At 68.6% G+C, this 211,802-nt stretch carries 204 protein-coding genes, 3 pseudogenes and 2 riboswitches; of the genes and pseudogenes, 107 read left to right on the forward strand and 100 right to left on the reverse strand.

The features are described from left to right. Nucleotides 1-149: 149 nt before the first annotated feature. From YWM_RS25165 to YWM_RS0109755, 3 genes are read right to left on the reverse strand one after another with little or no spacing between them, the layout of a single operon-like run. Nucleotides 150-1,163: a PQQ-binding-like beta-propeller repeat protein gene (locus YWM_RS25165; RefSeq protein ID WP_156914723.1), complete on the reverse strand. Its 1,014-nt coding sequence runs from the start codon at nucleotides 1,161-1,163 to the stop codon at nucleotides 150-152. Continuing rightward, the gene (locus tag YWM_RS0109750) at nucleotides 1,160-2,029 is read right to left on the reverse strand and encodes a cytochrome c biogenesis CcdA family protein (protein WP_028850579.1); all 870 of its coding nucleotides are present in this window, start codon (nucleotides 2,027-2,029) and stop codon (nucleotides 1,160-1,162) included. Before YWM_RS0109750 ends, YWM_RS25165 begins: the two co-directional genes overlap by 4 nt. A 6-nt stretch (nucleotides 2,030-2,035) precedes the next feature. Then, nucleotides 2,036-2,728 (reverse strand): DsbA family protein, encoded by a 693-nt coding sequence (locus tag YWM_RS0109755; RefSeq protein ID WP_211232474.1) that lies wholly within the window; start codon nucleotides 2,726-2,728, stop codon nucleotides 2,036-2,038. 152 nt (nucleotides 2,729-2,880) lie between these two features. Between YWM_RS0109755 and YWM_RS0109760 the strand changes: the two genes are divergently transcribed. Genes YWM_RS0109760 through YWM_RS0109780 form a run of 5 tightly spaced genes read left to right on the forward strand, consistent with a single transcriptional unit; the run spans nucleotide 2,881 to nucleotide 5,925 of the window. Beyond that, nucleotides 2,881-3,471, forward strand: a complete 591-nt coding sequence (locus YWM_RS0109760; RefSeq protein ID WP_052344767.1) for a hypothetical protein — start codon at nucleotides 2,881-2,883, stop codon at nucleotides 3,469-3,471. After that, nucleotides 3,468-3,857, forward strand: a complete 390-nt coding sequence (locus YWM_RS0109765; protein WP_043660444.1) for a BlaI/MecI/CopY family transcriptional regulator — start codon at nucleotides 3,468-3,470, stop codon at nucleotides 3,855-3,857. The genes YWM_RS0109760 and YWM_RS0109765 overlap by 4 nt, the downstream gene beginning before the upstream one ends. Continuing rightward, complete coding sequence (locus YWM_RS0109770) at nucleotides 3,854-4,837, forward strand: M56 family metallopeptidase (protein ID WP_028850583.1); 984 nt, start codon at nucleotides 3,854-3,856, stop codon at nucleotides 4,835-4,837. The genes YWM_RS0109765 and YWM_RS0109770 overlap by 4 nt, the downstream gene beginning before the upstream one ends. Before the next feature lie 32 nt (nucleotides 4,838-4,869). Further along, on the forward strand, nucleotides 4,870-5,196 hold the full coding sequence (locus YWM_RS22920; protein WP_043660447.1) for a hypothetical protein: 327 nt from the start codon (nucleotides 4,870-4,872) through the stop codon (nucleotides 5,194-5,196). Nucleotides 5,197-5,226: 30 nt separating this feature from the next. After that, nucleotides 5,227-5,925: an aspartate/glutamate racemase family protein gene (locus YWM_RS0109780; protein WP_028850584.1), complete on the forward strand. Its 699-nt coding sequence runs from the start codon at nucleotides 5,227-5,229 to the stop codon at nucleotides 5,923-5,925. 39 nt (nucleotides 5,926-5,964) lie between these two features. On the opposite strand, the gene YWM_RS0109785 is transcribed toward YWM_RS0109780, so the two are convergent. The 4 genes from YWM_RS0109785 to YWM_RS27060 form a co-directional block, all read right to left on the reverse strand. Beyond that, complete coding sequence (locus tag YWM_RS0109785) at nucleotides 5,965-6,618, reverse strand: class I SAM-dependent methyltransferase (protein ID WP_028850585.1); 654 nt, start codon at nucleotides 6,616-6,618, stop codon at nucleotides 5,965-5,967. Next, a complete protein-coding gene (locus YWM_RS26410) occupies nucleotides 6,615-6,779 on the reverse strand; it encodes a hypothetical protein (protein WP_169720974.1) in 165 nt (54 codons plus the stop codon). Before YWM_RS26410 ends, YWM_RS0109785 begins: the two co-directional genes overlap by 4 nt. A 66-nt stretch (nucleotides 6,780-6,845) precedes the next feature. Continuing rightward, entirely contained in the window at nucleotides 6,846-7,121 is a 276-nt protein-coding gene (locus YWM_RS0109795; RefSeq protein WP_026529653.1) for a metal-sensitive transcriptional regulator, read from the reverse strand. A gap of 299 nt (nucleotides 7,122-7,420) precedes the next feature. Next, the gene (locus YWM_RS27060; protein WP_257996725.1) at nucleotides 7,421-7,555 is read right to left on the reverse strand and encodes a hypothetical protein; all 135 of its coding nucleotides are present in this window, start codon (nucleotides 7,553-7,555) and stop codon (nucleotides 7,421-7,423) included. Nucleotides 7,556-7,722: 167 nt separating this feature from the next. Here YWM_RS27060 and YWM_RS26415 point away from each other — a divergent pair, with 167 nt between their 5' ends. Beyond that, nucleotides 7,723-8,088, forward strand: coding sequence for a hypothetical protein (locus tag YWM_RS26415; protein WP_028850587.1), 366 nt, complete (start codon nucleotides 7,723-7,725; stop codon nucleotides 8,086-8,088). On the opposite strand, the pseudogene YWM_RS22925 reads toward YWM_RS26415, so the two are convergent. From YWM_RS22925 to YWM_RS0109830, 4 genes and pseudogenes are all read right to left on the reverse strand, one after another. After that, nucleotides 8,057-8,545: pseudogene (locus YWM_RS22925) on the reverse strand (transposase); the annotation flags it as partial. The gene YWM_RS26415 and the pseudogene YWM_RS22925 sit on opposite strands and share 32 nt — an antisense overlap. A 107-nt stretch (nucleotides 8,546-8,652) precedes the next feature. After that, nucleotides 8,653-10,113, reverse strand: a complete 1,461-nt coding sequence (gene ltrA, locus YWM_RS0109820) for a group II intron reverse transcriptase/maturase (protein ID WP_028850588.1) — start codon at nucleotides 10,111-10,113, stop codon at nucleotides 8,653-8,655. A gap of 540 nt (nucleotides 10,114-10,653) precedes the next feature. Next, entirely contained in the window at nucleotides 10,654-11,127 is a 474-nt protein-coding gene (locus tag YWM_RS26615; protein ID WP_028850589.1) for a hypothetical protein, read from the reverse strand. Further along, nucleotides 11,124-11,417: an IS3 family transposase gene (locus tag YWM_RS0109830; protein WP_028850590.1), complete on the reverse strand. Its 294-nt coding sequence runs from the start codon at nucleotides 11,415-11,417 to the stop codon at nucleotides 11,124-11,126. The genes YWM_RS26615 and YWM_RS0109830 overlap by 4 nt, the downstream gene beginning before the upstream one ends. 217 nt (nucleotides 11,418-11,634) lie before the next feature. On the opposite strand from YWM_RS0109830, the gene YWM_RS0109835 reads away from it, so the two are divergent. Then, complete coding sequence (locus YWM_RS0109835) at nucleotides 11,635-12,336, forward strand: hypothetical protein (RefSeq protein WP_028850591.1); 702 nt, start codon at nucleotides 11,635-11,637, stop codon at nucleotides 12,334-12,336. Between the two features lie 382 nt (nucleotides 12,337-12,718). Here the strand turns inward: YWM_RS0109835 and YWM_RS25170 are convergent, their stop codons facing one another. From YWM_RS25170 to YWM_RS22935, 3 genes are read right to left on the reverse strand one after another with little or no spacing between them, the layout of a single operon-like run. Then, nucleotides 12,719-13,999 (reverse strand): alpha/beta fold hydrolase, encoded by a 1,281-nt coding sequence (locus tag YWM_RS25170; protein ID WP_052344737.1) that lies wholly within the window; start codon nucleotides 13,997-13,999, stop codon nucleotides 12,719-12,721. A 6-nt stretch (nucleotides 14,000-14,005) separates the two neighbouring features. Continuing rightward, a complete protein-coding gene (locus YWM_RS0109845) occupies nucleotides 14,006-14,428 on the reverse strand; it encodes a carboxymuconolactone decarboxylase family protein (protein ID WP_028850592.1) in 423 nt (140 codons plus the stop codon). Nucleotides 14,429-14,447: 19 nt separating this feature from the next. Then, nucleotides 14,448-15,149 (reverse strand): GntR family transcriptional regulator, encoded by a 702-nt coding sequence (locus YWM_RS22935; protein WP_052344738.1) that lies wholly within the window; start codon nucleotides 15,147-15,149, stop codon nucleotides 14,448-14,450. 111 nt (nucleotides 15,150-15,260) lie between these two features. Here YWM_RS22935 and YWM_RS22940 point away from each other — a divergent pair, with 111 nt between their 5' ends. The 4 genes from YWM_RS22940 (at nucleotide 15,261) to YWM_RS22945 (ending at nucleotide 18,757) form a co-directional block, all read left to right on the forward strand. Then, a complete protein-coding gene (locus YWM_RS22940) occupies nucleotides 15,261-15,785 on the forward strand; it encodes a type II 3-dehydroquinate dehydratase (protein WP_052344739.1) in 525 nt (174 codons plus the stop codon). A gap of 27 nt (nucleotides 15,786-15,812) precedes the next feature. Then, nucleotides 15,813-16,538 carry an SDR family NAD(P)-dependent oxidoreductase gene (locus YWM_RS0109860; protein WP_245565991.1) on the forward strand — a complete coding sequence of 242 codons (726 nt, stop codon included), beginning with the start codon at nucleotides 15,813-15,815 and terminating at the stop codon, nucleotides 16,536-16,538. Next, nucleotides 16,535-17,326 carry an SDR family NAD(P)-dependent oxidoreductase gene (locus YWM_RS0109865; protein ID WP_211232475.1) on the forward strand — a complete coding sequence of 264 codons (792 nt, stop codon included), beginning with the start codon at nucleotides 16,535-16,537 and terminating at the stop codon, nucleotides 17,324-17,326. Before YWM_RS0109860 ends, YWM_RS0109865 begins: the two co-directional genes overlap by 4 nt. 69 nt (nucleotides 17,327-17,395) lie before the next feature. Next, nucleotides 17,396-18,757 carry an MFS transporter gene (locus YWM_RS22945; protein WP_043660453.1) on the forward strand — a complete coding sequence of 454 codons (1,362 nt, stop codon included), beginning with the start codon at nucleotides 17,396-17,398 and terminating at the stop codon, nucleotides 18,755-18,757. A gap of 49 nt (nucleotides 18,758-18,806) precedes the next feature. On the opposite strand, the gene YWM_RS0109875 is transcribed toward YWM_RS22945, so the two are convergent. Then, nucleotides 18,807-19,682 (reverse strand): LysR family transcriptional regulator ArgP, encoded by an 876-nt coding sequence (locus tag YWM_RS0109875; RefSeq protein WP_028850595.1) that lies wholly within the window; start codon nucleotides 19,680-19,682, stop codon nucleotides 18,807-18,809. Between the two features lie 78 nt (nucleotides 19,683-19,760). On the opposite strand from YWM_RS0109875, the gene YWM_RS0109880 reads away from it, so the two are divergent. The 12 genes from YWM_RS0109880 to YWM_RS0109940 all read left to right on the forward strand — a co-directional run bounded on the left by YWM_RS0109880 (nucleotide 19,761) and on the right by YWM_RS0109940 (nucleotide 33,701). Further along, a complete protein-coding gene (locus YWM_RS0109880; protein WP_043660455.1) occupies nucleotides 19,761-20,384 on the forward strand; it encodes a LysE/ArgO family amino acid transporter in 624 nt (207 codons plus the stop codon). A 153-nt stretch (nucleotides 20,385-20,537) separates the two neighbouring features. After that, the gene (locus YWM_RS0109885) at nucleotides 20,538-22,298 is read left to right on the forward strand and encodes a gamma-glutamyltransferase (protein WP_156914725.1); all 1,761 of its coding nucleotides are present in this window, start codon (nucleotides 20,538-20,540) and stop codon (nucleotides 22,296-22,298) included. A gap of 18 nt (nucleotides 22,299-22,316) precedes the next feature. Further along, the gene (locus tag YWM_RS22950) at nucleotides 22,317-23,651 is read left to right on the forward strand and encodes an MFS transporter (RefSeq protein ID WP_043660458.1); all 1,335 of its coding nucleotides are present in this window, start codon (nucleotides 22,317-22,319) and stop codon (nucleotides 23,649-23,651) included. Between the two features lie 22 nt (nucleotides 23,652-23,673). Beyond that, nucleotides 23,674-24,648, forward strand: a complete 975-nt coding sequence (locus tag YWM_RS22955) for a LacI family DNA-binding transcriptional regulator (protein ID WP_169720975.1) — start codon at nucleotides 23,674-23,676, stop codon at nucleotides 24,646-24,648. Between the two features lie 290 nt (nucleotides 24,649-24,938). Further along, nucleotides 24,939-26,636, forward strand: a complete 1,698-nt coding sequence (locus tag YWM_RS0109905) for an acyclic terpene utilization AtuA family protein (protein ID WP_028850598.1) — start codon at nucleotides 24,939-24,941, stop codon at nucleotides 26,634-26,636. A 65-nt stretch (nucleotides 26,637-26,701) separates the two neighbouring features. Further along, a complete protein-coding gene (locus YWM_RS0109910) occupies nucleotides 26,702-27,700 on the forward strand; it encodes an ABC transporter substrate-binding protein (RefSeq protein ID WP_028850599.1) in 999 nt (332 codons plus the stop codon). Then, the gene (locus tag YWM_RS22960; protein WP_052344740.1) at nucleotides 27,701-28,480 is read left to right on the forward strand and encodes an ABC transporter ATP-binding protein; all 780 of its coding nucleotides are present in this window, start codon (nucleotides 27,701-27,703) and stop codon (nucleotides 28,478-28,480) included. Beyond that, nucleotides 28,477-29,319: an ABC transporter permease gene (locus tag YWM_RS0109920; protein ID WP_028850600.1), complete on the forward strand. Its 843-nt coding sequence runs from the start codon at nucleotides 28,477-28,479 to the stop codon at nucleotides 29,317-29,319. The genes YWM_RS22960 and YWM_RS0109920 overlap by 4 nt, the downstream gene beginning before the upstream one ends. Next, nucleotides 29,316-31,397, forward strand: coding sequence for an acetate--CoA ligase family protein (locus YWM_RS22965; protein WP_043660461.1), 2,082 nt, complete (start codon nucleotides 29,316-29,318; stop codon nucleotides 31,395-31,397). Before YWM_RS0109920 ends, YWM_RS22965 begins: the two co-directional genes overlap by 4 nt. Further along, nucleotides 31,394-32,179, forward strand: coding sequence for an enoyl-CoA hydratase/isomerase family protein (locus tag YWM_RS0109930; RefSeq protein WP_028850735.1), 786 nt, complete (start codon nucleotides 31,394-31,396; stop codon nucleotides 32,177-32,179). Before YWM_RS22965 ends, YWM_RS0109930 begins: the two co-directional genes overlap by 4 nt. A gap of 36 nt (nucleotides 32,180-32,215) precedes the next feature. Next, nucleotides 32,216-32,977: an enoyl-CoA hydratase-related protein gene (locus YWM_RS0109935; protein ID WP_043660464.1), complete on the forward strand. Its 762-nt coding sequence runs from the start codon at nucleotides 32,216-32,218 to the stop codon at nucleotides 32,975-32,977. A gap of 49 nt (nucleotides 32,978-33,026) precedes the next feature. Beyond that, nucleotides 33,027-33,701, forward strand: coding sequence for an IclR family transcriptional regulator (locus YWM_RS0109940; protein ID WP_169720976.1), 675 nt, complete (start codon nucleotides 33,027-33,029; stop codon nucleotides 33,699-33,701). Nucleotides 33,702-33,768: 67 nt separating this feature from the next. Here the strand turns inward: YWM_RS0109940 and YWM_RS0109945 are convergent, their stop codons facing one another. The 5 genes from YWM_RS0109945 to YWM_RS22980 form a co-directional block, all read right to left on the reverse strand. Beyond that, on the reverse strand, nucleotides 33,769-34,242 hold the full coding sequence (locus tag YWM_RS0109945) for a hypothetical protein (protein WP_028850603.1): 474 nt from the start codon (nucleotides 34,240-34,242) through the stop codon (nucleotides 33,769-33,771). Nucleotides 34,243-34,455: 213 nt separating this feature from the next. Next, the gene (locus YWM_RS0109950; RefSeq protein ID WP_028850604.1) at nucleotides 34,456-34,908 is read right to left on the reverse strand and encodes an NUDIX domain-containing protein; all 453 of its coding nucleotides are present in this window, start codon (nucleotides 34,906-34,908) and stop codon (nucleotides 34,456-34,458) included. A gap of 84 nt (nucleotides 34,909-34,992) precedes the next feature. Beyond that, the gene (locus tag YWM_RS22970) at nucleotides 34,993-36,405 is read right to left on the reverse strand and encodes a purine-cytosine permease family protein (RefSeq protein WP_052344741.1); all 1,413 of its coding nucleotides are present in this window, start codon (nucleotides 36,403-36,405) and stop codon (nucleotides 34,993-34,995) included. Between the two features lie 53 nt (nucleotides 36,406-36,458). Next, on the reverse strand, nucleotides 36,459-37,865 hold the full coding sequence (locus YWM_RS22975; RefSeq protein ID WP_052344742.1) for a C69 family dipeptidase: 1,407 nt from the start codon (nucleotides 37,863-37,865) through the stop codon (nucleotides 36,459-36,461). Next, the gene (locus YWM_RS22980; RefSeq protein WP_052344743.1) at nucleotides 37,862-39,013 is read right to left on the reverse strand and encodes a glycerate kinase; all 1,152 of its coding nucleotides are present in this window, start codon (nucleotides 39,011-39,013) and stop codon (nucleotides 37,862-37,864) included. The genes YWM_RS22975 and YWM_RS22980 overlap by 4 nt, the downstream gene beginning before the upstream one ends. Nucleotides 39,014-39,118: 105 nt before the next feature. Between YWM_RS22980 and YWM_RS0109970 the strand changes: the two genes are divergently transcribed. Further along, nucleotides 39,119-39,778, forward strand: coding sequence for a GntR family transcriptional regulator (locus YWM_RS0109970; protein WP_028850605.1), 660 nt, complete (start codon nucleotides 39,119-39,121; stop codon nucleotides 39,776-39,778). A gap of 2 nt (nucleotides 39,779-39,780) precedes the next feature. Here YWM_RS0109970 and YWM_RS0109975 read toward each other — a convergent pair whose 3' ends face one another. After that, nucleotides 39,781-41,121 (reverse strand): NAD(P)/FAD-dependent oxidoreductase, encoded by a 1,341-nt coding sequence (locus tag YWM_RS0109975; RefSeq protein ID WP_028850606.1) that lies wholly within the window; start codon nucleotides 41,119-41,121, stop codon nucleotides 39,781-39,783. Between the two features lie 229 nt (nucleotides 41,122-41,350). Here YWM_RS0109975 and YWM_RS26830 point away from each other — a divergent pair, with 229 nt between their 5' ends. Continuing rightward, nucleotides 41,351-41,860 (forward strand): hypothetical protein, encoded by a 510-nt coding sequence (locus tag YWM_RS26830; RefSeq protein ID WP_245565992.1) that lies wholly within the window; start codon nucleotides 41,351-41,353, stop codon nucleotides 41,858-41,860. Between the two features lie 12 nt (nucleotides 41,861-41,872). On the opposite strand, the gene YWM_RS0109985 is transcribed toward YWM_RS26830, so the two are convergent. Continuing rightward, nucleotides 41,873-43,168 carry an ATP-grasp domain-containing protein gene (locus tag YWM_RS0109985; RefSeq protein WP_028850607.1) on the reverse strand — a complete coding sequence of 432 codons (1,296 nt, stop codon included), beginning with the start codon at nucleotides 43,166-43,168 and terminating at the stop codon, nucleotides 41,873-41,875. Between the two features lie 172 nt (nucleotides 43,169-43,340). Between YWM_RS0109985 and YWM_RS0109990 the strand changes: the two genes are divergently transcribed. From YWM_RS0109990 to YWM_RS0110000, 3 genes are read left to right on the forward strand one after another with little or no spacing between them, the layout of a single operon-like run. Next, entirely contained in the window at nucleotides 43,341-44,624 is a 1,284-nt protein-coding gene (locus YWM_RS0109990; RefSeq protein WP_028850608.1) for a cytochrome P450, read from the forward strand. A 13-nt stretch (nucleotides 44,625-44,637) separates the two neighbouring features. Further along, a complete protein-coding gene (locus YWM_RS0109995; protein ID WP_028850609.1) occupies nucleotides 44,638-46,671 on the forward strand; it encodes a CocE/NonD family hydrolase in 2,034 nt (677 codons plus the stop codon). After that, nucleotides 46,668-47,294 (forward strand): UdgX family uracil-DNA binding protein, encoded by a 627-nt coding sequence (locus YWM_RS0110000; RefSeq protein ID WP_028850610.1) that lies wholly within the window; start codon nucleotides 46,668-46,670, stop codon nucleotides 47,292-47,294. Before YWM_RS0109995 ends, YWM_RS0110000 begins: the two co-directional genes overlap by 4 nt. Before the next feature lie 7 nt (nucleotides 47,295-47,301). On the opposite strand, the gene YWM_RS0110005 is transcribed toward YWM_RS0110000, so the two are convergent. Next, nucleotides 47,302-48,804 carry an FAD-dependent oxidoreductase gene (locus YWM_RS0110005; RefSeq protein ID WP_028850611.1) on the reverse strand — a complete coding sequence of 501 codons (1,503 nt, stop codon included), beginning with the start codon at nucleotides 48,802-48,804 and terminating at the stop codon, nucleotides 47,302-47,304. Nucleotides 48,805-49,004: 200 nt separating this feature from the next. On the opposite strand from YWM_RS0110005, the gene YWM_RS0110010 reads away from it, so the two are divergent. Genes YWM_RS0110010 through YWM_RS0110020 form a run of 3 tightly spaced genes read left to right on the forward strand, consistent with a single transcriptional unit; the run spans nucleotide 49,005 to nucleotide 50,073 of the window. Next, nucleotides 49,005-49,421 carry a phage holin family protein gene (locus tag YWM_RS0110010; RefSeq protein WP_028850612.1) on the forward strand — a complete coding sequence of 139 codons (417 nt, stop codon included), beginning with the start codon at nucleotides 49,005-49,007 and terminating at the stop codon, nucleotides 49,419-49,421. Next, nucleotides 49,418-49,804, forward strand: coding sequence for a DUF3618 domain-containing protein (locus tag YWM_RS22990; RefSeq protein ID WP_043660469.1), 387 nt, complete (start codon nucleotides 49,418-49,420; stop codon nucleotides 49,802-49,804). The genes YWM_RS0110010 and YWM_RS22990 overlap by 4 nt, the downstream gene beginning before the upstream one ends. Then, entirely contained in the window at nucleotides 49,801-50,073 is a 273-nt protein-coding gene (locus YWM_RS0110020) for a DUF4235 domain-containing protein (RefSeq protein WP_028850613.1), read from the forward strand. The genes YWM_RS22990 and YWM_RS0110020 overlap by 4 nt, the downstream gene beginning before the upstream one ends. A 6-nt stretch (nucleotides 50,074-50,079) precedes the next feature. On the opposite strand, the gene YWM_RS22995 is transcribed toward YWM_RS0110020, so the two are convergent. Then, complete coding sequence (locus YWM_RS22995) at nucleotides 50,080-50,751, reverse strand: site-specific integrase (protein ID WP_052344745.1); 672 nt, start codon at nucleotides 50,749-50,751, stop codon at nucleotides 50,080-50,082. A 9-nt stretch (nucleotides 50,752-50,760) separates the two neighbouring features. Here YWM_RS22995 and YWM_RS26620 point away from each other — a divergent pair, with 9 nt between their 5' ends. The 4 genes from YWM_RS26620 (at nucleotide 50,761) to YWM_RS0110050 (ending at nucleotide 53,128) form a co-directional block, all read left to right on the forward strand. Further along, nucleotides 50,761-50,904, forward strand: a complete 144-nt coding sequence (locus YWM_RS26620) for a hypothetical protein (protein WP_211232476.1) — start codon at nucleotides 50,761-50,763, stop codon at nucleotides 50,902-50,904. Between the two features lie 14 nt (nucleotides 50,905-50,918). After that, entirely contained in the window at nucleotides 50,919-52,070 is a 1,152-nt protein-coding gene (locus YWM_RS23000) for an FUSC family protein (protein ID WP_052344746.1), read from the forward strand. Between the two features lie 62 nt (nucleotides 52,071-52,132). After that, nucleotides 52,133-52,315 carry a hypothetical protein gene (locus tag YWM_RS23005; RefSeq protein ID WP_043660472.1) on the forward strand — a complete coding sequence of 61 codons (183 nt, stop codon included), beginning with the start codon at nucleotides 52,133-52,135 and terminating at the stop codon, nucleotides 52,313-52,315. A 93-nt stretch (nucleotides 52,316-52,408) separates the two neighbouring features. Continuing rightward, on the forward strand, nucleotides 52,409-53,128 hold the full coding sequence (locus YWM_RS0110050) for a DUF6766 family protein (protein ID WP_245565993.1): 720 nt from the start codon (nucleotides 52,409-52,411) through the stop codon (nucleotides 53,126-53,128). On the opposite strand, the gene YWM_RS0110055 is transcribed toward YWM_RS0110050, so the two are convergent. Both YWM_RS0110055 and YWM_RS0110060 read right to left on the reverse strand, forming a co-directional pair. Further along, a complete protein-coding gene (locus tag YWM_RS0110055) occupies nucleotides 53,125-53,982 on the reverse strand; it encodes an SDR family oxidoreductase (protein WP_028850615.1) in 858 nt (285 codons plus the stop codon). The two genes, YWM_RS0110050 and YWM_RS0110055, sit on opposite strands and share 4 nt — an antisense overlap. 48 nt (nucleotides 53,983-54,030) lie before the next feature. After that, nucleotides 54,031-54,456, reverse strand: coding sequence for a hypothetical protein (locus YWM_RS0110060; RefSeq protein WP_028850616.1), 426 nt, complete (start codon nucleotides 54,454-54,456; stop codon nucleotides 54,031-54,033). A gap of 334 nt (nucleotides 54,457-54,790) precedes the next feature. Between YWM_RS0110060 and YWM_RS0110065 the strand changes: the two genes are divergently transcribed. Then, a complete protein-coding gene (locus tag YWM_RS0110065) occupies nucleotides 54,791-55,249 on the forward strand; it encodes an SRPBCC family protein (RefSeq protein WP_028850617.1) in 459 nt (152 codons plus the stop codon). A 397-nt stretch (nucleotides 55,250-55,646) separates the two neighbouring features. Here YWM_RS0110065 and YWM_RS0110070 read toward each other — a convergent pair whose 3' ends face one another. The 4 genes from YWM_RS0110070 to YWM_RS0110085 are packed head-to-tail and all read right to left on the reverse strand — an operon-like array spanning nucleotide 55,647 to nucleotide 61,025. Then, complete coding sequence (locus tag YWM_RS0110070; RefSeq protein WP_028850618.1) at nucleotides 55,647-56,102, reverse strand: VOC family protein; 456 nt, start codon at nucleotides 56,100-56,102, stop codon at nucleotides 55,647-55,649. A 39-nt stretch (nucleotides 56,103-56,141) separates the two neighbouring features. After that, complete coding sequence (locus tag YWM_RS0110075) at nucleotides 56,142-56,426, reverse strand: hypothetical protein (RefSeq protein ID WP_028850619.1); 285 nt, start codon at nucleotides 56,424-56,426, stop codon at nucleotides 56,142-56,144. Between the two features lie 6 nt (nucleotides 56,427-56,432). Next, on the reverse strand, nucleotides 56,433-58,919 hold the full coding sequence (locus YWM_RS0110080; protein WP_028850620.1) for a DNA gyrase/topoisomerase IV subunit A: 2,487 nt from the start codon (nucleotides 58,917-58,919) through the stop codon (nucleotides 56,433-56,435). A 48-nt stretch (nucleotides 58,920-58,967) separates the two neighbouring features. Continuing rightward, on the reverse strand, nucleotides 58,968-61,025 hold the full coding sequence (locus tag YWM_RS0110085; RefSeq protein ID WP_028850621.1) for a DNA gyrase/topoisomerase IV subunit B: 2,058 nt from the start codon (nucleotides 61,023-61,025) through the stop codon (nucleotides 58,968-58,970). Between the two features lie 156 nt (nucleotides 61,026-61,181). Between YWM_RS0110085 and YWM_RS0110090 the strand changes: the two genes are divergently transcribed. From YWM_RS0110090 to YWM_RS0110105, 4 genes are all read left to right on the forward strand, one after another. Beyond that, a complete protein-coding gene (locus YWM_RS0110090; protein ID WP_043660474.1) occupies nucleotides 61,182-62,180 on the forward strand; it encodes an LLM class flavin-dependent oxidoreductase in 999 nt (332 codons plus the stop codon). Between the two features lie 102 nt (nucleotides 62,181-62,282). Next, nucleotides 62,283-63,089 carry an ABC transporter ATP-binding protein gene (locus tag YWM_RS0110095; RefSeq protein ID WP_245565994.1) on the forward strand — a complete coding sequence of 269 codons (807 nt, stop codon included), beginning with the start codon at nucleotides 62,283-62,285 and terminating at the stop codon, nucleotides 63,087-63,089. A gap of 2 nt (nucleotides 63,090-63,091) precedes the next feature. Continuing rightward, on the forward strand, nucleotides 63,092-64,081 hold the full coding sequence (locus tag YWM_RS0110100; RefSeq protein WP_342664943.1) for an ABC transporter substrate-binding protein: 990 nt from the start codon (nucleotides 63,092-63,094) through the stop codon (nucleotides 64,079-64,081). After that, nucleotides 64,078-66,180, forward strand: coding sequence for an iron ABC transporter permease (locus tag YWM_RS0110105; RefSeq protein WP_028850625.1), 2,103 nt, complete (start codon nucleotides 64,078-64,080; stop codon nucleotides 66,178-66,180). The genes YWM_RS0110100 and YWM_RS0110105 overlap by 4 nt, the downstream gene beginning before the upstream one ends. Here YWM_RS0110105 and YWM_RS0110110 read toward each other — a convergent pair whose 3' ends face one another. Continuing rightward, nucleotides 66,181-66,603: a PPOX class F420-dependent oxidoreductase gene (locus tag YWM_RS0110110; protein WP_028850626.1), complete on the reverse strand. Its 423-nt coding sequence runs from the start codon at nucleotides 66,601-66,603 to the stop codon at nucleotides 66,181-66,183. A 71-nt stretch (nucleotides 66,604-66,674) separates the two neighbouring features. Between YWM_RS0110110 and YWM_RS0110115 the strand changes: the two genes are divergently transcribed. Together YWM_RS0110115 and YWM_RS0110120 are read left to right on the forward strand one after the other, a co-directional pair. Next, complete coding sequence (locus YWM_RS0110115) at nucleotides 66,675-67,280, forward strand: TetR/AcrR family transcriptional regulator (RefSeq protein ID WP_028850627.1); 606 nt, start codon at nucleotides 66,675-66,677, stop codon at nucleotides 67,278-67,280. Continuing rightward, on the forward strand, nucleotides 67,264-68,889 hold the full coding sequence (locus YWM_RS0110120) for an acyl-CoA dehydrogenase family protein (protein ID WP_028850628.1): 1,626 nt from the start codon (nucleotides 67,264-67,266) through the stop codon (nucleotides 68,887-68,889). The genes YWM_RS0110115 and YWM_RS0110120 overlap by 17 nt, the downstream gene beginning before the upstream one ends. A gap of 97 nt (nucleotides 68,890-68,986) precedes the next feature. Here YWM_RS0110120 and YWM_RS0110125 read toward each other — a convergent pair whose 3' ends face one another. The 3 genes from YWM_RS0110125 to YWM_RS0110135 all read right to left on the reverse strand — a co-directional run bounded on the left by YWM_RS0110125 (nucleotide 68,987) and on the right by YWM_RS0110135 (nucleotide 72,313). Then, on the reverse strand, nucleotides 68,987-70,351 hold the full coding sequence (locus tag YWM_RS0110125; RefSeq protein WP_028850629.1) for a GH1 family beta-glucosidase: 1,365 nt from the start codon (nucleotides 70,349-70,351) through the stop codon (nucleotides 68,987-68,989). Nucleotides 70,352-70,364: 13 nt separating this feature from the next. Continuing rightward, nucleotides 70,365-71,594 carry an MFS transporter gene (locus tag YWM_RS0110130; RefSeq protein ID WP_028850630.1) on the reverse strand — a complete coding sequence of 410 codons (1,230 nt, stop codon included), beginning with the start codon at nucleotides 71,592-71,594 and terminating at the stop codon, nucleotides 70,365-70,367. Nucleotides 71,595-71,839: 245 nt separating this feature from the next. Then, a complete protein-coding gene (locus YWM_RS0110135) occupies nucleotides 71,840-72,313 on the reverse strand; it encodes a YbaK/EbsC family protein (RefSeq protein WP_028850631.1) in 474 nt (157 codons plus the stop codon). Between the two features lie 135 nt (nucleotides 72,314-72,448). Here YWM_RS0110135 and YWM_RS0110140 point away from each other — a divergent pair, with 135 nt between their 5' ends. Then, a complete protein-coding gene (locus YWM_RS0110140) occupies nucleotides 72,449-72,895 on the forward strand; it encodes a lamin tail domain-containing protein (protein ID WP_028850632.1) in 447 nt (148 codons plus the stop codon). Here YWM_RS0110140 and YWM_RS23010 read toward each other — a convergent pair. Then, complete coding sequence (locus YWM_RS23010) at nucleotides 72,880-73,596, reverse strand: CDP-alcohol phosphatidyltransferase family protein (protein ID WP_052344747.1); 717 nt, start codon at nucleotides 73,594-73,596, stop codon at nucleotides 72,880-72,882. The genes YWM_RS0110140 and YWM_RS23010 overlap by 16 nt on opposite strands. A gap of 52 nt (nucleotides 73,597-73,648) precedes the next feature. On the opposite strand from YWM_RS23010, the gene YWM_RS0110150 reads away from it, so the two are divergent. The 6 genes and pseudogenes from YWM_RS0110150 to YWM_RS26835 all read left to right on the forward strand — a co-directional run. Further along, nucleotides 73,649-74,608, forward strand: coding sequence for a zinc-dependent alcohol dehydrogenase (locus tag YWM_RS0110150; RefSeq protein WP_028850633.1), 960 nt, complete (start codon nucleotides 73,649-73,651; stop codon nucleotides 74,606-74,608). A gap of 23 nt (nucleotides 74,609-74,631) precedes the next feature. After that, the gene (locus tag YWM_RS0110155; RefSeq protein ID WP_028850634.1) at nucleotides 74,632-75,264 is read left to right on the forward strand and encodes a hypothetical protein; all 633 of its coding nucleotides are present in this window, start codon (nucleotides 74,632-74,634) and stop codon (nucleotides 75,262-75,264) included. 4 nt (nucleotides 75,265-75,268) lie between these two features. Then, entirely contained in the window at nucleotides 75,269-75,655 is a 387-nt protein-coding gene (locus YWM_RS0110160) for a 6-pyruvoyl trahydropterin synthase family protein (RefSeq protein ID WP_028850635.1), read from the forward strand. Next, a complete protein-coding gene (locus YWM_RS23015) occupies nucleotides 75,652-76,692 on the forward strand; it encodes a glycosyltransferase family 4 protein (RefSeq protein WP_043660479.1) in 1,041 nt (346 codons plus the stop codon). The genes YWM_RS0110160 and YWM_RS23015 overlap by 4 nt, the downstream gene beginning before the upstream one ends. Further along, on the forward strand, nucleotides 76,689-77,456 hold the full coding sequence (locus tag YWM_RS23020) for a hypothetical protein (RefSeq protein ID WP_043660480.1): 768 nt from the start codon (nucleotides 76,689-76,691) through the stop codon (nucleotides 77,454-77,456). The genes YWM_RS23015 and YWM_RS23020 overlap by 4 nt, the downstream gene beginning before the upstream one ends. After that, nucleotides 77,453-78,289: pseudogene (locus YWM_RS26835) on the forward strand (lysylphosphatidylglycerol synthase transmembrane domain-containing protein); the annotation flags it as partial. The gene YWM_RS23020 and the pseudogene YWM_RS26835, both read left to right, overlap by 4 nt. Before the next feature lie 36 nt (nucleotides 78,290-78,325). Here the strand turns inward: YWM_RS26835 and YWM_RS26420 are convergent. The 4 genes from YWM_RS26420 to YWM_RS0110190 all read right to left on the reverse strand — a co-directional run bounded on the left by YWM_RS26420 (nucleotide 78,326) and on the right by YWM_RS0110190 (nucleotide 80,731). Beyond that, nucleotides 78,326-78,712 (reverse strand): DoxX family protein, encoded by a 387-nt coding sequence (locus tag YWM_RS26420; protein WP_169720979.1) that lies wholly within the window; start codon nucleotides 78,710-78,712, stop codon nucleotides 78,326-78,328. A gap of 151 nt (nucleotides 78,713-78,863) precedes the next feature. Further along, nucleotides 78,864-79,349 carry a cytidine/deoxycytidylate deaminase family protein gene (locus YWM_RS26840; protein ID WP_028850636.1) on the reverse strand — a complete coding sequence of 162 codons (486 nt, stop codon included), beginning with the start codon at nucleotides 79,347-79,349 and terminating at the stop codon, nucleotides 78,864-78,866. After that, complete coding sequence (locus tag YWM_RS26845) at nucleotides 79,342-80,022, reverse strand: RibD family protein (RefSeq protein WP_028850637.1); 681 nt, start codon at nucleotides 80,020-80,022, stop codon at nucleotides 79,342-79,344. The genes YWM_RS26840 and YWM_RS26845 overlap by 8 nt, the downstream gene beginning before the upstream one ends. A gap of 19 nt (nucleotides 80,023-80,041) precedes the next feature. Then, nucleotides 80,042-80,731 (reverse strand): hypothetical protein, encoded by a 690-nt coding sequence (locus YWM_RS0110190; protein WP_156914728.1) that lies wholly within the window; start codon nucleotides 80,729-80,731, stop codon nucleotides 80,042-80,044. Between the two features lie 153 nt (nucleotides 80,732-80,884). On the opposite strand from YWM_RS0110190, the gene YWM_RS0110195 reads away from it, so the two are divergent. Continuing rightward, on the forward strand, nucleotides 80,885-81,250 hold the full coding sequence (locus YWM_RS0110195; RefSeq protein WP_028850639.1) for a hypothetical protein: 366 nt from the start codon (nucleotides 80,885-80,887) through the stop codon (nucleotides 81,248-81,250). Nucleotides 81,251-81,260: 10 nt separating this feature from the next. After that, the gene (locus YWM_RS0110200; protein ID WP_028850640.1) at nucleotides 81,261-82,649 is read left to right on the forward strand and encodes a pyridoxal phosphate-dependent decarboxylase family protein; all 1,389 of its coding nucleotides are present in this window, start codon (nucleotides 81,261-81,263) and stop codon (nucleotides 82,647-82,649) included. A 218-nt stretch (nucleotides 82,650-82,867) separates the two neighbouring features. Here the strand turns inward: YWM_RS0110200 and YWM_RS0110205 are convergent, their stop codons facing one another. The 6 genes from YWM_RS0110205 to YWM_RS0110230 all read right to left on the reverse strand — a co-directional run bounded on the left by YWM_RS0110205 (nucleotide 82,868) and on the right by YWM_RS0110230 (nucleotide 88,636). Then, on the reverse strand, nucleotides 82,868-83,482 hold the full coding sequence (locus YWM_RS0110205) for a VldE C-terminal domain-containing protein (protein ID WP_245565995.1): 615 nt from the start codon (nucleotides 83,480-83,482) through the stop codon (nucleotides 82,868-82,870). Nucleotides 83,483-83,720: 238 nt separating this feature from the next. Then, nucleotides 83,721-84,482, reverse strand: a complete 762-nt coding sequence (locus YWM_RS0110210; RefSeq protein ID WP_043660565.1) for an SIR2 family NAD-dependent protein deacylase — start codon at nucleotides 84,480-84,482, stop codon at nucleotides 83,721-83,723. An 87-nt stretch (nucleotides 84,483-84,569) separates the two neighbouring features. Further along, on the reverse strand, nucleotides 84,570-85,580 hold the full coding sequence (gene ligD / locus YWM_RS0110215) for a non-homologous end-joining DNA ligase (protein ID WP_028850643.1): 1,011 nt from the start codon (nucleotides 85,578-85,580) through the stop codon (nucleotides 84,570-84,572). After that, nucleotides 85,573-86,727 carry an ATP-dependent DNA ligase gene (locus tag YWM_RS23030; RefSeq protein WP_211232477.1) on the reverse strand — a complete coding sequence of 385 codons (1,155 nt, stop codon included), beginning with the start codon at nucleotides 86,725-86,727 and terminating at the stop codon, nucleotides 85,573-85,575. The genes ligD and YWM_RS23030 overlap by 8 nt, the downstream gene beginning before the upstream one ends. Nucleotides 86,728-87,038: 311 nt before the next feature. Further along, nucleotides 87,039-87,980 carry a pseudouridine synthase gene (locus YWM_RS0110225; protein WP_028850644.1) on the reverse strand — a complete coding sequence of 314 codons (942 nt, stop codon included), beginning with the start codon at nucleotides 87,978-87,980 and terminating at the stop codon, nucleotides 87,039-87,041. Between the two features lie 35 nt (nucleotides 87,981-88,015). Next, nucleotides 88,016-88,636 (reverse strand): alpha-ketoglutarate-dependent dioxygenase AlkB, encoded by a 621-nt coding sequence (locus tag YWM_RS0110230; RefSeq protein WP_028850645.1) that lies wholly within the window; start codon nucleotides 88,634-88,636, stop codon nucleotides 88,016-88,018. 281 nt (nucleotides 88,637-88,917) lie between these two features. Here YWM_RS0110230 and YWM_RS0110235 point away from each other — a divergent pair, with 281 nt between their 5' ends. Beyond that, nucleotides 88,918-89,973: a helix-turn-helix transcriptional regulator gene (locus YWM_RS0110235; protein WP_028850646.1), complete on the forward strand. Its 1,056-nt coding sequence runs from the start codon at nucleotides 88,918-88,920 to the stop codon at nucleotides 89,971-89,973. An 18-nt stretch (nucleotides 89,974-89,991) separates the two neighbouring features. Here YWM_RS0110235 and YWM_RS0110240 read toward each other — a convergent pair whose 3' ends face one another. Beyond that, on the reverse strand, nucleotides 89,992-90,168 hold the full coding sequence (locus tag YWM_RS0110240) for a hypothetical protein (protein ID WP_156914729.1): 177 nt from the start codon (nucleotides 90,166-90,168) through the stop codon (nucleotides 89,992-89,994). Between the two features lie 253 nt (nucleotides 90,169-90,421). On the opposite strand from YWM_RS0110240, the gene YWM_RS23035 reads away from it, so the two are divergent. Further along, nucleotides 90,422-93,367 (forward strand): alpha/beta fold hydrolase, encoded by a 2,946-nt coding sequence (locus tag YWM_RS23035; RefSeq protein ID WP_043660482.1) that lies wholly within the window; start codon nucleotides 90,422-90,424, stop codon nucleotides 93,365-93,367. Here YWM_RS23035 and YWM_RS26145 read toward each other — a convergent pair. Both YWM_RS26145 and YWM_RS26425 read right to left on the reverse strand, forming a co-directional pair. After that, nucleotides 93,316-93,468 (reverse strand): hypothetical protein, encoded by a 153-nt coding sequence (locus YWM_RS26145; protein ID WP_156914730.1) that lies wholly within the window; start codon nucleotides 93,466-93,468, stop codon nucleotides 93,316-93,318. The genes YWM_RS23035 and YWM_RS26145 overlap by 52 nt on opposite strands. A 41-nt stretch (nucleotides 93,469-93,509) precedes the next feature. After that, nucleotides 93,510-93,683: a DUF5302 domain-containing protein gene (locus YWM_RS26425; protein ID WP_169720977.1), complete on the reverse strand. Its 174-nt coding sequence runs from the start codon at nucleotides 93,681-93,683 to the stop codon at nucleotides 93,510-93,512. Nucleotides 93,684-93,948: 265 nt separating this feature from the next. Between YWM_RS26425 and YWM_RS0110260 the strand changes: the two genes are divergently transcribed. The 7 genes from YWM_RS0110260 to YWM_RS0110290 are packed head-to-tail and all read left to right on the forward strand — an operon-like array spanning nucleotide 93,949 to nucleotide 102,783. Further along, a complete protein-coding gene (locus tag YWM_RS0110260) occupies nucleotides 93,949-95,151 on the forward strand; it encodes a glycine cleavage T C-terminal barrel domain-containing protein (protein WP_052344749.1) in 1,203 nt (400 codons plus the stop codon). A 6-nt stretch (nucleotides 95,152-95,157) separates the two neighbouring features. Then, nucleotides 95,158-96,012 carry a methylenetetrahydrofolate reductase gene (locus tag YWM_RS0110265; RefSeq protein WP_028850649.1) on the forward strand — a complete coding sequence of 285 codons (855 nt, stop codon included), beginning with the start codon at nucleotides 95,158-95,160 and terminating at the stop codon, nucleotides 96,010-96,012. Then, on the forward strand, nucleotides 96,009-97,706 hold the full coding sequence (locus YWM_RS0110270) for a formate--tetrahydrofolate ligase (protein ID WP_211232478.1): 1,698 nt from the start codon (nucleotides 96,009-96,011) through the stop codon (nucleotides 97,704-97,706). Before YWM_RS0110265 ends, YWM_RS0110270 begins: the two co-directional genes overlap by 4 nt. Further along, nucleotides 97,703-100,222: a GcvT family protein gene (locus YWM_RS0110275; RefSeq protein ID WP_043660488.1), complete on the forward strand. Its 2,520-nt coding sequence runs from the start codon at nucleotides 97,703-97,705 to the stop codon at nucleotides 100,220-100,222. Before YWM_RS0110270 ends, YWM_RS0110275 begins: the two co-directional genes overlap by 4 nt. Nucleotides 100,223-100,226: 4 nt before the next feature. Continuing rightward, on the forward strand, nucleotides 100,227-100,988 hold the full coding sequence (locus tag YWM_RS0110280; RefSeq protein WP_245565996.1) for an electron transfer flavoprotein subunit beta/FixA family protein: 762 nt from the start codon (nucleotides 100,227-100,229) through the stop codon (nucleotides 100,986-100,988). Continuing rightward, entirely contained in the window at nucleotides 100,988-101,947 is a 960-nt protein-coding gene (locus YWM_RS0110285) for an electron transfer flavoprotein subunit alpha/FixB family protein (protein ID WP_028850653.1), read from the forward strand. The genes YWM_RS0110280 and YWM_RS0110285 overlap by 1 nt, the downstream gene beginning before the upstream one ends. A gap of 56 nt (nucleotides 101,948-102,003) precedes the next feature. Continuing rightward, on the forward strand, nucleotides 102,004-102,783 hold the full coding sequence (locus YWM_RS0110290; protein WP_028850654.1) for an IclR family transcriptional regulator: 780 nt from the start codon (nucleotides 102,004-102,006) through the stop codon (nucleotides 102,781-102,783). On the opposite strand, the gene YWM_RS23045 is transcribed toward YWM_RS0110290, so the two are convergent. The 6 genes from YWM_RS23045 to YWM_RS23055 are packed head-to-tail and all read right to left on the reverse strand — an operon-like array spanning nucleotide 102,765 to nucleotide 108,355. Beyond that, complete coding sequence (locus YWM_RS23045; protein WP_052344752.1) at nucleotides 102,765-103,793, reverse strand: pyridoxal-phosphate dependent enzyme; 1,029 nt, start codon at nucleotides 103,791-103,793, stop codon at nucleotides 102,765-102,767. The genes YWM_RS0110290 and YWM_RS23045 overlap by 19 nt on opposite strands. Next, nucleotides 103,714-104,751, reverse strand: coding sequence for a GHMP family kinase ATP-binding protein (locus YWM_RS0110300; RefSeq protein WP_028850655.1), 1,038 nt, complete (start codon nucleotides 104,749-104,751; stop codon nucleotides 103,714-103,716). The genes YWM_RS23045 and YWM_RS0110300 overlap by 80 nt, the downstream gene beginning before the upstream one ends. Further along, nucleotides 104,748-105,551: a Rossmann-like domain-containing protein gene (locus YWM_RS0110305; RefSeq protein WP_028850656.1), complete on the reverse strand. Its 804-nt coding sequence runs from the start codon at nucleotides 105,549-105,551 to the stop codon at nucleotides 104,748-104,750. Before YWM_RS0110305 ends, YWM_RS0110300 begins: the two co-directional genes overlap by 4 nt. Next, nucleotides 105,548-106,363 (reverse strand): ABC transporter ATP-binding protein, encoded by an 816-nt coding sequence (locus YWM_RS23050; protein ID WP_052344753.1) that lies wholly within the window; start codon nucleotides 106,361-106,363, stop codon nucleotides 105,548-105,550. Before YWM_RS23050 ends, YWM_RS0110305 begins: the two co-directional genes overlap by 4 nt. After that, nucleotides 106,360-107,394, reverse strand: coding sequence for a FecCD family ABC transporter permease (locus YWM_RS0110315; protein WP_084612305.1), 1,035 nt, complete (start codon nucleotides 107,392-107,394; stop codon nucleotides 106,360-106,362). Before YWM_RS0110315 ends, YWM_RS23050 begins: the two co-directional genes overlap by 4 nt. Beyond that, nucleotides 107,384-108,355 (reverse strand): ABC transporter substrate-binding protein, encoded by a 972-nt coding sequence (locus tag YWM_RS23055; protein WP_084612306.1) that lies wholly within the window; start codon nucleotides 108,353-108,355, stop codon nucleotides 107,384-107,386. Before YWM_RS23055 ends, YWM_RS0110315 begins: the two co-directional genes overlap by 11 nt. 179 nt (nucleotides 108,356-108,534) lie before the next feature. Here YWM_RS23055 and YWM_RS23060 point away from each other — a divergent pair, with 179 nt between their 5' ends. The 3 genes from YWM_RS23060 to YWM_RS0110335 all read left to right on the forward strand — a co-directional run bounded on the left by YWM_RS23060 (nucleotide 108,535) and on the right by YWM_RS0110335 (nucleotide 111,425). Beyond that, nucleotides 108,535-109,716 (forward strand): MFS transporter, encoded by a 1,182-nt coding sequence (locus YWM_RS23060; RefSeq protein ID WP_043660581.1) that lies wholly within the window; start codon nucleotides 108,535-108,537, stop codon nucleotides 109,714-109,716. Nucleotides 109,717-109,767: 51 nt separating this feature from the next. Then, nucleotides 109,768-110,649, forward strand: coding sequence for a universal stress protein (locus tag YWM_RS0110330; RefSeq protein WP_028850658.1), 882 nt, complete (start codon nucleotides 109,768-109,770; stop codon nucleotides 110,647-110,649). Between the two features lie 65 nt (nucleotides 110,650-110,714). Continuing rightward, a complete protein-coding gene (locus YWM_RS0110335; RefSeq protein WP_028850659.1) occupies nucleotides 110,715-111,425 on the forward strand; it encodes an alpha/beta fold hydrolase in 711 nt (236 codons plus the stop codon). Between the two features lie 7 nt (nucleotides 111,426-111,432). Here YWM_RS0110335 and YWM_RS23065 read toward each other — a convergent pair whose 3' ends face one another. From YWM_RS23065 to YWM_RS0110370, 7 genes and pseudogenes are all read right to left on the reverse strand, one after another. Next, a complete protein-coding gene (locus tag YWM_RS23065; RefSeq protein WP_425426536.1) occupies nucleotides 111,433-111,915 on the reverse strand; it encodes a tetratricopeptide repeat protein in 483 nt (160 codons plus the stop codon). Between the two features lie 102 nt (nucleotides 111,916-112,017). Next, on the reverse strand, nucleotides 112,018-113,478 hold the full coding sequence (locus YWM_RS0110345) for a glutamate synthase subunit beta (protein WP_028850660.1): 1,461 nt from the start codon (nucleotides 113,476-113,478) through the stop codon (nucleotides 112,018-112,020). Then, nucleotides 113,471-118,039 carry a glutamate synthase large subunit gene (gene gltB, locus YWM_RS0110350; protein WP_028850661.1) on the reverse strand — a complete coding sequence of 1,523 codons (4,569 nt, stop codon included), beginning with the start codon at nucleotides 118,037-118,039 and terminating at the stop codon, nucleotides 113,471-113,473. The genes YWM_RS0110345 and gltB overlap by 8 nt, the downstream gene beginning before the upstream one ends. Before the next feature lie 510 nt (nucleotides 118,040-118,549). Continuing rightward, entirely contained in the window at nucleotides 118,550-120,376 is a 1,827-nt protein-coding gene (locus tag YWM_RS0110355) for an AMP-dependent synthetase/ligase (RefSeq protein WP_028850662.1), read from the reverse strand. 425 nt (nucleotides 120,377-120,801) lie between these two features. Continuing rightward, nucleotides 120,802-121,701 carry a hypothetical protein gene (locus tag YWM_RS0110360; protein WP_028850663.1) on the reverse strand — a complete coding sequence of 300 codons (900 nt, stop codon included), beginning with the start codon at nucleotides 121,699-121,701 and terminating at the stop codon, nucleotides 120,802-120,804. Continuing rightward, nucleotides 121,698-122,201: pseudogene (locus YWM_RS23070) on the reverse strand (RNA polymerase sigma factor); the annotation flags it as partial. The pseudogene YWM_RS23070 and the gene YWM_RS0110360, both read right to left, overlap by 4 nt. A 129-nt stretch (nucleotides 122,202-122,330) precedes the next feature. Continuing rightward, the gene (locus tag YWM_RS0110370; RefSeq protein ID WP_028850664.1) at nucleotides 122,331-122,933 is read right to left on the reverse strand and encodes a TetR/AcrR family transcriptional regulator; all 603 of its coding nucleotides are present in this window, start codon (nucleotides 122,931-122,933) and stop codon (nucleotides 122,331-122,333) included. An 84-nt stretch (nucleotides 122,934-123,017) separates the two neighbouring features. On the opposite strand from YWM_RS0110370, the gene YWM_RS0110375 reads away from it, so the two are divergent. Then, nucleotides 123,018-123,995, forward strand: coding sequence for an oxygenase MpaB family protein (locus tag YWM_RS0110375; protein WP_084612317.1), 978 nt, complete (start codon nucleotides 123,018-123,020; stop codon nucleotides 123,993-123,995). A 13-nt stretch (nucleotides 123,996-124,008) separates the two neighbouring features. Then, complete coding sequence (locus YWM_RS0110380; RefSeq protein ID WP_028850666.1) at nucleotides 124,009-125,037, forward strand: LLM class F420-dependent oxidoreductase; 1,029 nt, start codon at nucleotides 124,009-124,011, stop codon at nucleotides 125,035-125,037. A gap of 183 nt (nucleotides 125,038-125,220) precedes the next feature. Here YWM_RS0110380 and YWM_RS0110385 read toward each other — a convergent pair whose 3' ends face one another. Then, complete coding sequence (locus tag YWM_RS0110385) at nucleotides 125,221-125,745, reverse strand: methylated-DNA--[protein]-cysteine S-methyltransferase (protein ID WP_028850667.1); 525 nt, start codon at nucleotides 125,743-125,745, stop codon at nucleotides 125,221-125,223. Nucleotides 125,746-125,861: 116 nt separating this feature from the next. Between YWM_RS0110385 and cobA the strand changes: the two genes are divergently transcribed. Together cobA and YWM_RS0110395 are read left to right on the forward strand one after the other, a co-directional pair. Continuing rightward, complete coding sequence (cobA, locus tag YWM_RS0110390; RefSeq protein WP_043660587.1) at nucleotides 125,862-127,100, forward strand: uroporphyrinogen-III C-methyltransferase; 1,239 nt, start codon at nucleotides 125,862-125,864, stop codon at nucleotides 127,098-127,100. Between the two features lie 62 nt (nucleotides 127,101-127,162). Next, nucleotides 127,163-127,552: an excalibur calcium-binding domain-containing protein gene (locus YWM_RS0110395; RefSeq protein WP_052344755.1), complete on the forward strand. Its 390-nt coding sequence runs from the start codon at nucleotides 127,163-127,165 to the stop codon at nucleotides 127,550-127,552. 6 nt (nucleotides 127,553-127,558) lie between these two features. Here YWM_RS0110395 and YWM_RS0110400 read toward each other — a convergent pair whose 3' ends face one another. After that, nucleotides 127,559-128,512 carry an alpha/beta fold hydrolase gene (locus tag YWM_RS0110400; RefSeq protein WP_245565997.1) on the reverse strand — a complete coding sequence of 318 codons (954 nt, stop codon included), beginning with the start codon at nucleotides 128,510-128,512 and terminating at the stop codon, nucleotides 127,559-127,561. 578 nt (nucleotides 128,513-129,090) lie between these two features. On the opposite strand from YWM_RS0110400, the gene YWM_RS23075 reads away from it, so the two are divergent. From YWM_RS23075 to YWM_RS0110445, 8 genes are all read left to right on the forward strand, one after another. Further along, nucleotides 129,091-129,750 (forward strand): CDP-alcohol phosphatidyltransferase family protein, encoded by a 660-nt coding sequence (locus tag YWM_RS23075; protein WP_043660490.1) that lies wholly within the window; start codon nucleotides 129,091-129,093, stop codon nucleotides 129,748-129,750. Nucleotides 129,751-129,797: 47 nt separating this feature from the next. Next, nucleotides 129,798-130,184: a glycine cleavage system protein GcvH gene (gcvH, locus tag YWM_RS0110415; RefSeq protein ID WP_028850672.1), complete on the forward strand. Its 387-nt coding sequence runs from the start codon at nucleotides 129,798-129,800 to the stop codon at nucleotides 130,182-130,184. A gap of 114 nt (nucleotides 130,185-130,298) precedes the next feature. Then, the gene (gene garA / locus YWM_RS0110420; RefSeq protein ID WP_028850673.1) at nucleotides 130,299-130,754 is read left to right on the forward strand and encodes a glycogen accumulation regulator GarA; all 456 of its coding nucleotides are present in this window, start codon (nucleotides 130,299-130,301) and stop codon (nucleotides 130,752-130,754) included. Nucleotides 130,755-130,762: 8 nt separating this feature from the next. Next, nucleotides 130,763-131,530 carry a transcriptional regulator FtsR gene (gene ftsR / locus YWM_RS0110425; RefSeq protein WP_043660493.1) on the forward strand — a complete coding sequence of 256 codons (768 nt, stop codon included), beginning with the start codon at nucleotides 130,763-130,765 and terminating at the stop codon, nucleotides 131,528-131,530. 171 nt (nucleotides 131,531-131,701) lie between these two features. Then, complete coding sequence (locus YWM_RS0110430; protein ID WP_028850675.1) at nucleotides 131,702-132,175, forward strand: bifunctional nuclease family protein; 474 nt, start codon at nucleotides 131,702-131,704, stop codon at nucleotides 132,173-132,175. 230 nt (nucleotides 132,176-132,405) lie between these two features. Next, the gene (locus tag YWM_RS0110435) at nucleotides 132,406-132,978 is read left to right on the forward strand and encodes a MerR family transcriptional regulator (RefSeq protein ID WP_028850676.1); all 573 of its coding nucleotides are present in this window, start codon (nucleotides 132,406-132,408) and stop codon (nucleotides 132,976-132,978) included. Nucleotides 132,979-133,034: 56 nt separating this feature from the next. Beyond that, nucleotides 133,035-133,128, forward strand: a riboswitch (glycine riboswitch). Next, nucleotides 133,129-133,236: riboswitch (glycine riboswitch) on the forward strand. A 38-nt stretch (nucleotides 133,237-133,274) separates the two neighbouring features. Next, the gene (gene gcvP, locus YWM_RS0110440) at nucleotides 133,275-136,169 is read left to right on the forward strand and encodes an aminomethyl-transferring glycine dehydrogenase (protein WP_028850677.1); all 2,895 of its coding nucleotides are present in this window, start codon (nucleotides 133,275-133,277) and stop codon (nucleotides 136,167-136,169) included. A gap of 183 nt (nucleotides 136,170-136,352) precedes the next feature. Further along, entirely contained in the window at nucleotides 136,353-137,375 is a 1,023-nt protein-coding gene (locus tag YWM_RS0110445; protein WP_028850678.1) for a PHP domain-containing protein, read from the forward strand. 340 nt (nucleotides 137,376-137,715) lie between these two features. Here YWM_RS0110445 and YWM_RS0110450 read toward each other — a convergent pair whose 3' ends face one another. The 3 genes from YWM_RS0110450 to YWM_RS23080 form a co-directional block, all read right to left on the reverse strand. Then, the gene (locus YWM_RS0110450; protein ID WP_028850679.1) at nucleotides 137,716-139,296 is read right to left on the reverse strand and encodes a WXG100 family type VII secretion target; all 1,581 of its coding nucleotides are present in this window, start codon (nucleotides 139,294-139,296) and stop codon (nucleotides 137,716-137,718) included. Then, on the reverse strand, nucleotides 139,286-139,594 hold the full coding sequence (locus YWM_RS0110455) for a WXG100 family type VII secretion target (RefSeq protein ID WP_028850680.1): 309 nt from the start codon (nucleotides 139,592-139,594) through the stop codon (nucleotides 139,286-139,288). Before YWM_RS0110455 ends, YWM_RS0110450 begins: the two co-directional genes overlap by 11 nt. Nucleotides 139,595-139,718: 124 nt before the next feature. Beyond that, on the reverse strand, nucleotides 139,719-140,951 hold the full coding sequence (locus YWM_RS23080; RefSeq protein ID WP_084612308.1) for an MFS transporter: 1,233 nt from the start codon (nucleotides 140,949-140,951) through the stop codon (nucleotides 139,719-139,721). Nucleotides 140,952-140,963: 12 nt separating this feature from the next. On the opposite strand from YWM_RS23080, the gene YWM_RS0110465 reads away from it, so the two are divergent. Continuing rightward, a complete protein-coding gene (locus YWM_RS0110465; RefSeq protein WP_028850681.1) occupies nucleotides 140,964-141,797 on the forward strand; it encodes an aldo/keto reductase in 834 nt (277 codons plus the stop codon). Between the two features lie 7 nt (nucleotides 141,798-141,804). On the opposite strand, the gene YWM_RS0110470 is transcribed toward YWM_RS0110465, so the two are convergent. The 5 genes from YWM_RS0110470 to YWM_RS0110490 form a co-directional block, all read right to left on the reverse strand. Then, nucleotides 141,805-142,452 (reverse strand): hypothetical protein, encoded by a 648-nt coding sequence (locus YWM_RS0110470; RefSeq protein ID WP_156914731.1) that lies wholly within the window; start codon nucleotides 142,450-142,452, stop codon nucleotides 141,805-141,807. 179 nt (nucleotides 142,453-142,631) lie between these two features. Next, nucleotides 142,632-143,699: a hemolysin family protein gene (locus YWM_RS0110475; protein WP_028850683.1), complete on the reverse strand. Its 1,068-nt coding sequence runs from the start codon at nucleotides 143,697-143,699 to the stop codon at nucleotides 142,632-142,634. Further along, nucleotides 143,696-145,018: a hemolysin family protein gene (locus tag YWM_RS0110480; protein WP_043660496.1), complete on the reverse strand. Its 1,323-nt coding sequence runs from the start codon at nucleotides 145,016-145,018 to the stop codon at nucleotides 143,696-143,698. Before YWM_RS0110480 ends, YWM_RS0110475 begins: the two co-directional genes overlap by 4 nt. A gap of 220 nt (nucleotides 145,019-145,238) precedes the next feature. Further along, nucleotides 145,239-145,814: a TetR/AcrR family transcriptional regulator gene (locus tag YWM_RS0110485; RefSeq protein WP_028850685.1), complete on the reverse strand. Its 576-nt coding sequence runs from the start codon at nucleotides 145,812-145,814 to the stop codon at nucleotides 145,239-145,241. Nucleotides 145,815-146,166: 352 nt separating this feature from the next. Then, entirely contained in the window at nucleotides 146,167-147,360 is a 1,194-nt protein-coding gene (locus tag YWM_RS0110490) for a Glu/Leu/Phe/Val dehydrogenase dimerization domain-containing protein (protein ID WP_028850686.1), read from the reverse strand. A gap of 249 nt (nucleotides 147,361-147,609) precedes the next feature. Here YWM_RS0110490 and YWM_RS0110495 point away from each other — a divergent pair, with 249 nt between their 5' ends. Continuing rightward, nucleotides 147,610-148,536 (forward strand): LysR family transcriptional regulator, encoded by a 927-nt coding sequence (locus YWM_RS0110495; RefSeq protein ID WP_028850687.1) that lies wholly within the window; start codon nucleotides 147,610-147,612, stop codon nucleotides 148,534-148,536. A gap of 62 nt (nucleotides 148,537-148,598) precedes the next feature. Here the strand turns inward: YWM_RS0110495 and YWM_RS25180 are convergent, their stop codons facing one another. The 3 genes from YWM_RS25180 to YWM_RS0110510 form a co-directional block, all read right to left on the reverse strand. Then, on the reverse strand, nucleotides 148,599-149,456 hold the full coding sequence (locus YWM_RS25180; protein WP_028850688.1) for a hypothetical protein: 858 nt from the start codon (nucleotides 149,454-149,456) through the stop codon (nucleotides 148,599-148,601). Nucleotides 149,457-149,476: 20 nt separating this feature from the next. Continuing rightward, nucleotides 149,477-150,385 (reverse strand): L,D-transpeptidase, encoded by a 909-nt coding sequence (locus YWM_RS23090; RefSeq protein WP_052344757.1) that lies wholly within the window; start codon nucleotides 150,383-150,385, stop codon nucleotides 149,477-149,479. A 428-nt stretch (nucleotides 150,386-150,813) separates the two neighbouring features. Next, the gene (locus tag YWM_RS0110510) at nucleotides 150,814-153,639 is read right to left on the reverse strand and encodes an aconitate hydratase (RefSeq protein WP_028850689.1); all 2,826 of its coding nucleotides are present in this window, start codon (nucleotides 153,637-153,639) and stop codon (nucleotides 150,814-150,816) included. A gap of 490 nt (nucleotides 153,640-154,129) precedes the next feature. Between YWM_RS0110510 and YWM_RS26850 the strand changes: the two genes are divergently transcribed. Further along, entirely contained in the window at nucleotides 154,130-155,104 is a 975-nt protein-coding gene (locus YWM_RS26850) for a tyrosine-type recombinase/integrase (RefSeq protein WP_028850690.1), read from the forward strand. Between the two features lie 41 nt (nucleotides 155,105-155,145). Here YWM_RS26850 and YWM_RS0110520 read toward each other — a convergent pair whose 3' ends face one another. Both YWM_RS0110520 and YWM_RS0110525 read right to left on the reverse strand, forming a co-directional pair. Beyond that, entirely contained in the window at nucleotides 155,146-157,116 is a 1,971-nt protein-coding gene (locus YWM_RS0110520) for a heavy metal translocating P-type ATPase (protein WP_015786295.1), read from the reverse strand. Further along, nucleotides 157,113-157,511 (reverse strand): ArsR/SmtB family transcription factor, encoded by a 399-nt coding sequence (locus YWM_RS0110525; protein WP_028847156.1) that lies wholly within the window; start codon nucleotides 157,509-157,511, stop codon nucleotides 157,113-157,115. The genes YWM_RS0110520 and YWM_RS0110525 overlap by 4 nt, the downstream gene beginning before the upstream one ends. Before the next feature lie 44 nt (nucleotides 157,512-157,555). Here YWM_RS0110525 and YWM_RS0110530 point away from each other — a divergent pair, with 44 nt between their 5' ends. After that, a complete protein-coding gene (locus tag YWM_RS0110530) occupies nucleotides 157,556-158,176 on the forward strand; it encodes a class I SAM-dependent methyltransferase (protein ID WP_233520016.1) in 621 nt (206 codons plus the stop codon). Nucleotides 158,177-158,194: 18 nt separating this feature from the next. On the opposite strand, the gene YWM_RS0110535 is transcribed toward YWM_RS0110530, so the two are convergent. Continuing rightward, the gene (locus YWM_RS0110535) at nucleotides 158,195-161,281 is read right to left on the reverse strand and encodes a Tn3 family transposase (RefSeq protein WP_028850692.1); all 3,087 of its coding nucleotides are present in this window, start codon (nucleotides 161,279-161,281) and stop codon (nucleotides 158,195-158,197) included. Between the two features lie 347 nt (nucleotides 161,282-161,628). Here YWM_RS0110535 and YWM_RS0110540 point away from each other — a divergent pair, with 347 nt between their 5' ends. Beyond that, on the forward strand, nucleotides 161,629-161,958 hold the full coding sequence (locus tag YWM_RS0110540; protein ID WP_028850693.1) for a cupin domain-containing protein: 330 nt from the start codon (nucleotides 161,629-161,631) through the stop codon (nucleotides 161,956-161,958). Here the strand turns inward: YWM_RS0110540 and YWM_RS23095 are convergent. The 3 genes from YWM_RS23095 to YWM_RS0110555 are packed head-to-tail and all read right to left on the reverse strand — an operon-like array spanning nucleotide 161,939 to nucleotide 164,969. Continuing rightward, complete coding sequence (locus YWM_RS23095) at nucleotides 161,939-162,967, reverse strand: LysR family transcriptional regulator (protein WP_052344758.1); 1,029 nt, start codon at nucleotides 162,965-162,967, stop codon at nucleotides 161,939-161,941. The genes YWM_RS0110540 and YWM_RS23095 overlap by 20 nt on opposite strands. A 32-nt stretch (nucleotides 162,968-162,999) precedes the next feature. Continuing rightward, nucleotides 163,000-164,130, reverse strand: a complete 1,131-nt coding sequence (locus YWM_RS0110550; protein ID WP_028850694.1) for a CaiB/BaiF CoA transferase family protein — start codon at nucleotides 164,128-164,130, stop codon at nucleotides 163,000-163,002. Continuing rightward, on the reverse strand, nucleotides 164,127-164,969 hold the full coding sequence (locus YWM_RS0110555) for an enoyl-CoA hydratase/isomerase family protein (protein ID WP_052344759.1): 843 nt from the start codon (nucleotides 164,967-164,969) through the stop codon (nucleotides 164,127-164,129). Before YWM_RS0110555 ends, YWM_RS0110550 begins: the two co-directional genes overlap by 4 nt. Nucleotides 164,970-165,200: 231 nt before the next feature. Here YWM_RS0110555 and YWM_RS0110560 point away from each other — a divergent pair, with 231 nt between their 5' ends. The 6 genes from YWM_RS0110560 (at nucleotide 165,201) to menB (ending at nucleotide 170,452) form a co-directional block, all read left to right on the forward strand. Continuing rightward, entirely contained in the window at nucleotides 165,201-166,175 is a 975-nt protein-coding gene (locus tag YWM_RS0110560) for a tripartite tricarboxylate transporter substrate binding protein (protein WP_084612309.1), read from the forward strand. A 5-nt stretch (nucleotides 166,176-166,180) separates the two neighbouring features. Beyond that, nucleotides 166,181-166,654, forward strand: a complete 474-nt coding sequence (locus YWM_RS0110565; RefSeq protein ID WP_156914732.1) for a tripartite tricarboxylate transporter TctB family protein — start codon at nucleotides 166,181-166,183, stop codon at nucleotides 166,652-166,654. A gap of 17 nt (nucleotides 166,655-166,671) precedes the next feature. Continuing rightward, nucleotides 166,672-168,195, forward strand: coding sequence for a tripartite tricarboxylate transporter permease (locus YWM_RS0110570; RefSeq protein ID WP_028850698.1), 1,524 nt, complete (start codon nucleotides 166,672-166,674; stop codon nucleotides 168,193-168,195). A 45-nt stretch (nucleotides 168,196-168,240) separates the two neighbouring features. Further along, entirely contained in the window at nucleotides 168,241-168,699 is a 459-nt protein-coding gene (locus YWM_RS0110575; RefSeq protein WP_028850699.1) for a PaaI family thioesterase, read from the forward strand. A gap of 99 nt (nucleotides 168,700-168,798) precedes the next feature. Further along, the gene (locus YWM_RS0110580; RefSeq protein ID WP_052344760.1) at nucleotides 168,799-169,386 is read left to right on the forward strand and encodes a superoxide dismutase family protein; all 588 of its coding nucleotides are present in this window, start codon (nucleotides 168,799-168,801) and stop codon (nucleotides 169,384-169,386) included. 235 nt (nucleotides 169,387-169,621) lie between these two features. Continuing rightward, a complete protein-coding gene (gene menB / locus YWM_RS0110585) occupies nucleotides 169,622-170,452 on the forward strand; it encodes a 1,4-dihydroxy-2-naphthoyl-CoA synthase (protein WP_028850701.1) in 831 nt (276 codons plus the stop codon). 190 nt (nucleotides 170,453-170,642) lie between these two features. Here menB and YWM_RS0110590 read toward each other — a convergent pair whose 3' ends face one another. The 4 genes from YWM_RS0110590 to YWM_RS26855 form a co-directional block, all read right to left on the reverse strand. After that, on the reverse strand, nucleotides 170,643-171,407 hold the full coding sequence (locus tag YWM_RS0110590) for an IclR family transcriptional regulator (protein ID WP_169720978.1): 765 nt from the start codon (nucleotides 171,405-171,407) through the stop codon (nucleotides 170,643-170,645). A 158-nt stretch (nucleotides 171,408-171,565) separates the two neighbouring features. Next, on the reverse strand, nucleotides 171,566-172,288 hold the full coding sequence (locus YWM_RS23100) for an alpha/beta fold hydrolase (protein ID WP_245565998.1): 723 nt from the start codon (nucleotides 172,286-172,288) through the stop codon (nucleotides 171,566-171,568). Then, nucleotides 172,285-172,749, reverse strand: a complete 465-nt coding sequence (locus tag YWM_RS0110600) for a (2Fe-2S)-binding protein (protein WP_028850703.1) — start codon at nucleotides 172,747-172,749, stop codon at nucleotides 172,285-172,287. Before YWM_RS0110600 ends, YWM_RS23100 begins: the two co-directional genes overlap by 4 nt. Beyond that, nucleotides 172,746-174,710, reverse strand: a complete 1,965-nt coding sequence (locus YWM_RS26855; RefSeq protein WP_052344762.1) for an extracellular solute-binding protein — start codon at nucleotides 174,708-174,710, stop codon at nucleotides 172,746-172,748. The genes YWM_RS0110600 and YWM_RS26855 overlap by 4 nt, the downstream gene beginning before the upstream one ends. Nucleotides 174,711-174,816: 106 nt before the next feature. On the opposite strand from YWM_RS26855, the gene YWM_RS0110610 reads away from it, so the two are divergent. The 3 genes from YWM_RS0110610 (at nucleotide 174,817) to YWM_RS0110620 (ending at nucleotide 178,115) form a co-directional block, all read left to right on the forward strand. Beyond that, on the forward strand, nucleotides 174,817-175,314 hold the full coding sequence (locus tag YWM_RS0110610; RefSeq protein WP_028850704.1) for an Lrp/AsnC family transcriptional regulator: 498 nt from the start codon (nucleotides 174,817-174,819) through the stop codon (nucleotides 175,312-175,314). A gap of 87 nt (nucleotides 175,315-175,401) precedes the next feature. Next, nucleotides 175,402-176,754 carry an aspartate aminotransferase family protein gene (locus tag YWM_RS0110615; protein ID WP_028850705.1) on the forward strand — a complete coding sequence of 451 codons (1,353 nt, stop codon included), beginning with the start codon at nucleotides 175,402-175,404 and terminating at the stop codon, nucleotides 176,752-176,754. Further along, nucleotides 176,751-178,115: an NAD(P)/FAD-dependent oxidoreductase gene (locus tag YWM_RS0110620; protein ID WP_043660506.1), complete on the forward strand. Its 1,365-nt coding sequence runs from the start codon at nucleotides 176,751-176,753 to the stop codon at nucleotides 178,113-178,115. The genes YWM_RS0110615 and YWM_RS0110620 overlap by 4 nt, the downstream gene beginning before the upstream one ends. Nucleotides 178,116-178,137: 22 nt before the next feature. Here the strand turns inward: YWM_RS0110620 and YWM_RS23110 are convergent, their stop codons facing one another. Beyond that, complete coding sequence (locus tag YWM_RS23110) at nucleotides 178,138-179,106, reverse strand: LysR family transcriptional regulator (RefSeq protein ID WP_084612310.1); 969 nt, start codon at nucleotides 179,104-179,106, stop codon at nucleotides 178,138-178,140. Between the two features lie 97 nt (nucleotides 179,107-179,203). On the opposite strand from YWM_RS23110, the gene hisD reads away from it, so the two are divergent. From hisD to YWM_RS0110640, 3 genes are read left to right on the forward strand one after another with little or no spacing between them, the layout of a single operon-like run. Beyond that, entirely contained in the window at nucleotides 179,204-180,505 is a 1,302-nt protein-coding gene (hisD, locus tag YWM_RS0110630; RefSeq protein WP_028850707.1) for a histidinol dehydrogenase, read from the forward strand. 1 nt (nucleotide 180,506) lies between these two features. Next, a complete protein-coding gene (locus YWM_RS0110635) occupies nucleotides 180,507-181,844 on the forward strand; it encodes an MFS transporter (protein ID WP_028850708.1) in 1,338 nt (445 codons plus the stop codon). After that, nucleotides 181,841-182,884, forward strand: a complete 1,044-nt coding sequence (locus YWM_RS0110640; RefSeq protein ID WP_028850709.1) for a phosphotriesterase family protein — start codon at nucleotides 181,841-181,843, stop codon at nucleotides 182,882-182,884. The genes YWM_RS0110635 and YWM_RS0110640 overlap by 4 nt, the downstream gene beginning before the upstream one ends. Here YWM_RS0110640 and YWM_RS23115 read toward each other — a convergent pair. From YWM_RS23115 to YWM_RS0110665, 5 genes are read right to left on the reverse strand one after another with little or no spacing between them, the layout of a single operon-like run. Then, nucleotides 182,841-184,031 carry a vWA domain-containing protein gene (locus YWM_RS23115; protein WP_084612312.1) on the reverse strand — a complete coding sequence of 397 codons (1,191 nt, stop codon included), beginning with the start codon at nucleotides 184,029-184,031 and terminating at the stop codon, nucleotides 182,841-182,843. The two genes, YWM_RS0110640 and YWM_RS23115, sit on opposite strands and share 44 nt — an antisense overlap. Further along, nucleotides 184,028-184,906, reverse strand: coding sequence for an AAA family ATPase (locus YWM_RS0110650; RefSeq protein WP_052344763.1), 879 nt, complete (start codon nucleotides 184,904-184,906; stop codon nucleotides 184,028-184,030). The genes YWM_RS23115 and YWM_RS0110650 overlap by 4 nt, the downstream gene beginning before the upstream one ends. Next, a complete protein-coding gene (locus YWM_RS0110655) occupies nucleotides 184,903-187,290 on the reverse strand; it encodes an aerobic carbon-monoxide dehydrogenase large subunit (RefSeq protein ID WP_028850711.1) in 2,388 nt (795 codons plus the stop codon). Before YWM_RS0110655 ends, YWM_RS0110650 begins: the two co-directional genes overlap by 4 nt. Next, nucleotides 187,287-187,766 (reverse strand): (2Fe-2S)-binding protein, encoded by a 480-nt coding sequence (locus YWM_RS0110660; RefSeq protein WP_028850712.1) that lies wholly within the window; start codon nucleotides 187,764-187,766, stop codon nucleotides 187,287-187,289. The genes YWM_RS0110655 and YWM_RS0110660 overlap by 4 nt, the downstream gene beginning before the upstream one ends. A gap of 2 nt (nucleotides 187,767-187,768) precedes the next feature. Further along, the gene (locus YWM_RS0110665) at nucleotides 187,769-188,641 is read right to left on the reverse strand and encodes an FAD binding domain-containing protein (RefSeq protein WP_028850713.1); all 873 of its coding nucleotides are present in this window, start codon (nucleotides 188,639-188,641) and stop codon (nucleotides 187,769-187,771) included. A gap of 212 nt (nucleotides 188,642-188,853) precedes the next feature. Here YWM_RS0110665 and YWM_RS0110670 point away from each other — a divergent pair, with 212 nt between their 5' ends. Genes YWM_RS0110670 through YWM_RS0110720 form a run of 11 tightly spaced genes read left to right on the forward strand, consistent with a single transcriptional unit; the run spans nucleotide 188,854 to nucleotide 195,943 of the window. Continuing rightward, a complete protein-coding gene (locus YWM_RS0110670; RefSeq protein ID WP_028850714.1) occupies nucleotides 188,854-189,144 on the forward strand; it encodes a hypothetical protein in 291 nt (96 codons plus the stop codon). A 23-nt stretch (nucleotides 189,145-189,167) separates the two neighbouring features. Beyond that, nucleotides 189,168-190,043, forward strand: coding sequence for an FAD binding domain-containing protein (locus YWM_RS0110675; RefSeq protein WP_028850715.1), 876 nt, complete (start codon nucleotides 189,168-189,170; stop codon nucleotides 190,041-190,043). Nucleotide 190,044: 1 nt separating this feature from the next. Then, complete coding sequence (locus YWM_RS0110680; RefSeq protein ID WP_028850716.1) at nucleotides 190,045-190,566, forward strand: (2Fe-2S)-binding protein; 522 nt, start codon at nucleotides 190,045-190,047, stop codon at nucleotides 190,564-190,566. Then, a complete protein-coding gene (locus YWM_RS0110685) occupies nucleotides 190,563-192,950 on the forward strand; it encodes an aerobic carbon-monoxide dehydrogenase large subunit (protein ID WP_028850717.1) in 2,388 nt (795 codons plus the stop codon). Before YWM_RS0110680 ends, YWM_RS0110685 begins: the two co-directional genes overlap by 4 nt. A 24-nt stretch (nucleotides 192,951-192,974) precedes the next feature. Continuing rightward, entirely contained in the window at nucleotides 192,975-193,937 is a 963-nt protein-coding gene (locus YWM_RS0110690; RefSeq protein ID WP_028850718.1) for an XdhC family protein, read from the forward strand. After that, entirely contained in the window at nucleotides 193,931-194,512 is a 582-nt protein-coding gene (locus YWM_RS0110695; RefSeq protein ID WP_028850719.1) for an SRPBCC family protein, read from the forward strand. The genes YWM_RS0110690 and YWM_RS0110695 overlap by 7 nt, the downstream gene beginning before the upstream one ends. A 10-nt stretch (nucleotides 194,513-194,522) precedes the next feature. After that, a complete protein-coding gene (locus YWM_RS0110700) occupies nucleotides 194,523-194,777 on the forward strand; it encodes a hypothetical protein (RefSeq protein ID WP_028850720.1) in 255 nt (84 codons plus the stop codon). 9 nt (nucleotides 194,778-194,786) lie between these two features. Continuing rightward, nucleotides 194,787-195,014, forward strand: coding sequence for a hypothetical protein (locus YWM_RS0110705; RefSeq protein ID WP_028850721.1), 228 nt, complete (start codon nucleotides 194,787-194,789; stop codon nucleotides 195,012-195,014). Nucleotide 195,015: 1 nt separating this feature from the next. After that, nucleotides 195,016-195,285, forward strand: a complete 270-nt coding sequence (locus tag YWM_RS0110710) for a hypothetical protein (RefSeq protein WP_043660512.1) — start codon at nucleotides 195,016-195,018, stop codon at nucleotides 195,283-195,285. Nucleotides 195,286-195,287: 2 nt separating this feature from the next. Continuing rightward, nucleotides 195,288-195,566 (forward strand): hypothetical protein, encoded by a 279-nt coding sequence (locus YWM_RS0110715; RefSeq protein ID WP_043660514.1) that lies wholly within the window; start codon nucleotides 195,288-195,290, stop codon nucleotides 195,564-195,566. Beyond that, entirely contained in the window at nucleotides 195,563-195,943 is a 381-nt protein-coding gene (locus tag YWM_RS0110720; protein ID WP_028850724.1) for a hypothetical protein, read from the forward strand. Before YWM_RS0110715 ends, YWM_RS0110720 begins: the two co-directional genes overlap by 4 nt. Nucleotides 195,944-195,961: 18 nt before the next feature. Here YWM_RS0110720 and YWM_RS23120 read toward each other — a convergent pair whose 3' ends face one another. From YWM_RS23120 to YWM_RS0110740, 4 genes are read right to left on the reverse strand one after another with little or no spacing between them, the layout of a single operon-like run. Beyond that, entirely contained in the window at nucleotides 195,962-196,399 is a 438-nt protein-coding gene (locus tag YWM_RS23120) for a hypothetical protein (protein WP_043660517.1), read from the reverse strand. An 8-nt stretch (nucleotides 196,400-196,407) separates the two neighbouring features. After that, entirely contained in the window at nucleotides 196,408-197,535 is a 1,128-nt protein-coding gene (locus YWM_RS0110730) for a vWA domain-containing protein (protein WP_028850725.1), read from the reverse strand. After that, nucleotides 197,528-198,403, reverse strand: coding sequence for an AAA family ATPase (locus YWM_RS0110735; RefSeq protein ID WP_028850726.1), 876 nt, complete (start codon nucleotides 198,401-198,403; stop codon nucleotides 197,528-197,530). Before YWM_RS0110735 ends, YWM_RS0110730 begins: the two co-directional genes overlap by 8 nt. 15 nt (nucleotides 198,404-198,418) lie before the next feature. Beyond that, complete coding sequence (locus YWM_RS0110740) at nucleotides 198,419-198,730, reverse strand: hypothetical protein (protein WP_028850727.1); 312 nt, start codon at nucleotides 198,728-198,730, stop codon at nucleotides 198,419-198,421. Between the two features lie 140 nt (nucleotides 198,731-198,870). On the opposite strand from YWM_RS0110740, the gene YWM_RS0110745 reads away from it, so the two are divergent. Then, nucleotides 198,871-199,818, forward strand: coding sequence for a LysR family transcriptional regulator (locus tag YWM_RS0110745; RefSeq protein ID WP_028850728.1), 948 nt, complete (start codon nucleotides 198,871-198,873; stop codon nucleotides 199,816-199,818). 2 nt (nucleotides 199,819-199,820) lie between these two features. On the opposite strand, the gene YWM_RS0110750 is transcribed toward YWM_RS0110745, so the two are convergent. Further along, a complete protein-coding gene (locus YWM_RS0110750) occupies nucleotides 199,821-200,588 on the reverse strand; it encodes a sulfite exporter TauE/SafE family protein (protein WP_245565999.1) in 768 nt (255 codons plus the stop codon). Between the two features lie 31 nt (nucleotides 200,589-200,619). Further along, entirely contained in the window at nucleotides 200,620-201,777 is a 1,158-nt protein-coding gene (locus tag YWM_RS0110755) for a tyrosine-type recombinase/integrase (protein ID WP_028850730.1), read from the reverse strand. Between the two features lie 115 nt (nucleotides 201,778-201,892). Between YWM_RS0110755 and YWM_RS23125 the strand changes: the two genes are divergently transcribed. The 3 genes from YWM_RS23125 to YWM_RS23135 all read left to right on the forward strand — a co-directional run bounded on the left by YWM_RS23125 (nucleotide 201,893) and on the right by YWM_RS23135 (nucleotide 207,197). Continuing rightward, a complete protein-coding gene (locus YWM_RS23125) occupies nucleotides 201,893-202,825 on the forward strand; it encodes an SDR family oxidoreductase (RefSeq protein ID WP_052344766.1) in 933 nt (310 codons plus the stop codon). Nucleotides 202,826-203,468: 643 nt separating this feature from the next. After that, nucleotides 203,469-204,746: a coiled-coil domain-containing protein gene (locus YWM_RS25190; RefSeq protein ID WP_156914736.1), complete on the forward strand. Its 1,278-nt coding sequence runs from the start codon at nucleotides 203,469-203,471 to the stop codon at nucleotides 204,744-204,746. Nucleotides 204,747-205,160: 414 nt separating this feature from the next. Beyond that, on the forward strand, nucleotides 205,161-207,197 hold the full coding sequence (locus YWM_RS23135; protein ID WP_084612320.1) for a bifunctional SulP family inorganic anion transporter/carbonic anhydrase: 2,037 nt from the start codon (nucleotides 205,161-205,163) through the stop codon (nucleotides 207,195-207,197). Here the strand turns inward: YWM_RS23135 and YWM_RS0110775 are convergent. Genes YWM_RS0110775 through YWM_RS0110790 form a run of 4 tightly spaced genes read right to left on the reverse strand, consistent with a single transcriptional unit; the run spans nucleotide 207,194 to nucleotide 211,517 of the window. Next, nucleotides 207,194-208,729 carry an aldehyde dehydrogenase (NADP(+)) gene (locus YWM_RS0110775; RefSeq protein ID WP_028850732.1) on the reverse strand — a complete coding sequence of 512 codons (1,536 nt, stop codon included), beginning with the start codon at nucleotides 208,727-208,729 and terminating at the stop codon, nucleotides 207,194-207,196. The two genes, YWM_RS23135 and YWM_RS0110775, sit on opposite strands and share 4 nt — an antisense overlap. A 35-nt stretch (nucleotides 208,730-208,764) precedes the next feature. Next, nucleotides 208,765-209,766, reverse strand: a complete 1,002-nt coding sequence (locus YWM_RS0110780) for a proline racemase family protein (RefSeq protein WP_028850733.1) — start codon at nucleotides 209,764-209,766, stop codon at nucleotides 208,765-208,767. Nucleotides 209,767-209,778: 12 nt separating this feature from the next. After that, entirely contained in the window at nucleotides 209,779-211,197 is a 1,419-nt protein-coding gene (locus YWM_RS23140) for an FAD-dependent oxidoreductase (protein WP_043660519.1), read from the reverse strand. Continuing rightward, nucleotides 211,194-211,517 (reverse strand): (2Fe-2S)-binding protein, encoded by a 324-nt coding sequence (locus YWM_RS0110790; RefSeq protein WP_028850734.1) that lies wholly within the window; start codon nucleotides 211,515-211,517, stop codon nucleotides 211,194-211,196. Before YWM_RS0110790 ends, YWM_RS23140 begins: the two co-directional genes overlap by 4 nt. Nucleotides 211,518-211,802 lie beyond the last annotated feature (285 nt).

The raw sequence follows: 211,802 nt of genomic DNA on the forward strand, positions 1-211,802 counted from the left end.
CCGCGACACCGACTGCTCCGAGACCTTGTTCCGCCGAGCGGCCTCGGCGATCGTCATCTCCCCGGACAGCACGCTCAGCACGATCCGGATCTTGTCCTCCACCGGGAACACCGGGGGACGGCTCATCGTCATACCTCCTGCTCAGGAACCTACATAACCCCTGAGCCACAAAGTCTGACGCGCGACATCGCCGCGATGGTGGTCTCGGCGGCAACAGGCAGGGACCACAGTGGTCGGTCGTCGGCGTCATAGCCGTGCAGGCCGGTGTCGTCCAGGGTGACGAGGGTCCCCGTGGTGGGGTCTACGGCGGCGTCGCGTGCGGTGCTGCTCACGATGCTGCCCTGATCCAGGTCGAGGAGCGCGCCGGTGGTCTCGGAGGTGGCGACGAGCGCGAGCCCGTCTCCCGGTGCAGGGCGCAGGGACGCGCTGATGGACGCCGCCGTCCAGCCGTGCTCGGCGAGGGGGACGCGCCAGAGCTCCTGATCGTCGGCCGTGTCGCGCGCGATCAGAGCGTCCTCGTGGGTGAGCAGCACGATGCCGTGGTACTCGCCGATGATGCGGATACCTTCGGGGCTCGACTCGTCGGCCGCGACGTCTCCGGTGGTGGGGTCGAGCGCGACGCGTGGGCCGGTCTCGCCCATGAAGCCTTCGGGAGGTGCGGCGAAGACCAGCCCGGGGCCTTGGTAGGGGCCGGGCACCTCGACCGGACCCCAGACCCGTTCCCCGGTCGTCAGGTCGTAGGCGGTGGCAGTCGTCGCGGCCAGGGCGTCGGCCGTGGTCTGGAGGTCGCCCAGGATCGCGAGGGCTCGGCCGTGCGCGTCGGTGGTCACGACGAACCCGGTGCAGCTCGCTGGACGTTGCGCGGCCCACAGCACGTCCCCGTGGACGTCCACGGCGGTGAACTCCAGCACACCGTCGCGTTCACCGGCGGCCAGATACACCCCGTCCGCGTACTGCGGAGTGATGTCCCACCCGGGGTCCACGACCTCCAGCTCCTCGAACGGCGTCGGCAGCCGCATGCCCGAGGTGTCCACCACGGGTAGCGACCCATCGACCGAGTAGGGGTCTCTTACGGGCTCGGGCTCGGATGCCCCGCAGCCGGTCACCAGCAGCGCGGCCACGGCGGCGAGGGCAAGGCTGGAGCGTCGCCGGCGCGGCTTCATGACTGTTCCGCGCGGTGCTCGCCCGCCTGGGCGTCAGCGCGAGCGTGGGTACGGCGGCGTCTGGCCCAGAGCAAGAGTGCGATCCCGGCGATGAGGACGACGGCGAGGATGTCCAGGATCGGGTTCGCCAGGATCGCGGTGTTCTCTTGGAGCCAGGCCTGGGCGTCGAGCGGAACCAGTTCGGGAGCGCCGACCAGGCCGTTGGTGGTCCAGAACAGCACCCCGACGCCCACGATCAGCAGCCCGGTGACCACCGAGGTGGTGTGCAGCTCCCGGCCCAGCACGGTGAACGATCGCCCGCGCAGGAATCGGCGTCCACGGGCGCCCAGGCGCTGCCAGAGCGCGGCGATCAGCAGCAGCGGCAGCACCATGCCCGCGCCGTACACGGCGAGCATGACGCCGGCGGCGAGGGTGTCGCCGCGGGCGGCGGCCAGGGTGAGCACGGCGCCCAGGATCGGGCCGGCGCAGAATCCCGCGATGCCGCTGGCAGCGCCCAGCAGCACCGTCTTGACGAGTCCGGTCTTGGACGCCGCTTGCGCGTGCAGGTCGGCCCCGGCCGGTAGCAGCCGGGCAGGGTCGAACCCGAACCCGAGCGCCTGCGCCGCGCCGAGGACGACCAGGACCAGCGAGGCGACGAGCACGATCGCCTGCCGGTGAGTCACGAACAGCGTCCCCAGGGCGCCGGCTCCGACCCCCACGGGGACCAGGACGGCCAGCAGGCCGACGTAGAACACGGCTCCGTGCAGCAGCAGCCGGGGCCCGCTACCGATCGTGGAGGCGAAGAACGCCGGCATCAGCAGCGCCGCGCACGGGCTCAGCAGCGCGAGCGTGCCGCCGGCGAACGCGGCGAGCAGTCCGATGTCCACGCCGCCTCACTCCGCCGCGTCGAGCGCGCTCTGGAACGCTTCCTGGAACACCTCGGTGGGCTGCGCCCCGACGATCGGCTGTCCGCCCAGGATGAAGATCGGGGTGGAGGTGGCGCCGAGGTCGAACCCGAACTGCTGGTTGGCGGCGATCACCTGCGCCGTCTCCTCCGAGCCCAGGTCGGCGGCGAACTGCTCGGTGTCCAAACCGAGTTCGCCCGCCAAGGCGACGAGGGCTTCCTCGCTCAGCTCGCTCTCGGACCTGCGCTCCCCGTCCTCGAACAGGGCGTCGTGGTACTCCCAGAACGCCCCCTGGAGGGCGGCGGCGTACGAGGCCCGCGCTGCGCGCTCGGACGCGGGACCGAACACGTTGATGTCGCGCCACTCGATCCGCAGCTCCCCGGCGTCGACGTGCTCCATCATCGACGGCAGCGTCTGCTCGCTCCACCGAGCGCAGAACGGGCACTGATAGTCCGAGAACACCACCAGCACCACCGGCGCATCCACGGGCCCGGCCGCGAGCAGGTCCGCCTCGTCCCTGGTCTCGGCCGCAGACAGGTCCGGTTGCTCGGGGTTCTGCACCTCCGTCGGCGCGCCGCTATCCGACGGCGAGCCCCCCTCCTCGGCCGTCGTGCCACTCCAGTTCACCGCCACGATCACGGCGATCAGGACAGCAGCCAGGGTCAACACGGCGACCGGCACGATTTGTGACGACCTCGAACGGTTCGACGGTTTCGGGCGGTTCGTGGTCTCGGTGGGCATAGGGATTCTCCTGTTACTGTCGCGGGCACCGACCTCTACTATCTCAGATAGTCGACTATACGTGGTAGTCGAGTCATGTCAGAATGGGTTCCATGACCTCTCCCACGACTCGATCCCGCCAGGGCATCGGCGAAAGCTTCCGGTTGGCGGTCCAGGCGCTTCGAGGGTGGACGGGCCGGCAGGTGCTGGCCGCGATCGCCGCCTCGGCGGTCGTCGCGGTGGTGATCGGGGTGGCGACGGTGCTGATCCCCAACCCGGTGTTCGGTCGAGACATCCCGCCGGTGTGGTGGAACTATCCGGTGTGGCTGGTCACCTCGGTGCTGTCGGGCATGCTGGTCGCTACGTATGTCCGCCCGTACCGCGCCGCCGCGGACGAGCAGCAGGCGAATGCGGTCAGCGAGGACGGCGCCGCCACCGACGCGGCCGATGAGGCGCAGGCTCGGCGCAGCAGCCGGATGGGAATGGCCGGCGGCATCCTGGCGTGGTTCGCGGTGGGGTGCCCGGTGTGCAACAAGCTGGCGCTGCTGGCGCTGGGGTACTCGGGAGCGATCACCTGGTTCACCCCCGTGCAGCCGTTCCTCGCGCTCGGCGCGCTGATCCTGACCGGCGTCGCACTGGTGTGGCGACTACGCGGGCAGGTCGCTTGCCCGGTCCGCCCCGAGCCGGTGGCGGTTGTGCGATGAAGGCCGCCGATGGGCGCTCCGGCGACCTGCTGCGCCTGGGGGCGTTGGAAGCGCAGGTGATGGACGTGCTGTGGGACCACGGCCCGGCTACCGTGCGCGAAGTGATCGAGCACCTGCCCTCCGACCCCGCCTACACCACCATCGCGACCGTGCTCACCAACCTGGATCGCAAGCGCCTGGTGACCATCACGAGGCAGAACCGGTCCACCCGGTACGGCGCCAAGATCACCAGGCACGAGCTCGCCGCGAGGCTGATGGAGCAGGTGCTGGAGGCCAGCCGCGACCGGGCCGCCTCGATCCTGCAGTTCGTGGACTCGATGCCCGAGAACGACCTGGACCTGCTGCGCGACTACCTGGAACGCCGCGACCGGGGAGACATGCCATGACCGCGGGCATCCTCACGATGGCTCTGTGCACCGGACTGGTGGCATTGGCGGTGTTCGGGCCGTGGTTGCTGCGGCACGCTGCCCCCGCCCTGGTGCGCGTCCCGCGCTTGGCGATCGTGGTCGTCGCCGGCGGCATCGGGGTCTGGCTGGTCACGCTGCTGGCGATCGGCCCGGTGCTGGCCTGGGCCGGAGCCGGCCCCGCGCTGCTGCCCGAACGCGCGGCCGAGGTCTGCCAACGGTGCCTGACCGCCGCGAACCCGTTCTCCGCCGACACCACCGAAACCCTGATCCCCGCGGTGCTGCTGCTCGCCCTGCCGGTGGCGCTGGCCCTTGCTCTGGGAGCAGGTCTTGCCCGCCAGATGGTTCGGCGCAGCTCTCGCTCCCGGGACGCCGCCCGCACGCTGCTGCGCGGCGCGCGGCGGCAGCTCCTTCACGGGCACGAGGTGGCACTGGTCGACGCCGAGCACCCGTTCGCGCTTACCTTCCCCGACCGTCACGGCGGGATCGTGCTCTCCACCGGCGCGGTGCGCGCGCTGGGGCCGGGCGAGCTGGCCGCCGTGCTGGCCCACGAGCACGCCCACCTGCACCAACGCCACCACCTCATCACCGCGCTAGTGGACAGCATCGCCGCCTACCTACGGTGGGTGCCGCTGATCCGCGCTGTCGCCGACGCGCTGCCGCACTACCTGGAGATCGCCGCGGACGACCAGGCCCGCCGTCACGCAGGAACCCCGGCGCTGGTCAGCGCCCTGGTCAAGCTCGGCGAACGCACCCACCCCGCCATGCCGCAGCACTCCTGCCCGGTCGCCCTCCACGCCGCCGGTCCCGAACGCATCCGCCACCTCGTCCACCCCAGCGCCGGGCTGGCAGGCGCCCTGCCCGCCGTCGCGATCGCCGCATATCTGGTCGGCATGGCCGCCCTTGCCGCCGCCGTCCACCTGCCCTACGTCTCGGCCGCCCTCACCGGCTGCGCCACCTGACCCCGGCCAGAACAAGAGAGAACAACCAAGCAATGGATGCGAACCCTCGTGAGGTGATCCTGCACGTGGCCGACGACCCCGCCGACGTGCAACGGGCGCTGGACGCCGCCGCCGGACTCCACGCCGCCGGCCTGGGAGTGCGGGTGCGGGTGATCGTCAACGGCCCGGCACTGGCCGGCCTGACCGGCACCGATGCCGTGCAGGTGCCCGAGCACACCGAGGTGGCCGCGTGCAGCGTCGGGCTCGGACGGCGCGGCATCGACCCCGGCGAGCTGCGACCCGAGGTCGGCACGGTCCCCTCCGCGGTCACCGCGATCGTCCATGCGCAACTGGCCGGCGCCGCCTACATCCGCATCTGACCGGACCAGAAGGTGGCAGATGGAGCGCCGATGAGGACCATCGGGTTGCTGCACGGGATGAGCAGCGTCGCGACGGTGGACTACTACCGCCGGATCAACGACCGCGTGAACGAGCTGCGTGGCGGGCACGAGCGAGCCGAGCTGGTGCTGTCCAGCGTGAACTTCGGCGTCATCGAACGATGCGTGCGCGCCGAAGCCTGGGATGAGGCCGGACAGTATCTGGCAGGCAAAGCCCGGGGCCTGCAGCGGGCGGGAGCGGACTTCATCGCCTGCGGGAGCAACACGATGCACCGAGTCGCGCCCGTCATCGAGGCGGCGATCACCGTCCCATTCCTGCACATCGCCGATGTGGTCGCGACCACAGCGACCGACATCGGGGTGACCCGGCTGGGACTGCTCGGCACCGCGCCGACGATGGAACAGGACTTCTACCGGAGAAGACTCGAGCGAGCGGGCTTCACTGTGCTGCCCCCGGAGCCCGTCGACCGGACCACGGTCGATCAGATCATCTTCGACGAGCTGACCAGACACGTGTTCCGGCCTGAGTCTCGGGAGACCTACATCCGGGTCATGACAGACCTCCACGCGGCCGGGGCCGAGGCGATCGTGCTCGGATGCACCGAGATCATCCTCTTGGTCGGCCCCGACGACGTGCCGGGACTGCCGCTGCTTGACTCGACCACGCTGCACGTCGAAGCCATCGTCCAGACCGCGATGTCCCGCGGCTAAGCCGCCCCACAGCGGGTCCGCCGCGCCGGGACGAGCCGGTCACCGGCGCTGGAGGAGAAGTACCCCGTCGGTCAGCTCGGCGGCCTCGCCGGAAGGGGCGGTGGCGTGTCGGGTGTGCGTCTGGATGCTCAGGACGAGCCAGTCGTGCTCGTTGCGGTTCAGCTCCACGAACTGTCGTGCCGGGCTGGGAAAGCTGTGCGCGGGATGATCCGCGGCGTCGACCCAGGGTGGGAGTGCGGCGTGGGAGAGGACCACGAGGTGACCGCCGGCGCGCACCGTGGTGGCTGCGCGTTGCAGGATCGCGATGCGCGGGAGCGGGACAGGCGAGTGCAGGAAGCTGGCGGTCATCAGATCGTAGGGGCCGTCGTCCGGCTCCCACCGTGCCAGGTCGGCAGTGACGAACCGGGTGGCCGCGCTGGCCTGTTGACGCTGAGCCTCGCGGCGTGCGCGGGCGATAGCGGTGGCGGAGATGTCCACGCCGGTGACGAGCCAGCCCTGGGTGGCGAGCCAGATCGCATCGGCGCCCTCCCCGCACCCCAGATCCAGCGCTTTCCCCGGAGCCAAGTGCTGCACAGCGTTGACCAGGCTAGGGTTCGGGCGGCCCGACCACACGCGCTCGGCGTCCCGGTAGCGGCCCTCCCAGAACTCCTGAGGATTCTGAGAGGGCGAGTCGTGGCGCGTGGCGCCTGTCATCGTCCGAACAGGCGGGCGAAGAACCCGCTCGTCGCGGCTGCCTTCTCCTTCTCCTTGTCGTGTCCGGGGCACCACTGGCCCGCCGGCACGGTGCGCTTGACCTCGGCGATGTGCTGGCCGCAGCCGGCCCAGGTGGTCTTGCCGCAGGTCTTACAGGTCACAGCTCGGCACATGGATTGCTTCTTCCTTCGAGGGCTGTCTGTCGGTTGGTCGTGAGGATCGCTCGTTCAGGCGAGCGTGAGGAACAGCTTCTCCAGCTCCTCGGTGGTGATGTCGTCGGCACGGTTGGTGCCGTCGGGGTCGGCGATGCAGTCCTTCATCGCGGTGGAGATGATCGCGAACCCGGCACGGTCAAGCGCCGAGGAGACCGCCGCGAGCTGGGTCACCACCTCCCGGCACGACCCGCCGCCTTCGACCGCGTCAATGACGGCGTTGAGCTGGCCGCGGGCGCGGCGGAGCCGGTTGAGGATGCGGCGCTGGGCGTCGGGGTCACTCGTGGACATGAGAACTCCTGTTCGGGACGGGGGCGCTCGTCAGGTCGACGTGCTGCCGGGCATCGGGGATGTCGAGTGTGTGCTGCGGCGTCTGAGGCTGCCGACGAGTGGTGAGCCAGCTCGTCGGGCATGTTCCTGTGACCGCCATGACCGCGATGACGGTGGCCATCACGCCGGCGGCTACCGCGATCGCCGGGTCCGTCGACAGCATGGATGCACCGAACGCGCCGACGATCAGGGCGACGGCTCCACGGCTCAGCCGCCCCCATACGCCGGCGCGGCATGCCGGGGCGCAGGTGAGCTGTCGGTCAGACATAGGCGAAACTCCTCTGACTGTCAGGAACGTCGTCGAGTGGGTGGTCGGCCCAAAAGCCCAGGATCGGCACCGAGCTCTCCTCGACCACCCGGGTCGGGTTCTCTCGCCTGATCTCGGTCGCGCCCATGACTCCACTATACCCCCGGGGGTATAGTGATCTCAACTTTGTCATCGCAGCGTTGCGAACGAGGTCTCCGCGACAGAGGGAAGCGGACTCTCCGGACGGTTGTGCAGCGCCCGCCGATCGCTCCTCGCGCAGCCCACTCCTCTCGGACCGCGTGGGCCGCAGGGAGCATGCGGGAGACAGTCGGACGGAGTAAGCCACCGCCGCGGCGCTGGCATGGGTTCCTCAGCGCGGCGGCGGGGACGGTCCTCGTCCTCGCTGGCGGGGCGCTGCTGGTAGGCCTTCTCGCCGCGCCGGAGCGGGTCGAGTATGTGTACGGGACGGTGAAGACGGCGGTCACGGGAAGCATCCATGCCGCGCGGGAGGACGCGTTCGGAGACCTGCCCACCGTGGACTTGGGCGCCACGGGTGGCGTGCACGAACTAGACGGCTGCGACGGAACGTTCACGGAGATGAGTTCCTACGAGCGGGAGGGTCTGATGCACGAACTGGTGACAGTTTCGGTTAGGCCGCCTGGGTGGCAGCGGGCTTCATGATCAGTTCGTATTCGACCGGGGTCAACCGCCCGAGAGCGGCTTGGCGACGGCGTCGGTGATAGGTCCGTTCGATCTAGGCGACGATTGCGATTCGTAGCTCCTCGCGGGTGTTCCAGACGCGGCGGTCGAGGACGTTCTTCTGCAGCAGCGAGAAGAACGACTCCATCGCGGCGTTGTCGGCGGCCGCGCCGACGCGACCCATCGATCCGGCCATGTCGTGACGATTGAGCTGGTGGACCAGCTTCCTGGACCGGAACTGCGACCCGCGGTCGGTGTGCAGGACACAACCAGCCACGTCCACACCCTCAGCGCGGTGGCGAGCGACGGTGTTGTCGAGTGCAGCGACCGCGATCCGCGACTTCATCCGTGAGTCGATCGAGTAGCCGACGATCCGGTTGGAGTAGACGTCCTTGATCGCGCAGAGGTAGAGCTTGCCTTCACGGGTCCAGTGCTCGGTGTAGGGGTCGGACCGGGGCGCCCTGTCAGCCTCACGGCTGGTGGGTTTCCCCGGCCCGCCCTCCGAACCGGACGTGCGACTCTCACCGCATCCGGCTCTCCACGTGGTCATGCCGCTGGGCTGGGATGAGGCGTTGTTGGACTCGACCATGGGGTCGGGATCTTGGTGCCCCGGTAGCGGTAGCGCTCGATGGGGAACGCATTGGCTCGGAACATGTCGATCCCTCCGGCACGGATGTGCCATCCGGGCAGGTAGCGCCGGACCAGGGTGTGCATGTTCAGCCCGAGGTGTCGTTTGCGGAGCCACCCGACCACCCGCCAGAAGGCGAAGTGATCGAGGTAGCCGAAGGTCCGCGAGGACACTCCGTGACGGAAGTATGTGCACCAGCCTCGCAGCGTCGGGTTCAACCGGCGCAGCAGGTCTGCGAGCGTTCGATGTCTTGCACGGCGCGTCAACGTCCGCACCTTATCGATGATCGAAGTCAACGACTTCTTCGACGGGTAGGTGTAGATCGCCTTCTTGCCGGTCCGACTCCGCCAGTCGCGACGCTGGATGCGCCAGCCGAGGAAGTCAAACCCCTCATCGATGTGACAGACCCTCGTCTTCTCAACCGACAGGCGCAAGCCCATCGGCGTAAGCACTGCTGTGACCTCGTCCCACAGCGCTTCGGCGTCGGCGCGTTGCCCGTGGATGAGGACCACGAAGTCGTCGGCGTAGCGGACGAGCTTCATGACCGCACCCCCGGCGCGTCGATGCTTGGCACGTGTCCACTCCGGGCCGAGCGCTTCCCACTTGGCGGTGAAATGCTCGTCCAGCACGGACAGGGCGATGTTGGCCAGCAGCGGTGAGAGGATTCCGCCTTGAGGTGTGCCGGTGATCGTCTCGCGGTTCATGCCGTCCTCGGTGAGGACACCGGCCCGCAAGAACGCCTTGACCCAGCCCAGGACCCGCTTGTCCCCGACACGTCGCCGCACCCGCTCCACAAGCGCGGTGTGGTCGATCTCGTCGAAGCACGCCTTGATGTCGGCCTCGAACACCCACTCGTAGTTGCGGGTAGGCGATGCGAGGTAGTGAATCTCGGCGATCGCGTCCTGGGCTCGGCGACGAGGACGGAAGCCGTAGGAACACGGCTTGAAGTCCGCCTCGAAGATCGGCTCAAGCACCAGTTTCAACGCAGCCTGCACGACCCGGTCACGAGCAGTCGGGATCCCCAGCGACCGGACCTCGCCCGAAGCCTTGGGGATCGTCTTCTGCCGCACCGGTAGCGGCACGAATTCACCTGCCTTCAAGTCCTCGCGGACTCCGATCAGCAGATCCATCGCCGCCCAGCCGACACCGCGTGGGGTGACCCCATCGACGCCTGCTGTTCGTGCTCCCTTGTTCCCCCGCACCCGGTGCCACGCCACGACCAAGAAGGCCGGGTCGTAGACCAGGTTGGCGAGGTCATCGAAACGACGGTCGGGATTCTCCGTCGCCCATCGGTGCAGCTTCTTCTGCATCCGCAGTACCCGCCACTCGGCCTCCTCCCGCTCGGGGAAGACGACACTGGACAGATCGCCGGTGTTCACCAGCGCACTCCTACGAACGCGTTGATGCCGCGAACACGCTGGACCCCTTCGCCATGCGGCCGGCTTTCCCGGCCTCGGACTACTACGGGTCCTCCGCCCCACCGCGACAGCATCGGTCGGCGACGGACCTTCCCGCCGAACAGCAGGCTGCTGATCGGGGAGGGGATCGTCGCGGTGGTTCCCACGTTCACTGTCGAACCGCTCGACGGGGTCGGCGCCCAGCTATGCCCCTGCAGCATCGCCGCGGCTACGCCGCAGACATTCACCACGGCCTCCCGGCTGGCGACATCACCCAGCCAAGGAGTTCCCCGCACCAGGACGACCGAAGGCGCCTGACGCAGGTGCGCGCTGCTAACCGGCCCTGATCCACCAGGTTCGAGCCGGAGGCTCTCTTGAGGGGCGTTCAGCCGCTGGTTCCTCACGTACGCCTTCCCGTCTTGCTAGCCGGACCCGCGCCATCTGGCAGTGCTGACGCGTCCCGTCGTTGTCAGGGCTGCTTCCGCCCTCGCCCCCGTCCCGGGGGTCGGGCTGCCCTCAACTTCACCGTGCTGCTGCGACAGCACGGCGGTGGTGGTCTCTCACCCCCACTCGGTTCAACAGCGCCTCGTGGCGCTCGATGTCGGCCAGCCACAGCCGGTTCGGGGCGCCGGCGGTGAAGTTCCGCATCACCAGGTCGTCGTGGACCGGCGGGCCTGGCTTCTTGCCGTTGCGGCCGCGCCTCTTCCCGAACGCTGACCACCAGCCCAGGTCGGAGCAGATCCTCCACGCGGTCCGCTCTGCCATCGACTCACCGGCTTCCCTGGCTTCGTCGACCAGGAACCGGTAGCCGAACTCGGGGTCCTCGCGGTGAGCGTCGAACAACGCGTTGGCCCGGTAGGCCGCAGCCAGTTCGGCGTCGGTCACCGGCTTGGAGAGCCAGCGGTAGTAGGGCTGGCGGGCGATCTTGAGCACCCGGCACGTCACCGTGACGGGAACCCCGTCGTCGGCCAGCTCGCGGACGAGCGGGTACATCATTTTCCCGGCAGATGAGCCTGCGACAGATAGGCCGCAGCGCGGCGCAGGACCTCGTTCTCCTGCTCGAGCAGCTTGATCCGCTTGTTCGCCTCCCGCAGCGCGTCGGACTCGCTACCCGACTGTGGCGAGCGAGACGACCGGGCCGAGTTCTTCTCGTCGATCGCCAGCCAGCGCTTCAAGCACGACGGCGAGATACCGAAGTCCTTGGCGACCTGGGCCATCGAGGCATCGGACTCCCGGTAGACCCGGATCACGTCCTCGCGAAACTCCTTGGGGAACGCCTTCGGCATGATGCACATCCTTCCAGCGCCGACACACATCGACGCAGATCGGATGTCACCTATCCGTGCAGCAGTCCCTCAAGCCCGAGAACGTGCTTGCCACGATCCACGCATATGTTGACGATTTGCCCCAAGCAGATGAAGAGCAGACGTAGGAGGCCGACCAGGCACCTGCTGGTGGTCCACATGACACCGAGCAACTCCGAAGCCAGTGGACGCTGAACCTATGAGCAATGCGGTCGGGGCGAAGGCTCGTCGCGAAGAGGAGATTGCGTTCCTGGCGATGGAACAAGTGCTTGGGATCGACATCTCGTTGGCGGACGCGGGCGCTGGTGACAAGATGCCAGACGGTTCTTGGACCTACCCCGATAGCAGAGGACGCAAGGGCATCGTCGAGGTCACGTCGCCGCCAGCCGAGCGCTTGTTGGCTGAGTGGGCGCGAGCGAAGAGGGAGGGTCGGCCACAGACCGAGAGTGGATCGATCCCCACGCGTCTGAATCAGTTAGCGCGAGTTTGCGCCGAGATGCTGGCGACGCAGTGGGCGTGCCAGAACTTCGAGAAGCTTCTAGCTCAATCGGCGGATGAGCGACATTTGTTCTTGTTCGCTCGGCAACATAGGGATGGCTCCTACTTCTATCGTCTTTCCGACTCCTACGAAGGCGGGACGGGGGAGGACGTGGACGACCTTGTCCTTCCGCATGGCATCTCCGACGTCTGGTTCCGTGGTCGCGCGAGCCGTGACGTGTCCGATCCTCTCGGTGTAACGCAACTCCGGCTGGCAAGGTTTCAGGCAGCATCCGGCTGGCACCGCTACACGGTCCGCATAGAGGAGCGGCAACTGCCAGTGCCCAACCCGAGCATCGCTGACGATCGAGTTCCGGCAGGTTGGCGGCTGCCAAAGGATCGTACTCATCCCGTCGAGGACTGATGATGCACGCAAGACGTGTGGCCCACTCGGACGCCCTTGACCCGGTCAAGCATCTGGCTGGCACAAGAGACGCTTCGACCGAGAAACAAAGTGTCAATCAGCCCTTCAAGCCGCGGTGACGAGGGGGACCAAAAGGGGACCAGAATCATGCAAACCATGCATGTCGTGACACGCGCTGCATGACCTGGGGTCCGGAACGACGCGGATTTCGGGATCGGCGGAGCCGTCTGGACGCCTGGGGGTCAAGGGGTCGCAGGTTCAAATCCTGTCAGCCCGACCGCGAGACAAGGCCCGGTGAGCCGACGGAATTCCGGCTCACCGGGCCTTGTGCATGCAGCGGGCGGCGGAAACCGGCGCCGGCTGCAAGACCTCGCGCCGGCGATCATCCCGGCGCGTCCGCGGGCGCGCCTGCTTGCGAGTTCGCCGAGGCAATTTGCTCCAATGCCCACGTCAGGTAACCGGCGAACACGGACGGGTTCTCCGCGTGCGGGAAGTGGCCGAGCTCGGGCATCTCACGGAACCGCGCTCCCGGGATGGCCTCGGCGAGTTCCCGCGTGGCGCTGGGCGGGACCGTGTAGTCGTAGACGCCGCTGAGCAGCACCACGGGGGGAGTGTGCGGCCCGAACAGGGACCGGACGTTGTCGATGTCCCACGAGGTGGAGTAGTAGACGATGTCGCGTTCGTAGACACCGAAGCCGCCTTGCGAATAGCCCCACCACACCCAGTCACGATCGGCTCGTGGCGATTCGGGAGACATCAGCCCGAACGTCCACTCCGGGACGTGGGTCGTCTGATTGACGCGTGGGTTGCGCAGCCACGGCGTGTGCCGGTTCGCCACTCGCGGGCCCGCCTGACAGCCGACGGCGCCGCGGATCGATCGCGGGTACCGGGCTGCCATCTCCACGACGACCGCGCCCGCCATGGAAGCGCCCACCAGCACCGGCTTCTCGGGCAGCGCGAGCCGCTCGACGAACCTGGCGATGAACTCGGTGTAGCTGTCCGAGGTCAGCTGATAGGCCGACCCGGTTCGGCCGTAGGGAGGTAGCGACTTCCCGTGCCACGGGAGATCCACCGCGATCAGCCGGTTGGTCGCGGTCAAGCGCTGGTCGGTCAACAGCCCGCGATACTGGCTGCTGTCCGCCCCGGCGGTAGCCAACAGGATGACGGGCGGACCGGATCCGGAGCTTTCGTAGAAGACGTCACAAGTACCCCACGCGCTGGTGTCGACCCGGACATAACGGCCGATCACGTCGACCGGCTCCGGCGGCACTGCCGCGGGTGCCGCAGCTGCAGCATCGCGCGCCAGCTCGATCACGCGGCGCACCAGGTGCAGGTGCTGAGCGAACGCTTCCGCGTTGCCGGTCACCGCTCCGGACCCGCGTGGCGCCACGAACGCCAACACGTGTTGTGTGCGGGGGAGTGGATGCTTGTCCAGGAGCGCTGACCAATCGTCGGCGGTCAGCTCGACCCGGAAGTCCGGTGGATCTGCGCTGCCATCGTCCGGCTGGGCGGATATCTCCTCACCGCTGAAGGTGATCCGCCACGCTTCGCCCTCGCGGACGGCGAGCGTGAAGCTGATCCACGCAGGCCCGAACGTGCGCAGCTCGGGATCGGCACACAACCGTCGCGGTAGATCGCTGGGCAGGAAACCCGTACCGCTCATCGTCGATCATTTCCCGGCGCCGGCGTCGTGTACGGACACCGACGGCTCGATGCCTTCGGCGCCGACCACGTGTTTCCACGCGTCGAAGCCGCCCTGGAACGCCACCACGCCCGCTTCCGGCAACGCGATCTCGATCGCCTCCAGGATCTCCTCGGGGCTGAGTCCCAGGTCGAGCGCCACCCGGATGTGGCTTTCGATCTGCGCGCGGGGTGCCCGCAGCACGGTGAGGCTGACGATGAAGATGAGCTCCTTCATCTTGCGATCCAGCCGCCGTTGTTCCAGGTAGACCGCGGAGACCAGGCCGTTGGCCGCCTTGAGCGCATCGAGGTCGTACTTGGCCATGACCTTGTGGTAGTCGAGGACGTAGCCACGTTTGCGCGCCATGTCGTCGACGTACTCCTGGGCTGCGTTGCCGGTGCCGTCAGTCATCGGTGTGCGGGTCCCTTCTTCACTCGCGGACGCTTGGTCGGGTCATGGCTTCGGTGGGGTGTGCGGCGCCGTCGCGCGATCGCTTGCTCTCCAAGGCGATCCGGGCGGCCGACTCGACGTGCACCAGGCAGGCCTCCGCCGCAGCTTGTGGATCACGCGCCTTGATGGCGCGCAGCACCGCCCCGAGTTCGTCCACCATCGCCTGGTGCCGGTTCGGGGAGCCGAGGGTCAGTCGACGCAGCTGGCTCACCCGGGCCTGGATGTTGTCCAGCATTTCCTTGATCACCTTGTTGCCCGATGCCTCGACCAGCGCGTCGTAGAACCGGTTCTTGAGCTCGATGAGCTCGTCCAGCGGGAGCGTGCGTGCGGCGACGATCTCGTCGAAGATCTCCACCAGTCGATCGAGCTGCTCGTCGCTCGCCCGTTCCGCGGCCAGCCGGCCTGCGGCGCTTTCCAGTGCGGCTCGCGTTTCGTACAGATCGCGAACGTCGGCCTCGGTCAACGTGACGACCACCGGGCCGAACTGGGGCTCGATCCGAACCAGGTGCTCGCTCTCCAGCTGTCGGAGCGCTTCCCGGATGACCGTGCGGCTCACTTCGTAGGCGGCGCACAGGTCGCGTTCCTTCAGGCGACTGCCTGGGGGATAGGTCTCATCCACGATGTGTGCGCGCAGCGCTTGGACGACCTGGCTGCGCAGCGGGGCGGCTTCGCGATGAATCATGCCTCAATCTACCCAAGTAAGACCGTATTACGGTATTCCGATAATGTGCTACCGTAGCACGGCAACGAGCTCCCCGCCGGGTGGCGGGTCATTCGTGGGAAGGCACCAGGTATGTCCGTAACTGGCATCCGGTCCGGGTCCGCGACGCACCGCATCGCGGTGATCGACGGGCCGAACATGTCCAACCTCGGCGCCCGGAACCGCAGGGTCTACGGCGAGATCGGCTCGATCGAGGAACTGCAGCAGTTCTGCCGGGACTTCGGCGCACGGCTCGGGGTCGAGGTGACCTGCTTCGTGTCGAATTTCGAAGGCGAGATCCTCGAGTTCATCCACGCGCAGGCCACGCAGGTCGACGGATTCGTCATCAATCCGGCCGGGCTGACCGAGATCGGCATCCCGACCAAGCATGCGCTTTCGGAGACCGGCAAGCCGTTCGTCGAGGTGCATTTCGCCAACGTGCATGCCCCGCCGCACTCGCCGCGGGGTCTGCCGATCGGGCCGTGGGAGTCGGTGTTCACCCCAGCCGCCACTGGCGCGGTCATGGGCTTGCGGCAGTACAGCTACGCGGCGGCGATTCTGGGGCTGACGATGTCGTTGGACGACGAGTCCTTCCTCGGCGCCCCGGCGGAGGGCTGAGCGATGGCCGGTGTGCAACGAGGGCGCGTGGTCGTGGTGACCGGTGGTGCTTCCGGTATCGGGCGGGCTTGTGTGGAGCACTTCCTCGAGCTGGACGCCACGGTGGCCAGCATCGATCTGCGCACGGCAGGGGACTCGGCCGTGCTGGAGTGCGAGGCCGACCTGACCGATCAGGCGCAGGTCGACGCCGCGTTGCAGCGGATCGTCGCCGAGCTGGGCGGCGTGGACGTGCTCGTGAACAACGCGGGCGTGAGCTACGTCGGTGGCATCGAGGACGGTTCCGAGGACGACTGGTTCAGGCTCTGGAATGTCAACCTGATGGGCTATGTGCGGGCCATTCGTGCCGCCCTCCCGCACCTGCGCCGTTCGGCCGCTCCGTCGGTGGTCAACGTGTCCTCGACGACCGCGACGTCGGGTTTTCGGCAACGCGCGCTGTACTCGGCGACGAAGGGTGCGATCGAAGCCATGACGCGATCGGTGGCGGCGGACCTGGTCGCCGAAGGCATCCCGGTCAACGCCGTCAACCCGGGGACGGTCGACACCCCCTTCATGGCCGAACTGGCCGCGCAGGCGGAGGATCCGGTCGCGCGTCGAGCAGATTTCGACGCCCGCCAGCCGACCGGGCGCATGGTGTCGCCCCGCGAGGTCGCGTTGGCGGTCGCCTACGCGGCGCATCCGGAGAACCGCTCGATGATCGGCGCCACGCTCATGGTCGACGGCGGCATCTTCCCGTTGCACATCACGCGGGCTTGAGCGGTCTGTCGCACGAACCGGAAAGGCAGGACATGAGACTCAAGAACAAAGTTGCCGTGATCACCGGCGCCGGGCAGGGGATCGGCAAGGTGTTCGCTTCGGCATTCGCCGCGGAGGGGGCGCGGATCGTCATCGCCGACGTCAACAGCGGTGCCGGTGAAGCCGCGGCGAAAGCGGTGCGTGACGAGGGTGGCGAGGCCATCGCGGTCACCACTGACGTGTCGGATGAACGATCCACCCGCGACATGGCCGCTGCGGCCGTGGACCACTTCGGCACGATCGATATCCTGGTCAACAACGCGGCCATCTTCTCGACGCTGTCGATGAAACCGTTCGACGCCATTCCGGTCGAGGAATGGGATCGGGTTTTCGCGGTGAACACCCGAGGCACTTTTCTGGCGTGCAAGGCCGTTGCGCCCATCATGCGGGAACGCGGTTACGGTCGGATCATCAATATTTCTTCCAGTGTCGTGGTGACCGGCCGGCCGAATTATGCGCATTATGTGGCGTCGAAAGGCGCGGTGTGGGCCTTCACGCACGCGCTGGCGACCGAGCTGGGCGAGGACGGCATCACGGTGAACGCCATCAGCCCGCACGGCATCATCACCGAGATTCCCCGGGAGACCATCTCGGACGAGGGTTGGCGGCGCAACCTGGAAGAACAGGCGATCAAGCGCAAGGGCGAGCCGGCCGACCTGGTGGGTGCGGCCATCTATCTCGCCAGTGACGAGAGCCGGTACATGACCGGCCAGACGCTGAGCCTCGACGCCGGTCTGCGATTCACCTGATCGCGCACCGGGTCAGCGGATCGGCGACAGTCCGCTCGAGCTGTTTTCGCTCACGAAAGGTTTGTCAACGTGGACAACCCAACCCAACTTTCGCCGGAAAAGGATGCGCTTCGCGCCAGGGCGGTCGCGAAAGTGCATATGCGGATCATGCCGCTGATTTTCGTGCTGTATCTGGTCAACTACATGGACCGTACGGCGCTGGGAATCGCCAATGCCAACGGGATGGATACCGAGCTCGGTCTGACCGCGACCATGTTCGGGCTGGCGTCCGGGATTTTCTTCGTCGGCTACATCCTGCTCGAAGTCCCCAGCAGCGTCCTCGCGCAGAAGCTGGGTGCGCGGAAATGGATCGCCCGTATCGCGGTGAGTTGGGGAGTGGTGGCTTCGCTGACCGCGTTCGTGCCGAGCTACGAGTGGTTGCTGGTGGCCCGGTTCCTGCTGGGCGTCGCGGAAGCGGGGTTCGCCCCGACGGTTCTGCTGTATCTGACCATCTGGTTCTCCAACCGGGAACGGCCCAAGGCGTTCTCGCTGTACCTGCTGGGCATCCCGTTCTCGTCGGTTCTTGCCGGGCCCATCGGCACCTGGCTGATCGAAGCCGGCGACGGGGTGATGGGCCTGAGCGGCTGGCGCTTCATGACGCTGGCCTCGGGGATTCCCGCGATCCTCGTCGGGTTCGTGGCGTTGGTCTACCTGACCGACCGGCCGCAGGATGCGTCCTGGCTCACCGGTGACGAGAAGCAGGCGATCCTCGACGACATCGAACGCGAGACCGAGCCGGAGGTGCGCGTCCAGCACGGCGGGGTGTTGTCGTCGATGCGTTCGCTGCGCACGTGGGTGATGGGGCTTGCCTACTTCGGCCTGGTTTACGGGCTGTACGCGATCGGGTTCTTCATGCCCGCGGTCATCGACGGATTCGCCGAGCGGTTCGGTACCACGTTCAGCACGGTGGAGAACGGGTTCTTGATCGCCGTGCCGTATGTGTTCGCCACCATCGCGCTGGTGTTGTGGCCGCGGCACGCCACCAAGTCCGGCGACATCGGGTGGCACGTGCTGATCGGCACCGCCGTCGGTGCGGCGGGCATTCTGCTGGCCGCGTTCGGCGACAGCCCGTGGCTCGTCATGATCGGCGTCAGCGCCTGCGCAACCGGGGTCATTTCCAGCATGCCGCTGGTGTACAGCCTGCCGGCGCGCATCTTGTCGGCGGTGTCGGTCGGCGCCGGGCTCGCGTTGGTGAACTCGATCGGGAACGTCGGCGGGTTCGCGGGGCCGTTCGTCACCGGCTGGCTGCGTGACCTGTCCGGCAGCACCGAGGTACCGTTCGTCGTCCTGGCAGGCATTCTGCTGGGTGCGGGCGTGATCTCGGTGCAGGTGCAGCGCACCACTCGCAGCCGCAATGCGAAGATCGAGAAGGCATTGTCGTCGCGACAGTGAGAGGCGGAGAGGGGCTGTGTCGCACATCAGCGCAGCCGCCTCGGCCGGATCATGCGGGATTGATTTCGGCCCGGGCCGCTGATCTGACGTACTCGGTGAGCACGTCGAGCGTCGGGCTGCGCAGCCGCCATCGCTGCCAGAACAAGGCGACGTCGACCGGTGCCACTCCGGGGATGCACACGAGTTCGCCGCGCTCCACCGCTGGGTCGAGTTGGTGGACCGGGATCAGGCCCCAGCCGAGACCGGCACGGACGGCCTGGAAGAAGTCGGCGGAGCTCGGAACGCGATGAACCACGCGCGGCCTGGTCGTCCGGTGTGCTTCGAGCACGGTGTCCTGAAGGCGATCCTTCTCGTTGAACACGAGCATCGGCATGCCTGACCAGTTCACCCGCGTGCCGTCGTGGTGCGCGGCGAGAAGTTCGGGTGTGGCGGCCGCCCGATAACGCAGGGCGCCCAGGGGCTCGACCGTGCAGCCTTGGAGAGGCTTTGGTTCGGTGGTGACCGCGGCCAGGACCTCCCCGCGGCGGAGCAGGTCGTGGGAGTGGCCCTCGTCCTCGACTGCGAGCTGCAACGACGTGTTCGGCAGCTTGGCCACCTCGCCCAGCACTGGTCGGAACCACGTCGACAACGAGTCCGCGTTGACCGCGACCCGGAGCTCGACGACATCGTCGTGACCGAGTTCCGTACCCGCTTCGGCGGTGAGCATCTGCATCTGCTGGGCGAGGCGGAGGAGTGGCGCTCCGGCGTCGGTGATCTCCGCCGGCGTCGTGCGCCGGACGAGCACTTGTCCGGCGCTTGCTTCCAGAGCGCGGATGCGCTGGCTCACCGCGCTGGGTGTCAGGTGGAGGTGGCGGGCGGCCGCCTCGAACGAACCGTTCTCCGCGATGGCCAGAAGTGCCTCGAGTTGCGCAGGGTTGAATCGCACCGCCTAAGTGAAGCACAGCTTCACTTACTGAAGAATCATTCGCTGTACTGAAGACGCCGGTCTTCCTACCGTGAAATCGTGCTCGTTCCTTTCGGGGCCGGATTCCTCACCGGCGGGTCGCTGATCGTCGCGATCGGAGCTCAGAACGCCTTCGTGCTGCGACAGGGTCTGACGCGCAGCCACACCGCCGCCGTCATCGCCGTGTGCATGCTGTCCGACATCGTGCTGATCACCGCCGGTGTCGCCGGCGTCGGCGCCGCAGTCGCTCATGCCGACTGGCTGATCGACGCGGCGACGTGGTTCGGAGTCGCCTTCTTACTGTGGTACGCGGTCAGCTCGCTGCGGCGAGCATTGGCTCCGGGAGCGCTGACCACACCGGACGGCAGCCCGGTGACTGAGTCCCGACGGCGAGTGATCGGGCGAGCTGTCGCACTGACCTGGCTCAACCCCCACGTGTACCTCGACACCGTGCTGCTGGTCGGTTCCATCGCCGCCGCCTACGACGACGTGAGCGCCGCTCTCGACGGCCGGTGGGTCTTCGGCGCGGGCGCGATGGCCGCCAGCATCGTGTGGTTCACCGGCCTCGGCTTCGGGGCACACAAGCTGGCTCCGCTCCTGGCTCGGCCTCGCGCGTGGCAGGTACTGGAGATCGTCGTGGCCGCCACGATGCTCCTCGTTGCCGCCCGGCTCGCACTCGGCTGAGACCGTAGGAAGACGTGGTGATGTCACCAGTGGCAGAGCGCCACGACATTCCCGCACTCCCGGCACGCATGCAAAACATGCAAAAGGTCTTTGTGCTCGACAGGGCGCTCCTTACGTTACGGAGCAATCAGCGCCGGAACGGAGGAATCGACCTTGCGTTCGCATCGACCGACAGAAGAGCCGGTCTCGACCAGAAGCGCACCGGGCGGCACCGTCGTCAGCCCACGCGAGACAAGCACCCAAGCCGGACTGAGCATGCTCGACAAGGGCGGCAACGCCGTCGATGCGGCGGTGGCCGCCGCACTCGTCGCCGGCGTCATCGAACCGACCGAGACCACGCTGGCCGGGTGCGGCTTCCTGCTCTACAACGACGGGCGATCCGGCCCCTTGTCGGCCGACTTCGGTCCCCGGGCGCCGCGAGCCGCGCATTCGAGGATGTTCCAGCTCAACCCGGATGCGGCGGCACCGTCCGTCCTCGGAATCAGCCCGGTGATCGACGAGGTCAACGTGAACGGACCGCGTGCCTCCGGCGTGCCCCGGACGCTGCTCGGTTTGCTGAGCGCGCAAGAACGTTGGGGACGGCTGGAACGCCGGACCGTCTGCCAGCCGGCCATCGAAGCGGCTCATGACGGGTTCGTGGTCGACACGTGGTTTTTGACCAGTGCGCTCAGTGACCTGACCCGATTGCGTGCCGACGACATGGCCGCGCGGATCTTCCTGACCAGCGACGGCCTGCCCAGCGGGCACGACGCGCCACTGGGCTACGGCCACACGTTCGGCATTCGCCCGCGAATCGTGCAGCACGCCCTTGGGCACACGCTCGAGGTGGTGGCGGAAAGCTCGCTCGACGTCCTCACCACCGGACACATCGCACGGCAGCTGGTTGCGACCGCCCGCGACAACGGAGGGCTTCTATCCCTCGACGATCTGTACGACTCGGGCCCGGACATCGGGCCTGCCCTCACGCTTCGGTACCGGAACGTGGACGTGTCCGTCCCTCGTGCGCCCGGGGGCGGGATCACCGAGCTCGAGATTCTCAACGTCTGGCAAGCGCTCAACGAACGGCCGTCCACGTCGCACGAGAGTGCGGAACAGACCAGGCGCCTGGCGCTGGTGCTCCGACGAGCGTTTGCCGATCGCTACCACTGGCTCGGCGACCCCGCGGTCGTCCCGGTCCCGCAAGACCCGCTCCTCAGTGATCCGTACGCGCGAAAGTTGGCGGAACTGGTCGCCACAGGCGAAGACGTTCCTCGCTGGAACGACGGCCCGCCATGGCTGATCTACGCCTCGCACGCGGTGCACGACCCGTGGCCGCACGGCGACGGGCGGACGCCGCCGACGTGGTCGCCGGAAGCGGCTTCGCCGCCCACCAGCGGGACGACGCACATCTCGGCCGCGGACAGCGAGGGCGGAGTCGTGGCCATCACCCATACCGCGGCCAACCATTTCGGCAACGGAATCATCTGCCCACGAACCGGTCTGCTGTTCGACTCCGCCATGGCCTGGTTCAACGCGGCACCGGGCGCTGCCAACAGCATCAGCCCGGGAGGTCGTGCGCTGGCGAACATGGGGCCGGCGCTCATCACCGACAACGGCCGATCGATCGCCGCGCTCGGTGCTTCGGGGGGACGGCGAATCGTCAGCGCGGTCGCGCAGCTTGTCATCGCCATGGTGGACGGCAAGCTCGGGCCCGCCGAAGCGCTCGCTTTGCCACGCATGGATGCCAGCGGCCCGAGCTTGGTACTGCACGAGGGGCGCGCGGAACACGTCGACGCCGTGGCCGACCTCAACCCGACGGTGGTTCCGCAGACCAACGAGCCGTTCACCATGGATTTCGCTCGGCCCAACATTGCCGGCTACACCGCGTCGGGCACACCACGATCGGCCATCCCCACCCACGCCTACGGCGACTGACACCGAGGGAACGTGCACATGGCAACGACAGCCCCCGTCACGACGGGGACTCAGAACATCTCCGTGCTCCGGACGTTTTTCATCGCGTGCCTGGGGACCGCTCTGGAGTACTACGACTTCCTCATCTACGGCCTGGCCGCCGGGCTGGTGTTCAACCAGATCTTCTTCCCGGACAGCGATCCGCTGTACGGCACGCTGTACTCGTTCGCGGCGTTCGGCACCGGCTTTCTCGCTCGCCCGCTCGGCGGGCTGGTGATCGGCCACTTCGGTGACATCATCGGCAGGCGGAAGATGCTGGTGCTGACGTTGACGACGATGGGCCTGGCCACGCTGGCGATCGGATTCCTGCCCGATTACGCCACGATCGGCGCCTGGGCTCCGATCTTGCTGGTCGTGCTCCGGCTCGTCCAGGGCTTTGCCGCGGGCGGGGAATGGGGCGGAGCTGCCCTGTTCGGGATCGAGAACTCCCCGGCCGATCGCCGAGGACTGTGGGGCAGCTTCACCAGCATGGGGATCGGCCTGGGCACGCTGCTGGGCGGCGGTGTCTTCGCGCTGGTCAGCCTCGCCTACGACGATCAGCTCGTGCCGTTCGCCTGGCGGATCCCGTTCTGGGTCGGCGGGGTGCTGGTCATCGTCGGGCTCGTCGCCCGGCTGTCCATGCCCCAACAGGAAGCCGTCGACATCGACGACGAGGGCGCGCGGCGAATCCCGCTCGTGGAGGCCGTCAAACGCAGCCCGCGGACAATCCTGCTCGGCCTGGGCGTCAGCTACGGCTACAACACGATCGCCTACATCGGCTTCACGTTCTTCCTGTCCTACCTCACCGGTATCGGCTACGGCGCAACCGAGTCGCTGGCCGGACAGCTGGTCTACAGCGCTGTGCTGTTCGTTGCCGCCCCGCTGTTCGCGCTGTTGTCCGATCACATCGGCCGCCGGGCCGTGATGACCATCGGTGGCGTCGCGATGGCGGTGTTCCTCTACATCTACTTCCCGCTGGTCGGGGTGGGCAGCTTCGTGCTGGCGGTCGTCGCGTTCGGCATCACCGGCCTGATCACCGGCATCACCCAGGGGCCGATTCCTGCCTTCCTCGGCGAGCAATTCCCCGCTCGCGTGCGCTACTCGGGCATGTCGGCGTCCTACCAGGTCGGGGCGGCCATCGGCGGTGGGACCGCATCGTTCGTCGCTTCCGGCTTGTTGATCCTGTTCGACCAGAACCCGCTGTCGGTTGCGGCCTACGGAACGTTCGCCATGGCAGTGTTGGTCTTGTGTTCCCTCGGCTTACGGGAGACCTCACGCTTGTCGACGAGCCAGATCAACGACCCTGACGGAGCTGGTGCCACTGCACGGGAGTGAGTCGGAGCGTGACCGTGTCACGTTGACCCATGTCGCACAGCGGGCCGGTGTCTCACTGACCACCGCGTCGCATTGCTTCAGCCACCGTCGCCCGGTGGCCGCCGCCACCCGGGAACGGGTGTGGCGGGCCGCTGCTGAACTCGGCTACACCCATGTCGGCGCGCGCTCCGCGGTCGGTGTGCTCGTCCGGCCTCCGGAGGCGATTCCGGGCTTCGTGTTCGGCACGGCGAGCTTCGCGCAGATGGCCGGCGCGGTAGCGATCTCTTGTCTCGGTCGCGGCTACACGACCGTTACCGCCACCGACCTCGACGATCTGCTGGGCCGGGCGCCACGGCTCGACGGTGTCGTCGTGCTCTACCCGCGTCACAGCGATCCGGACGTGCAGAGCCTGGTGCGCCACGACATGCCTGCGGTGTCGTTCGACCCGGATCCGGCGAACAACGAGTTCCGCTGGTGGGTGGGCGTGAACTACGTCAGCTCCATCCGGACTCTGCTCACTCACCTGCGGCTCGGAGGTGCGCGCCGCATAGCGGCCATCGTCGGCCAGACCGACAACATGTACCGACGCGCGATCCTCGCCACCTATACGACAGCGGTCCGCTCCTGGGGGCAAACGCCCGTGATCCGCGTAGCGGACAACGACCTCGGCGAAGCAGCCGGCGCCGAAGCAGCGTGGAACCTGCTGCGCTCCGACGACGCGCCGGACGCCGTGATCACGTCATCGAGCGTGTTCGCGAAGGGGTCGTTGACCGCGGCGCTCGAGTTGCGCCTGCGGGTGCCGGACGAATTCATGGTGGCCACGGTGACGGACGGTCCGGTCGCGGAGTTCGCGGAGGTTCCGATCACCGGCTTGCGGCTCAACGTCAACGAGTCGGCACTGCGTCTGGTCGACCTGCTGCAGACGCGCATCCGGGGTGGGGGCCCTCCCGCGTCCAATCCGGTTGTGGGGCTCGAGCTCATCAAGCGCGCGGCCACCCTACGTTCGGCCAACAGTTGACGCCACGGCAGAAGGGGTTCGGGCGGCTCGGACGCCGTGCAGGTGGTGTCGCGACATCAGCCAAAGCTGGTGCGCACGCACCGCGGACGGCTTCGGACCACACAAGCCGGCGCGTCCTCGGGTGTGGCAGGTACTGGAGATCGTCGCCTCCACGATGGTCCTCGTTGCCGTCCGGCTCGCGCTCGGCCGAGGCCGTACGAAGTTCCTGGCGAACCGTTGACAGCGGCGATCTGCGTCACATAGCTTTACGTGAATAAGGATTTGATTACGTATTTACGTAAGGAGCGCAGATGCGCCCGATCCGGATCGCGAACTTCTCCGGCTTCTACGGCGACCGCGCCAGCGCGTTGAGCGACATGTTCACCGGCGCCGACGCGGACGTTCTGGTCGGCGACTATCTGGCCGAAGTCACCATGAGCGTGCTGGCCAAGCTGCGCGAACGCGACGCCACCGCGGGTTACGCGACGGGCTTCCTTGCGCATCTGCGACCGATCGTCGACGAGTTCGCGTCCAGCGAGCGGCGAATCGTGGTGAACGCGGGTGGTTTGAACCCAGGCGGACTGGCAACCGCCATCCGCACCCTGCACCCAGGGCTCGAGGTCGCCACGGTGAGCGGCGACGACGTGATGGACCGGCTGAGCAGGGCCGACGGGGCCGAAGAACTCGACCCGCAGACGGCCAACGCCTACCTCGGCGGTTGGGGGATCGCTCGGGCCCTGGAAAGCGGTGCCCGGATCGTCGTCTGCGGGAGGGTGGCGGACGCGTCACTGGCCGTTGGTGCGGCCGCCTGGTGGCACGAGTGGCGGCGCAACGACTGGGATGCGCTCGCCGGCGCGCTCATCGCCGGTCATCTCATCGAATGCGGCCCGCAAGTCACCGGCGGGAACTACTCGGGGTTCACCGGCCTCGCCCTCGACCGGCCATCCTTCCCGATCGCGGAGGTCGACGAGGACGGGTCGGCGCGCATCACCAAGCTGCCCGACGCCGACGGCGCGGTCACCATCGGCACCGTCACGGCGCAACTGCTGTACGAGATCCAAGGACGCTGGTACGCCAACCCGGACGTCGTCGCTGACCTGACATCCGTCCAGCTGGAGCAGCTCGCCGAGGATGTCGTCGGCGTCTCCGGCACGGTCGGCCAGCCACCGCCGCCGACCACCAAGGTGGCGATGACCGGCGTAGGGGAGTGGGAGAACTCGGTCTGGCTGGGCGTGACGGGACGGCATTTCGAGCAGAAGCGCCGTCTGCTCGAACGGAGCCTGCGAGCCGCGCTCGGGGACGGACTCGCCCACCTGCACGTGGAACTCATCGGTCGCGAAGCCGACGACCCCACCAGCCAGAACGAGGCGACCGGCTTCCTCCGTGTCGTCGCCCGGGGCAGTGACGAGAAGGCCGTCGGCAGGAAGTTCTCCGGCGCGGTGGTGGAGTTGGCGCTGGCCAACTACCCCGGGTTGTACGCGACCGCGCCGCCGGGGCGGGCCAAACGCTGCGGCGTCTATCGATCCGGCCTGATCAAGCAAGCCGACGTGCACCATGTCGTCACGACGGCTGACGGCACCGAGATCATCGTCGACCCGCCGAACGAGTTCCGCGAGTTCCAACCGGGCTTCGACACCGACGACGTCGATGCCGGCACGGAGCAGGTCGCCGAACTGGTGGAGGTGCCGCTCGGCTCGGTGGTCGACGCGCGGTCCGGCGACAAGGGCGGCAACGCCAACGTCGGCTTCTGGGTCGGCGATGACGCCCGGTGGAAGTGGCTGCGGACCTGGCTGACGGTCGAGCGGCTCCGAGCCCTGCTCCCGGAAGCGGCCGAGCTGCCCGTCAAGCGCGTCGAACTGCCGAATCTGCGGGCGATCAACGTCGTCATCGAAGGAATTCTGGGCGAAGGGGCGATCGCGTCCCTGCGGCTGGACGCCCAGGCCAAGGGGCTCAGCGAGTTCCTGCTGGCCCGTCGGGTCACGGTTCCGCGCGAAATCCTGCGCTCGTGAGAACTACGAACAACGAAACAGAAGGGCAAGCCATGAAGGCCTTATCGCGCTGTGCGCTCGTCGCTGTGGTTCTTTCCCTCGTCCTGTCCGCGTGCGCCGGCGCCGCCGGGGACCGCAAGGAGTCCGGCGGACTCAAGTCCGTGACCGCGGTGGGCGGTGGCGCGTCCATGAGCTACGCCGTCCCGCAGCTGCTGAAGACGATGGAGTTCGACAAGAAACACGGCCTCGACCTCGACTACACCGGGTCCGGCACCTCGAGCACCAACATGGTCGCCGCGGTGCTGTCCGGAGACGCCGACTTCGCCTTCCCTGCGTCCACCACCGCCCTCGACGCCATCGAGGAGGGCGGCGACCTGGTGATCGTCGCCAGCGCATTGAAGGCTGCGTCGATCCTGGGCGTCAGCACCGAGGTGGCGAAGAAGAAGGGAGTGTCGGCCGACGCGCCCGTCAAGGAGCGGATCGCCGCGCTGAAGGGGCTGAAGGTCGCCACCTCGCCGGAGGGCTCCGGCAACAACGCGCTGTTCCGCATGATCGTCTCGGCCGCCGGGCTCGACCCGGACAAGGACCTCGAGGTGATCGGCGTGCAGGAGCCGTCGGCCATCGTCAGCGGGATCAAGCAGGGCCAGTTCGACGCCGGCTTCTACGGCTCGGGCGTCATCGAGGCGAACATCGCGGCGGGTGAGGCGGAGCTGTGGCTGTCCACCGCGCGCGGTGACGTCGACGAGCTGATCGGCGAGCAGATGGGCATGGTCATGGTGACCTCGAAGCGGCTCGCCGAAGCGGAGCCGGAGCTGGTCAGCGCGATGTTCGACGCGGTCGTGGAGACCGAGAGGACGATCGCCGACGACCCGAAACGCGCGGGCCAGGAGCTGCAGAAAGCCTGGTTCGCCGACCTGGACCAGAAGATCTACGACGTCGCCTGGCGCGAGGCGCAGCACGCTTATCCCAGCGACGGCCGCTTCACCAAGAAGCAGTTCCAGACCTTGCTGGACATGCTGGCCGCGGCAGGCAAGAAGTACACGATCAACTACGACGACGTCGTCTACGACCGGGCGGTGGGCTGAGTGTCCGCCGACCTGCTCGCGCTGACGGATGTGCGCATGGGTTTCGGCGACGGACCCGATGTCGTCGCCGGGGTGTCGCTGAGCATGAGCAGGAACGAGTTCGTCAGCATCGTCGGGCCGTCCGGGTGCGGGAAGTCCACGATTCTCAACGCCGTCGCCGGGCTCATGCCGGTGCGCGGCGGGACCGTCACCTACCAGGGCGAGCAGATCCGTGGCGTGAACACAGCCGTGGGATACATGACCCAGGGCGACACGTTGCTGCCGTGGCGGACGGTCGAGGACAACGTGGCCATGCCGCTGCGGCTGCGGGGAGTGAACAAGGCCGAGGCCCGGGCCAAGGTCGCCGAGCTGCTGACGATGCTCGACCTCGACGGGGCGGGCCGGAAGTTCCCCGCGCAGCTGTCCGGCGGGATGAAGCGCCGCGCGCTGCTCGCCCGCAGCATGATCTACCAGCCCGACCTGCTGCTGATGGACGAGCCGTTCGCCGCGCTCGACGCGCAGCTGCGCACCCAGATGCACCGGGAGCTGCGCAGCACGGTGGCCCGGACCCGACAGGCCGTCCTGTTCGTCACGCACGACATCTTCGAAGCCGTGCTGTTGTCCGACCGGGTGATCGTCATCGGCGGCACACCCGCCGCGCCGACGGCGGAGGTGGACATCCCGTTCGGTGCGGACCGGGACATCGAAGGGCTTCGGTTCGATCCGCAGTTCGTCAGCCTGGAGAAACAGGTCCACGACGAGCTGAGCCGAGCGCGCACGTTGTCGCGGGTGGCGTCATGAGTGTGGAGAAGGTCGTCGCACCCGTCGAGGTCGACGAGGCACAGGTCGCGCCCGCGCGTGCGAAGAAGCGGCGTCGTCGCTGGGCGATGCCGCTGGGGCGCCTGGCGATCGTGGTGGTGCTGCTGGTTCTGTGGGAGCTGTCCGCTGGCGTCGTCGTGGACGAGTTCTTCGTCAGCCGGCCCAGCAAGATCTGGGAGAAGTGGGCGGAGTGGGCCGCGGACGGAACCCTCTGGTACAACGCGTCGAGCACGTTCGCCTCGGCCGGCGTGGGTTTCGCCATCGGCGGAGCGCTCGCCCTGCTCGTCGGCTACGTCCTGGGCGGTTCGCGGCGGCTCGGTGACCTGATCGAGCCGTTCATCACCTCGATCTACAGCCTGCCCAAGCTCGCCCTGGTGCCGCTGTTCGTCATGTGGTTCGGCATCGGCAGGCCGCTGCAAGTGGCCATCTGCGCCCTCGTGGTGTTCTTCCTGATGTTCTACAACACCTTCTACGGCATCCGGGACGTCGACCGTTCGCTGATCGACGCGATGCGTGTGATGGGCGGCTCGCGGTGGGACATCGCCGTCCGGGTCCGCCTGCCGTCGGCGCTGGTCTGGGTGGTGGCGGGCCTCAAGCTGTCCGTCCCCCAGGCACTGGTCGCGGTGGTGGTGGCGGAGATCTTGGCGTCGAACCGGGGACTGGGGCACCTGGTGGCGCTCAATTCCGGCCAGTTCAACGCGTCCGGCACGTTCGCCGCGCTGTTCACACTGCTGATCATCGGAATCACCGTCGACCGGCTGGTCGCGGTGATCACCCGCCGGGCTCTGTTGTGGAAGCAGGATGGAGTCGAAACCCAATGACGATCACCGAGGCCGCGCGCAGCCATGCCGACGAGCGGCCCGATCTGAGTGCCCTGCTGAATCCCGGCCGGGTGGCCATCGTCGGAGCAAGTGATCGCCGCGAAACCTTCAGCGGCGGAACGATCGTCAACCTGGTCCGGCATGGCTTCACCGGCGAGATCTATCCGGTCAATCCACGGCGGGAAACGGTGGGCGGGATGCGGGCGTATCCCGATGTGCGGTCCCTGCCGACGGATGTCGACCTCGCGGTCGTCGTGGTCCGAGCCGACCTGGTGGTGGACGCTCTGCGGGACAGCGTGCAGGCCGGGGCCCGAGCGGCGATCGTCGTGTCGTCCGGCTTCGGGGAAGGTGCGGCCGACGAGGCAGGGCGGCGCCGGGCCGAGCAACTCACCGCGTTCCTCGCCGAGTACCCGATCCCGATCCTCGGACCGTCGACGACCGGCCTGGTCAACCTCAACGACGGCTTCGTGCCGCGCGCGGTGACCAACCACCTGCCGCCGGAGCGACTCAAGCCCGGCCCGATTGCGCTGATCTCGCAGTCCGGGGCCGCGAACAACGTGGTGTTCAACCGCGCCCATGCGCACGGCGTTCCGGTCGGTCTGGCCGTCGCGACCGGCATCCAGGCCAACGTGACCGTGTGGGACGTGGCGTCGGCGGCGTTGACCGATCCCCGCATCGCGGTGCTCGCGATGCTCGTCGAGGATCTCGGCTCGCCGGACGACTACGAGCCGGTCCTGCGCCGCGCTGCGGAGCTGGCGAAACCGGTCGTGCTGTTGCGGACGGGACGCACCGAAGCCGGTGGCCGGGCGATCCGCACCCACACCGGGGCGTTGGCGGGCGATTGGGCCGTGGAACGGCAGATGCTGCGCTCCCTCGGAGTGATGCTCGTCGACGACCTCGATCAGTTGTGGGAGGTCGCGGCGATCGCGCACAGCTGGGGGCAGCCGCCCGCTGGAAAGAAGCTGGGCGTCATCGCGTTCTCCGGCGGCGAGGGCGCGTTGATCGCGGACCAGGCTGCGCAAGCGGGCTTGCAGATGGCGGACGTGTCGCCGGAGTTCGAGGCGCTGGTCGCCGACAAGCTCGAGCTGGCAGGCGCGGGGAATCCGTTCGACCCGACCGGTGAGGTGATCACCCGGCCGGAGAACGGAGTGGCGGCCATCGAGGGCTTCGTGACCACCAACGACTTCGACGTCACGCTGGTGGCGCTCAACGCCCAGAGCGCGCCGACCAAGCGCGGGCTGGTCGACCACGTCCTGGGCACCTTGAGTCGCCCGGACGCTCGGGTGGGCATCACGTACTGGCCGATCGCCGGGTTGTCCGACGGTCTGTCGGAGGCACTGGCGGATTTCCCCGGGCCCGCGCTGCCCGGGTCGCATCGGATGATCGCCGCTCTGCGGGCGTGGTGGGATTCGCGGCCGCCCGTAGGGCAACCGCCGCAGCGTGCGGCGCGAAGGCTGGATGTGCCGTCCGGCCGGCCCAATTACTGGCAAGCTCGAAAGGCTTTGTCCGCGCTCGGTGTGCCGTTCGCGGAAGCGGAGCTGGTGTCCGATGTGGATGCGGCCGTGCGAGCAGCAGCTCGCGTCGGCTATCCCGCGGTGCTGAAAGCCAATGTGGTCAGCACGGTGCACAAAGCGGCCGCCGGGCTGGTCCGACTGGGCGTCAGTGACGAAGCAGCCCTGCGCGGCCACACGGCCGAGCTGCTGACGCACGCCCCGGCAGTCGTGGTGGAGCCGACCGTGGTGGCGAGCGCCTCGCTCATCGTGGGCGCCACGCACGACGAGCGGATCGGTCCGGTCGTCCTGGTCGGCAGCGGGGGAGGAGCCGCAGAGTATTTGCAGGACACCGCCGTCTGCCCGGTTCGCCTCCTCACTCCCGACACCGCTCGCGACACGATACGGCGCACGGCGATCGGACGGTTTCTCGAAGCCAGGGAGCCGGCATGCTTCGAGCAGCTGACCGAGCTCATGATGCAGCTCGGACCCGCCGTCGCCGGCGTTTCCGTCGACCTGAATCCGGTCGCCGTCACCACTGGCGGGTTGATCGCGCTGGACGCACGCATCGCGGAGGTGGGGCGGTGAGCGCGGAGGTCGTCGTCGAGGTCGACGGGCACATCGCCACCATCACGCTGAACCGGCCGGAGCGGCTGAACACGTTGACCGACACGCTGGTGGAGCAGCTGGTGGCTGCCATCGAAGCGGCGCACCACGACGACGATGTCTGGGTCGTGGTGCTGCGCGCCGAAGGCACCCGTGCGTTCTGCGCCGGGCGCGATCTCGCCGAGGTGGCCGAGCACGACGCTTCGGACAGTGCGATCGCGGACTCGTTGCCGATGCGCGGTGTTCGTCGCAACCTCTTCGAGGCGGTCGTGGAGTGCGCGAAGCCGGTGGTCGCGGCCATCTTCGGATACACGCTCGGCGGTGGCGCCGAACTCGCGCTCGCCTGCGACATCCGGATCGCCGCCGACGACCTGGCGTTCGGGTTCCCGGAAGTGAAACGAGGATTCGGAGCGAATTTCGCTTCCGTCATGCTGCCGCGGATGATTCCGGTCGGGACCGCCAACGATCTGTTGTTCACCGGCCGGACCATCACAGCGGCCGAGGCACTGGATCTCCATCTGGTCAATCGCGTCGTCCCGGCAGATCAGCTGGCGAATACCACCACCGAATACGCGGCCGGATTGGTGGCGAACGCCCCGCTCACCTTGCGGCGCTACAAAGCGATGGGCACGAAGACCCAGGGTATGCCCATCGCGGCTGCGTTGCGACTGGACGCCGCACCGAATCCCTACCTGAGCCAAGACCGGAAAGAAGGCGTGGCCGCGTTCCTGGAAAAACGCACGCCACGCTGGTCGGCGCGCTGACGCTCTTCGATGACCCCCACCGTGGAGAGGACCGTGATGACCGAACTCGTTCACCTTGACGTTGCCGACGGAATCGCGACGGTGACGCTCGATTCCCCACGCAACCGTAACGCCCTGTCCAGGCAGCTGGTCAGCGAACTGCATCAGCACTTGCGAACCGCGATGGACGACACGGCGGTACGGGCGGTCGTGCTGACCGGTACCGGGCCGGTGTTCTGTGCCGGAGCCGACCTGAAGGAGCGGCGGACCAGCACCGACGAACAACCGGGAACGAGCTTCGCGGATGTGTTGTCGTTGATCATGACCGGGCCGGTACCGGTGATCGTGAAGATGAACGGCCCGGCACGCGCGGGTGGTCTGGGCATGGTGGCAGCAGCCGACATCGCGATAGCGCCCGCCGATGCGACATTCGCGTTCAGTGAAGTGCGCATCGGCGTCGCGCCGGCGATGATCGCGGTTCCGTGCAGCAGGAAAATGACACCGCGCGGAATCTCCCGGTACTTCTTGAGCGGCGAGACTTTCGACGCGTCGACTGCGCTGGACATCGGCCTGGTGTCGATGGTCAGCGACGATGTCGACGCCGCGTGCGAAGAACTGGTCGCCGCGTTCCGGCTCGGAGCGCCCGGGGCGCTGCGCGCGGCGAAAGCGTTGATTCCGCAGGCGCGCGAGGGTGATGTTGCCGGCGCACTGGAAATGATGGAGAAGGAATCTGCCAGGCTGTTCGCGGGCCCGGAGGCCCAGGAAGGAATGGCGGCGTTCGTCGAGAAGCGAGCGCCGGCGTGGGTAAGTGGAACGTGACAAGGAGAGTGGTGTGCCCGGGCGTCATCACCGCGGGGTGGATCGGACCGTGGCGATTCTCGAGGCGGTCGCCAGGGCACCGAGGGGGCTGACGCTCACCGACCTGGCCCGCACGCTCGACGCGCCGGTCAGCTCGGTGCAACAGCTGGCGAACGGCTTGGTCGCGGTCGGATATCTGACGATGGCCAACCGCCGCTACGAACTCGGCCCCGGACCGTTCGCGCTGACCATGGGCCACGACTGGTCGTCGGTGGCGCCGATGTCGCACCAGCTCATCGAGGAGCTGGCGCGCGAACTGGGCTGCGCGATCGTGGTCGGTGTCCTGGTCGGCGACAACCTGATGTACTTCGACGAGGCGGGCAACGACCCGGCGATCGAGTACTACGCCAAGACCCGCAGCAGGCGGCCGATTCTGCGCAGTTCCGGCGGCAAGCGGCTGCTCGCCGGACTGCCGGACGACGAGCTGCAGCGCAGGCTGCGGGAGCTCAGCGAGACGCACCCCACGGCGGAGATCGACGCGTTTCTCCAACAGCTTCCGGACATCCGCCGGACCGGCCTGGCCTTCGGTGACGCACTGCCCGGCATCCTCGCCGTGGCGGCCGGAGTCCCCGGGCGGGACGGCAGACTGGCAGCGGCCCTGGTGGCGGCGGGGGAGAGTGCCGCCATGGCCGAACGGCTCGAGGACGTCGGCGCGGTCCTGCTGGATCGCGTCAAGAACCTGTGACCCAGCGGTCGAACAGCGCGAAGGCGCCCGGGAGACCCGGGCGCCTTCGCGTGTGCCGGCGAGCGGCTCAGCTGGTGCAGGCGCGCACGCTGCGCGAACGCGTCACGCCCTTCCAGTTGATGGTTCCGCGCGCGGTGATGCAGGTGATGCCGGTCGACTTGATGCCCTGCGACTTGGTCGTGGTCGTGCCGCCGCTGTAGGCCGACAGCCCGCCACCCACCACGCGGATCGTGGTGTAGGCCGACTTGTACTTGGTGCCTCCGGCGTGGAAGAACTGAGCACACTTGCTCTTGCCGCTGTACCGGTAGACGTTGACGTAGCCGGCGGTGTACTTGCCGGCCTTCACCGCGTAGTGCTTGATCCGCTTGCCGCCGGTCCAGCAGCTGGAGACGGTCTGCAGCGTGGCGGCCGCGGTCGTGGTGTCGGCCGGGGCGGCCGCCGCCGCGGTCCCTCCGGTCGCCGGCACCGTGAGGGTGAGTGCGGTTGCTGCGAGCATCCCGATGCCGGCTCGGCGAAGTCGCCCGCGCTTTTCGATGGCCATGCCGTGTGTGGTTCCTTTCGGTTTCGCAGTTCTTGCGAACAGCAGTTGCCGATGCTATGGAGCGAACCGAGGTCGACACGGGGATTGGCAGCGAGCGGCCACACCGTTGTATGCCGGGGTCGGCAGCGAGCGGCCACACCGATGTATGCCGGGATTGGCAGCGAGCGGTTACACCGACGTACGCCGAGGAGAGCAGCGAGCGGTCAACTGCGGTCAGGCCAGAGGATGGCCGTGCTCGAGATACCGAGGCTGTTCGGCGTGCGCCGCAGCGCGGATCCGGCGTGCCAGCCGGGCGATGGTGTAGTCCTCGAGCGCGTCCAGTTCCACGTACTGCGCGAGCGAGATCTCGCCGTCGGTGAAGGTGAACTCGGTGCTCGCGGGCAGCTCACCGCCCTCGAAGACGAAGTTCAGCTTGTCGCCGTCGGCGTCCGAGGGCGCCCAGTCCACCGCGAGCATCCGGCCGACGACGGCATCGATGCCGAGCTCCTCGACGACCTCCCGGTGTGCCGCCTGGCGCGGTGACTCACCAGGTTGCACGAAACCGCCGGGGATCTCCCAATAGTCCTTGTACGTCGTCCGCAACATCAACACGCGCGACGGGCCTCGGTAGAACAGAACACCTGCAGCCACTCGCGGCGTCGCGAACGCGGACTCCGACCCACCCACAACATCAGCGTACGCAGCCGGCCTTGCCGGTGAACGACCGAAGGCCCCGGGCGAGCCATGCCGCCCGAGGCCTCCCGGCCGTGATCAGTTGGTGGCCGTCTCGCGCTCCGGCTCCGGATCAGGTGTGTAGAAGCGGCCTCGCGTTGCCGCGGTCAGCGCGATGTGGATCAGCGGTCCGACGATCATGGCGATGAACGACGCGTAGTGCTGCGGATAGATCTCGACGATCCCGAGCGCGCCGACCGCCACCGCGATGCCCAGCGACGCCAGGCCGCACGGGTTCCACTCGCGCACCTCACCGACGCGGAACTCGATGTTCTCGCTCCGGCCGAGCTTGAGCAGGCGACGACAGATGAAGTAGTCGGCCAGCAGGATCAGCACCCACGTGTTGGTCAGCACGCCGGTGATGGCCAGGAACGTGTCCAGGTGGTTCATCACGTTCGTGGCGTAGAAGATCACGCCGAACAGCCAAATCGCGATCATCCACCACGGGCGACCCGGCCGGAACCCGGTGGCGGCGTCCACACCGCTGGCCAAGGCGATCGACCCGCCGTAGAGGTTCATCACGTTGATCCGGATCTGCGTGATGATCACGAACAGCACGCCGCCGATCCCCATCAGGTGCACGAACACGAACCCCGGGTCCTGTGCCTTCTCCGCGCCGAAGTCGCCGAACAGGGTCGCGCCGAGCAGCGCGCCGAGGAAGATCACGGTGAACATCGGCACGAGTTCCAGCACCATGATCGTCGCCGTGCCGCGATAGCGGATCTGCTGCGAGGCGAACCGGCCGTAGTCGGTGGCCATCAGGCCCTGAAAGATCATCTGACCGTTGGCCAGGCTCATCGCCGACCACATCGCGGCCGCGCCCGCGGGACCGGTGGCTTCCCAGCCGAACGGACCGACCACGTCGTGGTTGGCGTCCAGCGACACCAGCGCCCACACCATGAACGCGACGAACAGCGGGAAGCCCCAGGTCTGCAGCGCGGACATCGCGTACATGCCGCGCCAGACGAACGCCAGGGTCGCCAGCCCGATCACGGCGAAGATGGCGATGCCGCCCGCGGAGTGGATCGGGATGTCGAAGTAGTACGCCACCGAGTGGGAGACGATCGTGCCCTCGAACAGGAAGTAGTAGACGAAGTTGATCGCGTAGATGAACGACGCGACCGCGGCGCCCTTGCTGCCGAATCCGAGTCCGCGCGAGATGAGGCCCTGGGACAGACCTTCCCGGCTGGTCATGCGCATGGTGAGGGAACCGATGATGATCGCGCCGAAGAAGAAGTACCCGATGGGCACCAGCATCATCGGCCAGCCGACCAAGAACGACTGCTGCGCGCCGAACGTGAAGAAGAACATGGCGGTGGCGTTGCCCAGCAGTACCAGGCTGATCGCGGGGATCGGCCATCGGCGGTTCGGCGGGACGCGTTCGACCGAATAACTCTCGATCTGCTCGTCGAGCGAGGCTTCCGGACCTTTGAACGCAGACAAGATCGACATTCGTCAGTGCTCCTCGAAGTCGGTGAAACTGCGGCGATCCCCCCTCGGACAGCTCACGGGTGGCCGGCTCGCCACCTCGGATCGATCGGCTCATTCATGTCCGCGCCGAACCCGGTGACGAGTTCGCGCAGCACGCTGGTCGCTTCGGCCGCACAGGCGGCGGAGAACTCGGCCAAGACCGTGGGTTCGGTGGTGTCCGGCACCGAGTCACGCCACCGGCGCTCGAGCTCGGCGAAACGCTCGCGGACCACCCCGGCGCGTTCGTCGAACGCGCCGGCGCGCGGATCCTTCACCACGTCGAGCAGGTGCTGCCACTGCCACCACACCGAGTCGGGGGAGTAGGCGGGCCGGCCGTGCTCGCGCGGATCGAACGATTCCGGCAACCCCGGCTGGTCGGTCCCGGCAGGCAGGTCGACGCCGACGAACACCGGCAGGTAGACGCTGGTGCACGGGGTGACCGGCGCCCACCACAGCACCACCGGCCGCTCCGGGTCGTCGTGCAGCTCCACGATGAGCGACGCGGCCGTGTTACCCCACGTGAAGCCAGCCGGGTGCTCGTGCATGCAGATGGTGTGGAAGTCCGGCCGGGATGCGTCGAAGTACGGCCCGCCGAGGAAGGTGTCCTCCAGGTGGTCGCTCAGCACGGCCCGAACATCCGGGATGGACACTCCGCCGTTCGAGGCGGCGTGCTGCAGCATCGTCAGGCTCCGCCGGCGCCTGATGTGCGACACCTGCAACGGCGTCTGTGGGTCGGTGTAGGCGTCGGCGACGTCCAGCCGCTCCGGGTCGCGCGTCCACCAGCCGGATTCCGTGGCCAGCTTGGCCAACCCCGGGCTGGTCAGGTCGGCGTCCGCTCGCGTGCTGATCTCGTTGCTGATCGACTCGACCCCGCTGGTCAGCCGCCGCGCGGCCCACTCGCGGCCGAACGTCTCCAGCACCCACGCCTCGTGTGGGTCGGCGATCAGGAACGAGTTGTCGTAGGCGCCCTCGGCGTGCGGCGCGCCGAACGTGGCCGAGCCCCACTGCCCGTACTCGGACAGCAGCCCGGTGATGACGTCCAGGGCTGCCCGGGCGTTCTCGCCCCGCTCCAGGCCGAGCCGGACCAACTCCATGCCGAGAATGCCCTCGTCACCCGGTTCACCCTTGGTCTCGCGTTCGACCGCTTCCGCCCAGGTCCTGGTGAACAGCGCCTCGTTGCCGATCACCACCCGGTGCTCGTTGACGCCCATCTCGTAGCCCCAGCACCAGAACGGCGCCGAGCCGACATGAGCGAACGCAGGAGCGTCGGGGATCGTCACGTACGCCAGCTGCAACGGAGCTCCCGCCGCCCGCGCGGGCACGCTGCGCAGTGGCTGCGTTTCGCCCGCGGGCCGGTCACTGTTCTTGCCGAACAGCAGGCGTCCGGAGGCCGTGGCATCGGGCAGGGCGACGACGGTGTCACAACTCCATGCGCGCATCATCGGATGTCCCCGTTCTTCGTCGTGGTCACTGGGAGATGGCGGCCCACCAGGCCGCCGGTGGCTTGTGCGATGAGATCCCGCGTCAGGTCAGGGTCGTCGACACAGCGCGGATCGATGCGGTCGATGGCCACCACGTCGAGGAACGGCGTGGGTTCCGTTTCGGGGAGGTCGAGGCGTCCGACGACCGCCACAGCAGGGATGCCGGTGTCCCGCGCGAGCTCGGCGACGGCGCAGGGCGCTTTGCCGCGCAGGCTTTGCTCGTCGAGCCGGCCTTCGCCGGTCACCACCAGCCGGGCCCGTTCGAGCTTCGCCGGCGCCTCCAGCAGCTCCAGGAAGACGGTCGCACCCGACGTGGCCGCACCGCCGAGCAGCATCCCTGCCCAGCCGAGGCCCCCCGCCGCCCCGGCCCCCGGGCGGTGACTCAGTCCACGACGACCGAAGGCCGGCTCGGCGACGCTCGCGAGGTGACTCAGGGCGGCGCTGAGCGTACGAATCATCGCGGCGTCGGCCCCCTTCTGCGCGGCGAACATCTCCGCGGATCCGTCCGGACCGACCATCGGCGTGTTCACATCGCACGCCAACGTCAGCCGCATGTCCGACAGGCGAGGATCCAGGCCACCTACGTCGACGGTGGTCACCGACGTGAGTGCGCGAGCGTCACCGCTGACCTCAGCGCCGCTTGCGTCGAGCAACCGCAGACCAAGTGCGCGCAACATGCCTGCGCCCGCATCGGTGTTGGCCGACCCGCCCAGCGCGAGCACCACGTCCGTCGCGCCACGTTCCAGCAGGGCGCGCAGTACAACGCCGACGCCGTAGGACGAAGCCTGTGCAGCTTCCTCGGGGGAGGGGTGCATGGCGCCCAGACCACAGATGTCCGCGACCTCGACGATTGCGGACGTGCCGGACAGCGCCACGGTGGTGCGACGAGGTGCGTCCCAAGCGTCGACGGTGTCGACGGACCACGGGGTCCAGCCGGCGCTCAGTGCCGCGTCGACACTGCCGTCGCCGCCATCGGCGATGGGCAGGACGACGGTCTCGACACCAGACGGGATTCCGCGCTGCATGGCCTGCGCGACGTCCTGGGCACGCAGTGTGCCCTTGAACTTGTCCGGCGCGAGCACCACGCGCGGCACCGCGGCGTCGCCCATCGCGACCTCCTTCGCAAGATTGTCCGACAAGTTATCATGACGAGCAATCTCCGCCTAGGGGGTTGGATAAGATAGCCGCGCTGCCGTGCGTCGAAGGGAACCTTGATGACGATCCGTCTTGCCACGCAATCCGTTGGCGAGGCTCTCGTCGCGTCACTGCGCGAGCGCATCCTGACCGAGGACATCCCGGCAGGCGTGCCGGTGACCGAGGCGTCGGTCGTGGAGGCCTACTCGGTGGCGCGGCAGACCGCGAAGGCAGCGATCGAGCGCCTCGTCGCCGAAGGGCTGCTGGAGCGGACGACGCACAAGAGCGCGCGCGTCCCGGTGCTGGACGAGCGGCAGGTGAAGGATCTCTACTTCGCGCGCGGCGTCATCGAGTCCCGCTGCTACGAGCTATTGGCCGAGGAGGGCAAGGTCAGCTCGGATGCCCAGACCGCTCACGACTCGTTCGCCGCGTCGGCCGAGGGCGACGACCTGCCCAGCATCGTCTACGAAGACGTCCGGTTTCACCGCGCGCTGGTGGACAGCCTGGACAGCCCGCGGTTGTCCCGCGCGCACGAGCTGATCATCAACGAGATGCGGCTGTGCCTGGCTCAGGTGCAGAGCCACCAGCTGCTGGATCCGGCCGAGATCGCCCGGGAACACCAGGCGATCCTGGACGCCATCCGCGACAAGGATCCGCGCCAAGCGGCCGATGCGGGGCTGGCGCATCTGGCGCACGCGGAATCCAAGCTGTTGGCGCACATGGCCGCCGGCAAGGCGTAGCCCTACCGGCGTTCGACGCCCAGCGGATCTTCGTCGTCGGACAGCAGCTTCGGGTACTCCGGCGCTGCGGTGTCGAGCGGTACGACGCCGGACCGCACCAGACCCAGCTGCACCCGCTGGCGCGAGAACAGTGCGTCCGCGACCCAGTCCAGTGCGACACGAGCACGGTTGCCCGGCATGGCGACCAGGTGGTAGCCGCGGGTGACCACTTTGGCCAGCAGGCCGGACATCGGGATGTGCAGCGGGTTCGCCGCGGCATCCTTGCCGCCGAGGTCCACCACGAAGCCGAGGTCGCGGTACCGATACCGGCGGGGCGTTCCGTAGCCGAGCGAAGCCGCGACGTTGCGCCCGGCCACCTTGCCTTGCCGCACCGCGTGCTGCGCGGTCATCGGGCACAGTTCGCCTGGGTCTCGCGGATTCGGGACGGCGGCCGCGTCACCGCACGCGAAGATGTCCGCAAAACCCGGGACCTGCAGCTGCTCGTCGACCACGAGCCGGCCGTGCACGGTTTCCATCCCGGTCGATTCGACCAACGGATCGGGTCGCACACCGACGCACCACAGCAGGGTGCGCGTGGGAAGGTCCGTGCCGTCCTGCAGGACGACGCCTTCTTTGGTGGCCTCGCTGATCGACGTCTCCGTCATCACCTCGACCCCGCGGCGGCGCAGCACGGCGTCCGCCTCCTTCGACATCCGCTCGTCCAGCCCGGGCAGCACCCGGGGAGCGGTGTCCAGCAACAGCCAGCGAATCGGCTGATCGCTCAGCTCGGGCCGCTGGCGCGCCAGCATGGTGGTGAACAGGTGGCCCTGCGCGGCCACTTCGGTGCCGGTGTAGCCCGCGCCGACCACGACGAACGTGCAGCGGGCGTCCCGCTCCTGCTGATCGTCGGTGGCCGCGGCCAGCTCGATCTGCCGGGTCATGTGATCCCGCAGGTAGAGCGCCTCCGGAATGCCACGGAAGCCGTGACCGTGTTCGGCCAGCCCGGGAATCGGCAGCAACTTGTTCACGCTGCCGACCGACAGGACCAGCTTGTCGTAGGTCAGCGCACGCTTGGTGTTCTCCGGGTCGACGTACGTGAGTTCGTGCGCGTCGGTGTCGACATGACGAACGTCGCCCAGGATCAGCCGTACGTTGCGCAGCTTGCCCGGCACCGGGATCGCCACGGCACGCGGCTCCACGATGCCCGCGGCCACTTCCGGCAGCAGCGGCAAGTACAGGAAGTAGTCGGTAGGGTTGACCAGAACGATCTCGACGTGGTCCGGTGACACCTGATCCGCGAGCTCCTTGGCTGCGTTGTATCCGGCGAAGCCGCTTCCCACTACCACGACGCGGCGTCGTGCCATGGCCACCTCCCGTTGCCTTTGCTGATTGGCCTTGGCTCCCCAGCGCACGCGAAAGTTCAAACACCGGGCCGTTCGACTGCGCCGTGAGACCCCGGCGTCCGGGACCTTGGTCAGCTCATCGGTCACGGCACGGCAAACCGGTGTCTTTCCAGCTCACATCGCGTGGCGCGATTCCGATGAAGGCGACGAACCGGCCGCAGGCGCTGCCGGGGGGACCGGGAGGGAATCAGTGCACCGTATCGCCGAGAGCGCGCGCGGAAGTGTGGCGCGCAGACCGAAGCTGACCGTCGCTGCGGCGGTCGCCGTCGTGGCCGCGGTGTTGTCGGGGTGCGAAACCGCCGGCGAGCAGGGCGCACCGGAACCAGCCGCGTCAACGGCCACCACGACGACGACCACGACCGCCGCGAAGCCGAAGGCGCACACCTCGAAGACGAAGCGCCCGGCCCGCACGAAGACCGTCTACGTGCAGCCGCCACGAACCAAGACGGTCTACGTCCCGCAGCAGTCTTCGCGCACCCCGGCCTCCGAGCAGTGGTACGCGCAGCCGGAGTGGATCGACTCGCAGCCGTGGATCGAGATCACCCCGGCGGCAGGGCAGACGCCGTGCCAGTGGCTGTACGCCAACGGCTACTCCTACCCGGAGGCCTTCGCCGCATGGGCCCAGCGCGGCTACCCACCGAACTGGTCGGCGACCAACGACGGATATCCGTGCCAGCGGTCCTACGGCATGCAGAACTGAACCGGCACCGACTCAGTCGCGCACCGGCTCGAGTTCGAAGTGCAAGGCATCCACAGCCGCGCGGTACTTGGCGGTCATGTTGTCGACCGAGTCGCCGCCGATGATGAACTGGGCGAGCTCACAACTGTAGGAATCCTGACCTTCCAGCGTGCTGAGCTGGTCGCCTTCGTCGACCACGATCTCCACTTCGACACCGTCCAGTTCCCGGTCGATGCGGTCGATCTCGTCCCGGGTGGGAGTGCGCCGCACGATGGCGTCGCCGTCGAAGTGACGGTGGAACCATTTGGCAGCCACGGCGTAGCGGCCGCCACCGTCGGGTAGCCGGGGCTCCTCGCCCAGGCCGAGCAGCACCATGAGCTCGTGGTTGGCGACGCCGTCGACGTGCGCGAACAGCTCGGCATGCGACTGCGAGTGCCGCGGGTTGATTTCCAGCAGCCACACGTCGTCGGTCTCGGGGTCGACGAAGAACTCCACGGAGAACACGAGGTTGTCCAGCCCGATGTGCTCGATGACCCGCTTGGCCACGTCGGCCATCCGGTCGACGGCCCGTTCGGGAAGCTGCGACGGGTACTGGTGCCGCAGGAAGCTGTCGGTGTCGGGAAAGTTGACCGAGTCCAACGCGCCGTAGACGACCACGTCGCCGTTGCGGGCGTAGCCCTCGACGGCGGCTTGGACACCGGACATCGACTCCTCGGCGAGGACGGCTCGCGCACCGACCTGAGCCACCTCGTCGGGGAGATCCGCCTGGTCCAGGATGAACTGGAACGGGTCGCCGACCCGGCCGATGCCGTCCTCGAGCTGCCGCATCGCCTCGGCGAACTCGGCGTCGTCGTGCACCTTGAACGCCAACTCGGACGAGAACGACTTCACCGGCTTCAGCCAGATCGGATACCGCAGGTCGGCGGGTGGCTTCGGGTCGTCGTCATCCGGGTCGATCACGGCGAATGCCGGATGCTCGGTGATGACCTTCCGCTGCTCGAGCCTGCTCCAGTATTTGTGCTCGCACTTCAGCACAGCCTCCAGGCTCGCGCTGGGCAGACCGCGGGACCGGCACAGCAGCGGGAGCATGGTGCTGACCGGGAAGTCCCAGTAGCCCACTACCGCGTCCACCGTGCCGTCGAACTCGTCGAGGCTCTGCTCGGCCTTGGTCAGCAACTCGACGATCGGGATCTCGCCCTGCTGCAGCTCCGGGATGGTGAGCAACCCGTGGAAGGCGTACCGCTCGCGCTCCGGCAGCCGGTTCAGCGTGTCCAGGTTCTGCTCGTCGAGCCCCAGCACGAAGATGTTGGCGGTCTTGTCGGCGGGCATGTCGGCTCCTGCCTCCTCCAGCGTCGGTCGGGTCACGCCACCGGGTGAGGCAGCGTTCCGACCCGGCTACCCACGCCACTCGGATCAGCAACGTGATCCGGGTTTCCCGGCGTGGGCGCACAGGGAATACGGGCGTGTGGCTGAGCGACAGAATCTCGAAGCAGTTCGCCTGATGCCGACGTTTACTACCGCGAGTGCCGCGGACACCGTGCGGGTAGCCGCGTGTCTCGGCCTGCCGACGCTGGCCCAAGGGGTGATCAAGCGGCGCCCGAAAATCATGGCGGCCACGGAGCGGCTCGAGCTCGATCGGACCGGTATCCGCCAGATGCAGCGGCTGCGCAGGCGCTACGACAGCGACGTGCTCCGCCTGCCCGTGCCCGGCCGGTCGATCGCCCTGGCGTTGTCCGTGGACGCGGTCGCCCGGCTGCTGGATCACACGCCGGAACCGTTCAGCCCGGCGACCACGGAGAAGCGGGCGGCACTCGGTCACTTCCAACCCCACGGCGTGCTGATCAGCACCGGCGGTGAGCGGTCCGAACGCCGGGCGGTGAACGAACACGTGCTGGACACCCACCACCCGCACCATCGGTTCGCCGACCACATGGACCAGGTGATCGCGGAAGAGGTGCGGGAGCTGCTGCCGGTCGTCGACCGCGAAGGAGCGCTCACCTGGGACATCTTCGCGCCGAGGTTCTGGCGGATCGTCCGCCGAGTGGTGCTGGGCGACGCCGCCGCGGACGACACCGAGCTGATCGACACGCTGAACGGGCTGCGCGGCCGAGCGAACTGGGCCTACACCGCGCCGCGGGAGCAGCTGGAGCGCGAGTACCTGGCCGCCCGCCTCGGCGAGTACGTGGTGCGCGCCCAGCCGGGAACGCTGGCGCAGCTGGTGGCCGAGCACGGGGCGAACGACCGATCCGATCCGCATGGCCAGATTCCGCACTGGCTGTTCGCCTTCGATGCCGCGGGCATGGCCACCATGCGGACCTTGGCCGTGCTGGCAGGGCAGCCGGAACACCGCAGGCGCGCCGACCAGAGCGACTATCTGCGTGCCTGCGTCCTGGACACCGTGCGGCTCTGGCCGACGACGCCCTTCCTGCTCCGAGAGAGCACGACGCCGACGCGATGGGCAACGGACGAACTTCCCGCAGGCACGTCGTTCTTGATCTACACGACCTTCTTCCATCGCGACGCAGGGACGCTGCCGTACGCTGACGTCTTCAGTCCGGAGATCTGGCACAACGGCGAGGCACAGCGCAATCGCGCGCTGGTGCCGTTCAGCGCGGGTCCTGCCGATTGTCCAGGTCGCAACCTCGTCCTGCTGGTGACGACCACAGTGCTCAGCCAGCTGGTGGCGCACCGCGAATTCGGGCCCGACCCTGCCAAACACCTCGACGCGGACCGACCGCTGCCGGCGACGCTGAACCATTTCAGCCTGCGACTGCCGGTGGCGTGACGGAAGGGGCCGCATGCGCACGGAGACCGTGCCACCACTGGCGATCAAGGAATACGACCACGTGCAGATCCCGATGCGGGACGGCACCCTGCTGGCCGCCCGCATGTGGCTGCCCAGCACGGCCGAGGACGATCCGGTCCCGGCGATCCTGGAGTACATCCCGTACCGTCGCCGCGACCTGACCGCCGCGCGCGACTCGGTCAACCACCCCTACCTGGCCGCGCGCGGCTTCGGGTGCGTGCGAGTCGACATCCGGGGCACCGGCGATTCCGAGGGCGTGCTCCGCGACGAGTACCTGGAGCTCGAGCAGCAGGACGCCGAAGACGTGCTGGCCTGGATCGCACGGCAACCGTGGTGCACGGGCAAGGTCGGCATGCTCGGCCTGTCCTGGGGCGGTTTCGCCGCACTGCAGGTGGCCGCCCGCCGCCCGCCCGCCCTGCACGCCGTGGTGGCCTGCAGCTTCACCGACGACCGGTACAGCGACGACTTGCACTACATGGGTGGCTGCCTGCTGTCGGACAACCTCGCCGAGTCCGGCACAGTGTTCGCGGTCAGCACTTGCCCGCCCGACCCCGACGTGGTCGGCGAGCGGTGGCGGGACATGTGGCTGGAGCGACTCGAAGGCATCGACTGCTGGCTGGAGCAGTGGTTACGGGACCAGCGGCGCACGCCTTACTGGCAGCACGCCTCCATCTGCGAGGACTATTCCGCGATCCAGTGCCCGGTCATGGCGGTCAGCGGGTGGGCCGACGGCTACTCGAACGCCGTCTTCCGGGTGCTCGAGCACCTGAAGGTGCCGCGCCGCGGACTGATCGGTCCGTGGTCACACCGGTATCCGCACCAGGGCGAGCCCGGCCCGGCCATCGGATTCCTGCAGGAAGTCGTGGAGTGGTTCGACCGCTGGCTGCGCGACGGACCCGCGGCCACCGACGACGAGCCCATGCTGCGCACCTGGATGCAAGACAGCGTCCCGCCATCCACCGCGTACGACGAGCGTCCGGGGCGCTGGGTCGGTGAGCCGTCCTGGCCGTCTCCGCACGTGCGCGTCGACCGGCACGCGCTCGCGCCCCACCGCATCTGCGGCACTCAGGAGGCCGAGGACCGCGTGCCGAGGCAGGAGTTGACGATCAGCTCACCGCTGTCCGTCGGCCAGTTCGCCGGCAAGTGGTGCTCCTACAACGCGCCGCCGGATCTGCCTTACGACCAGCGTGAGGAGGACGGCGGCTCGTTGGTGTTCGACACCGACCCGCTCACCGAGCGATACGACATGCTGGGCGCCCCGGTGGCCGAACTCGAAGTCAGTGTGGACCAGCCGGTGGCGATGATCGCCGCCCGGCTGTCCGATGTGGACGAAGAGGGGCGTGCGACACGGGTCACCTACGGGCTGCTGAACCTGACCCATCGCGACAGTCACGAGCAGCCCGAGCCGCTTCAGCCGGGCAGGACCTACACCGTGCGCATCACGCTCAACGGGGTTGCGCAGTCCTTCCCACCCGGGCACCGCATCCGCCTCGCGGTGTCCACCTCGTACTGGCCACTGGCCTGGCCACCACCACGACCGGTGCGGATGAGCGTGTTCACCGGAAGCAGCGCCCTCGAACTGCCGACCCGCCCGATCGACGAGCCCGACGAGGTGCCGCTGTCGGAATTCGGCCCGCCCGAGGGCGCCACACCCATCCGCACGGAGGAGATCCGGCCCAGCGAGCAGCGCTGGCGCGTGTCCCGTGACCTGGTCGACTACCACTCGGAGCTCGAAGTGCGCAAAGGACTTGGGGTCGTCCGCTTCCCCGACATCGATCTGGACGTCACGCGAACCGTGCACGAGTCGTACGAGTGGATCGCCGACGACTTCGCATCCGTGACCGCCGCCTCGACCTGGGTGGTGGGCTTCCGCCGTGGCGATTGGGACGCCAGGACGGTGACCCGCACGACGCTGGAATGCACCGAGACGGAGTTCATCGTGCATGCCGAACTGGACGCTTACGACGGCGACCACCGGATCGTTTCGCGCAACTGGGCCCACCGCATCCCCAGGGACTTGGTGTGACCGCGGCGCCGTACGTGCCCGAGACCCGCAGTCTTCGCGTGCTCGCCGACGCGGTGCAAGCCTGTCGCGGCTGCGAGCTGTATCGCGACACGACGCAAGCCGTGTTCGGTGACGGTGCGCGGCGGGCGGCCACGATGGTGGTGGGGGAGCAGCCGGGTGATCGGGAGGACCTGGCCGGCGAACCGTTCGTCGGACCGGCGGGGAAGGTGCTGGACCGGGCGCTGGGGGACGCAGGCTTCGACCGCAGGTCCGTCTGGCTGACCAACGTGGTCAAGCACTTCGCGTTCCGCAGACAACAGGGCAGCAAGCGTCGCATCCACCGCAAACCCGGTCGCACCGAGATCGTCGCGTGCCGACCGTGGCTGGACGCCGAGCTGCGCGTCGTCCGGCCGAGCCTCGTGGTCTGCCTCGGCGCCACGGCCGCCCAAGCACTGCTCGGATCGTCGTTTCGGGTGTCCCGCAGGCGAGGCGAACTGATCACCGCCGAGCTGGGCGAACCGCCGAGGTCGGTCGACGTCGTGGCCACGGTCCACCCGTCAGCGGTCCTGCGCAGCGACGACCGCAAGCGTGCTTACGCGGCACTGGTCGACGACCTCCGGGTGGCGCGTGCTGCGGCAGGCTGAAACCCACTCAGTCGTGCGGCCGATGCAGCGGCGCTTTCGCCGGCCCGTCCAGCACATCGCCGTCGGCGGTGAACCGTGACCCGTGGCACGAGCAGTCCCAGCTGGTTTCCGCCTTGTTCCAGTGCAGCGGGCAGCCGAGGTGGGTACACGTCGGCCGGACGACATGCAGCTGACCGTCGTGATCGCGATAGGCGCCGACCGTGTCGCCCTTGATCTTGACGATGCCGCCTTCCCCCGGTCGCAGTTCGGGCTCGGGCGAGCGCAGCGCGCGCATCAGGTGGCCGCCGGTGAGCTCCGCGCCCGACTTCAGGTTGTGCCCGGCCGCTTCGACGATCGCCTTGGTGTCGCCGATCCGTGTGGTGTCGAAAACCTTCTGCCACGGGTTCGACCGGCCGGTGATCTGGTCGATCACCATCATCGCGGCCGCCGTCCCGTTGGTCAGTCCCCACTTGCGGAAGCCCGTGGCGACGTACAGCGACTTGTGCAGCGGCACCTTGCCGACGTAGGGAACCTGGTCGAACGTCTGATAGTCCTGCGCGGACCAGCGGAACTCGAAGGAGTTCACGTCGAACGTGTTCGACGTCCACCGCTGCAGGTCCTCGTAGCAGGCTTGTTCGTCGGTGCTGTCGCCGGTCTGATGCCCGTTGCCGCCGATGATCAGGCCGTTGCCGTCCGGCGCGCGCCAGGGACGGATCGACCGGCTGGGCTGGTCGATGGACAGCGACATGCTCACCGGAGCCTGCTCGCTCAGCCGGACGGCGAACGCGTACGACCGGATCGGCTTGGCCCTGGCGAAGAATCCGCCGGTCAAGCCGGGTGGCAGCAGCGTGGCCAGCAGCGCGTGCTTGGCGCGGATGGCGCCCCGCGCGGTCTTGACGTGTACCTGACCGCCGCGCTCGTGGAAGCTCTGCACCCGGGAGTTCTCGTAGATAAGGCCGCCGGCGTCCACGAACGCCTGCGCCAGACCTGCCAGGTACTTGCCCGGGTGGAAATGCACCTGGTCGCCGAACCGCACCGCGGACGCGACCTGGAACGGCAGATCGGTGTCGGTCACCAGCTCCGCGGACAAGCCTGCGCGATTGGCCGCTTCGGCCTCGTCGATCAAGTCCTTACGCCTGCTCGACTCGTGCGTGTACAGGTACGACGGGGCGCGGGTCAGCTCGCAGTCGATGCTCATCTGCTCGGCCAGCTCGACGATCTTGTCCAGGCCTGCCTGGTTGGCCCGGGCGTACTGGGTGGCCGCCTCTTCCCCCAGGCGCTTGCTCAGGCTCGCGTAGGTCAACCCGTGCTGAGCGCTCACCTTGCCCGTGGTGGAGCCAGTGGTACCCGCACCGAGTGTGCGTGCCTCGAGCACCACCACCCGGCCGAACCCGTTCTGCGTGGCCAACAAGGCCGTGGTCAGTCCGACGATGCCGCCGCCGACCACGACCAGATCCGCCCCGATGTCGTCGTCCAGCGACGGAAACGAGGGCAGGTCGGCCGTGGCGGTCCAGACGCTGAGATGCCGCATGGGCACCGGGCTACCCGGATCCGGGGCCGATCATGCACGCGACCTGGTGGTTGACCCGGATGTGGACGGCGTGCATGCCGCGGGGCCGACCGGGGGTACCCGGCACCCACACACGAGAAGGAAGGCGATTGGCATGGTCGACACATCGAGCCAGGCTCCCCCGCCCGCCGGGGCGGAACGTGTGACGCCGGCGCCCGCTCATCGACGGAGACCAGGCTCCCCCGCCCGCCGGGGCGGAACGCCCGATCGGCGAGCTGGTGGGGGAAGCCTCAGCCCAGATGTCCCGGCTGGTGCGCGACGAGATCCAGCTCGCGGTAGCCGAACTGCAGGAGAAGGGCAAGCGCGGCGGTATCGGCGCCGGGTTGTTCGGAGCAGCAGGCATCACGGCGCTGTTCGGCGTCGCGACGCTGCTGGCCACGGCCGTGCTGGCGCTGGCACTCGTGCTGCCCGGGTGGGCGGCCGCCCTGATCGTCGCCGTGGTGGTGCTGGCCGTCGCAGGCGTCCTGGCGCTGATGGGCCGCAAGAAACTCCAGTCAGCCACCCCCGTCGTCCCGGAGGACACGGTGGGCAACGTCCGCGCCGACATCGACGCGGTGAAGGAAGGTCTGCACCGATGAACGGGTCCCACCGCAAGCCGGAGAGCAATTCCGCGGCAAGTACCTCGGAGGAGAAGCCGACGACGGCGGAGTTGAAGGACGACATCGAACGTACGCGCGCCGATTTGGCGGACACGGTGGAAGCGTTGGCGTACAAGGCCGACGTGCCGTCGCGCATGAAGGATCGGGCGCGGGAAACGTCCGAGACGGTCAGACAGCGCACGCAGCAAGTGACCGAACAGGCCATGGAGAAGCTGCCTTCCCCGGCGCGGGAGAAGGCCGAGCACGCGGTGGCGACGGTCCAACGCAATCCCAAGCAGTTCGCGATGGGGTTGGGCGCGCTGCTGGCACTGTGGGCGCTGATGCGGCGCATCAAGCACCGGAAGGTGGCCGAGGAAGAATGAAGATCCTCTACCAGCCGTTGAGCCTGCTCGCCAGTGTGGTGGGCGGCATTCTCGCGTCGGTCGCGTTTCACCAGCTGTGGAAAGTGGGCACCGGCCAGAAGGACGCACCGGACGCCAAGGACGAGGACCGCTCCTGGTCCGAGGTGCTCACCGCCGCGGCTGTGCAAGGCGCGGTGTTCGGTGGCGTGAAGGCGCTGGTGGACCGTGGTGCGGCGACCGGGTTCAAGAAGGCGACCGGCACCTGGCCGAAGAAGTCCAAGAAGAAGTGATGCTGGTCAGGCGTCGAGCAGGCGGATGACCGCGCGTTCGATCGCGTCGCGGGCGTCTTCGTCTGCCAGGCTGCCGCCGATGCGTTCCAGTGCCGGGCGGATGGTACGGCCGGATTCGAAGTGCCGCACGACCCTGGGGTCCACGTAGGAGCTGCGGGCGACCGCGGGGGTGTTGCCGAGTTCCTCGGCCACCTCCCGCATCACCGTCGCACGCACCCGCTGCCGAGCTCGCCGGCTTGTCGGCGCGTCGTGCTCGGCGAACGCGGCCGCGGCCAGCACGGTCGCGTTCCACGTGCGCAGGTCCTTCGCGGTGAAGTCGTCGCCGGTGAGGTCCCGGAACCGCAGGTTGACCTCGTCCGCTCGAACCTCCCGCCACTGCGATCCGTCCCGGTAGGCGAGCAGCCGGTCCACATCCGGACCCGCTCGGCGTAACGACCGCACCAGCGCGGCGAGCGGGGCGTCGCTGATCATGACTTCGCGAAGCGTGCCGCCCTTGGCGAGGTAGCGGAACCGCACCTGGTCGCCGCTGAGCCGGACATGGTCGCGTTGCAGGGTGGCCAAGCCGTAGGTGCCGTTGCTGCGCGTGTACTCCTCACCACCGGTGCGGAAGACACCGAGGTCGAGGATGCGTAACGCCCCGGCGAGAACACGGTCCCGGCCGATACCGCGGGCCGCCACGCCAAGGCTGTGTCCGGTGCGCGAGCGGTCGGATTGCCGGAAGACGAGGCCAAGCTCGCCGCACTGGTCGACGGTGACGATCTGGCCCGGTTCACCGCCGCCCTGGTGCGCGCCGATCTGGACAAGGATCTGGCTGCCCAGGTTCGCGGCTGAGCTCACGTTTGCCCATGCCGGACGCGCGGAAGCCACAGGCCATGACCATGCGACGGGTCCGCGACGCGGTCGAACGTGCACTGAACTGGCAAGACCTCGTCCAAGTGGCGAAGGCGTCGATCGCGGTCGTGGTGACCTGGCTACTGGCCAGGCACCTGCTGGCGTTGCCGCAACCGTTCCTCGCGCCCTACGCCGCGATGTTCCTGTTCGAGTCCACGGTGTACCGGTCCCTGCAGGCTGCCCGGCAGCAGATCGGTGCGGTCGGTGCCGGGGTGCTGCTCGGCGGGGTGGCGCACGAGCTGATCGCGCTGCCGACCGCGGCGATCGGTGTCGTGGTGCCGGTCGGCCTGTTGCTCGGGCGGTGGCGACACTTCGGGTCGAGCGGTATCTGGGTGGCGGTCACCGCGCTGCTGGTGATCATCCAGGGGACGGTGAACGAACCGGAGTTGCTGGTCGACCGGTTGCTGGAGATCGCACTCGGAGCCGTGGTCGGCCTGACCATCAACATGCTCGTCTTCCCGCCGATCTACCTGCGGCGACCGCGCGAGGCGACCGCGGGCCTGGCTCGGGAACTCAGCGTGCTGCTGCGCGGGATCGCCGCGTCGCTGCGCGAGATCGACTCGCCCGATCTGGCCGCGAAATGGGAGGACGACGCGCGCACGGTGGAGAACCACGTCCGGCATGCGCACCAGGCTCAGCAGTGGAGCGACGAGAGCGCTCGGCTGAACCTTCGGCGCCGCGGGGAACGGAAGAACGTGGTCGACCGGTGGCAGCCGGCGGCGACCGCGTTGCGTCGCGCCTGGCCGCACCTGCGTGAACTGACCGAGGCGGCGTACGTCATCACCCACGAGCACGCCCCGTTCACCACGCCGGACGAGGACCTGCGCGGCGAGTTCGCCGATGTGCTCGATCACGTCGCCGATGCCGCGGCCGAGATGGGCATGCACGACGGCTCCAGCGACGACGCACAAGACCTGCTGCGGCGGGCCGACGACGGCCTCCGAGCCCTGGAGAAGCGGGTGGACGGGCATCACGGCCCGATCCAGACGGCTGCCGGGTTGGCGAGCCTGTTGTTGCCGACCCGCAAGGCCATCGCCGAGCTGCGGGGCGTGCCCACCGTGGAACGACCGGCGCAACCCCAGCCGAATGGGTATAGGTGGACGTAGGGGGCGGTGTAACCGCACCCCTGGCCGGGTACACCGAGGAGTGCCTCACGGGAGGAGGATCGATGACCGAGGAGTTCGGCGACCCCGCGATCGACAAGCCGGAGGCCGACCTGCTTGACCAGCAGCGGTCGACCAGGCCGGAACCGTCGGTGGAACCGGCCGCGCAGTTCGAAGCGTCCGACGGCGACCTGGCCGATCAGGCGACCACGGTGCGCATCGGCGAGGACGACGAGTACACCGAATGACCTCGCGGGCGGTTTTCGCCGCGTACTTGGTCATCATTGTCGGCGGCCTGCTGTATTTCCTGCTGGTCGCACTTCTCAAGTAGGGAGTGCCAGGTGGTCGACATCGCTCGGCCGGACGCAGGCGAGCAGCTGCCGCACTGGAAGCGCTTCGTGCGGGACAACGGGCTCGGCCTCGCATTCGGGCTGTTGTTCCTGCTCGCGCTGACCGGCCAGGCGTTCGCCGGCCTGGCCGCGTTCAACCACGAGCAGCTGATCAACGGTGGCGAACGGATCGGCTTGTTCGACTTCGTCACCTCGGCCGAGTTCGCCGTCGACGTCGCGGAGAACTGGCAGTCGGAGTACCTGCAGTTCTTCCTCTACATCTTCGCCACGGTGTGGCTGGTGCAACGCGGCTCACCGGAGTCCAAGCCTGCGCACCGGATCGGGCCGGAGTCGGATCGGGACCAGCGGGTCGGTAGCCATGCGACCGAGGATTCGCCGGCATGGGCCCGAGCGGGCGGGTGGCGCACCACGGTGTTCTCCCGCTCGCTCGGCTTGATCATGCTGGCGATCTTCCTGCTCAGCTTGCTGACCCAAGCGGTGGCCGGGCAGGTGGCGTTCAACGCCGAGCAGCTGTCCGAGGGCGCGCACACGCTGTCGTTCGGTGAGTACGTGGTGTCCGCCGATTTCTGGAACCGCGCGCTGCAGAACTGGCAGTCGGAGTTCCTCGCCATCGGGTCGATGGCGGTGCTCAGCGTCTACCTGCGGCAGCGCGGCTCACCGGAATCGAAGCCGGTGGGCGCTCCACACCACGAGACCGACGTCAGCGGCTAGGCGGGCGTGGTCTCGCCACCCAGTGCGGCCAGCACCTGCCCGCTGTAGTACGAGGACAAGCGCTCCGATGCCAGGAACACGTATGACGGTGCGAGCTCGTCGGGTTGGGCGGCGCGCTCCATCGGTGCTTGCTCACCGAACGACCCGACCCGCTCGGGCGGGAACGTCGCCGGGATCAGCGGGGTCCACACCGGGCCCGGTGCGACGCAGTTGACCCGGATCTTGCGATCGGTCAGCGCCTGCGCCATCGAGCGGGTCCACGCGATGATCGCGCCTTTGGTCGCCGAGTAGTCGATCAACGTCTTGTTGCCGCGCAGCCCGTTGACCGACCCCGAGTTGATGACGCACGAGCTTTCCTTGAGATGGGGCAGCGCGGCGGCCGTCACCCGGAAATAGCTGTGCATGTTCACCGCGAACGTGTGCAGCCACTGTTCGTCGGTGAGCTCCTCGGGCGAGTCGACCGGCTGCTGGGTGGCGACGTTGTTCACCAGGATGTCCAGCCGCCCGAACGCGCTGAGTGTGTCGGTCACGACGTCCCGACACTGCGCGGCCTCGGCGAGGTCGCCCGGCAGCAGCAGACATCGCCTGCCTTCCGCGCGGACCAGATCCGCGGTGGTCCGGGCGTCCTCGTGTTCGTCGAGGTAGGCCACCGCGACGTCGGCGCCTTCTTTGGCGAACGCGATGGCGACCGCCCTGCCGATGCCGGAATCGCCGCCGGTGATCAGGGCGGCGCGGCCGTCGAGCAGACCGCGGCCGAGGTAGCCCTCCATCCGATCCTGCGGGTGCGGCTCCATGTCGCCGGTCGCGCCGGGCGCGGTCTGTTGTTGCTGTGGTTGGTCTCCGGAAACGGACATGGGGACTCCATTCCGCGGCGGCGCCGCGTCGGTCATGAGTGGATTGGTTCAGCGCTCGGTGTCGCCGGTGGACACCGGGCGAGCGTCACGCGCGGTCTGGTTGAACGCGACGTACAGGCCGGCGGGGATGGTCAGCGCGTAGATCACGACGTTGCCCCAGCCGATGTTGAACGCCACGTCCGGATTGGGGTCGACGGCGGCCGGAATGCCGTAGGCGAACAAACCGAGGGCGACCACCGCCACCGCCATACCGAACACGCGACGGGCTACGGGCACGGCCAGGAGCGTCACCAGCAGTGCGGCGACACCGATGGCCGCATGCACCACGGTGAGGATGGCGTCCACGCCGAATCCGGCGACCATGTTCTCGCCGTAGGCGCGGGCCAGTGATCGGGGTGCGAGCACCAGCGCGGCCAGCGCGACGAGGAGATAGAACGCCGCGAGGACCGCGGTGATCGAGCGAGCGCGAGTCATGGCCGCTGACTACCCCCGGGGTTGATCGGCGAATCGTGGCGGGGACCTGCCGGTTCTCGAGCTGAGTCAGGGTGTAGCGCAGCGCACATACCCCAACGGCCATGGACAGGGGACTGGCCCCGGGCGGTGGTCCGGGGCCAGTCCGCGAAGGCCGGGAAGGGGCGTCCCGGACCTCGGCGACCGTCCTCGCTCTGGTGCCTACCGGCGCGGACGGTGTGGCTGTGCTTTACAAGGCGGCTACCCAGCCTCGCGTGGGCCAACACACAGCCCTCACCCCGGTAGCGGACCAGGCCCGGTGGGTATCCAGGGGAAAGCAGTCAACGAGAGGAAACCCATGAGCACGATCACCGCTTCGGTCGACGTGAACGCCCCGATCGCCCCGGTCTACGACCAGTGGACGCAGTTCGAGACGTTCCCCCAATTCATGGAAGGCGTTGACCGTGTTCAGCAGATGACGCCCACCAAGACGCATTGGGACATCTCGGTCGCCGGTGTCCGGCGCGAGTTCGACGCCACCATCACCGAGCAGCATCCTCAGGAGCGCGTGGCGTGGAAATCGGACAACGGCCCGCAGCACGCGGGCGTCATCACGTTCCACCGCCTCGACGACAACCAGACCAGGGTGACCGCCCAGATGGACATCGACCCGGAAGGCTTCGCCGAGAACGTGGCCGACAAGGCGGGTCTGCTCAATCAGCGGGTGAAGGGTGACCTGAACCGGTTCAAGGAGTTCATCGAGCAGCGCGGCCACGCCACCGGCGGCTGGCACGGCGACATCGAGCGCCCGCACTGACGGTCGCAGCACAGCCCTGTGCCGTCGTGCGCCTTCCGGCGTGCGGCGGCACAGTCATGTGAGCGGCCCGGCGAGGCCCTGCTGCCGATCCGGGCAGCCGAGTGCCATGAACCACTCTCGCTGCCACGAGCCGTGTGTCGTGAACCAGGAGTGTGCGCGTATCGGCGCTGCGCCATCCGAGGAGCCCACGCAGTCGTAGGGAGACCGGCGGCCGTAGGGGAGACCGGCGGCCGTAGGGGAGGGTCGCCACCCGCGGCCACAGTTGTCGTCGGATCGCGCCGCTCACCGAGACGACCAGGCATCGCGGGGCCCGGCACCGACACGGTGCGATCCGCTGCCGCACGTATGGTGCGCCCCGCGCGCAACCCTCAGACTTCCACCGCGATGTCGGCCCGAGTCAGGCCGCGGCGCAGAACTCGTTGCCCTCCGGGTCCTGCATCAGCCACCAGTGGCCGGCAGGCCCCTTGTCGAGCTCCTGCACCCGCCGCGCGCCCAGCGACTCGAGCCGAGTCACCAACGCGTCCAGTCCCTCTTCGCCCGCGTGTACGTCGATGTGCAGCCGGTTCTTGACCGACTTGCCCTCCGGCACGTCCTGGAACAGGATCCTGCGGCCCCGTCCGATGCCGGACACCTCGTCGAACGGGTCGTCCGGGTGCCGGATCGCGGCGAAACCGCGGAAATTCTTGCGGCCACGGTGTTCGATCACCGCGGCTTCCGGCAGCTGACCGCCCGCGAGCAGCTGGTCGATCAACGTGCCGGGATCTTCCACCTCGTAGCCGAGCGCCGCCGCCCAGAAATCGGCGATGGCGGGAGCGTTCCGGCTGTCCACGACCAGCTTCCAGTGCAATGCCATACCGCCGTTATAGCGGCAGGCACCGACAGTCTCACCGGTTCACGGGCTGTGCCCGTCCGGCGCGTGGCCGAACAGTCGCACCGCCGTGCGGTCGTCGGCGAACACCGAGATCACGTACGTGTCGAACTCCTTGCCGCGCTCCGCGGCCCAGGCCATCACTTCGCCGATGTCGGCGTCCTCGACCCGGCAGGTGTCGCTCTCGTAGCCCATCTCCTCGGCGGCGGCGCCGTCCACCGGGGTCTGCCGTCGCCAGAAGGTGACGAGGTACGCGGGGAAGTCGACCTCGGCCTCGACAACGCGCGGATCGATGCCGTCTACTCTCATCCGGCCTCAGCCTCGCTCGACCAGATGCCCGACGACGTGCGGGATCCGGCAGTCGTGCCCGGAGCCGTCCCGCCGCGGATCCACCTCGGGCAGGTCGATCGGCTCGCCGTTGCTCGCCGACCCCACCGGCCGTGGACCCGCCCAGGCCAGAACCAGCCGCGACTCGCCTTTGAGGAACCGCTGCGCCCGCACACCACCGGTGGCGCGTCCCTTGGCCGGGAACTCCGACAGCGGGGTCACCTTCGCGCTCTTCTCGGTCGCCGTGACCACCATCGGCTCGCCGTGCTCCGGATCGTCCGTGGCCACGGCACCGAAGAACACCACGCGAGCGTCGCCGCTGAGCTTGACACCGGCCATGCCGCCGCCCTTGAGACCTTGCGGCCGAACCAGCGAAGCGGAATACCGCAACAGCGACGCTGCGGACGTGACGAACACCAGCGTCTGCTCAGCGCTGGTCAGCCAGGTGGCGCCGATGACGCGGTCGCCGTCCTTGAGCGAGATCACGTCGAACTCGTCGGATCGCACCGGCCAGTCGGGCGCGCACACCTTCACCACGCCCTTCTCGGTACCGAGAGCGAGACCCGGAGAACCGGCGGCCTGCTCACCCAGCGGGGCGAGCCCGACCACTGTCTCGCCTGCTTCCAACGGCACGAGCTCGGTGACCGGAATGCCGCCGCCGATCGACACGGTGCCCTCCTGTTCGGGCAGCACCGGCAGCGGGAGCACGTCGGTCTTGAACGCCCGGCCTCGACTGGTGATGAGCAGGACCCGGCCGCGCGCGGTGGAGTGCACCAGCGCGGCCACCGCGTCGTGCTTCGCGCGACCCTTGCGCCTGCGCTTCTCCGGCACCTCCTCGGACTCGGCCGCGGTCCGCGCCAGCAGACCGGACGCCGACAGGATCACCTGGCACGGGTCGTCGCTGACCTCCAACGGCCCGGCGGGCTGGGAGGCCGCCAGCACTTCCTTGAGGTCGCCGTCGATCAACGACGTCCGGCGCGGGGTGGCGAACTCGGCGGCCACCTGCGCCAGCTCGTCGGACACCACCTGTTTGAGCACTGCCTCGTCGTCGAGGATCTTGTTCAGCTCGGCGATCTCCGCGCGCAGCTTGTCGTGCTCGGCGTCCAGCTCGAGCTTGTCGTACTTCGTCAGCCTGCGCAGCGGGGTGTCCAGGATGTAGGTGGCCTGTATCTCGGTCAGCTCGAACTCGCGCATCAGGCCTTCCTTGGCGGTCTGGGCGTTCTCGCTGCCGCGGATCAGCGCGATCACCTTGTCGATGTCCAGCAGCGCCTTGATCAAACCCTCGACCAGGTGCAGCCGCTCCTCGCGCTTGCGGCGGCGGTACTTGGTGCGGCGGGTGACGACGTCGTAGCGGTGCCGCAGGAACACCTCGAGCAGCTGTTTGAGTCCGAGCGTCTGCGGCCGGCCGTCGACCAGCACCAGGTTGTTGATGCCGAACGACTGTTCCATCGGCGTCAACCGGTACAGGTCGGCCAGCAGTGCCTGCGGGTTCACCCCGACCTTGCACTCGATCACCAACCGGGTGCCGTTCTCCCGGTCGGTCAGGTCCTTGACGTCGGCGATGCCGGTGAGCCGCTTGGACTTGGTGACTTCCTCGGTGATCTTCTCGATGATCTTCTCCGGGCCGACCGCGTACGGCAGCTCGGTCACCGTGATGGCCTGCCTGCCTCGGCTGCCCGGCAGCGGCCCGATCTCCACCTTCGAGCGCATCCGCACCACGCCGCGCCCGGTCTCGTACGCCCTGCGCACCTCGTCCAGGCCCAGCAGCTGGCCGCCGGTCGGCAGGTCCGGGCCGGGGACGAACTCCATCAGCTTGTCCAGCGTGGCGTCGGGGTGCTCGATCAGCCACCGCGCCGCGTTGATCACCTCGCCCAGGTTGTGCGGGATCATGTTGGTCGCCATCCCGACCGCGATCCCGGACGTGCCGTTGACCAGCAGGTTCGGGAACGCCGCGGGCAGCACCGACGGCTCCTGCAGCGACCCGTCGTAGTTCGGCCGGAAGTCGACGGTGTCCTCGCCCAGCTCGCCGACCATCAGCATGGCCTCGGGCGACAACCGGGCCTCGGTGTACCGGCTGGCCGCCGGGCCGTCGTCCGGCGACCCGAAGTTGCCGTGCCCGTCCACCAGCGGCACGTTCAGCGAGAAGTCCTGCGCCAGGCGCACCATGGCGTCGTAGATCGCGGTGTCACCGTGCGGGTGGTACTTACCCATCACGTCGCCGACCACGCGCGACGACTTCACGTACGCGTGCCCGGGCCGGTAACCGTTCTCGTTCATCGAGTAGAGGATTCGGCGGTGTACCGGCTTGAGTCCGTCACGCGCATCGGGCAGGGCGCGGGAGTGGATGACCGAGTAGGCGTACTCCAGGTACGACTGCTCGATCTCGGTCTTCACCGGGCTGTCGTAGACGCGCGCGCCCGCGTTGTCGAACGCGGACGGGTCGATACGACTGGTCGGGCCGGTGCGGCGTGCCATGGTGTGGCTCCTCGGATAGCGCTACGCGTACGAAGGATCGGATGCGGGTCAGATGTCGATGGCGGCCTGGTCGACGCGCGAGGACGACTCCACCAACCAGTTGCGGCGGGGCTCGACCTTCTCGCCCATCAGCAGCTCCAGCGCGGCCTCGGCCGCCTCGGCGTCCTCCAACGTGATGCGGCGGACCGACCTGGTCGCGGGGTTCATCGTGGTGGCCCACAGCTCGTCGGCGTCCATCTCACCGAGGCCCTTGAACCGCGGCACCGGCTTGACCACCTGGTGACCGGCCTTCTCCAACCGGGCCACGGTCTGCTCCATCTCGCGCTGGGTGAACGTGTAGTGGGTCTGCGGGTTGCGCCCCTTGGTCATCACCTTGTGCAACGGCGGCATCGCCGCGTACAGCCGCCCCTCGGTGATCACCGGCCGCATGTACTTGGCGAACAAGGTGATCAACAAGGTGCGGATGTGCGAGCCGTCCACGTCCGCGTCGGCCATCAGGATGACCCGGCCGTAGCGCATCGCCGAGATGTCGAACGTGCGGCCGGTGCCTGCGCCGAGCACCTGGACGATCGCGGCGATCTCGGCGTTCTTCAACGTGTCGGCCAGGCTGGCCTTCTGCACGTTGAGGATCTTGCCGCGCAGCGGAAGCAGCGCCTGGTACTCCGACGCCCGCGCCATCCTGGCCGAGCCGAGCGCGCTGTCACCTTCGACGAGGAACAGTTCGCTGCGAGCCACGCCGGTGGTCCGGCAGTCCACCAGTTTCGGCGGCATCGCCGCGCCCTCCAGCGCGGTCTTCCGCCTGGCCGCGTCCTTCTGCTGCTTCTGGACCAGGCGGACGCGCGCCGCGTCGACCACCTTCTGCAGCACGACCTTGGCTTCGGACTTGGTCCTGCGTGCCTGCGTCCACGCCTTGACCTCACGCTCGACGATCTGCTGCACCACCTTGGTGATGCCCGCGGTGGACAGCTCGTCCTTGGTCTGCGAGGTGAACTGCGGCTCCGGAATCCGCACGTGCACCACCGCGGTCATGCCCTCGAGCACGTCATCCAGCGTCGGCAGGCTCTCCTTGGCCTTGAGCAGACCGCGAGTGCGGGAGATCGCGTCGTTGATCGCGCGGAGCACCCCCCGCTCGAAACCCTTGCGGTGCGTGCCGCCGTGCTGGTTGCGGATGGTGTTGGTGAAGCACTCGACGATGCGCTCGTAACCGGTGCCCCAGCGCAGCGCGACCTCGACCTCCGCGCGGCGCTCGACATTGGAGCGCATCACGCCGTTGGCGTCGGCCGCGTTCTCCTTGTAGGTGCCTTCGCCGGAGATGACCAGCGTCCCGGACACCGCCTTCTCGTCGCTGGGCGACAGGAAGTCGACCATGTCGAGCAGGCCGTTCGGGAAGTGGAAGACCTCTTCGGAGATCTCGTCCTCCGTCGCGCGGCGCAGCACGTACTGCACGCCCGGCACCAGGAACGCGGTGTTGCGCATCTTCTGCCGCACCGCTTCCACGTCCAGCGCGGCGCCCGACTCGAAGTAGCGGGAGTCGTACCAGTACCTGGTCGACGTGCCGGTGGACTCGCCGCGCTTCATCTTGCGCACGACCCGCAGACCGGACCGCTCGGTGAACCGGGCCTTCGGGCCGGGTCCGGCGAACTCGCCCGGCCTGCCGTGCGCGAACGAGATCTCGTGGACCTTGCCGTCTCGCTTGACCACGACGTCCATGCGGTGCGACAGCGCGTTGACCGCGGAGGCGCCGACGCCGTGCAGGCCACCGGAGGTCTTGTACCCGGACCCGCCGAACTTGCCGCCGGCGTGCAGCCGGGTGAGCACGAGCTCGACCCCGCTCAGGCCGGACTTGGCGTGCACGTCGGTCGGGATCCCACGCCCGTCGTCATCGACCTGGACACTGCCGTCGGCGTGCAGGGTCACCACGATGCGGGTGGCGTGACCCGCGACGCCCTCGTCGGTCGAGTTGTCCAGGATCTCCGACAGCAAATGGTTGATACCCCGGCTGTCGGTCGACCCGATGTACATCCCGGGACGCTTGCGTACCGCCTCGAGGCCTTCGAGGTGGGTCAGGTCATCCGCCCCGTACAGGGGCTCCACGGTGGCAGTCACGGCCGTGAAGGTTATCCCGGTCGGCTGACAAAGCTGCGGACGCGCGCCGTGGGATGTGCGACCTGTGACGCAAACCGGACTCGAACTACGGAATACCGGCGGAATCCGGATGGTTGCAGTGGGAAGAACTTGATCTCCAGCGCAAGGACCACAGGCATGCTTTCCGTTCCGTTGTCCGTGCTCGACCTGGCAATCGTGGACCGTGGACAGACGGTCGGCGCGAGCCTGCAGGGCAGTGTCCGCCTCGCTCAGCTCGCCGAACAGGCCGGGTATCGCAGGGTCTGGTATGCCGAGCACCACAACTTCTCGTCGATCGCCTCCTCGGCCACCGCGGTACTCATCGCGCACGTCGCGGCCAACACCTCGCGGATCCGGCTGGGTGCGGGCGGCGTGATGCTGCCCAACCACGCGCCGTTGGTGATCGCCGAACAGTTCGGGACGCTGGCGAGCCTGCACCCGGACCGGATCGACCTCGGACTGGGCCGCGCCCCGGGTACCGACCCGGTGACCGTGCGAGCGCTGCGTCGCGACCCGAACGCGGCCGACACGTTCCCGCAGGACGTGCTGGAGCTGCAGGGGTACCTGTCGGACGAGTCCCGCGTCCCTGGTGTGCAGGCGATCCCGGGCCGGGGCACGAACGTGCCGTTGTACATCCTCGGCTCGTCGTTGTTCGGTGCGCAGCTGGCCGCCAAGCTCGGTCTGCCGTACGCGTTCGCGTCGCACTTCGCCCCGGCGGCCCTGCAGCAGGCCGTCGCCGTGTACCGAGAGCGATTCGAACCGTCCGAGCAGCTCGGCGAACCGTACGTGATCGCGGCGGTGAACGTGATCGCCGCGGACACCGAGGAAGAGGCCCAGGAGCAGCTGCACGTGGCGCGTCGCACGCGGGTCCGAGTGCTCTTCGGTCGCCGTGACCGCAAGATCACCGACGACGAAGCGGACGAGATTCTGCGCGGGCCGCACGCGGCGCACGTGGACGAGATGATGACCTATACCGCGGCAGGCACTCCTGACCACGTGGCCGAGTACCTGGAGAAGTTCGTCGAGCATGCCGGCGCCGACGAACTGATCGTGGCGTTCCAGAGCCCGACGGTGGACGCCAGACTGCGCTCGGCCGAGCTGGTCGCCGACGCCGTGCGGCTGAGTGCCCAGGCGTAACCGAGCCGTATTCCCCGCCGGCGGGGAGTGTGACGCGCATCGCCGCATTCGTCCGGATCGGCCCGTTGGCATCGGACTGAGGTTAGGTTAGCCTCACTTATCGTGAATGTGCTCAGCGGTCACGCGCTCGACGTCGGCTATCACGGCACCACCGTCGTTCACCAGGCATCGCTGAAGCTGTCCGCGGGCCGCGTGACGGCGCTGGTCGGACCGAACGGCAGCGGCAAATCCACCTTGCTGCGCGCGTTGGCCCGGCTGCACAACCCGTCGTCGGGGGACGTGCTGTTGGAGGACGGTGAGTCCGCGTTCGCTCTGGCGCCGAAGGAGTTCGCGCGCCGGGTCACGCTGCTCGCGCAAAGCCGGCCGACGCCCACCGGCGTCACCGTGCGCGACGTGGTCAACTACGGGCGCTATCCGTACCGAAGCCGGTTCAGCGGCGACGATCCGGACGGCATGCGTGCGGTCGAGCACGCGCTGGCGGTCACCGGCACCACCGCCATGGCGCACCGCCCGGTCGACGAACTGTCCGGTGGTGAGCTGCAGCGGGTCTGGCTGGCCACGTGTCTCGCCCAGGACACCGGGGTGCTGCTGCTGGACGAGCCGACCACGTTCCTGGATCTGCGCTACCAGATCGAGATTCTGGATCTGATGCGCGACTTGGCCGATGAGCACAACGTCGCCGTCGGTGTGGTGCTGCACGACTTGAACCAGGCCGCCCAGGTGGCCGACGAGGTCGTGCTGCTGCAGCGCGGTCGAATTCGCGCGTTCGGCACGCCGGACGAGGTGCTGACCAGCGAGCACCTGACCGAGACCTACGGCATTCGCATCGACGTCACCGCCGATCACGAGACCGGTCAGCTCACCGCTGTCCCGGTCGGTAAGCACACCCATCGAGTAGTCAGGACATGAAGATGAGGAGCAGGATCGCCGCGTTCGCGGCGTCTGTGATGCTGCTTGCGCTCGGCGCCTGCGGCACGACCGAGAACCCGCAGCAGGCCGCCGACGACGAGGCGGCAGGCTCGTCCGGCCCGATCACGGTGACCGACAGCCGCGGCAAGAAGGTCGAGCTGAAGGCCCCGGCCAAGAAGGTCGTCGCGCTCGAGTGGGGCGAGGCCGAGATGCTGGCCAGCCTCGGTGTCATGCCGGTCGGCGTTGCCGACACCAAGGGCTATTCCACCTGGGTGACCGCGGAGAAGCTGGACAGTGACGTCAAGGACGTGGGCACCCGCGCCGAGCCGAGCGAGGACTCGATCCTCGGTCTGACGCCCGACCTGGTCGTGATGGAGGAGGGGCGGGACACCAACCTCAGCAAGCGGCTGGAGGACAAGGGCCTGCCGGTGCTGGTCACCAAGGGTGCGGACGCCAAGAACGGTGAGCTGGACCGGATGCGCAGCGACCTGATGATGATCGCCAAGGCGACCGGCACCGAGGACAAGGCGGAGCAGCTGTTGAGCGATCTCGACGCCTCGCTCGCCGAAGCGAAGAAGAAGCTGGCCGACGCGGGCAAGGACGGCACGCCGTTCGTCATGGCGGACGGCTACAAGGAAGGCAACGTCATCTCCATCCGGCCGTTCGGCGAGGGCGCGCTGGTGTCGCAGGTGGCGCAGGAGATCGGGCTGAAGAACGCCTGGAAGGGCAAGGTCGACGAGCAGTGGGGCCTCGGCGCCACCGACGTCGAAGGCCTGACCACGATCAAGGACGACGACGTCCAGTTCTTCTACAACGCCTCCGACGGCACCGACGTGTTCGCCGACGGCCTGAGCAAGAACCCGATCTGGAAGTCGCTGGCGTTCGTCAAGGCGGGCAACGTGCACAAGCTGACCGACGGCATCTGGACGTTCGGTGGACCGAAGTCCTGCGCCCAGTACGCCGACGAGCTGGTGCGGATCCTGACGTCTTGAGCCAGACCCTCACGGCACCGCCGACCGAGCAGACGCCACCACCGCTACGACCCATCTCGGTGGCCGCGGCCTTCACCGTGGCCGGCGTGGCGGTGGTGGTGCTCGCCGCGGTGCACCTGACGCAGGGCACGTCCGGAGTCGGCGCGCTCGATCTGCTGAAGCTGCTCGTCGGGCAGTCCGACGAACATGTACTCAACGTGCTCAGCGGTTCGCGGCTGCCGCGCATGCTGGCCGGTCTGCTGGTCGGCGTCGCGCTCGGCTGCGCCGGTGCCGCGCTGCAGTCGGTGGCCCGCAACGCGCTGGCCTCACCGGACACCCTCGCCGTCAACGCGGGCGCGCACCTGGCCGTCGTGCTGTCCGCCGCGCTGGGATTCTCCCTGACCTCCGGCAGCTCGCTGCTGAGCGGCCTGGCCGCGCTCGGCTCGGCGTTCGTCGGTGGGTTGCTGGCCGCCGGCCTGGTGCTGTTGCTGTCCTCCGGCGGCACGTCGCCGACGCGGATCATCCTGGCCGGGTCGGCGATCACCATGGCCTTGCAGTCGCTGACCTACCTCTTCCTGCTGCTCTACGAGGAGGAGACCCACGGCCTGTTCGCGTGGGGCATGGGCTCGCTGGTGCAGGCCGACGTCACCCCGGTCGCGCAGCTGACGCCCGTCGTCCTGCTGTGCATCGGCGGCTGCATGCTGCTCGGGCACCGCATGGACATCCTGGCGCTGGGCGAGGACACCGCCGCGGTGCTCGGCGTCCGGGTGCGGCAGACCCGGTTGATCGCCGCGATGTTGGCCGTGATGCTGGCCGCGGCCGCGGTCAGCCTCGCCGGCCCGATCGCGTTCATCGGGTTGGTCGCGCCGGCCGTCGTCCGGCTGGCGGGCGCGCGCATCCCCGGGTTGATGCGACACCGGGTGCTGTTCCCGCTGTCCGCCATGACCGGCGTGATCATCATGCTGCTGTCGGACATCGCGGTGCGCGCCGTGCTCGGCGGTCAGGCAGGCGTCGAAGTCCCGGCAGGCGTGGTGACGACCATCCTGGGGGCCGGTGTCCTGATCGCCCTCGCGCGCCGTTATCGCGACGCGGGGCCCACGCGCCGACCGCCGACCCCGCACTCGGCCGCGGTGCGCTCCCGCCGCTTCGTGCTGGCGGTCGTGGCCGTTCTTGCCGCGCTGCTGATCGGCGCGCTGCTGCTCGGGATGCTGCTCGGTGATCGGTGGGTGCTCACCGGCGACATCGTCAACTGGATCACCGGCGACAGCAGCACCGGCATGGCCGCGATGCTCGAAGGGCGCTGGCCGCGGGTGGGTGCGGCCCTGCTGGCCGGGCTCGCGCTGGCCATCGCTGGGTCGGCCGTGCAGGCGGTGTGCCGCAACCCGCTGGCCGAGCCGGGAATTCTCGGGGTGACGGCCGGTGCAGGCGTCGGCGCCGTCACGCTGATCACGGTCCTGCCGACGGCCGGGACGCTGACGATGACCGTGATCGCGTCCGGCTCGGCGCTGCTGGCCTTCGGCACGGTCTACCTGCTGGCCTATCGCGGCGGGCTCAACTCCGACCGGCTGGTGCTGATCGGTGTCGGCATGTGGATGGGCTGCAACGCGATCAGCACGTTCATCATCGTCGCGTTCGACCCGTGGAACACGGTCAAGGCGCTGACCTGGCTGTCCGGCTCGACCTACGGCCGGACGCCGGAACAACTGCTGCCGGTGGGCATCGCGCTGGTCGTGCTCACGCCCTTGATCGTGATCGCGCGCCGGGAGCTGGACCTGCTGGCGCTGGACGACGACACCCCGCGGGTGCTCGGGATGCGGCTGGAACGTGCCCGGCTGCTCGCTCTGCTCGCCGCCGCGTTGCTCACCGCGACCGCGGTGGCCGCTGTCGGCGTGGTCGGGTTCGTCGGACTGGTCGCTCCGCACATCGCGCGCGCACTGGTGGGCAGCAAGCACATCCGGGTCATCCCGGTGGCCGCGCTGATCGGTGCGCTGATCATCTCGCTGGCCGACACCGTGGGCCGCACGGTGATCGCTCCCGCGCAGATCCCGGCCGGGTTGCTCGCCGCGCTGATCGGAACGCCGTATTTCGTCCACCTGTTGTGGCGGACCCGGTCGCGGTGATCAGGCCACCCAGCCGTAGGTGTGGTTGACGGCGATGCGGAGCACCAGGCGGCGCTCGTCGACCATCGCCTGCCGGAACTCGTCCCAGTCCGGATGCTCGCCGGCCAGTTCGCGGTAGATCGCCACCAGTTCCTCGACCGTCGTGTCGTGCGGGTCGCCGGCCACCGGGCTCAGTTCCGCCTTGCCCTCGAGCACCACGTAGCCGCGCATCGACGGCGGGGTGACCAGCAGGCTCGCCCGCGGATCTCGCCGCAGGTTGCGCGTCTTGGCGCGGGTGTCCGTGACGGAGGCTCTGGCCAGCCGGCGGTCGTGGTCGTAGACGTACCCGATGATCGACATCTGCGGCGTGCCGTCACGTTTGAGCGTGGTCAGCACGCCGTGCCGTGTCTTGTCCACCAGCTCTCGTTGCGCAGGTTCCAGCATGCCCGGAGCAACCTCGCCCGAGGCGAGAAGATTCCCTTGGTGAAGAAGTGAATCCGTGGTTCACTTCTTGTATGGCGTATCGCCGGACCCCGGCCGTACAGGCCCGACTGGATGCACAGCGCGCCGCGATCGTGCAGGCGGCGCACGATGTGCTGGCCGAGCACGGCTACCGGGGTTGCACGATGGCGGCCGTGGCGGCCCGCGCCGGTATCGCCACCGGGACCATCTATCGCCATTTCCCGAGCAAGTCGGCGCTGGCGGTCGAGCTGTTCCGAACGGTGGTGGACCGGGAGGTGGCTGCGGTTGCGGAGGCCAGCGCCTCCGGTGAGGTGCTCGAGCGCGTCGTTGCCGTCACCGAGACGTTCGCCAGACGCGCGCTGAAGGCGCCCCGGCTCGCCTTCGCGTTGCTGGCCGAGCCGGTCGACCCGGCGGTCGACGAGGAGCGGCTGGTGTATAGGCGCGCATTCCGCGACATCTTCGCTCAGCGCATCGCCGAAGGTGTTTCCGCGGGCGTTCTGCCGCCACAAGATCCCCAGCTGACGGCCGCCGCCCTGGTCGGCGCGGTGGCCGAGGCGCTGCTCGGGCCGCTGTCCAACGGGGACCACCCGGACATCGTGCCCGCCATGGCCACGTTCACCCTGCGAGCATTAGGAGTGCAGCATGCCACCCACCCATGAGGTCACCAATCAGGTTCCGCCACTGGTCGGACACGACGTCGCGGAGTACCCGGCGCTGCTGGAGGCGGTGCGAGCCGGGGGAGCGGAGTGGGCAGAGCCGGAGCTGCACGAGATCGGCCGCCTCGCGGGCAGCGAGCAGGCGCAGGAATGGGGCAGGCTTGCCGAGCAGAACCCGCCGGTGCTGCGCACCCATGACCGCTACGGCCATCGCATCGACGAGGTCGAGTTCCACCCGTATTGGCACGAGCTGATGCGGGTAGCGGTCGAGAACGGCATGCACGCCGCGCCGTGGCTGGAGAATCGGGCAGGCGCGCATGTGGCGCGGGCGGCGAAGATGTTCGCCTGGACGCTGGCCGATCCCGGGCACATCTGCCCGATCTCGATGACCTACGCCGCGGTCCCCGCGCTGCGTGAGGAGCCCGCGCTCGCGGAGAAGTTCGAGCCGCTGCTCGCTGCCCGCGTGTACGACTACGGCCTGCGGGAACCGTCCACCAAGCGCGGCCTGATCGCGGGTATGTCGATGACGGAGAAGCAGGGCGGCTCCGATGTGCGTGCCAACACCACCCGCGCGACGCCGAACGGTGATCACTACCTGCTGGTCGGGCACAAGTGGTTCACCTCGGCGCCGATGTCCGACATGTTCCTGACGTTGGCGCAAGCGCCCGGCGGGCTGTCGTGCTTCCTGGTGCCGCGGGTGTTGCCGGACGGTACGCGGAACCCGATCCGGCTGCAGCGGCTGAAGGACAAGCTGGGCAACCGGTCGAACGCCTCGTCCGAGATCGAGTACGACGACGCGGTCGGCTGGCTGGTCGGAGAAGAGGGCCGCGGCATCCAGACGATCATCCAGATGGTCAACATGACCCGGCTGGACTGCACGATCGGCTCGGCTGCCGGAATGTACGCCGGTTTGCTGCAGGCGGTGCACCACGCGCGGCACCGGCGTGCGTTCGGTGCGCTGCTGTCCGAGCAGCCGCTGATGGTCAACGTGCTCGCCGACCTGGCCATCGAGGCGGAGGCGGCGACGACCGTTGCGATGCGGTTGGCGGCCGCGGTCGACCGGGCGGCGGCGGGAGACGAGCACGAGGCCCAGCTGCGCCGCATGGCGTTGGCGGTGTCGAAGTACTGGGTGTGCAAGCGGGCGCCTGCCCACGCCGCGGAGGCGTTGGAGTGCCTGGGCGGCAACGGCTACGTCGAGGAATCCGGTATGCCACGGCTGTTCCGCGAGTCGCCGCTGATGTCGATCTGGGAAGGTTCCGGCAACGTCGCCGCCCTCGACGCGCTGCGCGCGATGGCGAAGCAGCCCGAGTCGGTGCAGGCGTACTTCGACGAGGTCGACAAGGCCGCCGGGGTGGACCCGCGGCTGGACGAGGCCATCGCGGTGGTGCGCAAGGAGCTGTCGGACACCGAGAACCTGCAGTTCCGCACGCGTCGGGTCGTGGAGCTGATGGCGATGGTGTTGCAGGGCGCGCTGCTGCACCGGCACGGCAACCCGGCGGTGGCCGATGCGTTCTGCGCCACGCGGCTGAGCCGTGACTGGGGCATCGCCTTCGGCACACTGCCCTCCGGGGTGGACACCGCGGCCATCCTGGACCGGGTGGTCACCGGCTGACGGAGCACCTCGCCCTGCGTGGGGTGATCTCGAGGCCGCGGCTCGCCTTGCGCTTGCGGGCGTCCAGCCGTGGCCGTCCCCGCGCCCGATCGGCCGGTCAGCTGCTGGCGCGGTGCTGCCGGATGAAGTCGCGGTACCAGAAGTACGAGTCCTTCGGCGTGCGGCGCTGGGTGGCGTAGTCGACGTGCACCAGGCCGAAGCGCTCGGTGTACCCCTCGGCCCACTCGAAGTTGTCGGTGATCGACCAGATGAAGTAGCCGCGCACGTCCACGCCTTCGGAGATCGCCTTGTCGACCGCGTCGATGTGCGCACGGTGGTAGTCGGCTCGACGCTGGTCGTGCACTCGACCGTCGGAGTCGACCACGTCGTGGAAGGAGCAGCCGCTTTCGGTGATGTAGATCGGCGGCAGCTGTCGGCCGTATCTGGACCGGAACGTGGTGAGGATCTGCCGCAAGCCGTCCGGGACGATCGACCAGCCGAAGTCCGTTGTGGGGTAGCCGGTCAGCTCACGCGGCGCGAACGGCAGGCCGGGTGGCAGCTGGGCGCCTTCCAGGGCCGACGACTCCTCGCCGTCCGGGTTGGCGGCTCCGACCAGCGTCGGCTGGTAGTAGTTGATCCCGAAGAAATCCACTGGTTCGGTGATGACCCGCAGGTCGTCCTCGACCGGCCCGGGCATGGCGGCGGCCAGCAGCGGGTCGGGGTACTCGCCGCGCAGGACCGGGTCGGCGAACAGCCAGTTGACCAAGGTGTCGTAGTTCTCCGCGGCCTCGATGTCGGCCGGATCCTGGCTCGCCGGCCAGGTGGGGGCGTGGTTGGAGGCGATCCCGATGCCGCGGGCACCTTCCGCCCGCAGGGCCCGCACCGCTAGGCCGTGCGCCAGCAGAAGGTGGTGGGCGACGGGCAGTGCGCCGAAGCCGAGCTCCAGGCCCGGCGCGTGCTTGCCCACCGCGTGGCCGAACATCGTCACGACGACGGGCTCGTTCAGCGGCATCCACAGATGCACGCGGTCAGCGAGGCGTTTCGCCACCAGCGTCGCGTAGTCCGCCAACCGCGACGCGGTGTCTCGCGACTGCCAGCCGCCCGCGTCCTGGAGTTCCTGCGGCAGGTCCCAGTGATAGAGCGTCACGACCGGCTTGATCCCCGCGGCCAACAACTCGTCGACCAGCCGGTCGTAGAAGTCCAGACCAGCGACGTTCACCGCCCCCGATCCTGTCGGCTGTACCCGCGGCCAGGAGATGGAGAACCGGTAGGCATCCACCCCGAGTTCGCGCATCAACGCCACGTCCTCGCGGTAGCGGTGGTAGTGATCCGCCGCCACGTCGGCATTCTCGCCGTTGCGAATGCGCCCCGGTTCGGCGCAGAAGGTGTCCCAGATCGAGCGGCCACGGCCGTCGGCGTGCACGGCACCCTCCACCTGGAACGCTGCGCTGGACACACCCCAGAGGAACTCACGCGGGATCATCGACTGCCTTTCCTCATGCCACGGACTTGATCCTGCCGACCAGTACGGCGCCGAGCACCGCGACCAGACCGGACGCGGCGAACAACGTCGGGTAGCCGCCGAGTTGGGTCACCAACGGTGCCGCGAGTGCGGGCGCCACGACTTGCGGCAGGGCGTTGGAGATGTTGAGCACGCCGAGGTCCTTGCCACGATCGGCGGCTGCGGGGAGCACCTGGGTGATCAACGCGAAGTCGACCGAGGTGTAGACACCGAACCCGATGCCGATCACCGCCGCAGCGACGATCGCGACGGGGTAGGAGGACACGCCCGCGAGCAGGAAACCCGCGGCGGCCATGATCAGCCCGGACGCGGTGACGAAAACCTTGCGGCGCGCCAGCCGGTCGGACCACACCCCGGAGATCACCACGGCTGCCATCACGCCGAGGACGTTCACCACGGTCAACACCAGCAGGGCACTTTCGGCGTCGGCGATCCCCAGTTCGTCGCGCAGGTAGTACAGCAGGTACGCCAGCAGCAGACCGTTGGACAGGTTGAGCAGAAACCGCGTCAACCACGCCCATCCGAAGTCCGGACAGCGGCGCGGGCTGACCCAGAAGCCGCGCAGAAAGCCGCGCAGGTCCCACGGCGAGCGCCGGCCGGGTGGCAGGGGCGGATCGCGTCGCTGCACCAAAAACGGCACAAGACTGACCAGCAGCACCACCGCACATGCCAGGTAGCCCGCGGCGCCGGGCAGCACGCCGGCCAGCCCGGTGGCGATCACGACACCCAGCATTTGCGCCAGCCCCAGATAGCCCGCGGCTGCTCCGCGTTGGCGGTGCGGCACCTGGTCGGGCACGACCGCGGTGAGCGCAGCCCATGGCGCGTTGAGCGCGGTCTGCACCAGGCACCAACCGATGATCAGTTCGGTGACGGTGTCCGCGGTCGACAGCAGGACCAGGCTGGCCGCGCCCGCGATCCCGCCGAGGGCGATCCACGGCAGCCGCCTGCCGTAGCGCGAGACCGTCCGATCCGACAGCGCACCCCAGAGTGGGTTGAACACCACCGAGAACAGGGCTCCGACGCCGAACACCCAGGCCAGCACGGTCTCCTTGGACTCGGCGGCGATCGCCTCGGCCTGGTTGGGCAGCAGCACCTGGATCGGCCCGTAGAAGCCGACCATGACGCCGATCCACGCCGTGTTGTAGCGCAACGTCCACGGCCAGCGGACGTTGTCCGTGGGTTCGACCAACGGCACGGTGCTCATGGCGACCATCCAAACGTGAAGATGACTCACCTTCGCCTGTGGGGCAGCGTGCCGTCAAGGTCTACGTCGGATGGTTCGGCCGCAGGGCTGCACGACATGGTTCGGTGCGGACACTGTGCCGAGGGCACAGCCAAGACGCCGCCCGAAAGAGCTCGGTCACGTCCCTGGGCGAATCAGGGCCCCGATCACCGCCGCCGAGCCGCGGTGTCCCCGCAGTCAGGGACTCGGCCCGGGGCGCAGAACGATCAGTCGCCGACGTCGGCTGCCGTGCCGCCGGTGATGCGCAGCAGTTCGTCGAAGGTGGTCGGGAAGACGGTGTTGGGGTGGCCCGCCGCCGCCCACACCGTTTCGTAGCGGCGCAACCACGTGTCGACGAGCGTGCGCAGCGGTGCGGGGTGGCCGATCGGCGCCACACCGCCGATGACCTGCCCGGTGGCTTGCCGCACGAACTCCGGCTTCCCGCGGCGCAGTTTCTCGACCTCGAAGAGCTTGGCGCACCGCTCGGTGTCCACCCGGTGCGCACCGCTGGCCAGGATCAACACCGGCTCGCCGTCGGCGTCGAACAGCAAGCTGTTGGCGATGGCGCCGACCTCGATACCGAGCTGCTCCGCCGCCGCGGCCGCGGTGGGCACGGGCTCGGAGAAGGTGCGCACCTCGGGGGTCACTCCGTGGGCCCGGAGCGCCTCGGTGACCCGGATGACGTTCGGATGGTCCAGCACGTCGGAGACTCTACCGCCGGCCGGTCAACGGATGACCAACCAGGACCGCCGCTGGAAAGTTGACAACGCTCCGTAACTATTCGAGTTCGGTGGGCGACCGGACCAGCGACATCACGACGATCGAAGGAGTGTTGCATGCGGAGAGTTGCAGCCGCGCTGGTGCTGGCGCTGTTGACCGTAGCCGGGACATTGGTGATCACGCCGACCGCGCAGGCGGCGGGCAAGGTGATCATCTACAAGGCGTATTTCGACTCGCCAGGCACCGACCGTGGCTCGAACAGGAGCTTGAACGCCGAGTACATCGTCCTGAAGAACACCTCGAGCCAGACCAAGACGATCACCGGCTATCGGCTGCACGACAAGGCCAACCACCGCTACGTCTTCCCGACGACCAGGCTCAAGCCCGGCAAGGTCATCTATGTCCGCACCGGCAAGGGCACGAACAACTATCAGAACCGCTACTGGGGCCGCAGCTGGTACATCTGGAACAACACCGGCGACAAGGCGTACCTGCGCTCACCGAACAACCGGCTGCTGGACAGTTGCAGTTGGGGCTCGAAGGGTAGCTACAAATACTGCTGATGCCTGCGATACAGCCACCGGATGTCGCGCCCGAACGACCACGTGAGTAGTGCGAGGGACAGTGCGGCACCCGCGACGGCCGGCCATCCGGGAAGCAGCTGAGAAACGACGGCGGCGAGAGTGACGCCCTGCCACGCGGCCACGACCTTGCGTCCGCGGCTGGGTGGCAGGGCTCCGCGCATCCAGGGTGTTACCCACGACGCCGCCAGGAACGCCAGGCGCATGCTGCCGATCACGACGACCCAGACTCCGACCTCGTCGATCGCAGCCACGCTGAGCGCGAGGATGAGCGCGGCGTCGACCTCCATGTCGAATCGGGCGCCCAGGGCGGACTCAGTTCGGGTATGCCGCGCCACCAGTCCGTCGACCGCGTCCAGGACGAGCGCCACCGCAGCCAACGTGGTCAGCAGAACAGCTGGTGGCCGCGCCGAGACCACCAGCTCGTCGGCGACCAAGCCGATCACGCCTCCGGTCAGTACGGCGCGCGTCAGGGTGATGGTCCCGGCCGGGCCGAGTTGGTCGACGTGCGGCTGCAGGAGCGCGTAGCCGAGGGCCGTCCACAGTCCGATCGCGAGCCACCCGGGCAGCGCCAGGCCGACGGTCGACGCGAGCCCCGCGGCCATGCCCAGCTGCGCCACCACGGCAAACGCCAGCGCAAGCGGCGCCAGTCCGCGAGCGCGGAGTCGATCTATGGTGGACAAGGCGGCCCCCGTTCGGCGGTCGTGCTTCGAGCGTAAGAGCCTGGAGGCTGTTGTGACACCGGCGCGAGCGTTCTGGGTCCGCGAACCGGGCATCGGTGAGATCCGGCAGTGCTTCGTCGAGTACAACGACGCCGACGAGGTTTTGGTTGAAACGACCTACAGCGCCGTCAGCCGTGGAACCGAAACCCTGGTGTTCACCGGCCGGGTTCCGCCGAGCCAGTACGACGTGATGCGGGCGCCGTTTCAGGAAGGCGAGTTCGGCGGGCCGGTGAAGTACGGCTATCTCAACGTCGGCGTCGTCCGAGAAGGGCCTGTTCATCTGGTAGGGCGAACCGTCTTCTGCCTGTACCCGCACCAGACGCACTACGTGGTGCCTGCGGACGTCGTGACAGTGGTGCCGGATGACGTTCCGCCAGCTCGTGCAGTACTTGGAGGCACCGTGGAGACCGCCGTCAACGCGCTGTGGGATGCCCGGCCGTTGATCGGCGACCGGGTGGCCGTCGTGGGCGCGGGCATGGTCGGCTGCGCGGTCGCCGGAATCTTGGCCACGTTCCCCGGCCTGCGGCTGCAGCTCGTCGACATCGACCCGGCGCGGCAGCAGGTGGCCGACGCCTTGGGCGTCGAATTCGTGACGCCGGATGGGGCCGCGGACGGCTGCGATCTCGTGGTGCATGCGAGCACCACCGAGGCCGGCCTGCGTAAGGCGTTGGAGTTGCTGCGCGCCGACGGCAGGGTGATCGAGCTGAGCTGGTACGGCGACCAGGACGTGAGCTTGCCGCTGGGGGAGCGGTTCCATTCCGCACGGCTGACCGTGCGATCGAGCCAGGTCGGCACCGTGGCGCGCCCCGACCGCACCCATGCCGAGCGGATGCAGTTGGCGCTGACCCTGCTGCGCGATGCACGATTCGACGCGTTGATCACCGGGGAGAGCCGGTTCGAGGAACTCCCGGACGTCCTGCCCGCCCTGGCGGACGGCTCGCTGCCCGCGTTGTGTCATCGCATTGCGTATTGATCGTCTGCGGCTACCCTGGCGCGGTGCACGACGCCTCGGAGCTGGTCCGCTCGTACTTGTTCCTCCGCCGCGGGGTCGGTCTGCTGGGAACGGCCCTCCCGTTCGTCCTGATCGCAGGCAACCTGCTGATCGAGAAGGAGCTGCTCTACTCGGTCAGCGGCTACTACCACTCGAGCATGCGCGACGTGTATGTGGGCACCATGTGCGCGATCGGGGTCTTTTTGCTGTTCTATCGCGGTTATGCCCGCAGCGACCGGGCCGCCAGCATCGTGGCCGGGGTCGCCGCGATCGGCGTGGCGATCTTCCCGATCCCCGACGGCACCCCGATCACCAGCACCGCGTCCGGCGTCCTCCACCTCGTTTTCGCCGTCGTGCTGTTCGGGACGTTCGCCTACTTCTGCCTTGTCGAGTTCCGCAAGAGCGATGCGCCGCAGCCGACGGCCCGCAAAAGGCGGCGCAACCAGGTGTATCTGGTCACCGGCGTGATCATCGTGGGTTGTCTGGTGCTGGTCCCGATCGTCGAACTGATCGGTGGGCTGGACCACCTGCGCCCGGTGCTGTGGCTGGAGGCCGTCGCCACCGTCGCCTTCGGCGTGGCGTGGTTGACCAAGGGCGAGGCGATCCTCGGTGACCACGCACCCGGCAGCGTACGGTAACCGCATGTTCAGCGTGACGGTGCGCGATCACGTGATGATCGCCCACAGCTTCCGAGGCGAGGTGTTCGGTCCGGCGCAGCGACTGCACGGGGCCACCTATGTGGTGGATGCGACGTTCCGCGGGCCGGAGCTGAACGAGGACGGCATCCTGCTGGACATCGGGCTGGCGTCGCAGGAGCTGTCGGCGGTCACCGCCGAGCTGAACTACCGCAATCTCGACGACGAGCCCGCCTTCGCCGGGAAGAACACGTCGACGGAGTTCCTGGCGAAGGTCATCGCCGACCGGCTGGCCGACCGCATCGCCCGGTTGGGGCTTGCGGGGCTGACTGGCATCACGGTAACTCTGCACGAGTCGCACGTGGCCTGGGCGTCCTACGAACGATCCCTGTGAGCCGCGCCGTCCTGATCGTCCCGGAGCGTGCTGGTGTCCCCAGTGGCGGCACGCGGTACGACCTGCGGATGGCGGACGTCCTCCGGTTGCGGGTGGTGCCGGTCGCGGGAGGGTGGCCGATGCCGTCGGCGGCGGACTGCGCCGCGCTGGACAAGACGTTGGCGGCTCTGCCCACGGGTGCGGTGGTGCTGGTCGACGGTCTGGTGGCGTGTGCCGTGCCCGAGGTGATCGGCCCCCACAGCAAGCGATTGAGGCTGGGTGTGTTGGTGCACCTGCCGTTGCCGGACGAGACCGGGCTGGATCCGGTCGTGGCGGACACGCTGGCCCGCAAGGAACAGCAGTCCCTGTCGGCGGCGTCTCTGGTGGTGACGACCAGCGCCGCTGCGGCTCGCCTCGTACGAGCCCGCTACGACCTGCCCGAGGTCCGGGTGGCGCCGCCGGGGGTCGATCGGGCGCCGCTGACGCGCGCGGAACCTGAGGGCCGTCGGTTGGTTTGCGTAGCTGCGATGACGCCCCGCAAGGGTCAGGACGTGCTGGTCGAGGCGTTGGGGCAGCTCGAGGACCTGTCTTGGCACCTTCGGATCGCGGGGCCGCCGGTCGACGCGCGGTTCGCCGCCATCGTGCAAGATCGCATTGAACGTTCCGGCCTGGCAGACCGTATACAACTCATGGGAACCGTCACCGGCGGTCGACTCGATGCGTGCTACGAGACCGCGGACCTGCTGGTCCTGCCTTCGCACGCGGAAACCTTCGGCATGGTCGTCACCGAAGCGCTGGCTCGTGGCGTACCGGTCGTGGCCGGCGACGTGGGCGGGGTGCCGGAAGCAGTCGGCGCCGAGCCCGCCGGTGGTGTCCTCGTCCCACCCGGCGACCCGGCGGCTCTGGCTCGTGCCTTACGCCGTTGGCTGACCGATGCCGAGCACCGCGAGGAGCTTCGGCGGGCCGCAGCAACCCGCAGGCGTCAACTCGTCACCTGGACCGAGGCCGCAAAACCACTGGAGCGGGCCTTGCGGGATCTGGCCACGGTGGCGCGATGACCGCGGAGTTCACCGCCGACTGGCTCGCGCTGCGGGAGCCGGCCGATGCCGAAGCCCGCAACCGACCCCTGGTCGCCATGCTGCTCGAGCGCGTACGAGCTCCGCTCGTGGTGCACGACCTCGGCAGCGGCACCGGCGCCAACCGACGATGGCTCGACCCGGCGCTCCCGAAACCGCAGCAGTGGGTCCTGCACGAGCAAGAACCGGACCTGGTGGCCCGGGCCGAGCGCAGTGACGCCGACGTCCGCGTCGGCGACTTCATGATGCTGCGCCCGGAAGATCTGCTCGGCGCATCCTTGGTGACTGCTTCGGCGGTGCTGGACATCCTGACCAAGCCCCAGCTGGAGCGTCTGACGCACACGATCGCGGCCGCAGCGGTGCCCGCCCTGTTCGTCCTCACCGTGAGCGGACGAGTGCAGCTGACCCCGTCGCACCCGTTGGACTCCGCGGTGTCGGATGCCTTCAATCGGCACCAGCATCGCAACGGCCGCTGCGGCCCGGACGCTGTCGCGGTCGTCGCACAAGCATTCCGCGCGGTCGGCTACCAGGTGCACCTCGCGCCCAGCCCGTGGCGTCTGGGGCCGCACCACCGAGAGCTGACCGAGCAGTGGCTGCGCGGCTGGTGCGCGGCCGCTGCCGAAGAGGACCCTCACCTCGAGCTCGACGACTACGTGCGCTCGCGACTCGACGACTGCGTGGCAGGCCGGCTGCGGGTGGTCGTGCATCACAACGACCTGCTGGCGCTGCCGGGGAACCGGCCATGACCGTCCGCGCGCACCTGACCGTCCGGGCGCTGCTGACCGGGGTGATCATCGTCCTGCTCGGCACCCAGATCGGTGGGGAGGCGTTCACCGAGGGACTTCGGCGGATCGGGCCCACACAGATCACTCTCGCCATCGGTGTCGGCCTGCTGACGACGAGCTGTTGTGCCGCCCGCTGGTGTCTGATCGCGCGCGGGACCGGCCTGCACTTGCGCTTCGGCACCGCGGTCGCGGAGTACTACCGTGCGCTCCTGCTCAACGCCGTGCTTCCTGCCGGAGTCCTCGGTGACGCCGACCGCGGTGTGCGGCACGGCCGGGCATCCGGAGATGTCGCCCGCGGTGTGCGGGCTGTCGTGTACGAACGTGCCGCCGGGCAAGTAGCCCTGCTCCTGCTCGGTGCGGTGATCCTGCTCAGCCACCCCACGCTGCGGCGGACGTTCGAGGAGCTGGTGATTCGTAACGCGGCTGCGGCGCTTGTCCTGGGACTGGTGTTGATCGCGGTGGTCCTCGTCGTTGCAGGCACGGCGAAGGTGCGTGCGCTCGGCACCGAGATCCGCCTCTTCCTGGCCGGCAGGGGCGCCGTGCCCGCCGCCCTTGCGCTGTCGGTGGTCGCGGTCTCCGGGCACCTGCTGGTGTTCGTCGTCGCCGCCCGCACGGTGAACGACGCCGCGCCACTGGCCGACCTGATCGCGATCGCCGTGCTGGCGCTGGTGGCGATGTCGTTGCCGCTCAACGTCGGTGGCTGGGGTCCACGGGAAGCGGCCAGTGCCGGCGGGTTCGCAGCCGCCGGCCTGGGCGCAAGTCACGGTGTCGCGGCGGCCGTGGTCTTCGGTGTGCTGGTGCTGCTGGCGAGTGCGCCCGGGCTCGTGGTGTTAGCTGCGCACGCGATCGGCGAACGCCCTGGTTTGCGGCCAGCGATACCACGCGACGAACGCGAACAGCAACAGCAGGACGGCGGGCACGATCGCGCCACTGGGCGAGCGCACGGAGAACTCGGTGATGATCGCGCCGATCATCACGCCGACCAGGCCCATCGTCGCCAGCCCGCACAGGATCGGGATGAGCAACCCGACGGCTCCCGCGAGCTCGATGATGCCGGTCGTGTGCCGGAACCAGTCGCCGAAACCGATGCGGTCGAACGTCTCGGTGATGTATGCGTCACCACGCAACATCGGTAGGGCGGAGAACACCGCAAGGTAGATCGCCAACGCGAGCTGGAGCGCCCATACCGCGGCGTTGGCAGGCATGCTGTTGCGCATCGTCTCCGAGACGCGCCGCTCGTCGGATGCCACGGGCCCTCCTTCAGCAGGCGGTGTGCCGGGTCGCTCCAGGATGTCACCGGCGGTCCCGGCTGTGCGCGGCGAACAAACACATGTCGTGGCCACGGGACCGCGGCGTTACCTGCAGCGCTCAGATGTTGCGGCTGTCCTCGACGGTTCGCAGCACACGCAGCACATCGGCGTTGATCTCGCGGACCTGCGGCGCCAGCTCGGGTACCTCGATGACGGTACGTCCGGCGGCCCGAAGACGCTCAGCGCCCTCGCACACCACGATCAGCTCGGGCTCACGCCACGCGAACACCACGCGCGGGATTCCCGAGGCGAGGATCAGATCGGTGCATGACCGCGACCGGGACAACCGCACGCTGCACGGCTCGAGCGAGGTGTAGATCGTCGCGTGTGCCAGCCGCGGGTCGTCCGGGTCCACCTTGCCGAGCGCGACCTCCTCGGCATGATCCGCCGGGCCGGTCTCCCGGGTGTAGCCGGTGGCCAGCACGTGGTGGTCGGCATCGGCGATCACCGCGCCAACCGCGTACGTGTGCCCGGCGGGGCACTTGCGCGACAGGTCGACGGCTTCGTGCAGCAACTGCAGATCGGTGTGCGTCAGCTCAGGCATCGGCCTCTCCTGACAAGTAGCGCAGCAGCGCGCAGTCACCGATCTGGCGAACTTCCGCCAGGGTCATCCGCGCGGTCACCGGGAAGGCGCCGGGGTTGACGAACCGCGGCGCACGTTCGTCCGCCACGAACAGCGGGGCGACCACGACGTGCAGTTCGTCGACGAAACCGGCGGCGAGGAACAGGGTGTGGATAGCGCCGCCGCCCTCGACCATCAGTCGCCGCACGCCGCGGGAGGCCAGATCTTCCAGCATCTTCGGCACGTCCAGCGGGTCGCCGGCGTCGACCACGTCGGCCAGTGTGCCGAGCCGGGCCGCCACCGTCGAGACGGTCGAACTGAGCGCGTAGACGATCTTCGGGCTCTCGCCCAGCTGGAAGAAGTTGGCCTGCGGGTCGAGGTCGCCGCTGCCGGTGATGGTGACCTTGATCGGGTCCGGATGGTCCCCGCGAGCCCGGCGTTGTTCGCGCAGCCGCGGCTCGCGCAGCACCAACCTGGGGTTGTCGCTGCGCACGGTGTTGGCACCGACGAGGATCGCGTCGACGCCCGCGCGTACCTCGTCGACTCTGGCCAGGTCCTCGGCGTTCGACAGCAGGAGGCGCTCGGCGCTCGCATCGTCGATGTAGCCGTCGAGCGACATCGCGACCGACAGCAACACGTACGGGCGGGAGCTCACGGGCCCACGGTAGCTGCCGTCAGGCGGTCGAGCGGTGGTCGGCCTGCTCGACCGGCAGGTCAGCGCCGAACGTCGTGACGAACATCTCGCTCGAAGGCGTCGTCGCGCCGGTTTGCACGGCGTGCCGCAGGACGTCGGTGAGTGCGCGCGCAGGCTCCATCTCGATGATGTCGATGTACCCGGTGTCGACGGCGACCAGTGCCACCAGCCAGCGGCCCAGGGTGGCCAGCGGGACGTGGCGCAACGTCAGCCGCCATCCGATGTGCAGGTCGTTGCCGAACGGCGCGACGGTGATCGTGGCGTGGTACGAACCCATCCGGATGCGCAGGACGTTGCGCAGTCCCGGCACCGGTTTGCCGACGCTGACCCGCCGCGGATGCACCGTCGCGGGCACGGCGTGCTGCTCACCCAGGGAGCGGAAGATCGCCGCGAACACGTCGTCGGCTGCCGCGGCCCGGCCGACCAGCAGCTCACTGCCGTCGGCGACCGGAACCGTGCGGGGAGTGAGCACCTCGGCGACCAGCCACCCTGCGGGCAGCACGATGCCCAGGATCACCAGCGCGGCCGGTCGTCCGCCGAGTTGGTCGGTCACGAGGGCGCCGAGGAAGAGCGCCAGGGCCAACGCCACGGTGCGCAACAGGGCCCACCCGAGCGTCCGGCGCAGCAGCCGTCCGATCGTCTCGTCGGCAAAGGTTCGCGAGGACGTCACGCGTGCAGCTTCTCGCATCGACGAGCCGATCGCCAAGGCGAAATGTCCGAAGTGTCCGCCCGATTTGCCGCTCGATGACCGATGTGCTCGCGGCGGCGTAACGAACGTTCGACCTGCGGCGACTGGAGGGGACAGAAGCGAATGGGGTGGTCAATGACGGCGCAAGAGTCGTACGTGCTCGAAGCGATGGGCTGGCACATCACGGCGGGGCACGCCGATTGGCTCGAGTCCGGGGAGACACTGGCCGACCGTGCTGACATTCGCTCGGCGTACGAGGCCCTGGACAGCAGGCTCCGGCCGGATGCGCTCTACCGGATCATCGGCTTGATGCACCACGACAGCAGCCACACCGAGTACACGCCGGTCGAGGGTGGGCGTGGCGTCCGGCTGCTGGTGTCCGGCGACGGCCTGAAGGTCGAAGAGTTCGAAGTGTGCGTGGCGGAAGAGGTCCAGTTCGGACTGGTCGAGGGGTGCGACTGCGCACGATGCATGGTGGGCCCCGGCGGACCGAAGCGGTAGCTTCGGCGGCGTGACCGAATCGCTGACTGAACTACTGCACAAAGCCGCCACCACCGCCGCCGAGTTCCGGGCGGGCCTGCCGGAGAGGCGGGTCGCTGCCGCCGCGGACCTGGACGCGCTGCGATCCGCGTTCACCGCGCCGCTGCCGGATTCCCCGACACCGCCGTCGGAGGTCGTCGACGAGCTGGTCCGGGCCGCGGAGCCGGGGATCACGGCCAACGCGGGCCCACGGTTCTTCGGGTTCGTCATCGGTGGTGGGCTGCCCGCCGCGACGGCAGCCGACATGCTGGCGATCGGCTGGGATCAGTGCGCGTTCAACGGGGTCCTCGCGCCCGCTGCCATTGCCGCGGAGGAGACCGCGGCTGCATGGATCAAGCACTTGCTGGGGATTCCGGCGACCGCGTCGGCGGGCTTCGTCACCGGCGCCCAGGAGGCCAACACCGTCGGCCTCGGCGCGGCACGGCACCACGTACTGGCCACGGCAGGCTGGGACGTCGAGCGGGACGGCCTGATCGGTGCGCCGCGGGTGCGCGTTGTGGCGGGAGAGGAGCGGCACGCCACCATCGACCGCGCGCTGCGGGTGCTGGGCTTCGGCGACTCCGTGCTGGAACTCGTGCCTGCCGACGGTAACGGCGCCATGGACGTCGCGCAGCTGGAGCGCGTGCTTGCCGACGGCGAGCCGGGACCGCTGATCGTCTGCCTGCAGGCCGGCAACGTCAACACCGGCGCGTGCGACCCGATCGGCGAAGCGTCAGACATCGTTCACCGGCACGGTGGCTGGGTCCACGTCGACGGTGCGTTCGGGCTGTGGGCTGCGGCAAACCCACGCACCGCGCACATGGTGGAGGGCATCGAGAAGGCGGATTCGTGGGGCTGCGATGCGCACAAGTGGCTCAACGTGCCGTACGACTCGGGCTTCGCGTTCGTGTCCCGGCCGGAGGTGCACGCTGCCTCGATGAGTCATTCGGCCGCCTACCTCACCGGGTCGACCGAGCAAGTCACCGGGTCCAGCTTCGTGCTGGGCTCGTCGCGGCGCGGTCGCGGTTTCGCGGTCTGGGCTGCGCTGCGGGAACTCGGCCGAGAAGGTGTGGCCGACCTGGTCGACCGTTGCTGTCGCCACGCGCGTCACTTCGCGGAGGTCCTCACCGCCGGTGGCGCCCGCATTGTGAACGACGTGGTGCTCAACCAGGTGCTGGTCGACGTGAACGCTGACGCCGACGCCGTCGCCGCCGCTGTACGCGAGGAAGGGACCTGCTGGCTGGGGGCCACGACGTGGCGCGGCCAGCGCTTGCTGCGGATCTCAGTGTCGAACTACGCGACGACGACCGCGGACATCGAGCGTTCGGCGGAGGCCATCCTGCGGGTCGCCGAGCGGGTGCGGGCCGAGACGGCCGGCTAGCGGCCGCCGGGCTGGGTGTCGAGCGGCACGGCCGGCTCACCAGCGGTGTCTGGGGAACGGGGCGTCGAGTCGCCCGTTCAGCCGGGTACTGGCGCTCGGTTCTTCACCGCCTGTCGGCCGTGGCGGTGCTGGGCTCGGACCCCGGCGCGGCCCGATCACGGCGCCCCGCTCTGTCCCACGCGCCCCTCCGCCCAAACGGGACGGAGGGGTTGCGCGGGTCAGCAATCGACGTCGACATCCTCGCCGGAGAACGACACGTGAACGTGGTCCATGTGGTTCGCGGTGGGGGAGCCGCGGTCCTCCATCATCGACCAGCCGCTGCCGTCGTTGTAGCGCTGCTGCCAGATGACGTAGGTGACGCCGAAGTCCTCCTGGTTGTCCAGGACGTACTCGGCCACCTGGTCACCGGTCGACGGGTCGACCATGAAGTCCAGCGCGAGGCCGCTGGGGTGGTCGCTGGCGCCCGCTCGGGAAGCGCGGCCACCGACCTCGTCGATGTCGAACTTCTCCTTGACGTGATTGCCGACCTGGGCGACCGGGGCCAGGGTGCCGGCCAGGTCGGTGCTGCACGGCTTCGTCGGCGGCGCGGTCTTCTTCGGAGCGCGCACCGTGGCGGTCGCCGAGCTCTTGGTCGCGGTCGTGGTCCGGGAAGGCTTGCTCTGGCTCGTACGGTTGCTCGCCGCCTTGGCCCGCTCAGCGGTCGGCTTCGCGGATTTCTTCGACGAGGAACCGGGCTGCTCGCTGGCGGGGGACGGGTTCGCCGCGGCGTTGGCTTCACCGGTTGCCTGCTCGGAACCTGGCGCGGCGACCGAGATTGCGGCGGCCAGGCCCATCGCGGCAACCGTGCCGGCGACGGCGCCGGGGACTTTCAGCGAGCGGGGTGGACGGGGGGCACGATGTCGGCCAGCCATCACTCAACCAATCAGTACAAACGTCGGGGGTTTGGCGGAATCGAGTCATTTCACTCGATTACCGCAAGGCCTCGGCAAGGTTACGAATAGAAAACGGCGATGTCAGCGCGTTGTGATCGCCATCACCGGACCGTTCCGCCACAGGCGACAAATCCGCAGGTCAGAGCAATGATGGAAGTACCGTGCCGAGTGGTCCGCGCAACACTTCTGCGGCGATCCGGTCGTACGGCGTGGGCTCGGCGTTGCACACGATGACGGTCGCTCCCGCGTCCGCAGCGAGGCCCACCAGACCCGCGGCGGGGTGGACGGACAGCGACGTGCCGGCCGCCAGCATCAGGTCGCAGGACTCCGCGGCGGCTTGAGCTCGGGCGAGCACGGAGGCGTCCAAGGCTTGCCCGAACGAGATGGTGGCGGACTTCAAGATGCCCCCACACAGCCGACAAGGTGGGTCCGCTTCGCCTGCCTCGACTCGGTCCAGTGTCTCGCGCATCGGCCGCCGATCGGAGCACTGCAGGCAGACCGTTTGGTGGATGGTGCCGTGCAGCTCGAGCACGATGTCCGGGGACGAGCCTGCCTGCTGGTGGAGTTCGTCGATGTTCTGCGTGATCAGCGCGGCGAGCTTTCCGCGGCGCTCGAGGTCGACCAGCGCGCGGTGTGCCGCGTTCGGGCGGGCGCTCCAGGCCGGATGGTTCAGGCGCTCCTGCCAAGCCTGTTGTCGCACTTCGGCACTGGCCACATAGGACTGGATGGTCACCAGCGCTTGCGCGGCGGGGTTGCGCGTCCAGACGCCTTGCGGGCCGCGGAAGTCCGGGATGCCCGACTCGGTGGAAATTCCGGCGCCGGTCAGCGCGACGATGCGTTCCGAATCGGCAACCAGTTCGCGGGCGCGTTCCAGCGCTGCGGTCTCGTCCACGTCCGTCATCTCGCCACCCATCTTGCCGCATCGGGTGAGCGGACACCGCTGGCTGATGATTCTGCCGCCGACCGAGACGCAGACCGGAGTCAGGCGCTAACGCTTCTTGGCACGGCTGGGAGCCACCCGCGGTGGCTCATTGGGCATCTTCGGGTAGACCGGCGGCCACGGGGCGTCCATCATGCCGCCGGCCAGGTCCTTCTGGTACTGCTGCAGCAGCGGCTCGATCGACTGCGGCCGGCGCGCGGCATCCGCCCACGGATCGCCGCGCTGCTCCACCAGCGCCGGCACCGTGGCGATGGTCAGCTCGTCCGGTTCCAGGTCGTCGAGCTCGTCCCACTCCAAGGGAGTCGACACTTGCGCGCCGACCCGTGGCCGCACACACCACGCGCCGAAGACCGTCTTGTGCGGCGCGTTCTGGTTGTAGTCCACGAAGACGCGTGCTCCGCGCTCTTCCTTCCACCACTGCGCAGTGATCAGATCGGGGTGTCGCTTCTCCAGCATGCGCGCGAGCGCAACGGCGGCCGAACGAACCTGGTAGGAGTCCCACCGCGGCAGCAGCGGGATGTAGATGTGCAGGCCCCGGGATCCGGAGGTTTTCACGTTCGCGCGGATCCCCAGCTCGCCGAGCAGGTCCCGAGCAAGCCGAGCGGCTTGCTTCACTTCCCGGTACCCGGTGCCGGGGGAGGGGTCGAGGTCCACGCGCAGTTCGTCGGCGTACTCCGGGTGGTCGGCGTGGAACGGCCACACGTGGAAGCCGAGGCAGCCCAGGTTGACCGCCCAGACGATGTGAGCCATGTCCTGGACCACCAGCGCATCCGACTTCGTGCCGTTGGGTGTGCTCACTTCCGTGGTGCGCACCCACTCCGGCGTGTTGGCAGGCACGCGTTTCTGCCACCACGACTTGCCACCGGCGCCGTTGGGGTAGCGCTCCATCATCACCGGACGTCCCCGGATCCACTCCAGGAACGGTCCGGACACCGCGCGGTAGTACTCGATCAGGTCGAGCTTGGTCTCGCCGCGCTGGGGAAAGAACACCTTGCCGGGGTTCGACACAGTCACGTCGATCCCGTCGACCTGCACCGTGATCGACTCGGATCTAGCCATCGGTCGCCTCGCCTCGACGCGTGCCCGCGGACGCCTTCCGGCCTGCCTTCGCCTTGGTGGAGGCGGCGGCCGCTTCGGTGAACAGTGTGGCCAGTTCGGCGGGTGGCACCTCCTCCAGCTGCCCGTACGTGCACGACTCCGGCGTGCGATCCGGCCGGAACCGAACCAGCCGGCCGCCGTGGCGCAGACGGCCCGCCATCACGTGTTCGTAGCGGATCTCGGCGACCAGCTCGCAGCGCAGCGGCTCCCACGACATGTCCTTGTTGGCGTTCCAGCGGTTCAATCCGCCCGGCATCCGCCCGCCCTGGGCCCGGGCTTGGGTCTGGGCCTCCACCCACTTGGCCCACGGGTGGTTCTCGGCGGCGTTCTCGCGCAGCGGTGCCAGCTCGTCGACCAGTTCCGCGCGGCGCTTGGCGGTGAAGCTGCTGGCCACGCCGATGTGATGCAGTTGCCCTTCGTCGTCGTAGAGACCGAGCAGGAGCGAACCCACGCCCTTGCCGTCCTTGTGCCAGCGAAAGCCCGCGACCACACAGTCGGCCGTGCGCTCGTGCTTGACCTTCCACATCACCCGCTTGTCCTGCTGATAGGGGGCATCGACGGGCTTGGCCATCACACCGTCGAAACCGGCGCCTTCGAAGCGGGTGAACCAGTCCTCGGCCACATCCGGATCACGAGTCAACGGCGTCAGGTGCACTCGAGCCAGAGAGTCGTCCAGGATGCCTTCCAGCTTGGCGCGCCGCTCGCTGAACGGGGCCGAGGTCAGGTCGTCGTCGCCCAGCGCGAGGAGATCGAACGCCACGAAGCTCGCCGGCGTTGCCTCGGCCAGCATCTTCACCCGGGACGCGGCCGGATGCAGCCGGTTCTGCAGTGCGTCGAAGTTCAGGCCGGTGTCGGTCACCACCACGATCTCGCCGTCCACCACGCAGCGCGGCGGCAATGCCTCCAGCAGCAGGTCGACGAGCTCGGGAAAGTACCTGGTGAGCGGCCGGTCGTTGCGGGACCCCAACTCGATCGAGTCGCCGTCGCGGAACACGACGCACCGGAAGCCGTCCCACTTCGGCTCGTACGCCAGGTCGGCCGCACGCGGGACCTCGTGCACGGCCTTGGCCAACATCGGCCGCACGGGCGGCATCACGGGCAATTTCATAGATCGATCCTAGGAGCGCGCCGGACAAACTGCAGCTATCCGGCAGGAGGCCTCGTGCGGTGCTCGAAAAGCGGAGTCCGGCCCGCCGTCGGGCACTGGCGGCTGGCGGACCGGCGGGCAAACGGGCTGAGTATGGGCGGAACACCTGTAAACGCCTCTGCGAGAAGCGCGGACAGGCGACGAGTGCCGGGCGAGGCTCGGTCGTCCGCTCAGCGCAGGTCGAGGTGGCTCCGAACGCAGGGGCAGGGGACTGAACACCGGCGCCGGGATGGCTGACGAGCCCGAGTACGCGATCGCGGCTCGCTGGGTGGTCAGGAACCCCGGGTGCCGGTGGGCTGGCGTTCGCCGGTCCATGCGGACAACGAGGCCGGTGTGGTGAAGCTCCGTTCCTCGTTGGTGATCGGGTCGGTGAATGCCAGCGTGCGTGCCAACAGCTGGAGCGGCCTGCTGAAGTCTTCCCATGCCGACTCGCGGACCTCCGGGTAGATCGGATCGCCCACGATCGGGATGCCCAGCGAGTTGAGGTGCACCCGCAACTGATGCGTGCGACCGGTGCGCGGGATCAACCGATACCGCCCGAGCTCGCCCCGGCTTTCGATCAGCTCGACATACGTCTCGGCGTTCGGCTCTCCGGGGACTTCCTTGGCCTGGATGACGCCACGACGTTTCAGAATGCGGCTGCGCACCACGGTCGGCAGGGACAGGTCCGGTCGCACGGGCGCGACGGCCTCGTACTCCTTGTGCACCAACCGCTGGGAGAACAGCCGTTGATAGGCGCCGCGCACCTCGGGACGCACCACGAACAGCAGAACGCCGGCGGTTGCCCGGTCCAGCCGGTGTGCCGGGATCAACTCCGGCAGATCCAACTGCTGACGGACCCGCACCAGCGCCGTCTGCACGACGTGCTGACCACGCGGGGTGGTCGCCAGGAAGTGCGGCTTGTGTACCACCACGATGTTCTCGTCGCGGTGCAAGATCTGCACGTCGAACGGGACCGGTCTCTCGTCGGGCAATTCCCGGTGAAACCACACGGACGCGCCAGGCCGATACGGAGTCTCCCGCTGCACCGGGCCTTCTTCGGTGACGAAGCGGCCGTCGCGCACCATCTCGTCGACCCGCTCGGGCTCCAGCCGCGACAGCCGCAGGACCAGGTACTCGCGTACGGTACGCCACGGCCCCTCGCGCGGCAGCACGATCCGCACCGCGTCCAGGCCATGCCGCTGCGGCAGCGGAGACCTCACCTTCTTGCGCATCGCCGCCAGTGTCCCCCATCGCCCCAGCTCCGCCCTCAGCGCACGCCCCGCGGACGGAACTGGATGCTGATGCGCGGCCCCACCGGCTTGGCCGTCTTGAGCACCGCGTGCTCCCAGGTCCGCTGGCACGAGCCGCCCATGACGATCAGGTCGCCGTGTCCCAGCGGGAAGCTGAGCTGCTTTCCTCCGCCGTTCGGCCGCAGCGCCAACTCGCGCGGAGCGCCCACGGACAGGATCGCGACCATGGTGTCGGCCAGCCGTCCTCGGCCGATGCGGTCACCGTGCCACGCGACGCTGTCCCGGCCGTCGCGGTAGTAGCACAGCCCGGCGGTGCGGAACGGCTCACCGAGTTCGGGAAGGTAATGCGCGCTGAGCGCCTCCCGCGCCTCGGCCAGGATCGGGTGGGGTAGCTGCTCGTCCTCGTCGTAGAAGCACAGCAGCCGGGGAACGTCCACCACCCGGTCGTACATCTGTCTGCGCTCGGCGCGCCACGGCACTTCGGCCGCCAGGCGCTCGAACAGCGAGTCCGCGCCGGTGAGCCATCCGGGCAGCACATCGACCCACGCGCCCCGGCTGAGCGGGATGCGCTCGGCTTTGCTCAGCAGCGCCAGACCCGGGTCGTCGACCAGGTCGAGCAACGATCCTTGCAGCTCCATGCCACGAGCGTAACACAGAATTCGAACGTATGTTCTACTCTCGAAACATCTCTCGAGTTGCGTCGACAGGGATCCGACGGTTGGCTGAGCCGATCTCGGTCGCAGCCGGCGCCGCTCGCGGAGGGCACCGCGGTGACTACGTCGGGGTGATCGGATCGCACGCCTGGGATCGACTCGGTACCGCCGGATGGCCCAGTGATCGGTCCAAACGGGGTGCCTTAACTGACTTAACCGGTTGTCCGGTTTATGCTCATCGCAAAGTCCACCGGAGGTGAGGCGACATGGCCCGCAACGCCCGACGGCAGTTTGCGCGGCGGCTGCGGGAGCTCCGCGAGTTCGAGTTGGGGGAGAAGATCACGCAGGAGGGGCTCGCGGCAGCGTTCTCGGCAACCCGCTCTCTGTCGGGTGCGGCGATCTCGGCGTGGGAGAACGGGGACAGCGACAAGCGCCCCTCCGACGAGCGGCTGAAGCAGTACGCGCTGTTGTTCAGTTCGCCGGACAACCTGCATCCCAAGCCGACGGTTCCGCCGGAGTCGAGCCTGGACAAGCAAGCGCGGCAACGGTTCGTCGAGCTGCGCCGGGAACTGCACCGGCTGCGCGACGAAGCCGATCAGGAAGCCCGCAGGGAGCGGTCGGTGGCGCCTGCCGCCGCGCCGCGCAACGAGATGTGGGCGCACGACAGGTCGGACGACATCATGGTGGTGACGTCCGAGGTGGCCGAGGATCGGCTGCCGGAGAACGCCCGCCCGCGCAACGTGAACTACTCGCGCCTGGCCCGCTACGGCAACATCGACGCGTTCTTCGAGCTCTACGTGCGCCTGGCCGCGATGGGCTACCAGAACCGTCACCACCGCTCGGCCAACGACCGCGGCATCGACCTCGAGCAGACGTTGGTGCTGATCGGTGGTCCGGGGTGGAACCGGTTGACGCGCAACTACCTGCAGCTACTCGATCTGCCGGTGCGCCAACAGGCGGCACCGTTCGGCAAGCCGGAGTTCTTCGTCACCTCCGACGGCGAAGAGCTGCGCCCACGCGTGGCCGACTTCGCCGACGGCGAGCAGGAGCTGGTGGAAGACATCGGCTTGTTCGTGCGCGCCCGCAACCCGGCCAACCCGCACACGGACGTGACCATCTGCACCGGCTGCTTCACCGCGGGCACGCTGGCCGCGGTGCGGGCCTTCACCAATCAGGACGTGGCGGACGCCAACATCGAGGTGGTCAAGTCCAAGGTCGGCCGGATCACGGACTTCTTCGTGCTGTTCCGGGTTCCGGTGGTCAACGGGCGGGTCCCCGCGCCGCGGCTGTCCATCTCGTCGCTGGATGCCCAGCCGGTGTGACCGCCGGACGAGCCCGGGTCAGCGCAGGCTGCTGATCGTCTCCTCGTGGAACCGGTCGCCGGCCCGGTCGACGATCTCGGCGAGCTGAACGAGCCCGAGCAGCAGGACCACGACCAGAGCGCCGACCGCGAGTTTGAGTGCTTCCCGCCAGTATGCGGCAGCCAGAACCAGCAGCAGGATGATCGCGATGAGCATGACCATCTCCCTTCCCCCGTGCGCCGGCGTCGCCCATGTCGCCGGGCGAAGCGAGATGGTCCCGTTCGTCGTGGCGACAGGCTAAGCCTGGACTCGCGCCATCGTTAACTGCTCCCTCGGTAGAGGCAGGTTGAAGTTACGACTTAACCATCCCAGTTGGTGAAGTTCAGGTCAATACTCCAGTTGGGCGCTGTGCGTTCCGCGCGGCGACCCCCGGCTTTACCGCCGCGGGCCGTCGGGAGAAGATCGGCACATGCGAATTGCACCTCGTGGCCTGCGCAATCTGGTCGGCACGGTGGCCGCGTACGCGCAGAACGGGCTCGAGGTGCTGCGCTTCGGCGGATTGCGCACCGATGAGGATCCGGCTCCGTACGCCGTTGTCGAACACACCCGGATGTACCAGCTGCGCCGGTACTTCCCGGCGCAGCCGAACGACGACAAGCCGCCGGTGCTGCTGGTGCATCCGATGATGTTGTCCGCCGATCTGTGGGACGTCTCGCCCAACAGCAGTGCGGTGACCTCGTTGCACCGGGCGGGGCTCGATCCGTGGGTGATCGACTTCGGCTCGCCGGACGAGGTGGAAGGTGGCCTCGACCGGACACTGACCGACCATGTCGTCGCGCTGAGCCAAGCCATCGACCAGGTGGTCGAACACACCGGGCGGGACGTGCACCTCGGCGGCTACTCGCAGGGCGGAATGTTCTGCTACCAGGCGGCCGCCTATCGGCGCTCGCGGCACGTGGCGAGCGTGATCACTTTCGGCAGCCCGGCGGACGTGCTGGGCGGAACTCCGCTCAACCTCCCCGAGGATCTGCTGGTGCGCGGCGCGGAGTTCCTGGCCGACCACGTGTTCAGCAGGCTGGCGCTGCCGGGCTGGGCGGCCAGGCTCGGCTTCAAACTGCTCGACCCGGTGAAGTCCACCCGAGCGCAGATCGACTTCCTCCGCCAGTTGCACAACCGCGACGCCCTCATCGGGCGGGAGAAGCAGCGACAGTTCCTGGAGAGCGACGGGTGGGTTGCCTGGTCCGGCCCGGCGATCGTGGAGCTGTTACGCCAGTTCGTGGTGCACAACCGCATGATGACCGGCGGCTTCGTCATCGGCGACCGCCTGGTGACCTTGGCCGACATCACCAGCCCGATCCTGGCGTTCGTGGGGGAGATCGACGACATCGGCCAACCTGCCGCGGTGCGCGGAGTCGGCAAGGCCGCGCCGAGGGCGGAGGTCTACGAGCATCCGGTGCATGCCGGACACTTCGGCCTGGTGGTCGGGTCGACGGCGAACAGCGTGACCTGGCCGGCGGTGGCCGAGTGGATCAGGTGGCGCGAGGAAGGTGGCGATCGCCCGGACGGTATGCGGCCGCTCGGCGAGGCACGTCCCGAACAGCAGGCGACGACGATCTCCTCGCGCGTCGGCTACGGGTTCAGCACGCTGGCGGACGTCGGATTCGCCGCCGGGCGTCGCATCGCCGACCGCGCGGCGGAAGCCGTGCGGATGTCGCGGGAGATCGCCTTCGAAGCGGCGCAAGCCCTGCCACGGCTGTTGCGACTCGGGCAGATCCAAAGCCACACCCGGGTGTCGTTCGGCAGGCTGCTCGACGAGCAGGCGAAACGGGCACCGGACGGCGAGTGCTTCCTGTTCGACGATCGGGTGCACACCAACGCCGCGGTTCGTACGCGCATCAACAACGTGGTGCGCGGCTTGATCCATGTCGGTGTCCGGCAAGGGGATCACGTCGGCGTCCTGATGCACACCCGTCCCTCTGCGCTGGTGGTCATCGCGGCGCTGTCGCGGATGGGGGCGGTCGCGGTGCTCCTGCCTCCGGCGGCGGACCTGTCCGCAGCCATCCGCCTGGGCGGCGTCTCCGACATCGTCGTGGACCCTGAGCACGTGGAGCAGGCGGCCGAGACCGACTGCCGTGTCCTGGTCCTGGGTGGCGGCGGCGAGCGCCACGTGTCCGCCACGGGTGCCGACGTGGTCGACCTGGAGCAGATCGACCCGGAGTCGGTCGAGCTGCCCGGCTGGTACCGGCCGAATCCGGGGCTGGCGCGCGACCTGGCGTTCATCCTGTTCAGCCGCTCCGGTGGGCAGACCGTGCCGAAGCTGATCACCAACCACCGGTGGGCGTTGTCGGCTTTCGGCACGGCGTCAGCGGCGGCGTTGACCAGCGCGGACACGGTCTACTGCATCACTCCGCTGCATCATCCTTCCGGCTTGCTGACCAGTGTCGGCGGTGCCGTGGCCGGGGGTGCGCGCATTGCGCTGTCCCGCGGCTTCGATCCGGAGCGATTCGACATCGAGGTGCTGCGCTACGGCGTCACGGTGGTGTCGTACACGTGGACACTGCTGCGTGAGCTCGTCGAGCGGGAGGAACAGCCGCCGCACCACGCGATCCGGCTGTTCATGGGCTCGGGCATGCCGCGTGGCCTGTGGCGGCGCGTGCTCGAGCGGTACTCGCCCGCGCGGGTGCTGGAGTTCTACGCCTCCACCGAAGGCGACGTGGTGCTGGCGAACCTGTCCGGCGCGAAGCCAGGAGCCAAGGGCAGGCCACTGCCGGGCAGCGCCGAGGTACGGCTGGCGCGCTGCGATGTCCGCACCGGGAAGCTGATCACCGACGATTCCGGGTTCGCGGTCGAGTGCGCGGAGGGCGAGGTCGGCCTGTTGCTGGCGAACCCACGCGCCAGCATCGACGCGACAGCCCGCAAGCTGCGTGGCGTCTTCGCACCCGGCGACACCTGGATCGCCACCGAGGATCTCTTCTGGCGTGACCACGACGGCGACTTCTGGCTGGCCGACAACCGCTTCACCGTGATCGACAACGGCCGCGGACTGGTCTACGCCCAGCCGATCTGCGACGCGCTGACCGACCTCGAGCAAGTCGACCTCGCAACCGCTTACGGCGTGCCGACCTCGGCGTTGAGCGAGGTGGCGGTCGCTGCGGTGACGACGTGGCAGGGTGCGAAACTCAGGGCGGAGGACATCACCCGGGCCCTGGCGAACCTGCCGGTCGAGCGCAGGCCCGACATCGTGCACGTGGTCGACGCGATTCCGTTGACCACGTGGTACCGGCCGAATCCGGCACCGCTTGCGGCCGAAGGCGTACCGAAGCCCAGCGAGCAGGCATGGTGCTGGGACGCCGAACGCGGCCGCTACACCGAACTCACCGAAGTGGCGCGCGACCGGCTGCTGGCGAACCGGTAGGCCCGCCGCGGCAACACCCGGGTGGTGCGCGGCGCCTCGTTGGTCTCCTCGCTGTCCATCAGCTCGACCGCGACGACGGTGTCCAGCGTCCCGTCGGGCACACCGCGAGGGCAGTGACCGCCTGGGCTCAGCCGACGCGGAATCAGCCGCTCTTGCGGCGGAACTGTCGTTTGCCGCCCAGTGGACCGTGCGGATGGACGCTCTTCGCGCCACCGTCCGCGTGGCTTTCCCGCTCCTTGGTCGCCGCGCGTTTGCGCTCGAGTGCCTCCCGGAATCGGTCCTTCACGTCATCGGAACCGGACTTCGATTCAGTCATCGAGACCTCCACGTCGGGTGAGCTTGTCTCGTCAGCCTCGCATGCGCGCCGCGCCGGGTCGAGCGATTAACACAGCCGGGTGCCCGGCGCGGCGAACGACACCGGTTCATTGCCTCGGATGGCGCATTGACGGCCTAGGTGACGGGGCACACAATTGCGGGCGTGACACGTTGCGGATAAGGCAACCACTTCACATAGCGCAACGACAAAGTGAACTTTTCTCTCAAACAGATCCAAAAGTCCCGCCCAGCTGGAGAGGTCCCCGATGACAGCTATTGCTCCGAAACCGGCGACGACGACCACCGCTGATCAACCGGCCGTCCTGCTCTACACCCGGTTGCGCAAGTCCCCGTTCTTCCACAAGTCACGCGAGCACGGGGTGAAGGCCTACAGCGTCTACAACCACACGTATCACCCGCGGCACTACGGGGATCCGGTCGCCGAGTACTGGGAACTGCTCAACGGCGTCACGTTGTGGGACGTCGGCGTCGAGCGGCAGATCGAGATCGCCGGCCCCGACGCGTTCGACTTCACCAACTACCTGGTACCGCGTGACCTGCACAAATGCGCGGTCGGCCAGTGCAAGTACGTGTTCATCACCGCCCCGGACGGCGGCATCGTCAACGACCCGGTGCTGCTGCGTGTGGAGGAGAACCGGTTCTGGCTCTCGCTCGCCGACAGTGACGTCGGGCTGTGGGCGCTCGGTCTGGCGCACGCGGGCGGCTGGAACGTCACGGTCAAGGAAATCGACGTGGCGCCGATGCAGATCCAGGGGCCGAAGGCCAAAGAGGTCATGGTCGACCTGTTCGGCGAGGACATCCTGGATGTCAAGTACTACTGGATGGCCCGCAGGCAGATCGACGGCATCGACGTGGTGATCAGCCGCACCGGCTACACCGGCGAGATCGGCTACGAAATCTACGTCGACCAGGTCAGCCGCAACGGCGAGCACGTGTGGGACCGGGTGTGGGAGGTCGGTCAGCGGCACGGCATGAAGGTGATCGGCCCGAGTCACATCCGGCGGATCGAGGCAGGCATGCTCGCCTACGGCTGCGACATCACGCTGAACACCAACCCGCTCGAGGTCGGCTACGACTACAAGTGGATGGTCGACCTGGACCAGGAGTCGGATTTCGTCGGCAAGGAAGCGCTGAAGCGGGTCAAGGAGGAAGGCATCTCCCGGCTGCTGAGCGGCGTGGAGATCGACGGCCCGTCGCTGGGCAGCTACAACGACGGCTCGATGCTCGAACCGTTCCCGGTCTCGCAGTCCGGCGGCGAACAGATCGGCGAAGTGACCAGTGCGTGCTTCTCGCCACGCCTGGAGCGCAACATCGGGCTGGCCATGCTGCCCATCGAGCTGGCCAAGACCGGCACCGAGGTGGTGGTCCACACGCCGAGTGGGCCGCGCGCGGCCAAGGTGGTCGACAAGCCGTTCATCGACCCGAGCAAGGCGACCCCCAAAGGCTGAGGCGGTATGGCACGGGCGAACGGTCAATCACCCGGTAAACGCCAAGTCCTCGGGCCGTTGCTGCAGAACCCGCGTTACGAGGTGCTCCCGTTGGCGTCGGTACTGGCTCAGACGGAGTCGTTACCGGCCAACACGCCGGTAACCGTGACGTCCTCGCCCCGGCAGGGTCTGGACGCAACGGTCGCCGTCGCCGAGAAGCTCGCCGCGCAAGGGATGTACGTCATCCCGCACCTGGCAGCTCGGCAGGTCACCGGGCCTGCCGAGCTCCGCTCGCTGCTCGACCGGCTGGACACCGCGGGCATCACCGAGGTGTTCGTCGTGGGTGGCGACGGGCGCGAGCCACGCGGGCCCTATCCCGACGCACTCAGCCTGTTGCAGGCAATGGACGACCTGGGGCGCATGCCCGCCAAGGTCGGGGTCACCGGCTACCCGGAAGGACACTGGGCGGTCGATCCCGACACGTTGTGGAGCGCGCTGCGGGCCAAACAACCGTACGCCTCCTACGTGGTCACGCAGATGTGCTTCGACGCCGACGCGATCTGGCGGTATGCGGCCGAAGTACACCGCGACATCGGGCTCCCGGTGATCGTCGGGGTGCCCGGGGTGGTGGAGCCGGCCAAGCTCATGCGGATCGCCCTGAAGGTCGGCGTCGGGCAGTCGTTGCGGTTCGTGCGTGGCCACCGATCGGTGGCCGGCAGGCTGCTCTGGCCAGGGGGTTACCGCCCCGACGCGCTGGTGCGCAAGCTGGCCGGCCGCGTGGCCGCGGGCCGGTGCGAACTCGCCGGTCTGCACCTGTTCACGTTCAACCGCGTCACGGCCACCCATCGTTGGGCGGCCCAGGCCTACCGGAGGACCGCGTGAGTATGCCGACGGATCTGGACATCTCCCGGGCTGCGGAATTGCTGCCGATACCCGAGGTGGCCGCCTCGATCGGGCTCGGTGAGCACCTGCTGGAGCCTTACGGGCACTCGGTGAGCAAGATTTCCCTCGCCGCGATCGACGAGCTGGCCGACCGGCCGCCGGGGAAGTACGTGGTGGTCTCATCCATCACCCCGACCCCACTGGGCGAGGGTAAGACCACCACCACGGTCGGCCTCGGCCAGGCGTTCGGCCACCTGGGGAAGAACGCGGTCGTCGCGGTCCGGCAACCGTCGATGGGTCCGACGTTCGGCATCAAGGGCGGCGCGGCGGGTGGCGGTTACGCCCAGGTGGCGCCGATGGAGACGGTGAACCTGCACCTGACCGGCGACCTGCACGCGGTGACGTCGGCGCACAACCTGCTGGCGGCGATGATCGACAACCACCTCCACAAGGGCAACAAGCTGGGTATCGACCCGTTCTCGATCACGTGGCGCCGGGTCATCGACGTCAACGACCGGGACCTGCGGCAGATCGTCACCGGTCTCGGCGGCAAGGCCGACGGGGTGCCGCGGCAGACCGGGTTCGACATCACCGCGGCCAGCGAAGTGATGGCGGTGCTGGCGCTGTCCACGTCGCTGCAGGACCTGCGCGCCAGGCTGGGGCGCATCGTGATCGGCTACACCCGTGACGGCGAACCGGTCACCGCCGAACAACTGCGCGCGGCCGGAGCCATGTGCGTGCTGCTCAAGGAGGCGATCAAGCCGAACCTGATGCAGACCGTCGAACAGACACCTGCGCTGATCCATTGCGGCCCGTTCGGCAACATCGCGCACGGCAACTCGTCCGTGGTGGCCGACCTGATCGGCATCCGGGCGGGGGACTACCTGATCACCGAGGCCGGTTTCGGGGCGGACATGGGTGCCGAGCGGTTCTTCAACATCAAGTGCCGCAACTCGGGGCTGCGTCCGGACGCGGCCGTGGTGGTGACGACGGTACGTGCGCTCAAGGCACACAGCGGCAAATACCGGGTGGTGGCGGGCAAACCGCTGCCGGAGCCGATGCTGGCGGAGAACCCGGAGGACGTCTACGAAGGCGCGTCCAACCTCCGCAAGCAGATCGCCAACATCCGGGCGCACGGCGTCAACCCCGTGGTGGCGGTCAACGCGTTCCCGGACGACTACGAAAGCGAGAAGAAGGCGATCTTGGAAGTCGCCGCCGAGGAGGGCGCGCGAGCCACCGTGGCGTCGCACTACACCCGAGGCGGAAAAGGCGCGGTGGAGTTGGCCGAGGCGGTCGCCGAAGCGTGCGCCGAGAAGACCGAGTTCCAGTTCCTGTACCCGGACGAGATGCCGCTGGTGGAGAAGATCTCCACGGTTGCCAAGCGGATGTACGGCGCGGACGGCATCGAGCTGAGCCCGCTGGCCAAGCGACAGCTGGAGACCTACGAGCGCTGCGGCTTCGGTTCGTTGCCGGTGTGCATCGCCAAGACCCACCTGTCGCTGTCGGCCGATCCGAGCCGTAAGGGGGCGCCGACCGGCTGGACGCTGCCGGTCCGGGAGGTCCGGGCGTCGGTCGGCGCTGGCTTCGTCTATCCCATCTGTGGCGAAATGAGGACCATGCCAGGACTGTCGTCGCATCCCGCGGCGGAACGCATCGACATCGACGAAGCAGGCCAGGTGGTGGGATTGTCATGACGAACACGCTCAGCGCACAGCTGCCGGACAGCGCCGACGTGGTGGTGATCGGCGCCGGAATCGTCGGCAACTCGGTGGCCTACCACCTCGCGGAAGAGGGATGGCGCAACATCGTGCTGCTGGACAAGGGCCCGCTGCCGGATCCCGGCGGATCGACCGGGCACGCGTCCAACTTCATCTTCCCGGTGGACCACTCGAAAGAGATCACCATGCTGACGCTCGACTCGATGCGTCAGTACGAGAAGTTCGGCACGTTGACCACCTGCGGCGGTATCGAGGTGGCGCGCAAGCCCGAACGGGTCGAGGAGCTCAAGCGGCGCATGGCCTCGGCCAAGGCGTGGGGGATCGACTCCGAACTCATCACCCCGGAGCGGGTGGCGGAACTGGTGCCGTTCGTCGACCAGTCGATCTTGCTCGCCGGCTTCTGCACCCCGTCGTGCGCGGTGGTCGACCCCCTGCAGACCGGGGCGCTGATGCGGGAGCACGCGCAGCAGCTCGGCGCCCTGACCGTGTCGGCCAACACCGAGGTGCTCGGGTTCGACGTGGTCGACGGCCGCGTCCGCGGAGTGCGCACCGACAAGGGCGACATCGCGACGGAGACCGTGGTGATCTCGTGTGGGGTGTGGAGCCCACGGATCGCCCGGATGGCCGGGGCCCGCATCCCGCTGACCCCGGCGGTGCACCAGATGATCGACGTCGGCCCGATCCCCGAGCTGGCGGAGACCCACACCGAGATCGCCTACCCGATCGTCCGCGACATGGATGCCCTGATGTACGAGCGGCAGAGCGGGGCGGATCTGGAGATCGGTTCGTACGCGCACCGGCCGATCCTGCACGAGCCGGACGAGATCCCGTCGATCGAGGAAGCGGCGCTGTCGCCGACCCAGCTGCCGTTCACCGAGGACGACTTCGACCCGCAGATGGAGGACGCGCTCGAGCTGTTCGGGTCGATCCTCAACACCGAAGGCGCCGGGGTCCGGCACGCCATCAACGGTCTGTTGTCGCTGACTCCGGACGGCTCACCGTTGCTGGGTGAGACGCCCGAGGTGCGCGGGTTGTGGTCGGCTGCGGCCGTGTGGATCAAGGAAGGTCCCGGCGTGGGCCGCATGCTCGCGCAGTGGATGACGCACGGGCACAGCGAGATCGACCTGCACGGCGCCGACATCAGCCGGTTCTACCCGCACCAGCGCGTGCCCGCGCACGTGCGCGCGCGAACCGCGGAAGGCTTCAACAAGACGTACGGCATCGTGCACCCGCGCGAGCAGTGGTCGTCCCAGCGCGAGCAGCGGCTGTCGCCGTTCTACTCCCGGGAGAAGGCGCTCGGCGCGGAGTTCTTCGAGGTCGCGGGCTGGGAGCGGCCGCAGTGGTACGAGTCGAATCGCCCGTTGGTCGAGGAGTACGGCGTGCAGGATCGGCCGCACGAGTGGGACGCCAGGTGGTGGTCGCCGATCATCAATGCCGAGCATCTGGCGATGCGGGAACGCGCCGCGATGATCGATCTGTCGGCGTTCGCGCAATTCGACGTGAGCGGGCCCGGTGCGGTCGACTACCTGCAACGGCTGTGTGTGGCCAATGTGGACCGGCCGGTCGGGCGGTTGATCTACACGCCCCTGCTGGACGTCGCGGGGGGCTTCCGCAGCGACCTGACGATCGTGCGGCTCGGCCCGGACAAGTTCCGGGTGATCACCGGTGGCGCGGACGGCGCGCGCGACCGCAAGTGGTTCCTCGACCACCTGCCGGAGTCGGTGTCGTTCGCGGATGTGACCTCGAGTGTCTGCACGCTCGGCCTGTGGGGGCCGCGTGCCCGGGACATCCTGTCGGCGGCCACCGACGACGACGTGTCGAACGAAGGCTTCCCGTACGGCACGGCGAAGGAAATCGTGGTCGGAGGCGTTCCGGTGCTCGCGCTGCGCGTGTCCTACGTCGGCGACCTCGGCTGGGAACTGCACGCGCCGTTCGAACAGGGCGCACGCCTGTGGGACGCCATCGCCGAGGCGGGTGAGCCGCACGGACTCATCCCGGCGGGCATCGGCGTGTACGGCACGACCGGCCGGCTGGAGAAGGGCTACCGGCTCATGGGCGCCGAGCTGGAAGCCGAGTACGACCCGGTGGAGGCGGGCCTGGCGTTGCCCAAGGTCAAGTCGGCCGACTTCATCGGCAAGGAGGCCTACGTGGCGGCCCGGGAGTCCGACCCGGCCGCGCTGCTGTGCACCCTCACCGTCGACGACCACACCAGCTCGGACGGAATCGCGCGATTCCCCCAAGGCGGCGAGCCGATTTTGACTCGGGACGGTCGGCGGATCGTCGACCGCAAGGGCCGCGGTTCGTACGTCACCAGCGCGGGCGCCGGCCCGTCGCTCGGCAAGTACCTGCTGATGGCGTATCTGCCGCCTGAGCACGCGGTGGAGGGGACGAAGCTGCAGGTCGAGTACATGGGCGAGCAGTACCCGGTGACGGTCGCCCGCGTGGGCCGCAAACCGTTGTTCGACCCGGACGATGCACGGATGAAGGCGTGAGCCGATGAGCTTGGACATTCTGGTCTGTGTCAAGCGCGTCCCGGCGCCAGGCGCCAAGGTGCCACTGACCGAGGACGGCCGGGACATCGACACCCGCCATCTCGGCTTCACCATCGGTCCGCACGAGGAGTGCGCGGTCGAGGAAGCCGTGCGGCTGGTGGACAAGCACGGCGGCAGCGCGACGGTACTGGCTGCCGGGCCACCCGAGGTTGCCGAGCAGGTGCGCTACGCACTCGCCATGGGCGCGAACCAGGGCGTGGTGGTCGACACCGGGGAGGACGAACTCGACCCGCAGGCGACCGCCGCGGCCATCGTGCACGCGGTCGGTGAACTGGACACCTCGTTCGACCTGATCATGGTCGGCAACGAGTCCGCCGACGCCGGCCATTACCAGGTCGGTGTGCGGGTGGCGACCGAGCTGGGCAGGCCTGTGGTCGGCGGGATCAAGGGCATCGACGTGCTGGACGGCAGTGTCCGGTTGCGCCGGGACGTGGGCAGCGCCACCGAGGTGTACGAACTGCCGCTGCCCGCCGTGGTCGCCGTCAAAGAGGGTCTCAACCTGCCGCGCTACCCGAGCTTGCCGGGCAGGTTGAAGGCCAAGAAGGCACAACTGCGCACCGTGTCGTATCGGCCCGAACCGGGCGGGCTGCGCAAGATCCGGTTGCGACAGCCGGAGGACAACCGTGCGGAGAGCGTGCTGCTCGGTCACGGCGCCGCGGCCGCCCCCGCGGTGGTCGACGTCCTGGAAGAGCTGGGGGTGTGCTGATGCTGATCCTTGCGGTCAAGGTGGACGAACACCCCGCGTGGGCCGATGCGGTCGGCGTCGCTCGCGGTCTGACCGACGACGTGCACGCGGTGGTGTTCGACGCATCGGCGGTCGACGAGCTGCCCAAGCAGGGCATCAGGGTCGCGCACGTCGTCGAGCACGAAGTGCTCGGCGACTACGCCCCCGAGGCGTACGGCGAAGCGCTGGCCCAGCTTGTCAAGCAGGTGCAGCCCTCCGCGGTCGTGGCGCCGGGAAGCGAGAAAGGCAACGAGGTCCTGGCGCACCTGGCCGCCCGGGCCGGCTTGCCACTCGCCGCGAACTGCACCCAGGTCGGCGGTACCGGACGACCGTGGCAGCTCACCCGGATCAGGGGTGGCGGCATGCTGCTGGAGGACGCCGAGCTGGACGCATCGTGCGGCCTGTTCACGGTCCAGCCGGGCGCCGGACCGTCGAACGGCACGGCGCCGGTCGACGCGGTCGACGTTCACCGGTTCACCCCGGAACTGGCCGCCGAGCTGGCTCGTACTCGGGTGGTCGACCGGGCCGAGCGGGAGGCAGGCGTCAGTTTGGCGACCGCAGAGGTGGTCGTCTCCGGTGGTCGCGGCGTCGGCAGCGCCGACGGCTACAAGACGTTGGAGGAGCTGGCCGAGCTGCTCGGTGGCGCGGTCGGCTGTTCCCGGGTGGCGACCAACAACGGGTGGCGGCCGCACAGCGACCAGGTCGGCCTCACCGGCACCAAGATCGCGCCGAAGCTGTACATCGCGTGCGGGATCAGCGGCGCGACCCAGCACTGGGTCGGCTGCATGGACGCCAAGGCGATCTTGGCCGTCAACACGGATCCGGAGGCGCCGATGATGACCCGATCCACCTATTCCGTGGTCGGTGACCTGCACGAAGTGCTGCCCGCGGTGATCGACGAAATCCGGGCAAGGGGACGCGTCGATCAGGCATCCGGATGAATGAGCCCGCCTCGACCGGCCACCCCGTCGATCACAACCGCCTAGACTCTGTCGGCGTGACCAGCCAAGAGCGACGATCCGGTGGGGTGCAGTCGGTCGAGCGGGCCATTGCCATCCTGGAATTCCTTGCCCGCTACGGGTGGTCCGGCGTCACCGACATCGGCAACGAACTCGGCGTGCACAAGTCCACCGCGTTCCGCCTGCTGAGCACGTTGGAGGCGGGCGGCCTGGTGGAGCAGCACGCCGACAGCGGCAAGTACCGGCTGGGCGTCGGCCTGGCCAGGCTGGCCCGTGGGGTGAACGACGAGCCGAACCTGAACCAGCAGGCGCGGCCGGGATGCGAGTGGCTGGCCCGCCACACCGAGGAGACGGTCACGCTGAACGTGCTGGAAGGCACCGAGTGCGTCACCGTGGACCAGATCGCCTCGACGTCGTTCGTGGTCAGTCGCAGTTGGCTGGGTCGGCAGACACCGCTGCACGCCACGTCGCCGGGGAAGATCTTCCTGGCGAGCATGCCGGAGGAGAAGCTCGCCGAAACCCTGGCGCGTCCGAGGGAGCGCTACACCGAGCGGACGCTGGTCGACGCGGCGGCGCTGCGAGCGGAAATAAGCCGGGTGCGCGTCAACGGTTATGCCGTGGCGGTGGACGAGTTGGAGGACGGCCTGACGTCAGCTGCTGCTCCGGTGCGCGACGACGCCGGGGAGGTCGTCGCCGCCCTCGGCGTGTCCGGGCCGTCGTATCGGCTGGATGCCGATCGGCTCAAGGAGCTCGTGCCGCTGGTGTGCCACGCTGCCGACCTGGCGTCGTCGCGGCTGGGTTATCGCGCCGGCGCGTGACGGACCTCCGGCGTTGCGTTCGGCCGCGTCATGCCCCGCCAATGGGCTCGTGACCAGGGCAATCGCATCTCTCGTAGATCGTTGATCTCGTGCGGTTGCAGCGTGTCGACGTCGGCGGCTTCGGCGTGCCGCTGGAAGACCGAGTTGACGTAGCGGTGGCCGGTGTCGGCTGCGATGAACAGCGTCGCGACGTCGGCAAGTCGACGCTCCCAGCGGGCCGCCACGTACGTCGCTCCGGTGGACAGTCCGGCGAAGATCGCATGCCTGCGCAGCAGGTCGACGCTGCCGGAGAGCGCGTGGCGGAATGCCAGCCAGTGGATGACGTCGTAGCGGTCGTGGTCGACGTTGCCGAACGGGATCGAGCTGCCGATGCCTGCGATGATCATGTCCGGGTCGGCCAGGTGGTCGCTGCCGAAGGTCACGCTGCCGAACGGCTGCACGCCGACGAGTGTGACCGGTACGCCGAGCTCGGTCAGGGCGGTGGCCAGCCCGCCCGTGGAGGCGCCCGAGCCCACGCCGCCGACCAGGGTCAGGGCTCGGCCGCCGAGCTCGGCCCGGATCATCTCGGCAACCACGCGGTAGCCGAGGTAGTGAATCCGATCGTGGTACTGGCGCATCCAGTGCCAGTCGGGATGGGCTGCGAGAAGTGCGCGGATGCGCTGCACTCGCCGGTTCTGGTCCAGTTGCAGACTGTCCGACGGTGGCATCTGCTCGAGCTCGGCGCCGAGTATCGACAGCTGGACACGCAACGTCTCGTCCACGGTGGTGGAGCCGACGATGTAGCAGCGCAGACCGTAGCGGTGGCACGCCAACGCCAGTGCATAGGCGTAGATCCCGCTCGAGCTGTCCAGCACGGTGTCCCCGGGTCGCACGACTCCGGTGTCCAGCAGATGCCGAACGGCCGCCGTGGCGGAGACGACCTTCATCGTCTCAAACCTCAGGCAGACGAGCCCGTCCTCGACCTGCACCAGGTCGGGAGTGCCGATGGCCTGGCTGATGTGGTCGTGCACGTCTGCTCTCCTTCATGATCGGACGGGCGGGGGACACGGTCGGAGGGGCGGGGGACGCTGCCGGCCGGGCGGGGAACACCCGGGTGGTGGGGATGCCTGCGTGTTGCATGCGAACGCGGCAGCGGTGAACTTGCCGGGCCAGCTCGGGATGCGTGGCGTCGAAGAGCAGGCCGGCGACATTGCCGCTGTGCGCGACTTGCACGCCGACCGCGCCGGCTTCGTCGGCGATCTCCCGTAGCGTGTCCAGCTCGGCTTTGGGCAGCACGCGCTGGTTGAGCACGCTGCTGTCGGTGCACACCTGGCCGACGGCGGCACAGTCTCCGTCGCGGATCGCTGCTCGCAGGCGAGTCCGCAGCGCCTCGAACTGGGCCACGTCATCGGGCCCGTAAGCCGGTCGCAGACCGAGCGTGTCCACCGGCTCGGCGCCGCCGGTGAGGCAACCGACCACGGTCAGCGGAGGCAACGCGGCACCAAGATCTTCGAGCACACGGCCTTCACGGTGTGCGAACAGCACCGGCTGCCCGGCGAGCATCAGCGGGTCACTGGCCGTCTCGGCCCGGACGGCCATGCGCGCGATGTCGGCAGGGGAGAGGACGCAGTGATACGCGGCGGCCACTGCGCGAATGGTCGCGATGATGTCCGCGGTCGACGAGCCCATGCCGATCCCGACCGGAAGCTGCCCACGCAGCCGTAAACGGCCGCCCGTTTCCGGCACTCCGGCTCGTGTGGCGCACTCGCCGATCGCGAGCGCTGCGGCCTCGGCTGCTTTGCGCCGGTCTGCCGGGTCGACCAGGATGCGCCCTGCGGGCAGCTCGCCATCCCGGCGGAACTCCGCGTGGGCACCGACCTGCGGAGCGGGCAATGTGACCAGGCCGCGGCATGGCTTGCCCTGGTCGTCGAGGAAGAGGCCTTGGATCAGTTCTCCGTGGTGCCCGGAGGCATGGCCGACGCCGATCACGACTGATCCGTGCGGTAGCGGTACAGCGTCGTGGGGTCGGCGCTGAACTGTGAGAACGGGAACGGCTCCGCGCTGAGCGCCGACACCCCGGTGGAGAGGAAGGCACGGGCGATGGCAGCCCCGCTCTGGGCGTAGACGAGCAACGGCAGTCCGCGATCCCGGCAGGCCGACAGGATCGTGTCGAACGTTCCGTTGCCGATCGTCATGCCGGTCGCGACCACGGCGTCCGCCGCGCCGAGAACCTGATGCATGTCGTTCGAGACGGGGTCGCCCCACTGCGTGCGGCGCAGATTGAAGTCGCACGGCAGGCATTCCGCTCCTCGGTCCCGGATCGCGGCCACCAGTGGGTTCACCACGCCGATCAGTGCGACCTTGGCGCCCGAGCCGACGTGGAGCAGCTCAGCGATGGCGGCATCCCTGGCGTGTGCTCGGCGTTCCGGCGTCCCGGCCGGCAACGTGACACGTTCGGCCCGCGGGTCGTCACGGAACGGCTGCAGGCTCGCCAGGTAGGCATCGAGCGCGGCGACGCGCAGCGGCAACGGACCGGACCGGAGCAGCGTGGCAAGCGGTTGACCGGATGCTTCGGCGCACGGCCCCGGCTCGACCTCGTCGGCCTCGAACGCGCAGGCGCCGAACGAAGTGCCGCACCGAACGAGCACGTACTGGTTGCGGTAGGTAACGTCGCCGTCGGCAAGGCGGGTGCCGTGATGAAGCCAGAACACACTGGTGGCGGTCAGCTCGGCGGGGGAGGGGCCGAGCCGTCCGGCGAGTGCGTCGGTCAGCAGGCCGGTCACGGTCATGCACGGTCTCCTTGTTCTGTGCTCACAACTGCTGAGGGGGCTTCGAGTTCGGTCACCGTGTGCAGGGTGACGATTGGGTGTCCGACGTGGTCGGTCTCGAGCCGGGCGTCGACACCGAAGACGGCGCGCACCAGATCGCCGGCCAGTACCTCTCCCGGTGGTCCCAGCGCGACGAGCCGGCCGTGGTCCAGCAGCGCCAACCGGTCGCAGAACCGGGCGGCGAGGGTGAGGTCGTGCAGCGAGATCAGCACCGTGGTGGGCGAGGAGGCGAGCATGCCCAGCAGCTCGAGCTGGTGACGGATGTCGAGGTGGTTGACCGGCTCGTCCAGCAGCAGGCAGCCGGTGCGCTGGGCAAGCCCGCGGGCGATGTGTGCGCGCTGGCGCTCGCCGCCGGACAGGCCCCGCCACGGGCGATCACGTAGGTGCGACAGCCCCATACGCTCCAGCTCTTCCGCCACGATGGCCTGATCGCGTTCGTCGGAGCCTCGCCACGGCGAGCGGTACGGCGTGCGGCCGAGCATCACGACGTCTGCCACGCGCAGCTCGGAGGCCACTTGCGCGTCCTGCTCCACGAACGCGACGTAGTGGGCGAGCCTTTTGGCGGTGAACCTCGCGATGTCGCGGCCGTCGTAGCGCACCGTGCCCGCCGACGGCGTGCGCAGTCCCGCCAGGCATCGCAGGAGCGTCGACTTTCCCGAGCCGTTCGGCCCGATGATGCCGAGGGTTTCGCCGGGTCGGACGTCGAGGGTGACGGCGTGCAGGATCCGCCGGCCTGCGGTTTCCCATGTGAGGTGGTCGGCGTCGAGCCTCACAGTTCACCTCGCCGTCTGAGAATGAGCAGGAACAGCGGCACGCCCGCCAACGCGGTGAACACTCCGACCGGAACTTCCTGGGGTGCGAGCAGAACCCTGGCCAGTGCGTCGGCCCACACCAGAAACACCGCGCCGGCCACGGCGCTGTAGGGGAGCAGCGTGCGGTGCAGCGGTCCGGCCAGGAACCGCACACCGTGCGGCACGATCAATCCGACGAACCCGATCGCGCCGACCGCCGAGACGGCCACCGCCGTGAGCGTCGACGTCACCACGAGCAGCACCAGCCTGGTGCGCCGAACATCCACACCGACCGACGCTGCGGTGTCGGCACCGAAACCCAGCGCATCCAGCGAGCTCGCGTAGTACCGGGCGACCAGCAACGCCGACGCGGTCGCGATGGCACACAGGATGACGCCGTCCCAGCGCGCCGAGGCCAGCGAGCCGAGCAGCCAGTACGTGACCGACCGCGTGGTGTCCGCGTCACCTGAGGCCATCAACAGCAACGACGTCAGCGCGGTGAACAACTGCCCGACGACGACCCCGGTGAGGACCACGCGCAGCGAGTCCAACCCGCTGCCCCGCAAGAGCAGCAGGAGCAGGCCGAAGGCGGACAGTGCCCCCGCGAGCGCGCCTGCCGTGACGCCGACCGTACTGCCGATGCCCGTCACGACGACCAGCACCGCGCCGGTTGACGCACCGGAGGACACGCCCAGCAGGTAAGGGTCGGCGAGGGCGTTGCGAGTCAGCGCTTGAAGGACCGCCCCGCAGACGGCCAACGCCGCCCCGACCGTGGCGGCCAGGAGCACGCGGGGTATCCGCAACTGCCAGATGAGCGAGTCGGTCAACGGCGCCAGCGGCTCCACCGGTAACCCGAGTCGAACGCCGATGACGCTGACCAGATCTCCGTAGCCGATGCCGCCCGTGCCGATGACCAGGCTGGTTGCCACCGAAGCCAGCAGCGCGACCGCTGCCGCCGCGGGAAGCACGCTCGCCCGGCCGGTGCGGACGTCGGCTTGCCGGCTAGAGATCATGACTGATGTCCGCCAGCGCCCGTGCCACCTGAGCAAGCGCGTGGGTCGAGCGCACCGACGGGTCCAACTCGATACCCGACACCCGGATGATGCGGTTGTTCCGGACCGCGGGCAGTTGCGCCATCACCGGGTGCCGCCGCATCTGGGCGATCTTCTCGTCCGCGCTGTCGCCCGGTGCGCCGCGTTCCGACAGATCGCCGACCACGATGACGTCGGGTTCGCGCGCCGCGACCTGCTCCCACGAGACTTCCGGCCAGTGCTCGTCGACGTCGGCGAACACATTGCGGACGCCGAGGAGATCGCTCATGGCTTGCGGAATCCCGGTACCGCCTGCGACGTACGGAACGTCGTTGAAGACCGAGTAGAGCCACAGCACCTTCGGCTCACCCGCGATGTTGCGCGAGCTCGCCTTCGACAGCGCCTCCTGCTGGTCGGAGATCAACTTCTCGGCGCGTTCCTCGACGCCGAAGATCTGCCCGAGGGTGCGGTAGTCCTGATGAAGACGGTCGAACGGTGAGGCGTCGCCGGACGGACAGTCCACCGCGCTGACGAACGTGGGGACGCCGAGTTCGTGCAGCTCTTCGCGGCTGCCGACCCGGTCGCGGGTGAACTGTTCGGCGAACGAGGCGACCACGAAGTCCGGATTTGCCGCCCGCAGTTGCTCGGCGGTCAACAGCTTCGGGCTCAGCACCGTCACGCGCCGGTAGTCGGCGGCGAACTGTGGGGCCACCTTCGTCTTCAAGTTCGACGTGCCGGCCATCCGGTCCGCCAGGCCGAGCGCGAGCAGCGTCTCGGTGGATGTCTGGTCCAGCGTCACCACGCGCTTGGGGCGCTCGGCGAACGTCAGCGACATGCCGCAGCTCGTGGCGGTGATGGCACCGGACTCGGGGGTGCTCGGGGCAGCACACCCGGAGAGCAGCATCAGGCCGCAAACCGCCGCGGCGACCACGCGTGAGGTCATGGCAACTCCAAGTCGTTCGGGGGTCCCGAGCGAGACAGTAATAGAAGTTGATTATCGTTTTCAATAACAATGCTCGGAGTCACATCGTCGAAGGGACACTCGTGCCGCCGCAGTCGACCGAACAAGCCGAAGCAGGAGTCCGCACCGCGGAACAGCCGGAACCCGCGAAACGATCGGTCCTGCGGGACACCCGATTTCTCCGGCTCTGGCTGGCCACGACGTGCTCCGGTCTTGCCACGTGGGCGTTGCCGTTCGTGCTGGGGCTGGCCGTGTTGGAGCGGAGCCTGACCGCGAGCGGCTTGGGCATCGTGCTGGCGGCACGCACCGTGGGTTTTCTTCTTGCCGTGCCGGTCAGTGGTGTGTTCGCCGACCGCTACGCACGCCGACACGTGGTGTGGGCGGCGGGCCTGACTGCGGCGGTCGCCACCCCGGTGATCGCGATGGCCCTCGGCCGGTCGGTGACCGTGATGGCGATCGCGGCCGCGGCGGCCGGAGCGGGGCAAGGAGCGTGCCGCCCGGCATTCCAGGCGCTGACCGCGGAAGTGGTACCCGCCGACCGCCGACAGCAGGCCAATGCGGCGATGACGTTCGCGGTGCGGACCACCACGTTGATCGCGCCCGCGGCAACCGCACTGGTGGCGACCGTCGCCGGAGCGGGAGCCCTACTGGCCGGTATCGGCGTTCTGTGGCTGGTGACCGCGGTGGTTCCGCCGCGAGGTGCCGGCACGCCGAGCGGGCGGGGCGAACGTGACGGCTTCGTACGCGAATTCACCGATGGGCTACGGGAGGCACGGCGACACCCGTGGTTCCTGGCCGGCCTGGGTGCGCTCACCGCCGTCATCGCCACCGGCTACGCGGCGACCGGCGTGCTGTTACCGGTGGTCAGCAGGGACGCGTTCGGCTCGGAAGCGGTGCTGGCCGCCGCGCTGACGGGATACACCGCAGGCGCGTTGGCCGGGGCGGTGATCGTGGCGCGGTGGCGACCTCGGGCTCGCGGGTGGGCCGCCCTGGCCGGGCTGGCGTGCTACGGGTTCGCCCCGCTGGGCTTGCTGCTGCCCGTCCACCCGGCAGTGGTCGTCGCGGGCTACGTACTCGCCGGCGTCGGAATCGAGCTGTTCAACGTGCCGTGGTTCACCGCCGCTCAGCGCGAGGTGGCGCCGGACAAGCTGGCCAGGGTCTCGTCGCTGGACTTCCTGCTGTCCTACGGACTGTCCCCGGTCGGGCTGGCGCTCATCGCCCCGGCGGTCGACGCATTCGGTGTCGATGCCGTGCTGCTCACCTGCGTCATCGTCTGCTTCGCCGCCCCGGCGGCGGCCGCTTGGGTCCCGACTTCACGACAGTTCGGACACGAGTCACCGTGATGGGGCAACGACGGGGTTTCGAGCAAGATCCGCTCGTCCTACCCTGGGGCGATGACCGAGCGATGGCCGCGCTGGCATGGCCCGGTGGTAGCCGGGCTGGACGGGTCGGAAGCTTCGCTGCGCGCGGTGCGGTGGGCCGCCGCGCACGCGGCGGGGGAGGGCACGGATCTGCGTCTCGTGCACGCCATCGGCTCGGCGGAATTCTTCCCCGGCGGCGCCATCGCTCCGTCCACCGAGCTGTTCGGCCTGCTCGAACAGGAATCCAACGCGCTGCTCGACCAAGCCCGCACCGCCGCACTCGAGATCGTTCCGCACCTGAAGATCACGCAGTCGTCGACCACGGAACCCGCGGTGCTGGCCCTGATCGCGGAGTCGCGCACCGCGCGCTGCGTCGTCCTGGGCGGCTCGGGCCGAGGAACGCTGGCGGGCGTGCTGCTGGGGTCGACGACGTTGACTCTGTCGGCCCACGCGCATTGCCCGGTGGTTGCGGTGCGCGGGCGGGACAGACCGGACGCTCCGGTGGTGGTCGGCGTCGACGGCAGCGAGCTGAGCAACCTGGCGCTTGGTTGCGCGTTCGCGCAGGCAGCGCGCCGGGACGTCCCCTTGGTGGCGGTGCACGCCTATTGCCACGCCGACTCGCACCGGCCGGACCAACGCGAGCAGCCCGAGCTGGTCGAGCTTGCCGAACGGCGCGTTCTGGACGGTTGGCTGAGCCGGTGGGCCGACCTTTACCCGCATGTGGACGTCGAGCCGGAAGTCGTGTGCGCGCGGCCGCGCGAGTGCCTGCTGAAGCGGAGCGAGGACGCCAGCGTGTTGGTGGTGGGCAGCCGAGGACGCGGGGGTTTCACCGGCCTGCTGGTCGGCTCGACGAGCCACGCGATGCTGCACTACGCCGAGTGCCCGGTCATGGTGGTGCGACCCCAGCCCGACTGACCACTCACGCTGCGCGTTCACCGATTCCGGCCCGCACTGTCGGTCCGTCGGGATACTGTCGCGGCATGGATGTGATTCTGGTTCCGGGGTTCTGGCTCGACGCTTCGTCGTGGGACGCGGTGCTGCCCGCGCTGCGTGCCGCGGGGCACCGCCCACACCCGATGACGCTGCCCGGCCTCGAGTCACGGGAAGCGGACCGGTCGGGTATCACCTTGCGTGATCATGTGGCCGCGGTCGTCGCGGAAATCGACGCGCACGCGCAGTCGGCCCCGGTGGTGGTGGTCGGCCATTCCGGCGGCGGCCCGATCGTGCACGGCGCGGTGGACGCGCGGCCGGACAAGGTGGCGCGGGCGATTTACGTGGACGCGGGGCCGCTCAGCGAAGGCGCCTCGATCAACCCGGAGCTACCCGCGGAGAACGGGGAGATCCCACTGCCCGACTGGTCGCTCTTCGACGAACAGAGCCTGGTCGGCCTCGACGACGAGCTGCGTGCGCAGTTCCGCGCCCGTGCCGTTCCGACGCCCGAGCGGGTGGCGAAGGATCCGCAGCAGCTGTCCGACGAACGGCGGTACGACGTTCCGATCACGATCATCACGTGCGAGTTCACCAGCGACGAGATGCGCAAGATGATCGAGAGCGACCACCCCTACACGCGCGAGGTGGCCAAGGTGCGCAACGTCGAGATGGTCGACCTGCCGACGGGGCACTGGCCGCAGTTCAGTGAGCCCGAGAAGCTGGCCGACCTGCTCGTGTCCGCGGTGAACGCGGCCGGATGACCTCGGTTCACGCCGGGTCGATCAACTGACGACCGTGGCCATGGAGCGCTGATAGCGCGGGAGGTGACGAGCCAGCGCACAGACGACGTGTCCGACAGCCTCGCGGCCGGTGGCCGAGTTCCACCAGCGCCAACGCCAACGTGGCGCGGACCGCGTCGTCGAGTTCGTCCGACACGTCGAGCTCCGGGCGCAGCAACTCCACGCTCTGCTCCGGGCGGCCGATGTTGCGCAGCGAGCTGGCGAGCTGAATGACCGCTCGCCGCCGGCGGATCCCGGTCAGCCCGTCGCGCAAAGCCTGTTGGTACAGCGTGACGGCCTGTTCGGGGTGACCGGTCGAGTCGAACGAGCAGGCCCGCTCGAAATCAGCCACCCCGCCCTCCAGCGGGCATTCCGCGGCGAGCTGCTCGATGCGGTTCCGGAATTCCTCGCCAGGTAGCTCGTCGAGCATTGCCCAGGCCTTGGCCAGCCGCGCCTCCCAGTCGGAGCTCATGCCACATCCCCTCGCCGTCGCTGCCGATGAACCCGCCCACGATAAGGGAACGGTCCGCCGACGCCGTTGTCGGCGGACCGTTGACCAGGGGCCTGAGGCGACTCAGGCGATCGGGCGGTCGGTCGGCTTGATCGGGGCCGGCAGGATGTCCCGGCCGGTGAGGTAGGCGTCCACCCCGGCGGCCGCGGCCCGGCCCTCGGCGATGGCCCACACGATCAGCGACTGACCGCGGCCCATGTCACCGGCGCTGAACACGCCCTCGACGTTGGTCTGGAAGTCCTCGCCGCGGGCGACGTTGCCGCGCTCGTCGAACTCCACGCCCAGGTCGTCGAGCAGCGCGCCCTTCTCCGGGCCGACGAAGCCCATGGCCAGCGTGACCAGCTGGGCGGGCAGCTCCCGCTCGGTGCCCTCGATGGGCTGGAACCGGCCGTCCACCTGCTCGACGTCGACCAGCTCCAGCGCGCGCAGCTTGCCGTTCTCGTCGGTCAGGAACCGCTGCGTGCTCACCGAGTACAGCCGCTCGCCGCCCTCCTCGTGCGCCGAGGACACCCGGAAGATCATCGGGTAGGTCGGCCACGGGTGAGCCTCCGACCGCGTCTCGGGTGGCTTGGGCATGATCTCCAACTGGGTCACCGACCGGGCGCCTTGCCGGTGCGCGGTGCCCAGGCAGTCGGCGCCGGTGTCACCGCCACCGATGATCACCACGTCCTTGTCCTTGGCCGTGATCGGCGGCTCGTCGAGCTTGCCCGCAGCCACCCGGTTGGCTCCGGGCAGGTACTCCATCGCCTGGTAGACACCCTCGGCGTCCCGGCCGGGGATCGGCAGGTCACGCCACGCCGTCGCGCCACCGGAGAGGACGACGGCGTCGAACTGGGCGCGCAGCTCGTCGGCGGTGATGTCCACACCGACCTCGACGCCGGTCTTGAACCGCGTGCCTTCCGCCCGCATCTGGTCCAGCCGGCGGTCCAGCCGCCACTTCTCCATCTTGAACTCGGGGATGCCGTAGCGCAGCAGCCCGCCGATGGCGTCGGCCCGCTCGAAGACGGTCACGTCGTGGCCGGCACGGGTCAACTGCTGCGCGGCGGCCAGGCCGGCAGGACCCGAACCCACCACGGCGACGGACTTGCCGGTCTTCGTGGCGGGTGGCAGCGGCTTGACGTAGCCGGCCTCCCACGCGCGGTCGATGATGGACAGCTCGACCCGCTTGATGGTCACCGGATCGTCGTTGATGCCCAGCACACACGCCGCCTCGCACGGGGCAGGGCACAGCGTCCCGGTGAACTCGGGGAAGTTGTTCGTGGCGTGCAGCTGCTCGACGGCATCCGCCCAGTCCTGCTTCCAGACCAGCGTGTTCCAGTCCGGGATCAGGTTGCCGAGCGGGCAGCCCTGGTGGCAGAACGGGATGCCGCAGTCCATGCACCGCCCGGCCTGCTTCGGCAGCTGATTGGCGATGTAGTCGCGGGGATCCTCGTACACCTCCCGCCAGTCCTTCAGCCGCAGTGGAACCGGGCGCGTGCGGGGCAGCTCCCGGGTCGTGGTGAGAAAGCCCTTCGGGTCAGCCATGAGCCGCCTCCATCACAGCCTCGTCGATGTCCCGACCGTCGCGCTCGGCGGCAGCCCTGGCGGCGAGCACGCGTTTGAAGTCCTTCGGCATGACCTTGCCGAACCGTTGCACCTCGGCGTCCCAGTCGGCCAGCAGCGCGCGCGCCACCGCCGAGTCGGTCTCGTCGTAGTGCTTGCTGACGACCTCGTGGAGGAACGCGATGTCCTCGTCGTCCAGCGGATCGATGTCCACCATCTCCGGGTTGACCCGGTGCTTGTACGCGGCCAGGTCGTGCACGTAGGCGACACCGCCGGACATGCCCGCGGCGAAGTTCCGGCCGATGCCACCGAGCACGACCACCCGGCCACCGGTCATGTACTCGCAGCCGTGGTCACCGACGCCCTCGACCACCGCGGTGGCGCCGGAGTTGCGGACGCAGAACCGCTCGCCGACGATGCCGCGCAGGAAGATCTCCCCGCTGGTGGCGCCGTAGCCGATCACGTTGCCCGCGATCAGGTTCTTCTCCGCGGCGAACTGGGCGCCCGGGTGCGGCCGGACGATGATCCGTCCGCCGGACAAGCCCTTGCCCACGTAGTCGTTGGCGTCGCCGTACAGGCGCAGCGTGATGCCGCGCGGCACGAACGCGCCGAACGACTGGCCCGCGGTGCCGGTGAACGTCACGTCGATCGTGTTGTCCGGCAGGCCCTCGCCGCCCCAGCGCTTGGTGACCTCGTGGCCGAGCATCGTGCCGACCGTGCGGTTCACGTTGCGCACCGGCAGCTCGAGCCGCACCGGACGGCCCTCGTTCAGCGCGCCCTGGGACAGCTGGATCAGCGTGTTGTCCAGCGCCTTGTCCAGGCCGTGGTTCTGGGCGCGCTGTCGGTTACGCGGCCCGGCAGGCGCCGTCTCCGGCACGTACAGGATCGGCGACAGGTCCAGGCCGGACGCCTTCCAGTGGTCGATCGCCCTGCGGGTGTCGAGGTACTCGGCGTGCCCGACCGCTTCGGCGATGGAGCGGAAACCGAGCGCGGCCAGGTATTCGCGGACCTCCTGAGCGATGAACTCGAAGAAGTTGACCACGTAGTCGGCCTTGCCGTTGAACTTGGCCCGCAGCTTGGGGTTCTGCGTGGCCACCCCGACCGGGCAGGTGTCCAGGTGACAGACCCGCATCATCACGCAGCCGGAGACCACCAGGGGAGCGGTGGCGAAACCGAACTCCTCGGCGCCCAGCAACGCGGCGATGATGACGTCCCTGCCGGTCTTCAGCTGACCGTCGGTCTGCACCACGATCCGGTCCCGCAGCTTGTTGTGCAGCAGCGTCTGCTGCGTCTCGGCGAGGCCGAGCTCCCACGGGCCACCGGCGTGCTTGATCGACGACAGGGGAGAGGCGCCGGTGCCGCCGTCGTGGCCGGAGATCAGCACGACGTCGGCGTGCGCCTTCGACACACCCGCGGCCACCGTGCCGACACCGACCTCGGAGACCAGCTTCACGTGGATGCGGGCCGCCGGGTTGGCGTTCTTCAGGTCGTGGATCAGCTGCGCCAGGTCCTCGATCGAGTAGATGTCGTGGTGCGGTGGCGGCGAGATGAGGCCGACACCCGGCGTCGAGTGCCTGGTCTTGCCGATCCACGGGTAGACCTTGGCGCCGGGCAGCTGACCGCCCTCACCCGGCTTGGCGCCCTGCGCCATCTTGATCTGGATGTCGTCGGCGTTGACCAGATACTCCGACGTGACCCCGAACCGACCCGACGCGACCTGCTTGATCGCCGAACGCCGTTCGGCGTCGTAGAGCCGGCCCGGATCCTCGCCGCCCTCACCGGTGTTCGACTTGGCGCCGAGCCGGTTCATCGCGATGGCCAGCGTCTCGTGCATCTCCTTGGAGATCGAGCCGTAGGAGATCGCGCCGGTGGAGAACCGCTTGACGATCTCCGAGACCGGCTCCACCTCCTCGATCGGCACCGGCGGCCGCTCGCCGACCTTCAGCTCGAACAGCCCGCGCAGCGTGCCCAGCCGCTCGGACTGGTCGTCGACCGCCTTGGTGTACTCCTTGAAGATCTCGTACTTGCCCGCGCGGGTGGAGTGCTGCAGCTTGAACACCGTGTGCGGGTTGAACAGGTGGTACTCACCCTCACGCCGCCAGTGGTAGTCGCCGCCCTGCTCCAGGCCGCGGTGGCTGGCCCGCACCCCGTCCGGCGGGAACGCCAGCCGGTGCCGCTTGGCCACCTCCTCGGCGAGCACGTCGAACCCGACACCGCCCAGCCGCGACGTCGTCCCGGTGAAGCAGGTGTCGATGACCTCCTCGCCGAGGCCGAGCGCCTCGAAGATCTGCGCACCGGTGTAGGACGCGACGGTGGAGACGCCCATCTTGGACATCGTCTTCCGCACGCCCTTGCCCAGCGCCTTGATCAGGTTGGTCGTGGCGGACTTGGCGTCCACGTCCGGGCCCAGTTCGCCGCTTTCGGCCATGGCCTCCGCGGTGGCCATCGCCAGGTACGGGTTCACCGCCGCCGCGCCGTAACCGATCAGCAGCGCGATGTGGTGCACTTCCCGGGCGTCCCCCGCCTCGACGATCAGACCGACCTGGGTGCGCAGCTTCTCCCGCACCAGGTGGTGGTGCACCGCGCCGGTGAGCAGCAGCGACGGGATCGGGGCCTTGTCCTTGGTGGCCCCGCGGTCGGACAGCACGATGATCCGCGCGCCGTCGTCGATCGCCTCGACCACCTCGTCGCAGATCTGCCGCAACCGCGCCTGCAGGGCCGCGCCACCGCCGTGCACGTCGTACAGGCCGCGCACCGTGTAGGACTGGAACTCCGGCAGCGTGCCGTCGTCGTTGACGTGCACCAGCTTGGCGAGCTCGTCGTTGTCCAGCACCGGGAACGGCAGCGTGATCTTGCGGGCGTGCCGCGGGTCCGCCGCCAGCAGGTTCGGTTCGCTCCCCACCTGCGTGCCCAGTGACGTCACCAGCTCTTCGCGGATGGCGTCCAACGGCGGGTTGGTCACCTGGGCGAACAGCTGGGTGAAGTAGTCGAACAGCTGCCGCGGCCGGTCGCTCAGCGGAGCCAGCGGCGCGTCGTTGCCCATCGAGCCGATCGGCTCGGCGCCGGTCTTCGCCATCGGTGCGACCAGCACCGACAGGTCCTCCTGGGTGTAGCCGAACACCTGCTGGCGCTGCACCAGCGACGCCTGGGTGGGGACCTCGTGCTTGCGCTCGGGCAGCTGCTCCAGGTCGAGCATGCCCGTCGTCGGGTGGTCCAACCACGCCTGGTACGGGTGCTCGTTGGCCAGCTGACCCTTCAGCTCGTCGTCGTCGATGATCCGGTGCTGTTCGGTGTCGACCAGGAACATCCGGCCCGGCTCCAACCGGCCCTTGCGCACGATCGTGGCCGGGTCGACGTCCAGCACACCGACCTCGGACGCGGCGATGACCAACCCGTCCTCGGTCACCCAGTAACGCGCCGGGCGCAGGCCGTTGCGGTCCAGCACCGCACCGATCTGGGTGCCGTCGGTGAACGCGACCAGCGCAGGCCCGTCCCACGGCTCCATCATCGCCGAGTGGAACTGGTAGAACGCCCGCCGCGCGGGGTCCATCTCCTCGTGGTTCTCCCACGCCTCCGGGATCATCATCAGCACCGCGTGCGGCAGGCTGCGGCCGCCGAGGTGCAGCAGCTCGAGTACCTCGTCGAACGACGCCGAGTCGCTCGCGCCCCTGGTGATGATGGGGAAGATCCGGGACAGGTCACCGGAGAACAGGTCACTGGCCAGCTGTGACTCGCGGGCGTCCATCCAGTTGCGGTTGCCGCGCAGCGTGTTGATCTCGCCGTTGTGCGCGATGAACCGGTACGGGTGCGCCAGCGGCCAGGACGGGAACGTGTTGGTGCTGAACCGGCTGTGCACCAGGCCGATCGCGCTGACCATCCGCTCGTCGGACAGGTCGGGGAAGAACTTCTCCAGCTGCGGCTCGGTCAGCATGCCCTTGTAGACGATGGTGCGGCTGGACAGGCTGGGGAAGTACAGCCCGATGCCGCCCGCCGGGTCGCTGTTCTCGCACGCGTGCTCGGCGCGCTTGCGCACCACGTAGGCGAGCCGCTCCAGGTCGAGTCCGGTCACCGCCAGGTCCTGCGGAGCGAGGAACAGCTGCTTGAACGCGGGCATCGTGGACGCCGCGATCCGGCCGACATGCTGCCGATCGATCGGCAGGTCCCGCCAACCCAGCACGCGCATGCCTTCCTCGACCGCGATCCGCTCGACGGTGCTGATCACCGACTCGCGCGCGGCGTCGTCGGTGGGCAGGAACGCGGTACCGACGGCGTACCGTCCGGCAGGCGGCAGGTCGAAGTCCACGACGGCGCGGAAAAACTCGTCGGGAACCTGGATGAGCAGGCCGGCGCCGTCACCGGTGTCCGGCTCGGCACCGCGGGCACCGCGGTGTTCCAGGTTCTTCAGTGCCGTCAGCGCCTTGCGCACGATCGAGTGATCGCGTCGGCCGGTGAGGTCGGCGACGAAAGCGACACCGCAGGCGTCGTGCTCGTACGACGGGTCGTACAGGCCGGCCTGCTGAGGGCCAGGGGTGTGGTGGGACACGGCTGGCTTGTCCTTCCGTGTGGCGTCAGCGCCGTGCAGGTACGTTGAGCCGTCCTTTGTCAGGCAGTCACGGTCGTGTAACGGCGAACCTGCTCGGTGCGATGGTCAACTCGAAGGGCTCGCGACAATGCGACCCAATCCGAGCGGGGCATCGGCCGGCACCACACTGTGCGGCCATGAGAAGACGGCGCACCACGATGTGCGCTCGACACGCGTACCCGCGCCAGCCCCGCTGTGGGCCGGCCGCGGTCGCGGAACGCCCGGGATCACCGGGAGTTCAGTTACTTTACGGTGAAATCCTGCTCCCGCGAAACCCCCGCAGGAAACGATTGTGAAATTTGTTGTATTCCTTCGGGCGTCTTCAACCTCGGCGAATGCCGGGAGTGATGCGTCCGCGTCGACGCGTCCCAGCAGCTCGCTTTGTGAACGGTACGCGACGTTCGCGTGAAAGCGAAACGGGCCGCCGAGTGGTCTTCGGCACTCGGCGGCCCGTCGCACGCAGGTCGATGATCAGTCGTAGAGCTCGTCGAGCAGGCTTCGGTACTTCTGCTCGACCGCCTTGCGCTTGAGCTTCAGGCTCGGGGTGAGTTCGCCTGCTTCCACGGTCAGATCGTGCGGCAGGATGAGGAACTTCTTGATCGTCTCCCACCGGTTCAGGCGGCTGTTGAGCTCGTCGATGTGCTTCTGCACCATCGCCCGGCATTCGTCGGAGGTGACGATGTCGGCGTAGCTCTTGCCCGCCATGCCGTGCTGGTTCGCCCAGTCCTGGATCGCTTCCGGATCCAGCGTCACCAGCGCGGAGACGAACTTGCGGCCCTCACCGTGCACCACGAGCTGTGCCGCGTACGGGCAGATGGCCTTGAACTGGGCCTCGATCGCCTGCGGGGCGACGTACTTGCCGCCCGAGGTCTTGATCAAGTCCTTCTTGCGGTCGGTGATGCGGACCTTGCCGTCCACCAGCTCGCCGATGTCGCCGGTGTGGAACCAGCCGTCGGAGTCCAGCACCTCGGCGGTCAGTTCGGGGCGGTTGTGGTAGCCGCGCATCACGCCGGGGCCGCGCATCAGGATCTCCCCGTCCGCGGCGATCTTGATCTCGGTCCCGGGCAGCGGCGGGCCGACCGTGCCGATGCGCTGGTTGTCCGGACGGTTGACGCAGCTGGCGCCGCTGGTCTCGGTCAGACCGTAGCCCTCGAGGATGCTCAGGCCCGCGGCGTCGAACCACTCCGCGATGTCGTTGTTCAGCGCCGCCGAACCGGAGATCAGATGGCGGATCCGGCCACCGAAACGCTCGCGCAGCTTGGTGAACACCAGCTTGTCGGCGATCTTGTACTGCAGTTCGAGCGCCTTGGGGACCGGCTTGCCCGCCCGCCGCAAGCGGGAGACCTTGATGCCGACGCGGAACGCCCAGTCGAAGATCTTGGCCTTCACGCCACCTTCGTCGTGCGTCATGGTGATGACGCGGGCGTGCACCTTCTCGAAGATGCGCGGCGCCGCTCCCATGAAGGTCGGCTTCACCACGGCGAGGTTGTCGACGATCTTGTCGATCCGGCCGTCGATCGCGGTGGCGAACCCGACCTCGGCCTGCGCGCACAGCAGCACCTTGCCGAACACGTGCGACAGCGGCAGCCACAGGTACTGCAGGTCGTCGGGGGTGAGCAGACCGAGCGCGTCGATCGCCGCGCCCTCGTAGGTCCAGCAGTCGTGCACCAACCGCACGCCCTTGGGGCGGCCGGTCGTGCCGGAGGTGTAGATCAGGGTGGCCAAGTGGTCCGGCGTCAGGGCGGACACCGTCTTCTCGATGGCGTCCGGGTTGTCCTTGAGGTACTCCTCGCCCTTCTTCTCCAGCTCGGCGAGCGAGATCACCCAGTCACCGTCCGGCTTGCCGTCGAACGTCACCACCGTGGCCAGGTCCGGCAGCTTGTCGCGCTGTTCGCGCACCTTCTCGATCTGGGCGTCGTCCTCGGCGAACAGGACCCGGCTGTTCGAGTCGGCCAGGATGAACTGCACGTCCTCCGCGCCGGTGGTGGGGTAGACCGTGGTGGTCGCCGCACCCGCGCACATGATGCCGGCGTCGGCCAGCACCCACTCGTAGCGCGTGGACGAGGCCACCGCGACCCGGTCCTCCAGCTGCACGCCCAGCGCCAGCAGGCCGGCGGCGATGCGGTTGACCCGCTCGCCTGCCTGCGCCCAGGTGACCGACTCCCACCGGTCCCCGACCGGGTAGCGGAAGGCTTCCCGATGCGGCGTGCTCGCCACCCGGTTGAGAAACACCCGCGCGGCCGACGGCGGACGGTCGGCCAGTGCGGCGGACTGCTCGCCCACGGTGTGCTGGGTCATCCGGTCTCCTCCTCGGTACGTCCGCGAACGGACTGCCAGACGCGGTCGGTAGCAGGCGCGTCGCGTCGTCGCTGTCGAACCCGTGTGTAGCGTCCCCGGTCAGTGCCCACCAGCGATTTCCGGCCAGGCCGGCTGGTGGCGAACACCAGTGCCATGTATCGCCCCCAGGCAGATCGGCGACATCGCTGAAGGAAATGTACGCCCGCGGTCCCTTCCGCACCCGCTGGGCTCCGAGTTGTCGTGGTGGGAACGTGGCCCCGCCGGTGCGCGGCCGACGTCGAACGGCCGACACCGGAACCAGGTTCCGACGCCACACGGATCGCTTACTACCAGGATATCGCCGCGGTCACGCGTGAACCTGCCGGCAACGCAACGGCGCCAGCCGGGCTGCCGGCTGGCGCCGTGGACGTGCGGACGCGCGGACTTCACTTGCCTTCGCTGCGCTCCTGCTCCTGCTTGGCGCGTTCTTCCTGCTCCTTCTTCTTGAGCAGTTCCAGCTCGATCTTCTTCTGGGTGATCTCCTGCTCTCGCTCGAGGGCCTTTTGCCGGTCCTGCTCGAGCTGCTGCTTCTTCTTCAGCTCGGTGAGCTCTCGTTCGAGCTGTTCCTTGCGGACGTCGTCTCTAGCGGGCTGGTACAGGTCGTCATCGATGATGACCCGCTCGGTCTGGTCGTTGGACATCGGCATGAAGTCGACGTCCTCATCGCACAGCTCGAGCAGGCTCTGGCATGCGGTCGGGGCCAACGCGCTCAACATGGCGCCGTCCTCGACGATCAACAGCCGGAGCGGGACCGTCAGTGAGCCGCTGTGACGCGAGGCAAAGAAGGGAAACGCGTCGATCCCGCTGTCCGCGTCGAGCCGCGTGTCGTCGTTGTTCGGGTCCTGCTGGATCCTCTCCGCCTGGCACACGGGTCCCCGAGGGTTGGTCTTGCACTCGCCCAACTGATAGACCACGACCCCTGGTTTGCCTTCGGCCTGATACGTCACGGCGGCGCCGTTGTCGACCGGCACGACAGCCGTTCGCGTGGCTCCCGGCAGATAACGGGGGATCAGCTTCGCGATCGACTCACCGACCTTCTCGACCTCCGTCGAGGCGGCCTTCATGGTCGGCAGTTGCGCCGGTGGCTGCGCGCTCTGGCCGGCAACCGAAACGGCGCCCACGGTGCCGATGGCCACGGCGGCGACGGTGGCCAGTGAGCCGAGCACGGTGCGCCTGCGGCGTGCTGTGCGCCGTGCCTTGTCGATCAGCTCGTCCGTGCTGAATCCGAGGGGTGGTTCCGCTGTGACCGCTGATCGCAGGCCCTCGCGCAGGTCGTCCTCGATCATGACGCCCTCCTGGCCAAGGTCGGTGTCGACTCCATCCGGTCGAGCACTTCACGAAGCCGCGCCAGTGCGCGCGACTGCTGACTTTTGACGTTGCCCTCCGAGCACTGCAGGATCTCGGCGGCCTCGGTGATCGACAAGTCTTCCCAGAACCGCAGCACCAGGACCGCCCGTTGGCGCGGGGCCAGCTCGGTCATGCCGCGCAGCACGCGCTCGCGGTTGGCCAATCGTTCGCCTGCCAGATCCAGATCCACGTTCGGGTCGGCTCGATCCGGCACCTCGCCGTGGCCCGATTCGCTACGCCGCCATGGCCTGCGCTTCTCGTCCAGCCAGCAGTTCAGTACGGCTTTACGGGCGTACTTGCTGACGTTGCCGCGACGATGCAGCTTCGGCCAGGTCCGGTACAGCTTCAGCAGCGTGGTCTGAACCAGGTCCTCGGCGAGGTGCCAGTCCGCGCACAGCAGGTAGGCGAACCGGCGCAGCGCCAGTACCTGTTGCTCGGCGAAGTGCTGGAACTGCGCCTCCTAGGTCCGCCTTGATGTGCCCCCTCCTTGGCCCCACATGCCGCTTTCGTGGTCGGTCCTGCCGTGCTCCACCCCTTCACACGGAGCGGGACCGCCGTAGGTTGCGTCCTACGGGGAAGCGGCCGCGACCAGCATGCGCACGGCGTGGTCGATCATGCGGTCCCGTGGCACGTCGAGGCTGCCGTCCAGGTAGCTGATGAACAGGTACGTCAGCGCGCCGACCAGCGAGGTCGCGGTCAGTTTGCGGTCGGTTTCGTCGTAGCTGTCCGGCAGTTGGTCATGGATCATCGCGGTGAACGTGGGCAGCAGTTCCGATCCGCGCTTGTTCAGCGCGGGCTCGGTGATCGGCGCCAGCAGCAGCACCGTCCCCTTGCGCGGATCGTCGATGAGCAGCTCGACGAACGCCGTCACGGCCGCTCGCGCGAGCGCCTCGGGCCGTGGCTCGACGTCGACCATCGCGTTGAGGATCGCCTGCCGAGCCGATTCGGCCACGTGCTCGTAGACCGCGAGCATCAACGCGTCGCGATCGGCGAAGCTCTCGTAGAAGTACCGCTCGGTGAGCTTGGCGGTCCGGCACACCGCACGCACCGTGACCGCGGCGGTGTCACCGCCACCGAGCAACTCGATGCCCGCGTCGATGAGTTGCTGACGCCGGATGGCCCGTCGATCGGCGAGCGTGGTCCCCGCCCAGGTGCGTGTGGCGTTCGTCATCCCGCCCCAATGGTCGATCAATTGACTCTCGGTGTTGTCACATCGTACGGTGACAACGACCGTTTCCAGTTGGAAGGATGGGCGATGACCACCGAAGCAGCGGGTGAATCGGCCGCGCTCCGTGATGCGGACTCCCCGGACGAGCAAGAGCCGAAGCCGCTCGGGCCGGATTCGCTGACGTGGCAGATCTTCGGCGACTGGCGCGGTCTGTTGCAGGGCCTGTGGGCGGGGTCGATGCAGAACATGCACCCGCAGCTCGGGGCGGCGGTGGCGCAGCACTCGATCTTCTTCCAGGAGCGCATGCAGCGGTTGTTCCGCTCGCTGTACCCGATCGGCGGGGTGGTCTTCGACGGTGACCGAGCCGTCGAGACCGCGCGGAAGGTGCGCGGCTATCACGAGCAGATCAAAGGCATCGACGACAACGGCCAGCGCTACCACGCACTGTCGCCGGACGTTTTCTACTGGGCGCACGCCACGTTCTTCATCGGCACGATGCTGACCAAGGAGTACTTCGGCGGCGGCATCACCGAGGCGGAGCGGCGGCAGCTGTTCGACGAGCACGTCCAGTGGTACCGGCTGTACGGGGTGAGCATGCGGCCGGTTCCGGCGACCTGGGAGGAGTTCTGCGACTACTACGACTACATGTGTCGTGAGGTGCTCGTGCCGCACCCGGCGGCGCTCGCCGTGCTCGATCTGTCCACGTTGGACAAACCGCCGCTGACGCCGTGGCTGCCCGATCGAGTGTGGCGATGGTTACGCGGACACATCGAGAAGCACTACGTGTGGCTCACCGTGGGCCTCTACCACCCGGCAATCCGGGAGAAGCTCGGCTACCAGTGGACCGAGCGCGACGAGCGGCGGCTGCGCGCGTTCGGCAGGTGGGTGCACCGGGTGTTTCGCCTGCTCCCGAAGCGGATCAAGCTACATCCGCGGGCGTACGACGGATACCGGCGAGCAGCCGGGAAACTGCCGCCCGACGCGCCGCTGCGGGAAACACCGCGGCGGTACCTGCCGCCGGTTTCCGAGCGCGACAAGCCGTGGCACTACAGCCCGGACGTCTGATTGACTGCCCACCATGAAGCTCGGCTACCACTTCGGATACTGGTCCTCCGGTCCGCCCGCGAACGCCGTGGAAACCATTGCGGCGGCCGAACGACTCGGGTTCGATTCGTTCTGGACCGCGGAAGCCTACGGTTCCGACGCGCTGACCCCGCTGGCCTGGTTGGGGTCGTCGACCTCGCGGATCAAGCTGGGCACGAACTTGATACAGATCTCCGCCCGGACACCGACCGCCACCGCGATGGCCGCGATGACGATGGACCACCTCTCGGGCGGTCGGTTCATCCTCGGCTTGGGCGTGTCCGGACCGCAGGTGGTCGAAGGGTGGTACGGGCAGCCGTATCCGAAGCCGCTGGCGCGCACGCGGGAGTACGTCGCGATCCTGCGGCAGGTGTTCGCGCGCAAGGAGCCGGTGACGTTCGCCGGGGAGCACTATCAGCTGCCGCTGCAGGGCGGTACGGGTCTGGGCAAACCGCTCAAGTCGACGGTGCATCCGCTGCGCGAGGACATCCCGATCTATCTCGGTGCGGAAGGGCCGAAGAACGTGGCGCTGGCCGCCGAGATCGCCGACGGCTGGCTCGCGCTGTTCTTCTCGCCGAAGAGTGACCAGTTCTACCGGGCGGCGCTGGCGGAGGGATTCGCTCGTGACGGAGCGCGCCGCACCGCGGAGGACTTCGAGGTCGCCGCGTCGGTTCCGGTGATCGTGAGCGACGACGTGGAGGCGGCGGCCGACATGATCCGGCCGATCCTGGCGCTCTACATCGGTGGCATGGGCGCCAGGCAGGCCAACTTCCACAAAGACGTCTTCGCCCGCATGGGTTATGAGGCCCTCACCGACCAGGTGCAGCAGCTCTACCTCGCCGGCGACAAGAAGGCCGCCACGGCCGCGATCCCGACCGAGCTGGTGGAGGACGTCGCGCTGATCGGGCCGCCGGCGAAGATCAAGGACGAACTGGCGCGCTGGGAGGAGACCTGCGTGACCACCTTGCTGGTGCAGGGGCCACCGGAGACGTTGCCGGCGATAGCCGACGTGGTGCTGGGCTAGGGGGCCGACCGGGGAGAGGTGGCCCCGCGGTGAGTCCGGGCGTCACAGCCCGGCTCTGCGGCCATCGGCTGTGCGACTCGTCCGGACTCTGCGCAGCCGTCGGCCACTACTGGCCTCAGCCGGCTCTGTGCGGCCGTCCACCACCCGAGTCGATCGGACTCCCTACGGCTGACCGGCTCCCCGCTACGTCGGCGCCGGAGCGAGTCCGGCCGGATCCCAGTCCAGCGTCGGCGGCAGCGCCCCCTCCAAGGTCAGCAGCCAGCGCTTGACCTCCCGGCCCTCGTATCCGTCGCCTCCACCGGAGTAGCCACCCAAGCCGTCGTGAGCGATCACGCGGTGGCACGGCACGACGATCGGCATCGGGTTCGAGCCCATGATCCCGCCGATGGCCCTTGCCGGCGCCCCGGTGCCGCTGAGCTCGGCCAACTCACCGTAGGTGACCGCGGTGCCGTACGGCACGGTGTACAGCGCCTGCAGCACGGCCAGCCGCGTCCCGGTCGCGAAACTCCAGTCCAACGGCAGGTCGAACGTCCGCAGTTCGCCGGCGAAGTACGCCTGGAGCTGCTCCACGGCCGCTCGCGCCACGGCCGAGCCTGCTGTGCCCGAGACCTGGTGCCTCGCCCAGCCGACGCGACACAGACCCCGCTCGGACACCGCCACGCCGAGCGGGCCGACCGGCGTCATGAGTCCGGCGTGCGCCACTTCCATACCGCGATTGTGCCCGGTGGTACTGACAATTCCGCGCGGTGCAGGTCCTGTGATTTTGACTCCGATCGTGCGGTTCGCTCGGCCCGGCGCGGCCCGGGCACGGCATGCTTACCGGCATGTCTGACGCCCACTACCTCGTCGGTCTCGAACTGCGTGGACGCCGGGTGGTCGTGGTCGGCGCGGGAAGTGTGGCGCAGCGCCGGTTGCCGCGGTTGATCCGCACCGGAGCCCGCATCGACGTCATCGCCCCGGAAGCGACACCCGCGGTCGAGGGCATGGCAGGCGCGGGAGAGATCCGGTGGCACCGGCGGCCTTATGCCGAGGGTGACTTACGGGACGCCTGGTACGCGATTGCCTGCACCAATGACCCGAGCGTCAACGAGGCCGTCAGCGCGGAAGCCGAACACCGGCGTGTGTTCTGCGTGCGAGCCGACGCCGGTACGCAGGGGAGTGCCGTGACACCGGCTACCGGCGAATTCGAAGGTCTCATGATCGGCGTGCTGGCCGGCGGCCACCCGCTGCGTTCGGCGGCCGTACGCGACGGGATCGTGGAAGCGCTGCGGGAAGGACGTGCGCCCGCCGACCGACCACCGGCTGCCGAACGATCCGGCATGGGCAAGGTCGTGCTGGTCGGCGGAGGACCCGGTGATCCGGAGCTGATCACCGTGGCAGGCAGACGGCTGTTGGCGAGCGCGGACGTGGTCGTCGCCGACCGGTTGGCGCCCCGCGAACTGCTGGACGAGTTGTCGCCGCGGGTCGAGGTCGTGGACGCGGCGAAAATCCCCTACGGCCGGGCGGCAGCGCAGGAGTTCATCAACGCCACGCTGATCGACCGGGCCAAGGCGGGCAAGACCGTGGTGCGGCTCAAAGGCGGCGACCCTTACCTGTTCGGCCGCGGCTACGAGGAAGTGCTGGCGTGTGCGCAGGCAGGCGTTCCGGTGTCGGTCGTGCCCGGTGTGACCAGCGCGTTCGCGGTACCCGCACTGGCTGACGTCCCGATGACGCACCGCGGCGTGGCGCACGAAGTCGTCGTCGTGTCCGGGCACGTGGGCCCGGATGACCCGGCGTCCTTGGTCGACTGGGACGCCCTGGCGGCATTACGCGGGACGATCGTGCTGCTGATGGGGGTCGAGCGGGCCGGACAGTTCGCGGACGTCCTGCTCGCCGGCGGTCGCGCGGACGACACCCCAGCCGCGGTCATCCAAGAGGGCAGTACCAGTCGACAACGGATCGTCCGCACGACGCTCGGCTCGCTCGCCGACGACATTGCCCGAGCCGGGATCCGGCCCCCGGCGATCATCGTCATCGGCCCGGTGGCTGGTCTGTACGCACAACGAGCGCAGGACGTCGGGTAACAGTACGATCGCCGTCGGTAACCCATCGCGATTCCCAGCGACTGACAGCTGGGAGGTTGACGATGGCAGAGCAAGGCAAGCGAGGCAGGAAGATCGTCGGTGCGGTGGCAGGAGGCATCGCACCGATTGCTTTGGGGGCGGCAACCGCGGAGTCGACGGGGGACACGGGGGCGGCACAGGAGCCGGAAGTGCGCACCACCACGGTGACCAAGACGGTCACCGCCACAGCGCCGAAGGCGCCGGCTCGCACGACGACGAAGACGAAGACCCGGACGGTGACGAGGACCGAGCGGGTCACCGTGACGGCCAAGGCGCCTGCCGCCGCGGAGGGATCCGCGTACTACGAGAATTGCGACGCTGCTCGCGCGGCGGGCGCCGCGCCGGTGAGGGCAGGCGACCCGGGCTACGGACCCCACCTCGATCGAGACCGAGACGGTGTGGGCTGCGAGTAACGGGCCTCAGCTCGCCGGAGCGGAACTCTCGCCGACGCCGGCGTAGCGCTCGCGCAGGAAGCTCACGATCTCACTGGTCAGCCGCTGCGGGTCGAACCGCAGCTCGACCGGACTGCGAGCCTGAACGAACGTCGCCGCGGGCATGTCCCGTGCCAGCGCGTCCGCATCGCCGAACGGATGGATCGGGTCGCGAGCGTGGCCGATCACCAGCGCCGGGATGTCGATCCGCTGTCGGATGCTGCGCGGCGGCGCGATCCGGCCGAACAGCAGCCCGTGCAGCAACGCGGCCATCGCGGCGGGCTCCTGTTGCAGCACGTCCGCGACCACGTCGACCCAGATGTAGCCGCGCGGCACGCGTTTGGCGGCCGCTTTCACTGTGTTGACCGTCACCGGGGCGAACCGCGCGGCGAACAGCAACGGCGGGAAGGCCAGCAGGCCGGCAAAGATCGCATTGTCCAGGACGGGCATCTCCACCAGCAGGCCGTGTACCCGGTCCGGCGCGAGCACGGCCGTCTCCAGGCTCACGTTCGCGCCCAGCGAGGTCCCGCCCACGACGGCCTGCTCGACGTCCAGGTGATCCAGCAGCCCGACGACCTGCTCGGCGAACGCGGTCAGCGAATACCGCCAGGACTCCGTCGGCCGGTCCGAACCGCCGTGGCCGAGCAGGTCGAGGGTGACGACGTGGAATCCTTCGCGGGCCAGCCGCCTGGCCAGCGGTCGGTGCATCCGGCGGCTGAGCAGGATGCCGTGGGTCAGCAGCACGGTTCCGGCACTGGTGGCGCTGTCGCCGTACTCGGTGTACTCGAGGCGGAAGCCGTCGTGCTGGAATGCTCCGTGCACCTCCAGCGGGGCCAGCGCCAACGGACGACGCTCGGAAGCATCCGCTGCGTCGTCCTTGGTTCGTCTCCGGAACCGCTCCCGCGCCTGCATGGCCGACCACCTCCGCGGCTGCTCAGTCACGATCATGGTAGGGGCAGCATGCGTCATTCCGCGTCGACGACGGCCGCGGAGACGGTGTCCGACCCCCGCATGCACAGCGTCCCGCCTTGCGACGAGGGCGGGCCGGACACGCACGTCCAGCCGTCCACGGCGGCCCTCACGGGCTTGTCGGACCCCGCGGGTTGTTTGCCACGAATCTGCTGGTGAAACGTTCGCACGAGGCGGACAGCCTCGGCGCAGGACGTCTGGCCGTCCTCGACCATCACCTGCAGCACGGCACCGCTCGCGGCCGGGACCGTCCCGCAGCCGCCCGAATCATCGGATTCCTCGGGAGCCGGAGTGGACTGGTCGGCTGATCGGCTCGGCGGGGGAGTCGACGCCGGCCGCGACGGCGACTGCTGCCGAGACGGCGACGGTGCCGCTGTGGTTTGCGGTGGAGTTTCGGACCGGGCAGCGGCCGGAGTTTGTTGCGGTGCGGAACAGCCGGAGGTCAGAACCAGCCACGCGGCCAGCAGTGCGACCAGCCGTAACCCACCCATCCGGTCTCCTTCCGCCGACTGGCGACCGGGCGTGCGCCCAGCCCGTCCTATTGTGAGCGGGTGACCACCGACCAGCCGGCGAGACGCGCCGGGACCGCCGAAACGAGCCTGCTCCGTCAGGCGGCCACGCTGCCGAACGTGATCTCGCTGCTGCGACTGGCGCTGGTTCCGGTGTTCCTGTGGCTGTTGCTCGGCCCGCGCTGGGACGGCATCGCCGTCCTGGTGCTGGCGTTCGCCGGGTTCAGCGACTGGCTGGACGGCAAGCTCGCCCGCTGGCTCAACCAGCTCTCCCGCCTCGGTCAGCTGCTCGACCCGGCGGCCGACCGGCTCTACGTCGTCGCGACGCTGCTGGCGTTCCTGGTGCGCGAGATCCTGCCGTGGTGGGTGATCGCCGTGCTGGTCGGCCGCGAACTCATGCTGCTGGGCTGCGTCACGGTGCTGCGCGCCAGACGGTTCACGTACCCGGAAGTGACCTACGTGGGCAAAGGCGCGACGTTCGTGCTGATGTACGCGTTCCCGATGCTGCTGCTCATCCAGACCGACTTCGCCGGCCCCGTCGTGGTCGACGTGGTCCGGCCGGTGGCGTATGCGTTCATGATCTGGGGCGGCGTGTTGTACGTGTGGTCCGGTGTGCTGTATGTCGTTCAGACATGGCTGGCTGTCCGTAACCGACAGCCGGGCAGCGGCGACGGAGGTCGAGATGCCGTCGCCGGGACCTAGCTGGCACACTCTCGACGGCGAACGGGGATGGCAGGAAGGGAAGGCTCGTGACGGTTCCAGACGGACTGCGCTACACCGAGGAGCACGAGTGGGTCTCGGCAGGCGCGAGGGAAGGCACGTTGCGTGTCGGTGTCACCGAGTACGCTCAAGATCAGTTGGGCGATGTGGTGTTCGTCGATCTCCCGGAGACGGGAACCACGGTCACCGCGGGTCAGCCGTTCGGCGAGATCGAGTCGACCAAGAGCGTCTCGGAGCTGTTCGCGCCGGTGGACGGCGAGGTGACCGCGGTCAACGACGCGGTGGCCGACGCCCCGGAAGTGATCAACAGCGACCCGTACGGCGAGGGCTGGCTGATCGAGATCACCCCGTCCGATCCGGCCGCGGTGGACGGGCTGCTGGACGCCGAGGCGTATCAGAAGTTGATCGAGGGCTGACCGGCCGACCGGCTGCGTCCAGTTGGGGGGAGTGATGGTCCGCAACCCGCCCGGACACGGTACGTTGAGCAAACACGACCCAGTCGATTCAGCAGCGACGTGAGGAGAGTCCAGGTGACCACGAACGACGGGCCCGGCGTTCCCCCAGAAGAGGCCCCAGAGCGGACCTCCGTCTTCCGGGCTGACTTCCTCGACGAAGGCCAGTCGGAGGCGCCCGCTTCCGAAGCCCCGGTCTCCGGGATCGAGGCGTTGCCCGCTGGTTCCGCCCTGCTGGTCGTCAAGCGCGGACCGAATGCCGGTTCACGATTCTTGTTGGACCGCGACACCACGAGCGCTGGCCGCCACCCGGACAGCGACATCTTCCTCGACGATGTCACGGTTTCGCGTCGCCATGCGGAGTTCCGCCGCGAAGGTGGCGAGTTCGTCGTGATCGACGTCGGCAGCCTCAACGGCACCTACGTCAACCGCGAGCCGGTCGACCAAGCGGTGCTCGCCGGTGGTGACGAGGTGCAGATCGGCAAGTTCCGGCTGGTGTTCCTGTCCGGCGGTTCGGCGACGTCAGGGAGCTAACGGAACCAGTGACGGCGGCAGGTCGGTCAGCGGGCGGAGCGTCGGAACGCGGTCGGCGCAGCGGGCTGAGCATCGGTGCTGTGCTCGCGCAGCTGCGCACCGAGTTCCCCGACGTCACGATCTCCAAGATCAGGTTCCTCGAGTCGGAAGGGCTGGTGCGGCCTGCCCGTACGGCCTCCGGCTACCGGCAGTTCACGCCTGCCGATGTCGAGCGGTTGCGGTTCGTCCTGTCCGCGCAGCGCGACCACTACCTGCCGCTGAAGGTGATCAAGGACCAGCTCGATGCCGCCGACGGCGCCGGCACGAGCCCGTCCGGACCGCCTGCGCTCAAACCGCCGCGCCGCCTGGTGTCGCTGACGCCGGGCGCGGAGGGGCCGACGGCGGAGGATTTCGCGCCCGGCAGGGAAATCCGCCTGACCAAGGAGGACCTGCTCGAACAGTCCGGCGTGGACGCGGCACTGCTGGCCGAGCTCGAGCAGTTCGGGTTGATCCGGCCAGGGGCCGCGGGCTTCTACGACGCCGACGCGGTGCAGGTGGCCAAGACCGTGCGGGCGATGACCGAGTACGGCATCGAACCCCGGCATTTGCGGGCGTTCCGGGCGTCGGCGGACCGCGAGGTCGGCTTGCTGGAGCAGATCGTGGCCCCGGTGTCACGGCATCGTGATGAAGCCGCCAAGGCGCGCGCCGACGAGATGGTCCGGGAATTGGCCGCGCTGTCGGTGACGTTGCACACGCTGCTGGTCAAGGCGGGAATTCGTTCTGTGACCTCGGGTTGAGGTCGTGTGTTCGTGCCCGTCGGTCACTGCTCGGGACCGGCTCGGAGCCTACGGTGAGTGGCCACGAAACCCTGGGCAGATTGCCCATATGACGGGTAGCGTCGAGAGAGACGATGCGGGATCCTCGGAGAGCGAGGTGATTCCCGCACCACGAGTGGGAGGCGAGGCCCGATGAACGAGATGCGCGTCGTCGGCGTGCGGGTCGAACTGCCCGCGAACACCCCGATCCTGCTGCTGCGGGAAGCCAACGGGGACCGCTACCTGCCGATTTGGATCGGATCGGTGGAGGCCACTGCCATCGCGCTCGAGCAGCAGGGCGTGCGTCCTGCGCGGCCGCTGACCCATGATCTGCTCAAAGAGGTCATCGGGGCCCTCGGCCGGGAGCTGGAGCAGGTAGTGATCACCGACCTCAAGGAAGGCACGTTCTTCGCCGAACTGGTCTTCGACGGTGATGTCCGGGTCTCCGCCCGGCCGAGCGACTCGGTCGCGCTGGCGTTGCGCGCGGGTGTTCCCATCCACGCCGAGGACTCGGTGCTGGACGAGGCGGGCTTGATCATTCCGGACGAGCAAGAGGACGAGGTGGAGAAGTTCCGCGAGTTCCTCGACTCGGTGACGCCGGAAGATTTCCGCGGCGCGGACACCTGAGCGGCAGCGACACGCGAGTGCCTTCGTGACGCAGGCGAATCACCTGGTGCACGACGCATTCCTCCGCGGTTGTCGCCGGCGGTGACGAAGTGATTCCGGGCCGTGTCGGGTCACCAGCCTCGAGTCGTGGTCGAGGTTTGTGGCGAGTCGCGTTGACCGGACCTGCGGCGAGGCCCTACCGTCGGGTGCAGGTGAATCGCGTGCATGTGATTCGGCAGCGGGAGGTTTGCGTGGTCGACAACGAGACCAGGCCCGTGCAGCGTGAGGGTGGCGAGCAGGGAGAGCTGTTCCCGGACTCGTCGGTGCCCGACGACCTTGTCGGCTACCGTGGCCCGGCTGCCTGTCAGATCGCCGGTATCACCTACCGGCAGTTGGATTACTGGGCGCGCACCAAGCTGGTCGAGCCGAGCATCCGCACCGCGCACGGATCCGGCTCCCAGCGGCTGTACTCGTTCAAGGACCTGCTGGTCCTCAAGATCGTCAAGCGCCTGCTGGACGCGGGTGTGTCGTTGCAGAACATCCGCACGGCCGTCGATCACCTGCGCGACCGCGGCGTGCGGGATCTCGCCGCGGTGACGCTGTTCTCCGACGGCACCACGGTGTACGAGTGCACCTCACCCGAGGAGATCGTCGACCTGCTGCAGGGAGGCCAAGGCGTGTTCGGTATCGCGGTCAGCGGCGCGATGCAGGAGATCAGCGGCAGCATCCACGAGTTCCCCGCGGAACGGGTCGACGGTGGCGAGGTCACCGTGCCGATGCGGGACGAGCTGGCCGAGCGTCGGTCGGCGCGCAAGACAGGCTGATACCCGAACGTTCCCGGCCGCGTCCGGCTCGGCGGTTACACTGACGGCGTAGTCGTTGACCCCGTGCGGGAGAGTCCGAGCTCAAGGCTCGGCGCCGAAGGAGCAACCCCTCCCCGGAACCTCTCAGGCACCCAGGACCGCACGGTGAGACGCCTCTGGATAGCAGGCACGCGCTGCGTGTCTCGCCGAAGGTGCAAGTCCGCACGCTGCGGATGAAGCTCTCAGGCACCCGTCGTGGGTAGGGACAGAGGGGGAGGACGACAGGCTCCTGCCCGCCGATCGCCCGGAGGCCCACGATGTCGCGACCCAGTTTGGCAGAGCTCGAGCACGGTACGCCGTTCGTCGACCGGCACATCGGTCCCCGCCGCGCGGAGCTGGACCGCATGCTCGGCACGATCGGTGTCTCGTCGCTCGAGCAGCTGGCCGATGCGGCCGTACCCCAATCCATCCGTGATGCCGAGCCGCCGCAGCTACCCGCTCCGGCCACCGAGTCGCAGGTGCTCGCGGAGTTGCGGGCGCTGGCCGCGCAGAACAAGCCGATGGTGCAGATGATCGGCCAGGGCTACTACGGCACGGTCACGCCGCCGGTCATCCGCAGGCAGATCGTGGAGAACCCGGCCTGGTACACCGCGTACACGCCTTATCAGCCGGAGATCTCCCAGGGCAGGCTGGAAGCGCTGCTGAACTTCCAGACCATGGTCGCTGACCTCACCGGCCTGCCGGTGGCCAACGCGTCGATGCTCGACGAGGCCACCGCGGCGGCCGAGGCGATGACATTGGTACGCCGGGCGTCCCGGAAGAACACCTCATCGCGCTTTCTGGTCGACGCCGACACCTTCCCGCAGACCATCGCGGTACTGCAGACCCGTGCCGAGCCGCTCGGGATCGAGCTGGACATCCGACAGGTCGGCGAATTCGCGGCCGCACTGCACGAGCAGAAGTACTTCGGTGTGCTGTTCTCCTACCCGTCGGCCTCCGGGGCGGTGCGCGACGACCGGGAGCTGATCGAGCTGGCGCACGAGCACGAGGCGTCCGTCGTCGTCGCGGCCGATCTGCTCGCGCTGACGCTGCTGCGGCCTCCGGGCGAGGTCGGTGCGGACGTCGTGGTGGGTTCGGCCCAGCGGTTCGGGGTGCCGATGGGCTTCGGTGGCCCGCACGCCGGCTACCTGGCCGTTCGTCAGGGGCTGGAGCGGCAGCTGCCGGGCCGGCTGGTCGGGGTGAGCACCGACGCCGACGGCTCGATCGCCTACCGACTGGCGCTGCAGACGCGTGAGCAGCACATCCGTCGCGAGAAGGCGACGTCGAACATCTGCACCGCCCAGGTGCTGCTCGCCGTGGTCGCCTCGGCGTACGGCGTCTATCACGGGGCCGAGGGCCTGAAGTCCATCGCGCAGCGGACGCACCGGATGGCCGCAGTGCTCGCCGCCGGGCTGCGCGCAGGTGGCATCGAGCTGGTGCACGACAACTTCTTCGACACGGTGCGCGCGGTCGTCCCCGGCCGAGCGCACGCAGTCGTCGACCAGGCTCGCGGTCTCGGTGTGAACCTGCACTTCGTCGACGACGACCACGTCGGCATCTCGTGCGACGAGACGACCACCAGGGAACACCTGTCGCTGGTGTGGAAGGCGTTCGGGCTGTCGACCGCGGACGCCGACGTCCTGGACGAGAGCACCCCCGACGCGCTTCCGGCCTCGCTGCTGCGGACGTCGGAGTACATGACGCATCCGGTGTTCAACCGGCACCGGTCGGAGACCGCGTTGCTGCGCTACCTGCGCGAGCTGTCCGACAAGGACGTGGCGCTGGACCGGAGCATGATCCCACTGGGTTCGTGCACGATGAAGCTCAACGCGGCAGCGGAGATGGAGGCCATCACCTGGCCGGAGTTCACCGAACTGCACCCGTTCGCGCCCACCGAGGACGCGGCGGGGCTGCTGCGTGTCGTGTCCGACCTGCAGCGGTGGCTGGCCGAGGTCACCGGGTACGACGCGGTGTCGCTGCAGCCGAACGCAGGCAGCCAGGGTGAGTTCGCCGGGTTGCTGGCCATCCGCGCCTACCATCGCGACCGCGGTGAGTCGCAGCGTGAGGTCTGCCTGATCCCCTCCAGCGCACATGGCACGAACGCCGCCAGCGCGGTGATGGCCGGCATGCGCGTGGTGGTCGTCAAGTGCGACGACGGCGGCAACATCGACATGGACCACCTGCGCGAGTTGGCCGCGAAGCACGCCGACGACCTCGCCGCGATCATGATCACTTACCCGTCGACCCACGGCGTGTACGAGGACACCGTCGCCGAGGTCTGCCAGATCGTGCACGACCACGGCGGGCAGGTCTACATCGACGGCGCCAACTTGAACGCGCTGATCGGGCTGGCCCGGTTCGGCAAGTTCGGCGCCGACGTGTCCCACCTGAACCTGCACAAGACGTTCTGCATCCCGCACGGTGGTGGCGGCCCTGGTGTCGGCCCGATCGGGGTGCGCTCGCACCTCGCGCCGTTCCTGCCGAACCACCCGTTGCAGCCTTCGGCGGGCCCGGACACCGGTGTCGGCCCGGTGAGCGCCGCGCCGTGGGGTTCGGCGTCGATCCTGCCGATCAGCTGGGCGTACGTGCGCATGATGAGTGCCGAGGGGCTCAAGCGCGCGACCCTCACGGCCGTGGCCGCGGCCAACTACGTGGCGCGGCGTCTGCACGAGCACTACCCGGTGCTGTACTCGGGCCACCGGCTGGGCAGCGACTCGGTCGGCCTGGTCGCTCACGAGTGCATCCTCGATCTGCGTGGGATCACCAAAGCGACCGGGATCTCGGTGGATGACGTGGCCAAGCGGCTGGCCGACTACGGGTTGCACGCGCCGACGATGTCCTTCCCGGTCGCGGGCACGTTGATGGTCGAGCCGACCGAGAGCGAGGACCTGGCGGAACTGGACCGGTTCTGCGACGCGATGATCGCCATCAAGGGCGAGATCGACCGGGTCGCGGCGGGGGAGTGGCCGCGGGAGGACAACCCGCTGGTGAACGCCCCGCACACCGCGGAATGCCTGACCGGGGAGTGGAACCACCCGTACAGCCGTCAGGAGGCGGTGTACCCGGCGGGGTCGCGAGGGCCGAAGATCTGGCCACCGGTGCGGCGCATCAACCAGGCGGCAGGTGACCGGAACCTGGTGTGCTCCTGCCCGCCGCTGGAGGCCTACGCGTAGTCCGACGGCTGATCGCGCCTGGCTGGAAGCGCACCTGTGCGATCGGTTGTTGTGCTGCCGGTGTAGGACAGGTGCGATTGGGGGGTTGTGCCGTCGTCGTAGGTCGTTCGGCAAGGCCTCCGGCCGGCCGCCGCACGGTTGGCGTGGCCCGAGCGTCCGCCCGTTCCGGTAGCGTCGGCGAGCATGCAGCCCCTCTCGCCGGTCGATGCGTTGCGCCGGATCGCGTTCCTGCTCGAGCGAGCCAGGGAACCGACGTATCGCGTGCGGGCGTTCCGCACCGCGGCTGCGACGATCGAAGCGCTGCCGCAGGAGGAGCTCGAACGTCGAGCCGCCCATGGAACGCTGACCGACCTGAAAGGCATCGGCAAGGTGACCGCCACCGCGATCACCGAGGCGCTCGCCGGTGAGGTCCCGGTGTACCTGCGCCGCCTCGAGGCGACCGAAGGCCGGCCGGTGGCGGAGGGAGGTGCGGAGATCCGCGCGGCCCTGCGCGGCGATCTGCACACGCACTCGGACTGGTCGGACGGCGGCAGCCCGATCGAAGAGATGGCCCTGGCCGCCCGCGAGCTCGGCCACGAATACTTCGCGCTCACCGATCATTCGCCGCGGCTGACGGTGGCCAACGGCCTGTCACCGCAGCGGCTGCGGGACCAGCTCGACCTGGTCGCCGAGCTGAACGAGAAGCTGGACGGGATCCGGATCCTCACCGGCATCGAGGTCGACATCCTCGAGGACGGTTCCCTGGACCAGGAGCCCGAGCTGCTCGAGCGGCTGGACGTGGTGGTCGCCAGCGTGCACTCCAAACTGCGCATGCCCAAGCGGGAGATGACGCAGCGGATGGTTCGTGCGATCGCGAACCCGCACACCGACGTGCTGGGCCACTGCACCGGCAGGCTCGTCACGGGCGGGCGCGGCAGGCGACCGGAGTCGGAGTTCGATCCCGACGTCGTGTTCGCGGCGTGCGCCAAGTTCGACGTCGCCGTGGAGATCAACTCCCGGCCCGAGCGGCTCGATCCGCCGAAGCGGCTGCTGCGCCTGGCGGTGGAAGCGGGGTGTTCGTTCGCCATCGACACCGACGCGCACGCGCCTGGGCAGCTGGACTGGCAGCCCTACGGCTGTGAGCGGGCCGCGGCGTGCGGGGTTCCGGTGGAGAAGATCGTCAACACGCGCAGCGCCGACGAACTGCTGGCCTGGAGCAACGGCTGATCACTCCGGATCGACTCGGCGCGACGTGACCGCTACTCATGCCTCGCACGAGCAGTCAGCCCGGGAACGTGACTGCTGCTCGCACTTCGGATCAGCAGCCGGCCGGCAACGTGATTGCTCCTCGTGCCGCGTACCAGCGGCCAGCTCGGAGCGACGGAACCGCCACTGAGTCACGAGCCAGGGCCCGCTGGGAGCGCTGGTTCGCGCCACGGGCGTGGCCGTGCTCGCCGAGGGTGCCCGCATGTGCCGCTGACCGCCGGGCGTGAGCAGCGGCTGTCACGCCGCCGAGCCCGGTACTCCGCACCACGAACGAGCCACCACACCGCAGCGACGGGCGCATCTACTTCGGCACCATGACCGCCTGCACGTGGTCGAAACCCGCGCTGTCGGACAGAGTGCCGTTGAGGAAGTCCGACTCCGGAACACGATGGGTCTCGCCCTTGGTGGGTTCGAAAATCAGAACGTCGCCACCCTCGTTGCCCACGATGAGGACGTAGTGCATGCTCCTGGTGGGAATCTCATCCGCCACCAGCACCGGGACCGGCTGACCCTCGTTGGCCGCGGCCAGGCTGTCCCGCAGGTCGTTGGACACATCGCGCTGGTTGGTGTCGTCGACCAGGCGCCAGTCGTACTCCGCTCCCATGGCGCCTGAGTGTTCGTTCAAATACGCCACCATGTCCGGAGGCGTCGTGCCCAGTGCTTGCGGCCAGTGGGGGAGACCACCAGGCAGACGGTGGCTGTTCGTCCACTCGTGCACCCGGTCCCGTTCGGCCTTGAAGTTCTCCCGGAAGTTGCCTTCGGTCAGCGACAGGGCGTACAGCGGGTCCATCTCGGCGCGGGCGATGATCAGCGACGTCGTGCCGCAGGTGGTGTCCTCGTACTGGCGGACGTCGACGTCGCCGTCACGTCGGTGTTTGCCCACCCCGCCTCGGTCGATCAGCGACAGGTGCTCGCTGAGCGTTCGCGGGTCCATGTCGCGGATCTTCTCGGCGAACGGCGTGAGTTCGTCGACCGAGTGGCCCGCCGCCAACCCCTTGAGGATCCAAGCGCGCTGCTCGTCGTTCTTCGCCGCGTCCAGCAGTTTCTGCAGTCGTGCGCGGTCCTGGGCGCTGAGCTCGCGCATCTTCTTGCCTGCGCGTTCCAGCTGGCTGGTGGTGAGGATGGCGTCGTCGAAGGCGTCGCCCATGGACGTCGTGACCTTCTTGTCGGCCAGCACCACCGCGTCGTCGGGGCTCAGCCCGCCGTCGACACCTGCTGCCGCGCGGGCCTGCCCGGCGAGATCGGAGAAGCGACTGGCGGCCCGGTCGGCGCTGTCCAGAGCATCGGTGTAGACGTCGATGCACCCGGTGATCAGACGCGCCACCTCACGGGCCAGATCCGCGACCGCCTTCGGATCGACCATCGGAATGTCGCCACCGATGGTGATGTCCGGCCCCGGCAACCAGTCCGGGGTGCTGACCTCGATCCTGATGTGCGTCGCGTCGTACCACGCCTTGTCCAGCGCGTCGTGCAACTTGCCGTGCCGTTCCTGCTGGTCACGGATCTTGTCGGCGAGTTCTTCCAACGTTTCCGCCGCTTTGACGAAGACCTGCGGCGTCCGGTCGATCGCCCGGTCGGTGGCCTGAAGCACCTCGGAGGCTTGTTGCGCGGCACCACCCTCCCATGCGGCGGGCAATGTCGTGGTGCCCAGGCGGCCGGTGTCCTCGCCGATCGGTTTGATGACGCCTGCCGCGCTGCGGTATGCCCGTGCCAAGTTCTCCAACGCGTCCGGGTCACCCGGCGGCGGGTGAGCGATCTGTGCCATCACCTTGGAGATCAGCTCGGCGAGCTTGACCGGATTCAGCACCGTCGCGGTGAGCTCCGCCAGCTGCTTGAGCCGGGCCAGGATGGTGCTGATCTGGATGTAGTCGTCACTCGACACCGGTGCCTCCGAACGATGCGCTGCCGGCGTCCTCCATGGCCCGGTACGACTTGGCCGCGTTCCGCAGCGCCGCACACAGCTGCTCGAGGATCTTGACGTGCACGCCGACCTCGTCGAACCAGGCGTCCTGCATCTCGGTGTAGGCCTTTTGCGCCACGCTCAGCCCGCATGCGTCGGCGCCGTCGCGCGTTTCCTTGTCCCAGTTGGCGCGCGCGGTGCGCAGATCCTCCGCGAGATCGCAGGCGGTGCGTCCGCCCTTGTCCACGGCGTCCGGATCGACGTGGTACCCCGGCGGCATGGTGCCTCCCCTGTATGCCTTGGTGGTGAGCCATCCGGCGGCCCCCTGACACGCCGGATGACCCGCAGATGGGACGCCGTGGTCGCGCGGGCCGTTTCGCCCGTCCGTGAACTATTTGCGCCCGCTAAGACCCCGATGACCGTGTTCGTACAAAAGGCACCACACACCCTGCGGCCACCGCAAGTAGTCCGGCAGCCAGACCGAACGGTGCGGTCACCCCGGCAACGGCGGACAAGGCGCCGGCGAGCGCGGGCACGGCACTCTGCGCCACGCGGTTACCGCTGACCCGCAGTGCCAGCGCGGTCGCCCGAAGACGCTTGGGTGCCTGCTGTACGACCCACGTCATGGTCAGCGGCTGACCGAGACCGAGCGTGATCCCGAGCAGCACCATCAGCAACACCAGCAGCACCTCGCCGGTGACGCCGATCAGAGCGGCCATGCCGCAGGCGGCCAGCGCGGTGCTCACCAGGATCACCCGCAGCCTGCCGACGCGAATGACGAGGACCCCGAGGAACACACGGGAGAGGAACGATGCGCCGGCACGGACGCTGAGCAGGACGCCGACGAAGCCGGGGGAGAGGCCGTAGTGCGTGCCGAGCACGGGCAGATACGCGGTGATCAGATCGACCGCGGCGATCACCCCGCCACTGACCAGCATGGCGACCGCCAGCTGTCGATCGGCGAGCAGGCGCAACGCCGACCCCTGTCCGGACCGTTCGCCTGCCCGGCCGCTGGGCGTGACCACATCGCTGCCGCGGAGAGCGAGCAGCAGGCCCACGAACATCACCGCGGCCACCGCGGCGATCGCACTGGCCGCGTAGAACGCGTACGTGGTCGCCAGCAGAAGGTCGCGTTCGTGGGCAAGTGACATCACCCACCCGGCGATCAGTGGGCCCACCATCTGGCCGAGCGAAGCCGCCGCGGTGAACCACCCGAAGTTGCGGTCGCGCTGGGCCGGCGCCGACATGCCGGTGACCAGGACCTGACCGCCCACCATGACGGTCAGCAGCCCGATGCTGTAGATCGTGTTGACCACGGCCAGCCACACCAGCGAGTCCATCTGCGCGAGCAACAACGGGCCGGTCAGCACCAACGCGAGGCCGCTGAGCACAATTGCCGGAGCGTGCCCACGGTCGCACAATCGGCCGGTGGGGACCGCAGTGAACACCGGGAGCAGGGCGCCGGTGGCCACCACGATGCCGACGGTCGTCTCGTCGCCACCGAGCGCGAGTACCCGGTAGGACACCACCGGCCGGGCGAGAAACATCGTGGCGTGCACCACGAGGTTTCCCAGCAGAAGGACGACGAGCATCCTTCTGCCGTCGCGTGGGTAGTTTGGATAAGCAACCGACGACATGGAGGCAACTTTATGGGGCACGTTCCCAACATCGACCTGACGACCGATGTGGCGATCCCGCAGCTGGGCTTCGGGGTCTTCCAGGTTCCACCTGCTGAGACGAAGGAAGCGGTGGCGACCGCACTGCGGGTGGGGTACCGCAGCATCGACACCGCCGCGATCTACGGCAACGAGCGTCAGGTGGGCGAGGCCATCGCGGAGAGTGGCATCGCACGGGACGAGCTGTTCATCACCACCAAGCTGTGGAACTCCGAACAGGGCTACGACACCACGCTGGCCGCGTTCGACGCCAGCATGGAAAAGCTCGGGCTGGAGCAGCTGGATCTGTACCTGATCCACTGGCCGGTGCCCGAGCGGGACCACTACCTGGACACTTGGCGCGCATTCGAGAAGCTGCACGCCGACGGGCGCGTCCGGGCGATCGGTGTCTCCAACTTCACCGAGGAGCATCTGCAGCGGCTGATGGACTCCGCCGACGTCAAGCCGGCCATCAACCAGGTGGAGCTACATCCGCGCTTCCAGCAGAGCAAGCTGCGGGCGTTCCACGCCGAGCACGGCATCGCCACCGAGGCGTGGGGCCCGCTCGGTCAGGGCACGCTGCTGGACCACCCGGTGCTGAGCAAGATCGCCGAGAAGCACGGTCGTTCGACCGCGCAGGTGATGATCCGCTGGCACCTGCAGATCGGCAACGTGGTGATCCCGAAGTCGGTCACCCCGGCGCGGATCGAGCAGAACTTCGCGGTGTTCGACTTCGAGCTCGACGGCGAGGACCTGGACGCGATCGCGAGCCTGGACGACGAGAACGGACGCATCGGGCCCGACCCGACGACGTTCAACGTGGTCTGACCGCGAGTCAGCTGCTGAAGCCGGCCTCCTTGAGCACGGAGGCCGGCTCCGGCTCGCGGAGGAAGTCACGGAAGTCCTGCGCGGCCCGCTGTTGGACGGTGTCCACGCCCTCGCCGTCGATGACGATGTAGGGCAGCATGTAGCCCGGTTTGCGGATCAACGGAGTGTCCATCGACGCGATGCGCTTCGGGTTCGACTTGCGCAAGCGGTCACCGGCGTCGGACGACTCGGCGATCCACACCGCAGGCACGGCCAGCACGCTGTTGTCCTGCTGGCTGATGGCGTCGAGCGCTTCGTCCTCATCGGCGCCGTTGATCTCGACCGTGATGCAGTAGCCGTCCACGGCGCGATCCACCGCGTTCCACTTGTCGCCCGCCTGGGCCAGGGATTCTTCCAGCTTCGGCGGTGCGATCACGCGCAGCGTGCGCCTGCCTTCCGGGCACGTGCCACCTTCGGCGTCCGCGCGGCCGCCCAGATTGTCCGAACCCCACACCACGGCGAAGATTCCTGCTCCCACGATGGCCAGTACGGCCAGGACCGCGAACGGCCACTTCGCCACACCCCGGGAAGCGCCGACCGCACGGTGGTAACCCGTATCCTCCGCAGCTCTGCGCCTGCGGGGCGGCTCCGGTTCAGGCTTCGAGTGTCTCCCCATCGTGGCCGATATCCTTCCGCTTCCTCACCGCATCGTCTCGGGTCCGCACACAGGCACATCGGCCATTTCGTGACCGAATCGATGCGCTCTCGGCGCGGAGCTTATCACTCGTATAGCTGACAACTGACGGATCGGCCCGCCACTGCCAGTCATCGTCCGCCCGATTTGCCCCTTGTCGTTCAGGCGTTGCGTGTCGATTGTCCGGATATCACGTGGGTGCCGTCACGCACAGTGCCCACGTATTCCTCGACCACGTCCTCCAGCGTGACGACGCCGACGGCCTGACCGTCCTGCACCACCGCGGCCAGGTGACTGCCTTCCGCCCGCATCGTGGACAGCGCCTGTTCCAGCGACGTGCCGGGCGCCAGCGTGGTCAGCCTGCGCACCTTGTAGCCGGGCACCGGCGTGGTCGGGTGGTCACCGAGCTGGTCCAGCACGTCCTTGACGTGGATGTAGCCGATCACCTCGTCGGATTCACCGATCACCGGGAAGCGGGAGAACCCGGTGCTGGTGACCGCTTGCTCGACGTCGCCGAGCGTGGCTTCCGCGGTCAGCGTCGTGAGGTCCGGCAACGGGACCAGCACGTCCTCGACCGTCTTGTCCACCGAACTGAGCGCTTGGGTCAGCCTGCGGTGCTCGGACTGTTCGAGCAGGCCTTCGCGGCGGGATTCGCTCAGCAGGTTGGCCAGCTCGTGCGAGGTGTACGCGGTCTCCAGCTCTGCCTTCGGCTGCACCTTCACCATGCGCAGCAGCAGGTTGGCCAGCGCGTTGAGCAGCCAGATGAACGGGCGAGTCAGCTTGCCCCACAGCACCAGCGGCGGGACGAGCCACAGGGCCACCCGCTCCGGTTCGGCGATGGCCAGGTTCTTCGGCACCATCTCGCCTGCCAGCACGTGCAGCAGCGTCATGATCGTCAGTGCGACGGTGAACGCGATCGGGTGCAGCACGAAGCTGGGCAGCGCCAGGCCGAACGCGCCGAGCGCCTGCTCGAGCAGGGACGCCACCGCCGGTTCGCCGACCAGCAGCAGCAACAGCGAGCAAATGGTGATGCCCAGCTGGGCACCGGCGAGCATGAGCGACACCTGCTGGCTGGCGCCGACCACGATGCGTGCTCGGGCCTTGCCGTCGGCGAGCATCGCCTCCAGTTTGTCCCGGCGCGACGAGATCAGGCTGAACTCCGCGCCCACGAAGAACGCGTTGGCCAACAGCAGCACGATGATCAGCGGTAGCGCGCCCCACGAACTCATTGCGGCACCGCCTCGTCCAGCGGGCGGATGGCCAGTTCGGCGATCCGGTGCCGGTCCATGCGGGTCACCGTCAGCCGCCAGCCGTCGACGACGACGTCGGCTCCGGGCTCGGGGATGACGCCGAGCAGCGACAGCACCATCCCGGCCACCGTCTCGTAGTCGCCTTCCGGCATGCGGAAGCCGGTGGCTTCCAGCAGTTCGTCCGGGCGCAGCTGTCCGGACACCAGCCAGCTGCCGCTGGCCAGCCGGCGGGACGCCGGGGCCTCACCGCTGTCGTGCTCGTCACGGACGTCGCCGATGATTTCCTCGACGACGTCCTCCAGCGTCACGATGCCCGCGGTGCCGCCGTACTCGTCGACCACGACGGCCAGCTGGAAACTCGAGTCGCGCAGGCGGTTCAGCAGGGCGTCCCCGGGCAGTGATTCGGGCACGGTCGGCACCGGTCGCATCAACGCGCTCGCGCGCATCCGCTGGCGGTCCGCAGCGGGCACGGTGAAGGCCTGCTTGATGTGGATGGCGCCCGCGATGTCGTCGAGATCGTCGCCGACGACCGGGAACCGGGAGAACCCGGTGCGCGCGGAGAGCGTGACCAAGTCCTGCACCGAGCTGTCCTCGCGCAGGAACTCGACCTGGGTGCGCGGGGTCATGAGCTCGTCCGCGGTGCGGTCACCGAAGCGCAGCGAGCGGTCCAGCAGCGTCGCCGTGACGGTGTCCAGGGTGCCGCGTTCGGCGCTGGACTGCACGATCGAGCCGAGCTCCTGCGGGGACCGGGCCGACCGGAGCTCTTCCTGCGGTTCGACCCCGAACTTGCGCACCACCCAGTTGGCGCTGTTGTTCATCGCCCGGATCAGCCAGCCGAACAGCTTGGAGAAGCGCGAGTGGTAGCCGATGACGGCCCGGGCGGTGGACAGCGGACGGGCGATCGCGAGGTTCTTGGGCACCAGCTCGCCGAAGATCATCGACAGCGACGTGGCGATGAGGACGGCCAGCGTGAGCGAGGTGGCCGTGGCCGCGGTGTCGCTCATGCCGAGGCCGGTCAGCAGCGGCCGGATCAACTCACCGATGATCGGTTCGGCGAGAAAACCGCTGATCAGCGTGGTCAGCGTGATCGCGATCTGCGCACCGGACAGTTGGAACGACAGCGACCGATGGGCCGCGAGCAGGGTTTTCGAGCGACGGTCGCCCACCTGCTTGACGTTGGCCTCGACCGCACTGCGCTCCAGCGCGGTGAGCGAGAACTCCGCCGCGACCGCCAGTCCGGTACCGAACGTGAGCAACAGGAACAGCAACAAGCCGGCGACGGTGAGCACTACATCCATCACACGCCGTCCGGGCAGCGAGAACTATGGCATTGGGGCTGGCCGGGATGCGTACCCGGCTCGGTACTGTCACCAGGCGAACGCGACTGATTCACCTTGTCGGTGTCACTCCTCAGAAACGTTGTTCCAGCGCACGGGCGTGCGCCCCACGCTTGCGACCAGGGTACCGGCGGTCGGAGAAGATCGCCGGAACTGTTGACATCTCGTGTCCGCGGTCATGTCAACGCCGTCGACGGCGGGTGGTTTCCTCGACCAGATCGAGTACCGGCTCCAGTCCGGCCGCAGGCATGCCCATCGCCAGCCGGGAGGTCAATCCCTCCAGAACGAGCTCGAGGAACGAGGTCAGCACCTCGATGTCGACGTCGTCACGCAGCTCCCCGGCGGCGAGTTTGCGCCGCAAGCGCTCGCGGGTGGCCTGGGTCAGTTGCTCGGACCGCTCGGCCCACCGGCGACGGAAGTCTTCTTCGGTGCGCAGCCGCCGGGAGACCTCCAGGCGTGTGCCGAGCCAGTCGACCAGCTGCGGCGAGCTGCCCGCGAGAAGGTCACGCATGACCTGGACAAGACCTTGTTCCGCGACGACCTCGGCCATCCGCACGGCGTCGTCCTCGGCCAAGGCCAGGAAGAGGGACTCCTTGTCCTTGAAGTGGTGGAAGATCGCCCCGCGGGACAGCCCGATGGTCTCCTCGAGTCTGCGTACGGTGGCGCCTTCGTAACCGTGCCGAGCGAAGCAGACCCGGGCTCCGTCCAGGATCTGCCGGCGCCGGGCGTCAAGATGATCCTGGCTGACCTTGGGCACACAGAGATCCTGTCATCGGTGATCGCGTAGTGCAATCCGTACGTACGTTCTGTTGGCAATGTCGCGGTTCGGCGGTGGAAGAGTACCGGCCTGCGAACGGCCGAGGCGCGTCGCGGGCAGCCCGAGACGCGATGGGCCGCCGTCGACAGGTGATCGGTCAAGCGGCACGTGTGGCCGCGCGGCAGGCAGGCTCGCTTGTCTGCCGCGGTAGCGTTCGGCGAATGTTTCGCGGCATCTACCCGTGCCGCCGGGGCAGCTCCTCGGCCGCCTGGTCGACGACGGCGCGGGGCAGCTCGCAGGAGACCGTTCGTCCCACGGCGTCAACGGAAGCTCGTGGCAACCGTCCGCAGCGTCACGGAATGGTCAACGCCATGCCGCCCTCGGCCTCGGCGGCGAGCCGCTCGGCCCGGTTCCGCTCCGCGAGCTCGATCGCGGTGACCCGCGGCGGCACCTTGCCTGCCTCCCACTCGTTCATCAGCATCGCCACGCGTGAGCGCATCTCGGTGCGCAGCTTGATGAACGAGTCCGCGGGTTCGGCGCCGACCTCACCCATCAGCAGCCACCACGCCCATGCGGCCGCGCCGGAGTTGGCGACGAAGTCGGGCACGATCGGAATGCCGCGCTCCACCAGCTTCGCGTCGGCTTCGGGGGTGGTGGCCGCGTTGGCCGCCTCCACGATGGCCGACGCCACGACCTCGTCGGCGTTGTCGGCGTTGAGTGCGTACGACACGGCCGCGGGCACCAGGATGTCGGCGTTGATGCCGACGATGGCCTCGCGCGGCAGTCGCTGCACCGACGAGGGGACCCCTGACCGGTCGATCTCGCCGAACCGGTCGCGCAGGTCGAGCAGGTGTGGGATGTCCAGTCCGTTCGGGTCGTGGAGCGTGCCCGCTGCGTCGGCCACTGCCACGATCTTCACGCCCGCTTCGTGCAGGTACCAAGCGGCGCCACCACCCATGGTCCCGATGCCCTGCACCGCAACCGTGGTCTCTGACTCCTCCCAGCCCCACGCGTTGGCCACGCCGAGGCAGGCCTGCGCGACGCCGTACCCGCCGATCACGTCACCCAGCAGCTGACCACCTGGGACCGGCGCGTTCAGCCCGGCGTGCACCCGCTGCAGGGTGCGCTCCGGGTTCGGCGAACGGCGGATCGCAGCGTGGTAGGACTGCTCCAGACCGAGCTTGGCGAACACCTCGTCGATGAGCGACTGTGGGACGCCGAGGTCCTCGGCCGTCACCCAGCTGTTGTCCAGCCACGGCCGCATCGCGGTGACGAAACGCTCCAGCACACCGCGCGCCTGCGGGTCCTTCGGGTCGCAGTCGATGCCGCCCTTGGCGCCGCCGACCGGCAGGTTGAACGTCGCGGTCTTCAGCGCCATGCCGTAGGCCAGGTCGGCGACCTCGGACTCGGTGCAGCCGGCCCGCATACGGGTGCCTCCGGTGGCGATCCCGGAGACGAGGGTGTGCACGACCAGATAACCATTCTTGCCCGTCACCGGGTCGGTCCAGGTCACCCGAACCAGTGGGGCGCTCCGCGCTGCGGTCATGCCAACACCTCCGAACCTCGTCGCCGCTACCGTCACCCGTTCGACCGCTCGATCACGCGCGCACGACAGCCACCGGCACCGGGTCGCCTGGCCCCGTGCCGGTGTTGCATGATCGAGTGGTGAGGCGGAGATGCTCATCCCGCCGTACCGTCAGGGTCAGCCCTCGACTGTCGTCACGTCCAGTTACGAGTGCTGCACGCCGATGTTTAGGGTTTGTTTACGCGTGGCGCAGGGACGAAGGTGGCGGGTATGGAGTTGTCGTTGCACCGCCTGCGGATGTTGCGTGAGCTCAACCGAAGGGGAACCGTCACCGCCGCGGCAAGCGCCCTGCATTACACCGCGTCCGCCGTGTCGCAGCAGCTCGCGCAGTTGGAGCGGGACGTCGGTGCTCGGCTGTTCGAGCGGGTCGGGCGCCGGGTGCAACTGACCGAGCTCGGCAAGCTGCTGGCCGAGCATGCCGAGGAGATCTTGGAATCCGTCGAACGGGCGACCTTGGCGCTGGAGGAGGCGCAGGAGGCACGTACCGTCACGCTGCGTGCGGGGGTTTTCGCCACCATGGCGGCGGGCCTGCTGCCCGGAGCGCTGGACCTGTTGGCGCAGCGTCAGCCCGGGATTCGTGTTCGCACCAAGCAGCTCGCGCCCGAGCTGAGCGCCCAGGCGGTGAAAGACGGCGAGGTCGACATCGCGTTCACGGTGAACTACGCGGATGCCCCGACGCCGTGGGACGCCAACCTGCTCGGCGCACCGGTGGCCGTCGAGCGGCTGCACGTGGCGGCGCCGGTGGGCGTCCTCGGCGGAAAGGAAGGCGGGCCGATCGCGTTGTCGGACCTCGCCGAGCACCCGTGGATCATGGCCGGACCGCGTAGTCACTTCGGGCGCGCCGTGCGCGCGGCGTGCCTGCGCAACGGGTTCCAGCTGCGAGTCACGCACGAGGTGGAGGAGCAGTCCACCGCGATGGCGATGGCCGCTGCCGGCCTGGGCATCACGCTGGTGTCGGACCTCGGGCTGGCCTTGGCTCCGCCGGGCATGGAAGCGCTGCCGCTGACCACCCCGATCACCCGAACGATCTCGTTGGCCTACCGCAGTACGGCCGCTCGACGCCCGGCACTGCAGATGGTCATCGACGTCGTGCGGGCCGCCGCGGCCGACCTCGGTTTGAGCGCGGCGGGGGAGTAGCACACGGGCCCTCCCACCGTGTGGGGTGGGAGGGCCCGCGTTCGCTCGCCGGCAGGAACGCGTCAGCCGGTCACGGGCAAGCCGGTGGTCACCGGGGCCGGCTTGGTGGCGGTCGGCGTGTCGTCCTCACCGTCGTCGGCGGCGGTCACACCGCACGTGGCGTTGCCGAGCTTGAGGACCTGAGTGCCGTCCAGCAGGTCCAGCTCCAGGCCGGTGACGCTGAACGAGCCGTCGTCTTCGTTGGCTTCCTGCTTGTTGACGGTCAGCTGCAGCAGCGGGTTCTTCGGCAGACCGATGTTCTCCGGAGCCTCCGGCAGGTCGATCTTCTGGCCGAGCAGCTTGACGTCGGCGATCTTCAGGCCGCCTTCGTCGCCGTCGCAGTAGACCTCGACCAGGCCCAGCTCCAGCACCGACTGCTTGCCCTTGATGACGTCGCAGAGCCGCTTCGGGTTGAGCGCCTCGGTGACCTTGTTGAGAAGGTCCGTCAGCGGGTTCTTCGGCAGTTGCAGCTTGGCCTCCGGCGCGACGTTGTCGCATTGCTCGCCGAGCTTGCCGCGGAAGTCGTCGAGAGCCTTGTCCAGGTCCTTCAAGCTCCCCGGAAGCTGGACGTCGACCGGCAGCAGGCTGACGTCCGCCAGCTTCACCGAGGCCTTGTCGTCACCTGCGGAGACCTTGGCCACCGCCGCGTTCAGCAGCGGGTTCTCCGGCAGCTCGACGAGCGAGTCGGTCTTGGTCTCGCCGTCGCTGGACTCCACGTACGGGAGCGGTTCGATCTCCAAAACGCCTTCGGCGGCGACGCCATAGGCCGACGAGGTGCTGGTCTCGGCGAAGCCGACAGTCGTGCCCGCCACGAGGGCGACGACCGCGGTGGCCGCCCCCAGGGTGGCAGCGCCGGCGGCGGCGATCGCACGTCGTTTCATGGATTTCGTCTCCTTATCGATTACTTGTCGTCCACCAGCACGAGCGTGCCGAGTGGCACATCTTGAAGTTGTTGCAGCGCGTCCTTGGGCACCCGGATGCATCCGTGGCTGGTCGCGGTGCCGATGACGTCGTCGGTGGGCCAGGTGTGGATCGCCACGGTTCCTGGTCCGCCGCCGAAGGTGTCGAGCGTGTCGCTGTGCGCTCCCAGCGGCAGGATCACGGGGGAGTAGTCCTGTTTGGGGTCGACCATCGAGCCGAGCAGGAACGTGCGGCCGGCCGGGGTCGGGGTCTCCGGGGCGCCGATGCCGATGTCCCACTCGCCGATCACCTCGGGCTGCCTGCCGCGCTTGTCGGCCTTCCACAGCTCCATGCGCATCGACTTCAGATGCACGGTGATCAGGTAGGGCGTGTAGTTGCGCTCCACCTGGTTCGCGCGCAGCCACCCGGTCGAGCCGTTCGGCTTGGAGGGCAGCAGGACCTGCACCCACCCGTCCTGCTCGGCGATCATCGGCAGCCAGGTGTCGCCGATCTGCTTCGGGCCGATCTTGCCGATCGCCTTGCCGTTCGGCCGCTGGTGGATCGTGATCATCGAGCGCGGGTGCACGATGATGCCTTCGGTTCGCGCCTGCGGGTCCGGGTCCGGCGTGGTGTCGGTCAGACGGGTGTGAGTGGTCGATTCGATCAGCCCGGTCGCTTTCTTGGCGGCCGGTGCCGGCTTGCGCTCTTTGGGGGCCTCTGACGGCTTGTCCTCGTCCGCGGCGACCGGAAGCGACGGAGCTTCCTCGGGCGTATCGGACGGCGTGGACAGCCACATCACGCCGACGACGCCCAGCACCACCACCAGCACACCCGCCAGGGCGGAGAGCAGGTTGGCGCGAAACGACGTCGGACGCTTCGACTTCTGGGGAGAAGACGCGTGCTTGGCCATCGGTTCCTTGTTCGTGGTGTCGGGAGGCGATCACCCGACGGGATGTCGCGGTGATCGTCCGGGAGACCGTCTCGTATGGGACAAACGCCGCAAACGGGAGAAGGTCACGGACAAAACGGATCTTATGGGCCGCAACCGAGTGTGAACATTCGGGTACACCACGCGATCAGGACGATCGGCGTCACACTGACTACGGGCGTTGTCGCAGGTCAGGACACGTCGGAGTGACCCCCGACCGGGGCGGATCCGTCATCCGAGCCGGGGACGAACGCGGCACGAATCGGTGACCGGGGCGCAAACTTCACTCATAAGTGTGAGTTCCGGGGCCACAAAAGAGGCTCGCCCGGCACCCTTGCGGGGCGCGGGCGAGCCGGAAAGAAAAGACTCGCCCGGCATCCTTGGGCGCCGGGCGAGTCGGAGAACTCTGATCAGTTCTGCAGCATCTTGCGCAGCACGTACTGCAGGATGCCGCCGTTGCGGTAGTAGTCGGCCTCACCAGGCGTGTCGATCCGCACCACCGCGTCGAACTCGACCTTCTCGCCGGAGTCCTTGGTCGCGGTGACGTGCACCGTCCGCGGCGTCCGGCCCTCGTTGAGTTCGGTGAGCCCCGAGATGTCGTACGTCTCGGTGCCGTCCAGACCGAGGGATTCCGCCGACTCGCCCTCCGGGAACTGCAGCGGAACGACACCCATGCCGATCAGGTTCGACCGGTGGATCCGCTCGAACGACTCGCAGATCACCGCGCGCACGCCGAGCAGCGCGGTGCCCTTGGCCGCCCAGTCACGCGACGACCCGGAGCCGTATTCCTTGCCGCCGAGGACGACCAGCGGGATGTTCTTCTTCGCGTAGTTCTGCGCGGCGTCGTAGATGAAGGTCTGCGGGTGGCCCTCCTGCGTGAAGTCGAGCGTGTAGCCGCCCTGCGGGCCGTTGCCGCTCGGGTCCAGCAGCAGGTTGCGCAGCCGGATGTTGGCGAACGTGCCGCGGATCATCACTTCGTGGTTACCGCGCCGGGAGCCGTAGGAGTTGAAGTCCTTGCGCTCGATGCCGTGCTCGATCAGGTACTGCCCGGCGGGCGAGTCCTGCTTGATGGCACCCGCGGGGGAGATGTGGTCGGTCGTCACCGAGTCGCCCAGCTTGACCAGCACGCGGGCGCCGGAGATGTCCTGCACCGGCTCCGGCTCCAGCGTCATGCCGTCGAAGTACGGCGGCTTGCGCACGTAGGTCGACTCCGGGTCCCACTCGAACGTCTTGCCGGTCGGCGTGGGCAGCGACTTCCACCGCTCGCCGCCGTCGAAGACGTCCGCGTAGTCCTTGGTGAACATCTCCTTGGTGATCGACGAGTCGATGGTCTGCTGGATCTCCTGCGGGCTCGGCCAGATGTCGCGCAGGTAGACCTCGTTGCCGTCGCTGTCGGTGCCCAGCGGCTGGTTGTCGAAGTCGAAGTCCATCGTCCCGGCCAGCGCGTAGGCGATCACCAGCGGCGGCGAGGCCAGGTAGTTCATCTTCACGTCCGGGTTGATCCGGCCCTCGAAGTTGCGGTTACCGGACAGCACCGAGACCACCGACAGGTCGTTCTCCTGCACCGCGGCGGAGATCTCCTCGGGCAACGGGCCCGAGTTGCCGATGCACGTGGTGCAGCCGTAGCCGACCAGGTGGAAGCCCAGCTTCTCCAGGTACGGCCACAGACCCGCCTTCTCGTAGTAGTTGCTCACCACCTGCGAGCCGGGCGCCATCGAGGTCTTCACCCACGGCTTGACCGACAGGCCCTTCTCCACCGCGTTGCGCGCCAGCAGGGCGGCACCGAGCATCACCGACGGGTTCGAGGTGTTGGTGCACGACGTGATCGAGGCGATCACCACCGCGCCGTGGTCGAGTTCGAACTCGCCCCGCTCCTCGGAGGTGACCTTCACCGGCTGGGACACCCTGCCCTGCGCACCGTTGGCCGCGGACTGCACCTTCGGCGCGGGCTCACCGTCGCTCGCGGTGCCGGGCGCGATCGGGTCGCTGGCCGGGAACGACTCCTCGGAGGCCTCGTCCATCGACGTGTGCGGGGTCTCGGCGCCGTTGGTGACGTAGTCACGCAGCGCCGACCGGAACGCCGACTTCGCCTCGCTGAGCACGATGCGGTCCTGCGGGCGCTTCGGGCCCGCGATCGACGGCACCACGGTGGACAGGTCGAGCTCGATGTACTCGGAGAACTCCGGCTCGCGGCTCGGGTCGTGCCACAGGCCCTGCTCCTTGGCGTAGGCCTCGACCAGCGCGATCTGCTCGTCGGAGCGGCCGGTCAGCTTCAGGTACCTGATCGTCTCGTCGTCGATCGGGAAGATCGCCGCGGTCGAGCCGAACTCCGGGCTCATGTTGCCGATCGTGGCGCGGTTGGCCAGCGGCACCTCGCTGACGCTCTCGCCGTAGAACTCGACGAACTTGCCGACCACGCCGTGCTGGCGCAGCATCTGCGTGATCGTCAGCACCACGTCGGTGGCGGTCACGCCGGGCGGGATCTCACCGGTGAGCTTGAAGCCGACCACGCGCGGGATCAGCATCGACACCGGCTGGCCGAGCATGGCGGCCTCCGCCTCGATGCCGCCGACGCCCCAGCCGAGCACGCCGAGGCCGTTGACCATCGTGGTGTGCGAATCGGTGCCGACGCACGAGTCGGGGTAGGCCTGGCCGTTGCGGGCCATCACGGTGCGGGCCAGGTACTCCAGGTTGACCTGGTGCACGATGCCGGTGCCGGGCGGGACGACCTTGAACTCGTCGAACGCGCCCTGGCCCCAGCGCAGGAACTGGTAGCGCTCCCGGTTGCGCTCGTACTCGATCTCCACGTTGCGTTCGAAGGCGTCCGGGCGACCGAACACGTCGATGATCACCGAGTGGTCGATGACCAGCTCCGCGGGCGCCAGCGGGTTGACCTTGTCCGGGTCGCCGCCCAGCTCGGCCACCGCCTCGCGCATCGTGGCCAGGTCGACCACGCACGGCACACCGGTGAAGTCCTGCATGATCACGCGAGCCGGGGTGAACTGGATCTCCACCGACGGGTCGGCCTTGGCGTCCCAGTTGCCCAGCGCGCGGATGTGGTCGGCGGTGATGTTGGCGCCGTCCTCGGTGCGCAGCAGGGCTTCCAGCAGGATCTTGAGGCTGTACGGCAGACGCTCGGAGCCCTCGACCTTGTCCAGGCGGAAGATCTCGTAGGAATCTTCGCCGACCCGGAGTGTGTCACGGGCGCCGAAGCTGTCGATGCTGGACGGGGTCACAGGATTCTCGGTGCTCACGGGCGCTCTCCGTTGCGATCTCGCGTGGCGGGTAGGTGCGTTCGGGTGGTGCGAGTCTCTCGCACCCGTGCCGGGGCGGCCACCTGGGGGGAGCACCCCGACACCGCAAACAGTACACCCGTACTGTTTAGGCTTCAACAGCACCCGGCAGCGCGTCGCGCATTCGCAGTTGATCACGGTGACCCGTGCACGACGGCGGCGCCTGCCGGCCTGACTTTCCGGGTTCCCCGGACGACGGTGTGCTACTCCACGCCCCGGCATATCGGGGTTTGAGGAACATCGGAACGGAAACTGGCGCTAAGCCCTCGTCGTCCCTGGTCGCTGATCAACGCGACGCCGGCTTCGGCAGGTTCGTGAACTCATGCCGCAGATAACGGCCTATTATCTGCGGCATCGCTGATCATGTCCTGCGGGAACATCCCCGCGGCGGCGCGTGAGGCGGCCCTGTTATCTGCGGCAAGGGAGAACGCGGGTGTCCACCGTCGTCGCGCTGCCGACGAACCCCTCGGCGCTGACCATCGGTCGGGCGGCCGAGCTGTTCCTCGACTCGCTGGGCAACCCGAACACGTTCCGTGCCTACGGGGCCGGGGTGGGCAAGACCGCCGACCGGTTGGGCGAGCGCCGGCCGCTGGCGGCGGTGGCCGATGACGAGGTCGGTGAGGCGCTGGAACTGCTGTGGGGCGGCGCGGCGGTCAACACGTGGAACGCCCGCCGCGCCGCGGTGTTGTCGTGGTTGGCTTGGTGCCGGGAACGTGGCCACGATGCTCCGAGCGTTCCGGGGTGGACCAAGCGGATGACGGTGCCGGACTCGCAAACCCCAGTCCGGTCTCGCCTGGCGATCGACCGGCTGATCGCACACCGGGAGGTGGGCCTGCGGGAGAAGACGCTGTACCGGATGCTCTACGAGAGCGCCGCGCGCGCCGAGGAGAGCCTCGGCATCAACATCGAGGATCTCGACCTGGCCGGGCGCCGCTGCCCGGTCAAGGCCAAGGGTGCGGCCCGGGCCCGTCGGCGGGGCCAGGGGCGCGCGGATTTCATGTTAGAGACCGTCTACTGGGATGCCGGCACCGCCCGGTTGTTGCCGCGCCTGCTCAAGGGCCGCAGCCGGGGCCCGGTGTTTGTCACTCACCGCCACCCCGGCCCGTGCAAGGTCCTCAGCCCCCGTGATGTGTGTCCGGACAGCGGGCTGGCCCGGCTGTCCTACGGGCAGGCCCGTGCTCTGCTGGATGCCCACACCGCACTCCAGGGACCAGGAACGGGCTGGGACCTGCACGAGCTCCGCCACTCCGCGTTGACGCACCTCGGCGAGGCCGGAGCGAGCCTGTTGCTGCTGATGGCGAAGTCCCGGCATAGGAAGCCGGAGAACCTGCGCCGGTACTTCAAACCCTCCGACCAGGCGCTCGCCGAGATCACCAGCCTGTTGGCGCCCGGCGACAGCCGACGGTAGGGGCCGCCGGGCCGCCCCTACCGTCGGGGTTTCGCTGCGGGTTACGCCGAGGCCCCCACTGTCGCGGGCCGCTCCGCCACAGGCTTGCCGCCGGGCAGTGTGGGCAGCGGCTTGGCGCGGCCGGCGCGCACCCCGTTGGCGATGACCACGACCTCGGCCACCTCGTGCACCAGCACCACCGCGGCCAGGCCGAGGACGCCGAACAGCGCCAGCGGCATCAAAGCGATGATCAACCCGAGGGAGAGTCCGACGTTTTGCAGCATGATCCGTCGGGCGCGGCGGGCGTGGTCGAGGGTGTGGGGCAGGTGCCGCAGGTCTTCGCCCATGAGGGCGACGTCGGCGGTTTCGATCGCGACGTCGGTGCCCATGGCGCCCATGGCGATGCCCAGGTCGGCGGTGGCCAGGGCGGGGGCGTCGTTGACACCGTCACCGACCATCGCCATCGATCGCCGGTCGCCCAGTTCGCTGATGATGCGGGCCTTGTCCTCCGGGCGGAGTTCGGCGTGCACGGTGTCGATACCGGCTTCGGCGGCCAGGGCGGTGGCGGTGGCGTGGTTGTCGCCGGTGAGCATGGCGACGTGGTAGCCGCCGGAGCACAGCCGGGTGATGACCTCGGCGGCTTCGGGGCGCAGTTCGTCGCGCACGGCGATCGCGCCGATCACGCGGCCGTCGTCCTCGACGAGCACGGCGGTGGACCCGGCCTGCTGCATGCGCTGCACCTCGGCGGCCAGCGGCCCGGCTTCCAGCCAGCCGGGGCGGCCCAGCCGCACCGGGCGGCCGTCGAGCTGGCCGGTCAGCCCGGCGCCGGTGACCGCCTCCACGTCGGCCGCGGGGGTGATCGTCTCGCCGTCGACGGCGGCGAGGATCGCGCGGGCCAGGGGGTGTTCGCTGCGGGCCTCCAACGCTGCGGCCAGCTCGAGCACCCGCTCGCGCGGGGTCCCGTCGGTGGTGGCGACGTCGACCACGGCGGGCTGGTTGCGGGTCAGGGTGCCGGTCTTGTCCAGCGCCACCCCCCGCACGCGGCCGAGGGCCTCCAGCGCGGCGCCGCCCTTGACCAGCACACCGTGCTTGCTCGCGGCACCGATGGCGGCGACGACGGTGACGGGGATGGAGATCGCCAGCGCGCAGGGTGAGGCGGCCACGAGCACGACCAGGGCGCGTTCGATCCAGGTGGTCGGGTCGCCGAGGAGGCTGCCGATTCCGGCGATGAGCGCGGCGGCGATCATGACGCCGGGCACCAGGGGTTTGGCGATGCGGTCGGCCAGGCGCTGGCTGGCGCCCTTGCGGGACTGCTCGGCCTCCACGATCCGCACGATCCGCGCTAGTGAGTTGTCCTCGGAGGTCGTGGTGACCTCGACCTCCAGCACCCCGGTGCCGTTGATCGACCCGGCGAACACCTCACTGCCGGGGCCCGCTTCGACCGGCACGGACTCGCCGGTGATCGCGGAGACGTCCAGCGCGGTGCGGCCGGTGCGGATCACGCCGTCGGTGGCGATGCGCTCCCCGGGCTTGACCAGCATCCGGTCCCCGACCCGCAACTCGGACGGGGCCACCACGGTCTCGCTGCCGTTGCGCAGCACCGTGGTTTCCTCGGGGACCAGGGACAGCAGCGCCCGCAGCCCGCGGCGGGTGCGGGCCAGGGAGTATTCCTCCAGGCCCTCGCTGATGGAGTAGAGGAAGGCCAGCATCGCGGCCTCGCCGACCTCACCCAGGATCACCGCGCCGACCGCGGCGATGGTCATCAGGGTGCCGACCCCGATCTTGCCCTGGGCCAGTCGCTTCAGCGTGGAGGGCACGAAGGTGTAGGCCCCGGCGACCAAGGCCAGCGCCTTCAGGGCCAGCGCCAGTGTGGAGCCCGCCCCGGCCCACTCCACCGCGTATCCGGCCAGCAGCAGCACCCCGGCGATCGCGGCGAAGCGCAGTTCGCTGACCTGCCAGAGCCGTTCCGGCTCGCGCTCTTCTTCCTCGCCGGTGCGGGGCTCGTCGCTGCCGCAGCCGCAGGCGTCGCTCACCGCACGACCTCCCCGTTCTCGGTATCACCGGTGGTGTCGGTGCCGTAGGTCGGGCACAGCGCCACCGCGTTGCCGGTCGCGGCCAGCAGCGTCTCAGCCGAGGCCAGCAGGTCCATCAGCTCCGGGCGGGCCAGGCTGTAGAACACCTGCCGCCCCTGCGGGCGCCCCACGACCAGCCCGCAGTCCCGCAGGCACGCCACGTGCGCCGACACCGTCGACTGCGCTAGCCCCAGCTCGGCGATCAGATCGGCGACCCGGGCCTCCCCGCCGGCCAGGCGCTGCACGATCGCCAACCGCGTGGCGTCCGACAGGCTGTGAAACAACGCCACAGCCGGATCCAGGTTCGCGCCCGGCGGGCTCGACGCCAGGCACCCCTCCATGCTATTCATCGTCATAACCCGATAATAGCAAGATGGGACGATGCAATCGAGGTGTTGTGATGTTGATGAACCGGGTCGAGACCGCGCTGGTCAACTCCCCGCCCCGGCGGTGGTTGCAGCGCTACTACGAGGTGCCGTGGATGCGCCGGCTCGGCGGGCCGCTGCCACCCGGGGCGCGGGTGCTGGAGCTGGGCTGCGGGCCGGGCTACGGCACCCAGCTGATCCTGGACCGTTTCGGCGCCGGCCACGTCGACGCGATCGACCTGGACCCCGCGATGATCACCCGGGCCCGGCGGCGCCTGACCCGCCGCTACGGCCAGCGGGTCCGCCTCGCCCAGGGCAGCGCCACCGACCTGCACACCACGCTGGGCGAGCCCCTCTCCCGCTACGACGCGGTGTTCGACTTCGCGATCATCCACCACATCCCCCATTGGCCCGACGCCCTGGCCGAGATCGCCCGCGTCCTCACCCCGGGCGGGCGGTTCTACTTCGACGAAGTCACCGCCCTGGCCCTGGCCACCCCTACCTACCGGCTGCTGTTCGACCACCCGGCCGAGAACCGCTTCACCGCCGAGGAATTCCTCTCCGAGCTGGCACGCCACCATCTCGTCGTCGACCAGCAGTACCTGACCCGCCGCCGCGGCCGGTACGTGCTCGGGGTGGCCACCTACCGGCCCTAAGCCACCCCGAGCGGGGTGTCACCGTTCGTTGTCCTCGTCGGGCTCGGACGGATCACGCAGCGGCCGCAGGCCCTGGGCCAGATCGGCGGGGAGCAGGAACGAATACCGGCCGAGCATGTTGATGTGGTGGCGTACGAACGGCGAGAGCCGGGCCGCGTCTTCGTCGTGGACTTCGTAGCCGCCGGCACGGAGTTCGGTGATGGCGGCATCCAGGTAGCGGGTGGTGAACAGCACGATCGCGTTGAGGACGAGGCCCAGGGCGCCGAGTTGGTCTTCCATGCCTTCGTAGTAGCGCTGGCGTAGTTCGCCGCGCTGGCCGTGGAAGATCCGCCGGGCCAAGGCGTGGCGGCCTTCCTGGAGGTTGGCCTGGGCTTTGATGTCGCGGCGGTAGCCGGTGTCGTCGACCATCCGCAGCACGTGCAGCGTCTTGTGGATCCGGCCGTAGTGCGCGATCGCCTCACCCAACGGGGTGGGGTGGCCGTCGCGGGACAGCATCCGGATCACGTCGTGAGCGCGGACGGCACCGGTGTGGATCGAGGCGACCACGCGCAGGATGTCCTCCCAGTGCCGCCGGATCCGGTCGAGATCAATGCGGCCGCGAGCCGCTGTGGTGAAGGGCCCGTAGTCGGCGCGGGTGTCGATGCGCCACAGCTTCTGATCGGGCAGGTCGGCCAACTGCGGGGCGTAGGTGTACCCGGCGAGAGTGAGCAGCCCGAAGACGATGTCGGAGTAGGAGGCGGTGTCAGTGACGATCATCTGCGGTTTCTGCCCGCCGTCGCGGTCATACAGCACGTCCAGCACGTGCAGGGAGTCGCGTGGGGTGCCCGCCACGACCTTCCCGGCGAGCCCGGCGGCCTGATCGTTGACCATGTTCAGCCAGGTCGCGCCCCGTTTCTGGCCCCAGTAGTGCGGGTTGTGGCGGGCATTGATGGTCTGCACCGGCACGACGAACCGCATCCCGTCGACACTGGCCACGTGCCCGCCGCCCCACACCTGAGCAAGGCCGATGCGGGCCTGGTGCTCGATCAGGAAGGTGTTGGCGGCTTTGAGGGTGTCCATCCGCAGGTAGGTCGCGTCCACGTGCGCCAGACGATCCCGCGTCAACGCCGGCACGCTGTGCTTGATCACTGGAGTCCAGCCGATGTTGCAGGACTCGGACACCAGTAGCGCGGCGATGGTGATGTGCAGGTCGGCCAGGCGGGCTTCGCCGCCGGTGATCGAGGTGAACGCCTGGTCGGCGCCGGTCCAGGAGAAGACCTCCAGCAACACCTCCGGAAGGTCGACGCGGGGCAGCATCCGGTTGGTCAGCGCCCGCAGGTTGGCCAGGCTCGGCGGCTCCGCCTCCGCTGGCAGCGCTGAGAGGTGCAGGCGGCCGTCCTCGTCGAAGCGCACCGCGGTGTTCTCCGGCAGTCCCGCTGTGACTTCGCGGAAGGTGGCGTCCAACAGCTCGGCGCACTCGTCGAGGTGCTCGTTCGGGTCGGGTGGCAGTCCGAGACTGGACAGCACCACCGGCTTCGCGGTGGTCCACGCACTGCCGGCGAGGAGCTTGGCGCGCGGGTCGCCCCACTTACTGGAGTTGACCGCGAAGATGTCCCGACGCCGCAAACAGCGGTGGAACTGCTCCAGCACACAGAAGGTGTAAGCCCGCCAATCGATCGTCCCTGGCTCCAGCTCCGGGGCGTGCAGCACCAACCTGCGCCACGAGCCGATCAGCAGCTGCTCGTCGATCTCGGAGCGGGCGACCTTGTTGCGGCCGCCGCCCCACAACCGAGGCAGATCCCGCAACGCCGCCAGCACCTGACGCCCTTCGGGCGCGGCGCCGAAGCGGATCACCTCACACAACAACGGCAGGAACGGCCGCACCGTGACGAACCGCTTCACCAACTCCGCCCGCCACGCCTCATCCGCATCCGAGTCCAGCGGCCCCGCGAGCTCCACCACCGCGACCAGAGCCTCGGCCAGCTCGGCGCGGGGCACCACGGCCTCGATCTCGGCCCACACCTGCGCCAAACTGACCGGCTCGATGGTGTCGCCGTCGTCGGCGGCCTGCTCGGCCAGGCCATCGTGCGCGCCGGTCACCTCCAGCAACACCCCCAGCGCGGCCGCAAGCTTCGCCGACGCCTTGCCCAGCTTGGGCAGGGTGCGCAGCTTCTCCTTGGCCGATTCCCGCTCCGCCCGCGCCAGCAGCTTCGAGGCGATCAGCACATCCAGCAGATCCAGGGCGTCATCGACTGCCCGAGTTTGCAGGTAGACCACCGTGGCCAACAGCGTCGCCGCCCGCCGGGAATCACCGTGACGACGCAGCGAACTGGTCTTGCCCTGCACCCCATACCGCGACAACTCCGCCAACCGGCGCGGCGGCACCACCTCAGTGTCCACCTCGACGAACCCCAACCCGAGGATCTCCGACGCGCGCTGAAGGGCATCGACCATCGCCGGACCCGACACCCGCACCGGCGGCCGCCGCAGCGTGTCCAACCGCGAATTCCGGTGCCCCTCCGGCACCTCCAACAACCCATCCAGCGCGGCGCGCTGCTCGTCGTCAAGCAGATCACACAGCGTCTCCCACAACCGCCGGTTCGCCGCCTCTCGCCGGGCGGCGACCAGCCGGACCAGCCGGGTCACGCCTGGCAGCAGCACCTTGCGCTCTCGCAGCCATGAGACCGCGACGTCGAACAGCGCCTTCGGCCCGTCTCCGGTGGTCCAGGCGCGGGCCTCGATCCACTCGCCGAGCTCGTTCTCCACCACCGAAAACTCGTGCCAGCCACCGGCCTGGCGCAGCTCCCAGACGTGCTCGAAGCGGGTCTTCTCCCGCTCGCCGTAGGACTTCACGCACGACGAGTCCACGATTCCGAGCTGCTCGGCGAGATAGTCGACCAGCTCGACCGGCACGTCCAGCGGGTCATCGAGGAACGCCCCGACGTTGCGCACCGTCACGAGCTGGAGCGCGAACCCGAGCTTGTTGTAATCGCGCCGCTTGGCCTCCACCAGGCCCCGGTCGACGTCGTCGAGGAAAAAGAACCGCTCCAACTCTGCCCGCGACAACACCTCGGGCAACCGGCCGTAGGCCGCAGCCTGCTCATCGGACAGGAACTCAACTGGCAACTCACTGGCCTTTCAGATCTACATCCACCCACTGCGGCGGAACCGCAGCGAAGCTTCAGCAAAACGATCAAGGCCGTCAACGAGCGGATCGGGGCATTGGAGGCTTAGCGCCAGTTTCCGTTCCGATGTTCCTCACGCCCCATATCGTGCTGCGGCACGGACGCCGGCCAAGAGGGGCACGGTGGTCGAGCGCGTGACGGTTTCGGGTACGCCGGGTGCCCGCCGTGCGGACTTCGTGGTCGGCGAAGCCGCCGTGCGTGCCTGGCCGCATTCGAGGCTTCCTCGGCCGCGCCGACGCCGAGTAGCCTGGTGGTATCGCGGCAGGGCAGAAGGACGGAGTGCTGTCGATGAGCGCGCACACGGTCAACCTCGAGCAGCTCGCGGACACACTGTTGGCCGAAGCAGCCGAGAGTCACGCCGGGCGCGCCGCCCGCACCATCGTGACCGGCAGCGGGCAACGGGCCACGGTCATCGCGCTGCGGGAAGGCGCCCACATGGCCGAGCACGACTCGCCGCCCGCCGCGACGCTGCAGATTCTTGCCGGACGCGCCCGCCTGCACACCGCGTCGGAAGAGTGGACGCTGAGTGCGGGGGAGCTGGTTGCGATCCCGCCGCAGCGGCATGGCCTGGACGCGCTGACCGATGTCGCGGCGCTGCTCACCGTGGCGCTTCGCTGACCGAATCGGCGTCCGGTCGCACCCGTTGCTCGGCGAGACGCCGATAGGCGGCCTCGATCGACTTCTCCGCGTCCACCGCGGCTTCCAGCAAGGTCATTCCCTTCTCGGTGCGCCGAGCCAGTGCGTCCCGCCACCGGTCGAGGTTGGCCTGGCTGAGCTCGAGGAACTTGCGCGCCGGACCGGACAACGGGGAGCTGGACTTGACCGCGTAGATGGACCGGAAGGTCTGCGGCGAGATCGTCCGCAACTGGGCGCCGCGTCGCCAGGCGTCCAGGGCTTGGCGCATCGGCAAGAAGGCTGCGCCGGCACCCGCGGCGATGAGCGCGACCAAAGCGGCGGATTCCTCGACGTCGACGACCACCGCGGGCTCGACGCCGCTACTGTCGCGGATCGCTTCGAGGTAGGAGCGGCCGAAGGCCCGGTCGATCACCATCGGCAACCCGTCGAGCATGGCCACCGGCACCGGATCGGGCAGGTCGGTCTGCCACGCGGGTGGCAACGCCAACACGATCTCGCCGTCGCCGACGTGCATGCAGTCGATGCCTTGCCGCGACACCGGGGTGAGTGTGTAGGCAAGCTCGGCCTCACCGGACCTGATCAGCGCGACGATGTCGTCGATGGTGCCCTTGTGCTGGGTCAGCCGGACGGTGACGCCGGGGTGCAGCCGACGGAAGTGGCCGACCCACGCGGCCAGGAAGTCCGAGGTGAGCGAGGCCGAGATCGCAATGTCGATCCGTCCCCGTTCCAGCCCGCGGTACTCGGCAGCCACGTGCCTGGCATGGTGCAAATCGCGCAGCACCTGACGTGCAGGCCCGACCAGCGCCTCACCGGCCGCGGTCAGCACCAGTCCGCGGCCGACGCGGCGGAACAGCTCGACGCCCAGCTCGTCCTCCAAGCGGCGGATGACCTGGGACAACGACGGCTGGGCGAGGTACAGCGACGCCGCGGCCTTCGTGATGCTGCCGTGGTCCACCACCGCAAGGAAGCACTCCAGCTCGCGAACGTCCATGGCGCGATCCAACGGGCGGCGGGGGTGGTCGGTCAAGGCTCGCGCCCGGCGATGTCGTCGGTGTGCGCGCCGAGCGCGGGGACAGCCCGGCCGGGCGGGGGAGCGACGCCGTCGAGCGTGAACGGCATCGACGGCACCCGGTACTTCTCGCCATCGGGGCTCACGCCGGTGGTGAGGATGCCGCCCGCGGCGACATCGCCGGCTTCGGCGACCTCTTCGTAGGTGCGGACGGCGGCGGCGACGATGCCGTTGTCCGCCAACGCCGCCAGGCACTCGTCGGTGCGGTAAGTGCCGATCACCTCGGCGATCTCGGCGAGCAGCGCGGGACGGTGCGCGACCCGGCTGGGGTTGTCGGCGAACCGTTCGTCGGAGACCATCCACTCCTTGCCGAGGAACCGGCACAGCCGGCCGAAGTGCTCCGGTGTGTAGGCGGACAGCACGATCGCGCCGTCGGCCGTGTGGAAGACATCGGCCGCCGGGGCCACGGTGGCTTGACCGTTGCCTTTGCGGAGCGGTTGCTTGCCCGCGGCGTGCCATTCGCCCCACATGGCGGCCTGCATGTGCACCATGGCCTGCAGGAGTGAGACGTCGACGACGCCGCCTTCTCCGGTGCGCTCGCGCCGGAAGAGCGCAGCGAGCACGGCCTGCACGACCGCGTAGCTCGCGGCGGCGTCGGCGATGGGGAAACCGACGCGCAGCGGATCCCCGCCCTGCTCGCCGTTGATCGACATCAAGCCGCTCTCGGCCTGCGCCACGATGTCCAGCCCGGGGCGCGCGGCCGACGGTGTTCCCCGCCCGAACCCGCTCACCGACACGTAGATCAGCTGGGGGTGGGCGGCGGTCAGCTCCTCCGGGCCGAGGCCGAAGCGCTCCATCGTCCCCGGCCGGAGGTTCTGCACCAGCACGTCGGCTCGACCGACCAGATCGCGGGCGATGCGTCGGTCGCGCTCCTCGCGCAGATCCAGGACCACCGATTTCTTGCCCCGGTTGAACGCGAGCACGATGCCCTCGCCGTAGGCGCCGATGGAGCGCGCCTGATCGCCCTGGGGTGGCTCGACCTTGATGACCTCGGCGCCCAGGTCGAGCAGCAACTGGGTGGCCGCCGGCGCCGCGATGTAGTGGCCGAACTCGACGACCGTGATCCCGGCCAGAGGTTCGGTCATGCCTGAACTCCTTGGTGAGCCCTGCGGTTGACGAACGCCTGGGCGGCCGCTCGGGCGTCACCGCTGCGTGCGGTCTCGACCATGCGTGGCACCTCACGCCGTAGGTAATCGGGCAGGCTCGACACTACGGCGTCAGCGAGATTGCGTTTGGCGTGCTGCATCGCCAGCAGCGGTTGTTTGGCCAGTTTGGCGGTCAATGCGCCGATCCTGCCCGCCAGGTCGGCGGTCACCTCGGTGACCAGGCCGAGCTCGAGCGCGCGACCGGCATCGAGCTTGACCGGATCCAGGATCAGCGAGCTCGCCCGCGCGTTCCCGACCGCCCTGGTCAGCAGCCAGGCGCTGCCGAGATCGCCGGACACTCCGGCGCTGACGAATGCGGTGTTGAACACGGCGCGGTCGGCGGCGACACGGATGTCGGTCGCCAGCGCGAGCGACAGTCCCGCCCCGGCGCAGGCACCGTTGATGGCGGCCACGGTGACCAGGGGAAACGTCACGAGCCGCTCGGCGATGGCGGAAGCCTGGGTCAACCGGTCGCGGTCGTCCTGCAGCGATCGGCCGCGCAGGGTCCGGCTGTCGTGATCGCGAGGATCCGACGAACCGACGCGTGCCAGGTCGGCGCCGACGCAGAAGTCCGAACCCGCTCCCGTCAACACGACGACACGCACCGCGTCGTCGGCCTCGGCAAGGTCGAGTGCGGTCCGCAGATCCTGCAGCAGGTGCCAGGACATCGCGTTGCGTCGCTGCGGCCGGTTCAGCGTGATGGTGCCGACACCGTCGGCGACGTCCAAGCACACCGTGCCCGAGCCGACCGGTGCGCCGAGGGAGGGGTCTGGAGCCATGCCCTCATCGTCGAGGCGGGCTTCTAGTGCGTCAAAGACGAAAAACAACGGCTACTCATTGACGGAAGCAATGAATCGCCGGACGAGGTGCCGTCCCACTCCATGAACGATCGCCTCTCGGTCGCGGCATGATCCATAGGCTGTGCCAATGAATCCGAGTTATTTCCGGTCTTTGACGTCCTGATTGCCGCCGTTGTGGACTGTTAGGCACCTCGAGATCGGAGAGATCACATGGCTGTATCGCAGATCCGACGGCGTGGGTTCGCCGTAGTCCTTGCCGCGGCCGCGCTGCTCGCGACCTCCTGTGACCGGCCGGCCAACGAGGGGGAGTACCCGGCCAGAGATGTGCAGCTCATCGTGCCGTACCCGGCCGGGAGCGCGATCGACACCACCGCGCAGGCGTTGGCCGACGTGATCAACAGCGACGGCACGTTCGGCAAGCGCATCCAGGTCGTCAACCGCGAAGGCGGTGGCGGTTCGGTCGGAACCACGGCCACGCTCAACGCCAAGCCGGACGGTTACACGATCGGACTGGTCCCGGACGGCCCGCTCACGCTGCTGCCGCACGCCGAAGAGGTCTCCTACGACCCTGATGCGGCCACCGTGCTCGGCGAGGTGACCACGTCCCCGGTGATGTTCGTGGTGCCCGCCGATTCTCCGTACCGGAGCATCGACGACCTGGTGCAGGCGGCCAAGGCCAAGCCGAAGACGTTGACCATGGGCGACGGACCGCTCAACTACAGCATTCCGGCGAAGAAGTTCGAGCAGCTCACCGGCACCCAGTTCAAGCACGTCAAGTTCGACGGCGACCAGGCGACGGTCACCGCTCTGCTCGGCAACAACATCGACGTCGGCGTCATGCAGCTGGCCGGCGCGGTCGCGCAGCTGAGGGCCGGTAAGGTCCGCGCGCTCGGTATCGCCTCCGCCGAGCCGATCGACATCGCCAAGGACGTCCCCACGTTCACCGAGCAGGACGTCGACTTGGAGTGGGAGGCCTACAACGTGGTGATCGCGCCGCCCGACCTGCCCAAGGCGATCCAGAAGAAGCTGACCGACACGCTGACGAAGGCCGTCAAGAGCGACAAGTTCACCGCTGCCTCGCGCAAGCTCGGCTTGGTCGTCAGCGGGCAGGACGGCGCGACGGCCAAGTCCCGGCTGACCGACAAGTCGGCGGAAGCGGCGGACATCCTCAAGTCGGTGGGGTGAGCGCGATGGACCGGCTTCGCGAGCGGTTCGACGGCGACACCGTCACGGCGGCAGTCCTGTTGCTTCTCGGGCTCTGCTACGGAGTGCTCGCGGTGCAGGAAGGCGTCGGAACCCTCGCCGACACCGGGTCGGGCTTCTTCCCGCTGATCGTGGCGGTCGTCCTGGTGATCTCCAGTGCCTGGGTCGTCGTCCGACGCCCGGCGCCGGTGGCCGAACCGGACGACGAGACGGACGACAGCGTCCACTGGTGGCGCGTCGTCGGCGTGCTGGCTGCGGCCATGCTCGTCCCGCTGCTCGGCGTCACCGTCGGAATGATCGTGACGCTGTCGGTGTCACTGGTGCTGATCGGCAAGATCATGGGCCTGCGGCGGTGGAGCAGTGCTGTACTGCTCGGCATCGGGTTCGGTGCCGCGACCTGGTTGATCTTCGTGTGGTGGCTGTGGGTGCCGTTGCCCGCGGGCACGCTCGGGCTGGTGTGAGGTAAGGAGGGCCGCGCGTGCTGGACGATCTCGGTGCCGGCTTCGCCGCGTTCGCGAATCCCACGTTCTTGATGCTTGCGGTGATCGGCGTCGTGCTGGGCACGTTGGTCGGCGTGCTCCCGGGCATCGGGCCGATCGGCGCGATGTCGGTGCTGCTGGGCGTGACGACGCAGCTCGGGCCCACCGGCTCGCTGATCTTGTTCGCGGGCATCTATTTCGGTTCGACCTACGGAGGGTCGACGACCTCGATCTTGCTGAACGTGCCGGGCGAGGCGAGCTCCGTGGTGACCGCGCTCGACGGCTACGAGATGACCAAACGCGGCAGATCCGGGCCCGCACTGACCATCGCCGCGGTGTCGTCGTTCGTCGCGGGCACGATCGCGATCTTCGGTCTGATGATGTTCGCCCCGTGGCTGAGCGGGCTGGCGGTCGAACTCGGCCCGCCGGAGTACCTGGCCTTGTGCATCGCCGGACTCGGATTGCTGGCGGCGCTGTCGAGCGGGTCCACGGCTAAGTCGATCGTGATGATCTGCGCCGGTCTGGCGATCGCGACCGTCGGTATCGATCCGTCCAGGGGAGACCTGCGTTTCACGTTCGGCTCGGACGCGCTGGCCGAGGGCTTCAGCTTCATCGCGCTGGTGATGGGCGTGTTCGGGGTCGCCGAAGCGTTGACGTTGGCCGGTCGCAAGTGGCGGCCACCCGCGGTGAAGGCGCCCCGGCTGCGTGAGTTGCTGCCGTCGAAGCAGGAAGCGCGCGAGGCGACTCCGGCCGCGCTGCGCGGATCCGGCCTCGGGTTCTTGCTCGGGCTCGTGCCCGGGCCCGCGGCCGTGCTGTCGACCTTCGCCTCCTACGTCACCGAGCGGAAGATCTCCCGTCGGCCGGAGAAGTTCGGCTCGGGAGCCATCGCTGGTGTGGCGGGTCCGGAGGCGGCGAACAACGCCGCGGCCGGGGCGGCCTTCGTGCCGCTGCTGGTACTGGGCATCCCGTTCGCGCCGACCATGGCACTGGTGCTGGCCGCGCTGCTGCTCAACGGCGTGGTGCCGGGACCGACGTTCGTCGACGACCAGCCGGAGATGTTCTGGACGGTCATCGCCGCGATGTACATCGCCAACTTCATGCTGTTGGTGCTCAACCTGCCGCTGGTCGGCTTGTTCACCCGGCTGCTGGCCATCCCGCCCCAGGCGCTGATGCCGTTCGTCATCGGCCTGTGCATCGTCGGCGTGTACGCGGAGAACAACTCCATGGTCGACGTCGTGGTGATGCTCGTGGCCAGCTTGCTCGGCTTCGTGCTGCGCCGCTCCGGGTTCAGCATGGCGCCGTTCGTACTCGCCGTCGTGCTGCAGCCGACGCTCGAGTCCTCGCTGCGGCAGACACTCGCGCTGTCCGACGGCAACCCCGGCTACCTGCTCGGCCGGCCGGTGGCCATGGTGATCCTCGGCGCCATCCTCGTCGCAGTGATCCTCTCCGTGCGACGGGCCGCCGTCGTGCGCAAACAGGCGCGTACCGACGAACCGGCGCCGTCCGCCTCGAATCCGAAATAGAAAAAAAGTGATCACCACGGGCGCGGATTCGGCCACTATGGGTACATGACCATGACCGCGGACCAGCTGTGGCGGCTCGCTCGATCCGTCTTCGAAGCCCAACCCTTCACCAAGTTCCTCGGCGCCGAACTCATCGACGCCGGGCCGGGCCGCGCCACCATCGGGCTACCGGTGCGACCGGAACTCAAGCAGCAGCACGGCTTCGCCCACGGGGGAGTCGTGAGCTTCCTGGCCGACAACGCGCTGACGTTCGCGGGCGGGCTCGCTTTGCAGAGCGACGCGTTGACCGTCGAATACAAGATCAACTACGCCAAGCCCGCCACCGGTCACTACCTGGTCGCCAAGGCGGAAGCCGCGGTCTCCACCCGCCGCCAGGCGGTGTGCCGGTGCGAGATCTACTCGCGGTTGGACCAAGGCGCCGCGGATCCCGAGGAACGGCTCGTCGCCGTGGCCCAGGGAACGATCGCAGCGGTCTCCAAAGGAGCGCGGGCCGAACCACGGTGAGGCCCCCGTTCGCCCGATGGGGTTGTTACCCAGCTGGAAAGGGTCAACTGGTCGCGTCGGCGATGGAGAAGCGGATCCGCCGTCGGGTAGAACGCCAGCGTGAAGAAGATCAGTGCAGTTCTCGCGGGTGCCGCATTGCTGACGGCGTTGACCGCATGCGGTGAGGAATCCCCGGACGACCAAGCGCAGGCCTCCGACTCCGGCAAGATCACGTTGCGCGGCCAGGGCACGTTGGCGGACTACCAGGCCGACGCGACAGCGATCCGCTACGACAAGAAGCTGGTGCCCTCCGGTGCGCAGGCAACGGTGACGTTGACGGCGGAGAAGTCCGGAGTGACCACCAAGCTCGAGGTCTCCGGCCTGGTTCCGGACCGTGAGTACGGCGCGCACGTCCACGTGAACAAGTGCGGTGAGACGGGTGACGACGCGGGTCCGCACTTCCAGCACAAGAAGGACCCGAAGGAGCCGTCGGTCGACCCGACGTACGCCAACCCGAAGAACGAGATCTGGCTGGACTTCACCACCGATTCGTCCGGTAACGGGAAGGCGGAGTCCACGGTGACGTTCGACCTGCGAGACCGACGACCTGGCGCGGTGGTGATTCACGAGCACGGCACGCACACCGAGAAGGGCGAAGCGGGCAAGGCGGGGGACCGGCTCGCCTGCATCACGCTCGCCGAGGAGTGAGCTGCGGCCCGGCACAGTCCGGCCACAGGGACGTCGGGCGGCGAGTGCCCGGCCGCGACGAATCAGGCTGCCGGGTGCCCCGCCCCATGACGCCCGGGAGGCTCGCCCGGCCGCGGCCCTTCCACGCCCAAGGTGGACGCCTTGTGCGGTGAATCCAGGCCGCTGCTGCGCGACCCGCGACACCGTCAGCCTGGGGCCCTGCCGCGGCGAAACCCGAACAGACGATGATCGGGGCATGACCGAGCAGACCACGTGGCGCTCTCACGGCGAGTGGGAGGACATCCGCTACGAGACCACCGACGACGGAATCGCCAAGATCACCATCAACCGTCCCGAGGTGCACAACGCGTTCCGTCCGCAGACCCTGATCGAGATCGACCGGGCGCTCATGCTCGCCAGGGAGGACGAGTCGATCGGGGTCATCATCCTCACCGGGGCCGGCACGCGGGCGTTCTGCTCCGGTGGTGACCAGCGGGTTCGCGGTGACAGCGGCTACAAGCTGGACGAGAACGCGACCGGGCGCTTCCACGTGACCGATCTGCATGTCGCGATGCGCCGGTGCCCGAAGCCGATCGTGGCGATGGTCGCCGGGTGGGCCATCGGCGGCGGCCACGTGCTGCACTTGGTCTGCGACCTGACGATCGCGGCGGACAACGCCAGGTTCGGGCAGGTCGGGCCCAAGGTCGGCTCGTTCGACGGCGGCTACGGCGCGAGCGTGCTGTCCGACCTGGTCGGCCCGAAGAAGGCCAAGGAGATCTGGTTCCTGTGCAGGCAGTACGACGCCCAGCAGGCACTACAGATGGGTCTGATCAACACCGTGGTGCCGCTGGAGCAGCTGGAGGAGGAGACGCTGCGCTGGTGCCGGGAGATGCTGGCCATGTCGCCGTGGGCGCTGCGCATGTCGAAGATGAGCTTCCACGCGCACGAGGACGGCTACGCCGGGGTCCAGCAACTGGCGCACGAGGCCAACCTGCTGTTCTACGGCACCGACGAGGCCAAGGAAGGCCGCGAGGCGTTCAAGGCCAAGCGCAAGCCGGACTTCACGAAGTTTCCGCGGCGCCCGTGACCGGGTGAACTCCCGTCGCCAACCGGGTCTGGTGGTGGGCGGCGTCCGGCGCACGGGCGTGCCGCCGCCGATCGGACGGGTGACGGGTGACGGGTGGCGTACGGGCGTGCCGCCTCCAACCGGACTGGTGACGGGTGGCGGCGGGGTATCGCCGCGTCCGTGGAGATCAGGTGGGGAAACCGGGCCGGCGCTAGGCCTCGACTTCGCTCGGGGACGGGTGCCGGCCGCCGGTTCGCGCGGTGATGCGATCGGCGCAGTCGCGGACCAGGCTGCCGATCCTGGTGACGTTGTCCGAGTGCAGCTCGGTGAAGAACGCCAGTGAGCACACCACACGCGAGACCTGACCTCGACGGTCGAAGATCGGTGCGGCGACACCGCTTTGCGCCATGTCGTACTGCTGGATGCTGGTGGAGTAGCCGCGCTCGCGCACCGCGGCGAGCACCTTGTGCAGCTCGTCGCGGTCGGTGACGGTGTACTTGGTGAACTGCTTGAGCCCGTGCCGGTCGACGAGTTCGTCGACTCGCTCGGGGGATTGCCATGCCAGGTACGCCTGCATGATCGCCGGAGCGCTGAACGGGAAGTCCTCGCCGACGCCGACGGTGACCCGTACGCCCATCTGCCGCTCGGCCTTGACCGTGACCACGTAGCCACCCGAGCCGTCGGGCTCGGCGACGAACACCACGAAGCCCAGCCTGCGCGCCAGCTCGTCGATCTCCTGCTGCGCGATCGCCGCGGTCATGTCGTCGGTGACACCGGTGATCGTCAGCAGCTTCGGGCCGAGGGTCCATCCTGCCCGGTCGCCCGCGGAGGTGACCCAGCCGGACCGCTGCAGGGTCGCCAGGATGTTGTAGCAGGTGCTGCGGTTCAACCCCAGTTCCGCGACGAGCGTCTTCGGTGCGACGGGGGTTGGCCATTCCGCGGCCAGTCGTTCGATGATTCGCACCGCGGATGACACCGCCGGCACATCATTTGCCACCCGGTCGCCCCCTCACTCGATCGTTGGGATGCAAGTATCTCTTCCCACTGTGCCACCGACGTGAGCAGGGAGTACGCAAACCCCCACGGAACGTCGGTGCCATCGGCGCACCAGTCACCCGCTCGGGGAACGCCGGGTCACCGCTCGCCGGAGAGGTGGGCGGCAACGACATCGAGCTCTCCTGCCGCCTCGAACAAGCTGAAGTGCCGGGCGCGGGGGACGATCCGCAGCTGGGCGTCCGGGATGCCTTCGGCCAGCGTGCGGGCCATGTCCGGCGGCGTGGCGTAGTCCTGCTCGCCGACGACGACCAGCGTTGCCGCAGTGATCCGCGGCAGCAGATCCAGGCCGTCGAACGCGCCGAGAGCACGGCATGCCTGGGCGTGTGCCTGGGAGTCGGTGGCCAGGAACAGGTCGCAGACGCGGCGTACTTCGTCGGGATGCCGCTCGGCGAATTCCGGCGTGAACCAGCGGTCGATCTGGAACGACAACTGTTCCTCGCGCGGCTTGGTGACCGCGTTGTCCGCGCGCTCGGACCAGGCCTGGACGCGGTTCGGGCCGTAGTTCGCGGTGGTGTCGGCGAGCACGAGACGATTCACCAGCTCGGGGCGGCGGCCGGCGAGCGCGATGGCGACACAACCACCCATGGACATCCCGGCAACCGCGACCGGCCCGTCCGCCCGCTCCTCGATCAGTGCGGCGGCGTCCTCGGCGAGATCCTCGATGGTGAACGGGTCGCCGTCCCACGGCGCATCGCCGTGCCCGCGCGCGTCCATCGCCACCGTGTCCCCGTCCAGCTTGGCCACCAGCGGGTCCCACAGCCGTCCGGACATCGCCAACGAATGCAGCAGCAAGTACTTCACTGTGCCGCCCTCCGGGAGGCGGCGGTGGTCGCCGCCTGCAAGATCTCCGGGTACGTGCCACATCGGCACAGATTGCCCGCGAGGTGCTCGGTGATCTGTTCGGCGCTCGGGCGCGGATTCTGCGCCAGCAGTTCCTTGGTCATGACGACCATGCCGGGGATGCAATAGCCGCACTGCGCCGCCCCGCACTCGACGAACGAGGAGACGACCTCGTCATTGTCGTCGAGCCCTTCGGCCGTGGTGAGGTCCGCCCCGTCGTACCGCACCGCCAACGCCAGGCACGACGAGATGCCCTTGCCGTCGGCCAGCACCGTGCAGGCGCCGCAGGCACCGACCCCGCAGCCCTCGCGGACGCTGGTGGTGCCGACCTGTTCACGCAGTACGTCCAGCAGCAACGCGTCGTCGGCGACATCGAGCACGTGCTTGACGCCGTTGACGGTCAGGCTGATTCGGGTGCTCATCGGTCCTCCTGCTCGGATGAGTCGCGTTGCTGCAGCGCGGTGACGATGGCTTCCGGCGTGAGTGGAAGTTCGGTGATGCGTACACCGATGGAGTCCCGGACGGCGTTGGCGATGGCGGGCGCGACCGCGAGGATCCCGGTTTCGCCGACGCCCTTGGCGCCGAACGGCCCGGTCCGGTGCGGGCTCTCCACGATGAGCGGAGTCAGCTTGTCCGGCAGATCCTTCGACGACGGCAGCTGGTAGTCGAGCAGCGTGCCGTTGGTGAGCTGCCCCTGGTCGACGACCAGCTGATCGAACAACGCGTGGCCGATACCCATGATCGCCGCGCCGGTGAGCTGCTGCTCGACCAACCGGGGATTGATCGCCTTACCGACGTCCCCGGCGACCGCGAGGTGCTCGATGTGCACCCGCCCGGTGGCGGTGTCGACGGCGATCTGAGCGCCCACCGCGCCGGCGAACCAGTGCTCGGTGACCTGCTCCGACCGCCCGGTTTCCTTGTCGTAGGGCGTCCACTGCGTGGTGAAGTTGGCTTCCGTGGTGAGCGTGGCCCCACGGGCACCGAAGCGGGCCCGCACGAGATCGGGTAGCGACACGTGCTGCTCGCCGGCGTGCAGACCATCGGCGTCCAACGTCACCTCGGACGTACCGAACTGCTCGGCGGCCAAGGCGATCAGCTTGTCGCGCATCGCTTCGGCGACTTGGCGGACGGCGTTTCCCGTGTGGTACGTCGAACGGCTTCCCGCCGTGATCGTGTCGTACGGGGTGACGTCGGTGTCGGCCTGCACGACGTGGATCCGTGCGGGGTCCATGCAGAGCTCGTCCGGGAAGATCAGCGGATTCTCGGCGAGCTCGGGGTCGATCTTGTCCATTTCCTCCTGTGCGCTTTTGACCGGGCAGATGTAGTTGACCCAGGCGGCCAGCTCGGCGGCGACGGAGGGTTCGTAGTAGAAGTTCATGAACTTCTCGGCGTTGGCCTGGTGGGTCGCCTCGTTGGGGATCTGCATGTTGTCCGACCACAACATGACGCCGGCGTCCGGTGGCACGAACCGCACCTTGGGGTCGTCGAAATTGAGCTGGATGACGTCGCCCGACCAGGCCACGCAGGCCGCGATGTCACCCTTGGCGAGTTCCTGCGCGTAGTCGTTGCCGGTGAACCGGCGGATGTGTCCGCTGTCGACGGCGGCCTGCAGCTTGTTGAGCGCCTGGTTGAACTCCTGCTCGGTGAAGGTCGTCGGGTCCGAGCCCTGGTCGAGCAGCAGCAACCCCATTGTGTCGCGCATCTCCGACAGGCAGGTGACCTTGCCCCGCAGGTCGGGTCTGGTGAGCAGCTCGTCCATGGAACGGACCTCGGACGTGACGTTGCCGTTGTAGGCGATCCCGGACAACCCGGACTGCCACGGCACCGCGTACTTGTTGTCGGTGTCCCAAGGTCTGTCGCGCAGCGTGTCGAGCAGGTTAGCTGCGACGTTGGGCAACTTGTCCTTGTCCAGCGGCTGCACCCAGCCGAGTCGCACCAGTCGCGCGGCCATCCAGTCGGTCAACACGATGATGTCGCGCTCGATCGGCTGGCACGCGGACAGCTGATTGCGCACCTTGCCGAAGAACTCGTTGTTGTCGTTGATGTCCTCCTGGTACGTCACCGAGATCCCGCTGCGCTTGCTGAACAGCTCGAGGGTAGGGCGCAGCGACTCGTTCTCCTCCGAGACGTCGATGTACAGCGGCCAGTTGGACACCACCAGCCGGCGATCGCTGTCCGAACGGTCCGGGGCACGGCACTCAGCGGGGTTCCGTCTGGTTCCTGGCATGCCGCATCCGGTGAACACGCCGGTCGCCGCGAGCGCTCCCGCGGCCGCCACGCCACGGAGTACGGTTCGGCGGGACGTGCCGGTTCTGCCCGAGGTCATGAGCGACATCACCGCGCTGGCCTCGGGCGAGATCCCGGAGCGTTGCCAGGCCCGCATGACGACGATATTGACACGATGGGCGGTATCCAACAAGGGATTCCGTTGTAACGGTCGTGATACGCAACGAAATACGGCATGATCTTGGTGAACTAAGGAGGTTGGTATGACGAGGTCGGCTGTCGAGCGCCGGCTGGTCGTGCACGAAGGTGCGCAACACGCTCTGCTCGACGACGTGGGGAAGAAGATCGTCGAGCAGCTGCAGGAGGACGGCAGGCGGCCGTACGCCACGATCGGGCGCGCGGTAGGCCTGTCCGAAGCGGCGGTGCGGCAGCGGGTCCAACGTTTGATCGACGCCGGCGTCATGCAGATCGTGGCCGTCACCGACCCGATGCAGCTCGGCTTCGCCCGGCAAGCGATGGTCGGCGTGCGAGTCTCCGGGGACCTGGAGGGCACCGCGGACCAGCTGGCCGAGATTCCCGAGGTCGACTACGTGGTGATCACTGCGGGATCGTTCGATCTGCTCCTCGAGGTCGTGGCCCGCAACGACGATCACCTGCTGGAGATCATCAAGCAGATCCGAGCGGTGGACGGCGTGCTCACCACCGAGGCGTTCACGTATCTCAAGCTGCGCAAGCAGACCTACTCCTGGGGAACCGCCTGACGCCGAGGAGAACTGATTTCGTAGCAAAAGGGCGTCTGTACGCCGATATCTCTTGTAAAGCAGCCGATGCTGTGCGATAACCGTTGAATGTCTGGCAACCTCTGGATGCACTTCACCAGGATGTCGGCCTACGCGCACGAGCCGGTTCCCACGATCGCGCGCGGCGAGGGACCCTACATCTACGACACCGGCGGCAAGCGCTACCTGGACGGCTTGTCGGGGTTGTTCGTCGTCCAGGCCGGGCACGGCCGCGAGGAGCTCGCCGAGGCGGCCGCCAAGCAGGCCCGGGAACTCGCCTTCTTCCCGATCTGGTCCTACGCGCACCCGAAGGCGATCGAGCTGTCCCAGCGGCTGGCGTCGCTGACGCCCGGCGACCTCAACCAGGTCTTTTTCACCACCTCCGGCTCGGAGGCGGTGGAGAGCGCGTGGAAGCTGGCCCGCTCGTACTTCAAGCTGACCGGTAAGCCGGGCAAACACAAGGTCATCTCCCGGGCGATCGCCTACCACGGCACCTCGATGGGGGCGTTGTCCATCACCGGCCTGCCCGGCCTCAAGCAGGAGTTCGAACCGCTGGTGCCGAGCACGATCCGCGTGCCGAACACCAACATGTACCGGGCGCCGGCGGGCGCGGCCGGTCCTGACGGGGGCGACGCGGAGGCGTTCGGTCGCTGGGCGGCCGACCGCATCGAGGAAGCCATCGAGATGGAGGGCCCGGACACCGTCGCCGCGGTGTACCTCGAGCCGGTGCAGAACGCAGGCGGTTGCTTCCCGCCGCCGCCCGGCTACTTCCAGCGCGTGCGGGAGATCTGCGACCGGCACGACGTGCTGCTGGTGTCGGACGAGGTGATCTGCGCCTTCGGCAGGCTCGGTGAGTACTTCGGTGCGAAGCGCTACGGCTACCAGCCCGACATCATCACCTGCGCCAAGGGCATGACCAGCGGATACGTGCCGATGGGCGCGATGATCGTCAGCGACCGGCTCGCCGAGCCGTTCCAGCACGGCACCAACTGGTTCGCACACGGCGCCACGTTCGGTGGGCACCCCGTGGCGTCGGCCGTAGCGCTGGCAAACCTCGACCTGTTCGCACGCGAGGACCTCAACGCGCACGCGCGGGCCAACACCGACCTGTTCCGGTCGTACCTGGAACGCCTGTACGACCTTCCGATCGTCGGCGACGTACGCGGCGACGGGTATTTCTTCGGTATCGAGCTGGTGAAGGACAAGTCCACGCGCGAGACGTTCGACGAGGACGAGTCGGAAGTGCTGCTCCGCGGATTCCCCTCGAAAGCGCTCTACGAGAACGGTCTGTACTGCCGGGCCGACGACCGGGGCGACCCCGTGGTGCAGCTCGCGCCGCCGCTGATCTGTGAAGAGCAGCATTTCGCCGAGATGGAGCAGATCCTGCGGTCGGTGTTGGCGGAGGCCTGGAGCCGGCTGTGACCGGTCCGGACGTGGTGGGCTACTGGCTCTCCACGGTTCAGGTGACGCCCCGGCCGCCGCTGCCGGGGAGCGCCGAAGCCGACGTGGTGATCGCCGGCGCCGGTTTCACCGGACTGTGGACCGCCTACTACCTGGCTCTGGCGGATCCGTCACGGCGGATCGTGGTGCTCGATGCGCACGTGGCCGGCTTCGGTGCCAGCGGACGCAACGGTGGCTGGTGCTCCGCGCTGTTTCCGGCGTCTCCGGCGGCGATCGCCCGTCGGCACGGTGTGGAGCGGGCGATCGCGCTCGTGGCTGCGCTGCAGGAGACGGTCGACGAGGTTGGGCGAGTCGCGGCCGCGGAGGCCATCGACTGCGACTACGTCAAGGGCGGCACCGTGGTGCTCGCGCGAACGCCGGTGCAGGAAGCGCGCGGCCGGGCGCAGGTCGACGAAGAGTCCGAGTTCGGCACCGGCCTGTACTGGCTGAGCGCGGCAGAGGTGCGAGCACTGTGCAACGCGACCCGGGTTCGCGGCGGCACCTACTCGCCGCACTGCGCCGCCATCCACCCCGGAAAGCTCGTCCGCGGACTCGCGCAGGCGGTCGAACGGCTCGGCGTGACGATCTACGAGCAGACGCCCGCGCTGAACCTCCGGCCAGGAACCGTCGAAACAGCGGCCGGTACGGTGCGCGCCCCGGTTGTCGTCCGGGCGACGGAGGGGTACACGTCGGCGCTGCCCGGCCACGGCAGGCTGCTCGCCCCGCTGTACTCGTTGATGGTGGCCACCGAGCCGCTCCCGGAGTCGTTCTGGGCCCACGCGGGCCTTGCCCGGAGAGAGACGTTCTCGGACCTGCGGCGCATGATCATTTACGGGCAGCGAACGGCGGACGACCGGCTGGCCTTCGGCGGCCGCGGCGCTCCGTATCACTTTCGGTCCCGCGTGGACCCCGCCTTCGACCGGGATGCACGCGTTCATGACGAGCTCGCGTCGACGCTGGTGGACCTGTTCCCGGCGCTGGGGCCGCGACCGCCGATCACGCATCGGTGGGGCGGGCCGCTCGGCGTACCGCGGGACTGGACGGCGTCGGTCGGATTCGATCGAAGAAACGGATTGGCGTGGGGCGGCGGATATGTCGGCGACGGCGTGGCAACCTCGAATCTCGCCGGCCGGACACTGGCCGACCTGATCGTCGGCCAGGACTCCCGGCTGACGCGGCTGCCGTGGGTCGGTCACCGGTGGCCGCGCTGGGAGCCGGAACCGTTGCGGTGGCTGGCGATCAACGCCGGACTCCGGGCGACCGAGCTGGCCGACGCCCGGGAAGACCGGACCGGGAAGCCGTTCCGGCCGACTGCCCTGCTGGGCCGCTTCATCGGCGAGTAGCGACCGATTGGGTTGATTCGGACTACAGGCGGTCGGTCAGAAAATCTTCCACGACCGTCGAGTCGTTGATAAGCAGGGTCAAGGAGTCGACCCGTGCTGGGTTGTCCAGGAGCGACTTGACCGCCAGGCGGGCGAACTCACGACTTGCTGGAGAGATCAATTCGCCACGTCGTCGTATGACTGCCAACGTGTCGTACAACGGTTCGGCGAACGTCACCGTGTGAAGTTGGCGGGTGTCGATCTCGCTCGCTTTGGACGCGGCACACGCGATCGTGTCCCCCAACCCCGCCGCGACCATGTCGAGCGCCGCAGGCAGGTATTCCACTTCGATGAGCGGGCTGAGCTTTCGGCCGATGAGTTCGGCCCGCCGAGCGAGCTGGCACCTGGCAGGGTCCCGCTCGGCGTAGTGCGCGTCGTAGAGCACCAAAGGACGGCGGCACAGGTCATGAATCGTCACAGGTGAGGCGGCGCGTTCGGGACGGGCAGTCACGTACAGGACCTCGTCGCGAGCGACCGGCAGCACGTCGAGGCCGTCGGTGTCGATGGGCAGCGTCACCAGTCCGGCTTCCAGGACACCCGAACGCACATCGTTGGCCGTTTCCACGCTGTTCTGGCCGAGGAGACGGATCTGCACCTTGGGGTACAGGTGGTGGAACCGAGCTGCCAGATCCGCGCTGAGGTAGAAGTTCGCGTTGCGCAGCAGTCCGAAACTGGCCTGCCCCCCGCTCAACGTTGCCAGCGAGCGCACCGCTTTCGCGCCCATGTCCGCGTTCGACACCGCCTGCTCGGCGTAGGGGAGGAGCGCCTCACCCGCGGGTGTGAGCGTCAGTGACTTCGGCCGTCTGCGGAACAGGGCGGCTTTGAGCTCCGCTTCGAGTCGGCGAACAAGGTCGGAGATGGCTGGCTGGCTCATCTGCAAGCAAGCGGCTGCTGCGGTGAACGAGCCCAGGCGTGCGGCCAGCAGAAACGCACGGAGTTGGGTGAGGGTCATAAGAAGATCTTATGAAGTTCTCAAGATATTTGGCTGTTGTCTTGTGAAGCGCCGTCTTCCTAGGGTCGGGCGTGTCCAGACTCCCGGGGGTGCACGAGTGGCGATTTACCTGAAGGAAGCGGCGGCATCAGCGAGTGACGATGCGCCGGATGTAGCGGAGGTCGTGCGCGATGTCATCGCGGACATCCGCGAACGCGGCGATGAGGCGGTGCGGGATTACGCGGCGAAATTCGACGAATACGCGCCAGCGTCCTTCCGCCTCTCCGTTGATCAGATCCAGGGCGCGTTGGACGCCGTCCCCGAGCAGACGCTTGCCGACATTCGGACGGTGCAGCGAAATGTGCGTCGATTCGCCGAGTTACAGCGAGCATCGGTGCAAGACTTCGAGAGCGAAGTGGCCCCCGGGGTGTTTCTCGGGCAGCGCCACATCCCGGTCAATGCGGTTGGCGCCTATGTCCCAGGCGGACGTTATCCGCTCCTGGCTTCCGCGCACATGACGATCATCCCGGCGAAGATCGCCGGCGTCCGACGGGTCGTCGCGGCGACCCCGGCCCCCCGCGGCAAGCTGCCCGCCGCCTCGATCGCCGCCATCCATCTCGCGGGCGCCGATGAGATCTATGCCATCGGCGGAGTGCAAGCCGTGGCAGCGATGGCGCTCGGCACGCAGACGATCGATCGGGTCGACGTATTGGCTGGGCCTGGCAATGCCTACGTCGCGGAAGCCAAACGACAGCTGTTCGGAGAAGTGGGTATCGACCTGTTCGCCGGCCCAACTGAGTTGTTGATCATCGCCGACGAGACCGCGGACCCGTTCATCGTTGCGACCGACCTGCTGAGCCAGGCGGAGCACGGGCCGGATTCGCCGACGGTTCTGCTTACCACCTCGGCCGAGCTCGGCAAGCAGGTATTGGGCGAGGTCCAGCGACTGCTGCCGGGTTTGCCGACCGGACAGATCGCAGGCGCAGCGTGGCGCAACCACGGCGAGGTAATCGTGCTGGACGACCTCGAGGAGGCTTACCGGGTCGCAGACGATTACGCCAGCGAACACGTTCATGTGATGACTGCTGAACCTCGGCACGCGCTGGAGAAACTCACCAATTACGGGTCCCTGTTCCTCGGCGCCCATACCTGTGTTTCGTTCGGCGACAAGGTCATCGGAACCAACCATGTCCTTCCCACTCGTCGCGCGGCGCGGTACACGGGCGGATTGTGGGTCGGCAAGTACTTGAAAACCGTCACGTATCAGGAGGTCCGCGACGCGTCAGCGGCTGCTGAGCTGGGCGAGCTACTCGGCCGCGCGGCTCGAGCGGAGAACTTTGAGGGGCATGCGCGCTCGGGCGACGTGCGTGTCGCGGCGTTGCACGGGACGCGTCCCGCGTGGGCCGAGGAAGGAGCATGACATGGCTACCGGTGAATCACCCTCAGCCACGTCGGCCGCCACTAAAGCCCCGCCCAGCGCATCCGCCAGGACGATGCAGCGCCGTGTGGTTTCGGCGGCGAGCGTCGGGCAGTTCATCGAGTTCTACGACTTTGCGATCTACGGACTGGCGGCGGTGGCGATCGCCGATGCGTTCTTTCCGTCGTCGAGCGGCACGCTGGGACTCCTCTCCGCGCTCGCTGTATACGGCGTAGCGTTCGTCGCTCGGCCGCTCGGGGGTCTGTACTTTGGTTCGCTTGGCGACCGCATCGGCCGCAAGGCGGTCCTGACGATCAGCTTGACGCTCATCGGCGCAGCGACGACCGTGATGGGGTTGCTACCCGGCTATGACCAGATCGGCGTGCTTGCTCCGACACTACTGGTGGCGCTGCGTCTGCTTCAGGGCTTCTCTGCTGGTGGCGAAGCCATTGGTGCACCCTCATTCGTGCTCGAACACGCCCCTCGGGACAAACGTGGTGGATGGATCACGATCGCCATCGCGATGTCCGCCACCCCGTCGGTCGTCGCGGGCGTCTTCTACGTCGTGTTGGACATGGCGATGAGTGATGCCGCCTATAGCTCGTGGGGTTGGCGCATTCCGTTCCTCGCCGCCGCCCCGATGACCGCTATCGGTATCTACATTCGGCGCAGGACTGAGGAAAGTCCGGTTTTCGAGGCCCTGAAGAGTCGGTCCGTGCACGTAACCAATCCTGTTCGGGCCACATTGCGCAACGACTGGGTGCGTATGCTGCAGGTTTTCTGCGTGATGTCGCTGTCGGCCCTCGGGTTCTACTTCTTGGTCGGCTACTTCGTGTCGTACTTGGAGACCACAGCCGATCTGTCTCGCGGCCAGTCGTTGATTGCGACCTCGACGGCGTTGATCGCCTTCACCATCATGCTTCCGCTCGGCGGTCGAATCTCGGACCGCCTCGGTCGTCGTACGATGCTCCGGGTCGGCGCGGTCGGCATGCTTGTCGTCGCGGTTCCGTCGTTCGCACTGGTTTCGTCCGGTCACCTGGGCGCCGCAACCCTCGGCCAAATTCTTCTGGCTGTCCCGTTGTGTTTCTACGGCGGCGGAAGCTACACGTTCTTCGTGGAACTTTTCCCTGCCGCCACCAGGCTCAGCGGCGCCGCCATCAGTTACAACGTGGCATTCGCACTCTTTGGCGGAGCGGCGCCCTTCGCCGCCACGGCTCTGGTGTCAGCGACCGACCTTGCCATGTCGCCGGCACTGCTCGTCGTCCTGACCGGCGTCATCGCCTTTGCCGCCTCACTGGGCGTGCCGGAAACCGCTGGACGTGACCTTCTGGAGGAGGCGTGACGACGCAGTCCGTCATTCGCACCGTTCTGGGTGACGTTCCGGCTGACACCGTCGGCCATATCCAGCCGCACGAGCATGTGCTCTGCGATCTGAGTCGGCCGCTGCCACCGGATGCCACACCCGAGCAGCGCGCGTGGGACACGGCTCCCATCACGTTGCGCAACTACTACGAAGTGCGCCGTGAGCACACCTCGGAGGACCTCCGGCTGGACGATGTGTCGATCGCGATCGCCGAGCTGACCGAGTACCGAGAAGCAGGTGGCAGCGCCGTCGTGGACGCGACCTCGATCGGGCTCCATCGCGACCCACAAGGGCTCGCCGCGGTGTCGCAAGGCTCCGGCGTGCACATCGTCATGGGTTGCGGCTACTACTACCGCGAGTATCACGAACCGGACTTCCTCGACGGGCGGAGCCGGGAACAGCTCGCCGCGGACATGGTCGGCGACATCATGAACGGTGCCGGCGGGACGTCGATCCGGGCCGGTGTCATCGGTGAGATCGGTTTGAGCTGGCCACACCACCCTGTCGAGCTTCGGGTGCTCGAGGCGGCGGTGGACGCGCAGCTCACTACGGGAGCGGGGTTACTCATCCACCCGGCCCGACACGAGCATTCGCCTCTTTCCGCGGTGAAGGTGGTGCGTGCTGCGGGAGGCGACGTGTCCCGCACGATCATCAGCCACGTCGAGCGGACGCTGTTTGATCGGGACCAGTTTCGCGCATTGGCAGACACCGGCTGCTATGTCGAGTTCGATCTCTTCGGGCAGGAGTCGTCGTACTACTCACTGGCGCCGATCGACATGCCCAATGACGCCATGCGGGTCGACTACATCATCGACCTCGTTGAACGCGGGCACTTGGCGCAGATCCTGATCTCGCAGGACATCTGCCACAAGACCAACCTGCACACATACGGTGGCGAAGGGTACGTACACATCTTGCGGCGCATCATCCCGCTGATGCTGCGCAAGGGGTTGACCGAAGAGCAGGTCTACGCCATCACTGTCGCCAACCCGCGACGAGCACTCGCGATGAAGGTTTGAGTCGTCGAGCCGTGCGGAAGTGCCTACGGTCTCGGTGCGGGGNGGCGAGCGCCTTGAGCAGATCGGGCAGGGCGGCGAGGTTGTGGGCGCTCACCACCGCACTGCAGTGGGGGAGTGCCGCGGCCATTCCGCGGACGAGCGGACGATAGTTCGGCCGGGCCGTGCGCGGATTGACCCAGACCAGCCGGTAGGTGAGCTGGGCGAGCCGTTCGAGGGCGGTGTCGAGCACGGCCGGCTCGCCAGAGTCCCAGCCGTCGGAGACGATCACGACCACCGCGCCGCGGGCCAGGTTCCGGGTTTCCACGCCGTCGATGAACTGTCGCACCGCAGCCCCGATGCGGGTACCGCTGGACCAGTCCGGCGCGGCGCGGCCTGCGAGCCGGAACGCCGCCTCGGGGTCGGTGACGAGAACCGGGGTGATCCTGGTCAGCCGGGTGGCGAACGTGAAGACCTCCGCTTCGGCTCCGACAGCCGCGCTGTGCAGCAGTTGAAGCATGGCTCTGGCGTGCCCGGCCATGGACGCCGAGATGTCGCACAGCACGACGAGGCGCCGCGGCTCGAAGTGCGCAGATCTGCGGCGTAGCGTGACCGGTTCTCCGGCCGTCCGGCGCGCATGGCGCAGCGTTGCTCTGCCGTCGACCCGCCGTCCGTTCACGGCAGGCCGGAACCGGCTGGTGCGGCGGCGCGGGGTGGCCAGCCGGAATTGCCGCATGGCGTCGGCCATCGCGGCGAGTTCGGCGTCGTCGAGCTGGTCGAAGTCGACGGTGCTCAGCTGTTCGGCCGGACTGGCGGCGCTGCGCCGGCGCGCGGCCAGGTCGGGCCTGGCCGAATCGTCAGCCGTCCGACCCTGGTTCGCGGTGCTGGGGGTCGACAGCCCGAATGCCGGCTCGCCGGCGCCGTCAGCGGTCTGTAGCCGGCCGGAACGCTGCCGTGTCCGCTGTCGACCGAAGAGTCGCGCGATGATGTCGACCTCGTCGGGCGAACTGGCCAGGGTCGCCAGTGCGCAGCGGTAGACGGTCTGCTGGTCGGCCGGGCTCAGCGCCAACAGCGCGCGGACGAACCGGGTGGTCCGCTCAGCATCGACTCGCATGCCTTCGCCGCGCAGCCGTTGCGTCAGTCGGGCCGCCAGGCTCGCCACGTCCGTCATCGCGGCACCACCGAGTCGAGTCCGGCTTCCAGCACCGCCGCACGGTCCTCGTCGTATTTGACGACTGTGCTGATGGTTCGGCGCGCTGCGTCGGCGTCCAGTTCGGTTTCGCCGAGGGCGTGCAGCGCGGCGGCCCAGCTGATCGCCTCCGCAACCCCGGGTGGTTTCCGCAGCGACAGTTCACGCAGTCGGTCGACGCCCTCGGCGACGTGCCGGCACAGGTCGTCGGCAGCTTGCGGTACCCGTCGCCGCACGATCTGGGCCACGCGTTCCGGGCCGGGGTGCTGGATCCAGTGGTACAAGCAGCGTCGCTTCAACGCCTCGTGCAGGTCCCTGGTGCGGTTCGACGTCAGCACCGCGACCGGCGGAACTTCGGCCTTGCGGGTGCCGAGCTCGGGAATCGTCACCGCATGCTCGGCGAGCAGCTCCATCAGAAACGCCTCGAACTCGTCGTCGGCGCGATCGACCTCGTCCACCAACAGCACCGCGGGCCGCGGCCCGGGATGCCGGAGTGCGGCCAGCAGCGGCCGGTCAAGCAGGTAGTCCTCGGTGAACAGGTCGGCGTCGGAGAGCCGTTCCCCGCGCGACTCGGCGAGCCGGATGCCCAGCAGCTGGCGGGGATAGTTCCACTCGTACAGCGCCTCCGACGCGCTGAGCCCCTCGTAACACTGCAGGCGGATCAAAGGCGTGTCGAGCACGGCGGCCAGCGACTTGGCCGCCTCCGTCTTGCCGACGCCCGGCTCGCCTTCCAGCAGGATCGGCTGTTGCAGCACCAGCGCCAGATACAGGGCTGTGCCGAGCTCCTCGTCGGCCAGGTACCCGACGCCGTCCAGCGCCGCGGTCAGGTCCGCCACGTCGCGAAACTGGTGTCTCATGTAATCGCCACATCACTTCGGAGGGGGCGGCCTTGGATGGCTCGCCAGACGGCGGCGGGCGTCAGCGGCATGTCCGCGTGCCGGACGCCGTACGGCCGCAGCGCGTCCATCACCGCGTTCACCACGGCAGCGGGGGAACCGACCGTGGCCGCTTCACCGATGCCTTTCGCGCCGACCGGGTGGTGCGGCGACGGGGTGACCGTCTGTCCGAGCTCCCAGGACGGGCACTCCAACGCCGTCGGCAACAGGTAATCCATGAACGAGCCGCCCAGGTGATTGCCGTCGGCGTCGAACGCGATCTGTTCCATCAACGCCATGCCGATGCCGTCCGCCAGGCCACGGTGGATCTGCCCGTCCACGATCATCGGGTTGATCCGCACGCCGCAGTCGTCCACCGCGACGAAGCGCCGCACCTTCACCTGCCCGGTATCCGGGTCGACGTCGACCACGCACAGGTAGGCGCCGAACGGGAAGGTCAGGTTCGGCGGGTTGTAGACGGTCACGGCGTTCAGGTGGGCGTCGACGCCTTCGGGTGGCTCGAAGCTCGAATGCGCGACGCGGGCGATCTCGGCCAGGGTGTACCCCAGTTCCTCGTCGCCTCGGACGAACCAGCGTCCGTCGCCCCACTCGAGATCGTCCGGACTGACCTCCAACATGGCAGCGGCGATCAGTCGCGCCCGCTCACGAACCTGACGCGCCACCGTCACCACGGCGGCGCCGGACACGGCGATCGAACGTGAGCCGTAGGTGCCGACACCGAACGGTGTGTGGTCGGTGTCGCCTTGCACCACATCGACCGCGTCCACGCCGATACCCAGTTCCTGCGCCACGAGCTGCGCGAACGTCGTTTCGTGCCCTTGGCCCTGCGACATGCACGACAGCCGTACGACCGCGGTGCCGGACGGGTGGATGCGCAGTTCGGCGCCGTCGGCCATGCCGAACCCGAACATGTCCATGTACTTGCGCGGGCCCGCCCCGACCGCCTCGGTGAAGAAGCTCAGACCGATCCCCATGAGCTCGCCACGTTCACGCCTGGCCGCCTGCTCGGCGCGCAGGTCGTCGTACTTGGCCAGCTCCAAAGCCTTCGCCAGCGCTCTCGGGTAGTCGCCCGAGTCGTAGCGCCACCCGGTCGCGGTGTCGTACGGGAACTGCTCCGGTCGCAGCAGATTCCGCATGCGTAGCTCAGCCGGGTCCATGTCCAGCTCGCCGGCAAGCAGGTCGACCATGCGCTCGACGAGGTAGACCGCTTCGGTGATGCGGAACGAACACGAATACGCCACCCCGCCCGGTGCCTTGTTCGTGTAGACGCCGGTCACGGCGCAGTGCGCGGCCTGCAGGTCGTAGGAGCCGGTGAAGACGCCGAAGAATCCGGCCGGGAAGCGGGACGGTTGCGCGGTCGCGTTGAACGCGCCGTGATCGGCGAGCACCCGGACCCGCAGGCCGAGAATCGTGCCGTCGGCGCGCGCGGCGATCTCGCCCCGCATGTGGTAATCGCGGGCGAACGCGGTGCTCATCAAGTTTTCCGAGCGGTCCTCGATCCACTTCACCGGGCAGCCGGTGATCATCGAGGCGACGATGGCGCACACATAGCCGGGATAGACGCCGACCTTGTTGCCGAAGCCGCCGCCGATGTCCTTGGCGATCACCCGGATCCGGTGCTCGGGAATCCCGGTCAGCTGCGCGTACAGCGACCGGTGGGTGTGCGGGGCTTGCGCCGTCGACCACACCGTCAGCCGCTCGCTGACCGGGTCCATGTCCGCCACGATGCCGCAGGTCTCCAAGGGAGCCGGATGGACACGGGGGTAGAGCATGTCCTGCTCCACCACGACGTCGGCTTCGGCGAACACCTCCGCCACGCGTTGCGCGTCACCGGACTCCCAGTCGAAGATGTGGTTGTTCTCCTGACCGGGGCGGTCGTCCCGAACCACCGGCGCATCGGGCGACAGGGCCTGGCGCGCGTCGACAACCGCGGGCAGCGGCTCGTACTCGACGTCGATCAGCTCGAGGGCGTCGCGAGCCGCGTAGCGATCCTCGGCGACCACGAAGGCGACTTCCTGCCCCTGGAATCGCACCTTGTCGGTAGCCAGCACCGCCTGCGTGTCGTGGGAGGGCGTCGGCATCCACGCCATGCCGCGCTGGGCCAGCGTCTCCCCGGTGATCACCGCCTTCACCTTGGGATGCGCCAGCGCGGCACTGGCGTCGACCGACACGACCTTGGCATGCGCGAGCGGGCTGCGCAGCACCGCGCCGTGCAGCATGCCGGGCAGTGCCAGGTCGTCGACGAACGTGCCGAGACCGCGGACGAACCGGGCGTCCTCCTTGCGCGGCTGCGAGCCGTAGGCGGAGCCGTTCCCGTGCGCTGTGCCCTCGAGTGTGTCGCTCACGAGGTCACCTCGTCACGTCGTTCGTGCTCGGCGGCCCAGCGCACGGCCCGCACGATGTTCTCGTAGCCGGTGCAGCGGCACAACTGACCGGAGATCGCCTCCCGAATGCGCTCCTCGGACGGGTTCGGATCCCGATCGAGCAGCCAGCGGGCGGTCATCAGCATCCCGGGTGTGCAGAAGCCGCACTGCGCGCCATGACACCGGATGAATCCCTGCTGCACCGGATCCAACTTCCCGTTCTGCGCCAGCGATTCGACCGTCCGTACCTCTTTGCCGTCGGCCATCGCCGCCAGCACCGTGCACGACTTCACCGGAACACCGTCCAACCACACCACGCACGCGCCGCAGTTCGAGGTGTCGCAGCCCAAGTGTGTGCCGGTCAAGGAGAGTTCGTCGCGCAAGAAGTAGGCGAGCAGCACCCGTGGTTCGATGCTGCGCCGGTGTTGCTGACCGTTGACCGTCACGGTGATCTCCACGGCTACACCTCCCGACCCGCGCGCCGGCACGCGAGCTGCAAGGCACGGGTTACCAACGTTGCGGCCAGGTGACGCTTGTAATCGGCGGGCCCGCGTTGATCGACCGGCGGATCACAGTGTTCGGCGGCGATCCGCCCGGCTTCGCCGAGGACATCCGCCGACACGGACCGCCCGCGGAGAAAGTCCTCGGCCTCGACAGCGACGAAGTTGCGCGCGCCGAGCGCGGACAGCCCGATCCCCACCTCGGTGATCACGTCCCCGTCCAGCCACACCGCGGCACCGACCGCACCGACCGCCCAGTCCCCGGCACGCCTGCTGACCTTGAGGAACGCGCTGCTGCCACCGGTGCGTACGGGCACGCGGAGCTCGACCAACAACTCGCCGGGACCGACCACCGTCTCGTACGGGCCGACGAAGAAGTCCCGGAGCGGCACGATGCGCTGAGTCTCGGCCCCCTGCACCACCGCGTACGCGCGCAGGGCACTGAACGCGGCCGACAGGTCCTCGGACGGATCGGCCTGGCAGACGGAACCGCCGACGGTGCCGCGATTCCGCACGATCGGGTCGGCGATCACCTTTTCCGCGTCGCGCAGAATCGGGAACAGCTGGGCCACCTCGTCGTCGTCCAGCAATTCGGTGTGCCGCACCAATGCGCCGACCCGCAGTTCGCCGTCCACCCGGGAAATTCCGCCCAGTTCGGCGACCTCGTTGATATCGATCAACACTTCCGGCCTGGCCAGCCGCAATTTCATCATCGGAATCAGGCTGTGCCCACCGGCGATCAGCCGTCCGGCGCCGTTGTACTTGCCGAGCAGCTGCACCGCGTGCGCGATGCTCGTGGCCCGTTCATACTCGAACTGCGCGGGTACCTGCATGCGGTCTCCCAGCTGCCGTGGTCGAGGATCATCTTCGCCACGCGCAGCCCGCCGCCGCAAGCGTCGGTTAAGCGATGCCTTAGGGCCGTCCGGCTATCACCCAATCGTGATTAACCAAAGCCTTATAACTCGGTTTTGCCGCCTGTCGGCCGGGTGGATGATCACATTTCCCACCACATGACGCCGTGCGTCTATGCCGAGAGGTGTCAGCCATGCGGATGGAGTCGGACGGCAACAACCGCGGCAACCCGCGGTTGGTCGAACTTTTCGCCAACGCGCCGCAGGAACCGAAACCGGGCGGCAGCCCGACCGTCGGGGCCTGGCCCCAGCTGGTCGAGTTCTTCAAGGTCGCGGGTCAGCCCGTTCCGGGGCCGTGGCCACCCCACCAGCAGCCGAGACCGGATCCCACCGACGACGCCGGGCCGGTCGCCGTGCCGGAGCCGCCCGACCCCGGCCCGGAAATCGGCCAGGCATCCGACACCGAGTCGTCCGATCTCCCGTAGCCGGCTCGCACCCAGGAGGACCCATGTACCCGCCCCGCTTCGCTTATGAGGCGCCGCGATCACTGGACCAGGCACAGGCACTGCTGGCCGAGTACGGCGACGAGGCCAAGGTGCTCGCCGGCGGCCAGAGCCTGGTGCCGCTGCTCAAGCTGCGCTTCGCCGCGCCTGCGATGCTCGTCGACATCAACAACGTGCCCGACCTGGAGTACCACCGCACCGCGTCCGACGGCTCGCTGCGGGTCGGTGCCCTGTGCCGACACGCCGATCTGGAGCGCTCGACGCTGCTCGCTCAGTTCCCGGTGATGGCATCGGCCGCGCCGCTGGTGGCCGACCCGGTGGTTCGGCACCGCGGCACGCTGGTCGGCTCGGTGTGTCACGCCGACCCGCAAGGAGACTGGTCGGCGGTGCTGCTGGCGCTCGACGCGTCGATCGTGGCGGTCGGACCGGAAGGCAGGCGCACCATCCCGATGGCCGAGTTCGTGCTCGGACCGTTCACACCTGCCCTGCGGCCGGGGGAGATCGCGATCGAGGCGGTGATCCCGCCGCCACAGCACCAGCCCGCGGGCAGCTACTTCAAGTTGGAACGGCGGGTCGGCGACTTCGCCACGGCCGGAGCGGCGGTCGCGGTGGAGATGGACGGCAGCAGGGTCACCAGGGCCGGGATCGCATTGACCGGTGTCGGCACGCTCGGCACGCGGGCCACCGCGGCGGAAGAGGCCCTCACCGGCCACGAGCTGACCGACGGATCGATCGCGGAAGCGGCGGACGCGGCCGCGGAATCGGCCAATCCGCAGTCGGACCACCGAGGAAGTGCGCAGTTCAAGCGACACGTGGTGCGCACGTTCGTGAGCAGGGCGCTGCACCGCGTCCTGGACGCCCCCGCGGGAAAGGCGGCATGAGATGACTGTTGTGCACGAAGAGCCCACGGCAGGCGCAGACGTACCGACTCGCCGGATCCGCGTGACGGTCAACGGCGTGACCAAGACGGTCGAGCTGGAGCCGCGCGTGCTGCTGGTGCACCTGCTGCGCCAGGCGCTCGGCCTGACCGGCACGCACATGGGGTGCGACACCACCAACTGCGGCGCCTGCACGGTGCTGGTCGACGGCCGCCCGACGAAGTCCTGCACGATGCTCGCGGTGCAGGCCGACGGCCACGAGGTGCGAACGGTCGAGGGCATGTCCACCCCGAGCGAGCTGCACCCGCTGCAAGAGGGCTTCAAGGAAGAACACGGCCTGCAGTGCGGCTTCTGCACCCCGGGGATGCTGATGTCCGCCAAGGCCCTGCTGGAGAACAACCCGGACCCCACCGAGGACGAGATCCGTTGGGCGCTGTCCGGCAACCTGTGCCGCTGCACGGGCTACCAGAACATCGTCAAAGCGGTGCAGTGGGCGGCCCACAAGATGCGGGGTGAGCAAGCATGACGGCGGTCGACGAACGCAAGATCGGCGGACTCGGCACCAGCCGGAAACGCGTCGAGGACGATCGGTTCATCCGCGGCAAGGGCAACTACGTCGACGACATCGTGCTGCCCGGCATGCTGCACATGGAGATCCTGCGCAGTCCGGTCGCGCACGCGCGCATCAAGTCGATCGACACCAGCCGCGCGTGGGAGGTACCCGGCGTTCACCTGGTGCTGACCGGCGAGATGGCGGCCACCCGCAACCTGGCGTGGATGCCCACGCTGTCCTACGACACCCAGGCGGTGCTGGCCACCGACAAGGTCCGCTTCCAAGGTCAGGAAGTCGCCGTCGTCGTGGCCGACGACCCCTACATCGCCAAGGACGCCTGCGAACTGATCGACGTGGAGTACGAGCCGTTGCCCGCGCTCGTCACCCCGGAGCAGGCGATAGCCGAAGGCGCGCCGGTCATCCGCGACGACAAGGCGGGCCAGGACGACAACCTGATCTACACGTGGGAGGTCGGCGACAAGGACGGCACCGACCGTGCCTTCGAGCAGGCCGACGTGATCTCCAAGCTGCGGCTGCACTATCCGCGCTCGCACCCGTCGCCGATCGAGCCGTGCGGGTCGGTCGCCGACTTCAACAGGGCCACCGGCAAGCTCACGGTGTACATGACCACGCAGGCGCCGCACATCGTGCGGGCCGCGGTGGCGATGATCGCCGAGCTGCCCGAACACATGATCCGCATCGTGGCGCCCGACATCGGTGGCGGCTTCGGCAACAAGGTGCCGGTGTACCCGGGTTACGTGTGTTCGATCCTGTGCTCGATCCTGCTGGAGCGTCCGGTGAAGTGGATCGAGGACAAGACCGGCAACCTGATCTCCACCGGGTTCGCCAGGGACATGTACCTGGACAGCGAGATGGCGCTGTCCAAGGACGGCAAGATCCTCGGTGTCCGTATCCGCGCGGACGCCGACCACGGCGCCTTCTACGCCGACGCGCAGCCGAGCAAGTTCAAGATCGGCCTGCTGCACTCGACGTTCGCCTGTTACGACATCCCGAACGCGCACCTGATGGCGCGCGGCGTGTACACCAACAAAGCCCCTGGTGGGGTGGCGTACCGCTGCTCGTTCCGGGTCACCGAGGCGATGTTCTTCCAGGAACGGATGATGCACGCCGCGGCCAACGACCTCGGCATGGATCAGGCGGAGTTCCGCAGGCGGAACCTGGTCAGGGACGATCAGTTCCCGTATCGCACGCCGTTCGGCTTCCTGCTCGACTCCGGCCAGTACCACAAGTGCCTCGAGGTCGGGCTGAAAGCGATCGACTACGACAACTTCCGCGAACAGCAGAAGCAGGCACGGGCCAGGGGCAGGCTGCTCGGGCTGGGCATCTCGACGATGACCGAGCCGCTCGGTGCGGGCAACAGCCGTGAGTTCGACATTCTCGGCATCAAGATGTTCGACTCGGCCGAGCTGCGGGTCCACCCGACCGGCAAGGCGTTGTTGCGGATCGGGTCCAAGACCCAAGGTCAGGGTCACGAGACGACGTTCGCGCAGATCGTCAGCCACGAATTGGGCATACCGGCCGACGACATCGTGGTCGAGCACGGCGACACCGACACCGCGCCGTTCGGCATGGGCACCTATGCCTCCCGGTCGACGCCGGTGGCCGGTGCGGCGACGGCGATGGTCGCGCGCAAGATCAGAGCCAAGGCGCGAGCGATCGCAGCACATCTGCTCGAGGCCTCCGAAGAGGACGTCGAGTGGGAGCTCGGACGCTTCTACCTGCGCAGCTCGCCGGAGCGTGGCGTGACCATCCAGGAGTGCGCGATGGCCGCTTACGGCAACATGCCCGACGGCATGGAGCCCGGCCTGGAGCACCACGCCTACTACGACCCGCCCAACATGACGTGGCCGTTCGCGGTCTACATCGCCACCGTGGAGGTCGACCCGGAGACCGGCGTCTGGGACGTCCTGAAGGTGGTGGCCGTCGACGACTGCGGTGTGCGCATCAACCCGATGATCGTCGAAGGCCAGATCATGGGTGGCCTCACCGAGGCGTACGCGATGTCGAGCATGCAGTTCCAGACCTATGACGCGGAAGGCAACTGCATCGGGTCCAACTACATGGACTACCTGCTGCCGAGCGCGTGGGAGACGCCGGGCTTCGAACTGCACAGCGAAGTCGTCACGCCGTCGCCGCACCACCCGATCGGCGCCAAGGGCATCGGCGAGTGCGCCGCGGTCGGTGGGCCTGCGGCGTTCGTGAACGCGGTGATGGACGCGATCTCCCACACCGGCGTGCGCAACATCGACATGCCGCTGTTGCCGGACCGCGTGTGGGAGGCGCTGAACCAGCGCCGCGACGTCTCCGGCGCGCCGCCGGTGCGCGCCGAGGACTGACGGCTGGATTGACAGGTGAACGAGATGGAACACCACACCGGGTGGGGCGTGTTGGAGCAGGCCGCGGCCATGGCGCAGCGGGACGAGGCGTTCGCGCTGGCCACCGTGGTGTGGCGGCAGGGTCCGTCGTCCGGCAAGGAATGCAACCGGGCGATCGTGACCGCCTCCGGCGAAGTGCACGGCTGGATCGGCGGCGCGTGCGCGGAACCGGTCATCGTCCGCCAGGCCAGGGAGGTGCTGGCGGACGGTACGCCGCGGCTGCTGCTGCTCGGGCCGCCGGACCAGATCGGCGGCGCGGTACGGGAGGGCACGACCGTCGTGCCCATCTCGTGCCAGAGCGAAGGCGCGCTCGAGGTGTTCCTCGAGCCGGTCCGGCCCGCGCCGCGTGTGGTCGTCGTGGGCCGCTCACCGATGGCCCACACCCTGGTCGACCTGGTCACCGCGCTGGGCTGGCGGGCGAAGCTGGTCGACGGCGCCACATTCTCCTCGCAGGACGTCCCGCGGCACGGGCTGGTGGTCGTCGCCACGCAAGGTCACCACGACGAGCAGGCACTCGAGCAGGCTTTGACCGCCGATCCCGGTTACATCGCGCTGGTCGGTTCACGTAAGCGCGGCGAAGCGGTGCTCGGTTATCTCGCCGATCGCGGAATCGACCAGGAGAAGCTGGACATGGTCCGGGTCCCCGCCGGTCTGGATCTCGGCCACGTGTCGCACCGGGAGATCGCGGTGTGCGTGCTGGCCGAGCTGGTGAAGCTGCGCGCGGCCGGCGAACTGCCCATCGACGGTGTGGACGTCGCCGAGCCCGCCGACAAGACCGCGGAGGCGGTCGACCCGGTGTGCGGGATGACCGTTCCCGCCGACGAGTCCAGCAGGCCGTTCGAGTACCAGGGGCAGACGTACTACTTCTGCTGCCCGGGTTGCCGTCGGGCGTTCAGCCGGGACCCCGAGGCCTATCTGTCCGACCAGCCGGAGGAGGCCAGATGCTGATTTCGAACCATTTCGACGTGGCGCAGCCGGTGGAGAAGGTCTGGCGCTTCTTCGACAACGTTCCCGACGTCGCGGTGTGCCTGCCGGGCGCGGAGATCACCGAGGACCTCGGTGACGAGAACTACCTCGGCCGGGTCAGCGTGCGCATGGGCCCGGTGGCGTTGCGGTTCGACGGCAAGGCAGCCATCGCCGAACGCGACGAGCAGGCCAAGCGCATCGTGGTCGACGCCGCGGGATCCGAGCAACGGGGCCGCGGTGAGGCGAGCATGAAAGTCACCGCGGTGCTGACCAGGCAAGGCACCGGTACGCGGGTCGCCGTCACGCAAGACCTGCAGATCACCGGCGCGGCGGCGCAGTACGGCCGAGGGATGATCTCGGACGTCTCGTCGGTGCTGATGCGGGACTTCGCGACCAATCTGCAGGAGGCGATCACCCGGAAAGAACGCGGTGAGGCTCCGGCACACGCCGCGCCGACGCCCGCACGGGGCTTCCGGATCGGTGTCCAGGCCGCGCTCATGGCGTTGAAGCGAGTTTTCGCCCGGTTCTTCCTGCCCTACCAAGGCAGCCCGAGCTGAGGAGGCAGACATGACATGGTGGTGGATCGGCAACGTGGTGCTGCTGGTGGTGGTGCTGCCGGTGGTGATCGCCCTGCTCAACCGCGTGCTGGCCGCGGTGGAGCGGATCCGCGCGGCGGTCGACGACATCGCGGTGGCCGCCGGATCGCTCAACGACGAACTGGCCGGCGTCCCGGACGCCCTGGCCCAGACCGACCGCACGATTTCCGACGTCTCCGTGGGCGCGGTCCGCTACGCGGGCAGCGTCGGGACGCTGTTGGGCTGAGGAGGAAACATGCCTGCCGCCGCCTGGGTCACGCTGATCATCGCAGCGCTGATCATCGGCCTGACCGCCGTCGCATTGCTCCGCGTCATCATGCACCTCAACTACGTGCGCAAACGGCTCGCCGCCATCCATGCAGGCGCCGAGTCGATCGCGCAGCGCACCGACACCGTGCCGAGCGTGCTCACGTCGGTGAACGCGAATCTGAAGCCGGTCCGCGATTTCTGCGAGGGGGTGTGAGATGTCCGCGCTCGCGCAAGCCGAGACCAATGTGACCGGCTGGACCGTCGGGTTCGTCATCGGTGTGGTGGTCGTGCTGGCGGTCGTCGCGCTGGTCACGCCGATCCTGCTGCTGGCCCGCCGGATCGGGCAGCAAGCAGCCGAGTTGAACGAGCCGTTGCAGCGTGCGGTGAGCAACACCGCCGCGCTCGAGCAGCTGAACACGACCATCGACCACGCCGAGGTCATCGTCGCCGGCCTCGCCCGTGGCCGGGCCAGGTTGGGGGGTTGACGATGCTGACAAGCACCGACGAAACGCTGTGGTGGGTCGCGATCATCGCCGGGTTCGTGGTCGTGCTGGCCGTCGCCGCACTGCTCAGCTTGCTGATCTACCTGGTCAAGATCATCGACCGGAACGTGGTCACGGTCGGTGACACGCTCAAGTCCGCGGCCGCCAACACGGCCAACACGACGCTGATTCCGGAAACCGCGAACCGGGTGGACGCCGTGCTCGGCGAGGGCCTGGAGCATCACCTGTTCCTCGGCCGGGCGCTCGGGAAGGTGAAATCATGACGCTGCTCATCTGGCTGACCGTCATCGACATCGTGCTGCTCATCGCCGGGCTGGCGTTCTACCTGTTCTGGGTCGGCTCGTTGCTGTCCCGCATCGCGGGCAACCTCGAAGAGGCCGCCGAGACCGTGCGCACCATCGACGGCCACGCGAAGCTGATCGGGCCGGGGGTGGAGCACATCAACCGCACCGGCGGTGTGGTGGCCGGCGCGCTGCCGCTGCTGTACGGGATGGCCGAAGGCGTGGTGAAGGGCTCCACCGCGCCGACCGTCGACACTTCCGTGCAGCCACCGGTCAACAAGCCGGCGTCCGGGACACGCCGCTCGAGGTTGCACGAGACGGTCGGTTACACGCCAGGGGACCTGGCGACGACCCGCTGACTGCCCCTTACGCACCCGTCACGGGGTGCGCGGCTCCGGCCCCTGCTCGGCCAACGGCCCGGTGGTGGCCGGAGCTTCGTATGCGCCGATCCAGTGGTCCTTCCATGTGCGCTCGTACCGTTCGACGTTGCACCGCGGCTGGTACATCGCCACCAGCTCGCGCACGATTTCGGCGCGATGAGCTGCGGTGCAGCCGGGGCCCTGGAACGTGCAGATCGCCAGCTTCCACTTGGAGCCTGCTCGTTCCACCCACCGTGGAGCCGCCGGGTGCCGGAACGGAAAGCCTTCCCGCGACAGGTCCTCCGATTCGCCGACGTAGATGACCGCGAAGCGCTGCCGCGCCGGATCCGGTTGATAGACCACCGCGTACACGCCGGGTTCTGCCGGGGGAGTCCAGCCGGCCAGCAGTCGTGGGCCGTCGAAGACATAGCCGGCGGCCGAGCCCAGTCGGATCATCGCGCCTCCTACCGCAGGTCGGGCAGCAGTGCCGCGAGCCGTTCGAGACTGCGCAGGTCGTGCCCCGGCAGCATCTTGTCGACATGTGGTGCGGCCACCATCATGCCCAGCGACTGGGCGCGGAAGCCAGGGTCGTCGCCCAGGTGCGGGTTCACCCACACCAGCCGGTGACACTGCCGGGACAACCGGTCCAGCGCGGAGTCCAGGACTTCCGGGTCGCCGCGATCAAGGCCGTCGGAGCAGATCACCACGACCGCGCCGCGCGCCAGCCCCCGTCGACCCCAGCGACGGGTGAACTCGCGCAGCGATTCCCCGATGCGAGTGCCGCCGTCCCAGTCCACCACTGTTCGGGCCGCTTGATCGATGGCGGCGTCCGGGTCCCGGCCTTGGAGTTGTCCGGTGATCCGGGTCAGGCGGGATCCGAAGCAGAAGACCTCGACCTTCGCGGCCGCGCGGCGAGCCGAATAAGCGAACTGCATCAACGCCCGCGAGTAGTCGGCCATCGAACCCGATACGTCCAGGAACAACACCAGTGGCCGTAGCCGGTAGCGGCGTGTGCGCCAGCGAAGGCGCAGCGGGTCTCCGCCGGTCCGCATCGACTGCCGGACGGTGCGGCGGAGGTCCGGTGTGCGTCCGCGCGGCGCCGGCCTGGTGCGGCGGGTTTGCCGGCGTGGGGGAGTGAGGCGTATGCGGGCCATGATCCTGCGCAGGGCGGCACGTTCCTGCTCGGTGCACGCCGCGAACGCTTTCGCTTTGAGGATGTCGACGTCGGATGCGGTCAAGCCCAACGACGTCTCTTCCTCCCGCTGCTCGAGGTCCTCGTCGGGCTCGGTCAACGGGACGTTCAGGACGCCGAAGGCCTGTTCCGTCGAGTGAACCCGCAGCAACACGTCCGGGGCATCGAGGTCCTCGCCGAGGAAGTAGCGCGCGAAGACTTCGTCGTAGGTCTCCAGGTCGGCGTGCCGGCAGATCAGGGTGGTGCGGCCGCCCCAGTAAAGATCGGCCAGGTCGGTGGGGTCGAGCGGATCCATCGCGGCGCAATACGTCAGGACGTCGCCGGTACCGACCGTGACGCCTGCGTCCCGCAGCGCCCTGGCGAAGCCGACGAGCGCGGCGACGAACGGGGCATCAGCCACCTGAGGTGACTTCCCGGACCGCATCATGCACCATCTCCAGGTCGTCCCGGTCCTTCACCACAGCACCGAGCGTGTCCCTGGCGAGGTCCTCGGTCAGGTCCTGCGCGCCGAGGAACGCCAGCGTGCGCGCCCAGTCGATCGTCTCCGCCACGCCGGGCGGCTTGACCAGGTCCATCTTGCGCAGATGCTGGACGGCGGCGACGACCTTGCGTGCCAGTGTCTCGGCGATCTCCGGTTGTCTGGCCAGGACGATCGCGGTTTCGCGCTCCGGTGACGGGTAGCCGATCCAGTGGTAGAGGCAGCGGCGCTTGAGCGCGTCGTGCAGGTCGCGGGTGCGGTTGGACGTCAGGATGACCAGCGGCGGTTCGTCCGCGCTGATGGTGCCGACCTCCGGGATGCTGATCTGGAAGTCGGACAACACCTCGAGCAGGAACGCTTCGAACTCGTCGTCGGCGCGGTCGATCTCGTCGATCAGCAGCACGGCGTTCGAGCCGGCGCGGACCGCGGCCAACAGCGGTCGCTCGAGCAGGAACTCCGGACCGAACAGCGCACTTACCGCGCGATCGTCGGCCAGCTGGTGTTCGGACAGCGCCCGGATGTGCAGCAGCTGGCGGGTGTAGTCCCACTCGTAGAGCGCCTGGTTGGTGTCGATTCCCTCATAGCACTGCAGGCGGATCAGCTGCTTGCCGTAGGTGGTGGCGATCGCCTTGGCCGCTTCGGTCTTGCCGACGCCGACCTCGCCTTCCAGCAGCACGGGGCGGTGCAGCGACATGCCGACCAGCAACGCGGTGGACAGCCCGCGGTCGGCCAGGTACCCGCACTGCCGCAGCGCGTCGGTCAGCTCACCGACGGTCCGCGGGTAGTCCATGCATGCTCCTTGCCGTCAGCTGTCAGTGCTGTCAGGGCTGTGGTGGTGCCGCTGTTCCTGGGTGTTCGTGCCGTCATCCGATCCGAACACCAGATCGCGCAGTGAGCCGCCGGGGCGCAGCTTTCCGTCACGGGCCAGCCGTGCCCGCCACGCGGCGGCCGGGTCGTCGGTGTCACCCGCCAACTCGGAGTACCCGACATGGGCCATGCGCTTGCAGTGCTTGCCGCTCGAGGTATCCATGACTTCGGCGGGATGCCGGCCTTGTGCACGCCAGATGTCGCGCAGCACTTCGACGGCCTCGCCCGCCTGTTCGTCGTGTCCGGCCATGCTGCCTCCCCCTTCATCGTGGGGCCCTGTGCTGCGGCGTGGCTCGACGGTAGCTCCGATACGCCCGGTCGGACGTGGTGAATTAAGGCTTCGGTTAACTATGCTTGATTTGTGATCAGCGTCACCAAGAGTCTAGACCCGTGACCCTCGCACAGCTGAACGCTTTCGTGCTTGTCGCCAGGCTCGGATCGGTGACCAACGCCGCCAAGGCGCTGGGCGTCAGCGAGCCGGCGGTGTCGCAAGCGTTGGCCGCGCTGCGGCAACACCACGGCGACAAACTGCTGATCAAGCGTTCCGGGGGGATGACGCTGACCCCGGGTGGCAGGCAGTTGCTGCCGATCGCGTCGCAGATGGTCGCGCTCGGCGCGGAGGCGGAGGCGGCGGTGCGCCGGGCCAATGGGGCCGCTGAGCGCTTGCAGGTGGCGGTGACCAGTGAGTTCGCCGAATTCGTCGCCAATCCGTTGTTCGAGGCGTTCGGTAAACGGGTGGCGGGCCGCATCGAGGCGACGGCCGGGTTGGCCCAGGTGTCGGAGATGCCGGTGCTGATCACGAACCGACTGGCCGATGTGGCGATCGGTCCGCGTCTGGACAGCGAGCCGGGGCAGGAACTGGACAGCGTTCCGATCTTCCAGAGCGCGCTGGTCGTGGTGGGCTCGCCGCGCCACCGATACGAGGGGTCGCCCGCGCAGTGGCAGTGGTTGGTCGACCCGGCAGGCGCCGACCCGCAGACCGACACCAGCAGGCTGTTGCGAGCGCTGAAGGTGCCGGATTCGGCGATCCAGGTCTTCCCGAACCAGACCGCCGCATGGTCGGCTGCCGGGCGGGGCGCCGGAGTGACCGTGGCCATGGAGCACCTGGTGGCCGCGGAATTACGGAGACAGGAGCTGGCGGTGGTGCCGACACCGAAGACGCCGATGCCGGTGTGCTGGCATGTCAGCACGTTGCCTGCGGATCGTCGGTCGGCCGCGGCGAACTCGTTGCGGCATTTCTTGAGCACGCCCAGTGCGATGCATGTGATGAAGTCGCCGAGCAGCGGTGTGCCGCCGTCACGTTTCCGTCCCCCCGTGTACGTGACGATCTGGACGTAGCGTCAGCCGCGCAAGAAGTAGAGGACGGTGGTGGTGACTGCGGTGGCCACCAGTGTGCCCCGCAGCAGCCACGCGGGCAGGCGTCGTCCCAGGTGCGCACCGACGAAACCACCAGCCACCGCACCGGCGAGCATGACAGTGAGGAAGGCCCAGGCACCCAACGCGTCCGATGCCACGAGGAACAGCACGCTCGCGCTGAGGAAGATGGCGGCGAGTTGGGTGACCCGCATGGGGTTGCTGGCTGCGGGGTCGAGCCCGAGGCCGACGCTCCACAGGCTCACCATCAGGATGCCTACGGCCCCGCCGAAGTAGCCGCCGTAGGCCGCCACCAGAAACTGGCCGACGAGGACGGCCCGCGGGCTCATGGTCACCGCGCGACCGAAGGCTTTGTTCAGTGCACGGGCGAGGCGGCGGCCGAATGCCAGCAGAACCGTGGCGAACGCGAGCAACCACGGCACGGCGGCGTCGAACATGGTCGAGGGCAGGGCCAAAAGCAGGCCGGCACCGACGCCGCTGCCGAGCACGCTGACGACCGTGACCGTTCTGGTCGGCGTGGCGCCGAGCGGCACGAGGTCGTGGCGGTAGACCCAGGCACTGGTCACCGCGCCGGGGACGAGCGCCACACGGGACACGGCGTTGGCGGTGACCGGCGGCAGGCCGAAGGCGACGAGCGCGGGAAGGGCCACGAACGTGCCGCCGCCGCCGATGGCGTTGAGTGCGCCGGCCGCGACCCCGGCAAGCAGGACCAGAAGGTGCTCGACCACGCCCACAGCATCGAGGGTCGGTGATCAACCCACAAGGCTACGTCTCGGGTGTCGGCCGTTGGCCGTTGGCGACGACGTCCGCGATGGTCCACACCGCGCTCGTGGACAGCCGGTGCACGGTGGCGTCGTAGCCCTGCCGTGTCGTGCGGGGGTCGGCATGTCCCAGCAGGTCCTGGACCTGGGCGAGGGTGGCGCCGTTGGCGAGCGCGACCGTAGCGGCGGTGCGGCGCGTCGAGTGTGGGGTGATGGTCGCGGCACACTTCAGCCCGGCCTGCCTGGCCAGGGTACGTAGCCTGCGCTGCACGTGCTTCTGGTTCAGCGGTGCTCCACCTGCGCGATCCGGCTGGTGGGGATGTGGTGTCGACACGAAGAGCGGACCGGAGAGGTCCTGGATGGTCACCAGCTTGCCCTGCTCCGCGCTCTCGCGGCGGGCGCGGAGCGTCCAGTACCGGGTCAAGGTCTGGAGAACGTGCTCGGACAGGGGCACGAAATCCCAGTCGTCGGGGTTGCGCGACTTCTTGCGGTAGTACAGGACGCAGTAACCCGACTCGAACCTGATGTCGGCGAACTCGGCGGTGCAGCTGGCTGTGACGCGCAAGCCGGTGGTGAACAGCAGGTGCAGGTGTGCGGCGTCGCGCCAGGCTGCTTCCGTGCCGAGGCGTTGCGCGCGTCGGACCAGCCAGTTGATGAAGCCGGTCATCTCCTCGGCGGACAGCGCGGGAAGGCGGGACCGCGACGGCGGCTTCGGACGGCTGCCACCCGCTGCCGGATTGCGAACGTCGATGTCGTTCTCGTTGAGGTAGGAATACCAGCTGGAGACCACCGCGAGCCGTTTGGCGACGGTAGCGGGGGAGGCCGGAATCGTCACGACGACGTTGCCGGGCCCGACCTTGCGTGACGTCATACCGGCTTGCCAACCGTCGCGGTCTGCTCGGCGGGCATCGAGCGGATCGACGCCGTGGCGCTGACACCAGGAAAGCCAGTCGGCCAGCGCCTGGTAGTAGCCACGCCTGCTGGTCTCGCTGAGCCGCAGCAACCACAGGACGGTCAGGTTGCGCACGTGGTAGCGGTCGTCCGGGTCCGGCGGCGGCAACGCCGGGAGCAGGTCGACGGCCGACGCGACGTCGCGCATCACGTCGTCTTCGGAGTGGCCGGGCGTCAGCGAGGCCCCGAACGTCGCGAGATCCGCTGTCATAGGCCTCCCCGATGGAGCTTCGATCGTCACGGTTCAAGATCATCGTGTCACGTCGTGTCCGGGCGCGGCCGCCAGCGCGCCGGAGAGTGTCGGGGTGGCCTGATAGGTATGGATCATGGCGTTTTCGTTGGCTGGGCACGTTGCGCTCGTCGCCGGTGGCACGCGTGGGGGTGGCCGCGGCATCGCGACCGAACTCGGCGCGGCCGGGGCCACGGTCTACGTGACGGGCCGCAGCACCCGGGCAGGGAAATCCGATCTCGGGCGGCCGGAGACGATCGAAGAGACCGCTGAGCTCGTCACCGCCGCAGGTGGCACGGGGATCGCGGTGCCGTGTGACCACTCGGACCCCGACCAGGTGAAGCAACTGGTCGACCGCATCGCCGGTGAGCAGAACGGTCGGCTGGACATTCTGGTCAACGACGTGTGGGGCGGGGACAGCCTCGTGCAGTGGGTGCCGTTGTGGGAGCACTCGCTCGACGACGGCCTGACGTTGCTGCATCGGGCGATCGACACGCATCTCATCACCAGCCACTTCGCGCTGCCGCTGATGACCGCTCGCGGCTCCGGCCTGGTGGTGGAAGTCACCGACGGCACCGAGGAACTGAATGCGCTGTTTCCCGACGGCTACCGGGGTAGCCCGTTCTTCGACCTCGCCAAGACGAGCGTGATCCGGCTGGCGCGCATCCAAGCAGCGGAACTGCGTAGACACCGGATCGCCGCCGTCGCATTGACTCCCGGGTTTCTGCGCTCGGAGGCCGTTCTCGATCATCTCGGGGTCACGGAGGAGAACTGGCGGGCAGGCATCGAGAAGGACCCGCACTTCGCGCACTCGGAGTCTCCGGCGTTCCTGGGGCGGGCCGTGGTAGCGCTCGCCACGGATCCGGACGTGATGTCCAAGACGGGGAAGTCGCTCGCGACATGGGATCTCGCGGAGGAATACGGCTTCACCGATGCCGACGGCAGCCGGCCGCATTGGGGCCGCTACTTCCGAGAGGCGCTCGCGCCTCAGCTCGACACCATCATCGACGAGTTGTCCAACCAGGGCTGAGGATCCAGCGGCGGAGCCGTTCTTTCGGCTAGCTCTGGCACCGCACTGACAGACGTCTGCGTCGTCAGCTCTTCACGGCCGTTCTGCCGGGCTGATCCGGCTACGCTGTCGGCTCATCCGGCTACGGACGCTGACCGCACTGTCTCCGCTCGCCTCGCATAACAGTGGTGCGCCGCTTGGGTAGCACCACTCCGACCGCACGGAGAAACACAGCTGCGCCCGACTGCAGGCCCTCTGCTGTCCATCTGCCGCGGTGCTTTTCGTCTACCGCGGCCGTGGTTCAACTGACTGCTTCCGTGCCGGCTGCGTGGTCTGCTTGACCGTCAGATGGTCGGTCTCATCCAAGGTGGCAAGAGGTGGCGAGGTCTTCCGGCTCGCTCTGCGGCCGGTCGTCCGCGTTGCCCGCACCGAGGCGTCCCCGGTTTCCTCGCCCGTCTAGGGCTCGCCCCCAGTTTTTCTCCAGCACATTGGCGGCCGCTTCACCGTGCCCCCATGTTTGCGGCGGTTTTGATCCTGCTTTCCGCCTGTTCCAAGGGGAGGGGTGATAACAGTCATTCTCACCCCTCCCTGGACCGCCGCTATGTCGACTTAAGTTAGACCAAGTCATGATCAACTCTAAATCAAGATCCATTATGATTTGATCATGACACAGAACACCGTGGAATCAGGCCCTGACATGCAGGACGGCGAGCCCGCCCCGAACCCGGCAGGTGGAGCGGGCGAGCCAGGAGGATCAGCAGGGGAGCGGCACACAGCAGCAGGTGCTGGGGTGCCGGGCAAACAGGCAGAACACAGCCCGACAGGTGACGACGGGCGGACGAGAAGCGCTGGGGGCGTCAACCGTTGTCAGTGCTGCCAGCAGGTTCTTCCCGAGCAGAAGGGACGTTCCCGTCCGCGCAAGTACTGCGCCGACGGCACCGGTCGCTACGAAGCTCGGTACGGCATGACTTGCGCCGAACTGGGGCCGGCGTTGGAGAAGGTGCGCCATGTCTTCGGCGCCGAGGCGATCCCGAACGCCGAGCTGGACCAGCTTGCCGAGCACGTACAGACGGTCCAGCAGCTACTCGGTGCCGATGGTGCGATCGCCGCCCTCACCACCACTCTCAGCGGAGTCAGCAAGCGGCTCGACGAGACGGTCAAAGCGGCGTTGGCCCGAGCCGAAGCGGCGGAATCCGCCCAGCAGAAAGCACAGGCACAAGCAGAAGCCGATGCCCAGCTACGGCGGGAAGCCGAGCAACGCGCGGAGGACGCTGAGGAAGCACAACAGGCTGCCGAACGGGACAGGGAGCGCGCGGTCCGCCGCGCAGAAGAAGCCGAGCGGCGCCAACGCCAGGCGGAAGCGGTGGCCGCGGCTGCCCAGGCAGCAGCGGAACAGCAAGCCGGTCGCGCGGAGCGAGCCGAGCAGGCGGCCGAACGCGACCGAGAGCGACTGGCGCAGGCTCAGCAGGAGCTGGCGTCATGCCGAGCCACGGTGGATGCCCTTCGCCAGCAACTCGCCGATGCACAGGGCACGGCAGAGCGGGAGCGGCAGCGCGCCGACGCCGCCGCCGCGGAGCGAGACCGCATTCGCTCGGCGGCCGACGCGCAGATCGCCGAGATCCGCGCGGAAGCGACCAAGGAAGTCGCCGCTGCCACCGCATCGGCCACCCAATCGCTGAAACAACTTGCCGACGAACACCGCAGCGAGGTCCGGCGCATCGATCGCGAGCACGCGGCCGAGATCAGCAAGTACGAGCGGGAGATGCAGCAGCTACGCCACGATGTCGAGGTCCGGTTCCGTGGTGCGCGCGAGGCTCTCATGCGCATGGTGCGAGACGGTGCCGACGGTGCCGACAACGGCCGAAGCACGGTATCCGTGTCCGACATCGACCAGGTCTTGCAGTCCTGGCTCGACGACCACGGTCAAGCAACGAAGCGGTAGTGGACACGTCGATCCACGCCCGCCCGCGTGCGGGTCACGTCACGCGATCGCGGTGTGAACGTCGATTTCATCCGACGTCGGTGCACGAGTCGCCAGGCCGTCACGATCAGCGGCGTCCCGAGTACGTTCTCCGACACTGTCGAGTGACAAGTCGATGAGTTTGCGTGACTGGCACATCTGGCTGTCATCGCTGCGTAACCACCCCGGTCGCGGCGCATGCCACTCTGGGGTCACCGGCCTGACCAAGATCATCATCGGTCATGCTTTTCTTGAGTTGAGTCGCCGTCGCTGCCGGCTCGCGTATGCCCTCCCCCTAGCAAGAAATGAGGATTCGTGGCCCCTACAGCGACGCGCGACCACCGGCCCAGCGGCAACCCGGCTGCTCCCCGGCCAGGGCGAAGCCGGATCGGTGCGATCTTCCGCCACGACGTTTTGGCCTCTCTGGTGGTGTTCCTTGTCGCCGTGCCGCTGTCGCTCGGCATCGCCCTGGCGTCCGGTGCTCCGATCGCCGCCGGACTGATCGCGGCGATCGTCGGGGGAGTGGTCGCCGGAGCGACCGGTGGGTCACCGTTCCAGGTCAGTGGTCCGGCGGCCGGTCTCACCGTGATCATGGCGGAGACGATCGACCAGTTCGGTTGGGGCGTGACCTGTCTGATCACGGTCATCGCCGGAGCCGTCCAGATCGCGCTGGGCATGAGCCGCGTGGCAACGGCCGCGCTGGCCATCTCCCCGGCGATCGTGCACGGCATGCTCGCCGGGATCGGCGTGACCATCGTGCTCAGCCAGCTGCACGTCGTGCTGGGCGGAAGCCCGCAGAGCTCCGCCTTGGCCAACATCACGGACCTGCCCGGCCAGCTGATCGGGCACCACGACACGGCCGTCATGCTGGGCGTGGGCACGATCGCGATCCTGTTGCTGTGGCCGCGCGTGCCGCCCGCGCTGCGTCACGTGCCTGGGCCGTTGGTCGCGGTGGCGGTCGTGACGCTCGTTGCCGTTGTGACGTCCGCCGACGTCAGCCGGGTCGACCTGGGCGACGAAGTGCTCACCATCGGCCTGGTGCCCGAGCTTCCGGAAGGGAACTGGGCGGCGGTCCTGATGGCCGCGGTGACGGTCGCGGTGATCGCCAGTGTGGAGTCGTTGCTCTCCGCGGTGGCCGTCGACCGGCTGCACACCGGCCCCCGGGCGCGGCTCAACAAGGAACTCGTCGGGCAAGGCCTGGCGAACATGACGTCCGGTGCGCTCGGCGGGCTCCCGGTCACCGGCGTCATCGTACGGAGCTCGGCCAACGTGCGGGCGGGCGCGCGGACCAGGGCGTCGGCGATCCTGCACGGGGTCTGGGTCCTGCTGTTCGTGGCGCTGCTGGCCGGCCTGCTCGAACAGATCCCGCTTGCGGTGCTGGCCGGGTTACTGGTCCATGTCGGCGCGAGCCTGATCGCACCGGATCACATCAGAACGGTGCGGGCGCACGGCGACCTCTCGATCTACGTCGTGACGCTGGCCGGCGTGGTGATGCTCGACTTGCTGAACGGTGTGCTGATCGGCGTCGGGCTGTCGCTGCTGCTGATGCTGCACCGGCGGGTGAAGTCGCTGATCCACGCCGAGGACTGCGGCGACGGGTCGTGGCGCGTGAGCGTCGACGGGGCCTTGACCGCGTTGTCCGTGCCCCGACTGTCGCGCGTGCTCGGCGCGGTGCCCGCCGAGTGTGCCGTGACGATCGAACTCGTCGTCGACTACCTCGACCATGCCGCGTTCGAGTACTTGTCCGCGTGGAAGCACGGCCACGAACGCACCGGCGGTCAGGTCGAGGTGATCGAGGTGGGCCACGAGTGGTTCGGCCACCGCAGCACCGCGCCGCACTCCGAGACCAAGCGTCGGCTCCCGTTCCTCGGCCTGCTGGCGCCGTGGTCCTACTGGCGCAAGACCGAGCAGGGCGAGGCTTGGGCAGCCGACCGGATGGGGGTGCCGCGCACGGCGTCCCGGCTCGACACACTGGTGATCGCGTGCGACGACGCCCCGGTGGTGCCCAACCTGCGCCCCGCCGGCGAACAGGGCGGCATCGTCACCGTGCGGACCAGCGGCAACACCGTACCGAGGACGCGTAATGGCGCCAGCGGCTCGACGATCGCCTTGATCGAGTACGCCGTGCGGGTCCTCGGTGTGCGCGAAGTCGTCGTGTGTGGGCACTCCGGCTGTGACGCGGTTCCAGGCGGCCCGGACGATCGGACCCCGACGTTGGACGGCGTCCACCCCACCACACCGGCGGACCGCGCGGCGCTGTGCAACGTCTTGCAGCAGATCGACCACGTGGTGCGGAACCCGGTGGTGGCCGCCGCAGTGGGGGCCGGTCGGCTGCACGTGTGCGGTATGTACGTCGACGGCTCCCGCGTCTATCGCGCCGACGCGACCGGAGAGTTCGCTCTGGTCGCGGGCACCGCGGCCAGAGCGAACTAGCTGTTCGCCGCCGAACCCCACGTCCGCGAGCTGCCCGCATCGTCGATCGCCTGCGGCACCGACCACGGGTTGTCGTCGCGCACTGCGGGCGGGAGCAGTTGCTGTGGCAGCGACTGGTAGGCGACCGCCCGCAGGAAGCGGTCGATGGCGGCGGTGCCGACGGACGTCGACGAGTCGTTCGTGGTCGCGGGCCACGGGCCACCGTGCTGCTGGGCGTGGGTGACCGCGACGCCGGTCGGCCAGCCGCCGTAAATCACCCGGCCCGCCACGTCGGTCGCCGCACGGACCAACGACCGCAGCTTGTCGCTGACCTCACCGTCGGCAGCTTGCACGGTGACCGTGAGCGAACCGGTGAAGAACTCGGTCACCACGTCGGCGTAGCTGGTCCCCGCGGGCACCTCGACGAGGACGGAGAACGGGCCGAATGCTTCCTCCAGCAGCTGCCGGCGCTGGGCGCGCAGCGCGGACAGCGGGATCGCGACCACCGTCGGCGTGGTCCATCCGTGCCCCTGGTCGTCCACGCGCACGGAGCCCTCGACGACGGTCCGCACGCCCTCACCGGCCAAGACCGTGTCCCGCTGCCCGCAGTAGCCGCTGGTGATGTTCGGGTTCAGCAGTCGCTGCTCGCCAAGCTGGGCATTCGATTCGGCGACGACTGCGGCGATGATGTCGTCCAATCCGTGGCCCTCGGGCACGAAGACGAACCCCGGCTTCGTACACAGCTGACCCGCCGATCCCGACACCGATCCGACGAATCCGCGAACCACGTCCTCGGCGCGGGTCGCCAGCGCCTGCTCGGTGACGAACACCGGGTTCACCGAGCCGAGCTCGCCGTAGAACGGGATCGGCTGCGGGCGTCCCGCGGCGATGTCGGCGAGAATCCGTCCGGCCCGCACCGAGCCGGTGAAGGCAGCGGCCCGGATGCGCGGATCCTTGAGGACGGCAACACCTTCGTCCTGACCTTCGATGACGGCGAACACCCCGGCGGGCATACCTGCCGCTGACAGTGCGGCAGTGACGATCTCGCCGGTCCGGGCCGACAGTCGCGGGTGCCCAGGGTGCGCCTTGACGATCACGGGGCAGCCGGCGGCCAGCGCCGACGCGGTGTCACCGCCGGCGACCGAGAACGCGAACGGGAAGTTCGACGCCGCGAAGTTCAGCACCGGTCCGACCGGGACCTTCATGCGCCGCAGATCCGGACGCACGCCGAGCACGTAGTCGTCGTCGGCCCGGTCGATCCGCACGTCCAGGTACGACCCGTCGACGACGACGTCGGCGAACAATCGCAACTGCACCGTGGTGCGCTTCAGCTCGCCGGTCAGCCTGGCCGTGCCGAGACCTGTTTCCTCGGCGGCCAGCGGCACCAGCTCGTCAGCGTGCGCATCCAGCGCGTCGGCGACGGCAAGCAGCGCCGATGCTCGCTGACGTGGGGTGGTGTCCGCGAACGCTGTGGCCGCCGCATCGGCGGCCGCCACCACCTTCTCCAACGCTGGATCGAGCTGCGACGGGCTGTCGGTGTAGGGGGTTGTCATCGTGCTCCTTCGAAGTCAGTGGGTCGCCGTGCGCCTCAGAACTGGAAGCCGGCGGGGAAGGGGTCGGTCGGATCGAGCATGTACTGGCCGATACCGGTCACCCAGGCGCGGCCGGTGATGGTCGGGATGACCGCGTCGTGCTCGCCGACCGTGGTGGTGCCGACCAGGCGGCCGGTGAACCGGCTGCCGATGAACGACTCGTTGACGAAGTCGGTGTGCAGCGGCAGCTCGCCGCGGCTGTGCAACTCGGCCATGCGGGCCGACGTCCCGGTTCCGCACGGCGACCGGTCGAACCAGCCGGGATGAATCGCCATGGCGTGCCGGGAGTGCTGGGCCGTGGAGCCGGGCGCGATGAACTGGACGTGATGGACGTGGTCGAGCCCGGCGATCGTCGGGTGCTTCGGCGGAGCGGCCTTGTTGATCGCGTCCATGATCGCCAAACCGGCCTCGAGAATCTGCTGCTTGTTGGCGCGGTCGAACGCGATGCCGATCTCGTCGAGGTGCACCATCGCGTAGTAGTTGCCGCCGAAGGCCAACGAGTAGGAGATGGTGCCGTAGCCGGGAACCTCGACGGATTCGTCGAGGCGCTCGGTGAAGCTCGGGACGTTCTCGATCGTCACCGATTCGGCGTGGCCGTCGTTGACCGCCACCCGCGCGACCACCAGGCCGGCAGGCGTGTCCAGGCGGACCTCGGTGACCGGCTCGGTCACCTCCACCATGCCGGTCTCCACCAGCACGGTCGCGGTACCGATCGTGCCGTGCCCACACATCGGCAGCAGGCCGGAGACCTCGATGAACAGCACCCCGAAGTCGCAGTCGTCCCGGGTGGGCGGCATGAGGATGGAGCCGCTCATCGCGCTGTGTCCGCGCGGCTCGTTCATCAACAGCGTGCGCAGGTGATCGAGGTTCTGCTGGAAGTACCGCCGTTTGTCGTTCATCGTCTCTCCGGGGATGGGCGCGAACCCGCCGGTGACGACGCGGGTCGGCATGCCCTCGGTGTGCGAGTCGACGGCGCTGAACAGAAGTCGTGAACGCATGGCAGTGGTCCTTCAGGGGGTAGTGGGAGTGTCGGGGTCGGCCAGACGAGCGATGTCGCCGAGCCGCACCGGCGAGACGATCGGACGGTGGTCGCTGCTGGCGTCACCGGCCGGGACACGATCACCGAGCTGTCCCAGGTAGTCCTCGACGTTGCGCCCGCAGATGCGGGCCTGGCAGATGCCCAGGCCGACGCGGGTGGTGAGCTTGGTCGAACGCAGGCTGACCGACCCGGTCGCGGCAACGGTCCGCCGGACGGTGCCGACACGGGACTCCTCGCAGCGGCACAAGATGGTGTCGTCGGTGAGCCAGCCGGTCCACCCTGGGCGGATTCCGTGCGCCGCATCCAGCCGCCTGCTGAACGCCCCCATGGTCCGGCGGCGCCGGACAGCAGGCTGGATCACGGCGTCGGTCGTATCGCCACCGGCCGCACAGTGGCCGGCGATCGCGCCTTCGGCGAGTGCCGCGTCCTTGCCGCCGATGCCGGTGATCTCCCCGGCGGCGTACACGCCACGCACCGTCGTCTGCTGAGCGTCGTCCACTCGGACGAATCGATCCGCGGTGAGCCGGCAACCCGCCGCCACGGCCAACTCGAGTCGCGGCGTGAAGCCGTGGCTGACGCAGACGGCGTCGACGGCGTACCGCTTCTCGGTGCCCGGGATGGGCTTCCAGTTCGCGTCGACTCTGGCGACGGTGACCGCCTCGACCCGGTCGTCGCCGTGTGCCGCGACCACCGCGCGTCCGGGGCGGTAGGGGACACGATGGCGAAGGTGCGTTCCGACGTAGTGGGTGAGCTCACCGGCCTTGCCGGCGAGCTTCCACGGGGCGGTCGCCAGCCAGCGGGCGAGGTTGCGCGGCCGGTTCGCCTCCAGCACCGCGACCACCTTGGCGCCCGTCTTGACCAGTGATTCGGTGACCGGCAGCAAGAACGGCCCGGCGCCGGCGACGAGCACCCTGCGGCCCAGCGCGACCCGCTCGGCCTTGGCGAAAGCCTGCGCGGCTCCCGCGGTGTAGACCCCGGGCAGCGTCCAGCCGGGAAACGGCAGTGTCCGGTCGTGGGCGCCGGTCGCCAGCACCAGAGCGTCCGGATGCAGCTGTATCGGCGCCTCCGTCCGGGCATCGGGTGCGCCCTGGACGCCGGTGAGCAGGACTCCGTCCGGCGTCGTCTCGATCGCCCAGATCTGCGTCCGAGTGCGGATTTCGCAGTGCGGTGACGCCGTGAGCCGGCGGTGCAGCCGCTGATAGGTCTGCCAGTCGTGATGCAGCCTGGCTTCGTCGGCGCCCGCGCGCTCGGGAGGCAGATGACGCCAGAACTGGCCGCCGAGTTGATCGCTGCTGTCGATGATGGTGACGCGTGCCCCGGCGTCGACGGCAGATTTCGCCGCGGCGAGCCCGGCGGGCCCGCCGCCCACGACGACGACGTTGCGGCTCATTCCTTGACCACCGGTAACTCGTCGCTCTGCGCGGTGATCACGTCGCCGTCGTGCGCGCGACGCTGACATGCCCGGACGTCACGCTCGTCGTTGACGGTGACGATGCAGTCGTAACAAACCCCGATGCCGCAGAACAGCCCCCGTGGTCGCCGGTCGTAGCTGGTGGTTCGCCACGACTGGATGCCGTTGGCCAGCAGCACGCCCGCGATGGTCTGTCCCCGTTCCCCGGTCAACGTTCTGCCCTCGAACGTCAGCCGAACCGGGTCGGCGTCACGGCGCCCGCTGATGTCGTCCTCGGCCGGGATCAGGCGCGCGTTCATGCTGCCCTACCTTTCAAGTCAACCTCCGGTCGTCCGGAATGATCGGGGGACGCAGGCGGGGCAGGGATGGTTTTCATGCTGGCTGCCCTCGATGGCTCAGGTGGCTGAGCCCCCTGTCCCGCCTCCTTGTTCTGACCGCTGATTAGGCACTGCGATCGATCGCTATGTAGGGCGTTGACGGCGGAGCGGGGACGCGTCATACCGGCACCGAGGGAAGCGAGGGATCGATGAGAGTGGCCGTCGGGATCGACGTCGCCAAGGAGTTTCACTGGGTCGCGATCGTGC

Origin of the sequence: Thermocrispum municipale DSM 44069 (genome assembly GCF_000427825.1) — a bacterium.
Classification (GTDB): Bacteria; Actinomycetota; Actinomycetes; order Mycobacteriales; family Pseudonocardiaceae; genus Thermocrispum; species Thermocrispum municipale.

Coding starts and splice junctions, on each gene's coding strand:
- YWM_RS25165 (WP_156914723.1), bottom strand. CDS start 1,163: ATGAAGCCGCGCCGGCGACGCTCCAGCCTTGCCCTCGCCGCCGTGGCC.
- YWM_RS0109760 (WP_052344767.1), top strand. CDS start 2,881: ATGACCTCTCCCACGACTCGATCCCGCCAGGGCATCGGCGAAAGCTTC.
- YWM_RS0109765 (WP_043660444.1), top strand. CDS start 3,468: ATGAAGGCCGCCGATGGGCGCTCCGGCGACCTGCTGCGCCTGGGGGCG.
- YWM_RS0109770 (WP_028850583.1), top strand. CDS start 3,854: ATGACCGCGGGCATCCTCACGATGGCTCTGTGCACCGGACTGGTGGCA.
- YWM_RS22920 (WP_043660447.1), top strand. CDS start 4,870: ATGGATGCGAACCCTCGTGAGGTGATCCTGCACGTGGCCGACGACCCC.
- YWM_RS0109780 (WP_028850584.1), top strand. CDS start 5,227: ATGAGGACCATCGGGTTGCTGCACGGGATGAGCAGCGTCGCGACGGTG.
- YWM_RS0109785 (WP_028850585.1), bottom strand. CDS start 6,618: ATGACAGGCGCCACGCGCCACGACTCGCCCTCTCAGAATCCTCAGGAG.
- YWM_RS0109795 (WP_026529653.1), bottom strand. CDS start 7,121: ATGTCCACGAGTGACCCCGACGCCCAGCGCCGCATCCTCAACCGGCTC.
- YWM_RS27060 (WP_257996725.1), bottom strand. CDS start 7,555: ATGGGCGCGACCGAGATCAGGCGAGAGAACCCGACCCGGGTGGTCGAG.
- YWM_RS26415 (WP_028850587.1), top strand. CDS start 7,723: ATGCGGGAGACAGTCGGACGGAGTAAGCCACCGCCGCGGCGCTGGCAT.
- YWM_RS26615 (WP_028850589.1), bottom strand. CDS start 11,127: ATGATGTACCCGCTCGTCCGCGAGCTGGCCGACGACGGGGTTCCCGTC.
- YWM_RS0109830 (WP_028850590.1), bottom strand. CDS start 11,417: ATGCCGAAGGCGTTCCCCAAGGAGTTTCGCGAGGACGTGATCCGGGTC.
- YWM_RS0109835 (WP_028850591.1), top strand. CDS start 11,635: ATGAGCAATGCGGTCGGGGCGAAGGCTCGTCGCGAAGAGGAGATTGCG.
- YWM_RS25170 (WP_052344737.1), bottom strand. CDS start 13,999: ATGAGCGGTACGGGTTTCCTGCCCAGCGATCTACCGCGACGGTTGTGT.
- YWM_RS0109845 (WP_028850592.1), bottom strand. CDS start 14,428: ATGACTGACGGCACCGGCAACGCAGCCCAGGAGTACGTCGACGACATG.
- YWM_RS22935 (WP_052344738.1), bottom strand. CDS start 15,149: ATGATTCATCGCGAAGCCGCCCCGCTGCGCAGCCAGGTCGTCCAAGCG.
- YWM_RS22940 (WP_052344739.1), top strand. CDS start 15,261: ATGTCCGTAACTGGCATCCGGTCCGGGTCCGCGACGCACCGCATCGCG.
- YWM_RS22950 (WP_043660458.1), top strand. CDS start 22,317: ATGGCAACGACAGCCCCCGTCACGACGGGGACTCAGAACATCTCCGTG.
- YWM_RS0109905 (WP_028850598.1), top strand. CDS start 24,939: ATGCGCCCGATCCGGATCGCGAACTTCTCCGGCTTCTACGGCGACCGC.
- YWM_RS0109920 (WP_028850600.1), top strand. CDS start 28,477: ATGAGTGTGGAGAAGGTCGTCGCACCCGTCGAGGTCGACGAGGCACAG.
- YWM_RS22965 (WP_043660461.1), top strand. CDS start 29,316: ATGACGATCACCGAGGCCGCGCGCAGCCATGCCGACGAGCGGCCCGAT.
- YWM_RS0109935 (WP_043660464.1), top strand. CDS start 32,216: ATGACCGAACTCGTTCACCTTGACGTTGCCGACGGAATCGCGACGGTG.
- YWM_RS0109945 (WP_028850603.1), bottom strand. CDS start 34,242: ATGGCCATCGAAAAGCGCGGGCGACTTCGCCGAGCCGGCATCGGGATG.
- YWM_RS22970 (WP_052344741.1), bottom strand. CDS start 36,405: ATGTCGATCTTGTCTGCGTTCAAAGGTCCGGAAGCCTCGCTCGACGAG.
- YWM_RS22975 (WP_052344742.1), bottom strand. CDS start 37,865: ATGATGCGCGCATGGAGTTGTGACACCGTCGTCGCCCTGCCCGATGCC.
- YWM_RS22980 (WP_052344743.1), bottom strand. CDS start 39,013: ATGGGCGACGCCGCGGTGCCGCGCGTGGTGCTCGCGCCGGACAAGTTC.
- YWM_RS0109970 (WP_028850605.1), top strand. CDS start 39,119: ATGACGATCCGTCTTGCCACGCAATCCGTTGGCGAGGCTCTCGTCGCG.
- YWM_RS0109975 (WP_028850606.1), bottom strand. CDS start 41,121: ATGGCACGACGCCGCGTCGTGGTAGTGGGAAGCGGCTTCGCCGGATAC.
- YWM_RS0109985 (WP_028850607.1), bottom strand. CDS start 43,168: ATGCCCGCCGACAAGACCGCCAACATCTTCGTGCTGGGGCTCGACGAG.
- YWM_RS0109990 (WP_028850608.1), top strand. CDS start 43,341: ATGCCGACGTTTACTACCGCGAGTGCCGCGGACACCGTGCGGGTAGCC.
- YWM_RS0109995 (WP_028850609.1), top strand. CDS start 44,638: ATGCGCACGGAGACCGTGCCACCACTGGCGATCAAGGAATACGACCAC.
- YWM_RS0110005 (WP_028850611.1), bottom strand. CDS start 48,804: ATGCGGCATCTCAGCGTCTGGACCGCCACGGCCGACCTGCCCTCGTTT.
- YWM_RS22990 (WP_043660469.1), top strand. CDS start 49,418: ATGAACGGGTCCCACCGCAAGCCGGAGAGCAATTCCGCGGCAAGTACC.
- YWM_RS0110020 (WP_028850613.1), top strand. CDS start 49,801: ATGAAGATCCTCTACCAGCCGTTGAGCCTGCTCGCCAGTGTGGTGGGC.
- YWM_RS23000 (WP_052344746.1), top strand. CDS start 50,919: ATGCCGGACGCGCGGAAGCCACAGGCCATGACCATGCGACGGGTCCGC.
- YWM_RS23005 (WP_043660472.1), top strand. CDS start 52,133: ATGACCGAGGAGTTCGGCGACCCCGCGATCGACAAGCCGGAGGCCGAC.
- YWM_RS0110055 (WP_028850615.1), bottom strand. CDS start 53,982: ATGTCCGTTTCCGGAGACCAACCACAGCAACAACAGACCGCGCCCGGC.
- YWM_RS0110060 (WP_028850616.1), bottom strand. CDS start 54,456: ATGACTCGCGCTCGCTCGATCACCGCGGTCCTCGCGGCGTTCTATCTC.
- YWM_RS0110065 (WP_028850617.1), top strand. CDS start 54,791: ATGAGCACGATCACCGCTTCGGTCGACGTGAACGCCCCGATCGCCCCG.
- YWM_RS0110070 (WP_028850618.1), bottom strand. CDS start 56,102: ATGGCATTGCACTGGAAGCTGGTCGTGGACAGCCGGAACGCTCCCGCC.
- YWM_RS0110075 (WP_028850619.1), bottom strand. CDS start 56,426: ATGAGAGTAGACGGCATCGATCCGCGCGTTGTCGAGGCCGAGGTCGAC.
- YWM_RS0110080 (WP_028850620.1), bottom strand. CDS start 58,919: ATGGCACGCCGCACCGGCCCGACCAGTCGTATCGACCCGTCCGCGTTC.
- YWM_RS0110090 (WP_043660474.1), top strand. CDS start 61,182: ATGCTTTCCGTTCCGTTGTCCGTGCTCGACCTGGCAATCGTGGACCGT.
- YWM_RS0110100 (WP_342664943.1), top strand. CDS start 63,092: ATGAGGAGCAGGATCGCCGCGTTCGCGGCGTCTGTGATGCTGCTTGCG.
- YWM_RS0110110 (WP_028850626.1), bottom strand. CDS start 66,603: ATGCTGGAACCTGCGCAACGAGAGCTGGTGGACAAGACACGGCACGGC.
- YWM_RS0110115 (WP_028850627.1), top strand. CDS start 66,675: ATGGCGTATCGCCGGACCCCGGCCGTACAGGCCCGACTGGATGCACAG.
- YWM_RS0110120 (WP_028850628.1), top strand. CDS start 67,264: ATGCCACCCACCCATGAGGTCACCAATCAGGTTCCGCCACTGGTCGGA.
- YWM_RS0110125 (WP_028850629.1), bottom strand. CDS start 70,351: ATGATCCCGCGTGAGTTCCTCTGGGGTGTGTCCAGCGCAGCGTTCCAG.
- YWM_RS0110130 (WP_028850630.1), bottom strand. CDS start 71,594: ATGAGCACCGTGCCGTTGGTCGAACCCACGGACAACGTCCGCTGGCCG.
- YWM_RS0110140 (WP_028850632.1), top strand. CDS start 72,449: ATGCGGAGAGTTGCAGCCGCGCTGGTGCTGGCGCTGTTGACCGTAGCC.
- YWM_RS0110160 (WP_028850635.1), top strand. CDS start 75,269: ATGTTCAGCGTGACGGTGCGCGATCACGTGATGATCGCCCACAGCTTC.
- YWM_RS23020 (WP_043660480.1), top strand. CDS start 76,689: ATGACCGCGGAGTTCACCGCCGACTGGCTCGCGCTGCGGGAGCCGGCC.
- YWM_RS26420 (WP_169720979.1), bottom strand. CDS start 78,712: ATGCGCAACAGCATGCCTGCCAACGCCGCGGTATGGGCGCTCCAGCTC.
- YWM_RS26840 (WP_028850636.1), bottom strand. CDS start 79,349: ATGCCTGAGCTGACGCACACCGATCTGCAGTTGCTGCACGAAGCCGTC.
- YWM_RS0110195 (WP_028850639.1), top strand. CDS start 80,885: ATGACGGCGCAAGAGTCGTACGTGCTCGAAGCGATGGGCTGGCACATC.
- YWM_RS0110205 (WP_245565995.1), bottom strand. CDS start 83,482: ATGGGCCTGGCCGCCGCAATCTCGGTCGCCGCGCCAGGTTCCGAGCAG.
- YWM_RS0110210 (WP_043660565.1), bottom strand. CDS start 84,482: ATGACGGACGTGGACGAGACCGCAGCGCTGGAACGCGCCCGCGAACTG.
- ligD (WP_028850643.1), bottom strand. CDS start 85,580: ATGGCTAGATCCGAGTCGATCACGGTGCAGGTCGACGGGATCGACGTG.
- YWM_RS23030 (WP_211232477.1), bottom strand. CDS start 86,727: ATGAAATTGCCCGTGATGCCGCCCGTGCGGCCGATGTTGGCCAAGGCC.
- YWM_RS0110225 (WP_028850644.1), bottom strand. CDS start 87,980: ATGCGCAAGAAGGTGAGGTCTCCGCTGCCGCAGCGGCATGGCCTGGAC.
- YWM_RS0110230 (WP_028850645.1), bottom strand. CDS start 88,636: ATGGAGCTGCAAGGATCGTTGCTCGACCTGGTCGACGACCCGGGTCTG.
- YWM_RS0110235 (WP_028850646.1), top strand. CDS start 88,918: ATGGCCCGCAACGCCCGACGGCAGTTTGCGCGGCGGCTGCGGGAGCTC.
- YWM_RS0110240 (WP_156914729.1), bottom strand. CDS start 90,168: ATGCTCATCGCGATCATCCTGCTGCTGGTTCTGGCTGCCGCATACTGG.
- YWM_RS23035 (WP_043660482.1), top strand. CDS start 90,422: ATGCGAATTGCACCTCGTGGCCTGCGCAATCTGGTCGGCACGGTGGCC.
- YWM_RS26425 (WP_169720977.1), bottom strand. CDS start 93,683: ATGACTGAATCGAAGTCCGGTTCCGATGACGTGAAGGACCGATTCCGG.
- YWM_RS0110260 (WP_052344749.1), top strand. CDS start 93,949: ATGACAGCTATTGCTCCGAAACCGGCGACGACGACCACCGCTGATCAA.
- YWM_RS0110265 (WP_028850649.1), top strand. CDS start 95,158: ATGGCACGGGCGAACGGTCAATCACCCGGTAAACGCCAAGTCCTCGGG.
- YWM_RS0110275 (WP_043660488.1), top strand. CDS start 97,703: ATGACGAACACGCTCAGCGCACAGCTGCCGGACAGCGCCGACGTGGTG.
- YWM_RS0110280 (WP_245565996.1), top strand. CDS start 100,227: ATGAGCTTGGACATTCTGGTCTGTGTCAAGCGCGTCCCGGCGCCAGGC.
- YWM_RS0110285 (WP_028850653.1), top strand. CDS start 100,988: ATGCTGATCCTTGCGGTCAAGGTGGACGAACACCCCGCGTGGGCCGAT.
- YWM_RS0110305 (WP_028850656.1), bottom strand. CDS start 105,551: ATGACCGTGACCGGCCTGCTGACCGACGCACTCGCCGGACGGCTCGGC.
- YWM_RS0110315 (WP_084612305.1), bottom strand. CDS start 107,394: ATGATCTCTAGCCGGCAAGCCGACGTCCGCACCGGCCGGGCGAGCGTG.
- YWM_RS23055 (WP_084612306.1), bottom strand. CDS start 108,355: ATGACCTCACGCGTGGTCGCCGCGGCGGTTTGCGGCCTGATGCTGCTC.
- YWM_RS0110330 (WP_028850658.1), top strand. CDS start 109,768: ATGACCGAGCGATGGCCGCGCTGGCATGGCCCGGTGGTAGCCGGGCTG.
- YWM_RS0110335 (WP_028850659.1), top strand. CDS start 110,715: ATGGATGTGATTCTGGTTCCGGGGTTCTGGCTCGACGCTTCGTCGTGG.
- YWM_RS23065 (WP_425426536.1), bottom strand. CDS start 111,915: ATGAGCTCCGACTGGGAGGCGCGGCTGGCCAAGGCCTGGGCAATGCTC.
- YWM_RS0110345 (WP_028850660.1), bottom strand. CDS start 113,478: ATGGCTGACCCGAAGGGCTTTCTCACCACGACCCGGGAGCTGCCCCGC.
- YWM_RS0110355 (WP_028850662.1), bottom strand. CDS start 120,376: ATGACCCAGCACACCGTGGGCGAGCAGTCCGCCGCACTGGCCGACCGT.
- YWM_RS0110360 (WP_028850663.1), bottom strand. CDS start 121,701: ATGATCGAGGACGACCTGCGCGAGGGCCTGCGATCAGCGGTCACAGCG.
- YWM_RS0110370 (WP_028850664.1), bottom strand. CDS start 122,933: ATGACGAACGCCACACGCACCTGGGCGGGGACCACGCTCGCCGATCGA.
- YWM_RS0110375 (WP_084612317.1), top strand. CDS start 123,018: ATGACCACCGAAGCAGCGGGTGAATCGGCCGCGCTCCGTGATGCGGAC.
- YWM_RS0110380 (WP_028850666.1), top strand. CDS start 124,009: ATGAAGCTCGGCTACCACTTCGGATACTGGTCCTCCGGTCCGCCCGCG.
- YWM_RS0110385 (WP_028850667.1), bottom strand. CDS start 125,745: ATGGAAGTGGCGCACGCCGGACTCATGACGCCGGTCGGCCCGCTCGGC.
- cobA (WP_043660587.1), top strand. CDS start 125,862: ATGTCTGACGCCCACTACCTCGTCGGTCTCGAACTGCGTGGACGCCGG.
- YWM_RS0110395 (WP_052344755.1), top strand. CDS start 127,163: ATGGCAGAGCAAGGCAAGCGAGGCAGGAAGATCGTCGGTGCGGTGGCA.
- YWM_RS0110430 (WP_028850675.1), top strand. CDS start 131,702: ATGAACGAGATGCGCGTCGTCGGCGTGCGGGTCGAACTGCCCGCGAAC.
- gcvP (WP_028850677.1), top strand. CDS start 133,275: ATGTCGCGACCCAGTTTGGCAGAGCTCGAGCACGGTACGCCGTTCGTC.
- YWM_RS0110445 (WP_028850678.1), top strand. CDS start 136,353: ATGCAGCCCCTCTCGCCGGTCGATGCGTTGCGCCGGATCGCGTTCCTG.
- YWM_RS0110455 (WP_028850680.1), bottom strand. CDS start 139,594: ATGCCGCCGGGGTACCACGTCGATCCGGACGCCGTGGACAAGGGCGGA.
- YWM_RS23080 (WP_084612308.1), bottom strand. CDS start 140,951: ATGTCGTCGGTTGCTTATCCAAACTACCCACGCGACGGCAGAAGGATG.
- YWM_RS0110465 (WP_028850681.1), top strand. CDS start 140,964: ATGGGGCACGTTCCCAACATCGACCTGACGACCGATGTGGCGATCCCG.
- YWM_RS0110470 (WP_156914731.1), bottom strand. CDS start 142,452: ATGGGGAGACACTCGAAGCCTGAACCGGAGCCGCCCCGCAGGCGCAGA.
- YWM_RS0110475 (WP_028850683.1), bottom strand. CDS start 143,699: ATGAGTTCGTGGGGCGCGCTACCGCTGATCATCGTGCTGCTGTTGGCC.
- YWM_RS0110480 (WP_043660496.1), bottom strand. CDS start 145,018: ATGGATGTAGTGCTCACCGTCGCCGGCTTGTTGCTGTTCCTGTTGCTC.
- YWM_RS0110490 (WP_028850686.1), bottom strand. CDS start 147,360: ATGACCGCAGCGCGGAGCGCCCCACTGGTTCGGGTGACCTGGACCGAC.
- YWM_RS0110495 (WP_028850687.1), top strand. CDS start 147,610: ATGGAGTTGTCGTTGCACCGCCTGCGGATGTTGCGTGAGCTCAACCGA.
- YWM_RS25180 (WP_028850688.1), bottom strand. CDS start 149,456: ATGAAACGACGTGCGATCGCCGCCGCCGGCGCTGCCACCCTGGGGGCG.
- YWM_RS23090 (WP_052344757.1), bottom strand. CDS start 150,385: ATGGCCAAGCACGCGTCTTCTCCCCAGAAGTCGAAGCGTCCGACGTCG.
- YWM_RS0110525 (WP_028847156.1), bottom strand. CDS start 157,511: ATGACGATGAATAGCATGGAGGGGTGCCTGGCGTCGAGCCCGCCGGGC.
- YWM_RS0110530 (WP_233520016.1), top strand. CDS start 157,556: ATGTTGATGAACCGGGTCGAGACCGCGCTGGTCAACTCCCCGCCCCGG.
- YWM_RS0110540 (WP_028850693.1), top strand. CDS start 161,629: ATGAGCGCGCACACGGTCAACCTCGAGCAGCTCGCGGACACACTGTTG.
- YWM_RS23095 (WP_052344758.1), bottom strand. CDS start 162,967: ATGGACGTTCGCGAGCTGGAGTGCTTCCTTGCGGTGGTGGACCACGGC.
- YWM_RS0110550 (WP_028850694.1), bottom strand. CDS start 164,130: ATGACCGAACCTCTGGCCGGGATCACGGTCGTCGAGTTCGGCCACTAC.
- YWM_RS0110555 (WP_052344759.1), bottom strand. CDS start 164,969: ATGGCTCCAGACCCCTCCCTCGGCGCACCGGTCGGCTCGGGCACGGTG.
- YWM_RS0110560 (WP_084612309.1), top strand. CDS start 165,201: ATGGCTGTATCGCAGATCCGACGGCGTGGGTTCGCCGTAGTCCTTGCC.
- YWM_RS0110565 (WP_156914732.1), top strand. CDS start 166,181: ATGGACCGGCTTCGCGAGCGGTTCGACGGCGACACCGTCACGGCGGCA.
- YWM_RS0110575 (WP_028850699.1), top strand. CDS start 168,241: ATGACCATGACCGCGGACCAGCTGTGGCGGCTCGCTCGATCCGTCTTC.
- menB (WP_028850701.1), top strand. CDS start 169,622: ATGACCGAGCAGACCACGTGGCGCTCTCACGGCGAGTGGGAGGACATC.
- YWM_RS0110600 (WP_028850703.1), bottom strand. CDS start 172,749: ATGAGCACCCGAATCAGCCTGACCGTCAACGGCGTCAAGCACGTGCTC.
- YWM_RS26855 (WP_052344762.1), bottom strand. CDS start 174,710: ATGCGGGCCTGGCAACGCTCCGGGATCTCGCCCGAGGCCAGCGCGGTG.
- YWM_RS0110610 (WP_028850704.1), top strand. CDS start 174,817: ATGACGAGGTCGGCTGTCGAGCGCCGGCTGGTCGTGCACGAAGGTGCG.
- YWM_RS0110615 (WP_028850705.1), top strand. CDS start 175,402: ATGTCTGGCAACCTCTGGATGCACTTCACCAGGATGTCGGCCTACGCG.
- YWM_RS23110 (WP_084612310.1), bottom strand. CDS start 179,106: ATGACCCTCACCCAACTCCGTGCGTTTCTGCTGGCCGCACGCCTGGGC.
- YWM_RS0110635 (WP_028850708.1), top strand. CDS start 180,507: ATGGCTACCGGTGAATCACCCTCAGCCACGTCGGCCGCCACTAAAGCC.
- YWM_RS0110650 (WP_052344763.1), bottom strand. CDS start 184,906: ATGAGACACCAGTTTCGCGACGTGGCGGACCTGACCGCGGCGCTGGAC.
- YWM_RS0110665 (WP_028850713.1), bottom strand. CDS start 188,641: ATGCAGGTACCCGCGCAGTTCGAGTATGAACGGGCCACGAGCATCGCG.
- YWM_RS0110670 (WP_028850714.1), top strand. CDS start 188,854: ATGCGGATGGAGTCGGACGGCAACAACCGCGGCAACCCGCGGTTGGTC.
- YWM_RS0110675 (WP_028850715.1), top strand. CDS start 189,168: ATGTACCCGCCCCGCTTCGCTTATGAGGCGCCGCGATCACTGGACCAG.
- YWM_RS0110680 (WP_028850716.1), top strand. CDS start 190,045: ATGACTGTTGTGCACGAAGAGCCCACGGCAGGCGCAGACGTACCGACT.
- YWM_RS0110685 (WP_028850717.1), top strand. CDS start 190,563: ATGACGGCGGTCGACGAACGCAAGATCGGCGGACTCGGCACCAGCCGG.
- YWM_RS0110690 (WP_028850718.1), top strand. CDS start 192,975: ATGGAACACCACACCGGGTGGGGCGTGTTGGAGCAGGCCGCGGCCATG.
- YWM_RS0110695 (WP_028850719.1), top strand. CDS start 193,931: ATGCTGATTTCGAACCATTTCGACGTGGCGCAGCCGGTGGAGAAGGTC.
- YWM_RS0110700 (WP_028850720.1), top strand. CDS start 194,523: ATGACATGGTGGTGGATCGGCAACGTGGTGCTGCTGGTGGTGGTGCTG.
- YWM_RS0110705 (WP_028850721.1), top strand. CDS start 194,787: ATGCCTGCCGCCGCCTGGGTCACGCTGATCATCGCAGCGCTGATCATC.
- YWM_RS0110710 (WP_043660512.1), top strand. CDS start 195,016: ATGTCCGCGCTCGCGCAAGCCGAGACCAATGTGACCGGCTGGACCGTC.
- YWM_RS0110715 (WP_043660514.1), top strand. CDS start 195,288: ATGCTGACAAGCACCGACGAAACGCTGTGGTGGGTCGCGATCATCGCC.
- YWM_RS0110720 (WP_028850724.1), top strand. CDS start 195,563: ATGACGCTGCTCATCTGGCTGACCGTCATCGACATCGTGCTGCTCATC.
- YWM_RS23120 (WP_043660517.1), bottom strand. CDS start 196,399: ATGATCCGACTGGGCTCGGCCGCCGGCTATGTCTTCGACGGCCCACGA.
- YWM_RS0110735 (WP_028850726.1), bottom strand. CDS start 198,403: ATGGACTACCCGCGGACCGTCGGTGAGCTGACCGACGCGCTGCGGCAG.
- YWM_RS0110740 (WP_028850727.1), bottom strand. CDS start 198,730: ATGGCCGGACACGACGAACAGGCGGGCGAGGCCGTCGAAGTGCTGCGC.
- YWM_RS0110755 (WP_028850730.1), bottom strand. CDS start 201,777: ATGACAGCGGATCTCGCGACGTTCGGGGCCTCGCTGACGCCCGGCCAC.
- YWM_RS23125 (WP_052344766.1), top strand. CDS start 201,893: ATGGCGTTTTCGTTGGCTGGGCACGTTGCGCTCGTCGCCGGTGGCACG.
- YWM_RS25190 (WP_156914736.1), top strand. CDS start 203,469: ATGACACAGAACACCGTGGAATCAGGCCCTGACATGCAGGACGGCGAG.
- YWM_RS0110775 (WP_028850732.1), bottom strand. CDS start 208,729: ATGACAACCCCCTACACCGACAGCCCGTCGCAGCTCGATCCAGCGTTG.
- YWM_RS0110780 (WP_028850733.1), bottom strand. CDS start 209,766: ATGCGTTCACGACTTCTGTTCAGCGCCGTCGACTCGCACACCGAGGGC.
- YWM_RS23140 (WP_043660519.1), bottom strand. CDS start 211,197: ATGAGCCGCAACGTCGTCGTCGTGGGCGGCGGGCCCGCCGGGCTCGCC.
- YWM_RS0110790 (WP_028850734.1), bottom strand. CDS start 211,517: ATGAACGCGCGCCTGATCCCGGCCGAGGACGACATCAGCGGGCGCCGT.